Raw genomic sequence first — 206,727 nt, forward strand, 5'->3', positions numbered from 1 at the left:
CTCGTCGGGCAGTACCTCGGCGCCACCGCCCAGAAGACCTCCGCCGTGATCGACTCCGCACTGGACGGCGTTCTGTTCATCGACGAGGCCTACACGCTGGTTCAAGAAGGGCTGACGGGCGGCGACGCCTTCGGACAGGAGGCGATCGACACGCTGCTGGCGCGGATGGAGAACGACCGCGACCGGCTGGTGGTGATCGTGGCGGGCTACGACGCCGAGATCGACCGGTTCCTCGGCTCGAACGAGGGCCTCGCCTCGCGGTTCGCGCGGCGTATTCGGTTCCCCGGGTACAGCCCGGCCGAGCTCGCCGAGATCGGCTCCGCGATGGCCCGCTCGCGCGACGCTCTGCTCACCGGCGAAGCCGCGGAGGTCCTCGAGGTCTGCTGCGCCGGCGTCGCCGAGCGGCTGGATCGCCTGGGCAACGGGCGGTTCGTGCGGAACGTCATCGAGGCGGCGGAGGAGGAGCGGGAACTGCGGCTCGCCGATTCGGACCTCGACCTAGCCGGGGTCGACGAGGCCGTGCTCATGCGGATCGAGGCGGCGGACATGGCGCGGGCGCTCGACGGGGTGCTCGGCGCCGCGGTCTGATCTAGCGGGACCCGGCGACGTTGGCGGCGTAGGCGTCGCTGTTCGACGGCCCGGTGCCGGTCATCATCACCTCGTCCGCGAGGCGGTCGGCGGCCTCGAGGTCGATCCCGGTCTCGCGCTGGCTGTGCACGATGAAGATCTCCGCATCGAGCGAGGGTTCCTCGCCCGCGTACGCCATGCACTCGACCACGATCAGGTCGGTCTCCGCCTTGACCGTGTGCGAGGTCAGCCGGACCCCGAGGCTGAGCACGTCGCCGACGTGCAGCGGGCGCAAGTACCTGAAGGTCTGGCCGGCGTGCATGATCGCCGACAGGTTGCACCCCGGGATCGCCTTGCCGACGACCGCGGACGCGGCCTGCAGCATGGGCGCGCCGAGCATCGTCGGCGGGACTGCCACGTCCGCCGGTAGGCGGCGGCTGACCGCGTAGGGGACGTCCCAGCTGCGGGTCGCACGGGCGAAGGACCGCACCGTCTCGGCACCGATCTCATAGGCATCGGGGAACCACAGTTCCCATTCGTCGGCGACGACCACAGTCACTCCTCGAAGGCTCTGCCCTCGTGTGGAGATCCGGAGGGACGTGCAAGCATAACCACAGGTCGGGTGGGATCCCAAACCCAGCACAGCCCCGTGACAACACGACCTGTCACTCGGCGCCCCCTCGGTGACACCGCGCCGCTTCCGCACTAGCGTCGAGGGTATGTGGAGGACCAACTCGCTGCGCGTCGCCGTCGTCGGCGCCGGGATCGGCGGGCTGGCGGTGGCCTCCGGCCTGCAGCGCGCCGGTGCCGAGGTGATCGTCCTGGAACAGGCGGCCCGCTTCCTGCCCCGTGGCTCCGGACTCTCGTTGTTCGCCAACGGCTTCGCCGCGCTCCGCTCGCTCGGCCTGGAGGAGCGGGTACGGGCGGTCGTGGCAGACGGTCCGCCGTCCGTTCCGTACGGCACCCGGCGCGCGGACGGCACCAGGCTCAGCGTCTTCGCGGCCTCCACCCTCGCCGAGTTGCGCGTGGTGGACCGCACCGACCTGCACCGCGCTCTGCTCCAGGACCTGGCCCCGGACACCGTCCGGCCGGGCATCCGGGTGGAGGGCCTCAGCCGCGGGACCCTGGACCTGGGTCCGAGCGGCCTGCTCGAGGACTGGCACGTCCTGATCGGCGCCGACGGCATCCGCAGCCGCGTGCGCGGCAGCCACGCCGGCGACCCCGGCGCGGCGTACTGCGGCTACGGCGCCTGGCGGGGCATCACCGACGGCCCTGTCACGCTGACCGACAGCGGGGAGACCTTCGGCCGGGGCGAGAGGTTCGGCTACGTCCCGCTGTCCGACGGCCGCGTCTACTGGTTCGCGGTGCGGCCCGCCGCCGACGACGACCAGCCCGAGCCGGGTGAGCTCCTGGAGCGCTACCGGGAATGGCACGACCCGATCCCGTCGCTCCTAGCCGCGACTGCACCGGAGCGCATCGGCTACCAGCCCATCGAGCGACTGGCGCACCCGTTACGCACCTACTCGCGGGGCCCGGCGGCGCTGGTCGGCGACGCCGCGCACGCCATGCCGCCCACCCTGGGGCAGGGCGCGAACCTGGCACTGGAGGACGCGGCCGTGCTGGTCTCGCTGCTCCGGCCGATCGCGCGGGACCACGATCCACGCGATATCCCGACCAAGCTCGCCGCCTACGACAAGGCCCGCCGGCCGCGCACGCAGTCCATCGCACGGCAGGCGCACCTTCTGGGCGCCGCACTGCAGTGGCCCACACCGCTGTTCGCGCGCGGACGCGACCTCGCGATGCGCGCCGCTCCGAACGCCGTGATGGACCGGGCCTTCCGCAGCGCGCAGCGCTGGTCGCCGCCCGACTGACGAAACGCGGTGGCTCGCGCCAGAATCACACGCCGACCGGTCGCCCGGCGGGGAGGAAGCCGACGTCTGCGAGATGACCGAGGTAGAGGTCGAGTTCGGCGTCGCCGATGTGCGGCCACACACCATCGGGCTCGGACTCGGACGCCGCGACCGGCCGCGGTGGTGCCACCGCGGGCCCCCTCCCGACCCGGGCCCGGTCCAGAAGCGCGCGTTGCAGGACCACCGCCCGGCCCAGCTCGCCGCCACCGGCGCGGAACAGGTCGGTCTGTCGTCGCAGGTACTCCTCGGCCGAGGTCTCCTCCACCGTCAGGCCGCGACGCCGCAAGGCCATGGCGATGCGACCCCACGTCGGGCCGTCGTCGGACGCCACTGTGACGGTGCGGCCACCGTCGGCCGGCCCGCCCCGCCGAGCGGCGCCCACGATGCGCCGCGCCGCGCAGTCGACCGGGCTCATCGCGACGCGCCGGTCCACCAACTCCGACGGCACGGCGCCCACCACCGCCATCGACCGGACGGTGTTCCAGAACCCGTCCTCCACGTTGGCGGCGCCGGTCACCAGGTCGCCGGTGAGCAGCCCCGGACGATGGATCGTGGCCGCGACACCGGCGTCCCGCGCCAGCTCGACGATCCGCTCCGCGACCCACTTCGACTGCACGTAGCCGGAATCGGCGAGCGCGGCGAAGTCGACCACCTCGTCGGCGGCGAGCACCGTCCCACGCTCCATGTCTTCGGCGACGCCGAGCGTGGACACGAAGTGCACGTCGACGCCCGCCCGCCGCGAGGCCAGCTCGAGGAGGGTCCGCGTGGCGTCGACGTTCGCGGCGCGCAGCTGCGCGTAGGGCTCGACGTGGTTGACCCTGGCGCCGCAGTGGACCACCGCGTCGACGGTGTCGCCCAGCGCGTCGAGGAGCTCGGAATCCAGCCCGATCGCGGGCGCGGAGAGATCGCCCGGCACCGCCACGATCCGGTCCGCGAGCTCCGGCAGCCACGAACCGTAGCGGCGCATCCCCTCGGCGATCCGGTGCGCACCCGCCGCCGCATCCGCGGCCCGGACGAGGCACCAGACCTCCGCGCCCGGGTCGGCGAGCAGCAGCTCGCGGAGCAGGAACCCGCCGAGCAGGCCGGTCGCACCCGTGAGCAGCACGCGGCGACCACCACCGGGCCGGGGAACGCGCGGCGCGAGCGGTCCTGGCGTGAACCGGATGTCCTCGACCGGCGCCCGCGACGGGGCCCGGTCACCGGGCGGTACCGCCAGCGCAGCCAGCACGGCCGACGGCGTGGGCCCCGCGTAGACGCCCGCCACCGGCAGATGCGTCCCGAATGCCGTGTCCAGCCGGTCGACGAGCCGCATCAACGACAGCGAGTCACCACCGAGGTCGAAGAAGGAATCGTCGAGACCGACCTGATCGACCTGCAGGACCTGCTCGAACAGCGTGACGATCCGTCGCTCCGCGTCCGACTCCGGGGCGCGGTAGTCGGCGCGGGACGCGAAGGCCGGCTCTGGCAACGCCGCGCGATCGACCTTGCCGTTGACCGTGATCGCGAACTCGTCGACCACCACGATCGCGGCGGGCACGAGATGCGCGGGCAACCGATCGGCTACCGCCTCCCGCACCGCGCCGGGCTCCACCGGTCCCGTGACATAGCCGATCAGTCGCGTCCCCGCGGCGCCCGGTCGCGCCACCGCGACTCCCCTGCCAACGCCGGGCACAGCGGCCAGCGCCGCCTCCACCTCGCCGAGCTCTATCCGGAAGCCCCGGATCTTGACCTGGCCGTCGGCGCGGCCCACAAACTCGAGCTGCCCGTCGGCGCGCCAGCGCACCAGGTCGCCGGTCCGGTACATGCGTGTGCCTGGAGCACCGTCGGGATCGGCGACGAACCGCGAGGCGGTCATCGCCGGCCGGCCGAGGTAGCCGCGGGCCAGCCCTGCACCGCAGGTGTAGAGCTCCCCGATCACCCCGGGTGGGACTGGACGAAGGGCGCCGTCGAGCACCCGGACACCGACCCCTGCCAGCGGGGTTCCGATCGGGACCGAACTTGCCGTTCCAGCCCCGTCCAGCGCCGCACTGGTCGCGAAAGTGGTGGTCTCCGTCGGCCCGTAGCCGTCGACGATGCGCAGCCCTGGAGCGGCTGCGGCAAGCTCGGCCACTGCCGTGCCCGGCACGACGTCACCGCCGGTCCAGACTTCGCGCAGGCCGGTGAACGCATGCGGGTCCTGGGCGACGATCTGGGCGAACAGACCCGCCGTGAGCCAGGCGGCCGTGACCTCGTGTGCACGCACCGTCGCGCGGAGCACACTGGCGTCAAGCCGGCCGCCGGGTGCGAGGACCGCGGTGCCGCCGCCCAGCAGCGGCACCCACAACTCGTAGGTGGATGCGTCGAAGACCATCGGCGAGTGCACCAGCACTCGTTCGTGTCCCGCGGCGAAGCGGGGATCGCGGACCAGGTCGGCGATGCCGGCGTGGGTGGTCGCCACGCCCTTCGGGACGCCCGTCGACCCCGAGGTGTAGACGACGTACGCGAGGTCCCCGGGGGCCGGATCCGCCCCCCGGCCCGGCGGGCCGACCGGCAGCACGGCGAGCCTGGCCGCTGCCCCGGCAGGTGTCACGACCGGCACGGCGCCGAACAGCGCCCGATGTTCGGCGACGGTCACCGCAACCACTGCGCCTGCATCGGCCAGCATGAATGCGATCCGCTCGGCGGGGTACGACGGATCGATCGCCAGGTAGGCCCCACCAGCCTTGAGGACGCCGAGGAGCACCGCGACCGTCTCCGCCGACCGCGGCAGAGCGACAGCCACGACGCTCTCGCGAGCGACCTCGCGCTCCGCCAGCAGCCGCGCCCAGCGGTCCGAGGCGGCATCGAGCTGCGCGTACGTGAGGGCGATGTCGCCGTCGCGCACGGCGACCGCGCTCGGAGTGTCCCGGACGCACCGCGCGAAGATCTCAGGCACGCTCGCCCGGGCGAGCATGGGGTCGGGCCGGCCGGACCACACCGCCAGCCGCGCCGCCTCGTCGCCGACGAGGACGCTCAGCCTGGCGAGCGGTACGTCGGGGTCGGCGGCGACCGCCTCGACGACGGTGCGCCAGCGCTCCGCCAGGGCCGCCACGGTGACGCGATCGAAGACGTCGGTGCGGAACTCGACGGAGCCGCGCATCCCTCCATCAGCGGTCTCGATCACGCTGAAGGTCAGGTCGGCGCGCGAGGACATGGTCGCGACGGAGCGCACGACCGCGCCCGAGTCCGCCTCGATCGCCGCGAGCTCGGGAATGTTGTTCCAGCCCAGCATCACCTGGAACACCGGGTGCCGGTGCGCGCCACCACGGGGCCGTAGCGCCACGATCTCGGCGAACGGCAGCTCCTGGTGCGCGAAGGCGTCCAGCGCGGTGTCACGCACGAGCGCGAGCTGCTCGGCAAAGGAGCGCGCCGGGTCGAGGCGAGTGCGGAGCGGCAGAAGGTTCGCGAACATCCCGACCACACCGTCGAGGCGCTCGTCGGGGCGTCCGGAGACCGCAGTGCCGATCACCACCTCGTCACCGGCACCGACCGCGGAAAGGACGACCGCCAGGGCCGTCTCGCAGACCATGAACAGGCTGGCGCCATGGTCGCGGGCGACCGCGCGGGCCGAGCGCACCAGCGCAGGGGGCCAGGCGAGGTCCACCGCGTCGCCGTCGGAACCGGCGACAGTGGGATAGGGGCGGTCGGTGGGAAGAGCCGTCTCGAGCGGCGCCCCGTCGAGCGCGTTCCGCCAGAACGCGCCCCGCCGGGACCGGAGGCTGTCCGGATCGTCGCGCTCACCGAGCATCGCGGCCTGCCACCCGGCGAAGTCCGTGTAGCGCAGCGCCGGCTCCGGCAACGCGGGCTCCTCACCGGCGAGGCGGGCGGCGTACGCGGTGGCAAGATCCCGGACCAGGGTCGCCACCGACGCACCGTCGCCCGCCGCATGATGCAGCACGAGCACCAGGCGGCTGCCCGGCGCTCCGTCGGGGACGAGGAGCGCGACCTTGAGCGGCGCCTCGCTCGATAGGTCGAAGGCGTGCCGGACGACCGCCGTGGTGGCCTCGTCCAGCTCGCCCGCGACGACGGTGCGGGACTCCACGAGGTGCGCACCCGCCCGCAGTAGTGCGGGCACCACGGCGAGATCCTGCAGCACCGTCTCGCCCTCGGCCCGCAGGACTGTGCGGAGGACCGGGTGCCGGTCCAGCACGTCCTCGACGGCGCGCTCGAGCACCTCCTTCTCAAGCACTTCGGGGAAGTCGAGCACCGTCGGGATGTTGTAGGTCGGTGACGCACCGTTGAACCGGTACTCCAGGAACAGCCCCGTCTGCGCAGCCGAGGCCGGGGCTAGCGCGACCTCGCCCAGCGGCGCGATCGGCAGCGCATCGAGGCCGACGCCGCTCAGCCGCGCGGCGAGGCCGGCCGGGGTGGGCGCCTCGAAGACATCGCGAACCGACACCGTCCGCCCCAGGGCCCGGCCCACCATCCCGACCAGCCGGGTGGCCTGTAGCGAATCCCCGCCGAGATCGAAGAAGCCGTCGTCCACCCCGATCCGCTCGGCGCCCAGCAGCTCTTCGAACAGCCCGGCGAGGAGACGCTCTGCGACGGTGGCCGGTGCTCGGTACGCCGCGCGGGACGTGAACCGGGGTTCCGGCAGTGCCCGGCGATCGACCTTGCCGTTGGCGGTGATCGGGAACTCGTCGATGACGACGACCGCCGTCGGCACCATGTGCGGCGGTAGCCGGTCGGAGACGGCCGCCAACACCTGGTCGGACCGGACCGCGTCGGAAACATAGCCGATCAGGTGTCGACCTGCGCCCGTGTCGCGCACCACGGCGACCGCGCGGACGACGCCGGGGACCTCGCCGAGTGCGGACTCCACCTCGCCCGGCTCGATCCGCACGCCGCGCACCTTCACCTGGTCATCGGCACGGCCGACGAACTCGATCCGCCCGTCTGCGAGCCAGCGGACCAGGTCTCCCGTGCGGTACATGCGTGCGCCCGGGGCACCGAACGGGTCGGCGACGAACCGCGACGCCGTCATCCCGGCGCGGCCCACGTAGCCGCGCGCGAGACCGGCACCCGCGACGTACAGCTCACCCACGACGCCGGGCGCGACCGGCCGCAGGCCGGAATCGAGCACCGACATCCGGACCCCGGGCAGGGGCCGCCCGGCGGGGACCGCGCCGTTGACGAGCGGCTCGGTCAGGCCGACGGTCGCCGCCACCGTCACCTCACTCGGCCCGTACGTGTTCACCATCGTCCGGCCCGGCGCCCACTGAAGAACCAGCTCCGGCCAGCACGGCTCCGCGGCGACGGCGAGAGCCCGCAGGCACGCCATCCGGCCGGGCGGCACCGTCGCCAGCACCGACGGGGTCAGCGCCGCGTGGCTGACTCGGTGCGCCTCCACGAAGTCACCCAGATCGTCGCCGACGCGCACCGCGTCGGTCAGCACGAGTGTGCTGGCCGAGCCGAGCGCGCAGAGAAACTCCCAGAAGGCCCCGTCGAAGCTCACGGACGCGTTGCCGAGCAACCGGGCTCCGACGCCGAAATCCATGGCATCCACGAAGGCGTCGAGCAGGTTCCGCGCGCCGCGATGGGTGACGCTCACGCCCTTCGGAGTGCCGGTGGATCCCGACGTGTAGATGAGGTAGGCGAGGTTGTCCGGCGCGGCGGCGGGCCCCGGGAGCGGCCCATCCGGCAGCCTGGCGCTCCGCTCGAGAATCACTGGATCGTCGGCGACGAGCACCGCGGGCGCGCGCATCCGATCCCGCAACGCGGCGACGGTGACCGCCACTGCCGCGCCCGCGTCGGCCAGCATGAACCCGATCCGCTCGTCGGGGTACGACGCGTCGACGGCCAGGTACGCCCCGCCGGCCTTGATCACCCCGAGCAGCACCGCGATCGCGTCGGCGGTGCGGGGGAGCATCACTGCAACCACGGATTCCGGACCGACGCCCTCCTCCACGAGCAGCCGCGCCCACCGGTTCGCCGCGCGGTCGAGCTCGGCGTAGGTCACCGATCGCACCCCGTCGGTGACGGCCTGCGCGAGCGGCGCCGCGATCACGCTCCGCGCGAACAGCTCACCGATCGTCGCCGCGGGAAGCGCCTCCTCCGCCGAGCCCTCCCACGCCCGCAGCACGACGTCCTCGCCGCCCAGCAGGGCGTCGACGTCCGCGAGCGAGCCGTCCGGGCCGACACCGACCAGCGACGAGAACAGCCGCATCCACCGGTCCCCCAGCGCGACGACGGACGCCCCGTCGAAGGTGGCGGGGTTGCCTCGGACGTGCCCCATGAGCCGCCCGCCCGACTTGTACGCGGTGAACACCAGGTGCCGGACCGGACCGGTGTTGACGGGCAGCATTGTGGCGGAGGCGCCCGGAAAGCCTTCGGACAGGAAGTGCAGGTAGTTCACCACCACGCCCCCGCTGGCCTCCGCGAAGAGCCCCATCGGCTGGCTGCGCTGATGCAGGAAGCAGTCCTGGATCTCGGCGTCCGTGGCGACGAGGCAGTCGCGGACGCTCCGGTGCGGCGCGACGTCGACGACCAGCGGGACAGTGGTGGACGCCATGCCGTCGGTGTCGGCGTCCGGGCCACCGAGACGGCCGGGAACCGCGAGCTCGACACACACCCGGGTCTCGCCGGTGAGCCGCGCGACGAGCAACGCCGTGAGCACCACGACCGCGGTCGACTTGCGTACCCCCGACGCCCGGGCCAGAGCGCCGAGCCGCCGTTCGAGATCCGCGGGCACGCACAACTCGGGCGAGCCGATCTGGCCTGGCAGTTCGACGGCGCGCGCGGCCGCGCCCTCATCTCCGGCGCCGATCGCGGGAACCACGGGGAGCCCGGGGAAGCCTGCGAGGCGTCCGTGCCAGAACTCGTCGTCACGCGCGAACTCGTCGGAGGCGAGGTACCGCGCCTCCGCGTCGAGGAGCGCGGTGATCGGATGCAGCAGGTCCGACGGTGCCGGGCGCCCCGCGAGAAGCTCGGTATAGGCGCGAGCAACGGCCGTGCCGACGCGGGCGGCGGTGTACCCGTCGGCAATGGAGTGGTCGCACTCGAGCAGCAGGTGCAGGCGTCGTCGGCCGGTACGGACCGTGGCGATCCGGAACAGCGGCCAATCGAAGGGCTGCCGCAGGCGCTGCGCGGCGACCTCCAGGGCCGCGGCCTCGGGTTCGGTGCGATCGCTCACGTCGAAGACGTCGATCCGCGGTACGCCCGGCGCGCACGGCGCCTGCGTCATGGAGGCCTCGTCGATGCGCACGAACATGGGCTCGGCGGTCAGCGCGACCGCCGTCAGAGCGCGGTGGAGCACCGCCTCATCGATGTCGCCGTCGAGGCGGACCAGCTGGCTGATCGTCCACTGCCCGCCGTGGCCCAGGACGACGCGGGACATCACGACGCCGCGCTGTGCGCGCGTCAACTGGTACACGTCGGTTTCGGCCTCGTTGACAGTCATCCACACGCCTCCTCGCGATGTTGCGATTGCAACTATACCGAGGGGGAGTGACGGCGCACACAGTGACCGGACAACACTGCGCCCCCGCTGGGAACAGCGGGGGCGCAGTGCGTGTCAGGGGGCTAGCCCAGGCGCTGCTTGAGCGCGTCCAGCTCGTCCTTGAGGCCGGTGGGCAGCTTGTCGCCGACGAATTCAAACCACTCGTCGATCGACGGCAGCTCGCCGCGCCACTCGTCGACGTTCACGGCCAGCGCCTCGGCGACGTCCGCGACCGGGGTGTCCAGACCGGTGAGGTCCAGCTCCTCCGGGGTGGCGACGATGCCGACCGGCGTCTCCTGACCGGTGACGTTGCCCTCGATGCGGTCGACGATCCACTTGAGCACGCGGCTGTTCTCGCCGAATCCGGGCCACAGGAAGCGCTTGTCCTCGCCGCGGCGGAACCAGTTCACGTAGAACACGGCCGGCAGCTTGGACTCGTCGGCCTGCTTGCCGATGTTCAGCCAGTGGTCGAAGTAGTCGCCCACGTTGTAGCCCAGGAAGGGCAGCATCGCCATCGGGTCGCGGCGGACGGTGCCCACCTTGCCCTCGGCGGCGGCGGTCTGCTCCGAGCCGACCGTCGCGCCCATGAAGACGCCGTGCTTCCAGTCGCGCGCCTGCGTGACCAGCGGCACCGTCGTCTTGCGGCGGCCGCCGAAGAGGATGGCCGAGATCGGCACACCCTGCGGGTCGTCCCACTCGGGGGCGATCGACGGGCACTGCGACATCGGCGTGGTGTACCGCGAGTTCGGGTGCGCGGCGACCGTGACGACGCCGTCCTCGTTCTCGGCCGAGGAGCTCTCCCAGTCGTCGCCGCGCCAGTCGGTGAGGTGCTGCGGCGCGGCCGACATGCCCTCCCACCAGACGTCGCCGTCGTCGGTCTTGGCGACGTTGGTGAAGATGGTGTTGCCGGCGTCGATGGTCTTCATCGCGTTCGGGTTGGAGTCCATCGACGTGCCGGGGGCGACGCCGAAGAAGCCGAACTCGGGGTTCACCGCGTACAAGCGGCCGTCCTTGCCGAAGCGCATCCAGGCGATGTCGTCGCCGACGGTCTCGGCGCGCCAGCCCGGCAGGGTCGGCTGGATCATCGCGAGATTGGTCTTACCGCAGGCCGACGGGAACGCAGCAGCGATGTAGTAGACCTTCTGCTCCGGCGAGATCAGCTTGAGGATCAGCATGTGCTCGGCGAGCCAGCCCTCGTCGTGCGCCATGGCCGAGGCGATGCGCAGCGCGTAGCACTTCTTGCCGAGCAGGGCGTTGCCGCCGTAGCCCGAGCCGTACGACCAGATCTCGCGGGTCTCCGGGAAGTGAGTGATGTACTTGGTCTCGCTGCACGGCCACGCCACGTCGGCCTCGCCCGGCGCGAGCGGCTTGCCCACGGAGTGGATGGCCTTGACGAAGAAGCCCTCATCGCCCAGCTTCTCCAGTACCGCGGTGCCCATGCGGGTCATGATCTTCATCGAGACCACGACGTAGGGGCTGTCGGTCAGTTCGACGCCCAACTTGGGGTCGTCGGCACCCAGCGGGCCCATGCAGAAGGGCACCACGTACATGGTGCGGCCTTGCATCGAGCCGCGGTAGAGGTCGGTCATCGTCGCGCGCATCTCGGCGGGACGGACCCAGTTGTTCGTCGGACCCGCGCCCTCCTTGGTCTCCGAACAGATGTAGGTGCGCGACTCCACGCGCGCCACGTCCGCCGGGTCCGAGAGGGCCAGGAAGGAGTTGGGCTTCTTCGCGTCGTTGAGCTTGGTGAAGGTGCCCGCGGCGACCATCTCGGAAGTCAGGCGATCCCATTCGGCGTCCGAGCCATCGGCCCACACCACGCGGTCGGGCTGCGTGAGCTCGGCGACCTCGCGCACCCACTCGACGAGCTGGGCGTGCTTCGTGGGGACCGAATCCCCCTCGAGGCCGGGAATGGTGGCTGACGTCATAGGTGTCATCTCCAAAGTCGCATACGAACCTTTGAACCAGTGTCACACATCGGGCAAGGTCGCAGAACCGAGGGTGACGTGCAACATCTCACATCACACATCGGCCCTATTTCCCGCACCCGGGAGGAAGCCGATGCGCACCAAGTAGTCGACGTAGATGTCGAGCCCGGCGTCCCCGACCGGGGCCCGGTCACCGTCGCGTCCGATGCGCCCGTCGGCGGCGCTCGTCGGGGTCCAGCCCCCGCCCTCGCCGACGGTCTCGCGCTCCAGACCCGCGCGGATGAGCAGGATGGCACGCGCGAGCGCCTCCGCCACCTCGGGCCGGTCCCGGAATGCGGCGGTCTGGCGCTCCAGGAAGACGTGACCGGGCACCGCCTCAACGGGATAGCCGCCGCGGCGCAGCGCCTCGACGATCTCAGCCCAGCTCACCCGGGAGCCGCTGCCCACCTCGAGCGTCCGCAGCTGATCGCCACCGCCGCGCAGGACCTCCACCATCGCCTCGGCCGCCCGGTCGACGGGGGTCATCTCGATCGTCTGTTCCAGTAGCTCCGACGGCGCCGCCCCCACCGTCGCGATCGACCGAACGAGATTCCAGAAGGCGTCGTCGGTGTTGGTGGCGCCCGAGTCCAGGGACCCGGTCAGCAGGCCGGGCCGTAGGATCGTCGACCGCACGCCGCTCGCCGCCGCGAGCTCCACGACCCGCTCGGCCACCCACTTGGAGTGCGTGTACCCGGCGTCGGGGATCTCGTCGAAGGCGCCCGCCGCCGAGATGGTGGAGACGAACTGGAAGGCCGTCCCGGGCCGACGGGAGGCCAGCTCCAGCAGGAACCGCGTCGAATCCACGTTGGCCGCCCGCAGCCGCGGGTACGGCTCGACGTGGTTGACCCGCGCGCCGCAGTGGATGATCGCGTCGACCTGCTCGATCACGCGGTCCCAGACCGCGGCGTCGATGCCCAGGGCGGGCAGCGCGAGGTCGCCCGGCAGCGCGCTGATCCGGCCCTCGTAGCCGTCCGACCAGGCGCCGTAGCCCCGCATCGTCGTGCGGATCCGCTCGAGCCCCGACGCCTCATCGCGAGCGCGGACCAGGGCCTGCACGCGGGCCGACGGATCGGCCTCGAGCACGGCGCGGATCAGGTGCCCGCCCAGCAGGCCGGTCGCGCCGGTGACGAGCACCTCGTGGCCGGTCGGCGTCACGTCCGGCGTGGACGGCGCGAACCGCACGTCGTCGACGGGGACCTCCACCGCCCGGGGCCGGCCGACCTCGGACAGCGACGCCAGCACCGACGCCGGGCTGGCGCTCTCGAACAGCCCCACGATCGGCACCCGGACCCCGAAGTCGACATCCACCCGGTCCACCAGCCGCATCAGCGACAGCGAATCGCCGCCGAGTTCGAAGAAGGAGTCGTCGAGGCCCACGTCCTCGGCCCCGAGGACCGACTCGAACAGCGCGACCATGGCCCGCTCCTCGTCGGTCTCCGGCGCCCGGTACCCGGCGGCCGCGGCGAACACCGGCTCCGGGAGCGCCGCCTGGTCGAGCTTGCCGCTCGGGGTGAGCGGCAGCGCGTCGAGCACCGCGACGAACGGGACCATCGCCGCGGGCAGCCGCCGAGCGACGCCCGCGGTCACCTCGTCGGGCGCGAGGCCGGGCGCGACGACGTAGCCGACGAGCCGGCCGCCGCGGGCGCCGTCGCGCACGAGGGCGACCGCGGCGCTCACGCCGGGGACCGCGGCCAGCGCCGCCTCGACCTCGCCCAGCTCGATCCGCACGCCGCGGAGCTTCACCTGGTCGTCGGCGCGGCCCACGTACTCCAGGGCGCCGTCGGGCAGCCACCGCACCAGATCGCCCGTCCGGTACATGCGCGCCCCGGCCCCGCCGTACGGGTCCGCGACGAACCGCGACGCCGTGAGGCCCGGGCGGCCCACGTAGCCGCGGGCCACCGCGGCGCCGGAGACGTACAGCTCGCCCACGACGCCCGGCCCGACGCGCCGGAGGGCACCGTCGAGCACCCGGACCGCCATGCCGCGCACGGGGCGTCCGATGGGCACCGGGCTGCACTCGCCGGGGCGGATCCGCGCGAAGGAGACGGCGATCGTCGCCTCGGTGGGGCCGTACGCGTTGACCAGCCGGCGGCCGGGGCCCCAGCGGTCGACGAGCGCGCGCGGCACCGCCTCGGCGGCCACCACCAGCGACGTCAGGCCGCGCATCCGCCCGGCGGGCACCGACGCGAGCACGGACGGGGTGAGCACCGCGTTGGTGACCCGGTGCTTCTCGACGAAGTCGGCGAGCTCGCGGCCCGCGCGCACCTTCGCCGAGACGACGAGCGTGCCGCCCGTACCGAGGGCGCACAGCAGCTCCCACACCGCGGCGTCGAAGCCGACGGAGGCGTTGTGCAGCATCCGCGTCCCCGGGCCCAGGTTCAACTCGTCGAAGGTCCGCACCAGATCGGCGAGGCCGGCGTGGGTGACCGCGACGCCCTTGGGCGTGCCCGTCGAGCCCGAGGTGAAGATGACGTAGGCGGTGTCCTGGGGCGTGAGGGCCGCGCGGCGGTCGGCGTCGGTGACGGGTTCGTCCCCTGCGTCGCCCGGGCCGGCGTCGAGCAGCGCACCGTCGACCTCGAGGACGGGACGCGCGTCGGCGAACATGGCCTCGATGCGCTCGCGCGGCGTCGCGGAATCGATCGGCAGGAACGCGCCGCCCGCCTTCGCGATGCCGAGCACCACGGCGACGAAGCCGATCGAGCGCGGCGCGGTCACCGCGACCACGTCGCCCGGGCCCACGCCCTCGGCGAGGAAGCGCCGCGCCCACCGGTTCGACAGCGCGTCGAGCTCGGCGTAGCTGAGCGGGGCGCCGTCGCCGGCGACGGCGCGGGAACGGGGGCGGGCCGCGGCGCGGCGGGCGACGAGCTCCGGGAGCGTGCGGGCGGGGACACCGCCGATGGCGCCGCCCCAGCGGCGCACGAGCAGCCGCTCGGTCTCGCCGGTGCCGTCGACGTCGGCGAGGCGGGCATCGGGCCGGGTGACCGCCGCGGTGAGCACGCGGCGCCACCGGTCGACCAGGTCCTCGACCCAGCCGCGGTCCAGCGCGTCGGTGCGGAAACCCGCGCGGAGGTGCATGGTCCGGCCGGGGGCCACGGCGACGGACAGCGGGTAGTGGGTGGCCTCGTCGCCGCGCACGTCGACGACCTCGACGTCGGTGCCGGGGATCGTCGCGCCCGCTGTCGACGGGTAGTTCTCCACCACGAACAGCGAATCGAAGATCTCGTCCCGGCCGGCGGCGCGGGCGATCTCGGTGAGGCCGAGGTGCTGGTGGTCGAGCAGGCGCACGTACTGCTCCTGCACGCCGAGGGCGATCTCGCGGACCGTCGCGCGCGGGTCGAGAGCGACCCGCACCGGGGAGGTGGTGATGAGCAGGCCCACCAGGTCCTCGACGCCGTCGAGCTGCGCGGGGCGGCCCGACTGCACCGACCCGAAGACCACGTCGTCGCGGCCCGTCGCGCCGCCCAGCGCGATCGCCCACGTCGCCTGCAGCACCGCGCCGGGCGTGGTGCCGAGCGTTCCCGCGAGTCGGGTGACGGCCGCATTGAGGTTGTCGGGGATCATCGCGCGCACTTCGTCGTGCCCCTCGCCCGACGGTCCGCCGTCGGCCCCCGCCCGCAGCGGCCGGTCGCGGGCGACCAGCGTCGGCTCGTCGAGACCGTCGAGCTCCGCCGCCCAAGCGGCACGCGCGGCCTCCCGGTCGCGGCCCTGCAGCCAGGTGAAGTAGTCGCGCAGGCCCGCCCGCGGCCCGCCGAGGGCGTCGGGATCGATGCCCGCGTACCCCGCCAGGAGGTCGCGGAAGATCACCGGCGCCGACCAGCCGTCCCACAGGATGTGGTGGTTGGTCACCACCAGCCGGGCATCGCGCTCCCCCACCCGGACCAGCAGAAACCGCACGCCGGGCTCGCGGTCGAGGCGGAAGCCGCGGTGCCTTTCGGCGGCGGCGAGCTCGTCGAACCGGGCCTCGGGGTCGCGCGCCCCGCGCACGTCCTCGTGGCGGTACGGCACGGGCCCGGGCGCCGCGATGACCTGGACGGGGGCGTCCAGCCCGTCGGCGACGAACCGGGCGCGCAGCGCCTCGCGGCGCGCCAACAGCGCACGCACCGACTCGGCGAAGCGGTCCTCGTCGAGGACGCCCTCGAAGTCGATCACCGTCTGCACGACGTACGGATCGGTCGCATCGCCCGCCGCATCGCCGAGCTCCGCGTGGTAGCGGAAACCCTGCTGCAGCACCGTCAGCGGCAGCACCTCCTCCAGACCCGGGTACCGGTTGTCGAGGCGATCGACCTGCTCGCCCGTCAGCACGACCAGGGGGAAGTCCGACGGGGTGTGCCCGCCGCCGCTGCCCGCCGCGGCCACGACGTCGCGCAGCGCGTCGAACCACAGCGCGCCGAGCCGGCGGACCGCGGGCTCGTCGACGAGCGCCGGCGCCCACGTCCACGCCGCGACCAGCTCCGGCCCTTCCGCGCCGTCGCGGGCGACGGCGTTCACCTCGACGGCGTGCATCAGCGCGAGCGCGCCGGGCGCCGGGGAGAGATCGGCGAAGCGGCGGTCCGGCGCCCAGTCCTCATCGCCCGCGCCGATCGTGCGGCCCAGGTAGTTGAAGCCGATCTCCGGCTGCGGCAGCGCAGCGAGCTCCGCCGCCGTCCCCCGGCCGTGCTGATCCGGCCCGCTCGCTCCGCTCCCGGCGCCGCCGTACCGCGCGAGGCCGTAGCCGAGGCCACCGCCGGGCACCGCCCGCAGCTGCTCCTTGACGCGCTTGACTGCCGCCGCGGCGCCGTCCGCGCCCGGCCGCAGCCGCACGGGGTGGACGTTGGTGAACCACCCGACGGTGCGCGAGAGGTCCAGCCCCGGTGCCAGGGACTCGTCACGGCCGTGCGTCTCCACCTCGACGAGGGCGGCGCCGTCGCCGCGGCCGCGCTCGTGCGCCCACGCGATGACCGCGGTCGCGAAGGCCGCGAGCAGCACGTCCTGCACGCCCGCGTGGAAGCACTCCGGAACCGCGCCGAGCAGCGGCCCGGCGACCTCGGCGGGCAGAGTCAGCTCTGCCCGGCCGGCGGCGCCGTGGGTGTCGCGGACCGGGTCGAGGACACCATCGAGCAGCGCGGGCGCACCCTCGAGTACGGAGCGCCAGTACGCGAGCTCCTCGGGGGCCGCCTGTGCGGCGCTGTCCGCGAGCACCGTCGACCAGCGGCGGAAGGAGGTGCCCACCGGAGCCGTCACCACGGGCCGGCCCGTCGCGGCGGTGTGCCAGCCGGTCGCGAGGTCGGTGAGCAGGATGCGCCAGGAGACCCCGTCGACCACGAAGTGGTGGGCCGCGACGAGCAGCGCGCCCTCCCGCTCCGGGCCGAGGTCGAACCACACGACCCGCAGCAGCGACGGTGCGCCGGGCCCCAGCAGGCCCGTCACGCGGCGGTGCTCGGCGGCGATAGCGGCACCGGTCTCGTCGAGCGACAGACCGGTGGCGTCGAACCGGTGCACGACGTCCGCGGCGGCGACGGCGCCGACGGGCCGGACCACGAGCGACGAGCCGCCGTGCGCCGTGCCGATCTCCGCGCGGAGGGCGTCGTGCCGGTCGAGGATCGCCTGGGTCAGGGCGTGCAGCGTCTCCTCGCCCACACCCGACGGGGTGCGGACCAGCACCGACTGATGGAAGCCCTCGGGGGTGCCGCCGTGCGCGACGAACCAGGACAGGACGGGCGTGGGCGCGATCTCGCCGACGCCGTCGTCGGGCACGGAGTCGGCGGGATCGGCCGTGCGGGCCACGGCCGCCAGGCCCGCGACGGTGCGGTGCGCGAAGACGTCGTGCGCGGTGATGATGACGCCCGCGGCGCGGGCGCGGCCGACCACCTGGATCGCCGTGATGGAGTCGCCGCCCAGCTCGAAGAAGGATTCGTCGACGCCGACCCGCTCGCGGCCGAGCACCTCGACGAAGACCCCGGCGAGGATCTCCTCGGCCGAGGTACCGGGCGCCCGGTACGGGGCGGCGTCGCCGGCGTCGGGCACGGGCAGCGCCGCGCGGTCGACCTTGCCGTTCGCGGTGAGCGGCAGCACGTCGAGCACGAGCACCCGGGCGGGCACCATGTGCGCGGGCAGCCGCCGCGCGGCGTGCGCCCGGACGTCCGCCTCGGACGCCGTGCCGGTGACGTACCCGACGAGGCGCCGGGTGGGCTCCTCGCCCTGCACGACGACGGCCGCCGCGCCGACGCCGGGGCACGCCGCGAGCGCCGCCTCGACCTCGCCCGGCTCGATCCGGAAGCCGCGGAGCTTCACCTGGTCGTCGGCGCGGCCCACGTACTCCAGCTCGCCGCCGGGTAGCCACCGCACCAGGTCGCCGGTGCGGTAAATCCGCGCGCCGTCGGCGCCGAGGGGGTCGGCGACGAAGCGCGACGCAGTGAGGGCGGGCAGGCCCGCGTAGCCGCGGGCCACGCCGGGCCCGCCGACGTACAGCTCGCCCACGACGCCCGGCGGCACGCGCCGCAGCCCGGCGTCGAGGACGTAGGCGCGGGAGCCGCCGATGGGCCGGCCGATGGAGACGGCGCCCTCCCCCGGCGTCAGCGGACCGAGGGTCGCGGCGACGGTGAGCTCGGTGGGGCCGTAGGCGTTGATCAGCCGCCGGCCCGGCGCCCAGGTCTCGACGAGCGCGCGGGTGACGGCCTCGGCGCCGACGGTGAGCGAGGTGAGGCCGGGCATCCGGCCCGGCGTGATCGACGCCAGCACCGACGGGGTGATGAGCGCGTGCGTGACGCCGTGCTCCTCGACGAAGTCGGCGAGCTCGTCGCCCACCCGGGTCTCGCCGGAGATCCGCAGCGTGCCGCCGGTGGCGAGAGCACTGAGCAGGTCCCAGAAGGAGATGTCGAAGCCGACGGAGAAGTTCGACAGCACCTGCGCGCCCGCGCCCGCGCCGGTCCCGGCGGCGATCGCGGCGGCCAGGCCGGCGGCGCCGGCGTGCGGCACGACGACGCCCTTGGGGGTGCCGGTCGTGCCGGAGGTGTAGACGACGTACGCGGCGTCGTCCGGCCGCAGCGGCCGGCCGCGCTCGGCGTCGGTGAGCGGCGCATCGTCGAAGTCCTGCAGGTCGGGGACGGTGTCCGCGGCGACGACGAGCCGCGGCGCCGCGTCCTCCAGCAGGAAGGCGATGCGCTCGGCGGGGTACGCGGGATCGATCGGCAGGTAGGCGGCGCCGGCGCGCAACGCGGCCAGCTCCACCACGATCAGGCGCGCGGAGCGCGGCACGGTCAGCGCGACCACGTCGCCCGGCCGGACGCCCTCGCCGCGCAGGTACCGGGCCCAGCGGTTCGCCTCCCGGTCGAGCTCGGCGTAGGTCAGGGACTTCTCGTCGTCGGCGAGGGCGAGCGCGTCAGGCCTCGCCTCGACCCATTTGTCGATCAGGTCCGGAACCACCACGGCGCTCTCCGGGCCCGACGGTGCGCCCCACGTCGCGAGGGTCGCGGGCTCGGGGTCGAGCAGCACGTCGAGGGCGGCCACCCGCGTCCGGGAATCCGCGGCGACCTGTTCGAGCAGCCGCCGCCAGCGGGCGACGAGGGACTCGACGGTGGCGCGGTCGAAGACGTCGGTGCGGTACTCGACGGCGCCGGTGAGCCCGTCAGTGGACTCCGTGACGCTGAACAGCAGGTCGGCGCGGGAGGTGCCGACAGCCATCGGCGCCATCTCGGCGACGAGCACGTCGCGCAGGTCGTCCCAGCCGGGATCCTCGTTCCAGCCGAGGATCACCTGGAAGATCGGGTGCCGGTCGGCGGAGCCGCGCGGCTGCATCGCGACCATCTCGCCGAAGGGCACGTCCTGGTTCGCGTAGGCGTCGAGCACGGTCGCCCGGGTGCGCCGCAGGTACTCGCCGAACTCCGCCGACCAGTCGACGGTGGTGCGCAGCGGCAGCAGGTTGACGAACATGCCGACCACGTCGTCGCACGACGGAGGGCGGCCGGACGCGGCGGTGCCGATCACCACGTCGTCGCCGGCGCCGAGCTTGGACAGCAGCGCCGCGAGGGCGGCGTAGTGGACCATGAACAGGCTCGTGCCGTGCTCGCGCGCGAGCTTCTGCAGGGGCTCGACGAGCTCTGCGGGCCACGCGAAATCGACGGTGCCGCCCTCGAATCCGCTGCCGGCGGGGTACGGGCGATCCACGGGCAGCACGGTCTCGGCCGGCGCACCGTCGAGCGTGCGGCGCCAGAAGTCGCGCTGCGCGACGACGGGCCCGTCGGGGTCGTGCAGCCGCGCGAGCTGCCAGGCCGCGAAGTCCGCGTACTGCACGGCGGGGACGCCGAGCTCCGGTGCGACGCCGGAGCGGCGGGCGGCGTAGGCGGCGACGAGGTCGCGCAGCAGCGGCCTCACGGAGGCGCCGTCGCCGGCGGTGTGGTGCAGCACCAGGACCATGCGCGGCGGCTCGTCGGGGTCGGGGTCCTCGAGCAGCCATCCTCGGAAGGGCGGCTCGGCGGCGAGGTCGAAAGCGTACGCCGCGCACTCCCGGGCGACGGCGTCGCGCTGCTCGGCGGGAACGGTGCGCCGCTCCAGCAGGCGGTCGTCGTCGATCGCAACGGTGAGGTCCTGCACCACGTCGTCGCCGCGCAGTTGCAGCACGGTGCGCAGCGCCCGGTGCTTGACCGCCACGTCCCGCAGCGCACGGGCCATCGCCGCGGCGTCGATCGGTTCGTCGAAGTCGAGGACCAGCGGCATGTTGTAGACCGGCGAAGGGCCGCCGAGCTGGAAGTCGCGGAACAGCCCCGCCTGCGCGTGCGATGCGGGGGCCTCCGTGACGTCGCCCAGCGCGGGGATCGACGGACCTGCCGGACCGGAGTTCGACGGTGCCGCGGCGTCGACGTTGGCCACTGCCAGCCCGCTCAGGGGCCGTACCGCCGGGGCGGCGGCGGGCGGCGCGGTCGCTATCAGCGCGGCGATGCCGCGGGGCGTGGGGTTGTCGAAAACCTCCACCACGGGAACCTGCACGCCGCGCAACTCGGCGATCCGGTCGGTGACCCGGACCGCGACCAGCGAGGTGCCGCCCAAGTCGAACAGAGAATCGTCCGGGCCGACGTCGGGCATGCCGAGGATCCCGCCGAGCCATTCGGCGACGAGCGCGACGTCGTCCCCGCCGGTCGCCGTGCCGGCCGGGGACGCTGTCGCCTCGGATGCGACGTCCTGTGGCACAGCCTCGAGCAGCGGGCCGAGGAGCGCGTCGGGGTCGGCGACGAGCGCCGCGATGGCGCCGTGCCACTCGGCCGCGAGCGCCGCGACCTGTGGAGCGTCGAAGACCCCGGCCCGGCCGCGGACGTCGAGGGTGAGCCCGCCGTCCATGGCGAGCGCGACGAAGCCGAGGTGCCGGACGGGCCCGGCGCTGACCACCTCGGTGCCGCCCGGCACGCCTGCGAAGTCCTCGGGCACGGGCTGCAGGTACGTGACGACCACGCCGGTCGAGCCGTGCTCGCCGTCGAGCGGGCGGCCGCGCTGGTGCAGGAAGGCCTGGCGGATCCCGGCGTCGACGGCCCTCAGGCACGCGCGCACCGTGCCCGCCGGGGCCAGGTCGACGCGCACCGCGATGGTGGTCCCGGCGGCACCGTCGGTGTCGAGGCCGGTCTCGTCGATGCGCCCCGAGACCGGCAGGTCTACCCGCACGCGCTCGGCGCCCGTGCGCCGCGCGGCCACGAGCGCGGCGGCCACGACGACGACGGTGACGTTCCGCACGCCGACGGCGCGGGCCTCGGCGTCCAGGCTGTGGATCAGGTCCGCGGCGAGCGACCGCAGGGGCGCGCGGACCTGGCCGCTCGCTCCGCCCGACGGTGCGCCGCCCGGCAGGACGGCGCGCCCCGGGAGGCCTGCGCCGCGCCAGTAGGCGGCGTCCTCACCGCGGTCCTGAGAGGAGAGGTAGCCGGACTCGGCTGCGAGCAACGCCCGCAGCGGCCGGATGGGATCCGCCTGGAGCGAGCGGCCCTCGACGAGGTCCGTGTACGCGGCGGCGATCGCGGCCCGGACGCGGGCGGCGGTGTAGCCGTCGGCGACGGCGAGATCGCATTCGAGGAGCAGCCGCACCCGGCGCTCGGACGTGCGGACGAGCGCCAGGCGGACCCGGGGCTCCCGCGGGGGCGAGGCCAGCCGGTCCGCGGCGAAGCGCCGCGCCGCCTCCTCGGGATCGCCCTCCCGACGGAGATCGACCCGCTCCACGACAACGGTGGTTCCGGCGCCGACGTGCTGGGTATGCGCCTTCTCATCGATCCGGGCCACAAGCGGTTCGGCGGCAGTCGCCACGTACGCGGCCGCGCGGCGCAATACGTCGTCGTCGATCGCCCCGTCGAGCACGACGTACTCGCTGATGGTCCACAGCGGGCTCGCGCCGTCTGCGCGGCGGGCGGCGAGGACGTACTCCTGCGCCCGGGTCAGTGGTACCCCGGCACGCGCGGCACGCCTCGCCTTGAACCGGTTCGCCATGATCCCCCCTCAATCAGGTTTGCGATCGCAACCTTATCGAACGGAGTCAAGCAATGCCGCCGCTATCCAGCAGCCGCCACCGGCCGGCGGCGAACCGCCACGTCTCGAACGTGCCGTTCTCGCGCACCCGGTGATAGACGTCGGCCACGCCGTCGGCGTCCAGGTCGGTGAAGACAGCGGTGCCGTCGGCGTCGACGAGGGTGCCCGTGTCGACCGTTCCGTCACCGTCGGTGTCGAGGGCATGCACGTCGTACCAGCCGCCGTCGGCGTGCACCCAGAGCCCGCCGGGCGCGGGCTCGGCCGCAGGTACGGCGCCGTCGAACAGCCCGGCGCCGAAGGCGTCCGAGTCGGGTGATCCGAACAGCACGAATTCAGGGTCCATATTCATTGGACGCACCGGCCTCCCGATCGGTTCCCGGTCCGCGAGCCAGCCGCAGCGCGGCGTCGGCCTCCGCGGCGACGAGCGCCGCAGCCAGCTCGACCTCCACCCGCTGCCGGAACCCGGCCGCGGCGGCGTCGGCCCAGCTCCGCCGCTCCGCACGCGCGGTCGACCGGCGGCGCATCCGGAGCAGCCACACCGCGGCGGCGAGCCCCACCGCGAGGCTGATCGGCAGCGCGAGCCAGCGCAACGCGCCCAGCACCTCGAGCGGCGCGGCCACCGCCCGGCCGATGCCGAGCCCGGCGGAGGCGCCCAGGATCAGGACCGCCAGGTCCTCGGGCCGGCGACGGTCCGCCGGCGCCGCTGGCGGGTCGGGACGCGGCAACACCGGCACAGCCGGCTCTGGCGGGTCGGGCCAGCCCGCGAAGGTGCCGCGGTAGGCGGCGCGCAGGTGCGCGCCCAGCGACCGCTCCAGCGTGAGGACGACCCCGGTGAGCCGGGAACCCACGTCATCGCCCGGCTCGTCCTCGTGCCGGCGGAAGCCCTCGGCGGAATCCGCGAGGAGCGCGGCGCGGATCCGCGCGATCGCCGATCGCAGGTACGCGGACCGGTCGGCCCGCTCGAGTGCCGCCCCCGGCGGCCCCGGCACCGTCGGCGCACCGGCCGGCGATGCGGGGCACGCGGGCGCGGGGGCCGCGAGCGCGGCCCGGAGCTCGGCGAAGCCGCCGCCCGAGTCGGGCTGGACACTCACCACGTCGCCGCCGAGGCGGCGCCCGGACTCCGCCAGGGTGGCCGCCGCGTGCGGGTAGACGTCGGCGCCCGTGGCGGCGAGCACCGTCGGCAGGTCGGCGCGGAGCCGGCCGAGCGCGATGGCGTCGACCGCGTCCGCGGGGACGCAGGCGTCGAGGACGTAGACCAGGACGTCGTGGTCGCCGCGGTGCTCGCCGAGCGGCACCGGCACCCCGTCGGCGTCGACGGCCGCGGCGTCCCCGCCCAGGCGGTCGGCGACGGCGGCCGCACCGGCCGGGTCCTGCCCGGCCACGAGTACGGTCACGATGCCCGCCCCAGCCGGTCCAGCAGCAGCTGCTCGGCCTCGTCGCGCCGCGCGCAATCCGTCGCGGCGAGGGCGCGCAGGGCACCGTCGAACTCCGCCTCCCGGCGCTCCTCGTACCCCCGCAGGGCGGCGGCGAGGGGAGGCAGCAGCGCGTCCACGCCGCTCAGCTCGCGCAGGCTGGCCAGTAGCGTCTCGTCGGGCATCGACGGGGTCTCGCGCAGCGCTCCCAGCGCGCACGCCAGCCCGTAGCCGCCGAACCGGCACAGTAGCGGGGCGTCCTCGCCGAGCGCCTCCGTGGCCGCGAGCGCCGACGCGGGCAGCGCGAGAGGCGATTCCGCGAGGCGGCGGATCGCGGGTAGGTCGGCCGCGTCGACCCCGTCGAGCAGCGCCATCACCGCGACGACCGGGCGGCCCAGGATCTCGCCGAGGCGCGCGGCGTACTCGTCGGCGGCGCGCCAGGACCCGGCGGCGTCGGCCTTGGTCCACGCAATCACCGGCGGGCCCGCGGGATCGGCGTCCAGCGCCTCGACCGCCGCGCGGTCGGTGGCACGCAGTCCCCCGGCGAAGCAGTAGAGGAGCGCGTCGGCGCCGTCCTCGTCCTCAGCCGTCTCGACCGCGCGCGAACGCAGAGCCGCGCCCAGCACCGTCGTCCCGACGCCGGCGCGGCCGAGCAGCCGCACCCGTGGCGCGCCGCGGCGCACGGACAGATCCCCCATGAGAGCCCCCGCTCCCGATCGGCGCCCCCGCGCCGATCGCCTACCGGGAGGGTACGAGCGCCGCGTCGTCGGCGGTGGGCGATTGCTCCGATTCGTGCCGGCCGCCGGCCACGAAGACCGCGAACGCGGCGCCCACCAGGCATATCACCGCGGTCACGCCGAAGACTTCGCCGAACATCCGGCTGTAGGCCTCCTGCGTCTGCCGGGCGACCTCCATGGCCGTCCTCATGAAGTCGCCCGTCGGGGCGATCCTCGGCATCGAGTCCATGATCGAGTTCAGGCGATAGAACCCGAACGTGGTCAGCGCGGCCACACCGATCAGCATGCCGCTCATCCGGGCCACCACGAGCAGCGCCGAGGCGATCCCGGCCTGCGATAGCGACACCGCGCGCAGCGCCGCCGACGAGAGCGGGCCGATCACTACGCCGAGCCCGAAACCGGCGATCGCGAGTGACGTGTCGAGCGCGGGCAGGAAGCCGAGGTAGTGGGCGGAGAGCACGTCCGCCGGCCACTGCGCGATGAGCACGTAGCCGCCCGCCGCGACGACGAGGCCGACCACCGACACGATCCGGTCGCCGAAGCGCGTGGCGAGGAAGCCGCCGAGGATCGCGCCGACAGGCAGCGCGAGCAGGAAGCGGACCAGGGTGAGCACCGCGGCCACGCCGTCGCGCTGGAGCACCAGCCGCGCATAGATCTCGACGTCGACCAGCGTCACCATGAGCGCCGCGCCGGCGCACACCGACGCGGCGCAGGCGGCCAGGAAGGGCGGCACGCGCATGCCCGCTGCATCGATGAGCTTGATCCGCGCGAACCGTTCCCAGAGCGCGAACGCCACGAAGGCGACCGCGGCCCCGAGCAGCAGCCACGCCCCGTTCGGCGGCAGGATTTGCTCCCCGTCCGGTTCCGGGTTGTAGAGGCCGATCACCGACAGTCCCAGCGCGACGGCCAACAGCAGCCCGCCGACCACGTCGACCTTCTGCTTCGTCACCTCCCGCTTGGGCACGGTGATCTGCAGTAGCAGCATCGCGACGAGCGCGAGCGGCACGTTGATCCAGAAGACGACGCGCCAGGCGTCATCGCGCGGCACCGAGGAGAAGTGGTTGTGCACCAGCGTCACCACGCCCACGCCCACGACGGGTCCGAGCACGCTGCCCAGTTCCTGGGCGGCGCCGACCCAGCCGAGCACGGCGGCCCGTCGGCGCGCGGACCACAGGTCGGCGGCGAGGGCGAGGGTCACGGGCAGCAGGGCGCCGCTCGCGACGCCCTGGACGACGCGGCCCACGAGCACCTGGTCGAGCGCCGTAACGTCGATGTCGATCCCGGTCAACGGGATGTGGAAGGCGATCTCCAGCGTGCCCGCGAGCGCCGTCAGCACCGATCCCACGATGAACAGCGCCAGGCTGGCCTGCAGCACGAGACGGCGACCGAACCGGTCGGAGAGCCGCCCCAGCAGCGGCATCGCCGCGATGTAACCGAGCAGGTACCAGGTGATGATCGGGGTGGCGAGCTGGATCCGGTTGATGGGGATCTCGACGCTGCGCATGATGTCCTCGAGCACCGAGACCACCACATAGGTGTCGAGCGCGCCGAGCAGGACCGCGAGCCCCGCGGCGCCGATGGCGACGCCGCGGCCGCGGACGGGCCCCGGGGTCTCGGGCGCCGCGGTCATGGTCACTTCGCGGTCTTCGGGTCGAGCAGGGTGACCTTCGTGCCCCAGTCCGAGAGCGTCACGGTCAGCGTCCCGGCGTCGAAGCCCACGTTGGCGCGGACCAGGTTGTTCGGCGCGGCCTCCTGCACCCAGAAGGTGAGCGGGCGGTCGCCGAGGGCGGCCTTGGGGACGATGCCGGCGAGCGCGCTGCCGGGGATGATCCCGGAGACGCGGACGGCCTCGACGCCGCCGATCTGCTCGCGGCCCTCGACCTTGGGGTCGCGGACGGAGGAGATGAGGTTGGCGATGCCCTTGTTCGGGTCGAGGATGGCGGAGGCGTCGTAGATGTCGGCGGCGAGGCCCATGTCCTGGTAGTTCTGGCCGGCACCGAACTGCGCCCACAGGTGCGCGTCCACGACCACGAACTTGGCCTTGACCTGGGTGCCGTTGAAGGTGACATCGGCGTCGCCCTGGCCGGAGACCTTGGGCTGGTTGGTGAGGTAGGCGGAGACGCTCTTGACGGGCAGGTTGGGCACAGTGCCGTCGACGGAGAGGTCCAGCTGCACGTCGTGCAGCTCCCGCGCGGCCTTCGACGAGGCGTCGATCAGGGTCTTGGCGTCGGGCAGCGGGGCGTCGTTCACCTTCGCCCCTTCGCTCTTCGAGCAGGCGGCCAGGAGGCCGACGACGGCGAGCAGGGCCACCACCATGGAGGCGAGGCGGAGCGCCGTGTGGCGAGTGTTACGCACGATCATGCGGCCAATGCTAAGTCACAAGCGTGAAGCTGGGACGATGGAGAGCGTGCCCCAGTCCCAGGATCCCCGTGCCGAGCACCGTCGGCTGTACCCCCGCGTGACCAGTTTCCGCTCCCGCCGCGCCGCCCTCACCCCCGCCCAGCAACTGGCGATGGACACGGGCTGGGAGACCCTCGGCCGGGACATCCCGCCCGCGTCCCCCCTGCCCGACGGTGCGCCCGACGGTGCCTTCCCGGCGCCGGCGCACCCGCTGGACGCGGAGGCCTGGTTCGGGCGGTCGGCCCCGCTCATCGTGGAGATCGGCTCCGGCACCGGCACGTCGACGTGGGCGATGGCGCAGGCCGAGCCGGAGAACGACGTCGTCGCGGTCGAGGTCTACCTGCCCGGCATCGCCCAGCTAGTGGGGGCGGTGCAGCGCGCGGAACTGACGAACGTCCGGGTCGTGCGGGGCGACGGGGTCGCGATGCTCGAGGACATGATCGCGCCGGGCACGCTCACCGGTGTCCGCGTCTACTTCCCGGACCCGTGGCCGAAGGCCCGGCACCACAAGCGCCGGCTGCTCCAGCCGCGCATGTTCTCGCTGATCGCGGACCGTCTGCGAGTCGGAGGGATTCTGCACGTGGCTACTGATCATGCAGACTATGCAGAGGCGATTGCGGAGACCGCACCCTCGGAGCCGCTGTTGCGGCCCGTGGTGCTACCCCCGCGGCTCGCCGACGCCGGGCTGCCGATCTCCGTCGACCGCCCGGTGACCAAGTTCCAAGACAAGGCCGCGCAGGTGGGCCGCGACATCCACGAGTTCGTCTGGGAACGCGTGGAGGAAGGAGAGGTGCGGTGACACCGTTCGACGCACCCACCGACCCGCAGCCCGACGTGGCCGCGCGCGTCCTGCTCGTCTGGGACGCGCCCAACCTCGACATGGGGCTCGGCTCGATCCTCGGCGGTCGCCCGACAGCCGCACACCGCCCGCGCTTCGACGCACTGGGCCGCTGGCTGCTGGAGTACACAGCCGCCCTGGAATCGGACACGGACACCCGGCTCGAGCCCGAGGCCACCGTCTTCACCAACATCGCGCCTGGCACCGCCGACGTGGTCCGCCCCTGGGTCGAGGCCCTGCGCAACGTCGGCTACGCGGTGTTCGCCAAGCCCAAGGTCGACGACGACAGCGACGTCGACGAGGACATGCTCGACCACATCGACGTCCGGCGGTACTCGCCGGGCCTCGGTGGGCTCGTCGTCGCGTCCGCGGACGGCCAGGCCTTCCGCGAGCCGCTGGAAGAGATCTCCGCAAGCGGCGTACCGGTAACCGTCCTCGGGTTCCGCGAGCACGCCGCCTGGGCGCTGGCGTCCCCTACTCTGGAGTTCGTCGATCTCGAGGACATCGCCGGGGTGTTCCGCGAGCCGCTGCCACGGGTGAGCCTCGATTCGCTGCCCGACGAGGGTGCGTGGCTGCAGCCGTTCCGTCCCCTGTCCTCGCTACTTTCGAGCCGGGCCTAGCCCTAGAACCGGTTCACCGGAAAGGAATTTTCGCTTGTTCGCAGCTATAGGACGCTTCACGTACGCGTTCCGGTACACGATCATCGCGGTCCTCTTCGTGTCCATCGCCGCGACCGGCGTCTGGGGCTTCCTCGGGCTCGGCGCCAAGACCAAGATGAACGGCCTCTACGACGAGGCCAGCGACTCCGTCGCGTCCGCCGTCGTCACCGACAAGGCCAACGGCCGGGAGATGCAGCCCGACATCCTGGTGCTGATCAAGCCGGCCGAGGGCAAGAAGATCTCCGACGCGGACGTCGAGAAGGCCGTCGAGAAGACGCGCCAGGACGTCCTGGCGAAGTTCGCGACCGGCGACGACGCCAAGCTGAACCCGGTCAACGAGAAGGACCCTCAGGAGAGCTCGCTCAGCTACACCATGTTCGCCCCGGGCGCGCCCCAGGCGAACGACGGGCTGTACAAGAAGTTCACCCGCACGGACGCCGACGGCGGCACGTGGGGCTTCTTCACACTGCCGATGAAGTCGGCGGACGACACGCAGCGCGGCAAGGACTGGGTGGCGATTCAGCAGCCGCTCATGGAGATCCTGCGGTCGGAGGCGAACAAGCCGGTCTTCGAGGCGCAGGTGGCCGGTCTCGTCCCCGTGACCTCGGAGGTCACCGAGGGGGTGCAGAAGGACCAGAAGAAGGCCGAGATCATCGCACTGCCGCTGGTCGCGATCGTGCTCTTCTTCGTCTACGGCGGCATCGTCGCCGCGGTGCTGCCGATGATCATCGGTGTGCTCACCATCGGCGCTGCCATGGCGGTCGCCTCGGTGATGGCCGACTTCACGGACGTCAACCTCTTCGTCGGGCCGATCATCTCCCTGATCGGCCTGGGCATCGCCCACGACTACGGCCTGTTCATGGTGTCCCGGTTCAGAGAGGAATTGGACGAGGGATACGACACACCCACGGCGGTCAGACGCACGGTCATGACCGCCGGCAGAACGATCATCATGTCGTCGCTGCTCATCGTCGGCGCGCTGGCCTGCCTGTACATCTCCCCGCTGGGCCTGCTGACGTCGATGGCTACGGGCGCACTGCTCGGCGTCTTCATCGCCGCGATCCTCTCGCTGACCCTGCTCCCCGCGATGCTCGCGGTGCTCGGCCCGCGAGTCTTCGCGCTCAGCTTCCACTGGTTCCTCACCATCTTCGACAAGTGGAAATTGCCGCTCATCGGCGGCGTCGTCCACTGGGCCGCTGAGAAGACGGGCCGGGCGAAGACCAAGGCCAACATCGAGGCCGGTATGTGGGGCAAGGTGACCGACGCGGTCATGAAGCGCCCGAAGACCGCGATCGTCGGCGTCGTGACGCTGCTGCTCGCGATCTGCATCCCGATCGTCGGCCTCCAGTTCGGCGGCATCTCGCAGACCTACCTTCCGCCGACCAACGAGACCCGCCAGGCGCAGGACCAGTTCCAGGAACTGTTCCCGGACAACACCGGGCAGCCGGTCAAAATCGTGTTCACCAACGCCAGCGACGCGCAGATCAAGCAGGTGCTCGACGAGGCGAACAAGGTCCCCGGCTTCACGCACTCGAACCCCGCGGACCCGAATTCCGCGCGGTTCAGCGCGGCCACCGACGCCGTCTCCACCGTCAAGGGAACGACGGAGAAGCTCCAGGTCCGTGGCCACGACGTCGCGGTCCGGGTCTCCAACGGCAGCATGCAGGACCCGAACGACACCAAGGCCGTCGGCGAGGCGGTGGCGGCGCTCCGCGGCATCCAGATGGACGGCGCGGACCCGGGCAAGGGCGTCGGCTTCCTGGTCGGCGGCATGCCGGTGCTGCAGTACGACTCGATCGATTCGATGCTGAGCCTGCTGCCGATGCTCCTCCTGCTGCTGGTCGTGGTCACCACGCTGATGATGTTCCTGGCCTTCGGCTCGCTGACGCTGCCGATCAAGGCCGTGCTCATGTCGCTCCTGTCGCTGGGCTCCACCCTCGGCTTCCTCACCTGGATGTTCGTCGACGGCCACGGCGGCGACATCTTCAATTTCACCGGCGGCCCGATGATGGCGCCCGTCCTGGTGCTGGTGATCGCGGTGGTCTTCGGCCTCAGTACGGACTACGAGGTCTTCGTGATCTCCCGCATGATCGAGGAACGCGCTGGCGGTGCCACCACGAACCAGGCGATCCGCGCCGGTACCGCGAACACCGGCCGGATCATCACCGCGGCGGCGATCCTGCTGGCGTGCGTCGCGGCGGCCTTCGCGACGTCCGACCTCGTGATGCTGAAGTACGTCTCCTTCGGCCTGATGTTCGCGCTGCTCATCGACGCGACCGTCGTCCGCATGGTGCTCGTGCCCGCCGTGATGAAGCTGCTCGGCGACGACTCCTGGTGGGCCCCGGTCTGGATGCGCAAGATCCAGGAGGCCGTCGGCCTCGGCGAGACCTCGCTGCCGGCCGAGACCCGCGACGGCCGCCCGCTGTCGTCGGTCAAGCCCGCCACCGCGGCACCGGGCAAGGCCGCACCGGAGCTCGTCGGAGCGGGTGCGCCGGTCTCCGCCACGCGGACCACCGCGGCGCCCGAGGACGGCAGGCTCCACCCGCCGTCGAACCTGCCCGACGTGCGTCCGGCCCGGCCGACCCCGGTGGGCCCCGGCCCGCGCCGTCCCGGCCCGCCTCCCGGCTTCTCGGGCCGGCTGGAGCTGCCGCCGCGCCCGTCGGCGCCCACGCAGCGCCCGCCGCAGGATCCGCGCAGCTACCAGCAGCCGGTTCCGGGCCGCGGCCCGCAGCAGGGGCCGGGCCAGGCCCCCGGGCAGCCCTCGCGGCACCGTCAGGGCCCGCCTCCCGGCCCGCAGGGCCCGGGTGGCCCGCAGGGACAGCGTCCGAGTGGGCCGATCGGCCCGGGCGCGAACGGCCCGATGCCGCGGCAACAGGGCCCGGGTGGGCCGCGCCAGCCGTACCCGCCGCGGCCGCAGGGCCCGGGTGGGCCACAGGGCCCGCGCCCGCAGGGCCCGACGGGTGAGGGGCCGCGCCCCCAGCAGCGTCCCCCGCACCAGGACTGATACCGCACGACGAACGAGCCCCGATTCCTTCCGGACCGGGGCTCGTTCCGTGTTCCGGTCGGGTTGCCCCCGCTCGGCCCCACGGCCCTCAGCGCCGACGGCGTGCAGGCCGACGAGACCTGGCCCCGAGCATCAGGACAGCAGCGGCGCCAGCCGTTCCGCGTGGGCTCGCAGTGGTTCGACCTGCTTGACCATCACCGGGGCGTGTTCCGCCTGCCCGGACAGGGCGAGCGCCGCCACGAGGGCACCGTCACGCGACCGGACCGGCACCGCGACGCAGGCGGTGTCCTCCCGCATCTCCCCCACCTGGGAGGCGTATCCGCTGGTCCGGACGCCGCCGAGCTCCCGCCGCAGCAGGGCGGCGTCGACTGGCGTCCTGCTCGTCAGCGCGCGCAGCACGGGCCGCTCCTCCGGGAGCCCGTCCCACTCGGCGAGCAGCAGCTTCCCGACGGCGCAGGCGTGCAGGTGGTCGTTGAGGAAGCGCTCGGACTCCTGCGGCGGGTATTCGGGATCGAGATCAGCGGCGCGGACGCCGCTACCCGTGACGTAGAACAGATGAACACCGAACCGCACGGACAGGCGCGCCTCGGCGAGCACGTCGCGCGCCGCCTCGCACACCGACGGGGCGACCGCGACGTCCAGGATGTCGCCGATCCTGCGCCCGAGCGCGAACCCCGACAGGTCCGGGACGCGGACGATGTAGCCCTCGCCGGCCAGGATGGTCAGCAGCCGGTAGGTGGTGGCCGACGGCATCGCCAGCCGGGCCGCGATCTCCTTAGCGGTAATGCCGGCACCACCGCGCGCGACCTCCTCGAGCACACGCAGCGCGCTGATGACGGCCTTCGGCTGCCGTCCGGACAGCGCGCTCTCGCGGGCGGTCATCGCCGCACCGCCCAGGGTGGGGCGGGACGGAACAGGTCTGCCTCGGTGGTCTCGTCGTACACCCCGATCCGCTGCGCGACCGCGGGGCGGGGCCGGATCCGGACGACGTAGACGGCGACGCCGAGAGCCATGATCGCGAGATACACGATCGTCGGGGTGCCCTCCGCTCTGCCCCAGGACGTGACGCCGACCCCTACGATCAGCCCGACGAGGCACGCGGCCGTCGCGCACCCGATCGCGGAGGTCCAGAGGGTCGACTCGCCGATCCGCCGCAGGAAGGCCGGCGTCGCGGCGCACACCAACACGTAGGCCACGATGTAGCCGTGCGCGGAGACCGCGAGCAGGCCGACGAGTGTCGCCCGGCTCGACCCACTCACCAGCAGGCACGCCAGGGGCACAGCGACGACGAGCGGCATCGTCACCAGCAACGCCGCGGACGGGGTCCCGAACCGGCGGTGCGTGCGGCCCACCACGGGGAGGACCCCCTCCCGTCCCATCGCGAAGAGGGTGCGTGAGAGCGCAGTGACGGAGCCCAGGACGCAGGCGAACCAGGAGGCGGCGATCCCCGCCTCCATCAGCGCCGCGAGGACCGACGATCCGCCGCCGATCCGATCCGGGAGGGTCAACACGATCCGCAGTGAGTCCGTGCCCAGGCGGGCGGAGTCGGGCAGCTGCAACGCCGCGGCGAACAGGTACAGCACCCCGACCACGATCGGAGTCCATCGGATCGCCCGGGTGACCGTGACGAGTGGGTGCCGGGCCTCGCGTGCAACGGTGCCGGCGCTCTCGAAGCCGACGAAGGCCGTGATCGCGAGGAGCACGGCGAAGCCCGCCGCGCCCGGCGTGCCCGACGGTGCGCTCGGCGCGGCTCCGGCCGCCGCCCCGCCGCCGGCGACGAACGCCACGACGAGCACCGCGGAGGCCGCAAGGATGGCGAAGACCTCGATCGCGAGCATGATGCGGGCCGAGAGTTGCACCCCGCGCAGCATCAGCAGCAGCGCTACGGCGCCGGCCGCGGCGGCCAGCGCGACGGTGGCGGGCATCCCCTGCGGCACCCCGGCCCGGCCGAGGAGGGCGGCGAGGTAGCTCCCTGCCCCGATGAGACTCGCCATCGCCGCGGCCCCGTAGCCGACGAGCAGCGACCATCCGGCGGCGAAGCCGGTCGGCGGCCCCAGTCCCTTGACGGTGTAGCTGTAGAGCCCGCTCACTGCGGCCATGCGCGTGGCGAACTGGCGGACGCAGTAGCCGACCGCGGCGATGAGGAGGGTCGCGACGACGAAGACCACGATGACCCCACGGCCGACCTCCGCCATCACCAGGGCGGGCAGAGTCACCATGACCGCCGACGGGGCGACTGCGGAGACGGACTGCGCGAGCACCTGGAGCTGCGAGAGGCAGCCGCGGGGCAGGCCCACCACGGGCGACCTCGCTCTGATCCCCGACGACTCCGCCACGTCACACCTGCTCTCCAGAATCCTGCGTGCACGCTAACCGACGGGAGACGCTCCCGCGTCGAATCCCGATGAACTTCTTCGGGTCTCGAATGAGAATCCGGCGGCCCTTCGTCCGCGTCCGGCGCGCCGCCGGACCACCCGGACCGGCGTGACGTGGCCCGATGCGCGCGACTCGAATGAGAATCGCCCCGCCGCGTCGTTCCGGTTCGAATGAGAATGCGCCGCAGTCGGATTCCCACCCGCGAAAACGAGTGACACGCGCCACATTCCGTGCCTATGGTGGGTTCCAGTGCGAGGTCGCGAAGGAGCGACAAGTGAGGCCACAGCGCCTGCCCTGCACCATCTTTCGTTCTTCGTATCCCGAGAGGATCCACCATGACCGCTGCCGTGCAACTTCCCACCGGACTGGCCCCCGAGGTCATCGACTTCCTCGCCCGGTCGAAGCAGATGTTCATCGACGGGGCGTGGACCGACGCCGCCTCGGGGCGGGTCTTCGAGACCGTCGACCCGGCCACCGGGCAGGTGCTCACGACGGTGCCGCACGCCGGGCCGGAGGACGTGGAGCGGGCCGTCAGGGCGGCCCGTCGCGCCTTCGAGGACGGCCCGTGGCGCGGGATCACGCCGGCCGAGCGGCAGCAGATCATCTGGCGGATCGGCGAGGGCATCGCGGCCCGGGCGGAGCAGTTCGCCCAGCTCGAGTCGCTCGACAACGGCAAGTCGGTGGCGGTGGCGCAGGCCGTCGACGTCACCTGGGCGGCCGAGATCTTCTACTACTACGCCGGCTGGGCCACGAAGATCGAGGGCCGCACGATCCCGGTGTCTGTGCCGTGGGCACCCGGGGCCCGTTTCCACGCCTTCACGCAGCGCGAGGCCGTGGGGGTCTGCGCGCAGATCATCCCCTGGAACTTTCCGCTGGTGATGGCCGCGTTCAAGGTCGCGCCGGCGCTGGCCTGCGGGAACACCACGATCCTCAAGCCCGCGGAGCAGACCCCGCTGACCGCGATCCTGCTCGCCGAGGTGCTCGCGGAGGCCGGAGTGCCGGCCGGCGTCTTCAACCTGATCACCGGCTTCGGCGATGTCGGCGCCTCCCTCGCCGAGCACGAGGACGTCGACAAGGTGGCCTTCACCGGCTCCACCGAGGTCGGCAAGAAGATCGTGCACGCCGCAGCGGGCAACCTGAAGAAGGTCTCGCTCGAGCTGGGCGGCAAGAGCCCGCAGGTGATCTTCGCCGACGCCGACCTCGAGGCCGCGATCCCCGGCGTCGCCAGCGGCTTCCTGTTCAACCACGGCCAGGCGTGCACCGCCGGCACCCGTATCCTCGTCGAGGACGCCGTCTTCGACGACTTCACCGCCGGTCTTGCGGAGTTCGCGGCGTCGCAGAAGATCGGGCCGGGCCTCGATCCGTCGAACGACATCGGCCCGCTCATCTCGCAGGAGCAGCTGTCCAAGGTCACGGGCTACATCGACGCCGGGATCGCCGACGGCGCCCGCGCCCTCTCGGGCGGGAAGCGGCACGGGGACAGCGGCTTCTACGTCGAGCCCACCCTGCTGGTGGACGTGACGAGAGACTTCAGCGTGTACCAGGAGGAGATCTTCGGACCGGTCGCCGTGGCCGTGCCCTTCGATCCCGCCGCGGGCGTCCGCGCCGCGGCGAACGACACCCCGTACGGTCTGGCAGCGAGCGTCTGGACCCGCGACGTCTCGAAGGCGCACACGATCGCCTCGCAGATCAAGGCCGGCACCGTCTGGATTAACTGCCACAACGCCTTCGACACCGCGCTGCCCTTCGGCGGTTACAAGCAGTCCGGATGGGGCCGCGAGCTCGGCGAGGGCGCGATCGCGGAATACACGCAGGGCAAGTCCGTCAACATCGCTCTGTAGGGATCCGCCATGTCCACCTCCTCCGCCGCCCCGCACCGCCTCTCCGGCGGGCTGGGGCCCGGTGCCATCGTCTTCATGGTCGTCGCGGCCGCCGCGCCGCTGACCGTGATCGCCGGGACGGTGCCCCTGGGCATCTCCGCCGGCAACGGCGCCGCCTATCCCGCGTCCTACGTCGTGTGCACGGTGATCCTGCTGTTCTTCGCCGTAGGCTTCACCGCGATGTCGCGGCGGGTGCCCGGCGCGGGCGCCTTCTACACGTACATCACACACGGGCTGGGACGGCACGTCGGCCTCGGCGCCGCCTTCCTCGCGCTGCTCACGTACAGCGCGGTGCAGGGCGCCGTGTACGGCTACATCGGGGCGGCGATCGACACCTTCGTCGCGGGCCACGGCGGACCGTCGGTGCCCTGGTACGTGTGGTCGCTCGCGATGATGGCCGTGGTCGGCCTCCTCGGCTACCGGCACATCGACCTGTCCGGCAAGGTGCTCGGCGTCCTGCTGATCTGCGAGGTCGGGATCGTGCTCGCGATCGACGCGGCGGTGCTGGTCACCGGCGGCGCGTCCGGGCCGTCGACGGCGGCCCTCCGTCCGGCCGAGTTCCTCTCCGGCGCCCCCGGTGTCGCGCTGATCTTCGCCGTCGCCGGGTACATCGGCTTCGAGGCGACGGCGGTCTTCCGCGACGAGGCGCGCGACCCCGAGCGCACCATCCCCCGCGCGACCTACCTGGCGCTGCTGGTGATCGGCGGCTTCTACGCCCTCTCCAGTTGGTCGGTCGTGACCGCCTGGGGCGACGACGGTGCCGTCGCGCTCGCCGGGGCGAACCCCGAGGGCATGGTGGTGGACACGGCCGTGCGGTACCTCGGCGCGACGGCCGGCGACCTCGTCGAGGTGCTCCTCATCACCAGCCTGTTCGCCGCGCTGCTGTCCTTCCACAACGTGCTGGCCCGGTACATCTTCTCGCTCGGCAACAGCGCCGCGCTACCGGCGCGGTGCGGCCGCTCGCACGTGCGGCACTCCTCGCCCTACGTCGCGTCGGTGGTGCAGACGGTGTCGGCGCTGGTCCTGGTCATGGTCTCCGCGGCGGCGGGCCTCGATCCGGTGACCGAGGTCTTCGCCTGGTTCGCCGGGATCGCCTCGGTCGGCGTCGTGGCGCTGATGACGCTCACGTCGGTGGCCGTGCTCGTCTACTTCCGGCGGGACGGATCCGATTCCCGCCGCTGGAACACCCGGATCGCGCCCGTCCTCGGCCTCGCGGGACTGACGGTGCTGCTGGCCATGACCGTGGCCAACATGCCGCTCCTGGTGGGCGGCTCGCGTCCCCTCGCCGTCGTCGTGGGCGCGCTTCTGGCGGCCGTCTTCCTCGGCGGCGTCGCCCTGGCGCTGCTGCGTCCCGCAGCGGCCCGTCCCCGCCCCTCCCCGCCATCCGGCGGAACAGCAACCACCCCTGAAGAACCCGAGAAGGAGATCGCACGATGAGCACCACACTCGACCCCGCGGACACCGGCGTATCGACGGCCGCGATCCCGGTCACGCACCCCCTGGTCCCGTTGCAGGCGCACGAGATCCGCACCGCCAAGCAGGTCCTCGGCGCGGCCGGGCTCCTCGGCGACGCCGTCCGGTTCGTCTACGTCGGTCTGGAGGAGCCGCACAAGCAGGTGGTCCTGTCCTTCACCCCCGGCGATCCGATCGAGCGCCGCGCCCGGGTGATGCTGCTCGACCGGGCCACCGGCGCCGGCTCGGACCACGTCGTCTCCATCACCGGACGCACCGTCGTCGGCTCGACGCAGCTGGATTCCCGCACGCAGGGACAGGTCCCGATCATCGACGAGGAGTTCGAGGACATCGAGAAGTACCTCCTCGACAGCGCGGACTGGCTCGCCGCGATGAGCAAGCGCGGCATCGAGCCCGCCAAGGTCCGCGCGGTCCCCCTCTCGGCCGGCGTCTTCGGCCACGAGGACGAGGTGGGCCACCGGCTGTGCCGGGTGCTCGCCTTCCACCAGGACGACGGTGCCGACCTGCCCTGGGCGCACCCCATCGACGGCGTGGTCGCCTACGTCGACCTCACCGAGGGCCGGGTGACGAAGGTGATCGACGAGATCGAGCTGCCCGTGCCCGCCGACCGCGGCGAGTGGAACGCGGCCCCGCACGGCACGCCGACGCCCCGCACCGATCTCAAGCCGATCGAGATCACCCAACCCGAGGGCCCGAGCTACCGCATCGACGGCAACGAGATCACCTGGGCCGATTGGAAGTTCCGGTTCGGATTCGACGTCCGCGAGGGCCTGACCCTGCACACGATCTCGGTCGCCGACGGCGGCGTGGAACGGCCCGTCGTGTACCGCGCATCGATCGCCGAGATGGTGGTCCCCTATGCCGACCCGTCGCCGGTGCGCTACTGGCAGAACTACTTCGACCAGGGCGAGTACCTGTTCGGCCGGTACACCAACGCGCTGGAGCTGGGTTGCGACTGCCTGGGGGAGATCCAGTACTTCGACGCCGTCATCGCCGACGAACAGGGCGAGCCGCGCGTGATGAAGAACGCGATCTGCATGCACGAGGAGGACTTTGGCGTGCTGTGGAAGCACACTGACATGTTCAACGGCATGGCCGAGACCCGGCGTTCGCGGCGCCTCGTGATCTCCTTCTTCCTCACCATCGGCAACTACGACTACGGCTTCTACTGGTACCTGTACCTGGACGGCACCATCGAGCTGGAGGCCAAGGCCACGGGCATCGTCTTCAGCTCCGCGTATCGCGGCCCCGAGGGCTTCTCCACCGAGATGGCGCCGGGCCTAGGTGCCCCCTTCCACCAGCACATGTTCTCCGCCCGCCTCGACATGGCTGTGGACGGCACCACCAACACGGTGACCGAGGTGGATGCCGTACGCGTGCCGATGGGGCCGGAGAACCCGTGGGGCAACGCCTTCCGGCAGCAGAAGACGGTGCTCGCCACCGAGGCCGCGGGCGCCCGCCTCGCGGACAATCTCAAAGCCCGCGTGTGGCACGTGACGAACCCGAACAAGAAGAACTACCTGGGCCAGGAGGTGGGCTACGCGCTCCACCCCGAGGGGCAGCCGGCGCTGCTGGCGGACCCGTCGAGCTCGATCGCGGCGCGCGCGGCCTTCGCGACCAAGCACCTGTGGGTGACCCGCTACGACGAGGCGCAGCGCTACCCGTCCGGCGATTACGTGAACCAGAACCCCGGCGATGCGGGCCTGCCGTCGTACATCGCGGGGAACCGGCCGCTCGAGGGCGAGGACGTGGTCCTCTGGCACACCTTCGGGCTGACCCACTTCCCGCGGCCCGAAGACTGGCCCGTGATGCCGGTGGACTACGCCGGTTTCAAGCTCAAGCCGGTCGGCTTCTTCGACCGCAACCCCGCACTCGACGTGCCGTCGGGGCCGAAGAAGTCGCACTGCTGCAGCGGCGATTGATCGCGAGAACAGGCGAATCCGGCCCTACGAGCCGCGGAGCGGACTCATGGGGCCGGATTCGGCGCTTTCTCGATGGTGCGCGTCAGTTCCCGTCGGGCGATGCCGGGTCGTCGCCCGAGGGCTGCCCCGCCACCGGCTCGGTGAGGGTGGGCGGCTCCGCGGTCGCGACCGGAGCCGTCGGTCCTGCGCTCGCGGACCGCGCTGCGTGTGCGGCGGACCCGTCGGGCGGAGCCGCCGAGGCCTGTCGGGCCTCGTCGGCGACGGCGGCCTTGGCCGCTTGCCGCATCTCGAGGGCGTCGCTCACGGCGTCGCCGATCTCTCGTGCGACGTCGGCGACGGCGGTGGTGATGATCGTCGCGATCCGGCCGACGCGGATGGCCGTCGACTCGACAGCCTCCTGCGCCGCGTCCTTGCGCCGCTCCAGCTTGCCCACGTCCGCGCCCTCCTGCAGTCCGGCCTAGACCGACACCATCTCACGCTCTGCCGCGCGCTGCCAGCCCGCCTTGGCGAGGGCCTTCGACGCGGCGTCCGCGTGCCGGGCGCGCTCGATGGTCACGGCCAGGTCCGGCTCCTGCTTCGTCCAGCGGTTCGGCAGCGAGAGCTTCGCGATCTTCTTCCACGTCGAGCCGAGCTGGCCGCGGAGCGAGCCGGTGTTGTAGGGCAGGCCGAACTCCTCGCACGTCGCGCGGACCTCGGCGGCGATCTCCGGGTAGCGGTTGGCGGGGATGTCGGGGAACAGGTGGTGCTCGATCTGGAAGCTCAGGTTGCCGCTCATGATGTGGAACAGGCGGCCGCCGTCGATGTTCGCGGAGCCCAGCATCTGCCGGACGTACCACTCACCGCGCGTCTCGTCGGCCGTCTCCTCCTTGGTGAAGGTCTGCACTCCCGACGGGAAGTGACCGCAGAAGATGATGGAGAAGGTCCACAGATTGCGGATCAGGTTCGCGGACATGTTGCCCAGGAAGGTCAGCGGGAACAGCGGGCCGGTGAGCGCCGGGAAGATGACGTAGTCCTTGAGGACCTGCTTGCCGGCCTTCTTCCGCATCCCGGCGACGAGCTCCTTGATGTCGCCCCACTTGCGCTCGCCCTTGACGATCCGTTCGGCCTCGAGGTCGTGCAGCATGACACCCCACTGGAAGAACACCATGAGCGCGCTCGCGTAAGCGAGGTTGCCCAGGTAGTAGGGGTTCCACTTCTGTTCGGGGGCCATGCGCAGGATGCCGTAGCCGATGTCGCGGTCCATGTCGAGGACGTTGGTGAACGTGTGGTGCAGGTAGTTGTGGCTGTGCTTCCACTGATCGGCGGGGCACACGGTGTCCCACTCGAACTCGCGGGAGTTCAGGCCCGGCTCGCGCATCCAGTCGTACTGGCCATGCATCACGTTGTGGCCGATCTCCATGTTGTCGAGGATCTTCGACACGCCCAGGGAGCCCACGGCCAGCGGCCACAGCGGAGGCAGGTACATCATGGCGCGGCCCGCGATCTCGAAGCCGCGCTGCGCGCGCACGATCTTGTAGATGTACTCGCGGTCCTTGGCACCCAGGTCGTTCACGACGCGGGTGCGGATGGCGTCGAAGCGTTCGCCGATGGCCTCGACCTGCTCGGCGGTGAGGGTGATGTGCTCGGTCATGATGGACTCCCCTTCGAAGATGGTGGGCTACAGCGCGATCTCGACGTCGCCGACAGGCGCGCTGATGCAGAGCTGAATGTGCTGGTCGGGCTCGTCGTTCGTCTCGCCCGTGAGGATGTTCGTGGTGCAACCCGTCTTGCGGACCGCGGTGCAGGAGAAGCAGATGCCCATTCGGCAGCCGCTTTCGGGGAACAGGCCGGAGGCCTCGGCCTGATCGAGGATGCTGCGGCCGTCGTTGTCGACCTCGGTTCCGGCGTCGACGAAGCGCAGGGTGCCGGTCGCCTCGCCCGATGGCGCCGCCACCACGGGCGGGGTGAACTCCTCGACGCGGAGTTCGACGCCAGCGTCGGTGTACAGCTGTTTCGCGGTCTCGAGGAGCGCCGCCGGCCCGCAGGCGAAGCCGATGTCGCCGAGGTCCTCGAGGTGCTCGGGGCCGAGGTGGCGGCCGCCGGCGCGGGTGTACACGTAGGTCACCGAGACGTTCTGCCGGCGGGCGAGGCGGTCGAGCTCCTCGCGGTACGGGTTATCGGCGGAGTCGCGGCAGAAGTGCAGGACGTCGATCGCCCCGTCGTGCTCCTCGTCCACGAGCGTGCGCACGATCGAGAGTACGGGTGTGATGCCGCTGCCGCCACTGATGAGGCGGATCCGCCCGGGGCGGTCGCCGGGGGTTCCGGGCAGGGTGAAGGTGCCGGCGGCCGGGGTGAGCCCCAGCACGTCCCCGACCGCGAGGTTCTCGCGGAGGTGCTTGCTGACATGGCCGTCGGCGTCCGCGGTCACGGTGAACTCGAGATCGCCGCCCTGGTGCTGCGAGCCGGCGGGGGAGAAGCAGCGAGTCTGCCGGACGCCGTCGATCACGACGCTGACCTGGATGAACTGGCCTGCCTGGAAGCCCTCGAACTGGCGGGTGGGCGTCACACTGAAGGTCACGGTGCGGTCGCTGCGCCGGCTGACGGCGGTGACGCGGCCACGGATGTCGGTCCAGGTGACCATCGGGTCGACGAGCTCGAGGTAGCGGTCCACCGCGTGGGGGGTCAACACCGCCTCGATGACGGATCCGGCGAATCGAGTGAAGCGGCTCATGGCTGTGTTTCTCCGTTCAGTGCACGCTTGTACACTCACAGTATGCACGCAGTCGCCGCCTCCCCGTCAAGGAGTTGTTCCGTGACCTCGGCCACAGCCTCCCCCGCACCGCCCCGACGCAGGGGCGATAGACTGACACCCATGCCCAGACCGACCCCGCGCGCCGTCGAACGGCACACCCCGGGGCCGTCGCGGGCGGAGGCCAAGGAGCGCACGCGACAGACCCTGCTCGACGAGGCACTGGCCCTGGCCGGTGAACGCTCGTTCGCGAGCCTGTCGCTACGCGAGGTCGCCAAGGCGGCCGGCGTGGTGCCCACCGCGTTCTACCGCCACTTCGCCTCGATGGACGATCTCGGCGTCACTCTCGTCGAGGACGCGATGCGCGTGCTGCGCCGCATGCTTCGCGAGGGCCGGCGGGAGGGCGTGGCGCCCAGCGGCGCGGAGGCGATCCGCGTCGTCGCCAAGCAGGCCCGCACCAACGACGCGGAGTTCCAGTTCCTGGTGCGCGAGCGCTACGGCGGCTCCCCCGAGCTGCAGCGGGCGATCGACGTGGAGTTGCGGCTGTTCGCCAAGGAGCTCACGCATGACCTGTCGCGGATCCCCGCGCTCAACGAGTGGAACGTCGAAGACTTGGACATGATCGCCGACCTCTACGTCACGATCATGCTGGGTTTCGTCGCCGAGCTGGTGCGCATCGACGCCCGCAACACCCGCGACGAGGACGAGCTCATCGACCGCACCACCCGACAGCTCACCGTTGTGGCCCTGGGGTTGGCGACCTACGCCCCGCGCGAGCACTAGTCGCACGCCCGAGGATGTTCACGCGACCGCAACCGCGCGATCATCTACTTCGGCTAACTTTCTTCGCATGCGTACCGCAACCCGCCTCGCCGGATCGGTCGTCGTGGCGCTCGGCGTCACCGTCGCGACCGTCTCCCCCGCCTCCGCCGCCCTGCCCACCTGCGCGTTGTCGTCTCTGCCCGCGCAGGCGACCGACACCGCGAACCTGATCCACCAGGGCGGGCCCTTCCCGTATCCCAAGAACGACGGGGTGGTCTTCCAGAACCGCGAGGGCATCCTGCCCGCGCAGGCCTCGGGGTACTACCACGAGTACACAGTGCCGACGCCCGGCTCGTCGACACGGGGAGCGCGGCGGATCGTCACCGGCGGAACTCCGCTCACGTCCCCGCCCAATTGGTACTACACGGGCGACCACTACGCCTCGTTCTGCATCGTGACGGGAGCCTGATCGTGAAGACCTACACCGTGGACGGCAGCCGAGTGACCAGGACGGCCGACTTCTACACCGAGCTCGGCCGGGCAGTGAACGGCCCCGACGGCTACTTCGGGAGCAACCTCGACGCCCTCGTCGACTGCCTGCGCGGCGGCTTCGGCACCCCCGAGGACGAGCCCTTCAGGTTCCGCCTCACGCACGCCGACGAGGTCCGCGCCGCGCTCGGCGCGAAGTTCTACGCCGAGGTGCTGGACGTCTTCGCCACGTCAGGTGTCCCGTTCGCCGCGGAAGCGGACTCCGGACGGGCCGGGCGCACAAGCTGATCCGCCGAATCGCCCAGCCAACGGCGGCAGTGCGCAACGATTGCGGGATGACCACCCCTCAGACGCGCAGCGAGCACGACCTGCTCGGCGACATCGACGTCCCCGCCGACGCCTACTACGGCGCCCACACCGCCCGGGCGCTCCTGAACTTCCCGATCACGGGCGTACCCATCGCGATCCACACGCACCTCGTGAACGCCTTGGCCTCCGTGAAACAGGCCGCGGCGTCGGCGAATCGGCAGCTGGGGCTGCTCGACGAGGAGCGGTCAGCGGCGATCGTCGCGGCCTGCGAGCGGATCCGCGGCGGCGGGCTGCACGAGTGGTTCGTGGTCGACACCATCGCGGGCGGCGCCGGCACGTCGACGAACATGAACGCCAACGAGGTGATCGCCAACGCCGCGCTGGAACACCTGGACCGACCCAAGGGCGACTACGCCGCGCTGCACCCGCTCGACCACGTGAATCTGGGCCAGAGCACCAACGACGTCTACCCGACCGCGATCAAGATCGCCCTCATCACCCAGCTCGCCGAGCTGGCCGAGGCGCTGACGGAGCTACGGGGCACCTTCGCCGCGAAGTCCGACGAGTTCGCGGGCATCCTCAAGATGGGCCGCACCCAGCTGCAGGACGCCGTGCCGATGACGCTCGGGCAGGAGTTCGGCGCCTTCGCCACGACGCTCGGCGAGGACATCGTGCGGCTGCAGGAGGCGACGCGCCTGCTGCACGAGCTCAACATCGGCGGCACCGCGATCGGCACCGCCCTCAACGCCCACCCCGGATACCGCCGCAAGGTCATCGAGCAACTGCGCGAGGTCACGGGCATCCACGAGCTGGTCGGCGCGACCGACCTCATCGAGGCGACCGCCGACGTCGGCGTCTTCGTCCAGCTCTCCGGGGTGCTCAAGCGGATCGCGGTGAAGCTGTCGAAGACCTGCAACGACCTGCGGCTGCTGTCCTCGGGCCCGCGCGCCGGCCTCGCGGAGATCCATCTGCCCGCGGTCCAGGCCGGGTCGTCGATCATGCCGGGCAAGGTCAACCCCGTCATCCCCGAGGTGGTGAACCAGATCGCCTACGAGGTGATCGGCCACGACGTCACCATCACCATGGCCGCCGAGGGCGGGCAGCTGCAGCTCAACGCCTTCGAACCGATCATCGCGCGCTCGTTGGTCGAGTCCATCGCACACCTCACCCGCGGGGCCCGCGTACTCGGCGAGCGCTGCGTCTCCGGAATCACCGCGAACCGGGAACGGCTGGAGCAGATGGTCGCCGAATCCATCGGCGTCGTCACTGCGCTGAGCCCCACCATCGGCTACGCCGCAGCGACGTCCGTCGCCGCCGAGGCGCTCGAGTCCGGGCGGGGCGTCGTCGAGATCGTGCGCGAACGCGCCCTGCTCGACGAGGATGTGCTCGCCTCACTCCTGAGCCCCGAGTACCTCACCGGGCATCCGCCCCACGCCCTGCAGCCGGGCGACGACGCGCCGGCGGCAGGACGTGGCGAGTAGTCCGCCGGCCGGAGAAGCACCCGAATACGGCTCCGCACCAGAGCATCCAGGCGGGCCTCGGGCCGAAGGTCACGATCGCGCGCCGGCGGGGTCGAGCGGCTCCGAGGTCACGGAGAGGTACTCGAGCCGGCATCGTCGGCTGCGCGGCGAGCCCGGACGATCGTGCTACTTTTCTCGCGGTACACCGAACATCGCCGGTACCGGAGGACGAGCATGACTGACGAGGGTTTCGACAACCTGCTGGCGACGATGGCGGAGATGTCCCGCAACATCGCGCAGACGAATTCTCTCGACAGCACACTCGAGAGCGTCACGGGCGCCTGTGTCGAGTTGATTCCGCACGTGGCGGGCGCCTCGATCCTGATCGTCGAAGGGCCGGAGAAGTACGGTTCCCTCGCGCCGACCTCAGCACTGACTGAAAAGCTCGACGCACTCCAGCACCGGTTCCAGCAGGGCCCCTGCTGGGACGCGGCGACCACCAACCCCGCCACCCGCGCACCCGACCTCCGCAGCGACGACCGCTGGCCTGAATTCGCGCCCGCCGCGGTGGAAGCGGGAATCCTCAGCATGCTCTCGTTCCGGCTGTTCACCTTCGATTCCCGGGTCGGCGCGTTGAACCTGTTCTCCGAGAAGGTCGATGGCTTCGGCGACGAATCCGAGACCGTCGGCGGGATGTTGGCGACACAAGCCGCGACGGCCCTCATCGCCAACGATCGCGCTTTGCAATTCCGCTCCGCTCTGGCCAGCCGAGACATCATCGGGCAGGCCAAGGGAATGCTCATGGAGCGATTCGACGTAGACGCCGTGCGCGCCTTCGAACTTCTGGCCCGCGTATCCAGCGACAGCAACGTTCCCCTGGCGACGATCGCAGAACGCGTGGTCGAGAAGGGGTCCGCGAGCCGCGATCCCAGGTGATCCCACCGAGTCCTGCACCGCCTGCGGGAACGCCTCTCCCGGTACGGCATCCGTGCTAGTCTTCCGCCGTACCGAAGCGATGATCGCTTCGCGTGCATTCGCATTGAGACCACGGTGCGGCCGCTCAACCGATCGGCGTCGTTGACGCCCTCGGTGTGGACGCGCGCCGTCGGCTTGTCCCGCAGAGCATCACGGACCGCCGGTCTCTGCGCGTCCTCCCAGCGAGTGGCCCCACGAGGTTTCCGCACAGAAGGAGGAGACAATGCAGCTCTCGACAACGGTGATCGAGGCGAACCTGGGATTCGACGGCATAGGCTGGATCGCCTGGATCATCATCGGTGGCATCGCGGGGTGGCTCGCGAGCAAGATCATGGGAACTGATGCGCAGCAAGGACTGTTCCTCAACATCGTGGTGGGCATCGTCGGCGGCGTCGTCGGCGGGATCATCCTCAGGTTCCTCGGCGTTTCCACAGCCGGTGCCGGATGGATCCTCACTCTGCTCACCGCGCTCGCGGGGTCGTGCGTTCTGCTGTTCGTCGTGGGCCTGGTCACCGGACGACGGGGATAAGGGGTAGCGACGATGAGACGACTGGAATCGACCCGTTCCGTGGCAGTGATCGCCGCTCTCGCAGCGGCACTGGCGCTGGGCGGATGCACGAAAGCCGGCGCCGACACCACGTGTAAGGACTTCGTCGCGATGTCCGAGGCCGACCAGACCGAGCAGGTCCAGAAGATGTACAAGGACAAGCACGGCGAGGAGCCGGCAGCGGGTGCGGCGACCGCACTGCGAGCGGAGGCGATCGCCTACTGCAAGACCGCGGGCAAGGAGGACACCAAGATCAAGGAGGTCCCGATCTCCTGATCGACCGCGCCCGGCGAGCACGGGGCCGGGCCGCTGGCGGGCGAGGGTGACCCCGTTCGCCGGCGCGACCGCGCGGACTCCCGATCTGCTCCGCCGGGACCGGAACCGGGTGCCACTAATCCAGCCCGTTCTCCAATGCGTACCGCGCCAACTCGACGCGGTTGCCGAGCTGCAGCTTCCGCAGCGTGGCCTGCACGTGGTTCTCGACGGTGCGATGGCTCAGGTGCAGGCGGGTGGCGATCTGCTTGGCGGACAGGCCCTTCGCCACCAGCCGCAGCACCTCCGTCTCGCGGGCGGTCAACCCGGGACCTGCGGGCTCGGGCGCCGACGCCATGCGCCGGAACTCGCCCAGCACCAGCCCGGCGAGGCCCGGCGTGAACACCGGCTGCCCCGCGGCAGTGGCGTGCACGGCGGCCACCAGGTCCTCCGCGGAGGCGCTCTTGACCAGGTAACCGCACGCGCCGGCCTTCACGGCCTCGACCACATCGTCCCGCTCGTCGGAGGCGGAGAGGATCAGCACCTGCGCCTTCGGCGCGGCCTCGAGCACCAACGCGGTGCCCGCGGCGCCGTTCCCGTCGGGCAGCGACATGTCCATGAGCACCACGGACGGCTGCACCGCGCCGGCGATCCGCCCCGCTGCGGCCACCGAATCGGCGGTGCCGGCCACGACGAGGCCGCGCGCCTCGAGGTCGCGGGCCACCGCCTCGCGCCACATCGGGTGATCGTCCACCACCAGCACGGAAATACCCGCCGGGTCTACGTTCGCGGTCGTCACAGCACTCGTCTCCTCATCACCGGCGGTCATTGCTCGGGCATCGACCGTGGCACCGACAACTCCCATTCCGCCCCTTCGTCGACGCCCGTCGTCAGTTCGGCGCGGCCGCCCAGCGCCCGCATCCGTCCGACGATGGACTCCGACACCCCCAGTCTGCCCTCCGCCCGCGCGGCATCGAGCCGTCCCGGCGCGATTCCGGCGCCGTCGTCGCGCACGGTGACCAGCACGGCGTCGTCGAGATCCTCGAGCAGTAGGTACGAGCGCGCTCCCGGACCGGCGTGCAGCGCGGTGTTGTCGAGCGCGTTCCGCACAGCCGCGGCCACCTCGGCGGCAGGCCCGGCCGGCAGCAGCACCGCCCCGCCGGGCTCCGCGAGGGTCACCGTCGACGACGCGAGCGGCCGCAGCAGGTCCCGCAGGTCGACGGTGCCGCCCGCTTCGGGGGCCGGGGCCGGGCCCACCGGCGTCTCCGCGATCAGGTGCCGCAGCGCCCGCTCCTGCTGCGCGGCCAGCTCTCCGAGCGCACCCAGCTCCGTTCCGGGATCGCCGAGCTCGGCGCACCGTCGGGCGAGGAAGGCAAGGGCCTGCAGCACCCCGTCGTGCACCTCCCGGGCGAGGCGCTCCCGGGCCCTGGCCTCCGCCGCGACACGCTCGGCCTCGCGGAGCTGCTCCTGCGAGCGGATCGCGACGCGAGCGGCGACGCCGAGCCCCAGGCCGACCGCCATGAACACGGGATAGTTGGCATCCCGGACGATGGTCTCGGGGAACGTACCGCGGTAGATCGCGTTGACGACGGCGATGGCGACGCCGCCGGCCATACCCGCGACGGGTCCGCCGAGGATCGCGGCCGAGACCACCGGATTGGTGAGCCACAACGTGGTGGGAAGCGCCTGGTTGTTCGCGGTGAACTCGGGCGAGGCCACCCAGACGGTGCCCAGGGCGAGCACCGCGGCGGCCACGAACTCGCCGGTCACGAAGGCGCGGTTGCGACCGAAGCCGCGCACATAGCCGAGGCCGGCGATCAGGCTGACCGCTACGACCGCGCCGATCATCACCCAGCTCCAGCCGATCCGCTGGTACCGGTCGGCCTCGTCGATCTGCCTGCCCACCGCATACACGACCGACAGCGCACGGAACCACTGCGCGCCGCGCCACAGCGGCGCGCGGGGGTCGCCGTCGGACGCGTGCCTGCCGGCTGCGTCGCCGGCCGACTCGACGCGCCGCAGCCGCGATGCGAGGCCTTCCATGTGCCCACGTTAACCGCTGAGTAGGCTGGCGCCGATGCAGCCAGACGACGACGCGCCCTCCCCCGGCGCCGTGTCCTCCAGCGGCCCGCCGCCCGAGGACACGCCATCGAAGGACCCCGCCGTGACCCGGCGGCGGCTGAGGTGGGTCCGTCGAGCGCTGCTGCTGGTGGTCGCGATCGTCCTCGGGGTCGAGGTCTACCTGTTCGGCCCGACGGTCTCCAAATCCATCCGCGAGCTGGAACACATCCGCTGGGAATGGGTCGTGGCCTGCGTGATCGCGGTCTTCTTCTCGATGGACTCGTTCGCCCAGGTGACGCGGGTCCTGCTGCGCTCGGCGGGCGTGAAAGTGACGCAGCGGCAAGCGCTAGGCCTGCAGATGGCCTCGAACTCCGTCTCGCAGACGATGCCGGGCGGGCAGGTACTCGCGCCCACCCTGGTCTACCGGCGCACCCGCATGTGGGGCGCCTCGCGGGTCATCGCGGCCTGGCAGATCGTCATGAGCGGCCTGCTCATGTCTGCCGGCCTCGCCGTGCTCGGCCTCGTGGGCGCGCTCATGGCCGGCGCGAAGTCGAGCCCCTACTCGGTGATCTTCTCGGTCGGCATGCTCGTCGTCTTCATCGTGCTCGTGCAGTACGTCGCCTCGCACCCCGACGGGCTCTACGTCGTCGGCGCCCGCCTGATCCGCTGGATCAACGACCTGCGGAATAAGCCCGAGGACACCGGCCTCGCCCGCCTGCGCGAGGTGATCGAGCAGCTCCAGGCCGTGAAGATGAGCCGCCGCTACGGCGCCGAGGCCTTCGGCTGGTCGATGTTCAATTGGATCGCCGACGTGGCCTGCCTCGCCTTCGCCTGCTACGCCGTCGGCGACGCCCCCGGGCTGGCCGCACTCGCCGGCGCGTACGCGGCGTCGAAGGTGGTCAACTCCATCAGCCCGATCCCCGGCGGACTGGGCCTCGTCGAGGCGGCCCTAGTCCCCGCCCTCGTCCTCGCCGGCATGCCCGCGAGCCAGGCCTTCACCGCGACCATCCTCTATCGCCTGGTCAGCTACGTCCTCGTGGTCATCATCGGCTGGGTCGTGTTCTTCGTCTCGTACCGCAGCACGATGGATGTCGATCCCGACGCCCCGGACAAGAACGGCGAGAAGCCGTCCCAGAAGGCAGGCGCGACGTCGCGAGAGGTCGCGGACTCCGCGCCGCCCGAGCACGACGGCCCGCCGGACGACGGCGCACCGTCGACCGGAACCGGTCCCGACCAGCGAATTTAGCGCGCCCCAACCGGCGGTCAAGGGCTGGCGGGCATCGTCGTCCCTGTGAGCGCGAGACCCGCAGCGCTCACGGCGCCCCGGAGTGGAGGGGGGCGAGGGGGTCAGGCCCGGTCGGGGCTGCGGTTGGGAGGACCGCGCCCCGGCCGCGTGCCGTCACGACCCCGCGATCCGATTCCCGGCAGGAGCCGCAGATCAATTACCGTTGCCGTATGCGCATCCCGGTCATCGCCGCCCTCGACGTGGTCTTCGTTCTGCTGTTCGTGGTGATCGGCCGGTTCAATCACAACGAGGCCTTCTCGCCGGCCGGGTTCGCCGAGACCGCGTGGCCCTTTCTCCTCGCGCTCGCCGTGGGCTGGGCGTTCACCTACGTGCTCGCAGCCCTGCGCGGCCACGAGCCGGGCCGCGCCGCCACCTTCGCCCCGGGGCGCGTCTTCCCCGCCGGCGTCATCATCTGGGTCTCGACGGTGGCCTTCGGCATGACGGCCCGCGGGCTGCTCACGTCGAAGGGCGTCGAGGTCAGCTTCGTCATCGTCGCGACGATCGCGCTCGGCGTGTTCCTGCTGGGCTGGCGCGCCGTCGCCCGCGCGGTCCTGTCCCGTCGTGCGAAGGCGAGGCAGGAGACCGCCGCCTGACCCGGACGGTACCCGCCTACTTCAGGTACGCGCCTGCGACCTGCAGTGATCCGGCGCCGGAGCGCTCGCCGCTGACCAGGATCGCGAAGGCCTGGTCGCCGCGGTAGCCGATGAACCAGCCCGGCCCCTCGGGGCCGTTGGTGCCCACGAGCCCCTTGGCCTTGGTCGACACGAGATCGCTGCCGTCGCCCGACGCGGAGACGGTCGCGTCCACCTTCGCGCGCACGGCCTTGAGGATCTTCTCGTCGACGTCACCGAGCGGCGCGCTGGGCTTCGCGGTCTGCCCCTGCACCACGTACGGCGCCGTGGTCTTGCCCTTGGCGATCGCGGCGGCGAAGACCGCCATGCCGAACGGGGTGGCCTTGACGGTGTCGGCGCCGAGCTCGGCGGCGCCCCGGCCGCCCGTGCCGGGCAGCTCTGCGGTCTTCGTCGTCACGCCCGTCATGGCGAAATCGGTGCCCATGCCGAGCGGGGCGAGCAGCTTCGCCTGCTTGCCGGCATCGTTCCCGGCGGCGGCGTTGACCTCGCTGTAGAGCGGCTGTAGTACGGGGCCCGTGGTGGCGAGACCGGTGAGCGCCCCGTCGACGGAGATGCTGCTCGCCTGCGTGTTCTGTGCGGCGGCGAGCACGGCGCCGGTGGAGATGGAGAGCACGACCATCGCGGCGGGCTGTCCTAGCTGGACTACGGCGTTCTCAACGTCGAGCTGCACCTTGGGGTCCATCGCGGTCCGCAGGTCGGGACCGGGCGGGCCCTGGAAGCCGACGATCTTGGTGGGCGGCTTCCCGTTGGTGAGCAGCTGCACCTCCCAGCCGGCCGTCGCGTCGCGGTTGGCCTGCCAGGCGCCCTTGATGCCGTCGAAGAGAGGTGAGAACAGCTGCCGGTTGGCGATGAGCAGGTCGCCCGCCGTGGTGTCCTGCAGGCCCGGGACGGCCGTGAGCGCGTCGCCGAGGACCCCGTAGTCGTCGTCCCGCAGGTCGACGACGGGCACCGGCTTGCCGGGGTTCGCCTTCGCCTTCGCGGCGAGGGATTCGGGTGTGACGAGCGGCGCGACCGGGGAGACGATCTTCGCGACCCGGTTCAGGCTGTCGGTCAGGTTCTTGGTCTTGTTCGGATCGACGGTGAGCCGGTGCACGGTGCCCGCGAACATCAGCTCCGACTTGTCGGCGGCGAAGACCTTCGGCGCCTTCGCGTCGGTGCGGATCTGCCGGATCGAGGTATCGGGCGTCAGACCTGGCGCGAGCACCGCGGGGTCCCAGGAGATGCGCCAGCCGATGGACAGCTGCGAGGCACTGCCCTTCGTGGTGTAGTCCCAGTCCCGGCCGTCGCCGAAGTTCCAGTGCGTCTTCACGTCGAAGGTGGCGTTGCCGCCCGAGTAGCGCTGCACGTTGGAGGCGGTGACCTCGACGGACTTCGCATTCATGTCGCGCAGCGTGCGGCCGATGACGCCGCCCGCTGCGTCGGGCGAGGAGGTGAAGGCGGCGGCCGCGACGGCCTTGCCCTCACCCAACGCCGTGCCGTAGCCGTCGAGCATCTTCTGCACCTCGGCGACGGCGCTGTCGCTGCACGCGGCCAGCCCGGAGCCCAGTGTGAGGAGGAGTGCGGAAGCCACCGCGGCGGCGCTGTACCGTGCCCGGCCGCTGCGTCTCACGTGGTCTCCTCGCTGCTCATGGTGTGTTCGGCATCCCTGGCCGCGAAGTTTACCGGTCCTCACATGGCATCCTTGGGATATGGAACGGTTGCTGCGCTCGGGGGACCGCGCCGCGTCGTTGATGCCGGGCGTCCAATCACGCCACTGCTTCTCGTTCGGGGATCACTACGATCCGGACAATACGCACCACGGCGTCCTGCTCGCGTGCAACGCGGAGCAGGTCGCGGCGGGTACGGGCTTCGACACGCACCCGCACCGCGCCGTCGAGATCGTCACCTGGGTCCTGTCCGGTTCGCTCGTTCACCAAGACAGCGAGGGACACGCCGGGCTCGTCCATCCCGGCCTCGCCCAGCGGATGAGCGCGGGCACGGGCGTGCTGCACTCCGAGCGCAACGATCGCCCCGATCCCGCCGGCGCCGACGTCCGATTCGTCCAGATGTGGGTGCTGCCCGACGAGCCCGGCGGCGCACCGTCGTACGAGCAGCGGGACGTCGACGCCGAGCTCGCGGCGGGCGGCCTGGTCCCCGTCGCCTCGGGCGACCCCGCGCAGGACGCGGCGATCCGGATCGGCAACCGCGGCGCCACCCTGTTCGCGGCGCGCCTGGCGCCCGGCCGCGCCCTCGACCTGCCGGACGCGCCCTTCGGGCACCTCTACCTGGCCGACGGCGCCGTGGTCACCGAGTCCCCGGAGGGCCCGGTCGGTCTGGCCGACGGCGACTCGCTGCGCACCGTGGGGGACGGTCGGCGCGTGACCGCCGGTCCCGACGGTGCCGAGCTCCTGTTCTGGCGCATGCGCAACCGCCTGGGCGGATGACCGGCCCGCCGGAGACCGACTACGGCAGGGGCCGGTCCGAGGGCACGACGAGGTAGCTGGGCTTCTTCGGGTCGATGAGCACGTGCTGCGGCCGGAACCGCGTCTCCGACGTCACCGGACCCACGGTCATCGACTTGATCAGGTTCAACGCGAAGACGTCCACCCGCAGCCGGTGCCCCGGCTTGAGTACGGCGCTGACCGCATGGGTCGCGATGTCGAGCTCGACCACCTGCCCGGGCTTGACCAGCTGCCGCTGGGCCAGGTCCAGCTCGTAGTGCGGCGCGGTGTAATCGCCACCCGCCGTACGGATGCTGCGCGATTCGTCGATCTGCCGCAGCGAGGTGGTCAGCTGTCCGGAGCTGATCACCTCGGATCGGCCGTCGGGCGAGACGTCGGTGACCATGACGCTCCAGTACGCGTCGCGCGCGTCTTGCGTGGTGGTCAGATGCAGGTTGATCGGACCGGAGACCACCGTCGACTTGCTGACCGGTTTCGAGCTGAAGGTGAGCCCGTTCATCTCGGCCACGCGGTTATCGGCGGCGCAGCCCTGGAAGACGAGCAGGCCGAACATCGCCTGCCCGGTGTCGTTGGAGCACAAGGTCGTCAGGCCGGGGCCGACAGTGCGCCGCGCCGCGATCTTCGGCGGCGCGGTCTGCAGGCTGTTGTCCGACAGGGAACCCGGCGCCGAGCCCGAAGGGAGGCTCGACAGGTACATCCGCTGGTACTTCTGGTCGGGCTCGGGGAAAGTGTCGCCCTGCCACCAGCCGCCGCCCTTGCGGTGCACCGTGACCGGAGCGTAGTTGTCGATGCCGTTGTCCTCGTCCTTGAGCCACTTGTCGAACCACGCCTTCTGCAGCACGTCCGCGCGGGCGGGCTGGTTCACGCCGCCCATGTCGTGCGTGACCGTCACGTGGTACGAGTCGCCCATGATGAGCTTCTTCTTGCTCTTCGGGAGGCTGCTCAGCTCGGTCGGCAGGCGCCACTCGGTGTTCGTGAACAGGTCGTGCCAGCCGCCGAGGGCGAAGGTCGGCGTGGTGATCTTGTCCAACGGGGTGCGGTAGGCAGCGCGGAGCGGCGAATTCTTGTCGACCAGATCCTTGGTCTTCGGGTCGAGCTGTTCGACGGTGGGCGAGAAGACGCCGGAGAGCAGCTGCGGCACGAAGACCGCGGGGTTCTGGATCCGGTCGCGCAACCACGTCCAGTCGAAGGTGCCGTTGAGCATCGACCGCACGTCGGGGACGAACTTGAGGATGTTGACCAGCGCCAGCCACGGGCCGAGGAAGCCGACGCCGAGGCCGCCGCCGGGCGCGATGATGTCGGCCGCCAGGTCGGCGCCCGGCACGACGGGGAACAGCGCCTGCAGGCCCTTCGGGTTCTTCGCTGCCACCTGCAGCTGGTTGATGCCCGAGTACGAGACGCCCGTCATGCCCATCCGGCCGTTGGTCCAGGGCTGGTTCCGCACCCAATCCAGCACCTCGACGGTGTCCTCCTGCTCGCGTTGGGCGAAGACCTGCCACACGCCCTGCGAGTTGCCGGTGCCGCGCACGTCGACCACGACCTGGGTGTAACCGTTCTGCACGAGCTTGCGGTCGACGCCGGTGAACGAGTTCGCCATGCCTCCGTTGAGCACGTCGCGCAGGTCGTTCACGCCGGCGATCGGGGTGCCGGCGAAATTGAACAGGTTGAGTACCCCGATGAGCGCATCCGAGAGCACCGGGGTGTTCACCGCGATCTGCGATAGCGCGCTCACGAACTTCGTGTACGGCGTCATGTTGACGATCGTCGGGGTCTTCGTCGTGATCGCCCGACCCGCGGCGTCAGCGGGCCGGAAGACGTTCGCCTTGAGGACGGTGCCATCCGACATCCGGATCGGCACGTCCCAGTCCACGGTCATTCCCGGGTACTGGGTCGGGCCGTCGTGCGACGCAGTCCACTCGGGGTTGATCATGCCCGCGACGCCCGGCCCCGGGTTCCACGGCTCAGCACCGGATCGCGCGACGAGTCCGGGCACGGTGATCGACGTTCCGATCAGCACGAGCGCCGTGAGCAGGGCGGCCAGAGTCAGCCGCAGTCGCGGACGTATCAGCCCCATGGAGGAATCCCCTTTAACTTCTCCGCTCGCTCCAGGCCAACCCTGATAGCGGTTTGCGTCACACCGCACGCTAACGGTGCGCTGGGCCATAGGGAATACTGACGAGTCACTTCTCCCAATATGTGAGATTCCCGGCGTCGGCTGGCAGGATGGACGGGTGACGACTTCTCCCGCTCTGGACCTCAGCCACGTCGACGCCGGCATCCGCGTGCAGGACGACCTGTTCGGCCACGTCAACGGCGCTTGGTTGGACTCGCACGAGATCCCCGCCGATCGCTCCACCGACGGTGCCTTCTACGCCCTCCGCGACGCCGCCGAGGAGACCGTCCGCACCCTCATCGAAACCTGCGCCGCCGACGCCGGCGCGACAGGCGACGCCGCGCGGATCGGCGACCTGTACGGGAGCTTCATGGACACCGACACCATCGCCGCCACGGGCCTCGCGCCGCTGGCCGACGAGCTGACGGAGGTCCGGTGGGCGCAGTCACCGTCGGACCTGGTGACGGTCCTCGGGCGGCTGCAGCGAACGGGTGTGAGCGGACTGCTCGGCTACTACGTGGACACCGACGCCAAGCGGTCGGACCGCTACCTGGTGAACGTGGTGCAGAGCGGCATCTCCCTGCCCGACGAGGCCTACTACCGCGAGGAGCAGTACGCGCCGATCCGGGAGAAGTTCGCGGCGCATGTCGCCGCAACCTTCCGCCTGGCGGCGGAGGCGCTCGAGGGCGTCGTGGCGCCGGGAGAGGAGGACGCGGCCGCCGCCCAGGTCCTCGAGCTGGAGACCGCGATCGCCACCGGGCATTGGGACGTGGTCGCCCGGCGCGACGCCGACAAGGGGTACAACCTGCGCACCTTCGCCGAGTTCTCCGCCGAGGCGCCGGGGCTCGCCCCCGCCGCCTGGGTCGCAGCCGTCACCGGCGCGGAGGCGAGCCCCGCGTTCGCCGAGGTGAACGTTCGGCAGCCGTCCTTCGCGGCGCACGCCGCGAGCCTGCTCACCGACCGCCCGCTCGCGCAGTGGCGCACGTGGCTCGCGTGGCGGGTGCTGCACGCGCGCAGCCCCTTCCTCACCGACGCCCTCGTCGACGAGCACTTCGCCTTCTACGGCACCGTGCTGACGGGCACCCCGGAGATCCGGGATCGGTGGAAGCGCGGCGTGACGCTCGTCGAGCAGTACCTGGGCTTCGCGGTGGGCGAGCTGTACACCGCGCAACACTTCCCTGCCGATTCCAAGGAACGGATGCAGGCGCTCGTCGCCGATCTGGTGGAGGCCTACCGCCGCCGGATCACCGAGCTGCCGTGGATGACCCCGGCAACACGCGAACGCGCGCTGGAGAAGCTGAGCAAGTTCACCCCGAAGATCGGCTACCCGGACACCTCGCGCGACTACTCGGCGCTGGAGATCCGCCGCGACGACCTGATCGGGAACCTGCGCCGCGGCGAGGCCTTCGAGCACGACCGCGAGTTCGCGAAGATCGGCGCGCCCGTCGACCGCGACGAGTGGTTCATGACCCCGCAGACCGTGAACGCCTACTACAACCCCGGCATGAACGAGATCGTCTTCCCCGCGGCGATCCTGCAGCCGCCGTTCTTCTCCCCCACCGCCGACGACGCCGTGAATTACGGCGGTATCGGCGCCGTGATCGGGCATGAGATCGGCCACGGCTTCGACGACCAGGGGGCCAAGTACGACGGCGACGGCAACCTCGAGGACTGGTGGACCGACGCGGACCGCGAGGAGTTCGGCAAGCGCACCACCGCTCTCATCGCGCAGTACGACGCCCTCGTCCCGCGCGAGCTCGCCGGCGAGCCGGGCGGCTCTGAGCACCACGTCAACGGCGGTTTCACCGTGGGCGAGAACATCGGCGATCTCGGCGGCCTCGGCATCGCCCTGGTCGCCTACGCGATCGCGCGGGAGCGCGAGGGCGGCACCGTCGACGACGAATCCACGCGGATCGACGACCTGACCGGCCTGCAGCGGCTGTTCTTCAGCTGGGGCGTCGTCTGGCGCGGCAAGTCGCGGCCTGAGGAGGCGATCCGGCGGCTCGCGATCGACCCGCACTCGCCCGCCGAATTCCGTTGCAATGCCATCGTCTCCAACCTCGACGAGTTCTACGCCGCGTTCGGCGTCGATGCCGGGGATCGCCTGTTTTTGGACCGCGACCGCCGCGTCTCGATATGGTGACAACTGATCAGTAACTACATTTCGAACGACCCGTCCAGCAACCGGCGGATACCCATGATGTGACCCCGTGTCGAACCGGCGCGGAGAACGGGTGGCCGTGCATTCACACAAACAGTCCGGTGAACAACTCCCCTCGGTCCTCGGCGTCGTCCACGAATCACCAGAGGTCCCCCTCGAGGAACTGACTCTCGGGGAGCGGATGGGCGAGATCGCGAGGCTGCTGCGCGAGCAGTCCGGGGATTCGGAGTCACTCCTGACGGCCGCCACCCAGTTCGCCGTCGATCAGGTCCCCGGCGCCGACTTCGCGTGCGTCACCCTGGTCGACCCCAAGGGGGGCATCTCGCATCCCGTGGTGATCGGCGCCGAGGCGCAGCGCGTCGCCGACGTGCAGCGCGATCTCGAGGAGGGCCCCAGCGTGGGCGCGACCTTCGAGTCGACCACGATCCTGCTGCTGGAGGACACCGGCGCGGACGACCGCTGGCCGCGATTCGCCGCCGCCGCGCACGAGGCCGGCGTCGGCTCGATCCTCTCGTTCTGCCTGTACGTGCAGAACGAGGCCTACGGCACCCTCGACCTCATGGCGCGCGAGCCGCGCGCCTTCGACGCCGAGTCCATTTCGATCGGCTCGCTGTTCGCCGTGCACGCGGCGGTCGCCTTCTCCGCCGTGCGCGAGAAGGAGCAGATCCGCGCGGCGTTGACCACGCGCGACGTGATCGGGCAGGCCAAGGGCATGATCATGGAGCGCTACAAGCTGGACTCCGACGCCGCCTTCCGGCTCCTGGCACGTCTGTCCCAGGACAGCAACATCCGCCTCGCCGAGGTCGCCGAGCAGGTCATCGACGCCGGACCCGAGTAGCCCGACGATCCGCTACGGAGCTGCCGGACTCACCCCGGACGACGACGAAAGGGGCCGGCACCGTCTTCTCGACGGTGTCGGCCCCTTTCGTTGTTCAGCCCGCGTGACGGTGAGTCCTACTCGTAGGTCTCGCCGGCCTCGGCCTTGGCGACCAGCGAGGCGGGCGGGGTGAACTGCTCGCCGTACTTGCCGGCCAGGAAGTTCGCCTGCGCGATGAACGCCTTCGGACCCGCGAGGCCCTCGGCGGGCGTGCCCGGGCGGCCCTCGTAGGTGTTGATGTACTGCAGCACGCCGCCGGTCCAGGCGGGGAAACCGATGCCGAAGATCGAGCCGATGTTGGCGTCGGCCACCGAGGTGAGCACGCCCTCGTCGAAGCAGCGGACGGTCTCGATCGACTCGATGAAGAGCATGCGCTCCTGGAGCTCGTGGAAGTCCGGCGTGACGCTGCCCGACTTGAAGTGCTCCTGGAAGCCCTGCCACAGGCCGGTGCGCTTGCCGTCGGCGTAGTCGTAGAACCCGGCGCCGTCCTTCTTGGACGTGCGGCCGTTCTCGACCATCCAGTCGACCACGGCGAAGGCGCCGTGCTGCGGCACGTCCTTGCCCTCCGCCTTGAGGGCGGTCTCGGTCGCGAGGCGGATCTTCTGCATCAGGGTGAGCGTGAGCTCGTCCGTCAGCTGCAGTGGCGCGGCCGGGTAGCCGGCCTGCTGGCCCGCCTGCTCCAGGTACACCGGGTCGACGCCCTCGCCGATGGCCGCGAGGGCCTCATTGATGAACGTGCCGATGACGCGGGAGGTGAAGAAGCCGCGGCTGTCGTGGACGACGATCGGGGTCTTCTTGATCTGCAGGGTGTAGTCGATCACCTTCGCCAGGACGGCGTCGGAGGTCTTCTCGCCCTTGATGATCTCCACCAGCGGCATCTTGTCGACGGGGCTGAAGAAGTGGATGCCGATGAAGTCCTCGGACCGCTTGACGCCCTCGGCGAGGATGGTGATCGGCAGGGTCGAGGTGTTGGAGCCGAGGATCGCGTCGGGCTCGACGATGTCCTCGATCTCCTGGAAGACCTTGTTCTTCACCTCGACCGACTCGAACGCGGCCTCGATCACGAGGTCGACGCCCGCGAAGTCCTGCGGGTCGATGGTCGGCGTGATGCGGCCGAGCAGCTCGTCGGACTTCTCCTGCGTGGTGCGGCCCTTGGCCAGCGCCTTCGCCTCGAGCTGCTCCGAGTACGCCTTGCCCCGCTTGGCGGCGTCGAGGTCGATGTCCTTGAGGACGACCTCGATGCCGGCCTTCGCCGAGACGTACGCGATGGCCGCGCCCATCATGCCGGCGCCGATGACGCCGACCTTCTTGGCCTGGTACTTCTCGAAGCCGTCGGGACGCGAGCCGCCGCCGTTGATGTGCTGCAGGTCGAAGAAGAACGCCTTGATCATGTTCTTCGAGACGCTGCCCGTGGCCAGCTTGGTGAAGTAGCGCGACTCGATCTCGAGGGCGGTGTCGAAGTCGACGTAGGTGCCCTCGAACGCGGCGGCCATGATGGCCTCCGGCGCCGGCATGGGCGCGCCCTTGAGCTGCTTGCGCAGGTTGGCCGGGAACGCCGGGGCGTTCGGAGCCAGCGTCTTGTCGATCGGCGAGCCGCCGGGGATGCGGTGCCCCTTGACGTCCCAGGGCTGCACGCCGCCCTCGGGGTTGGCCTTGATCCACGCCTTCGCGGCAGGGAGCAGCTCGTCGACGGTGCCGACGACCTCGTTCACGAGGCCGGTCTTCTGCGCCTTGGTCGGGTTCATCTGGGTGCCCTGGAGCAGCACGCCCATGAGCGCGCCCTGCAGGCCGAGCATCCGGACGGTGCGGGTCACGCCGCCGCCGCCGGGGAGCAGGCCGAGCGAGACCTCGGGGAGGCCGATCTTGCTACCACGCGCGTCCGCCGCGATGCGGTGGTTGGCGGCGAGGGCGATCTCGAGTCCGCCGCCGAGCGCGGCGCCGTTGATGGCGGCCACGACGGGCTTGGGCAGCTTCTCGATGCGACGGAGATCCTTCTTGATCTCCTGGACGTTGTCGAAGACCTGCTGCGCCTCGGCCGGGGTGGCCTTGCGGATCTCGGTCAGGTTGCCGCCGGCGAAGAAGGTCTTCTTCGCCGAGGTGATGACGACACCGGTGATGGACTCGGCCTCGGCCTCGAGGCGGTCGACGGTGGCGCGCATGGACGTGCCGTACAGCTCGTTCATGGTGTTCGCAGAGCTGGTCGGGTCGTCCATCGTCAGGACGACGATGCCGTCGGCGTCCTGCTCCCAGCGGATCATGTTGTCAGACATCTGTTTCTAAGTCTCCTGTTGTTCCGGCGGGCGATCAGACGCGCTCGATGATGGTGGCCGAGCCCATGCCGCCGGCGATGCAGAGCGTGATGAGGCCGTAGCGGCCCCCGGTGCGCTCCAGCTCGTCGAGCACGGTGCCCACCAGCATGGCGCCGGTGGCGCCGAGGGGATGGCCCAGCGCGATGGCGCCGCCGTTGACGTTGACCTGCTCGCGATCGAGCTTGAAGTCCTTCATCCACTTGAGGACGACGGAGGCGAAGGCCTCGTTGAGCTCCCAGACGTCGATGTCGTCCTTGGTCAGGCCGGCCTTCGCGAGCACCTTCTCGGTGGCCGGCGTGGGGCCGGTCAGCATGATCGTCGGGTCGGCACCGGTCGACGCGGTGGCGACGATGCGGCCGCGCGGGGTCAGGCCGGCCTTCTTGCCGCCGGCCTCGTTGCCCACCAGGACCAGCGCGGCACCGTCGACGATGCCCGAGCTGTTGCCGCCCGTGTGGACGTGGTTGATCTTCTCGACGGTCGTGTACTTCTGCAGCGCGACGGCGTCGAAGCCGCCCATCTCGCCGATCACGGTGAACGCGGGGCGCAGCTTGCCGAGGTCGGCGGCGGTGGTGCCGGGGCGACGGTGCTCGTCGTTGTCCAGCACGACGAGGCCGTTCTGGTCCTTGACGGGCACGACCGACTTCGCGAAGCGGCCCTCGTCCCACGCCTTCGCGGCGAGGTCCTGCGACTGCGCGGAGTACTCGTCGACGTCATCGCGGGAGAAGCCCTCGATAGTGGCGATCAGGTCGGCACCGATGCCCTGGGGCGCGATGTAGTTGTCGTAGCTGTACTGCGGGTCGTAGAAGAGCGCGCCGAAGTCCGAGCCCATCGGCACACGGGACATCGACTCCACGCCGCCGGCGAGGACCAGGTCGTCACCGAGAGCCGAGCCGACCTTCTGGGCGGCCATGTTGGTGGCCTCGAGGCCCGAGGCGCAGAAGCGGTTGATCTGCACGCCCGCGACGGTGTCCGGCAGACCGGCCACGATGGAGGCGGTGCGCGCGATGTCGGCACCCTGCTCACCCACGGGCGAGACGACGCCGAGCACGATGTCGTCGATGGACGCGGGGTCGAGCTCCGGGTTGCGGTCCTTGATCTCGTCGATCAGGCCGACCACGAGGTCGGTGGGCTTGACGGCGGTCAGCGAGCCGCCCTTGAGCTTGCCACGGGGCGTGCGGATCGCCTCGTAGATGAATGCGTCAGACACTTGGTCTTCCCGTCCTTTCGAAGAAGGTGTTCCCGGTCCCCGCGGATAGCACGGAGCCCGTCACTCCTACAGGCTAACCGTGTGTAGCTTATTTGGGAAGAGTGGCAGGTAGATCCTGGTTCGAATCGCCCGCAATGGGCTATTGTGACGTTAATCATGGCAGCAGCATCACGTTCCGCGGGCACGCGCCTGCGTCCCGCCGAGCGGCGTCGACAGCTGGTCGACGTCGCGACCGCGCTGTTCCTCGAGCAGGGCTACGGCAAGGTCTCGGTCGCCGACATCGCGCGCGCCGCCGGCATCAGCGGCCCCAGCGTCTATCGGCACTTCCCGGACAAGGAGGCCATCCTCGCGGCGGCCATGCGGTCCGCCGTCGACGAGATGGCGGAGACCACCGACCGGGTACTGGCCCGTCCCGGCGCCACCTTCGAGGACCTCTCCTCCGCGGTCTTCGCCATGGCCGTCTCCCGCCCGGGCCCGCTGGCCCTGTGGCGCTGGAACCGGCGGCACCTCACGGCGGAGCAGGCGCGGGAGATGATCGCCGCCAGCGAGGGCGTGCTCGGCTCGTGGACCGAGGTGCTCTGTCGCGACCACCCGGAGCTCACCGACGACGACGCCCGGGTCCTCACCTGGGCGGTGCTCGCGGTCGGCGGGTCCGTGCCGCCCAGCCGCGGCCGCATCGGGATCCGGCGGTACCGCGCCGACCTCGAAATGATCGGCCGTCGGGTGCTGCGCGCGGCACCGTCGACCGCGCCCGGGCTGCCGGCACCTCCACCGCACCGCGCCCCCGTGGTCCGCAGCGACGAGATCCTCGACGCCGCCTCGGAGCTCTTCTTCTCCCGCGGCTACAGCACCGTCGGCATGGACGACATCGGTGCAGCCGTAGGCATTTCGGGCCCCAGCGTATACGGGCACTTCCCCTCGAAAGGGTCGATCCTGGTGGGCATCGTCGCCCGGGCGCGCGCGGCGCTGGAGATCGGCGTCATCGGCGCGGCCGGGTTGTCCGACGGTGACCCCGTCGCTGAGCTGCGCGCACTGGTGCGCTCCTACGCGGCCAACCTCGTCAGCTCGACCGACCTGGCCGTCGCCTTCACCGTCGGCCGCGAGGTGGTGATCGAGTCGGGCGGCGAGGCGCTGCTCGCCGCGCAGAAGGCCTACGTCGCGCGCTGGGTGGCGCTGCTCGCCGCCGGGTCCGGCGGCGACCTGGATGCGGCGGGGGCCCGCATCGCCGTCGGCGCCGCCATGACCATCGCCAACGACTTCGCCCGCACCCGCCGCCTCCGCGGCCGTCCCCGCTTCCACGACGAGCTGGTCCACCTCGTCGACGCCGCCCTGGGCATCTGAATCCCGGCGTTCGGCCCGAGCGCCGCCGGCGGGGCGGCGAGGCCGAAGGCGGACCGTCGGGCTACCAGCGGTTGACGTGCAGGACCGTGTCGAGCGGGGCGCGCTTGGCGGGCTTGAAGTCGGTGCCCTTGGTGTACGCGACGGGCAGCAGCACGCCCTGGCGGACCGAGGAGGGGATGCCGAGCGCCTCGGCGACCTCACGCTCGTACCCCAGGTGCAGCGTCGTCCACGCGGAGCCGAGGCCGCGCTCGCGGAGCGCGAGCGCCAGACTCCATGCCGCGGGCAGCAGCGAGCCCCACAGCCCGGCCTGATTGCCCTCCGGAAGCTCACCGCCGGGCACGTGGATCGCGCCGATCACCAGCGCGGGCACCCGCTCCATGACCTCGGCGAGGTACGTCGCGCTGGAGGCCACCTTCTCGGCGGTCTCGAGATCCTTGGGGGGCTTAGCCGCCCGCGCCGCCGCGCCCGCCTCGGCGTAGGCGAAGTAGGACTTGCGGTAGTACTCGGCGACGATCCTCTTGGGCTCGGGGTCGGTGAGAACGATCCAGTGCCAGCCCTGGGCGTTGCTGCCCGACGGGGCCTGCAGCGCCACCTCGAGCGCGTCCGTGATCAGGTCGAGCGACACGGGCGTGTCGAGGTCGAGGCGCTTGCGCACCGATCGCGTGGTGGTCAGCACCTCGTCGGCGGACAGGTCCAGGTGCGGGAAGTCGAGTGCCATGTCTCGACCCTAGCGAGCCGGGCTACCGCCCGCGGGCCGAACCGCTCCCCCGCTTCGCCCGGTCGAGCGTCGCGAGGGACTTCTTCGCCGCGGCGAGCTCGGCCTGCAGCGCCGCGACGCGATCCGCGGCGGCGTCGCGGGCGGCGGAGAGCACCTCGTCGACCGTGGCCAGCGCCTCCTTGTCGGCGAGGCCGGCCAGCGCCTTGTGCACCGCCGGCAACGAGATCTCCTGCGCGCCCGCGGGCTTCTGCGCGTTTCGCGTCACCTTGAGCGCAGCCGTGTTGTCGGCACCGACGTACACCGTGATCGCGACCGACCGAGCAGCCCGCGCGGATGCCGGGACGCCTGCCGGCTTCGCCGGGGCGGCCTTCGCCGGGGCAGCCTTGGCGGCTGCGGGCTTAGGGGCGCGCTTGACCGGCTTCGGCTGCTTGGTGGCACGCAGTTCCCGTGCCTCGTAGGGCAACTGGTCGTCGACGCCGGTCGGCTTGACGGTGACGACGACGCCGTCGACCGCGACCACCCGGGCGGACGCGCCGGCGGCCAGCCCGAGGCTGGGTACGCCCTCGATGAGGTAGACCAGCGGATTCTTGCCCTCGGCGAGCGCCGTGGCGTAGCGCCCGAGGTCCTCGGAGGTCAGGGTCTGCTCGGCCATCACTTGACTCCCTTCACCAGAGCCGGGAGCACCGACTGCTCGATCGTGTCGATCGCGAGCGGCCCGCCGTAGAGGAGCGCGTCCACGCCGTTCGTCTTGTCCAGGATGATGATCGGCACGCCGTAGGTCAACGACGACGGGACGCCGTCGAAGCCGCCGTTGCCGCCCGCGGCGTCGGTGCGCGCGACCACCGTCCGGTCCACCTGGCTCGAATTCACGGCCTTGTAGATGTCCCCGGACGCCAGGGGCAGCCACGATCGAGTCCCGTCGACCGGCGTCTGCGTGGCGAAGCCGAGCTGCCCCAGGAGCTGGAGCGCGTTCGCCGAGCTGCCGGCGAGCTTCGTCGCCGTGCCGTCGAAGTGAACGATGTCGATCTTCTTGCCCGCGAACTCCGGGTGCGCGGAGCGCAGCGCGGTGATGCGGCCCTCGTAGGTCTTTTTCACTGCCTCCGCGCGGTCCTTCGCGCCGAGCGCCTCCGCGATGAACGCCAGCTGCTGCTGCCAGGTCCACCCGGCCTTGCCCTCCGTGGAGACCGCGATCGCGCGGCCACCCGCGAGCGACTTGAGGTCCTTGACCTTCTCGGACGCATCCGGGTCGGTGTCCAGGATCAGGTCCGGTTTCGCCTTGTCGATCACGGACGTGTCCGGGTTGGTCGAGGTGCCGGCGCTCGGAACGCCCGACAGCGCGGAGACCCAGGCGGGCAGCTCCGACTTCGGGCCGTTCGCCCCCGCGACCACCTCGAAGCCCAAGGCGGAAACCAGTTCCGCATCGCCCGCTCCCAGCGCGACGATCCGCTGCGGCCGGTCGCTGAGCTCCGTCGTGCCATTGACGTCCGTCACCGTGCGGGCGCTCCACGCGTCCAAGGCCGGTCGGCCGCCGTCGTTGCCACCGCCGCTGATCAGAACGATGCCCAGGACCACCGCCAGCACCACGACGAGCGCGGCCGCGCCACCGATCAGCAGCTTCCTCCGACTCGACGACGTCCTCTCCGCCCCGCCGAGCACGGGCATCGACGGAGAGCTCGGCCCCGTCGGAACGCCCGGTCCCCGCGGCCCGACGGGGCCGAGCAGCCCCGTCGGCGCGCCGGGCGGCACGCCCGGCCCACCGGGAACCGTCGACATCGAGCCCGGCTGGTTGTACCCGGTCGCGAGCGCCGGGTTCGATGGCGTCCCCTGCCAGTTCACGCCCTGCGGCGCGGTGGGCGGCGCCATACCCGCGGCGCCCGACATCCGGCGCGAGGCGGCGGCCAGGGCATCGGAGAACTCACCGGCGGTGGTGAACCGGTCCGCGGGGTTCTTCGCCATGGCGCGGCCGAGCACGTGGTCGACCTCCGGCGAGAGGTCTGGCCGCTTGAGTCGGACACTGGGTGGATTCTGGCTGATGTGCGCCAGCATCAGCTGGCCCGAGATGGTGGTGGTGAAGGGCGGCGCGCCGGTGAGCAGGACGACCGCGGCACACGCCAGCGAGTAGACATCGGCACGATGGTCGACGGGGTGCCCGAGCATCGCCTCGGGGGCGGTGTACGCCAACGTGCCGACGACGGTGCCCGCCTGCGTGTTCTGCCCGACCTCAGTCTGGGCGGCACCGATTCCGAAGTCCGCGAGCTTCACCTGCTCGCCGCGGCGGCCGCGGTCGACGAGGAAATTGGCGGGCTTGACGTCGCGGTGCAGAATGCCGTGCTGGTGGGCGTAGTCGAGGGCGTCCGCGACTTGTTCGAGCACAGCGACGGTGCGGTCCAGGCTGAACGCGCCCTCCCGGTGCACGGTCTCGGCGAGGTTTCCTCCCTCGACGAGCTCCATCGCGATCCACAGGTGCCCATCGGACTCGCCACGGTCGTAGACGTCCACGATGTGCGGATGCTTGAGGCCGGCGATGAGGTCCGCCTCGCGGTCGAACCGCGCCCGCACCGAAGGATCGGCTGAGAGCTGAGTCTGCAGCACCTTCAGCGCGACGGACCGGGGCAGCGTCCGGTGCCGCACGCGGTACACCGTGCCCATGCCTCCGGTACCGAGCACCGACTCGATCACGTAGCCCGCGATCGACTCACCGGGTTCCGACGCCACGAACTCACCTCCGCTCCTGCACGTGTACAGCGGTAAGAATCTACCGCGCCGCAGGTTGCGCGCCGCTTAACGTGAGGTTGGCGGCTCGTCGGAAGGCTCGCGTTCGCCCGTCTTTCCCCATCGAGGCGCGCTCGGCGGCTGTACCGGACGGCGCCGCGGGGTCCGGTCGTCCTGGCCCTGCGAGGGCCGCACCCAGCGGTCTCCGCCCTGCTTGCGCTGAGCGCCGGTGCCCCTCTCGTAGGGCGGCGGGGGCAGCGGCCGCACCGGGCGGGTCGGCCGCTGCGGCGGTACCGGAGGCGGCGCCTGGTGCGAGGGGACGGGCTGTTGCGGTGCGCCGTGAGCTCCCGGAGCCGGGGCACCCGGGGCGTGCGCGGCGGGCACGGGGTACGGCGAGCCCGTGCCCCGCGGCGGGACCGGCGGCTGCGCGTGCCGTCCGGCCGGCGGTGCGGGCACCCGCGGCGGAGGAAGTGCCTGCGCAGCCGCCGACGGCGGCAGCGTGGCCGCCCCCGGGGCCAGACGCGGCGGCGCGGGCACCTGACGCGGCAGGCGCTGCGCCGGCTGCTGCGGTGCGACGGCCGCGATCGGCTGCGCCTGCACGTCGCAGTAGCGCAGCTCCTCGTCGGTCGGGTTGAGGACGACGTCGAACGGGGCGCGGCGGCCGATCCGCACCCGCACCGCAGACGGCGAGACCTGCTCGACGACGAGGTCTGCGTTCGCCCGCTCCGGGGCGCTGCCGGGCGCCCGCAGGGTGAGCATGGTGCGCTCGGGTACGGCGTCGGCGGGGGCACCGTCGAAAACGGTGATGTCGGCCGGGCGGCCCCCGGGGCCGTCGGCGATCCGGAATCGCGCCTGGTCCGCCAGGGTCGCGGCGAGCGTGGCCCACTGGGCAGGGCGGTCGGTGTGCACAGCGACGGACGCGCCGGCGCCGACGGAGCGGAGCAGCACGAGTTGCAGCGGGATCAGCTCAGTCGCGAACTCGACGACGAGGGTCTCGGGGACCGGCGAACCGTCGAACAGGGGCAGTGCCACCGCGTCGGTCCCGGAGACGCCCCAGACGGGACCCGCGGGGCCGACGGGGATCTCCACTGCTCCGAGGCCGTCCAGGGGCGCGGAGGGCAGGTCGACGACGCTCGATCCTCCGCCCGGCAGCGTGCCGCGGGCGAGCTCCATCTGACGGCCCGGCATCGGCACGAGCGCATCGTCGAGGTTGTCGACGATCGGTACGGCGGTGTCGTAGCGGACGAGCCCGCTGATCTCCACGGGCGCCTGCGCATCGGCCCTGCGCATCCGCAGTACGACGGAGGTGCTGTCGCTGTCGAGACCCCACCACCGGTCGAGCTTCTGGGTGGAGGTGCGGACCGGGTCGATCAGGTAGGTGGTCGCGAACTCGGCGCCGTGCTCGATGTTCTGCCAGGTCTCGGTGCCACCGACGAGATCCGCGCCGAAGGTCATGCGTGAGTCCAGGCGGGCGAGCTCCGCGGCCGGCAGCACGCGGGCCCGGATCAGGCGCTCCTGCAGCCGCTGCTCGAGCCGCCGGGTCGCGGCCATGAGGGCCTTGGGGCCGGCCGTGCGCGACGGTCCGCGCCGCACGATCCCCGCCAGGTTGCGGCGGGTGTTCACGCGCAGGACCAGCCACGTGGACCGCTCGGCCATCGCCGCGTAGAAGCGGACGCCCTGCGAATAGGAGGCTCGGTAGGCGGGACCGGGCGGCACGCGGCGGCCGACGGAGGCCACGTCGATGTCCACGTCCAGGCCGTACTGCGTCATCATCGTCGCGAGCAGGTCCAGCGGCACCGTCTCCGCGGCGAAAGCGCGGCCCTCGCGCAGGCGGGTCTCCGCCGCATCGGCGGTGAGCTCGATCGCCGAGACCAGCTCGAAGCCGTCGCCCTGCCGCACGCCGACGCCGTCGACGTCGATCACCCGGCCGGGGATGCCCCCGGTCGCGCGGCGCCGACGACGCAGGTACCGCGCGCGGGCGCCGATCTTCTCGCTGAGCACGGTGCCGTGCACCGAGACGAAGGCGACGAGGGCGCCCAGCACGATGAGCACGATCACGGACCACAGTGGCCAAGCGCCGCCGACGAGCGCGAACAGGCTCGCCGAGAGGACGGCCCAGACCAGCGCGCGGCGCAGCGAGATCCGGATGCCGACGGGCCGCCGCAGCCGCGCGACTGCGGGGTGCGTCGGGAGCTCGGCGACCGCCGGCCCCGGCGTCACGGTCTCCGTCATCACGACCTCCGCTTCCGGCCGGGTCGCGTCAGCGCGACCACGCCGCCGATCACCAGCAGCACTACCGCGCCGGCGCCTCCCACGATCGCCGCCGTCCGCCGCGGCCGCGTATCGGGATCGGGCGGGGGCGGCGGGACCAACAGCTTCTCCACCGACTGCGGGTCGATGTCCGCGTCGATGTCGGGCACCTTCGCGGTCAGGGCGGCCACCGGATCGATCAGCCCGCGGCCCACCTTGTTGTCAGTGCCACGGCCGGGCGCGTGCGCCGTGGCCACGAGCCGCGCGGCCGCCTGCATCGCCGACAGCTGCGGGTACCGCGCGCGCACCAACGCCGCCGCGCCCGCGGCGTAGGCCGCAGCGAACTCCGGCCCAGCGAAGGGCACCAGGTTCCGCTCGACAGGAGCACCGTTCACCACGCCATCGCCGCCACGCGAGCTCAGCGAGACGATGCCCGCGCCCGGCGCGGCCACGTCGAGCCACGGGCCGTTCAGCGATCCGGTCAGCGGCGTACCCTCCGCGGTAGTGGCGCCCACCGAGAGCACCTGCCCGTCGAACCAGTTCGGCGTCGCGACGGTCGTCACCTGCCGCCAGCCGCGCGGGTCGTCGGGCTGGCCGGGATCCGGGTCGGGATTGGCCTTGCAGTCGTTCGACCCGACGGTGCCGCCCTGGCGGTCCGTCGCGCCCGCGCCGACCACGACGAGCGCGTCCTTGGCGCGCAGCGCGTAGGCGACGGCGCCGCCGATCTCGCGCTGGCGGAACTGGTTGTCAGCTGCCATACACACGGGCTCGGGCACAACGATCACCTTGGCGCCGCGGTTGGCGGCGCGCACGATGGCGCGGGCGATGCTGCGGGCGTTGACCGCGGCGCGGCCGAGGTTGGGGTCCGCGTCGTCCGCCGGGTTGTTCTGCAGCGAGAAGCCCGCTGAGTCGACGCGGATCGACAGGATCCGCGCGTCCGGGGCGACGCCCACGACGCCATCACCCGCCGCGGGCTGCGCGCCGATGATGCCCGCGACCAGCGTGCCCGTGGAGTCGCAGTCCACCAGTCCACGGTCGCCGGCCACCATGTTGTCGCCGGCGCCGTCGAGCCCGCGGAGGCGGGCCTGGGGACGCACGCCGGTGCTCAGCACCGCGACGGTCACCCCCGCGCCGGTGGAGAACCTGTGCGCCTCGTCGACCTGCAGCGTGGTGGCCGGCGCGGGTGCAGCAGCGAGGTTGGAGTTCGGCAGGACGCCGGGCTCCACGCACCGCGGATTGTTGTTGCGCAGCGGGCGCTCCGGGCCGTCGGTGTCGGGCGGCGCGCCGCCGATGTCGGCGACGGGCGGCACCACCGCACCGGAAGGGGCCGGAGCCCAGCCGCCGGCGGCGACCACGGTGAGGGTCGCGGCCGCTGCGGCGACCGCCTTCGGGATTCGGCGCACGGCCCCTCTACTTCAGGAACGACAGGTCGAGTTCGCGCATCGCGGCGAACAGTCGGGTGCACCACAGCGCGAGCAGGACGACCGCGAAGATCGCCAGCTTCTCGCCGGCCTCGATGCGGCCGAGGAGCCGTGCCGAGAGCGGGCGGCCGTGTCCGCCGCGGTCGGTGGAGACGCGATCCGCGAGCAGCAGGCCGCCGGCGCCGAAGCTCGCCAACACGGCGGCGCTGAGCACGATCACGACGAGCCGGCCGAGGTCCGAGTCGAGCGCTCCGACGAGGACGATCGCGAGACCCGACGCGATGACGAAGCCCGCCACGAAGAACACCGTGGCGTGCACGCGGTCATCGAGGGTGCGACCGCGCAGCACGCAGATCACGGAGGTCAGCGCGGCGATCGCCACCTCACCCCAGAAGTAGTGACTGCGCGGCACGATCACGGTGAGCGCGGAGACCACGAGGATCGCGGCGATCGCGACGTAGAAGCCGGTGAGCAGCTTGGCGGCGGTGCGGGCCTTGCGCTCGAGGCCGGTGTTCTCCTCAGCGCGGGCCAGCTCGGTGGTCATCTCATCGTCGAAGGTGTCCACGTGGTAGGCGGCGTCGAGCTCGGAGCGGTCGATGTCCTCGCCGGGCGGCGGCAGCGGGTCCGGCCGGACACCGGCGAGCATGAGGGCCCATCCCTGCGCCCAGTTCGCCAGCAACAGACCACCGATCACGCCGATCGCGGGGATCGCGGGCCGGCCGAGTGGGGTGTAGGCGAAGAGCGCACTCGCGACCACGACCGCGGCGGCGGTGAGCCCGAGCGCGGCGAGCACCGTCGCGCCCAGACCACTCGCGCGGCCGAGCACGACCACGCCGATGAGGGCGAGGGTCGCCCCCGTGAGGACGTTCGCGGCGGTGAAGGCACCGTCGACCCCGCCGTCCGGAGGGATGAGCGTGAATCCGGCCGAGAAGAGCACGGGGAACGCCGCGAGCTGCAGCGCGTAGGCCACTTGCGGGGCGCCGTACTGCCGGTCCGCGGAGAGCGCGGCGAGCACCACGGCGATCGACGCAAGAGCCGCCACCGGAAACCACCACAGCACGCTGGAGTGCGCGAACCAGGCGATGAGCACGAGCGCGGCGAAGACCGTCGCGCCGAGCACCAGCGCGAGCAGCCCCAACGCCCGCGCGGTCGCCGATTCGAACCGGCGGAAGCGCTGGCGGCAGAACTCCTGAATCGCGTCGGCGGTGCTCTCGATGAGCGGCCGGAAGGTCTGGGTCGAGAAGGTCTCCGCCAGGATCAGGCGGTCACCGTCGAGCACCCCCGCATCGGCGAGCGACTTGTCGCGGGCGAGCGGCGTGCCGCCCTCCCGGGCGAACGTCCAGGCCCCGGTGGTCGAGAAGTCGTGGTCCGGAAAGATCTGCTCCAGCCCCGGCACCACGGAGTCCATCACGACGGATAGCCGCCGACGGGCCAGCAGGCTCCGCTCGACGGAGTTCTCGCCGACTTCGACCAGGACACGTACCTGTTCGGGGACGGCGGACCGCCCGGGGCCCGCGGTGTCGGTTCCAGCGGGCTCCGGGGTGATCGGGAAGACCATCGTGCGTCAGCGTCCCTCTGTCGTGCGCACCTGCTGCAGCTCGGCGAGCTTCTGGGCGGCCGGCGGCTCGTAGCCCGAGTTGAAGCCGTCCGCAAGGTCCGCCGCCAGCTCCTCGAACGCACGAACGGTGCGCCGGCGGAGCAGCTCGATGTCGATCGGCTGGTCCGAGTCGAGGTGCGGGTCGTACGGGATCTCGTGCACGCGCAGCTTCTGCCCGGCGCGGAAGAGCTCGTCGAACTGCTCCACGGAGACGCTGCCCCGGCGCTTCGTGTGGTTGATGACCACAATGGTGTTCGCGAGCAGGCCGTGCCAGCCGTGATGGCGCAGCCAATCGATGGTCGCGGCCACCTTGCGCACGCCGCGGGTGGTCGCCGAGGCGGGCAGGATCAGCGCGGAAGAGATCTCCAGGACGCCGGTGCCCGTCTGGGTCTGCAGGCCGCGCCCGGCGTCGACCAGCGCGAGGCTGTAGTGCGGCCGGAAGATCGAGTACAGGTCGAGCACGTCGTCGTAGTCGGTGACGTCGCGGCCGTTGAAGCGCCACGGCGTGGGCAGCACGTGCAGGTTCGTCGCGGTCACCGCAAGGTGCTTGTCCACCTGGTTGCGGTCCGACAGGTCGCTCTGCTGAATCAGCGTGCGGGCGGTCGAGCCGCCCTGGTGCCACGCGGTCACCTGATCCAGATCGCCGCCGTCGGGGTCGAGGTCGAGGGCGACCACGTTGTCGGCGCGGGTGCGCTCGAGGATCTGGCCGAGCACGCCCACGAGCAGGGTGCCACCGGCGTTGTCGGCGAAGACGCTGGTCACGTGGAACTTGTTCTTGGGAACGCGAATCCGGTGCACCAGCTCCGCGTGCTCCTGATCGTTCGCACTGGGGCCCACGTCGAGGCCCATCTTGCGCAGCCAGGCACGCCAGCCCGAGACCCGCACCGCGGCGTCCGAGAACCGGATCTGCTGGTTGAAGGAGGACGAGGCTGTCGACATCGGCGCCGACAGCGACTCACCCATCGGACGCATCGGGGCCTGCTGATGCTGCGGCACCATCGGCGCCGGCGCACCCGGTACAGGCGCCTGTCCGAAGGGCTGCGGCGCCGCGGGGCGGTGGATCTGGCCGGAGGCCTGCGCCGACTGGAACTGGCCGGTCGGCTGGACGCCCTGGAACGCGGCCTGGCCACCCTGGACCTGGGCGTTCTGCGCGGCAGCGGAGACGAAACTGTTCTGGCCGCCCTGCCACTGCTGCTGGGGCTGCGGCACGGGGGCCGGGGCGGGGACGGGGTTGGCCGCCTGCGGGGTCGACGGTGCCGCCGGCTCGGTCTTCGGTGCCTCCGCCCTCGGCGCGTCGGCCTTGGCGCCATCCGCCTGAGGAACGTCGACCCTGGGGGCGTCCGCCGTGGGCGTCCCGTCGGTCGGAGAGTCCGCCTGGGGCGCGGCACCCTTCGGTGCGTCCGTCTTCGGCACGTCGATCTTCGACGGGCCCGTCTTGGCGGCGTCCGCCTTCGCGCTATCGGCCTCGTTGTCGACGATCGCAGGCTGCTCGGCGGTGGGGCGCTCGTCCGCAGCGACGATCACGGGCGGGACGACGGGAGCCGTCGGTACCGCGGCGGATCCTCCGATGTCATCGACCCCGGGGAGCTCGGGCTCCTCCCATTCGCCGCTCACGGGCTCGGACAGCGGGCCGCCCGTGGGAACGGCCGGTCGGACCACCGGGACGGCAGAGTCGGTCGAGGGCAGGATCGCCGCCGCGGGATCACTGTCATGACTGCTTTGCGGTACGAAAGGCACCCGAACGTTAGTAGCTGCGTCGCTCATCGACTGCACCTCTCTTGCTGGAAGAATCGTTTGCAGACTAATACACACCCAGGTCAGACGACCAGCGGGTGTGATCTATCAGTTTGTTGTATCGAACCACCCGCGGTCACCGCCTCGCTCAACGAGAGCGGTGATTCCCTCGGAGAATCGTCGCCGGGTACCGGGACTGAGGGTGACGTCCACGACGCCCCGCGAGCCGCGGTCGGTGGTCGACAGCACGCGGCCGGCGGCCGTGTCCATGACGCCCACCGCCCACGCCGCCTGCCTCCGCACACCACTGGAATCCGAACGGTGGTAAACGATTTCGGCTCGTCGACCCGTGTATCGCGCGGCGTCAACCAGGATGTCGACGGTCTTCTGGGACAGTTCGTGCTCGCGCAACCGGCTGCGGACCTCGCGCTCGCCCCGGGGTCCGGTGACCTGCGGATCGAAGCTCGCGACGATCTCCGCCAGCTCGTTCGCCCCCACAGTGAGCGACTCGAAGTCCGCGGGATCACGCGCGCCCAGGACTCGCCACAGGGGTTCGACCACCGTCGATTCGAAGTCCTCGCGATCGGTGCGGAAGCCCTGAACGGTGAACTGATCGTCGTTGCGGAAGGCGATGGCCACCACGTCATCGCGGCGCACGACCGCCCCGCGCAGCACGGCGTCACCATCGAAGACGCGGATCGCGACCTCTGCGGCCGGCGATTGGAGGGCGCGCAGCCACAGCTTGGCCTGGGGATCGACGGATCCGTTCGTACCCACCAGCCCAGCGTCGACCAGCCCGGGGAGGACCGCCAGGTCAACCATCAACTGGTCGTCGGGCCGGTACACATTGGGATGCACGGCCAGCACCACGGGCGCCAGCTCGCTGACGTCCGAGAGCCGCATCAGCAACAGCAGCTCGTCGACGTCCGCGGCGAAGGCGGACAGCTTCGCCACCGGTTCCTCGCGCAGCACCGCCATGCGTCCCTCCTCTTCTGACGCGGCCCGGCCCCGCGCGTGCGGTGGCCGGGCCTCGTCTCGTCGTTCTCAGACCCCGTAGAGACCCGCGGCCTGCGCCTGGCCGGCCTGGTGGATCGTGGCGGCCGTCTGCAGGTTCACGCCGGTCTTGCGGATCGTCATGGCCAGGTTCTCGTTGGCCTTGAGGCAGATCTCGTGGACGTGCTGGTAGCTCTCCTGATCGACGCCCACCCAGTTGCCGGCGTTCAGATTCGCGGTGTTGTTGGCCGTCAGCTCCGCGATGTTCGCGTCCGCGACGGCGGAGGCCTTGCCCAAGCTCGCCGACGTGATGTCGTAGCTCGCGTAGTCGACCTTGATCAGCGGGGAAGTCATGTTCGTGACCCTTCGTAGATGTCGGCGGTCTAGACGACGTAGCCGGTGAACAGGCCACCGGCGTCGCCGTCGGTGCTGGTGATGAGGCCGCCGTTACGGCCGAGCGCCTCGGCGACTGCCTCGAGCTTCTGCTGCTCGGCGTTGCAGACGGCGATGAGCTCCTCCATGTGGGCGCTCGCCTTGGTGGTCGTGTCGCCGGCGTTCGCAGCGCGATAGGCCTCAGCGGTGGTGCGGACGAACTTGATGTTGGCGAGGGTCGTCGCGGCCACGTCGTGGGTCTTCGCGGTACCGGCGGCGTGCGCTCCGGTGTTGAGTTCGTAGATCTGCGGGGGCATGAGTGTTCCTCCAGTTCAGTGGTGGTCGTGATGGGCCGAGCGGATGGCGGGGATCAGCGCCCCTCCCCACTCGACGGGACGTCGACGGGAACGGACTCGTACTCGGGCACCGAGTCCTGGTAGATGGGTATCGCGGCCGTATCCGGCACGACGATGCGCTCCCGTTGCTTGCCCTTCGACCGCGCGACGGGCGCACTGGTCCCGGTCGGGAGGATCGGGCGCAGCGGCTCTGCCGCCACGCGCGGAACCGGCGGGGGCGGTGGCGCCACCGCGAGACCGTCCGTCGACCAGTTCGCCGGCGCGACCACCTGCGGCAGCGTGCCCGTACCGGGCTCGACGCGCAACGCGGACGCCGACCGCTGCGCCTGCTCACCGCGGGACATCCGCTCCAGGGTGGGCGAGCCCGGGCGCGCGCCGAAGTAGCCGACGGACCCGGTCCGGTTCTCGGGATTGACGCCGGAGAGCAGGGCACTCATCGGTTGGTAGACCACGCCACCGCCGGTGCTCGCGGTCCCCACGCTGACGCCGGTCTGCAGGGCCTGCCCGCCACCGGACATGGCCACGCCGACCACGCCGCCGGCCACTCCGGCCGCGGTGCCGCCGGCCCCGCCGAGCTGCTGCACCAGACTCTGGCCGAGCTGCTGGCCTGTGGTGGGGCGGATGGCGCTGTTCTCGCGCGACTGGGATCCCGCCGTCGCCGCGTTGGAGACCGCCTGCTCGAACCGCTGAGCGTTCACGAGCAGGGTCTGACCGAGCTTCGTGGTGGAGAGCACGCCGCCGGCGGCGCGCATCCAGAGCATGCTGGCGACGGCCTGGGCACCCTGTGCGGCGAGCGTCATCTTGGTGACCACGGCGTCGCCGACCGACGCGGCCCCCGCGGCGGCCGCGGGGATCGGGACGCCGATGGACGTGGCCATGGGCTTCGGCGGGACGAAGGGCTCGAAGGTCATGTTCGCCGTGGAGTTCGCGAGGTAGGTCAGCATCATCGCGGCGTTCTGCGCCCACATCGCGGCGTACTGCGCCTCGTTCGCGGCGATCGCTCCCGTGTTCACCCCGAGGAAGTTCGTCGCATTGAGCACCGCGTTGGTGATGTGGTTCTGCGCGATCTCGGGCAACTGCGCCATGCCCGCGAGGGCCGCCGAATAGTCGGCGGCCTGCTTCGTGTGGCGGGTCGAAGCCAGGAGCGCCTGCGTGCGCAGCGCCTCGTTGTGTGCGAGGTAGATCGCGACGTTGCGCGTCATCAGTGCTGTCTCCGGCGCCTGCCAGGACGCGGCGAGCCGCGGCAGCAGCGACTGGAGGAACACCGACCGCGCACTGACGGAGGCAGCGACCGAGGCCCAGGCCGCCGCCGCAGCGGTCGCCGGTGCAGGGCCCGCTCCCGACATCAGGCGCCCCACGTTGACCTCGGGGGGAAGCGCTGGGAAAGTCACGATGTCACGCTCGTCAGAACTGCACGGCGTTGTCGGCCATGATGTACGTGGAGGCGACCGCCGAGAGGCTCACGGCGTACTGCGCGACCTCGGCGTGATCAACGATCGAGGTCGCCAGGAAGTTCGCCGCATGGGCCGCGGAACTGGCCGAGACCAGCAGCGATACGTCGTCGATGCCCGCAGGCACGATCGCGCCGATGGCGCCGGCCGCGCCACCGATCAAGCCCGAGGTGGTGGCGACATTCGCCATGACCTCGTTGGTTCCCGCCAAGAGTTGTATAGGTGCCACGTTCAGGCCCACCTGCTATCCCCTTTACTAGGTTTTCAAGTTGCAACTAAAACAGAATTGCCAAACTTCGTCAATCCCTGGTTGTCTGAAATTCTCATCCCCAAACCTCGTCGTCTGCCTCCGCTTCGTCCCTGCGTACGCCGTTCCAGGCCACCTGGACGATGTCCGACGGGGCCCCACGTCCGGGGTGGAATCGGCCCCGGCCAGGGATGCCGAAGCGTTGCCCACGCTCACCTGCGATGTTCACGTTGAACTTGTCCGCGGACAGGGCCAGCGCCATCGGGCTGTGGGTATCGAGGTACTGGATCAAGGGATCCGAACTGGCCTTGTACAGGTACTCCGCGTCGTTGAGCACCACGATCACGTGGAAGCCGCGAATGACACCGTCGTTCATCAGCTTCGCGGTCTGGGTGATCGGGTTGGTCCGATCCCCGCGCGCGACGACCGCGTCGTAGTCGTCGATGATGAGGAAGACCTCGGGACCGGTCCACCAGTCGCGGCGTGCGAGCGCCGAGCTGTCAGCGGCGTCCGGCACCTTGCGATAGGTCACCTTCTCGGGGTCCGTCTCACCCTCGCCCATCCAGTCCACGAGCTTGTCCTGCCAGCGACGCAGGAAATCGTAGAGGTCGGAGCCGTGCAGCCCGAGGTTCTTCGGGTTGGGCGCGAAGGCGCCGCGGTGCACCCGCTTGGGATCGAGGAGGGCGATCGCACCGTCGTCGATCGTCGGGTACCGGCGGCTGATCGCCTCGATGAGGGTGTGCACGAAGGCAGACCGTCCGGAGCCGCTCTCGCCGACCACGTACATGTGCGCCTCGCGGCCGAAGTCCGCGACGGCGGGGCCGGCGTCGGTCTCCCGGACACCGAAGGGCAGCCGGACGCGCTCGCGCGCGCTCGCCTCGGCGGGGAGCACCGAGAACAGGTCCCTCTGCAGGACCACCTCAGGCAGCGCCAGCAGTTTCGGCGCCTCGGCGCCGGAGGTGTTGGCGCGGCGGATCCGGTCCACGATCTCCTCGATGCCGTCGCTGAGCGTCTCCGGCGAGGCATCCCCGTCGGCGCGGGGCAGCGCAACGAGGGCGAGCAGCTCCCGGTCGGTGGTGATCACGTGGCCGGCCTTGTCGGGCACCGCCTTGTTCCGCTGCGAGTTCACGACGGACATGTCGTAGCTGGCGGTGGAGACGCGGCCCTCGATGATCGTGTGCATGTGGCTCGCGAGGCCCCGGAGCACGGTGTTGCGGGCCGTGGTGATGACGAAATGGATGCCGTAGTTGAGGGCGCCCGAGGCGAGCGCCTCGAGCACTGCCACCTTGTCTTCGAAGACCCCGCCCTCGGTGACGGCGGCATCGAAGCCGTCGATCACGATGAAGACGTCCCCGAAGGCGTCCTCGGCGATCACCTCAGCCCCGGGGTCGCTACGCAGCCGCCGGTACTCCGCCATCGAGTTGACGCGGTACTTGCGGAAGAGTTTGACGCGCTGGTCGATCAGATCGGACATCTGGGAGACGATCCGGTTGATCGCGTCCTCCTCGGACCGCGTCGCGATCCGGGAGACGTGCGGCAGGTCCTCAAGACGCATCCAGCCGCCGCCCGTGTAGTCGACGACGAAGAACTGCACCTGCTCGGGCGAGTGGGTCAGCGCGAGGGAGGTCACCAGCGTCATCGCGGCGGTGGTCTTGCCCTTCTGCGGCGCGCCGTAGATGAGCACGTTTCCCTGGCCGCCCGACAGATCCAGCTCCCACACCGGCTGCTGGTGCTTGGCCGGGTCGTCGAAGACACCGAAGGGCGTCTTCAAGGTCGCGGGGGTGCTGACCTTGGGCGCCACCCACTCCTCGGCCCCGAGCGACGGTGCCAGGATGTCCAGGGTGGTGGAGGTGAGCTCGGGGAGCCACGGCTTGTACGCGGGCCGCGCAGGAGCCGTGGTGAGCAACTCCTTGACGACCGTGAAGACCGTCGGCGCGGCGAGCAACTCCTCCTCGGTGCGCACGATCTCGTCGTCCACGGCGATCTCGACCTCGAGGTCCGGGATGTCCACCCGGCGCGCGGTGAAGCCGCGGGAGGAGAGGTCGTCGGCGGTGGGCTGCACGATCTCCCGCACGACGGGCTCGGGCGCCGCCTCGGGCGCGAAGTAGGGCTTGCCCGTGAATCCCGCGTAGAACCGGATCAGGTCGTCCTCGTGGAGCGTCTTGATGAGGCCGTTGCCGGGCTTGCCGGGCAGGTTCTTGGCGTCGGGGACGCCGATCACCGCGCGCGAGTCTCCGGCGGTGCCGGTGCGAAGGGCGATGTGGTAGTGGATGTTCGACTCGAGGCCGCGCGAGCGGGCCATCTCCGCGTTCTGCGAGGCGAGCAGCAGGTGTACGCCCACGGACCGGCCGACGCGGCCGATCTGGCTGAAGATGTTCACGAATTCGGGCTTGGCCTCGAGGAGCTCGGTGTACTCGTCGATGAGCACGAGCAGGGCCGGCATGGGCTCGAGGTCCGGGCAGTGACCGGACTCGCGGGCCTTCTCGTACTCGGTCAGACCGATGATGTTGAAGGACGGGTAGCGCGCGGCGGCGCTGTCGAAGAGCTGCTGGCGCCGCTTGAGTTCACCGGTGATGACCTCCATCATGCGGTCGACCATGCTCTCGGACTTCTCGAGGTTGGTGACCACCGCGGCGACGTGCGGGATGTCCTCCATGCCCTGATAGGTCGCGCCGCCCTTGAAGTCGACGAGCAGCAGGTTGAGCATCGACGGCGGGTGGAACAGGCAGGCGTCGAGGACCAGACAGCGGAGGAACTCCGACTTGCCGGAGCCCGAGGTGCCGATCATCTCTCCGTGCGGGCCGGTGCCGCCCTGGCTGGCCTCGCGCATGTTGAGGAAGATGCGCGTGCCGTCCGGACCGAAGCCGATCGGGAAGTTGAGACGGCGCGGATCGTCGAACCGCTTGATCCGCTGCCAGAAGTCGACCACCTCGATCGCGCCGGGATCGTCGACCTGCACCAGGTTGGCCCAGTCGCGGCCGGTGTCCTGACGCTCCTTCGACAGCAGCGAGGCGGTGGTCTCGAGCTCCCACCGAGCGAGCTTGCGCGCGTTGGTGTGCGCGTCGACGAGGTCGAGGTAATCGGCACGCGCGATCTCCTTGGGCGCCTCCAGCGGGAGGTCCGAGTCCCACCGGGTCACGATGCCCGCGGAATCCACCTCGAGCAGCACGGCGTGCGGGAACGAGTCGATCACGCCGTCCGGCGGCGACATGAGGACGAACGTGACGTCGGCCAGCGAGGCGATCGCCTGATCGGTCATCCGTGCGCGCTCGGCGGATTCCACGATCACCACGGTGTGCCGGGTGCGCCCGGTCATCTCGGACTCGGTGGTGAAGGGTCGGGAGTAGTCGACGATGCGGTCCGCCTCGGCGGCCGGCGGTTCGTCGCCGCCGGCGAGTTCTTCGAGGAGGTCGGTCCAGTTGCCGTAGATCATCCGGCGCGATCCGAGTGCGTCGATCAGCGACGGATGCTGTGCCTGCGGAAGCCATTTCAGGTACTCCCAGCGGCCGCCGTCGGGAGTGTCTACCACCACGGCGAAGCGCAGCCGGTCGGGGCCGTGCGTGATCGCGAGGTGGTTCAGCATCGCGCGCACCATGCCGGCCGACCGCTCCGGATCGCCACCCACGCCCAGCACGGGAACGGTGCGCAAGGTGAAGGCCAGCGGCATGTCCGCGATGGTCGAGTGGGTGTGCAAGAACTTCACGGTCTCGATCCACTGCACGGGGTCGAGGAACTCCCCCTCGGGCGCCTCGGGCGTGAGCAGCTTGGCCTTCGGCACGATGCGGCCGCGGCCGTAGCGGGCCGCGGTGAACCTGGTCTTACGCTCGGCGTCGCCGCCGTTCACCTCCCACATCCGCTCGGTGCCGATGAGCGACGCCGCCACGGCCGGATCGGGGTAGGCGTGGGCCAGGGCGTCGAAGTAGTTGCGGCCCCGGGAGAGCGCCTTCTCACGCGAGGTGCCTATCGAGCGGCTGGCCTGCTTGCGGTCGTGCAGCAGCTGCGCCTTCGATTTGTTGCCGCTGCCGCCGGGGCCCCCGCCCATGTAGGCGAACATGCCGAACAGCAGCATCATCGGCATGAGCAGCATGACCGGGTTGAAGCCGCGATTCATGCGGATCATCATGAACAGCATGCCGAGCACGGCGACCACCATGATGACCGGCATCATCACCGTGCGCCACTTGCCGGGTGGGTCGACCTCGTCGATGGTGTCCGGGGTGCGGACCTCCACCTCCTTCTTGACGACCCGGGGCTCCTTCTTCGGGTGGAGCGGGGGCTCGAAGACCTGCCTACTCACTACTTCCCCTTCGGGTCGAACTTCGCGACGACGGGGTCCTGTGCGCCACCGTCGTGCTTGATGGACGCGCTCGCCTGCGAGAGCGTGGGGCCCTGCGCGAACAGGCTGATGATCGTCCACGGCGCGGGCACCGGGTTGCTCAGGCCCAGTGCCTTCGCGGACGAGCCCGGGTCGTTCGAGCCCTGATCATCGATGCCGTACCGGATGCCGGTGTCCGCGATCCAGAACTCGCCGCTGTGCTCGCGCGAGTCCTTGGCGGAGCCGGTGGCGTAGACGTACCGTCCGCTGTTCGCCGGCAGGTACACGTCGTCGGCGATGGTGCCCGCCGAGCCGGGTGCGCCGATCAACGCGATCCGGGCGGCGCTCTGCTGGGAGGTCAGCGGCAGCGTCCCGGCGACCAGGACCTTCTGCTCCGCGGTCGGCGCATCCCCGTCGTGCGACCAGGTCATACAGGTCACGGGATCGCTCGTCGCGTCCTCGATCCGTACCTTGCCCGTCGGGAAGTGGTCGACGGCAATCCGCCCGCCCACCTTGGGCCACTGGTTCGCCTTCGACGCCTCGGTCTCGACGACGCCGCTCTTGACGGGCGAGACGGTCTGCAGGACCGCCGCCGCGGTCTGGCTGACCTGCTGGATGCCGTCGGCGGCCACGACGTAGTAGGTCCACCCGCCGTCGACGGTGGCGACACGCAGCGTAGTGCCGACGAGTAGCTTCTCGGTGTTTGGGAAACGCACTGGCTTACCGAGATCCGTGATCTGCGGGACGTCGATCGGTTCCCGCGCCGCGAGCGCGTTGAACAGGCCGGGCGACATCGGGATGACGCGCTGGCCGATGCCGATGCCCAGCGCCTCGCGGATCGCGGAATTGCCGAGGTCGAGCCGCGAGCGGGCCACGATCCCGTCGTCGGAGTAGACGAGCCAGGTCTGGTTGTCGAAGGCGACGACGCGGGCGCGGTCGCCGGTCAGCTCGTCGGTGCCGTCGGCGGGCGCGAGGGCGCCGCCGATGATCGTGACCTTGACCGCGGAGGTGGCAGTGGTCGGCAGCCCCGTCGACGGGTCGAGCGGCACGGCCGAGCCGGTGGCCGTGCTGTCGCAGACTGCCCACTGCGATATCCGACTGGTCGAATTGCGGATCACGGTGGGGGCGTACGGGATGCCCACCATCGGGCCGCGAGGCAGCTTCTCGATCTCCGCTGACTTCGCCAGCACAGGCTTGGCGGGCGAGCCGATGATGAGCTGGCCTGAGACCACGTTGGGGATCGGGCTGAGCGCGTCGCCGACCTTGACGTACAGCGCGCCGGTCTGGCTGTCCTGGATGATCTCGCCGTCACCGACCTTGCCCGCGGGGAAGATCACGGCGCCGATCACGCAGCCGAGGACGACGACCAGACCGACGGCGAGCGCCATGTACAGGGGCGAGCCCTGGAACTTCTTGACGTCGTCGATCCAGCGCGTGTCACGGCGCACCAGCGCCTCCTCGTTGCGCCGCTGCAGGTAGGCCTCGCCCGATTTCTGGTACTTCGAGGTCAGTCGGAACCCTCGGACCCGCTCCTGCAGGCCCGATTTCGGGTTCGACGGATCCGGAGTGATCTCAGCCATTCGATTCCTCGTGCCAGCTCGTCTCCAAGAGATGCCATTGCGACCACGGGAAGTTCGGCGACACCCGCAGAGTCTCCTCGTAGGCCAGGCGCACGTCCTCGAACTCGAGCGTGCGCAGCAGCGTCCGCTTCTCCTCCGACGGGAGCGCCGACCGGTCGATCGCGCTGACCCGGAAGTCGCGGAAGCCCCGCGCGGAAGAGATCACGGTGCGCACGAAGCGGGCGTTCGACATCAGGTCGATGCCGGAACACAGGCGGCCCTTGAGATCGAGGGCGCTGACCTCGGCGAGCCGCTTGTTGTGCTCCTCCAGGTATCCGCGCACGCCGGCGCCGAGGTTCTCCCCGCTCTTGGCCGCGACAGACTCGGCGATCTCCACCAGCTCCTCCGCCGTGAACGAGCTGAACGAGATCCGCGTCGGGAAGCGCAGCGGGAGGCCGGCGTTCACCTGGAGCAGGCGGTTCATGTCATCGTCGTAACCCGCGAGCACCACGACCACCTTGTCACGCAGAGGCTTATCGCCCTCGTTCTCGATCCGGGCCAGCAGCGCCTCGAGCGCCTCGCGGCCGAAACGGGAGGCCTGATCCTCGCCGTCTCCGGCGACGAGGCCGTACGCCTCATCGAGGAAGAACAGGCCACCGCGAGACTCGTCGACGAGCTTGTTGGTGCGGATGCCTGCCTGGCCCACGTAGCCCGTCATCATGTCGCTGGGTTGATGCTCGTAGACCTCGGGCTTGGCGATCACGCCCAGGCCGTAGTACAGCTTTGCGAGGATCCGCACGCCCGTCGTCTTACCGGTGCCCGGCGGACCGGTGATGATCGCGGAGAGACGCATCTCCTCCTCGCTGTACTCCTCACCGAGCTCCTCGCTGAGTTCCTTGCGCTCGCGGTCCATCTCGACCTTCGAGGCGAGGCGGCGGATCTGCGACTTCACATCCGGACTGCCGACGAGGGCGTCGAGCTCGCGCCACGCGTCGGCGAGGACCACGTCGCGCTGCCGGTCGAGGCTCTCCTGCTCGATCTCCTGCGCCGTCGTTCCCGTGGTCGGGTCCCACGGATCGGTGCGGGTGTTCATCGACTGCGCGGTGACCACCTCGAGGGAGCCGCCCGCGGCAGCGTGGTCGAGGTCCGGGCGCGAGGAGATCCAGGCGCGGGCGTCACGCAGCAGCTTGGCGGCGCCGTCCTCGTCTCCCGTCGCCCGGAGCGCATAGGCCTGGGTCACCAAGAGGCTCGCCTGCACCAGTTTGAAGTCTTCCGAGGCGAGCGCGGTCTTGGTCGCGGAGAGCGCTTGGTGGGCGTCGCCCGTGCCGACGAGGGCGCGCGCGGTCAGCGCGGTGACACCGAGCTGCCAGAAGCGGACGGCACCGTCGGACTCGGCGGACACCCAGAGGGGCTCGCGGCTGTCGGCCACCGTCGAGAGCACCTCGGGCCAGCGACACGCGAGACCGAGCAGGCAGATCCACAGGTAACGCAGGTAGTTCCGCTGAGCAGGCGAGTCCGCACTCACCTCGCGCTGTAGCCTCGTCAGTTCCTCGGCGGCCTCGGTAAGCAGGCCGGCCTGCGCCAGGATCACCGCGGCGCCCGCGCGCGCGTAGATCACGTCGGTGACGGGCATGCCCAGCTCGACGACCCCCATCTGCACGGGGATCTTCAGTCCGAGAGCGCCTTCGGCGGGGTCGACGACCATTCCGTTTCGGCGCAGTTCTACGCCGAAGTTGCGGGCCGAGTTCAGCAGTCCGCGGGCCGCAGCGGGGTCGCTGAGCTGCGATCGGTCGACGGCCATCAAGCCGATCCACGCATCGCACATCGTGGGGTCGGCCTCGACGGCAAGGCGGAAGGCCTGGGCCGGTTCGCGGGTGTCGGTTCGGGCCGCGAGCGATCGCAGCCCGAGCGAGAAGTACCGCTGGGCAGTGGGATTGGAGGTCGTCATCGTGCTTGTTCGGAGTCCTGATCCTGGCTCGAGAGGAACCGTGCGTAGGTCCAGGCGTACACCGCCGACTCGATGTCGTGGTACGCCGCGGCGAGGGTCGCGACGAGGATCGCCCGCTCCAGCATCCGGTCGCGCAGGCGCGCCGCGTCCGGCGCGGGCGCCGTGAGGTCCTCGGCCGAGGCCGGCGTCCGGTCCAGGACCAGCGCATCGCCGAGAGCACGCTCGTCGGCGTGCAGCTGCTCGAGGACCGCGGGCGGGACGTCGTCGCGCTCATCGAGGAAGCAGCGGGCGTCGATGCGGGCGGCCTCGATCCCGATCGCGTGCTCGGGCGCGATCGGCTGCGTCTCCAGGTCCCGGATCAACGCCCGTGCCTGCCGCTCGGCCTGCTCGCGATCGAGCGACCGGATGTGCTGCAGGCGAGCAGGTGAGACGGTGGCCTCGAACCGGCTGCGACCACCGGGGAGCACCGCGCCGGGCCGGAGCACGCCGACGACGTTCTCCTCGCCCACGACCTCGGCGTACGCGCGGCTCGGGTGCGTGGTCGCGACCGCGGTGAGCGTGTAGCCGTCCTGCTCGGCGTACTCGATGAGCTGGCGCACCGGGTCGTCGATCGACGCCCAGCGGTAGCCCGCCGGCATGTTCCAGAGCACACGGACACCAGCGGGGATCACGACTCCGGGCGGCAGCCAACCCGCGTCCGACGTGGTGACGGCCATGATCGTCTCCGCGTCCTTGACCAGAAGACCTGCGGCCCAGTGCAGTCCCGACTCGGGAGTGTGCGGGCCGCCGCGCAGCGACCCCAGGATGGACGCGACCGCGTCGTGCACCTGTTGCACGACCGGCGATACCTTCTCCCGCAGCACCAGCGGCTCTATACGGCCGAGGATGGCAGGTCCGGTAGCGAGCACCGGAGCGGGCTTGGCGGGTGCCGTGAGCTCCTCCGCCTGCTCCTCCCCGAGCGCGGAACGGGTGGGCTCCGCGGGTGTCGCGGACTCGCCCTCCGGGGGCACGACGGGGTCCTTCGCCGCCACGAACGCGGCGGGCGCCCTGCGGGCGGGTTCGACCTTGGTGGCGTTCGCAGCCTTGAGCAGGTCCGAGAACTTGACGGGACCGGACTTCCGCACCGGCCTCGCCGCCGCAGCAGCGAGTGACCCGACCGGATCGGCGGGCGCCGCAGCCTCCTCGGCGGGCGCGGCTTCCTCCGGTGCGGCCGCGACCGGCACGGCCCTGGAGCTTCCGCCGTCGTCCTGCTGCTGCTCACTGACGGTGTCGCCCGTCGCGACGGAGCCCTCCTCCGGGCCCTCGCCGACGGCCTCGTCGGTGTCCGCCTCGTCGGCGCCGGTCTCGTCGGTGTCTGCTTCGTCGACGTCAGCCTCGCCGGCGTCGGCCTCGTCGGCCTCGCCGGCCTCGTCGGCGTCGTCGGCGTCGTCGGTGCCGGCCTCGTCGATGCCGGCCTCGTCGGTGTCCGCCTCGTCGGCGCCGGTCTCGTCGGTGTCTGCTTCGTCGACGTCAGCCTCGCCGGCGTCGGCCTCGTCGGCCTCGCCGGCCTCGTCGGCGTCGTCGGCGTCGTCGGTGCCGGCCTCGTCGATGCCGGCCTCGTCGGCGTCCGCCTCGTCGATGCCGGCCTCGTCGGTGTCCGCCTCGTCGGTGTCGGCCTCGTCGGCGTCAGCCTCGTCACCGGCCGGGCCCTCGTCGGTGCGGTCATCGATGTCCGGCTCGACGTCGGCGATCACGTCTTCGTCCTGCTCTTCCGACGCCAAGAGGTCGTCCGCCTCGGCGTCCAGCTCGTCGGCGAAGTCGACTTCGGCATCAGCCGCCGCATCGCCCTCCTCCAGGGCACTGTCGTCGAGGTCGTCGAGGTCGTCCGCACCGGGATCGTCGGCATTGTTGAGCTCGCCTGCGAGGGGATCGTCGGCATCGGTTGTCTCGGGGGGAGCGTCGCCACCACCACCGGGAACGCGTCCGAACGAGAGGAAGTCGCCGTCCATCGCATCGGCACGGGTGTCCTCGTGTTCGGGCAGCGGGCCGTCGATCGCCCCGGACAGTGTCATCGGGGTGCCGACACCGGCACCCAGGGCCTCGCTCGCTTCGCTGGCCACGATCTCGGCGGGCGTTGCAGGGAGGGGCAGGAACTGGGTCGGCGCGACGACGGGGATCGGACCGCTACTGGGCCCCTGCACGGCGCTCTCGCCCGCACCGGGCGTGCGACCGAGCGCTAGGAAACCGTTGACCAGGGGCTGCGGCACGACGGGGACCGCAGCATCGCCAGCGGACACGCTCGCCGACGGTGCAGGCCCCAGGCCGAGGAAGCCGTTCGCGATCACCGGCGCATCGATGTCGGCGGACTCCTCGATCCCCTCCTCAAGAGGCGCAGCCAGCAGGGCGGCGTCCTCGACCGGGTTCTCCACGACGGGCTCTCCGGCGATGGCCTCGTCCGGAACGGACGCCGTGGCCCCGGCGTGGGGAACTGCCCCCGTGGGAGTGCGGCCGAAGGACATGAATCCGGGGTCCATCGTGGCCTCGTCGCCGGAGTCGGCGAAGGCATCCAGCGCTGCGGCCGCGGCGTTGTTCGGGGCTGCAACCTCACGCTCGGCGGACACCTGGCCGTGTGCGGATTCATGACCGTTCGTCCCAGCGTGACCGTTGACGGCCCCCAGTCCGTTGACCGCCTCGTGACCGTTCGCGACCTCGTGGCCCGTGGCAGCGTCGTGACCGTTCGCGACCTCATGACCGTTCGCGACGGCAAGGCTGTCCTGGCCGGCTCGGGTGTTGCGGATCGCGTACCCGCTGCGGGCGTGTCCGTTCCGGGCGACACGGCCGTTGCGCTCTGTGGCCTCCGCGCTGGCGCCGGGTACCCGGCCGAAGGCCATGAACCCGCTGACCAGGGCGGCCGCGGGCTTCTTCGTCGAACTCGTGGTCTCCGGCGTGACCATCTTTTCGGCCACCTCAGCGGCCCGTGCCCGGGCATTCGCGATCAGCTCGGCGATCCGGTCGGCGGGGTCGATGCCAGCCTGCGCGGACTGGAGCTGCGCCGCCTCGATCTCGGCCTCGACCTGGTACACGATCTCCGACTGCTCGAGATTCACCTGCTGCAGACTGCGGGCGAGTTCACCGAGCGCGTGCGAGACGTGGACCAGCGACTCGCCCACGCGGACGATGCCGATGAAGCTCTGCGCCCACTTGCCCGTCTCGGACTCCAGGAACTCGGAGACGTCGACCTCTGCCAGCTGCGCGGTGGCGGTAGTGCCCTCGCTGGCGACGCGGAACGCGTACGACGAGGCCTGGGCGGCGGACAGGGCCCGCGACGCGAGGTCATCGGGCGTCACCTCGTCTTCCCAGATTCCTTCCAGGAGGACGTCGGCGTGGGGGGTATCAGGGCGATCGATCACTTCGACACCTCACTTCATGCCGGGCGCGGCGCAGCGGCCGCGACGAACGACGTGCTCACGATGAAACACTCACAGTCGACGGGGTCTCGACCCACAGCGACGAGCGCGGAGCGGAGCTGCTCCCGGCCCCGCGACGCGACATACCGGCCGCGGTGAGGGCCTCGGCGGCCTCGAGCTCGGGCATGACGTCGTCGACGAGGTCCTCGATCGTCCCGACGATCCGTTCGCCGTGAGAGCTCGTGCAGCCCACCGAGGAACTGATCGACGTCACGGTCGATCGCAACTGCGCCGTCGCGATAGCTGCGCGTGCCTCGATGGCCCGCGAACCGGCGCTCTGGCCGAGGTTCGCACCGGCGTCCGTATCGGAACTCAATGCCACCCTCCCGTCCTGCCCAGCCAGACGGCACACACGTACCGACTGAATTCGTTGTCGCAAAAGAATGTACCACTCGTATTGCAACTGCACTTCACTGAAGCCGTCCTTGTTTGACCGCAAGACGACAGGTCAGGGCCCACAGGATCGTGATCGACAATTTCGGTTGTCGGTCACGTTGTGCAAGGTCCCGGGTCGTGACCCTGCGCCGTGATCCCAGGTCTCCGTGCGGCGCCGAAGCGCCGTTTCGCAGATTCCCTAGAACACGTTGCACCGGAATCGAGTTAGCACCGGGCGACCTGGCCGGACAGGGAATCACCACCCCGCAGCCGTTGAACCGGGCATCACCCAGCTCCTCGTGCGAGTCTTTCGTGAGCATTCGCACCGGCCGCGAGAATTCAGCTTCACCAATTCTCATTCGGCCGCAGCCTACGGGTGGCTCCCCCCGACGGCGACGACTCGCGTTGTCGCTTCCACGACGTTCGAGCGCGCGGCGGCAGACCTCATGGACAGTGCGGTATCCATCGCCTCATCACGGCCGGGACGCCGCGGGCGCGCGCCACGCGACGTGAACGATCAGGCGACCGCGCGGGAGACGGCACCGAGCGGATCGGTGTAGACACCGTCGAGCGCGGCGGCGCCGGCAGCCTGCTGCTGCACACGCCCACCCGCACCGCTCACGCGGACGGCCCGGCCGGGCTCGGCCGAAGTGGCCTTCAGCGCGGCGGAGACGTGCGGGAGTATCGCGGTGTGGTCGGTGAAGGCCTGGCCGCCCAGAATCAGCCGGTCCGGGTTGAAGATGTCGGCCACCAGCGCGGCGGCCTCACCCAGTACCCGGCCGCGCTCGGCGACGATGGCCCGCGCGGTCTCGTTGCCACCATCGGCCAGCTTGTGAAGATCCGCAATAGTACGAACCGAAAGCTTTTGCGCGCGAGCAGCATCCACGACAGCAGTATCGGTGACGGCATCCTCGAGGCGGCCAGTGCGCTTCGGATCGAGCAGCTCGACGTTGCGCGTCGGCAGGTGGCCGATGGTGTGCGGCCCCGACTTCGGCGAGTGCACGGCACCATGCAGCGCCAACGCGACGCCCACCGTCTCGCGACCGTAGAAGTACAGTGTGGAGCCCTGCGACTCGTACTCCTCGGAGAGGTGCAGCTCGGCGGCGGCCATCGCCTCGACGTGCGGGGCCACCGTCACGGGCAAGCCGATTGCGCCCGAAAGGCGTTCGCCCAGAGCGACGTCCTTCCAGCCGAGGCGCGGGTGGTCGGCGACCACACCGCGGTCGTCCACGCGGCCGCCAATGGCGACGCCAGCGCCCAGAACGGTACGACCGTCCCACCGGGCGAGAAAGCGCCGCGCGCTGGTGGCGATCACCGACAGCACCTCGCCGGGCTCGCCGCTCTCGGGCGTAGGGATCTGGATGGCGCCGATCACCTTGCCGGCGACGTCGTGCATGGTCACCGTGCTCACCCGGAAGCCGATGTGGATGCCCAAGGCGACGGGGCCGTTCGGGTCGACCTCGAGCGGCAGACGCGGCCGACCGACGACGCCGCTCGCCGCGCGGTCGGCGCGCTCGCGCACCAGACCGGCCTCGATCAGCGCCGTGACCTGGCGATTCACAGTGGCGGCCGACAGCTGTGTCTCGCGGACAATCTCGTCGCGAAGCACGAGGCCGCCGCGGCGGATGACACGCAGCACGGCCGCCGCGGGCTTCTCCGAGACCCGCAGCTGAGGGGCGAAGACGCGGGCGGGGGCGGCGGTGCGGGCCGGGCGCTCGCCGACGGTGGGCCGGGCCAGAGGGTTGCGCGGTCGGGCGACGCGGGCCTGCGCGGGGCGGGCCTGCGGGGCGCGGTTGGCAGAAGCGGCGGGAAGATCAACGACGGTCATGGTTCCTCGAAGTGTGTGCGTACGCCGCGACCTCCGGGGCTACCCCGGGCGCTGGCGTGAAATGGAGTTGTCGAAGGAGATCAGCCCAGGTGAGAGGGCCGGCAGAATTGCGAGCGGGAACGCTCAGCAGCAACACATTCGACAGTGCACGCGAACCATGGGGAGACGGCAGCCCAGCGCGACGGTCTCATAACCGACGCGCAGATGGGCCTCAAGACTCCCGGACATGTGTTGAAAGTAGCACCCCGCACCGCCGGGCGCACAAGCGCAACGAGCTGAATTGCGATGCACGTCACATCTTGGTTGCCCCGCCTCTCTTCCCAAACCGGCCCGTTCCGGGGTCGCGGCGAAGCATTCGCATCGTCACCCACCACGACCCCGGTTTCAGAACGCATGCCGCGGAAAAGCGGTAGCGCGCCGCCCGCGCCGGCTCCTATACTCGGCGCCATGCTGTCCTGAGACGTCCTCGGCCCTGCCGCTCGCACCCGGTGTGTCCACTCCACCCGTCGCGGCCCTGACGACCTCAAGGAGCATTGATGGCTACCTCTCTCGCTGTTTCCGCACTCTCCCTGCGCTGGCCCGACGGCACCGTCGTCTTCGACGACCTGAGCTTCACCATCCCGGCTGGGCGCGCGGCCCTGGTCGGCGCCAACGGCGCCGGCAAGAGCACCCTGCTGCGCATCCTCGCAGGTCGGATCAGCCCGACGGCGGGATCGGTGAGCGGCACGGGCGTCGTCGGCTACGTGCCCCAGCACCCGCAGGCCCGGCCCGAGGACACCCTCGCAGACGCGCTCGGCATCGGCGGCACCGTCGCCGCGCTGCGCCGCATCGAGGGAGGCTCCGCCGAACCTGAGGACTTCGAGGCCGTCGGCGACGACTGGGACGTCGAGGAGCGCGCGACCGCGGTCCTCGACGGCCTGGGCCTGCGGCTCGGGGCCCTGGACCGCGCCGTCGGCACGCTGTCCGGCGGCGAGGCGACCCTGCTCGCGATCGCCGGTCAGCTGCTCCTGCGGCCCGACACCCTGCTCCTCGACGAGCCGACCAACAACCTCGACGAGCGGGCCCGCGGCCTGCTCACCGAGGCGTTGGAGCGGTTCGCCGGCACGGCCGTGGTGGTCAGCCACGACCTCACGCTGCTCGAGCGCATGCACTCAACGGTGGAGCTCTATCGTGGGTCCGCCCGTGTCTTCGGCGGGCCGTACTCGCACTACCGCGAGGTGCTCGACGCCGAACAGGCGGCGGCGGAACAGGCCGTCACCACCGCCAAGGGCGACCTCAAGTCGCAGCAGCGCGACCTGATCGAGGCCCGGACCAAGCTCGACAGGCGCAAGCGGTACGCCGACAGAGCCGAGGCGGAGAAGCGCGTGCCGCCGATCCTGGCGGGTCTGCTCAAGCAGAAGGCGGAGGTGTCGGCGGGGAAGCACCGCGTCCTCCACGAGGGCAGAGTCGACTCCGCCCGCGATGCCCTCGACCAGGCGCGCGAGGGCGTGCGCGACGACCGTTCGGTCCGCATCACCATGCCCGAACCTGGGCCTGGCGTGCACCGGCTCCAGCTGGACGACGGTCCGCTGCGGGTCATGGGCCTGGAGCGGATCGCACTCGTGGGCCCCAACGGCGCCGGCAAGACGACGGTGCTGCGCCGCGCCATCGCCGCCGCGCGGGCCGCGGAGCCGCCGACGGTGATCGGCTACGTCCCGCAGGACGTCCGCTTCGGGCCCGCCGAGGAGGGCTCACTGCTCGACGCCGTGCGAGACGCCCACCCCGACCTCGACGCGCAGCACGCTCACGCCGCGCTGGCTCGGATGCTGTTCCGGGGGCGGCAGTCGGAGCGGATAGTGAATACCCTCAGCGGCGGCGAACGCCTGCGGCTCGCCCTGGCGATCGCGCTGCTCGGGGATCCGGCACCGTCGCTGCTAGCGCTGGACGAGCCGACCAACAACCTCGACGTCCCGTCAGTAGAGCTGCTGGTGGAGGCTCTGAAGTCGTGGGAGGGGGCGCTCGTCGTCGTCTCGCACGACCGCGCTTTCCTCGACCTGCTGGATCTGACCCGCGAGGTCCAGATCACCCGCTGATCGCTTGGAAAATCGGTCGATTTCGGCGTCGCACCGCTCTATGCGCGCGCCATGCCGAAATCGGCGGAATCCTCGACGACCGAGGCTCGATAAGCTGCGGGGATGGAGCGGGCGACGATGGCGGGGGCGATCGCCAACAGCGTGCTCGAGGGATGGGCGCCCACACCGCTCGACACCAAGCGGCTGCTCGCGCTGGCGGATGGCGCCGTCACCCTCGATGACTACGTCGCCGGCGCGATCGACCGCTCACTCGCCAGCGCCGAGATCGGCCCGCCCGACTGCATCGACGTGCCGCTCGACTTCTCGGACACCTGCTACCCGGGCACGCGAATCCTGCGCAATCGCTTCGGGATCCGCGATCCGTACGTGCTGCGGCAACTCGAGTTCGAGATCGGGGCCGCCCAGCAGTACGGCATCGAGACCGGGCTGCTCGCGGTGCCCGCCACCTTCGACGCGGCGCATCTGGTCGCGATCCACCGAGCCTTGTTCGGCGCGATCTACCCGTGGGCGGGCGAGTTCCGCCGCTACGACATGGGGCTGCGGGACCAGACCTTTGGGGCCGCGTTGATCGAGCGCTACCTCGACGATGCGACGGTGATCCTGCAGTTGCCCCACCAGCCCTTCGCGCAGGCGGCGTCGCCGAGCGACCGCGCGCGACGGGCCTACGCGCATCGCGCCGCGACGGCGTACGCCTACCTCAACTGCGCGCACCCGTTCCGCGAGGGCAACGGACGCGCCGCGAAGACACTGCTGCAGCTGGTCGCAGCTCGTGCCGGGTACCGCTTCGATTTCTCCGCCGTCACGAAGGCGCAGTGGGACGGCTCCTCCCGCCGGTCCGCCCCCGACTCCGGCCACTACCGCCCCGACACGCACGCCCTGTACCGCGTGTTCGAAGCGATCACCGTGCCCGCGGCCTCCGATCAGAGCCGGTAGCCCTCGAGCCCCAACCAGCCGGCCATCTCAGCGACGGTCTGTTCCAGCGCGGCCTCCGACGCGGCGTCGCGGCCGCCGGGTTCCCACGTGGTCGAGTGGATCAGCAGCTCACCTGCAGCGCGGTCGGCCTTGACGTCGCAGCGCGCGACGATCCGGTCGCCGAACAGGAAGGGCAGCACGTAGTAGCCGTGCACCCGCTTCTCCTTGGGCGTGTAGATCTCGATCCGGTAGAAGAAGTCGAACAGCGCCTCTGCCCGCTCGCGCTGCCACACGACGGGGTCGAAGGGCGAGAGCAGCGCCCGCGCCGCCAGCGCCCGGGGCCGCTTGGCGTCCGCATGCAGGTAGACGGTGCCGGGCCACCAGTCCGCCTCCACCGGCAGGAGCTCGCCCGTCTCCACGAGCTTCTCGACGGCGGGCGCGGCCTGCGCCGTGGACAGCCGGAAGTAGTCGCGCAGGCAGCGCAGCGTCCCGATACCGTGCGCCTTCGCCGACTGACGCAGCAGCTCGACGAACGCCTCCTCGTCGGAGACCTCCCGCTCCGCGAGCGGGCCGAGCACCGTCGAGGTGGGGGCGTACAGCCGCTCGAACTGGCTGGTGCGGCCGGCGCTGGTGACCTCGCCGGCGTGGAAGAGCACCTCCAGCCCCTCCTTCACCGACGACCAGTTCCAGCCCCAGTGCGTCTTCTCCACCACCTGCTCGTGCTCCAGGTGTGCCTCCAGCCCGCGGGCGGTGAGCGGCGGCAGCTCGGCCAGCGCGCCGCGCAGCCGGTCCAGCTGGCCGGGGTGCCGGGCGTCGTAGCTCGCGAACCGCTGCGACACCCGGTCCGCGGTCCGACGGTGCCGCAGCAGCGGCCAGGTCTCGGGCGGCACCAGCGAGGCCTCGTGCGCCCATGCCTCCACGAGCCGGCGCGGGTTCTTGTCGCGGGCGCGGTCGAGCAGCGCGGTGTCGTAGCCGCCGAGGCGCGCGAAGACCGGGAGGTACTGGCTGCGGGCGACCACGTTGACGCTGTCGATCTGGATCAGTTTGAGGCGGTCGATCGTCTTCTGGACATGCCGCATCGTCGGCGCCGAGGTGCCTGCGAAGCCCGGCTCGAAGCCCTGGGCGGCGAGGGCGATCCGCCGCGCCTGGGGTTGGGTGACCCTCATGCGCTCGGCGCGCCCGCCAACCGCGGGAAGAGGTACTGCGCCAGCATCGGCGCGATGGTCACGTCGCCGTGGTCGGCCGGGTCCAGCCAGCGGGCCTCGACGATCTCGGCCGCGGCCCGCGGCTCGACCCGCAGCGCGGTGGCGAAGACCGTGGACTCGATGTCGGTGTTCGCCTCATTCGCGGCGGGGCCGCGCCACGACACCAGGTGGGTGAGATCCGTCGTCGTCAGCGCGACGCCGAGCTCCTCGTCGACCTCGCGGACCGCGCAGTCGATCGCGGCCTCCCCCGGCTCCAGCTTGCCGCCGGGCAGCATGAAGGCGTCGGTACCGCGTTTGCGCACCGTGAGCACCCGCCCGGCGTCGTCCCGGAAACACACCGCAGCGACCGTCAGCACGTCCATGCCGCAACCCTAGCGACGGCCACCGACAGGTTCTTCGCTCAGCACTCCGGCACGTTGACGGCGAGGCCGCCGAGGGAGGTCTCCTTGTACTTCGACAGCATGTCGGCGCCGGTCTGGCGCATGGTCTCGATGGCCTGATCCAGCGAGACGCGGTGCGTCCCGTCACCGTGCAGGGCGATGCGGGCGGCGTTGACGGCCTTCACGGAGGCGATGGCGTTGCGCTCGATGCACGGGATCTGCACGAGGCCGCCGATCGGGTCGCAGGTCAGGCCCAGGTTGTGCTCGATGCCGATCTCGGCGGCGTTCTCCACCTGCGGGGGCGTCGCGCCCATGACCTGCGCCAGCGCACCTGCCGCCATGGAGCAGGCGGAGCCGACCTCGCCCTGGCAGCCCACCTCGGCACCGGAGATGGAGGCGCGCCGCTTGTACAGCACCGCGATCGCCGCAGCGGTCAACAGGTAGTCGCACACGACCTGCTCCCGGCGCGCGGCCAACGACGAGCGGAACTTCAGCGCGTAGTACAGCACCGACGGAACGATCCCGGCCGCGCCGTTGGTGGGCGCGGTGACGATCCGGCCGCCGCAGGCGTTCTCCTCGTTGACGGCCATGGCCGCGACGTTGAGCCAGTCCATGGCGTCGGCCCCGTCGGAGTCGACGAGCCTGCGGTACAGCCCCGGCGCGCGCCGCTTGACCCCGAGCCCACCGGGCAGCATGCCCTCTGCGTGGAAGCCCCGCTCGATGCAGGCCTCCATCACCTCCCAGATGTGCAGCAGTCCGGCGCGCACCTCGCGTTCCGCCACGTCCGACGGTCCGCCGTGCAGCGCGATCTCGTTCTCCAGCATCAGCTGCGGGACGGTGCGGCCGGTGCGCGGGCAGGTCTCGAGCAGAGCGGCGGCGGTGTCGAAGTCGTGCGGCACCCCGGGCGATCCGGCGAGTGGATTCACGGTGTCTGCGCCGGACTCGCGCTCGACGAAGCCGCCGCCGACGGAGTAGTAGACCGCCTCGTGCTCAGCCCCGTCGGCGAGCACCGCCCGGAACCGGATGCCATTGGTGTGCCTCGGCAGCACGGTGAGCGGGTGCAGCACGATCTCCTCGGCGCACAGCGGCACCTCCTCGCGCCCGCCGAAGCTGATCCGGCGGGCGGCCTCGATCTCTGCGCCACGCTTCTCGACGTAGTCCGGGTCCACGGTCTCGGGGCGGTTGCCCTCGAGTCCCAGCAGCACGGCGGCGAAGGTCCCGTGCCCGCGCCCGGTGGCCGCGAGCGAGCCGTACAGATCGACGTGGACGGCGCGCACCGTCGACGGGGCGGATCGCAGCTCGTCGGCGAAGTCCGCGCCCGCCCGCATGGGGCCCACGGTGTGGGAACTCGACGGGCCGATGCCCACCGAGAACAGGTCGAACACACTGATCGTCACCCTTCCACCCTATGCCCCATACAGTGGACACATGGGCGACGCCGAAGATCTGGACATCGACGGTCTGCTCCTCCCGGGCGAACGCAAGTACACCTTCCGTGAGCTCGCCGAGCAGGGCGGCATCGACGTGGAGGACCTTCGTGTCTGGTGGACCTCCGCCGGCTTCGCGGACCTGCGCGACGACGACCAGAAGGCCTTCACCCGGGACGACGTCGCGATCGTCAAGGACCTCGGCGACCTGTTCTCCTCCGACGTCGTCGAGGGTGAGGCGGTGGTGCCCGGCGCGCAGTCGCTCGGCCAGGCGATGTACCGGCTCGCCGAATGGCAGGCCGGCATCGTCAAGAACTACCTCGACAACGCGCACGACGCGGGCGTGAAGGATCCGTCGGCCGGCGTGGCGCAGGTCATCGACAAGATGGAGAACCTGCAGTCGCACGTGTGGCGGCGGCACCTGTCCACGGCGACGCAGCGGCTCGTGACCTTGGAGGAGGCGGACGCGCTGACCGCGCGAATGGCGGTGGGCTTCGCCGACATGGTCGGCTACACCCGGCTGAGCCGCGGGCTCGCCGTCGAGGAGCTCAACACGTTGGTCTCGACGTTCGAATCGCGGATGCAGGTGGTGATCTACGGCGGTGGTGGGCACATCATCAAGGGGGTCGGCGACGAAGTCATGTTCGCAGCCGACGACCCGTCAGCCGCCGCGCGCATCGCGCTGGAGCTCCAGACCCCGCACGAGTACCCCGAGCTCGACGCGATCGAGATCGAGTTCCCCCAGCTGCGCGTGGGCCTCGCGTACGGCGAGGTATTGCAACGCTACGGCGACCTATTCGGCAGCGTGGTCAACCTGGCCGCCCGTCTCACCAGCGCAGCCCGACCCGGCACCGTGCTCATCGACGACAATTTCACCCAGGTCATCGCCGACGATCCGGACCTCGCCACCCGCAGCCTGCGCGCCTACCGCGCCCGCGGCTTCCGGGCCGTGCACCCGCACCTGCTGCGCTACAGCAAGGACGCCGTCGCGACGATGGAGGCCTAGACGGCCGAGGCCGCGACCCAGGCCGAAGCGGACGAGCAGGCGCCCGGAAAGACGAAGTGGCTCAGGCGGCGGCGAGCGCCACCGGGCGCGGGCGCGCGCCGAGCAGCTCGCGGTGCACGCCGCCGACGAACTCGATCAGCGAGCCGCCGAGCGCATCGCAGACGCTGCCGAGGACCTCCGACGAGGCCTCCTTGCGCCCGCGCTCGACCTCGGAGAGGTACTGCGTGGAGACGCCGGCGTCGCGCGCGACCTCGGCCAGCGTGCGCCCCTGGCGGGTGCGCTCCTGCCGCAGCACGCGACCGAACACCTCGCGCAGCAGCGGGGGGCGCTCGGCCTCGGCCGAGTCGTGCGTCTCGATGCTCGTCACCCCACTCGTCATACGTCCGAGCCTATCCGACGGTGCGCTCGCCGGGCGGAGCGTTCACGGTCGGCGAAACCGGCGCGTCGTCGTGCGCCCCCGCGTCGGCGGCGAGCGCCGGCCCCTCCCCGTCGGAATCCTCGTCGAGGTCGTCGGCGTCGTCGTCGCGCAGCGGGTGCTCCAGCTCGTCCTGCGGCATCCGCGCGGCGAGGATGGCGACCACGGCGAGCGGGATCGGGATCAGCGCGGCCAGGGCGAAGGTGGCGGTGAGGCCGATCGCCTGGCTCACCGGGCCCGCCAGCGCGAAGGACAGCGGCATGAAGACCAGCGAGACGAAGAAGTCCAGGCTGGAGACGCGCCCCAGCAGCCGCCGCGGCACCCGGCGCTGCAGCAGGGTCCCCCAGATCACCACCGGCGCCTCGAACAGCACGCCCAGCATGAAGCCGGCGATCACCATGGGCCAGACGCTCTCGGCCATGCCGAAGACCAGCATCGGCAGCGAGGCGACGCCCCAGATGCCCATCATCACCGTGAGGTAGCGGCGGGGCATCCGCCGGGCCGCCATGAACAGCGCGCCGGCCACGCCGCCGAAGCCGTACGCGGCCAGGATCATCGAGTGCTCGCTCGCGGCGCCGTGCGCCTGGTCCTTGATCGCGAAGGGCAGCAGCACGTCGATCGGGCCGACGGTGACCAGCACCATCAGGCTCGCGAAGAGCAGGGTCGCGAGCAGCCAGGGAGTCCGCCGCACGTACTGGATTCCCTCCCAGAGCTCGTGCAGCGGCGAGCCGGGCTCCTCGTCGGCCGAGGCCTCGTCGGCCTGCGGCACCCGGATGCGGACCACCCAGAGCGCGGCGAGCAGGCAGATCGCTCCGGCGACCAGCAGCGCGGAACCGGGATCGGCGACGGCGATGATCCACGCCGCGACCGCCGGGCCGACGGCCATCGCAGCGGCGGGGCGGATCGCGGACTCGTAGCCGTTGACGGCCAACAGCTCGTTCGCGGGCACGAGTCGGGGCACCAGCGCGGAGTAGGCGGGGAAATAGAAACCCGAGACCAGGCCGAGCGCGAGAGATCCGGCCATGAGGATCGGCACGGTGATGGCGCCGACGACGATCATCGCGCCGACGCCTCCGATGACCGCGACCTTGAGCAGTTCCAGGACGAACAGGATGCGCTGCTGCGACACCCGGTCCGCGAGGACGCCGCCGGCCAGGGTGGAGACGAGCAGGCCGATGGAGGCGGCACCCGAGACCAGCGAGACGCTGGTGGCGGAGCCGCCCATGTCGATCACCTGCCACACCACGGAGACCAGCCACATGCCGTCGGTGGTCAGCGCGCAGAGCAGGGTGACGAAGAGGAGGCGGTAGTCCCGGCGCAGCAGCGGCCGCAGCATGCGGGGCACGCGGCTGCGGGGGCTGGGGTCGGTATGCACCTTTCCACGATGCCGCTCCGGGCCTTTGCGATCAACCGGTTTTCTCGATTGACCTCAACCATGGTCGACGTATTAGCGTCCGAGCAATGACCATTGATGGGCGCGTGCGGACCGTCTCCGATCGGAGTCGGCTCCGCTGGTTCCTGATCGGGTCGGTCGCGCTGATCTCCTTCTCCGCCTTCGAGTCTCTGGCGGTGGGCACCGTGCTGCCGCGCGCCGCGGAGGAGTTCGGCGCCACCGCCGAGTACTCCGTGGCCTTCGGCGCCGCCTTCGCCGCGATGATCGTCGCGATCGCCTGGGTGGGGCCGTGGGTGGACCGCAGCGGCGTGAAGCCTCCGCTGATCGCGGGCGCCCTCCTGTTCGCGGCGGGGCTGGTGATCGTCGGCGCCGCGCCGGGCATGAGCGTGCTCGCGCTGGGCCGCGGCGTGCAGGGCCTGGGCTCCGGCTTGATCAGCGTGGTGCTCTACGCGATGGTCGGGCGCCTGGTGCCGCCGGAGGGCCGGCCGCGGGTCTTCGCCGCCTATTCGACGGCGTGGGTGGTCCCGTCACTCATCGGCCCGGCCATCGCGGGCCTCGCGGCCGACACAGTGGGCTGGCGCTGGGTGTTCCTCGGGCTCGCGGGGCCGTCCCTGCTCGCCCTGGTGGCAACGCTGAGGGCCACCGTCGGCCTCGACGAATCGCCCTACCGAAACGACGATCCGCCGGACCGCACGCTGCTGCTGGCCGCGCTGGCGGCCGGCGCGGGCACGGCGGTGGCGCAGTTCGCGGCCCCGAAGGGCGGCGCGGTCTTCCTCGCGGTCGCGGCGGCCGGGCTCGCGGTCGGGCTGGTCGCCACCCGGCGGATGCTCCCCGCAGGCACGCTGACGGCGCGGCCCGGCATCCCGCGCCTCATGCTCGCGAACCTGCTCATGGCCGGCGCCTTCTTCGCGGCGGAGATCTACGTGCCGCTGTACCTGGTGCACATCGACCGGCTCTCCCCCTTCGCGGCGGGATCGGTGATGACGGGCGCCGCCCTGCTGTGGGCGCTGGCCTCGCAGGTCCAGGCACGCATTCCGGCGACGGGGCCGGTGCGCGACCGGCTGCCGCTGATCGGGTCGAGCCTGCTCGTGCTCGCACTCGTCGCGGTCGCGGCGTCCTTCGCGTTCGACGCCCCGTGGCCGGTGATCTTCGCGACCTGGGCCGTCGGCGGTTTCGGCATGGGCCTGACCTATCCGACGCTGTCGATCCTCATGCTCGCGCGCAGCGCCGACGACGAGCAGGGCACGAACTCCAGCGCGCTCAAGCTCTCCGATGCCGTGGGCACCGCGCTCGCGATCGCCTGCGCCGGTGCGGTCTTCGCCCAGGTGCTCGCCTGGGGCCACACCGGCTTCGCCGTCACCCTGCTGGTGCCGCTGGCTTCCGGCCTCGCGATGGTCGCGGTCGCCTCGCGGCTCACGGCCGACTAGCAGTGGCGGCGGCCTCGCGGAGCAGGTACATGGCCCTGCGCACCACGGGGTTCCGGCACTCGGAGTCCTTGACGTAGGCGACGATGGTACGCCGCGGCGCGGGGTTGCAGACGTCGACGGCGACGGTGCCGGGCGGCAGTTCGGTGGCGCCGAGGCGGGGCAGGACGGTGACGCCGACGCCCCGCGCGACGAACCTCAGCGCCGACGGGTAGTCGGTGGTCTCGACAACGAACCTCGGAGCGAATCCCGCTGCGGCGCACGCATCGAGCACGGCCTGACGGCACGCGCCGCGCCGCACGTCGTTGTCGATCCAGCGCTCGTGCTCGAGCTCGGCCATGTCCACCAACTCGCGGTCCGCGAATTCGTGGCCCGCGGGCACGACGGCGACGTAGGACTCCACCACGAGGTCCTCGTGCGAGAAACCCTGCACCGCGGTGGTCTGCCCGTGCTCCTGCCGCACCGCGACGGCGAGATCCGGCCGGCGGGCGGCGATCTCGGTGACCTCGTCCTCGATGCGCAGGCGCAGCCGGGTGTCGGGGAACTCGGCGCTGAGGGTCTGCACGACCGACGGCATCCAGTGCGTGCCCGCGGTGGCGAACACGTTCATGGTGATCCGGTTCGCCTTGCCGGCCCGCAGGTCGTCGACGGTGGCGCCGAGGTCGTTGAGGCTGCTGAGCACCCCGTCGGCCTCGGTGGCCAGGACCCGCCCCGCGGGGGTCAGCTCCACGCCCCGTCCGACCCGTTCCAGCAGCTTGAGCCCCGTCTCCCGCTGCAGGGCGGCGACGTGCTGCGAGACGGCCGACGGCGTGTAGCCGAGGCTGGCCGCGGCTGCGGCCACGGAGCCCGTGGCCGCCACGGAGCGGAAGATCATGAGCCGGTGTGCGTCGAGCATGGCGCCCTCCATTCAGTCCTACTGAATGATAATGCAGAAATATGCGCTTGTGCTTACTCCGGGGCGGTCGCAGAGTGAACGCATGACGAAACGACTCCCCGCCCTGACCCTCGTGGCCGTGATGTTCGCGTGGGCCTCGGCCTTCGTGGTGATCCGCGGGATCGGCCCGCACGTCTCCCCCGTCGCCATGGCGGAGGGCCGCCTGCTGGTGGGCGCCGCGGTCCTCGGCGTGATCTGGGGGATGAACGCCCTGTACAACGGCGGCGCCCGACTGCCCCGTGGGCGGACGCTCGCGCTCACCATCGGGTACGGCGCACTGTGGTTCGCGCTCTACACCGTGCTGGTCAACGCGGCGGAGCAGCACCTCGACGCCGGCACCACGGCGCTGCTGGTGAACATCGCGCCGATCATCGTCGCGGTGCTCGCCGGCTCCTTCCTGCAGGAGGGCTTCCCGCCGCTGCTGGTGGTGGGCATTGCGATCAGCTTCGCCGGGGCCGCGGTCATCGCCTTCACCGGCGACGGCCGGCGCGACGGTGCCGGCGTCGCCCTGGCGGTCGCGGCCGCCCTGCTCTACGGCATCAGCGTGGTGGCCCAGAAACTGGTGCTGCGCACCGTCGACCCGCTCACCGCGACCGCGCTGGGCGCGGGCGTCGGCGCCATCGTACTGCTGCCCTGGGCGCCCCGGCTCTTCGACGAGCTCGCGGCCGCGCCGATGTCGAGCACCCTCGGCGTGATCTACCTGGGCCTGGTTCCCACGGCGCTCGCCTTCCTGCTCTGGGCCTACGCGCTGGCCCACACCCCTGCCGGGGTGACGGCCTCGTCGTCCTACGCGGTACCGGGCCTGTCGATACTGCTGAGCTGGGCCTTCCTGTCGGAGACGCCCACCGCGTGGGGCCTGCTGGGCGGCGTCCTGTGCCTCGTCGGCGTCGCGGTCTCCAGGGTCAGCCCGCGACGTCCCGGAGCAGGACCGACGGCCACTCCTGCACGTCCTGCGGAGTCCGAGCGATCGACAGCGTCGCCCGCGGGAGCGTCCTGCTGAGCTCCTCGGCCGTCGACAGTGGGTGCGACGGATCGTCGATCCAGGCCAGGACGGTGACCGGCACGTCGATGCGGGCGATCTCCCCGAGCGCGGGGAGATCGCTCGCCGCGGCGCCCCGGAAGAGCGAGGGCAGGAGCGCCTCGGGGACGTCGGGTCGCGTCGGCGGGTGTTCGACGGTGGCGGGCGGCGCGACCGCCCCCTCGCCCGCGGCGAGGAACTCCTCCAGCCCGCGCTCCTCGATCAGCGTTGCGGCGGCGCGGTACTCGGCGGCCTTGGCGACGCGCGTCGCCCACGCGGTGGGCGGCACCATGAGCGTGAGCCCGCTGAACCTCTCCGGTTCGCGCACCGCGGCGTGCAGCAGCGTGCCGGTCCCCATCGACGGGCCGACTCCGTGCACCTGCTCCCCGGGGAACCAGTGGTCCAGGAGCCGCAGCAGATCGTCGGCGAGGTTCGGCCAGCGATAGTCGTCCGGAACCGCGCGGCCCGTGGAGAAGCCGTGCCCGCGCGCGTCGTAGCGCAGCAGGCGCGTGCCGTTGAGGCCGCGGCCGAGGTCCAGATCCAGCACCCGGTCCCGAGCGCGACTGGACGTGAGGCCGTGCAGCTGCACGACGGGGCGGCCGTGCTCGTCGCTGTACTCGGCGGCGAGCCGCGCCCCGGGGACGTCGAAGCTGGTCATCCGGCCTTCTCTCGCCGCGCAAAGGGGTCGTAGGAGGGCTAGGGTACCGCCCATGCGCCTGACCAACGTCGCCCACCTGCGCCTGCCCTTCGGCCGGCTGTACGGCTACGACGTCACGGTGTCGGAGCCGGGCGCGGCGCTGCCGGTGTCCTTCGATCAGGCGCGGCACGTGGCCGGCGGGGACCGCCCCGGGTCGTGGATGGCGCTCTCTTTCCACCTCCCCGATCCGGTGCCGCGCGAGCAGCTCGCCACCGCATGGCTCGCGGTGATCGCCCGGCACGGCACGCTGCGGACCGCCTTCCTTTCCGGACCCGACGGGCCCACCCTGCACGAGATCTCGGTACGGCCGGGGAACTGGGTGGAGCACGCGATCGGCCCGGGGCAGGCCGTCAACGACGCCCTCCGCGACGTGCTCGACGACGCCTGCTCCCCCTTTTCCCGTCCCGCGCACCGGCTCTGCGTCCTGGAGACGGCCGCAGGCCCGACGGTGATCGTCGCCGCCGACCACTCGCACACCGACATGTGGTCGATGCTCGTGATCGCGCGCGATCTCCTCGCCGCGCTCGAGGACGTCCGGGCGGGACGGGCACCGTCGACGGAGGCCGTGCCGCCGTTCGTCGATCACACCCGGGCCCTGGCGGGCCGCCCCGCCGCGCCCGACGACGTGCGGCGCCGCTGGTCCGAGATCATCACCGCCAGTGGCGGAGTCATGCCCGTGTTCCCCCTCCCACTGGGCACCCCCGAGGCGCACCGCGAGCGCGTGGAGGTCCGCGACGTCTTCGGCACCGACGAGGTCGCGGCATTCGCCGCGGCGGCCCGGGCGACGGGCGTCTCCACCCTGTCGGCCACCGTGGCCGCGCTGACCCGCGTCACGCTGGACCTCGCCGGAGCTCCCCTGCGCGCCGTGTTTCCCGTGCACAGCCGCTACGACGAGACCTGGCACGACTCGGTCGGCTGGTTCATCACGAACTCGGTGCTCGACTCCCCCTCCGCCGAGCCGGCCGCGGCGGCCGAAGCGGTGAAGGAGGCGGTGCGACTCGGGTCGTGGCCGCTCGCCGACGTGCTCGAGCAGTGGGGCGGAATGCCCGAGGCGCCGGGCATGTTCGCGATCTCGTGGCTGGACCTGCGGCGGCTGCCCGTCCGCGTGGACGCGACCCGGCTCGACGCGCAGTACGTGGGCGCCACCATCCGCACCGACGGAGTGATGCTGTGGTTCATCCTCGACGAGGCGGGGCTGCACCTGCGCTGCCGCTACCCCGACACCCTCGAGGCGCGAGCGAACGTCGGGGCCTGGCTCGACGGGGTGGTCCGCGAGTTGCAGGCCCGTGCCTCGGTGGGCGGGGTGCTGCGCGGCGTCGGCGGCACGTACCGCGTGGAGCGCGCGCGCCGCGACGACGTGCCCGCGATCGTCGCGCTGCTCGCCGACGACGAGCTCGGCGCGACCCGCGAGGTAGGCGACGCCGCCGAGTACGACAGCGCCTTCGAGCTGGTCACGCGCGATCGCTCGCAGTACCTCGCCGTGGTCCGCGACGACGCCGGCAGCGTCGTGGGGACGATGCACCTCACGGTGATCCCGGGCCTGTCCCGGAGCGGCTCGACGCGCCTCCAGATCGAGGGCGTCCGGGTCGGGCGGGGCCACCGCTCGCAGGGCCTCGGCACCGCGATGATCGAGTGGGCGCACCACCACGGCCGGACCCACGGCGCCGTGCTCTCGCAGCTCACCACCGACGTCTCCCGCGAGCGGGCCCGCGCCTTCTACACCCGGCTGGGGTACCGCTCCGAGCACGTGGGTCTCAAGCGCACGCTCTGAGGCTCTTCCGGGTCAGCTGGCGTTGCGCTTGCGTGCCGTCCGCTCCGGCTGGGCCTCGCGGTTCTTCACCGACGCCTTGAGCGCAGCAAGCAGGTCGGCGACCTCGTCGTCCTCGGCTTCCTCCTCGGGCGCCTCGGGGAAGGCGGTGCCGCCGGTCGCCTTCGCCTCGATCAGCTGCCGCAGCTGCACCTGGTAGTCGTCCTCGTACTGCTCCGGATCGAAGTCCGTCGCCATGGAGTCGATGAGCGAGGCCGCCATCGCCAGCTCCTGCGGGCGGATCTTCACGTCCTCGGTGAGCGCAGGGAACTCGGGTGTCCGCACCTCGTCGGGCCAGAGCAGCGTCTGCAGCACCATCACGTTGCCGACCACGCGGAGCGCGCACAGCCGTGTGCGGTTGCGCAGCGTGAAGGTGCAGATGGCGAGCCGATCGGTCTCCTGCAAGGCCTGCCGCAGCAATACGTAGGCCTTGGGCGACTTCGACGAGGGCTCCAGGAAGTAGGGCTTGTCGAACATGATCGGGTCGACGTCCTCGCGCGGCACGAACTCCGTCACCGCGATCTCCCGGTGCTTTTCCACCGGCATCGACTTGATGTCCTCCTTGGACAGCACCACCGTGTCGCCGCCGTCGGACTCGTAGGCGTTCGCGATGTTCGCGAACTCGATCTCCTCGTCGGTGCCCTCGCGGACGCGCTTGTACCGGATGCGGACCCCGTCCTTCGAGTCCACCTGGTGCGACTTCGCGTCGTGGCTCGCGATCGCGGAGTACACCTTCACGGGCACGTTCACGAGCCCGAACGACAGTTCACCCGTCCATATCGCGCGCATGTGACCATTGTGACGGGTGAGGAGTCATTTAGCGAGGGCGTGAGCGGGACGTTCCTCCCCGTTGCGGGCGCGGGGCCCGATAATGGGTCCGTGGCGCAGATCCGGGAGAACCGCGAGGTCGACGGCGTCGGCGTGCAGCTGACCAACCTCGACAAGGTGCTCTATCCCGCCACGGGCACCACGAAGGCCGAGGTCATCGACTACTTCCAGGCCATCGCGCCGTTCGCGCTGCCCCACCTGCGCGATCGCCCGCTCACCCGCAAGCGCTGGCCCAACGGGGTGGACAAGACCGCCTTCTTCGAGAAGCGACTGCCGAGCCACGCGCCCGCCTGGATCCGCCGCGGCACGCAACACCACTCCGACGGAGAGTCGCTCTACCCGATCATCGAGAACGCCGCCGGCATGGTGTGGCTCGGCCAGCAGGCGGCGCTCGAGCTGCACGTCCCGCAGTGGACCTTCGTACCCGACGGCGCCGACCCCGACCGCCCGGAGGCGCCCGGTCCGCCGAACCGCCTCGTGCTGGATCTGGATCCGGGCCCCGACGTCACGCTCGACGAGTGCGCCGCCCTCGCGCTGCGCATCCGCGAGCTGCTCGCCGCGATGGGCATGGACGGCTATCCGGTGACGAGCGGCTCCAAGGGGCTGCACGTCTACGCGCCCCTGCCCGGCGGCATCTCCGCGCAGGGCGCCCGCACGGTCGCGCACGCGATCGCGTCGCAGCTGGAGGCCGAGTCGCCCGAGCTGGTCACCGCGTCGATGGCGAAGGATCAGCGCGGCGGCCGCGTCTTCGTCGACTGGTCGCAGAACAGCGCCTCCAAGACCACCGTCGCGCCGTACTCCCTGCGGGGGCGGGACCGACCGTGGGTCGCCGCGCCGCGCACCTGGGACGAGCTCACCCGGCCCGGCCTGCGCCAGCTCGAGTTCGGAGAGGTGCTCGCGCGGGCCCTGGCCGACGGTGATCTCCTCGCCGGCCTCGACGGTGCCGGGTCTGCGCCCGCGGCACCGTCGGCGACGCCGCCCGAGCCCGTCGACCTGGGCGAGTACCGCGCCAAGCGCGACGCGCGGAGGACGCCGGAACCTTTCGGCGGCGCACCGTCGACCGGCGATCCGATCTTCGTCATCCAGGAGCACCACGCACGGCGCCTGCACTACGACTTCCGGCTGGAACACGACGGCGTGCTCGCCTCCTGGGCGGTGCCGAAGAACCTCCCCGACGACCCCGAGGTCAACCATCTCGCTGTCCGCACCGAGGACCACCCGATGGACTACGCGGCTTTCGAGGGCAGCATCCCGAAGGGCGAGTACGGCGGCGGCGACGTGACCGTCTGGGACCACGGCACCTACGAGCTGGAGAAGTGGCGCTCGAGCGAGGTGATCGTGACCTTGCACGGGAACCGCCTGCAGGGCAAGCGGTACGCGCTGATCCGCACCGGCGAGAAGAACTGGCTGGCGCACCTCACCAAGGACAAGTCCGCGCCCGCCACGCCGACGGCCGGCCTCGCGCCGGATCCCATGCTGCCCACGGAATCCGCGATCGACGGTCTCTCCGCCGCGGACTGGGCCTTCGAGGGCAAGTGGGACGGCTACCGCATGATCGCGACGGTGCGCGACGGCACCGTCTCCCTGCGCACCCGGTCGGGCCGGACGGTGACCGGCGAGTTCCCCGAGTTCGAGTCGCTGGCGGCCGATCTCGACGGGATGGACGTGGTGCTCGACGGCGAGGCTGTCGTGCTCGACCCGGACGGCGTCCCGTCCTTCCACCTGATGGCGGGCGGTGACACCCGGGCCGGCGCGGTGCAGCTGTACCTCTTCGACGTCCTGTCCCTGAACGGCGTGGACCTCACGAAGCGCCCGTGGACGGTGCGCCGCCAGGTGCTGGAAGGCCTTGCGCCGCTGCTCGAGCACGACACGGCGGTGAGCGTGCCGCCCCTCGTCGACGCGGAGACCGGCGCGGAGGCCGCGGCGCTCAGTGCGGAGCTCGGCTGGGAGGGGATCATCGCGAAGCGGCGGGATTCGCCGTATCTGCCCGGGCAGCGCGTGCGCGCCTGGCTCAAGCACAAGAACTGGCGCGACCTGCAGGTCGCGATCGGCGGTTGGAAGCCGGGGAAGGGCTCGCGGGCGAACGGGATCGGCTCGGTGCTGGTGGGCCTGCCCGCGGAGACGGGTCTCGTCTACCTGGGGTCGGTGGGGTCGGGGTTCAGCGACCGCGACCTCGCGACGCTCGCCGAGGAGCTGGAGCCGTTGCGCATGCGCCGCTCCCCGTTCACGGCCCCGATCGACGATCCGGAAGCGCGCGATGCGGTCTGGGTGCTGCCGAAGGTGATCGGCGACGTGCGGTACTCGTCGCTGCGCCGGGGCGGCCACCTGCGGCAACCCAGCTGGCGGGGCTTCCGGCGCGACCTGCTCCCCGGCGACCTGCCCGCCGCCCACGAGGCGCCGTGGGAGGGCCCCGAGCAATAGTTCGTGCACTATTGATTAGTGCACTACTTATCTGTTACCGTCGGGACATGACAGATCCCGACCCCCTCGCCCTGGAACGCCAGGTGTGCTTCGCGCTGTCCGTCGCCAACCGCGCGGTGCTCTCGGTGTACCGGCCGATCCTGGCGCCGATGGGGCTCACGCACCCGCAGTACCTCGTGATGCTCGCACTGTGGGAGGCGTCGCCGCGGTCGGTGAAGGAGATCGCCGAGGCGCTGCAGTTGGACTCGCCCACGCTGAGCCCGCTGCTCAAGCGGCTCGAGGCGCAGGGCCTGATCACCCGCGGCCGCTCCGCGGACGACGAGCGCCGGATCGACGTCGAGCTCACCGACGCCGGCCAGGAGCTACGCGAGCAGGCCCTCGCCGTGCCGCCCGCCGTGATCGAGGCCCTGGGCGCCAGCCTCTCCGAGCTCGAGGACCTGCACCGCGTGCTCACCACCGTCAACGCCAAAGCGCTCGCCGCGGGCGCACTGAAGGAGTCCCGATGAACGCCGTCCGCCGCCGCCCCGATCCCCTGCACTACCTCGCCTGGGTCTACACCGGCTCGCTGCCGGAGCGGAATCGGGAGTGGGTGCGGCACAACCTCACCCGTCGCAGCTGGGCGCTCCGCCACCTGATCCGCGGCCAGCTCGCCGTGCTGCCGGTGTACGCGCTGCTCATGCTGCTGCCCGGCCCGCTGGCGCTGCGCGGGGCCACGGTGCTGCTCGGCGCGCTGCTCGCCGTCTTCTACAACGCCGCCTACATGCGCCCCAACCGCGCCCGCCGGCTGGAGAAGAACGGCCTCGACCCCGAGCTTGAGAACCCCGCCGTGGCCGAGCGGCGCGACGCGACCCGCGCCGCCTACGAGGCCGCGTACGCCCCCGCTCGCGCCTGACACCCCGCGCCCGACCCGCCGCCACCCGCGCGCGACGGCACCGTCGTAGCCTGGGAGCATGCCCGTCGTCCCGAGCGTCACCGTCCCCGGCGTCCGCGTCGGCCACTTCACCGACGCGGCGGCCCGCACCGGCTGCACCGTCGTGACCTTCCCCGACGGCACCGTCGGCTCCGGAGAGGTCCGCGGGGGCGCCCCCGCCTCCCGCGAGTTCGACCTGCTCTCCCCCGAGCGCTCCGTCGAGGAGATCCACGCCGCCGTCCTCACCGGCGGCTCCGCCTTCGGCCTGGCCTGCGCCGACGGGGTGATGCGCCGCCTCGAGGAGGAGGGCCGGGGCGTCGAGACCGTCGCCGGCCGCGTGCCCATCGTGCCCACCCTGGGCCTGTTCGATCTCCTGGTCGGCGACCCGACGGTCCGACCGACCGCCGAGAACGGCTACGCGGCAGCCGCTTCCGCGAGCACCGACACCGAGCTGCACGGCCTGATCGGCGCCGGCGCCGGCGCCACCACCGGCAAGGCCCGCGGCCTGGAGAACCTCCACGATGCCGGCCTCGCCTACGCCGAGATCCGCGCGGGCGACGTGGTCGTCGGCGCGCTGTGCGCCGTGAACGCCTTCGGCGAGATCCTCACCGGCGAGGCCGGGACCCCCGACTTCGGCGGCTACGAGCCCTTCGGCGGCAACCGGCAGAACACCACCATCGGCGTGGTGATCACCAACGCGAAGCTCACCAAGGTCGAGTGCCTGATCCTCGCGCAGGGCGCGCACGACGGCCTCGCGCGCGCGATCGATCCGCCGCACACCCGTTTCGACGGCGACGCCTTCATCTCCGCCGCGACCGGTGCGGTCGAGGCGAAGGTCGACGTGGTGCGGGCGCTGGCGATCTCCGCCGTCGCCGAGGCCATCCGCTCGCGCGCCTGACGCCCTACGCTGAGTCGATGACCATCGCCCGCCGCCCGCTGCGGGCGGCGGCGTGCGCGGTGTCGCTCCTCCTGCTCGGCGGCTGTGCGGTGGTCCAGCGCGACGAGGTCGCCGCACCGGAGGCACCGTCGAGCCCGGCGGTCGTGATCACGACGCCTATCGTGAAGCCCTACGACGTGGTGGCACCCGGCCTGAAGCCCGCGACGGCGCCGAAGCCCACCTCCGGGTCCGGGATCACCACGTACGCCGACCCGTTCGGCGTCTACGCGAGCGTCTGCACCCTGGGCTTCCTCGCCCGCTACCCCGGCGGCCAGGTCGTGGCCTTCACCGCCGGGCACTGCGCCGAGCTGGCCGGAAAGGCCAGGCCGGGCCGTAATCCCGTCGCCCGCTATCTGACGCCGGACGGCGGCAGCACCCCGTTCGGCGAGTACATCAAGGCCACGCGCAGCACCCGCGGGCAGGACATCGCGATCATCCAGCTGGCGGGCCGCGACGTCGCCCCGGTCGCGCGGGCGATCGGCCCGGTCCGGGGCGTCAGCAGCACCGAGGACCTGCGGGCGGGACGGCCCGAGATCTGCGTCGTCGGCGCGCGCACCGGCAAGCACTGCGGCGTGCTCGACGACGTGACCGGCACCCGCATCACCTGGGCCGGAATCCCCGCCGTCGAAGGGGATTCGGGCGGGCCCGTCTACGCCCGCTGGCCCGACGGGACGTTCACCGCCGTCGGCGTGGTCAACACCGTGCACACCCGCGCCGACGGCACCGGAACCGGCGGGGGCACGGGCACCCTCATCGCCGCGGACATCAACGCCAACGAGATGACGCTACTGGGCGTCACCTGAGCAGCGCGGTTCAGCGGGTGAGGCTGGTGCCGAAGACGCGCAGGGCACGGTAGTCGACCCGGAATCGGGCCCGCGTGTGCAGCTCGCCGGCCTCGCCGTCGTGGGCCACACGGAAGGGCTCGTCGGCCTCGATCGTGACGACGGGGGCCTGCAGCTCCCGGTACACCTTGGAATTGCGGATCCGGCCGCTGATCCAGGACCCGAACAGGCGCGCCGTCGCATTGCCGTGGCCGTCCTCGAGGTACCGCACGTCGAGCACGCCGTCGTCGATCCGGGTGCGCCGCCCCGGCACGAAACCCGGTGCGCCGTACATGGAATTGCCCAGGAAGAAGAAGGAGACGGTGACTGGACGGCCCTCGATCCGCACTGACACCGGGGCGGTGTGCCGCAGCACCCGGCGCAGCGCCCGCACCGTCGCGGTGACCCGGCCGATGCGCCGCCGCTGGTACCGCGTGCGGGCGCGCACGAACTCCGGGTACGCGCCGATGCTCGCGGTATTGAGCAGGAGCTTCTGGTCGTTGAGCCACACCACGTCGACGTGGGCGAGGCGCCCGGCGCGGATCGAATCCACGACGGCGGCGACGGTCTCGGCCCCGACGTCCTTCGCGAAGTGGTTGAAGGTGCCCGCGGGGAAAACGGCCAGAGGCTTGTCCGCCGCGACGGCGTGGGCGGCGAGCGTCGCGACGGTGCCGTCGCCGCCCGCGACGCCGAGGAACTCCGCGCGCTCCGCCGCCTCGGCGGCGACGGCCTCGATGTCGGAATCCTCGTCGAGCTCGATGATCTCGGCCTTCGGCAGGGTGCTGCGGATCTCCTCCGCGACCCGGGTACCGGTGCCGTCGCCGGACGCGGGGTTGAGCACCACCACGAGGCCGGCGCCGTCCGGGTCCGTCGCGATCCGCTCGACGGTGGGTTCCGGCGTCATGGTGCGGCTGTCATCGACGGGCGGCACCAGGCGGGCGCCTGCGACCGCGACGCCCGCGCCGACAGCGAAGCCGGCCAACACGTCGCCGGGATAGTGGGCCCCGGTGGCGACCCGGGAGAAGCCCACGGCCCCGGCCAGGCAGGCGAGCGCGTACCCGGCGGTGCGGTTCTCCAGGCCCACCCCGATCGCGAAGGCGGCCGCGGCGGCGGAGTGCCCCGACGGGAAGGAGGTCGACGTGGGCTGGCGGCGTGCCCGCTTGGCCGGCACCCCGTCGTGGACGGGGCGGCGGCGCGGATAGATCCGCTTGAGCCCCTGGTTCACGATGAGGCTGGTGACAGCCAGTGTGGCGATGCCCCGGACGGAGCCGCGACGCGACGACAGCCCACCGAGGCCACCGAGCCCCGCGGCGATCACCATCCACAACTTCGAGTGGTCGGCCGCAGCCGACAGCGGGCGCATCGTGAGATCCAGAAGTGGGCTCGGCGAGATGGCGACCGCGTCGAACAGCCGGCGGTCGAGGTCGCTGAGCCCCTCGTGGAGCGTGCGGAGCGGGTGCGGCGCTGGATGATCCGGCATGAGCGCCAAGGTACTCCCGCACCAGGTGATCTGCGAGGGATCAGCGCAGGTGGACGGCGGCCGCGGCATGGATCGCGTCGGCGAGGCGCTCCGTCGCGCGGGTGTGCAGCCGCCAGGACTGCCAGTACAGCTTCACGTCGACGACGTCGTCCGTGAGCCGGATCAGCGCGCCGCGATCGAGGGCGTCGCCGAGATCCGCCTCGGGCAGGCTGCCCCAGCCGAGACCGGCGCGGACGGCGTAGGTGAAGGCCTCCGACGACGGGATACGGTGCATCGGCGGCGACTCCTTCACGCCACGGCGGTGGAGCACCTTGGTCTGCAGTTCGTCCTTGCGGAGGTCGAACTGCACGACGGGCATCTCGCGCCAGCGCCAGCGGCCGCCGGAACGCCACCGCTCCGCGTACGCGGGGGTGCACACCGGCACGTACCGCATGGTGCCGAGGTACTCGGCTGCGCAGCCCTGCACGGGTTCCGGGTCGGTGGTGATGGCACCGAGCACCGAGCCCGCGCGCAGGAGGTCGGCGGTGTGGTGCTCGTCGTCGACGACGAGACGCAGCAGCGGACCGTCGGGCAGGGCGGCGACCGCGTTGATCACGTCGCGGAACCACGTGGCGAGGGAGTCCGCGTTCACTCCCACGTCGAGCACGGCCGACGGTGCGCCACCCGCGAGCCGGCCCAGCGCGTCGGCCTCGAGCGAAGCGACCCCGCGGGCCAGGCCGAGAAGCACCTCGCCCTGCACGGTGGGACTGCACGGGCCCTCGCGTGTGACCACCACGTGCCCCACCTGCTGCTCCAGAGCGCGGATCCGCTGGCTGACCGCCGACTGCGTGATGCGCAGACGCGCTGCGGCCGCGCCGAAGCTCTCCTCCTCGACGACCGCGACAAGGGTCTCCAGATGGTGCCCGCTCAGCATGAAGTGATTCTAATGGGGGATCGCCTTTTCGTATTGGCGCTAATGCACCTCGCATCCCTAGCGTCGATGCCATGACCTCCGCACTCCTCGCCGGCCTCGGCCTCGGGCTCTCCCTCATCGTGGCGATCGGCGCCCAGAACGCCTACGTGCTGCAGGTGGGCGTGCGCGGCCGCGGCCTGGGCGCGGTGGTGGCGGTGTGCATCGCCTCGGACGTGGCCCTGATCCTCGCCGGGGTGGCGGGCCTCGGTGCCGCGGTCTCCGGCCGGCCGCTGCTCATGGAGGTGGTGAAGTGGGCGGGCGTCGTGGTGCTCGTCGGCTACGGCCTGCGGTCGCTGTGGTCGGCGCGGCGGTCGGAGGGGCTCGTCGCGGGCGGCGACGGTGCCGCCTCGGTCGCGGCCGTCGTGACCGGCGTGCTGGTACTGACCTGGCTGAACCCGCACGTCTACCTGGACACCGTGCTGCTGCTGGGCTCCGCGTCCACGCGCTACGGCGGCGACCGCTGGTGGTTCGCGCTCGGCGCGGCCGTCGCCAGCGTCGCGTGGTTCTGCCTGCTCGGCTTCGGCGCCCGCCGCCTCTCCGGCGTGCTCGGCCGGCCCGGCGTGTGGCGGGCGATCAACCTCGGCATCGGTGCGCTGCTGCTGCTCCTGGCCCTGCGGCTCGCGACCATGCCCCTCGGCGGGTGAGCTGTGCGGTGGATTCTTACCGCTCAGCGGGCAATATCCACCGCATACGCGAGCACGGGGAACCGCCGCGGTAGCCGGTGCGTCCAATGGATATGGGGACGTCGACGGTGGCGAGGCTGATCGCAGAGCATTTCGCGGACCACGACGGTGTCATCACGCGTGGCGCGGCACTGAAGCTCGGAATGAGCTCATCGGCTGTAGCGAGGCGGGTCCACGACAAGCTGTGGATCCAGCTCAGCAGCGGCGTGTACCTATCGGCGACGCACACCTTCACCGCGGAGGCGAGGATGCGGGCCGCCGTGGGAGCCACGGGCGGCGCGGTGGACGGGCCGGCAGCGGCGTGGTGGCACGGCATCGTGGAGTCACCGCCGGACTCGGTGTCCGTCACGGTCCCGCGCCAGAACAAGCGGTCGCCCATCGTGCCGTACTCCCTGGAACTGCACCGGCGCGACCTCCTCCCTGCAGACCTGGAAGTAGTCCGCGGTCTCGCCGTCACGAAGGCCCCGCTGACCGCCCTCGAGGCGGCCTCGTCGAACAGCGCCCACCTCGACCGCGCGCTGCAGGAGGGGATCGTCACTATCGACGGGCTCACCGCCGCGCTGACCCGCAACGCCGGCCGACATGGGATGGCTGAGGCGCGGCACCTGCTCGACGTCGTCGCCGGCGATACGGAGTCGGAAGCCGAGCGTCGATTCCAGTCGCTCCTCGAGTCGCATCACATCACCGGGTGGTGCGCGCAGTTTCCGTTCGGCGTCTACGCGATCGACTTCGCGTTCCCCGAGCAGCGGGTCGCCGTGGAGATCGACGGATGGGCCTTTCACCGCACGGCCGACCGCGCCGCAAACGACGCCAGGAAGCAGAACCGGTTGACTCTCGCCGGGTGGCGGGTGTTGCGCTTCGGGTGGCACCGGCTCGACGGCGACGGCGAGGCCGTGATCACGGATGTCCTGACCGCGGTGAATGCCGCCGCCGCGTGAGCGCGCTCTCACGCGGCAGCAGTGCGGTGGATAGTGCCCGCTGAGCGGCAAGAATCCACCGCAGGAGCAAGCGCGTACGTTGGAATGCATGGCAGCTGTCACGATCATCGGCGGACACGGCAAGATCGCGCTCATCCTGGCGCGCGTCCTCAGCTCCCGGGGCGACGCGGTCACCTCGTGGATACGGAACCCGGAGCACGCGGCGGACGTCGCCGCGACTGGAGCGAAAGCCCTGGTCCTGGACGTCGAGCACGCATCGCGCGAGGAGATCGCGGCGGCGCTGGCAGGCGCGGATGCGGTGGTCTTCTCCGCGGGCGCGGGCGGCGGGAACCCCGACCGCACGTACGCCGTGGACCGCGACGCGGCGATCCGCTCCGTCCAGGCCGCCGAGGCGGCAGGGGTGAAGCGCTACGTGATGGTCTCGTACCTCGGCGCCGCCCCCGATCACGGCGTCCCGGAGACCGACTCCTTCTTCGCCTACGCGGAGGCGAAGGCCGCCGCCGACGTCGCCGTGCGCGCCTCCGACCTGGACTGGACCGTGCTCATGCCGGGCCGACTCACCCTCGACGAGCCGACCGGACGGGTGGATCCCGCGGCGGTGCGGGCCGCGGACAACCCCGGCACGTCGCGCGCGAACGTGGCGCTGGTGGCCGCATCCGTACTCGACCGGCCCGACACCGTCGGGAAGGACCTGCCCTTCACCGACGGCGACGTGCGCATAGAACAGGCCTGGACGTAAGCCCCCCCCGCAGACGACTCGGGCCCGGCACCGTCGAAGGACGGTGCCGGGCCCGAGGACTCTCCGCGTCAACGCAATGCGGAGAGGATGTCCTGCACGCGGTCCTTGGCGTCGCCGAAGAGCATCGCCGAGTTGTCGCGGAAGAACAGCGGGTTCTGCACACCCGCGTAACCGGCGGCCATCGACCGCTTGAAGACGATCACGTTCTCGGCCTCCCACACGGTGAGCACCGGCATGCCCGCGATGGGGCTACTCGGATCCTCGGACGCGGCCGGGTTGACCGTGTCGTTGGCACCGATCACCAGGACCACGTCGGTCTCGGAGAGGTCGTCGTTGATCTCGTCCATCTCGAGCACGATGTCGTACGGCACCTTCGCCTCGGCGAGGAGCACGTTCATGTGCCCGGGGAGGCGGCCGGCGACGGGGTGGATGCCGAACCGGACGTTCACGCCCTTCTTGCGGAGCTCGCTGGTCAGCTCGGCGACGCCGTACTGGGCCTGCGCCACGGCCATGCCGTAGCCCGGGGTGATGACGACGGACTTGGCGCCGGTGAGGAGCTCGGCGACCTGCTCGGCATTGACCTCGCGGTGCTCGCCGTAGTCCTTGTCGTCGGCCGGGCCGGCCTCGATGCCGAAGCCGCCAGCGATGACGGAGATGAACGAGCGGTTCATCGCCTTGCACATGATGTAGCTCAGGTACGCACCCGAGGAGCCGACGAGCGCACCGGTGACGATCAGCAGGTCGTTGCTCAGTAGGAAGCCGGACGCGGCCGCGGCCCAACCGGAGTAGCTGTTGAGCATCGAGATGACGACGGGCATGTCGCCGCCGCCGATCGAGGCGACCAGGTGCCAGCCCAAGAACAGGGCGAGCGCGGTGATCACGCCGAGCAGGATCATCGAGGTGTTGTCGCCGTGGGTGTCCCGCGAGACGTAGACGGCGGTGAGCACGATGAAGACGACGATCGAGCCGACGTTGATGTAGTTCTTGCCGGGCAGCATGAGCGGCGCCGACTTCATCTTGCCGGAGAGCTTGCGGTTGGCGACGATCGAGCCGGTCAGGGTGACTGCACCGATGAAGATGCCGATCGCGATCTCGGCCTCATGGATGTTGGTGAGCGCGCGGACGTCGGCCGGGTTCACGCCGTCGGCGTGGAAGCCCTCGAGTGCACCGTTCCAGCCGATCAGCACCGCCGCCAGGCCCACGAAGGAGTGGAGCAGGGCGATCAGCTCGGGCATGCCCGTCATCTCGACGATGCGCGCGCGCCAGAAGCCGATGACGGCGCCGACGATCAGGGCTCCGGCCAGGAGCGCCACCGGCAGCCAGGTGAGGTCGAGCTCGGGCTTCAGCACCTTGTCGATGACCAGCGCGATGGTCGCCACCAGGGCGATGCCCATGCCGGCGATGCCGTAGGTCAGGCCGCTCTTGGAGGTCTCGTGCTTGGACAGCCCGGCCAGCGAGAGGATGAACAGCAGCGAGGCGACGATGTACGCCGCAACGGAGATTGCAGTGATACTCATGAGTTACTCATGCCCCCTTGCTGAACATGGCGAGCATGCGGCGGGTGACCGCGAAGCCACCGAAGATGTTGATCGACGCGACCAGGATCGCGATCGTCGACAACACCAGAACCGTCGTGGTGTTGGTGGCGACCTGCAGCAGGGCACCGACCACGACCACGCCGGAGATGGCGTTCGTGACCGACATCAGCGGCGTATGCAACGCATGCGCCACGTTGCCGATGACGTAGTAGCCGATGACGATGGCCAGCATCAGCACGGTGAAGTGCTGCGGCAGCGGATTCGGCGAGAAGCTGATGAGCAGGCCGAAGAGGACCACGCCCACGAGGGTGAGCAAGACCTTCTTGGATGCCGACATCGGCTCCTTGACGGGCTTCGCGTCCACGGGCGCGACGGCCGCGGCCTTCGGCGCGGCGGAGACCTGCACGGGCGGCGGCGGGAAGAGCAGCTCACCCGCGCGGGTCACGGTGATCGACCGCTGGACGGGATCCTCGAAGTCGAGCACGAGCTGCCCGTCCTTCTCGGGCGTCACCAGCTTGAGCAGGTTGACGAGGTTCGTGCCGTACAGCTGCGAGGCCTGCGCGGGCAGACGCCCCGCGAGGTCGGTGTAGCCGATGATGGTGACGCCGTTCGGCGTGACGATCGCCTGGTCCTTGACGGTGCCGCCGACGTTGCCACCGTTCTGCGCCGCCATGTCGACGATGACGCTGCCGGGCTTCATCGACGCGACCATCTCCTCGGTGATGATCCGCGGCGCGGGGCGCCCGGGGATCAGTGCCGTGGTGATGATGATGTCGACGTCCTTGCACTGCTCGGCGTACAGCTGCGCCTCGCGTGCCTTGTAATCGTCGCCCATCTCTTTGGCGTAGCCGGTGGCCGAGACCTCGGCCTCCTCGTTCTGCACGGAGAGGTACTCGCCGCCGAGCGAGGCGACCTGGTCGGCGACCTCGGGGCGCGGGTCGGTGGCGCGCACGATCGCGCCGAGCGAGCCCGCGGCACCGATCGCGGCGAGGCCGGCGACGCCGGCACCCACCACGAGGACCTTGGCGGGCGGGACCTTGCCGGCGGCCGTGACCTGACCGGTGAAGAACCGACCGAAGACGTGCGCGGCCTCGACGACGGCGCGGTAGCCCGCGATGTTCGCCATCGAGGACAGCACGTCCATCGACTGCGCGCGCGAGATGCGGGGGACCGACTCCATGGCGAGCGCGGTCAGCTCGCGGCGGCGCAGGTCCTCGAGCAGCTCGGGGTTCTGCGCGGGGGCGAGGAGACCGGCGACGGTCGTGCCCGGGCGGATGCCGTCGAGCTGGGAGGCCGACGGGGCGTTGACGCCGAGCACGACGTCCGCGGCGCGAGCGTCACCGATCGACGCGCCGGCCTCGACGTAGGCCTCGTCCGCGAACGAGGACGCGACACCGGCGCCCGAGTCCACGACCACCTCGTAGCCGAGCTTGATCAGCTGGGCCACCGTGGCGGGGGTTGCGGCGACGCGGGTCTCGCCCGGCTGTGCCTCTTTCAAAGCTCCGATGATCATGCGCAGCACTCCCGCTGCCGACCCACGGACGGAGTCATGGTCGGTCCACCGACGTTCATTGATTCGTTCCTGTCGTCCCTACCGGGCCGCGGATGCGCGCCCGGAGCTCCGGCAACGGGTCGACTCCATGCGTGTACGACCCCGCCGCGGTGTGAACGGAGGCGAATTGACGCGAAAGGCCCGGGGTCGCCGGGCATCGCGAGGGCACGCTGGTCGCCTGATGCGCAGAACAGTGGGCTGACCATAGCACGCCATAACTTACTGCTCGGTAGCCTCGTGAGCCGCATCACTCCACGGGATTCCGCCCGTGATCAGAGGCCTGACGGCGGCTCCTCGCCGGGCAGATCGACGCTCATGTAGCGGTCGATCAGTGTCGCGAATGTGCGCAATTCCTCCGGGGACCAATCGGCCGTCCGGGCCTCGATCCGGCGGCGCCATTCGCGGTCGGTCTCGGCCAGCACGCGCTCGGCCCGCTCGGTCAGGCGCAGCTGTCGCGAGCGGGGGTTGCCGGGGTCGACGTCCCGGGTGATGAGGCCCCGTCGTTCCAGCCCCGCGAGCTGGCGACTGGCGGTCGACTTGTCGATCGACACGGCCTCGGCCAGGTCGACGGCGCGGATCCCCGGCGACTCGTGCAGCACGAACAGCAGCGTGAAGTCGACGTAGGAGACCTCCGCGCCCACGAACCGCGCGTCGCTGCGGATCCGCTTGGCCAGCCCGACGATGCCCCGGACGATGAGGTCCACCTCATCGGGGGCTGCCACCGGGCCGTCGGACATCAGTAGCCCCGGTCGGCATCGATGACGGCGAGCGGCTCCATGCCGTTGGCGACGCGGCGCACGTTGACCTCGACGCGGGCGAGCAGCGCGGGGCGCAGGTGGTGCGGCGGGTTCGCGACGTGCGGGGTGATGATCGCGTTGGGGATCGACCACAGCGGATGGCCGTCAGGGAGCGGCTCCGGGTCGGTGACGTCCAGTCCGACGCCCCCGATCGTGCCCTTTTTCAGCGCCGCGACCAGCGCGTCCGTGTCGATCAGCGAGCCGCGCGCGACGTTGATGATCCACGAGTGCGGCTTCAGCTGCGCCAGGACCTTCGCGTTCACCAGGGCGCGGGTCTCGGCGGTCGACGGTGCCGCCAGGATCACGTGATCGACGGCGGGCCAGACCTCGTCCAGCCGGTCAGCGGTCACCACGACCGCGTCGGAGACGTCGGCGCCCGAGCGGTTCACGGCGACGATCTTGACGCCGAGACCACGGAGCGCGGGGATGATGTCGCGGCCGATGCCGCCCGCGCCGACGATCGCCACCGTCGTGCCGCCGAGCCGGCCGGTGCGGGTGCCGGCACCGGCCGCGTCCCAGGAGGTCTCGCGGCGCCAGAGCCCGCGCACGCCGGCGAGCAGCAGCGCGATCGCCTGCTCGGCGACGGTGCCGGAGTAGGCGCCCGCAGCCGACGTGAAGACGACCTTCGGATTGCCCGCGATGACGCCGCCGTCGAGGAAGCCCTCGACGCCGGCGAAGGGCAGCTGGACCCAGCGCACGCTCGGCGGGAGCGTCGGCAAGGGCGCGCGGGAATCTGTCCAGACGAGGCCGGAGGCACGGGCCAGCGGCCCGGGCTCGCCGCCGCCCGCGGTGATCGCTGCGTCGAAATCGGGATCGGGCTTCGGGCCCACGGCGATAACGGGCGCGTCGTCGAATGACATGTCGCAAAGCCTAATGAGCCCACATCGGCGCCGTGGCCCAGCCGCGCCGATTCGATCTGTGAAAACTGAGACTTGTGTTACCTAGTGAGTCTCAAGTTAAGATTGAGACTATGTCGATGTCCTTCTTCCACCCCGCGCAGCCGCGCCTCGCCGCGCTCCGGCGTCGCATCGAGGCGACGACGGTGGTCCGACGGATCGACGACGTGCGGCCTACCACCGCCTGGAAGGTGGTCAGCTCGGTGATCTACTCCGGCCTCATCGCCGCGCTCGTGATGGGGGCGGCCGTCCTGCTTCTCGGCGTCAGGCCGTCGAGCCCCGAGGTCGCTCCGGTGAGCTCCGTCGAGGTCGGCGACTGCGTCACCGTCTCCGGCGGCAATGCCACGCGCACCGGCTGCGACGGCACCGGCCTCAGCTTCGCCGTCGCCGAGAAGGCCGCCGCGAAGACCGCGTGCAGCCAGCCGAGCTACGCGCGCGTCGAGTCCGCGGGCGCCGTCCTGTGCGTCGTCCCCAAGCTCACGCTCGGGAACTGCTACCAGGTCAAGCCCGACCAGGCCGCGACCACGGACATCCGCCCCGTCGACTGCCCGTCCGCGACGGGCAGCGCACCGTCGAACGTGATCCGGGTGATCGAGCGGGCGGCAGGCGCACCGCTGACCTGCCGCGGCTCGGCGGCGCTGAACTACGTCGCGCCGCAGCGCGTGAGCTACTGCATCGCGCCGGTCACCTAGACCGGAACACGCAGGAGGGGCGGCCGGATGGTCCGGCCGCCCCTCGCTCGTGCACGGATTGATTCAGGCGTCAAGGTCCTGTGCCACGAGGGCGGCGATCGCGTCGACGGTGCCCTGATCGGCGGATTCGACGGTGACCTCCACGCCCTGCTCGGCGCCGAGGGTCATGATCATCAGCGCCGAACCGGCGTCCACCGGCTCGCCGCCGGCGACGGACAGGGTGACCTCGTGGCCCGACTCGTTCACGGCGTTAGCGATCACGGCGGCGGGGCGGGCGTGCAGTCCGACGGCCGATCCGACGGCAACGGTGGTGCTGGGCATGTCTCTCTCCTCGTGGGGTGTTGGTCTCCGCGCCGCCGGTCGGCCGCGGGAGTGGTCAGGACCAGTATTACGCGGCGACGGCCGCGGGCTGGGCGGATTCGGTCGCTGCGGCGTCCGCGCGTCCGACCGACTTGGCCGCGACGACCGCGACGGCGCTCACCACGACGCCGGCGGCGAGGGCGATGAGGAACTTCCACCACGTGCCGTTCATGGCGAACAGGACGAAGACGCCGCCGTGCGGGGCGCGCAACTGGGCACCGAGCGCCATGGACAGGCCGCCGGTCACGGCGCCGCCGAGCATCATCGACGGGATCACCCGGAGCGGGTCGGCCGCAGCGAAGGGAATGGCGCCCTCGGAGATGAACGACGCCCCGAGGAACCAGGCGGCCTTGCCGTTCTCCCGCTCGGGCTCGGTGAACAGGCTCGGGCGCAGCACCGTGGAGGCGAGGGCCAGCGCCAGCGGCGGGACCATGCCCGCGGCCATGACGGCGGCCATCATCTCCCACTGCGGCACGCCCGCGGTGGCAAGCCCGATACCGGCGACGCCGAAGGCGTACGCGGCCTTGTTCACCGGGCCGCCGAGGTCGAAGCACATCATGAGGCCGAGGACCACGCCGAGCGCGATCTTGCTGCTGCCGCTCATCCCGTTGAGGGCGTCCGTCATGGCCTCGTTGACCCAGCGGAGCGGGCCGGCGAGCACCATGTACATCAGTCCGCCCGTGATCAGCGTCGCGAACAGCGGGATGATCACCACCGGCATCAGGCCGCGGGCCCACTGCGGCAGCCGCAGCTTGCCGATCCACAGCGCGACCACGCCGGCCAGCAAGCCGCCGACGACGCCGCCGATGAAGCCGGCGTTCACCGTCACTGCGAGCACGCCGGCGACGAATCCGGGTGCGAGACCAGGACGATCGGCGATCGCGTAGGCGATGTAGCCCGCCAGTACCGCGACCATGAGGCTCATGGCTGCCCCGCCGGCCGCGAACGCGACCCCGCCGAGGTAGGTCAGGAGACCACCGTCCGGCAGGTTCCACAGGGAGTTGTGAAGCGCGAAGTACGCTCCGTCCGACATCCCCTCCGCCTGTGTGCTGTTGCCGATCTCGTATCCCGCGAGGAGGAAGCCGAGTGCGATGAGCAGGCCGCCCGCCGCGACGAACGGGATCATGTAGCTCACGCCGGTGAGCAGGGCGCGCTTGAGCTGCCCGCCGAGTCCCGTGGGGGCCGTTGCGGATTCGGCGCTCGCGGCGGCGGCGCCGTCGACCCGGGCGGCGTGCGGGTCCGAGGCGGCGGCGACGGCCTCGGCGATCATCGCGTCCGGCTCGTTGATGCCGCGCTTGACGCCCGAGGTGATGACGGGCTTGCCCGCGAAGCGCTCGCGGCCCTTGACGCCCACGTCGGTGGCGAAGACGACGGCGCCCGCGTCGGCGATGGTCTGCGCCGAGAGCGGCGTGGAGCCGGAAGAGCCCTGGGTCTCGACGGTCAGTTCGACGCCGGCGCGCTCGGCGGCCAGCTTGAGAGCGTCGGCCGCCATGTACGTGTGCGCGATCCCCGTGGGGCAGGCCGTGATCGCCACCAGCGAGGGCTTGTCCGACGGTGCCTTCTCCTCGGCGCGCGCCGCCGGAGCCACCGCGGAGAGAGAGGCGGGCTTCGACTCGGCGGGCTTGGGGGTGATGACGCCCTCGACGAGGGCGACCACCTCCTCCGGCGTCGCGGCGGCGCGGAGCGAAGCGGTGAACTCGGGCCGCACGAGGGCGCGGGCGAGCGCGCTGAGCAGCTTCATGTGCTGCGAGCCCCCGGATTCCGTTGCGGCGATGAGGAAGACGAGGTCGGCGCCGCCGTCTGGAGCGCCGAAGTCGACCTTCGGGTCGAGCCGGGCGAAGCCGAGGCTCGCGGCGGTGACGGCCGCTGCGCGGCAATGCGGGATGGCGATGCCACCGGGGAGGCCGGTGGCGGACTGGGCCTCGCGGGCGAGGGCCGCCCCGACGAGACCGTCGACGGAGGTGGACCTGCCGGCGTCCGTGATCCGGGCGGCGAGGTAGGCGATCACCTCGTTCTTGTCGGTGCCTGCCGAGACGTCGAGCGCGACCAGCTCGGGCGCGATGATCGATTCGGTCATGGGTGTTCTCCGGTTCTGCTGGTGGATCGGGGCGGAACGAGGGGTACTACAGGGCGGTGACCCGCACGTCGGTGACGGCGAGGTCCTCCGGTCGGGGCGCCTGGGTGCCCGGCAGTGCGGCGGCTGCGGCGCCGTAGGCGACCGCGAGGGAAAGACGCTGCGGCGCATCAGCACCGCGCGCATGAGCGATGAGATAGCCGGCGAGGGAGCTGTCGCCGGCGCCGACGGTGCTGCGCACCGTGATCGGGGGCGGCGCGGCGACCCAAGCGCCTTCGTCAGTGACCAGCAGCGCGCCCGCGGCGCCGAGCGTGGCCAGGACGGAGGCACCCGTGGCGCGGTGCAACTCGTCGGCAGCCTGACGGACGGGCCCGAGATCGCCCGCCGCCGCTCGGCTCTCGAGCTCGGCGCCGGCCTCGGCACCACGGCCCACCAGCTCGGCGAGCTCCTCGGCATTGGGCTTGAGCAGCGCGATGCCGCGCACCGCCGAGGCCGCGAGCGCCGGTCCGGAGGTGTCGACCGCAATGCGCGGGCCACCAGGCCCGGCCCCGAGGCGCTCGGAGAGACGGGCGTACCAGTCGTCCGGAAGGCCGGGCGGCAGTGAACCGCACAGGGCGAGCCAGGCGGCACCGTCGGCGGCGGCGACGATCGCGTCCTCGAGCGCCAGCGCCGCCTCCGGCGCCAGCCGTGCCCCGGGCGCATTGAGCTTGGTGGTCGTGCCGTCGGGCTCGGTGACGGTGATGTTGCTGCGGACCTCGTGCCCGACGGGGACCGGGATCGCGGGCACGCCGAGGCGAGAGAGTCCGACGAGCAGCGGGTCGCCCTGATCGGCCGGGAGCACCGCGACGGTGCCCTCCCCCGCCGCGTGCACGACGCGAGAGACGTTGACACCCTTGCCGCCCGGATCCACGGCGGCACCCTCGGCGCGGTGCACGGCGCCGCGGCGCAGCGGTCCGCCGAGCACGACGAGCCGGTCCAGGCTGGGGTTGGCGGTCACAGTGACGATCATCGGGCGGCGACCTCGACGTCCACGCCGTGGTCGGCGAGCGCCGCCGCGAGCGCACCGGTGGGCACCGCGTCGGTGACCAGCACGTCGACCGCACCCAGGTCCGCGAAGGCGACCAGGCTCTCGCGCCCGAACTTCGAGGCGTCTGCGACCAGGACCACGAAGTCGGTTGCGCGGACCATCGCCGTCTTCACCGCGGCCTCGTCGGCGTCGGGCGTGGACAGCCCGCGCTCGGCACCGAGACCGTTGGCGCCGAGGATCGCGACGTCGGCACGCAGCCCGGCGATCTCGGCGACCGTGCCGGCACCGACCGCCGCCTGGGTGAGGCCCCGGACTCGGCCGCCGAGCAGCCGCAGCTCGACGGCCTCGCGGGTCGACAGCGCGGCCGCGACGGGCACGGAGTTGGTGATCGCGGTGATGTGCAGGGTGGCTGGGACCTCGCGAGCCGCGGCGATGGTCGTGGTGCCGGCGTCGAACAGCACCGAGCCGCCCGCCGGGGGCAGGAAGCGCCGGGCCGCGACGCCGATCAGGCGCTTCGCCTCGGCGTTGGTGCCCTCGCGCTCCCCCAGCCCCGATTCAGCGCCGGCCAGGACGCCGGCGGCCACGACGCCACCGTGCACTCGGCGGACGCCGCCGAGGCGTTCGAGGGAGTCCAGGTCGCGGCGCACCGTCTCCGGAGTCACGTCGAACCGTTCGGCCAGTTCCATGACCGACGCGCGACCGCGGCCACCGACCAGTTCACTGATCGCGCGCTGTCGTTCCTCCGCGTACATCGCCCCTCCGAGTTCGTGGTTTTCTGTGGTTATAGATTTGATTTTTCTGTTTTTACGCCTGTTTGTGTTGACAAGTCAAGCAGATTTCGTAATCTGTGTCACATGACTTCGCAGCAGTCGGCCGCGTCCGGCCTCGCCACCCTCACCGGCACCCCCGTCGTGCCCGGAGTCGCCTATGCGCCCGTCATGTGGCCCGGCGCGCGCCCCGAGGTCCCGCCGCCGGTCGACCTCCCGGAGAACGACCGGGACGCCGAGGCCGCCCGGTTCTCCACCGCGGCGCAGGCCGTCGCCGATCGGCTGCGAACCCGCGCCGCACAGGCCCAGGGCGCCGCGGCGGAGGTCCTCGGCGCGAACGCGGGGCTTGCCTCCGACAAGGCGTGGATCGGCACCACGGAGAAGCTGATCCGGGCCGGCACTCCCGCCGCGAACGCCGTCGCTGCCGCGACCGAGCAGTTCGCGGACATGTTCACCAAGCTCGGTGGCCTCATGGCCGAGCGCGTGACCGACCTGCGCGATGTGCGGGACCGCGTCGTCGCCGAGCTGCTCGGCGGCCCCGAGCCCGGCGTCCCGGTGCCGGATGCACCGTCCATCCTGCTGGCCGATGACCTCGCCCCGGCCGACACCGCGGGCCTCGACCCCGCGCTCATCGTGGGCATCGGCACCCGGCTCGGCGGAGCCACCAGCCACACCGCGATCATCGCCCGGCAGCTCGGCATCCCCTGCATCGTCGGGCTCGCGGGGGCAGGCACCGTGGACGCGGGCACACCGGTGCTGCTCGACGGCGGAGCGGGCACCGTCACCGTCGCCCCCGACGAGGGCGAGGCGCGGACGCGGGTCGCGGAGGCGGCGCGGGAGGCGGCCGAGATCGCCCGGTGGCGCGGGCCGGGGCACACGTCCGACGGTGCCGCGGTCGCGATCCTCGCCAACGTGCAGGATGGGGTCACGGCGCGGGGCGCCGCCGAGCGACAGGTGGAGGGTGTGGGCCTGTTCCGGACCGAGCTGGCCTTCCTCGACCGGGCCGACGAGCCCTCGGTCGACGAACAGGCCGCGCTGTACCGCGAGGTGATCGACGCCTTCCCCGGGCAGAAGGTCGTGATCCGCACGCTGGACGCGGGCTCCGACAAGCCGCTGAAGTTCGTCGACCACGGCGAGGAGGAGAACCCCGCGCTGGGCGTGCGCGGCATCCGCATCGCCGTGGGCGACCCCGGGTTGCTGGACCGCCAGCTGGACGCGATCGCCGCCGCGGCCGAGGGTGCCGCCGCGCAGCCGTGGGTGATGGCGCCGATGATCGCGACCGCCGCGGAGGCGCGGGACTTCGCCGCCAAGTGCCGGGAGCGCGGGCTGACGGCGGGCGTCATGGTGGAGGTCCCGGCCGTCGCGCTGTGCGCCGACGCCGTGCTGGCGGAGGTGGATTTCGTCTCGCTCGGCACCAACGACCTCACCCAGTACGCCATGGCGGCCGACCGGATGAGCACCGATCTGGCGGCGCTCACCGATCCATGGCAGCCGGCGGTGCTGAAGCTGATCCAGCTCACCGCCCGGGCCGGCGCGGACGCGGGCAAGCCCGTGGGCGTCTGTGGCGAGGCCGCGGCCGACCCGCTGCTGGCCTGCGTGCTGGTCGGCCTCGGCGTGACCTCGCTGTCGTGCGCGGCCGGCGCCGCCGCGGCCGTGGGCGCCCGGGTCGGCTCGGTGACGCTGCAGCAATGCCGTGGGGCGGCCGAGGCGGCGGTCGCCGCGACGGACCCCCAGGCCGCCCGAGAGGCGGCGCGCGCCGCAATGGCCTGAAACCTGTCGGCCCTCAGTGCTAGACCTGAGGGCGTCACGGGCGCAGCGGGCGCCCGGCATCGGGCGAGGAGCCGCCATGATCGACCACTTCGGGATCAACTGTGCCGACCTGGACGCCGCGAAGCGGTTCTACGACGGGGTGCTGACCGTGCTCGGCTCGCGCCGCCTCATGGACTTCGAGGTGGCCGTCGGCTATGGCGTCGAGCAGCCCGTCTTCTGGATCTCCGGCGCCGCCGAGGGCGCGTCGAACCGGGAGGCGCACATCGCCTTCACCGCACCCGACACCGCCACCGTGGACGAGTTCCACCGGGTCGCCCTCGAGCTGGGCGCGGAGTCGCTGCACGCGCCGCGCCTGTGGCCCGAGTATCACCCGGGCTACTACGGCGCCTTCATCCGCGACGCCGACGGCAACAACGTGGAGGCCGTCTTCCACGGGGCGGCGTAGGACCGGAGTTCCGGGGATGTTCAGGGCGGGTTCACCGGACCCGGAATACATCGGACCGCAGTCCGGTTATGCTCGATGAGTCTTGAGAGTTCAATCATCGAAGGAGCATCCCCATGAGCAACGTCCTCCCCGCCGGCACCTACGTCGTCGACGCCGTCCACTCGTCCGTCGAGTTCTCGGTCCGCCACCTGATGGTGAGCAAGGTCAAGGGCCGGTTCGACGAGTTCAGTGGCACGATCACGGTCGCCGAAGACGGCACCGCGTCGCTCTCCGCCGAGGTCGACGTGACCTCCGTGAACACCCGCAACGCGCAGCGTGATGCGCACATCCGCACCGCCGATTTCTTCGACGCCGAGAACCACCCGAAGGCCACCTTCCTCTCGACCGGCGTCGCCGAGAAGGGCTCGAACTATGCGCTCACAGGCGAGCTGACCCTGCGGGGCGTCACCAAGCCCGTCGAGTTCGAGCTCGAGTTCCTCGGTACCAACCCCGGTATGGGCCAGGGCGAGGTCGCAGCGTTCGAGGCCAAGACCGTGATCACCCGCCAGGACTTCGGCATCACCATCGACATGCCGCTCGAGACCGGCGGCAAGGTCATCGGCGACAAGATCACCCTGACCCTCGACATCGAGGCCCTGCGCCAGGCCTGATCCGCAGCGCGACGAAGCCCCCGACCGCCGGAGTGCGGTGCGGGGGCTTCGTCGTCGGGCTCAGTAGTGGAAGGTGTCCGACGGTGCCGGCGCGTGCTCGCCGTCCAGACCGTCGGCCACGACGATGCCGTAGGCGCGAGCCAGGTCGAGGATCTTCGTTGCCCGCGCGATGCGGGGCAGGTCCGAGCCGTTGCGGATCTCGCCGCCGTCGCGATCGAAGTCCGCGAAGAACTCCCGCGACCAGCGGATGTCCTCGGGCGAGGGGCTCAGGCCCTCGTTCACCGGGTGACACTGGTCGGGCGTGAGGCAGATCTTGCCGGTCATGCCGAATTCGGCGGAGACCGCGGTGGCCTCCGTCAGCAAGAGTCCCTTGGAGCCGACAGTCGGCCCGTCGATCGCGCCCGGCAGGTGCGCGGCCTTGGCGGCGATGGTGAATCGCGAGCGGGCGTAGGCCAGCGTCGTCGGATCCCCGCCGAATCCGGTATCACGACGGAAGTCGCCGATACCGAAGGCCAGGCGGAAGGTGCCCTTCGCGGACGCGATCTCGCTGATCCGCTCCAGGCCGCGCGCGGTCTCCACCAGCGCGACGATGAGCGTGTCCGGCAGCCGCTTGGCGGTCTCGGTGACGTGGTCCATCGACTCGACCATCGCGAGCATGACGCCGCCGAGGTGCTTCGCCTCCCGCAGCGCCTCCAGGTCGTCCGCCCACCACTGCGTGCCGAAGCCGTTGACGCGGACCCACCCGTTGTTCGGCGTCCCGTCGACCTCGCGGCTGAGCCAGTCGACCACGTTGTTCCGCGCGACCGTCTTGTCCTTGGGTGCGACGGCGTCCTCGATGTCCAGCACCACGATGTCCGCGCGGGAGCGGGCCGCCGCGTCGAAGCGCTCCGGCTGCGCGGCGTTGACGAGCAGCCAGCTGCGCGCGAGCACGGGATCGATGCGGAAGCCGACGGGCTCGTCGGTGTCGTTCGTGGGGGTGAGCGGGGCCGGCGGGGTCATGAGGGCTACAACCTCGACTCTCTCGTGTGGGTTCGCTGAAAGGGTACCGATACGCGGAAAGGCCCCGGGCAGGTGCCCGGGGCCTTCCTCAGGATCTTTCGATCAGCGCGTGATCAGTTGAACCAACCGGTGCGCTGCATCTGCCACACCTGGTCGCTCCAGTAGCCCCACGTGTGGGTGCCCACCGACGAGAAGTCGTAGTGAGCGCTCACGCCGGCCTTGTCGGCGGCGGCCTTGAAGGCCTCCGACTGCGACTTGGCGAGGATCTCGAGCGGCACGCCCTGAACGATATCGGCGGGCGACGGGTTCGGGGTGTACTTGCCGGGCTCGCCGGTCGAGGCGGTGATCCACAGCTTGGTGCCCTTCAGGCGCGCAGCCTGCACGGTCGGGTCGTTCTTCGCCCAGTTGGCGTCGAACGGGCCGCCCCACATGTCGAGGACGTTGTAGCCGCCCGCATCCAGCATCGCGACACCCACGGCGACCGGCATGCCGGGAGCCGAGGTGTTCAGGAAGCCCGACAGCGCAGCGGCGCGCTTGTACACGCCCGGGTTGTTCGCAGCGTTGATGAGGGCCGCGCCGCCACCCATCGAGATGCCGACGATCGACAGGTTGCTCGAGAAGCCGCGCGACTTGATGTACGCGGGCAGGCTCGTGGCGAGGAAGTTGCCCCACGTCGGCTTGTAGGTGCCGTTGCCCTGCTTGGACGAGTTCGCCCAGTTCGTGTAGAACGCCGCAGTGCCACCGACGGGCATGACGACGTTGACGCCCTTCTCGGACAGGAAGGCGACGTTGGAGTCACGCTCCCAGCCGGAGACGTCCTGCGTGGCGCGCAGACCGTCGAGCAGAACGACGGTCGGGGCCTTCGCCGGATCGGTCGTGGTCGAGGCCCACGAACGGACCGTGACGGCCGGCATGCCGGCTCCGTCGACCTTCTCGGACTTGAAGCCCTTGGGCGGGTTCTTCGCCGACCCCGGACCCCAGGCGCCGGCGACGCCGGCACCCAGACCGGCGAGGGCGGGCACCATGGCCGCGGTGAGAACCGCTGCACCCGCTCGCTTACCCCAGGCTGCTCGCATTGCTGACCTCTCCTTTTTCACGCGGAGTCTCCGCGCAGTAGCTGGTGGACCGGACGGATGGTCAACGAGACCAGCCTTGTCACAGCCGTCACTCTAACATCGTTCGTCACACATGTCACACTATTCACACGCGTCACATGAATGACACTCTCCCTGGATCTCATCGGAATCACAGGGTAAGTCGTTACAGACACTCCCGGTTTCCTCAGGAAAGTCGTCCAGCTCACAATACGACAAACGACCCCGTTCGTCCGAACGAGGCCGCCTGTCGTGTGATCTGTTCGTGGAATCGCGAAGAATTACTTCGAGAACCAGCCGGTGCGCTGCATCTGCCACACCTGGTCCTGCCAGTAGCCCCACGTGTGCGTGCCGGCCGCCGGGAAGTCGTAGTGCACCTTGTTCAGGCCGGCGCGCTGCGCCGCACCCTGGAAGGAGCGCGACTGCGAGAGCGCGAGCCACTCGAGCGGCACGCCCTGGATGACGTCGGCCGGGCCCGGGTTCGGGGTGTACTTGCCGAAGACGCCGTTACCGGCCGAGATCCACAGCGGGATGTTCTTCAGGCGGTTCACCTGCACGGTCGGGTCGTTCTTGGCCCAGCGCGAGTCGAACGGGCCGCCCCACATGTCGAGACCGGCGTTGTAGCCGCCCGAATCCAGCGACGCGATGCCGACGGCGATCGGGACGCCCGGCGCCGAGATGTTGTTCAGGCCGGAGAGCGAAGCGGCGCGCTTGTAGTAGCCGTTCGACTCGAGGGTGTTGATGATCGCGGCGCTACCGGACATCGACAGGCCGACGAGCGAGACATTGTCGCTGAAGCCGAGGCTGCGGATGTACTGGGGCAGGCTGTTCTTGAGGAACGACGCCCAGGTGTAGCGGTAGGCCTGGCGGTTCGTCGACGACGGGCCCTGCCAGTCGGTGTACCAGCTCGAGGTGCCGCCGACGGGCGTCACGACGTTGATGCCCTTCTGCGACAGGAAGGCCACGTTGGAATCGCGCTCCCAGCCGGAGACGTCCCAGGTGGCGCGCAGGCCGTCGAGCAGCACGACGGTCGGGGCCTTCTTGGGGTCGGTGGTGGTCGAGGCCCAGCTGCGGACCTTGACGTTCGGCATGCCGGCGCCGTTGACGAAGGCCTGCTTGAAGCCCTTCGGCGGGTTCTTGGCGCTGCCGGGGCCCCAGGCGTTCGCGGCGCCCGTGCCGGCGATCGTCAGGGCCGGAATGGCAGCCACGGTGACCGCGGCGGCGGTGGCCTTCTTGGCCCAGCCGTTACGCATACGCATACGAGACTCTCTTCCTCAGTGTTTCCGCCCGGTGGGCGCGTGCTAACCGCCTGCGCGGTGCCGGCGTGCCGGCCCCGTCAGTACCACAGGGAGGCCCCGCGGCAGACCAACGCGAGCGGTTCAGTGCTCGTCAGGCACTGTATGCGAGATCTCAGTTCCTGACAAACTCTTAGTCGGAGCGTCGTGTCACCGTGTTACACCCACCGGTGAAGATCGATGCACTCGGGCAGGTCAGCGCAGTACATGAGGTGTTTTTTCGATCTCGATCACGTCGATGTCGGAGGCCTCGCACTCTCAGCTTCCGCCCAGACTCACGCCGGATACGGGGGTGTCGGCGCACCGTCGGACCCCGTACCGTCAGGGCGTGTCGTTCTCCCTTCCCGACCTCTCCGAATCCCCCACCGAGCGCTACGCCGAGCTCGCGGACTACGCCCGCGCGCTCGTCGCCGGCGAGCCCGACCGGATCGCCAACGCCGCGAACCTCTCGGCCCTCGTCAAGGCGACGGTGCCCGACCTCAATTGGGTGGGCTTCTACTTCTACGACGGTGCCGAGCTCGTCGTCGGGCCCTTCCAGGGCCTGCCTGCGTGCATCCGCATCCCACTCGACCGGGGCGTCTGCGGCGCGGCCGCGCGCACGCGCGAGACGCAGCGGGTCGACGACGTGCACGCCGTTCCGGACCACATCGCCTGCGACGGCGCGACGAACTCCGAGCTCGTGGTGCCGCTGGTGCGCGACGGCGAGCTGATCGGCGTCTTCGACCTCGACAGCGAGCGGACTGCCCGGTTCACCGACGACGACCAGCGCGGCCTCGAGGCCGTCGCCGTGGTCTTCGTGGCGTCGCTCGCCTGATCCACCCCGGCCCGCAGCGGGCATGTCGGGTGCGGGCGGCGGACCGTCGGGCTCTCCCTAGCGGGACGTGTCATGCCTCCGCGCGCCGTGCACTCCCCACGTCCATGGACATAGGGAGGCGACCGTCCCGCTAGGGAGCGCCACGAGCGCAGCGAGCGGCTAGAAGCCGCGGCCGGGGTTGAGGAGGTTCTTCGGGTCCCAGACGGCCTTGATGCCGCGGTGCAGGTCGAGGACGTCCTCGGAAAGCTCCTCCCCCACCCAGCGGGCCTTGAGGACGCCGACGCCGTGCTCGCCCGTGAGCGTGCCGCCGAGCGCGAGAGCGGCCTGGAAGACCTCGTCGGCGGCGTCCCAGATGGCCTGGGGCACCTCCCGCTGGTCCTTCGGGTAGATCAGCGTGGGGTGCAGATTGCCGTCGCCCGCATGCGCGCACGTCGGGATGTCGACGTCGTACTTCGCCGAGATGGCCTCGATGCGGGCGAACATCGCCGGCAGCTGCGAGCGGGGCACGCCCACGTCCTCGGAGAAGATGTTGCCGGCGTGCTCGTAGGCGTGGAAGGCGGCGCGGCGCACGGCCAACAGCTCGGCCGCCTCGACCGGATCGTCGGAGACCACGGTGTAGTGCGCCCCGGCGGCCTCGAACTCGCGGGCCAGGACCTCGGCATCGGCGGGCGTCGAGCCCTGGCCGATGAGCATCGCCCGGGTCTCCTCCTCGAGTCCGAAGGGGCGCAGCGCCTCCACGCATTCGAGGGTGCGGCGGTCCATGAGCTCCATGAGCGCGGGCACGACGCCGGTGCCGACCACCGCGGCGACCGCGGCCGCGGCACTCACCACGTCCGGGAAGGACGCGGCGACGGTCGTCGGCGGGATCGCCGGCGCGGGACGAAGTTTGACGGTGACCTCGGTGACGATGCCGAGCGTGCCCTCGCTACCGACCAGCAACTGCGTGAGGTCGTAGCCGGTGACCCCCTTGACGGTGCGCCTGCCGGTCGTGATGATCCGGCCGTCGGGGAGCACGACGGTCAGCCCGAGCACGTACTCGCGCGTGACGCCGTACATGACGCAGCGCAGGCCGCCCGCGTTGGTGGCGACGTTGCCGCCGATCGAGCAGATCTCGAACGACGAGGGGTCCGGCGGGTACATCAACCCGTGTGCGCGGACCGCGCGGTCGAGGTCGGCGTTGATGACGCCCGCCTCCGCGATCGCGTACTGGTCCGCGACGTTGATCTCCTTGACCGCGTTCATCTTCGCGAGCGAGATGATCACGCAGCCCTCGATAGCGCTGGCGCCGCCGGCAAGGCCGCTGCCCGCGCCGCGGGGCACGATCACGACATCGTTGGCGTAGCACCACGCCGCTGCTGCGGCCACGTCGTCGGTGGTCTCGGCGAGCACCACAGCGAGCGGGACGGCGCCGTGCACCGGCGAGCAGTGGTCGACGGCGTAGGCCGCCATCACGTCCGGGTCGGTGAGCACCGACCCGGCGAGCTGTGGAAAGCCCTCCAGCGACACCATTTACATCGGCATGAGGTAGGTGCGACGCGGCGAGCGCTGCAGCTCCTTGTCACGCAGCTGCGCGATGGACTTGCGGATGAGCAGGCGGGTGTCCTTCGGCTCGATCACACCGTCGATGTACCCGCGCTCGGCCGCCAGCCACGGCGTCGCCATGAACTGGTTGTAGAAGTCGATGAAGGCCTGCCGGATCGCGGGACCGTTCTCGCCGGCCTCCTCGATCTCGCGTCGCTTGATGATCGCGGCGGCGCCCTCGGCGCCCATCACGGCCAAACGCGCCGTCGGCCACGCGAAGACGAAGTCGGCACCCAGCTGCTTGGAACCCATCACGGCCCACGCTCCGCCGTACGACTTGCGCAGGATGATGGTGACCTTCGGTACGGCCGCCTCGACGTAGCTGAAGATGAACTTGCCCGACCGGCGGATGGTGCCGATCTTCTCCTCCTCGACGCCGGGCAGGATGCCGGGGACGTCCACGAGGAAGACGAGTGGGATGTTGAAGGAGTTGCACAGGCGCACGAATCGCGCCGCCTTCTCCGAGGCCTGCGTGTCCAGCGTGCCCGCCATGTGCATCGGCTGGTTCGCGACCACGCCGACGGACTGGCCGTCGACGCGGGCGAAGCCGGTCACGATGTTCGGCGCCCACAGCTCGGCGTACTCGAGGAAGTCGCCGTCGTCGAAGACGCGCAGGATCACGTCGTGGATGTCGTAGCCCGCGGTGTCGGCGTCCGGCATGATCGACTCGAGCTCGAGGTCCGAGTCGGTGAGCTCGGGCTCCAGGCCGGGGTTGATCAGCGGCGGGCGCTGGTGCACCGAGTCCGGCATGAAGGACAGGTAGCGCTTGACCCAGTCGAAGGCCGCCTGCTCGTCGACCGCGATGTGGTGCAGGTTGCCCCACTGGGCCTGCTTGATCGCGCCGCCGAGGTCCTCCGCGGACGTGGTCTCGCCCGTGGTCGGGCGGATCACCTCGGGGCCCGTGACGAACATGTAGGTGTTGTCCTGCACGCCGACGAGCACGTCGGTGTTGGCGGGCGCGTAGACCGCGCCGCCCACGCAGGTCCCGAGGATCATCGAGATCTGCGGGACCTGGCCGCACAGGCCATCCTGGTGCCGGCCGAGCTCGGCGTACCAGGCGATCGATGTGGCCGCGTCCTGGATCCGGGCGCCGCCCGAGTCGTTGATGCCGACGACGGGCAGGCCCGCGGAGGCCGCGAAATCGTAGAGCTTGACCATCTTCCGGCCGAACATCTCGCCGACGGTGCCCGCGCCCACGGTCTGGTCATGGCTGAAGGCCGCGACCTTGCGGCCGTTGACCAGGCCGTAGCCGATGACGACGCCGTCCTTGATGCGGTCGTCGCCGGGCGACTTCGCGAGCTGGTCCAGCTCGACGAACGTGCCCTCGTCGAACAGCATCTGCATGCGTGCACGCGCGCTAGGCAGGCCCTTCGCGTCGCGCCGCTCCCGCGCCCGCGGGCTGCCCGGGTCCTTCGCCTCTTCGAGGCGGCGGTACAGATCCTCGAGCTTGCCCGCGGTCGTGTTGAGGTCGACCTGGTCCGATACGTCCGTCACGTCTGTCACCCTATCCCCTGCCCGGAGCTCAGCTGGCGCCGTCGGCCCGGTTGAGCTCGTCCGTCATGTGCGTCGCGATCTTGCCGATGTACGGCTCGTCGATGAGCTGCAGGTGGTCGCCGCCGATCTTGACGATCCGCAGGTCCTCGACCACCGGGGCCCAGCCGCCGTCCGGCGCGATGTCCGCGAAGTTCGGCTCCAGCTCGACGGCGCCGTCGTGCATACGGTCCGCGCGGTACAGCGTGACCGTACCGCCGAACTTCCCGTAGTCGGCCGGGTTCACCTTGATCAGCATGCGGTTGTCCACGAAGGACGTGCGCTGGTGCTCGATCATCGACGTCGGGATCTTCTTGTCGGACAGCTGCACCAGCTCCATGATGATCCGGAACTGACCCTCGTCGTCGGCCGCGTTGAGGCGGTCCATGGGCAGCTCGATCTCGTCACCGATGTCGTAGTTCTTGCGCGCGAATGTCTCCCAGCGCTCCAGGCGGGCCTTCTTCTCGGCGGGCTCATCGGTGAGCGGCACCTTCGGCGCGACCACGTCGAGCAGGCCGATGTACTCGACCTCCTGGCCCTCGTCCTCGAGCGCGCGCGCCAGCCCGTAGGCGAAGGCGCCGCCGAGGCTCCAGCCCGCGAGCCGGTACGGCCCCTCCGGCTGGATCTCCTTGAGCTTGGGCAGGTACTCGGCGACCCGCTCCTCGATCTCACCCTCGACGCGCTCGAAACCGTAGATGGGCAAGTCCTCCGGCAGCTTGCGCAGCAGGGCCTCGTAGGCGGTGGTGTTGCCGCCCGCGGGGTGGAAGAGGAACAGCGGCTTGCGATCAGTGCTCTCCGGCTTGCGTAGCGTGCGGACGAAGCCGTCCACCGGGGTCGCCTCGTTCATGACGGCGCCCACGTAGGTGGCCATCTCCTCGATGTTCTTCGAGTCGATGACGTCCTCGATGTCGATCTCGCCACCGGCGCGCTCCGACAGGCGAGCGGTCAGCTTCTCCGCCACGTCCTCGGAGAGCACGTCGAGCTCGGTGAAGACGCCGCCGGGGGACTTACCCACGACGATCGCGTAGGTCGCGAAGGTGAGGCGCTCCGCCGCGTCACGCGGGGGCACGCCGTCACCCACGGCCGCCGCGACGGCCGCGCCGTCGAGCAGGTCGGGGGTGGCGGTCTCGGTCTTCTCGTCCGACGGTGCCGCCGGCGCGGCCACGGTGGGCTCGGCCTCGACGGCATCCACGGCGGGCGCGGTCTCGGCGGCAGGTGCCTCGGCCTTCGCCGCGGCCTCCGCCTTCGCGGCCTTCATCATCTCGGCCAGTCGCCCGGCGTCGGCGAGTTCGCCGGTGCCGGACTGGTGCTCGGCGAGCGCGTCCACCTGGTCGCGATGCTCGACCGCGTACTCGACGAACTGCACCACGTCGTTGAAGGAGGCGTCGCGGACCGCCTGGATCTGGATCGGCGGGATGTCGAACTCGTACTCGGTGCGGTTCTTGATACGCATCGCGATGAGCGAGTCCATGCCGAGATCGATGAGCGGGATCTCCTTGGGCAGATCCTCGATCTCGAAGCCCATGATCTCCGAGATGATCATGCCCAGGCGGTGTTCCACCGACTCGCCCGTGCTCGCCGACCAGCGCTCGCCGCTGCCCTCGGGCGCGGGGGCCTCGGTCTCGTCGGAGACGGTGATCTCGGGCTCGGACTCGTCGAGTTCGTCCATCTCCTCGACCGCGGGCGCGGCCCGGGTGATGAGCGGGGCCGCGGCGGTGCCGGAGGCCGCGCCGCCCACGACGACGGCGTCGAGCAGGAGACGGAAGCCCTTGCCCGTGTTCTCGTGCACCTGGATCGACGCGCCACCGGGATGCGGGGTCAGCGTCGTGGTGAGGGTCAAGCCCTCGCGCACCTCGCCGTGCTCCACGGCCGCGGTGACCGCGGCGCCGTCGAGCACCTGGACGGCGGCGTGCTTCGCCAGGTCGACCAGCGGGATCTTCGTCCCGTCACCCAGGGTGAGCGCGCCGGCGTCGAGCTGCCAGACGTGCCGGCCATCGGGCAGGGCGACGTGGCCGCCGGGGACCATGCCCGAGCCGCCGTCGGGCAGCTTGGTCTGGATCCAGATGTGCTTGCGCTGGAACTTGGTTCGCGGCACCGGCGCGTAGCGACCGGGGCCGAACAGGGAGGCGACGTCCACGTGGTGGCCGCGTGCGAAGACGGTGGCGAGGGCGGTCATGACGGTGCCCTGCTCGTCCTCCTTGCGCTTGAGAGTCTGCACCAGCGCGGCGTCCTGGATGCCGGAGCCGAAGGTCACCGCGGCGACCGAGATCAGTGTGATCGGGTTCGGCGAGAACTCGATGAAGGTGCGGTAGCCGGCCTCGACGGCCTTCTCCACCGCCTGGGTGAACCAGACGCTGTGGCGCAGGCCCTTGATCCAGTAGTCCACGTCGTGCACGGGCGCGTGGCCGGCCTTGTAGAACTCGTCCTTGTTCACGGTCGAGTACATCGGGTACCGCAGCGCATGGGGCTCGATGCCCATGAGCTCGGCCTGGAGCTCGCCGAGCAGTGGATCCATCTGCGAGGTGTGGGAAGCACCGCGGGTCACGAGCTTGCGTGCCATGAGGCCCTTGGCCTCGGTCTCGGCGACGATCTTGTCGATGACCTTGCCGGGGCCGCCGAGCACGGTGTGGGTGGGCGCCGCGTACACGCAGATCTCCAGGCCCTCGTACTCGCCGAGCACGGTCTCGATGTCGGCGGCGCTGTACTCGACGAGCGCCATGAAGCGCTCCATCTCCTCCGGCAGCATCTCCTCGCCCTCGCCCATGAGGCGAGAGCGGTTGCAGATGACACGCACGGCGTCCTCCAGCGAGAGACCGCCGGTGACCCAGGCCGCGGTGGCCTCACCCATCGAATGCGGCAGCACCACACCGGGTTCGATGCCGTGATGACGGAACAGGCCCACGAGCGCGACCTGGATGGCGAAGATGCCCACCTGGCCGGTCTCGATGTGGAAGGTCTGCTCGTCGTCGGTGATCATGTCGGCGTAGTCGTTGCCCGACTCGTCGATGATGAGCTCGTTGACCTCGTCGAAGTAGTGCTTGAAGATCGGGTTCTCGAGGTAGAGCTGCTTGGCCATCTTGCGGTGATGGCTGCCGAAGCCGGAGAAGATGAACGCCGCGCCGGCCGCATCGGGCTGGTTGGCTGAGATGACGTTCGGGGCGTTCTTGCCCTCGGCGATCGCGCGGAATCCCTTGATCGCCTCGTCGAGGTCCTTCGCCATGACGACGGCGCGGACGCGGCCGTGATTGCGGCTCGCGAGCGTGCGACCGATCTCGGCGAGGGTGTACCCCTTGGCCTCGTCGGACTCGAGCCACTCGAGCAGTTCGGCGGCGGCGGCCCGTCGGCGCGACGGGACGTAGGCGGTGAGCACGAGCGGGACCGCGGCCCCCTCGGCAGTGGCGGCGTAGAAGGCTGGCACGGCGTTCGCTGAGGTCCCCTCGGCCTCGACCGTGCCGTCGACGACCTCGGGCGCGACGTACTCCCTGATCACGACGTGGGCGTTGGTGCCGCCGAAGCCGTTGCCGGTGACGCCGGCGAGCCGGTTGCCGGAGTACTTGGGCCACTCCGTGTTCCGCGCCGCCATGAGGAGACGGTTGGCCTCGAACTGGATGTACGGGTTGGGGCCGGCGAAGTTCAGCGAGGCGGGGATCTGCCCGTTGCGCATGCTGAGCAGCACCTTGGCGACGCCGGCGATGCCCGCGGCCGCCTCCAGGTGGCCGAAATTGGTCTTCGCCGAGCCGAGGAGCAGCGGCTTCTCGGCCTCGCGGCCGCGGCCGAGGACGCGGCCGATGGCGTCGGCCTCGAGCGGGTCGCCCAGGATGGTGCCGGTGCCGTGCGCCTCGAGGTAGTCGACGGTGCGCGGGTCGATGCCGGCGTCGATGTAGGCGTCGCGCAGGTTGATGACCTGCGCCTCCGGGTTCGGCGCGAAGATGCCGTTCGACTTGCCGTCGGAGGTGACCGCGGAACCCGCGATGACGCCCAGGATGTCGTCGCCGTCGCGTTCGGCGTCGGCGAGGCGCTTGAGCAGCACGACGCCGCCGCCCTCGGCGCGGATCATGCCGTTGGCGTCGGAGCTGAAGGCCTTGATCTTGCCGTCGGGCGCCTGCGCGCCGAGGCTGTCGAAGCCGAGCGTCGCGGCGGGGACGATCAACATGTTCACGCCGCCGGCGACCGCCATGTCGGTCTCGCCGTCGCGCAGGCTCCGGACGGCTTGGTGGATCGCGACCAACGAGGAGGAGCACGCGGTGTCGACGGTGACCGACGGGCCGTGGAAGTCGTAGAAGTAGGAGACGCGGTTCGCGACGATCGACGTCGACGTGCCGGTCAGCGCGTACGGGTTTGCCTTCGTCGGGTCGGCGACGGCCAGCATCTGGTAGTCGTTGGCGGAGCTGCCCATCCACACGCCCGTGCGGGTGCCCTTCACCGAGCTGGGCGGGATGTTGGCCTGCTCCAGCGCCTCCCAGGTGAGTTCGAGCGCGAGCCGCTGCTGCGGGTCGACCATCTCGACCTCGCGCGGGGTCATCTGGAAGAACTCGGCGTCGAAAGAGGCCACGTCGTCGAGATAGCCGCCGAAGGTGTTGGCCTCGTCGAGGACGGCCTTCAGGCGCGGATCCTGCTTGAACTCGAGCCAGCGATCCTCGGGCAGATCCGTGGTGCCGTCACCGTTCCCGATGAGGAACTCCCACGTCGACTCCGGGGTCTCGCCGGCCTTCGGGAAGCGGGTCGCGAGGCCGACGACCGCCACGTCGTGCGCGCCGCGGTTCGCCTCGAAGTCCTCGCCCCGATCGTACTGCGCCGCCTCGGCCGCGAGATCGTCGTCGGAGACCACCGGGTCACCGTCGATGATGCGCTGGCTGAGCAGGGCGATCGTCGGGTGCTGGAAGGCGACGGTGGCCGTCAGCTGCACGCCGGTGAAGTCTTCGATATCGGACGCCATCGAGACCGCGTCGCGCGAGCCCAGTCCGAACTCGTCGAGCGACTTGTCGTCGGTGATGTTCTCCAGCGGCTGCTTGGTCGCGTCGGCGATCCACTGCCGCATCCACGCGCGCAGCTCCTCGAGGCTCAGATCCTCGCGGGCCTTGCCGGTCGGGCCTTCATGGGGGGTGTACTCGTTCTCAGCCATGTGTGTCTACCCTTCGCGTCGAGACCGTGGGTTACGCAGTCGCGTGTGATGAAGTTGTGGTTCTGCCGTGCGCCGGTGGGCGCTACTGAACGTCGTTCGCCTCGGCGTCGGGGAACGCCGTCTGGGTGTAACCGCCGCGCAGCGTGCCGTCGATGTAGGCGGCGCGGCCTGCGCGCCGGGCGATCTTGCCGGAACTGGTGCGCGGCAGCGAGCCGCCGGGGACCAGCAGGATGTCGCGGGCCAGCACGCCGTGCGCGGCACCGACGGCCGAACGGATCCCGTCCGCCAGGGCCTGCTGGTTCTGCTTGGCGCCACCCGCACCGAGCTCGGCGACGATGACGAGTTGCTCGCTCTGATCGTTCGCATCGAAGGTCAGGCCCGAGGTGTTGCTCTCGAAGACCGCGGCCGGCAGCTCGTTGGCCGGCACCGAGAACGCCGCGACGTAGCCCGTGCGGATGTACTTGGTGTCGGACTCCTGGGCCGTGAACTCGAGGTCCTGCGGGTAGTGATTGCGGCCGTCGACGATCACGAGGTCCTTGACGCGGCCGGTGATGTACAGCTCGCCGCCGTGGTAGACGCCGAAGTCGCCGGTGCGCATCCACTTGGCCTTCTCGAGGTTCTTCACGCCCTCGGAGTGGCTGCCCTCGGAGAGCGGGGTCAGGTAGTTCTGGAAGGTCTCGCGGGACTCCTCGTCGCGCTCCCAGTAACCCGAGCCGATGTTCATGCCGTGGAGCCAGATCTCGCCCACGGAATCGTCGGGCACCTCCTTGCCGGTTTCCGGGTCCACGATGCAGGCCCACTGGCTCAGCGCGATGTCGCCGCAGGAGACCTGCGGGACGGCGCCCTCAGCACCCTCCTCGGAGACGACGAAGGTGCCGGCGGCCAGCTGGTCGCGGTCGACGTAGACCACGCGGGCCTCGTTCTCGACGGGGGTCGAGCTGACGAACAGCGTCGCCTCGGCCATGCCGAAGCAGGGCTTGATCGCCTTCGGCGAGAGGCCGTAGGGGGCGAAGGCCTCGTTGAACTTCTTCATCGACGAGACGGTGACCGGCTCGGAGCCGTTGATCAGGCCCTTGACGTTCGACAGGTCGAGGGTCTCGCCCTCCTTGGGCAGGCCGCGGGCGGCGGCGTGCTCGTAGGCGAAGTTCGGGGCGGCGGCGAAGGTCTCCGCCCCGTCCTCGACGGCGGCCAGCTCGTTGATCCAGCGGCCGGGGCGGCGCACGAACGCCGACGGACTCATGATGGTGATGAACTTGCCGCCGAGGGCGGGCAGGATCACCGTGAGCAGGCCCATGTCGTGGAACATCGGCAGCCAGGTGACGCCACGGGAGTTCTCGTTGAGGTCCAGCGCGTGGATCATCTGGATCACGTTCGTGCCGACGGCCTCGTAGGTGATCTGCACGCCGGCCGGGTTCCGGGTGGAGCCCGAGGTGTACTGCAGGTACGCGATGGTGTCGCGGTAGATCGGGAAGGGCTTGAGCGTCGAGCCCACCGAGTCCGGGATGGCGTCGACGGCGATGATCCGCGGCCGCTCCTTCGCCGGGAGATGGCGGAAGAAGTTACGGCACGCCTCGGCGGAGCCGGAGCTCGTGAGGATGGCGGTGGGCTTGCAGTCCTCGAGGACGATGCGCAGGCGGTCCGTGTGGCCCGGCTCGTCCGGGCTGAACAGCGGCACCGCGATGTTGCCTGCGTACAGGGCGCCGAAGAAGGCGGTCACGTAGTCGAGGCCCTGCGGGGCCAGGATCGCGACGCGGTCCTCACGCTTGGTGATGTGCTGCAGGCGGGCACCGATGGCGCGCAGCCGGGCGCCGAACTGCGACCAGGTCAGCTCGTGGACGACGCCGTCACGCTCGCGGCTGTAGTCGATGAAACGGTAAGCGAGGGTGTCGGCACGTTCCCGTGCGTTGCGCTCGACGAAGTCGACCAGCGTGGTTCCGGGGCGGAAGAAGATGTTGCCGTCTTCGTCCAGAAACTGGTCAAACTCGTTGTTCATGCATTGCTCCTCGTCACCGACGCCGGGCGGCTGACGGTCATACAGTGGTACATCGCGTGGCGGCGACGGCCCGTTGCGGGCCTGTGCGCCACCTCATAGTGCTTGATATCCGCAACATGTTTCACCCGTTCGGGGCGTTACCACGCTGTGAAAATCCGCAAACCCGACTATCGTACCGCGCGGTAACGGCGGGGACGAAAACCGAGAGGTTGGGCAGTGGACACGATCACTCGCCTTTGAGCTGCTCCAGGACGGGCGCGAAGGCCTCCATCTGGGTGGGGATCACGCCGACGTAGGACATACCCGTCGCGGCCCGGGTGGCGCGGACCTGATCGGCGATCTCGTCGAAGGTGCCGATCGCGAGGTAGGGCGAGCTCAGCACGTCGTCGATCGTCACCTCCTTGTCGACCTCGATGCTGGCCGAGAGCCCGCGCTCGATGGCCTTGAGCGCGAAGTCGGCGACCTGCTCGCGATCGTCGGTGACCACGATGGTGGCGATCGACCAGGAGAGCTCGATCTCGGCGAAGCGGTCGCCCGCGGCGGCCTTCACGATCTCGACCTTGTTCTTCACGGCGTCCATCGACATGTCCGAGATCCGGAGCTTGCCCTCGGCCGAGCTGCGCGGGTTGATCGAGACGACGTCGGCGCGCCGGGCCGCGAGCTCCAGCGTGCGGCGGGCGCCGGCGCCGATGGCGATCGGCGGGCGCGGGCCCTGCCGCGGCCGCGGGTAGCCCTTGAGCTCCTTGACCCGGAAGACCTCTCCCTCGAACTCCGCCTCCTGGCCGCGGAGCAGCGCGTCGAGCACCGTCAGGCCCTCGTCGAGGCGCTGGAACCGGCGGTCGGGCGACTCGAACTCGATGCCCGACTGGTCGAAGCCCTCCTTGAAGGCGCCGAGGCCCAGGCCCACCTCGAGGCGCCCCTTGGACAGCACGTCGATGGTGGTGAGCTCCTTGGCCAGCACCGCTGGATGCCGGAAGGGCATCGCCAGCATCGAGGTCGCGAGGCGGATCTTGTCGGTGCTCACGGCCAGCGCGCCCAGCGCGGCCAGCGGTCCCACCTGCGCGTCCAGCCGATCCGGGATGGCGAAGGTGTCGAACCCCAGCTCCTCGGCCTCCTGCGCGAGCTTGACGAACTTGCGCGCGCCGCCCTCGTCGGCGTTGCCGGCGCCGCCGGCCGCGAACCGGAACTTGCGGGGCTCAGTGGTCACGTTGTGGGTACTCCTGGTCGACTGGGATGCGGTCGTGAAACGTTGCGGACAGCCTAACGGTTGCCCGACGGTGCCTCGGCCGCCCTGTGATTCCCGGTAGATCCGTACCCACTGTGAATCCTCGGCTCAGAGCACACACGAAGCCATATCCGGGCTCGGGTGCTCGGAAAGCCGTGGATTCACGGACGGAGCGGACCCGTCACCGCGAGACGGAGTAGTAGAGGTCGATGGATTCGGCGGTGGTTCGCAGATACACCTTGAGCGACTCGCCGTAGTTCAGGCCTCCACGGGTTCCCTTGATCAGGCGGTACGCCGGTCCGGCGAGCACGAGCCGGCCACGGGCACCGTCGGCGCGCCAGGGCTCGACCGTGAGCGAGTCCGCCGGAAATCCGGTCATGGTCAGGTCGGAGTCCCGAAGGGAGACGGTGAGCTCAGCGGGTCGGATCACCGCATGGATGTACGAGATGCTCGACACCAGCCCGGTCGATTCCACCGCTCCGGACACCGTCCGTGCCTCTGCCGGGAGTGCCAGACCCACGTGGGATGCCGCCCGCCACATCGCGTCGGATCGCGCCGCCTCCCCGTCGATCACATTCACCTGTTCCCCGGGTCCGGGCGGCGCCAAGGGATCGCAGGCACTCGTCGACAGCGCCACCAACGCCACGACGGCAAGCGCGATCCGTTTTCGCATACCTCGAATGGTAGTTGCCCAAGCGGGAGACAGGCTGGCGCCGGCCGTCCCCCACGCGGCGCCGATTCCCCTGCTGGGCGTTCGGTCCCCCATGAGTCGCCGTTCCTCGGGTGGGGGACCGGCCGTCCCCCACGCGGCGCCTAATCCCCCGCGGGAGGCCACGACCGGTGACAATGGGCGGGCGGGGCTGGAGAGGCCGGCACCGTCGGAAGAGGTGAGCGCGATGCGACGACGGAACTTCCTGCTCGCGGCGGCGGCAGCAGTGCTGGCGGCGTGCGGCGCACCGTCGAACACGCCGGCGGAGAGGTCGCCCGTGGACCGAGGCGGGCGACGGTGGCGCATGCCCGACGAGGGCGAGCGGCACGAGCGCACCTGGATGGCGCTGGCCGCCCGCGAGGACGTGCGGGGGAAGAAGCTGCTTCCCGACGTGCAGCGGACGCTCATGCTCATCGCGACGACGATCGGCCGGTTCGAGCCCGTCTCGATCCTGGTCCGCCCCGACCAGCTGGAGACCGCCCGCGGGCTGCTCGGCACGGCGCCGGGCGTCACGCTGGTGCCCGCCGAGCTCGACGACCTGTGGATCCGCGACACCGGCCCGACGTTCGTCACCGGCGACAGGGGGCTCGCAGGCGTCGACTTCAACTTCAACGGCTGGGGCAACAAGCAGACCCACGACGCCGACGCGAAGGTCGCCGGCTTCGTCACCACGCAGGCGAAGGCCGAGACGGTGCGGACCGACCTGGTGATCGAGGGCGGGGCGCTGGAGGTCGACGGCGAGGGCACCGCGATCATCACCGAGAGCTGCGTCCTCAACGACAACCGGAACCCCGGCTGGACGAAGCAGCAGGTCGAGGGCGAGCTGAGCGAGCTACTGGGGATCGAGAAGGTGATCTGGCTGCCCGGCATCAAGGGCAAGGACATCACCGACGGGCACACGGACTTCTACGCGCGGTTCGCCTCGCCGGGCGTGGTGGTGGCCGCGCAGGACGACGACCCCGACTCCTTCGACCACGAGGTGACGAAGCGGCACCTGGAAATCCTCCGCGGCGCCACCGACTCCAAGGGGCGGAAGCTGCAGGTGGAGGCGCTCCGCGCGCCGTCAACGGTGCGTGAGCGGTACGCGCAGGACGACGACTTCGCCGCCGGGTACATCAACTTCTACCTGTGCAACGGCGCGGTGATCTGTCCGCAGTTCGGCGACGCGGAGACCGACGGCGAGGCGCGGACGACGCTGCAGCGACTGTTCCCCGGCCGCGAGGTGGTGCAGCTCGACATCGACCCGGTCGCCGCGGGCGGCGGCGGAATCCACTGTGCCACTCAGCAGCAGCCGGCTCGCCCCTGACGTATGCACCGATGACCCCCCCCCCGCACCGGTGGACATCAGTACCCGGCTACTTCGTCTTGGGCGCCTTGTCGATGATCCCCGTCGCCCAGCCGGTGAGCCACTGCGTGGCGGTCTTGCCGTCGAGCGACCAGTTCGCGGTGGTGCCATAGGCGGCGTGTGAGTTCTGCGTGATGGTCGAGATCACCTGCGGCAGGCCGGTGGCCAGGCCCAGGAGCCCGCCCTTCGGCTGGTTGCAGATGGGGTCGTTGGAGCCGCAGATCGTGACGACCTTGTCGTTGACCGAGCCGAAACCGCCGTCGCGCTTGCCCTGCAGGTCGACGCCCGAGAAGCTGAAGCCGGAGAAGGTCACCTCGACGCCCTCGCCCGCGGGGTCGGGGCCGATGGCGGTGCCCTGGCCCTGGACCCGGCGGCTGTCGGAGATCAGTCCCACGCCCAGGAGCCGCTCGGCCACGATCGGGCCCCGGCCGGCGCCGATCTGCGCGGCGATGTTGCCCGCGATGGTCGCGCCCTGGGAGAAGCCGATGAGCACGAAGCCGGTGCGGGGGCACGCGTCCTTGACTGCGGTGATCTTGGCGATCGCCCGGTCGGTGCCCTGCTGCCGCGAGGCCTGGTAGGTCATCTGGCCGTCCGGCGGCACCGCGATCGGGTTGTGGAACTGGGCGGCGTAGTTGACGGTCCAGATGTCGGCGCGGGCACCGGCGAACCGCTTGTCCAGCGGGTTCGTCACCTGCAGCATGAGCGAGCGCGGGTTGAACTTCGGCGCCTTCGGGTCGTCCGCGGCGGACGATTCCCAGGTGCCGGGGAAGGAGATCACCTGAACGTCGGGGCAGCCCGCCGCCTGGGGGCCCGTGGGCTCGCCCGGAGGGGTGGGCTCCGGCTTGCGGATCATCGTGATGATGAGCGTGATCACGACGATGATCGCGATGATCGCCGCGATAATGACGGCGATGCCGAAGACCCGCCCGGCCTTCCGCGCTCCCTGATTCTTCGTGCCTGCCATTCCTATGTGAATACCAGGGCTAGCTGTGCGGAGGCTTAGGCGCCTTGTCGATCACGCCACGTGCCCAGGACTGCATCCACTGCGTGGCGGTCTGCCCGTTGGCAGACCAATCGGTCGTCGTCGCGTACAGCGCGTGCGAATTCCCGGTGAGCACCTTCTCCAGCTCCGGCAGCGTGGTCGCGATGTTGCCGGCCTGGAAGATGTCCTTGGGCTGGTTGCAGATCGGGTCCTTGTTGCCGCACAGGGAGACGGTGCGGTCCTTGACCGCGCCGAAGCCGCCCTCGCGCTTGCCCCGCAGCGATAGGCTGCCGAAGCTGAAGCCGCCGTACGCGACCTCGACACCCACGCCGGGCGGGTTCGGGCCCGCCGTCCGAGCGTCTCCCGGCTCGCGGCGGGGATCGGAGATCAGGCCCACGCCGAGAAGGTTCTCCGCGGGGATGACTCCGTTGCCCGCACCGATCTCGCCGGCGATGTCCCCGGCGATCACGGCGCCCTGGGAGAAGCCCATCAGCACGAAGCCGGTGAGCTTGCACTTGTCGTAGACCTTCTTGATCTGCGCAACCGACTTGTCGTAGCCCTCGGTGCGCGACTTCTCGTAGGACGCCTGCCCGTCCGGCGGGATGGCGACGGGGTTCGACAGCTGCGCAACGTACGGGGTGGTCCACACGTCGGCGCGGCTGTCGGGCAGCGCCGCGGCCAGCGGCGCGGTGATCTTGAGCATCAGCGAGTTCGGGTTGAACGCCGGCCGGTACGGGTCGTCCTTCGACGACGACTCCAGCGTGCCGGGCACCGAGATCACCTGCACGTCGGGGCAGTCCGCGGGCTGCGAGGTGGGCCGCGCCGCGGTCGCCGACGGGCTCGACGAGGAGCCGTCCGGCGACACCGGCGGCAGCTCCGGGCCGGGCCGCAGCCAGGTGCCCACGAGGATCGCCAGCAGAACCAGCGCGATGATCACGACCACGCCGACGACGATCGTCACCGGCGAGAACCTGCGCCAGCCGCTCGGCTTTCCGGGCTCCTGATGCGTCACGGGATCACTTCTTGCAGTAGGAGGCCCGCGCCTCGGTGATGAACTTCTTCGCGTTCCCGGAGGCGGCGTCACCGTCGTACGGGCCGAGGATGCCGACGACGAAGGGCTCGAGGTTCTTGGCGTCACGACCCGACTTGTCGTACTCGCACGCGAACTGCGCGGCGTTGATCACCACGTCGTCGGGGGCCTTCACGCCGTCCGCGCGAACCTTGGCTATGAAGTCCTTGTCCTTCTGCGTCAGGGCCGGGTTCGCGGCCGAGCTCGCACCCGGGTAGCCCGACGGTGCCGTGGCCGATCCGGGGGCGGTCGCGGGCAGCGACGTGGGCTCGCCCTCCACGGGGGTGGTGGGCGCTTCGACCGTCGAACTGCCGCCGCAGGCGACGGCACCGAGCAGCAGGCCGCCCGTCATCACTGCGGCCGCGAGGGCTCCCCGAAGTCCAGCCATGTCTTCTCTCCTTGAAGTACGTCCGGAACGCAACGTTGCCAGGCTACCGGCAGCGAGGAAGCGCAACCCTCGGCTGGGCGTCAGCGTGCCGTCGCTACCCCGTTGACCAGGGCGATCACGCCGCGCTCGAAGCGCTGCTCGAAGCCGCCGGGGACAGGCGTGGAATCGGCGACCGGGAAGCCGAGGCGGCCGCCCTCGTAGCCCTGACGGCCCCATTCGGCGAAGATCGGGCCGTTGGTCACCACGGTCGCGGGCGTCTTCGGCGACCAGTAGACCTGCCCGCCCTGGAAGCGCTGGAAGGCGCCGCCCGGGAGCTTCGTCTCGTCGCCCAGCGGCAGCCCGAGCGCCGAGCGCTCGTAATCCAGTGCGGCGTACTTGTCGCGGATCGCGCCGCGCACCGCGCGCGCACCGGTCTGCGGGCTCCAGTACACGGTGCCGTGCTGGAACTGCTGGTAACGACCCTTCTTGTCAGCGAGGGCCCGCTCGCCGCCGGTCGGGTAGCCGAGCGGGCCGCCGGGACCGCCCGTCCCGAGGTAGGCGCCGCCGATCGCGCCGCCGACCACCTGCGCGCCGGTGTCCGCCGACCAGAACACCTGGCCGCCACGGAAGTCCTGCGCGCGGCCGCCGGGCACGGCGTACTCGACGGTGACGCACGAGCCCAGCGCCGGAGTCTTGGGTGCGGCCTCGCCGATCGCGCCGCCGATGCCGCAGGGCCGCGGGTTGGCGACGCCGAGGGCCGCCTGCACCTGCGGCCAGGCCTGACCGTTCTCGAACTGCCAGTAGGGCCAGCTGTGGTTCCCCGACGGGCGGTAGAGCGCGTTCGCGGGGATCCCGAGCCGGTTGAGCTCGATCGCGAAGGCCTGGTTCGACGAGCGGGCGAGCACCTCGAGCGCCATGGCCTGCAGGTCGGTGGGCGCACCGGTGCCGCCGGAACCGTTACCGGAGCTGAAGTACAGGCTGACGCCTCGCAACTTCTCCGCCAGCTTGAGCGGATCGTGCTGCGCCCAGGCGGGATCCGTGGGCGGGCCGTACATGGCGTCGGCGTTGAAACCACCCGCGTCGCGCATGGCGATCGCGATGGACTCGGGGGTGCCGGGGGTGCTCGTGGAGAGGATGCCGGAGTAGGAGCCGGCGAACCGGTACAGGCCCTTGTTGCGGGCGGCGAGGGTGAAGGCCGCGGTGCCGCCCATCGAGACGCCGGCCGCGGCGCGCGCGTCAGTGGCGCGCCATCCCTGCTGCAGGAGCGGCGGCAGCTCCTTGGCGAGGAAGGTCTCCCACTGGTAGTTCTTGCCGTTGTCCGGCCGCCTCCAGTCGGTGTACCAGCTGGACTGGCCACCGACGGGCAGAACGACGGTGACGTTCTTGTCGCGGTAGAAGTCCGCGACGTTCGTCTCCAGCAGCCAGCCGTTGCGGTCCTCGCGCGCCCGCATCCCGTCGAGCAGGTACAGCGTGGGGAACTTCGCTGTGGGGTCGGCATGCCAGTCGCGGGCCAGCAGCAGCTGGATCTTGATCGAGTCGTTCATCGCCGCGGAGTAGACGGTGAGGTCCACCTGGTGATCGCCCTGCCACTGGGCCTCGGTGATCCGGGACTTGGCGGGGGCCGGGTCGGCGTGCGCGGGCGCGGGGTTCAGGGCCGACGGTGCCACCACGACGGCGCCCGCCGCCACGGCCCCGGCGACGAGCAGCGTTCCGATTCGGCCCAGCGATGACATGGGACCAGTGTTACACGGGTGTGATTTCGGGTCCGGGTGCCGCGCGGAGGGTGGCCGGGGTCACGGCGCCCCCGACGCGTGATAGGACTGTTCGATGACCGAAATGTACCCGTCCGCGGAGCCCTTCAGCGTCGATGCCGGTGGCCTGGCCATCGCCGGCGACCGCTGGGCGGCGCCCTCGGGCCCCGGCGACGGGACGACGCTCGTGTTGCTGCACGGCGGCGGCCAGACCCGGCACTCCTGGGACCGCACCGCCGCCGCGCTCGCCCAACGCGGGTACACGGTCATCACGCTCGACGCGCGCGGCCACGGCGACACCGCTTGGGCCGCCGACGGCGCCTACGCGCTGGGCGACTTCGTCGGGGACCTGCTGGCCGTCCTCGCCACCCGCAGCGGCCCGCCGCCCGTTCTCATCGGGGCGTCGCTCGGCGGCATCACCAGCCTGTGCGCCGTCGGCGAGAACCCGGGCATCGCGGCCGCGCTGGTCCTGGTGGACGTCGTGGTCGACGCCGAGAAGAAGGGCATCGATCGGGTCACCGACTTCCTCGGCGCGCACGCCGACGGCTTCGCCACGCTCGACGAGGTCGCCGACGCCGTCGCCGCCTACAACCCCACCCGCAAGCGTTCCCGCAACCCCGAGGGGCTCAAGAAGAACGTGCGGCTGCGCGCCGACGGCCGCTGGTACTGGCACTGGGATCCCGCGTTCCTCCGCGGCGACGACCGCAACGAGGCCCGCATCCAGGACAAGGGACGGCTCGGCGCCGCGGCCGGGCGCGTCACCATCCCGACGCTCATCGTGCGCGGCGGGAAGTCCGACGTGGTGAGCGACGAAGGCGTGGCGAAGATGCTGGAGCGGGTCCCGCACGCCGAAGTCGCCGACGTCAGCGGTGCCGGACACATGGTCGCGGGCGACGACAATCAGGTCTTCGCCGCCGCGATCGAGGACTTCCTGGACCGTCACCGCCTCTGACTCAGGCGACGGGGCCGACGTCGGTGAGCGCGGAGCAGTCCGCGCTCGCCCCGTTGATCGCCATCAGGGCTTCGGCATCGACTTCTGGTCGTCGGTGAGCGGCGGCGGGACGTCCATGCGGCACATGCGCAGCGTGTACTCGGGCACCCGGTCGATGCGCAGCTTCATGTTCGCGAGCGAGAGCTTGATGTTCCGCTTGAACAGATCGAAGGTGAGTGGCGCGGAGTACGAGTCCTGCAGCTGCTGGATCTGCGGGCAGGTCAGCGCGACGCGCGACTGATTCACCCAGTCCGGGTCGATGAACGGCGGCAGCGCCGGCCTCTTCGGATAGGCCTTCGCCTCGGCGACGGCCCAGTCCGGGAACATCTCCTTGTCGTGCCCGATGCGACCGTCCTCCAGTCGCGCCGTGTGCGAGGCCATCGGCCAGGCGAGGCCGATCTGATCCCAGACGCGCACGTCGAGCGGCAGGTTCATGCCGGTCATACCGAGGTTGGTGAAGAAGACGGTCTGCCGCAGCGGCACGTCGTCCGGCCGCGGGTAGGGCAGCGGATCGATGAACCACCAGTCGTAGTCGAACGACGGCAGGTACACGCCGCCGCGCGGGGTCGCGCGCAGGATCTCCTGCAGCGACGTCATCCGCGGGTAGTCGAGGTAGTCGTCCGCGGTGAGCGGGTGCGCGTGGCCCGTCTGCAGCGAGTAGAAGGCCCGCTCGTCGACGATGCCGCTGGTCCCGATCGCGGTGCCGTCGGGCTGGCCGCGGAAGGTCGTCGCGTGCAGCGCCCAGCCGAGGACCAGCACCCACAGCGCCGCCGCGACCGCGGCGCCAGCGGTACCGGTGGCGAGCCGGGCGATGCCGCGGACCGTCGAATCCTCGGGGCGGCGCGACGGGATCCGCAGCGGGATCACCATGACCGGCAGGAGCAGCAGGAACAGCGGTGCGAGCAGCACGCGGCCCGACATGAAGTCGCCGCCCTGGCGCAGCCAGTACAGCGTCTCGATGAGGCCGCCGAGGAACATCACGGCGACGATCACCGCGGGCCGCTGCAGGTGGTCGCGCAGGCCGCGGACGCCGCCGCGCGGCAGCCGGAAGCGGCCGGTCAGCGGGGTGCGGGCGCCGCGCGCGGGCAGCAGGATGATCGGCATCGCGATCGCCAGCGCCAGCACCGGCAGCCACAGGGAGTAGGGCTCGACGAGGTTCATCAGGTAGGTGAAGCCCTGACCCCACTTCGAGCCGCTGGCGTCCTTGGCGACGGCCGTGTTGGGCACGGGCAGGCCGTAGTAGCCCATCCGGAAGATCTGGTACCCGACGGGCAGCAGGCCCGCGGCGGCCGTGAGCGCGAGCCGCAGCTTCAGCCCGACCGGGGCGAGGAACATGACGATGAGGACGAGGCCGCCGACGACCGCCATCTCGGGCCGCACCAGCCAGGACAGGCCTGCGACGAAGGCCGTCGCACAGGTGAGGATCCAGTAGCGGACCTGCTCGCGCCGCTCGACCGGCGAGCGGTCGGCCTGCGACCAGCAGATCGCGAGGTACCACAGCAGCGCCACCCAAAAGATGGTCAGCGAGACCTCGAGGCCCGACGTCGCGAAGTCGCGGGCCGGGGGCAGCGCCATGTAGACGAGGCCGCCGGCGGGCAGGAGCAGCAGGCCGGAGCCGCGCAACCGCGCCCAGCCCGGGCCGCCGCGGTACAGGCGCGCCGTGCCGAGCATCGCCAGCGGGATCGCGGCGACGGACAACACCAGCGCGACGGTGAGCACCACGTACTCGGTCTGCACGCCGCTGATCCAGGAGAAGAACCAGATGAGGTAGGTCCAGGCGGCGGAGGTGTTGACCTCGACGCGCTCGCCCGCGTTGAAGACGGGGCCGTTCCCGGCCAGCAGGTTCCGGACGGTGCGCAGCACGATGAGGCCGTCGTCGGCGATCCACCGGCGCTGCCAGGCGCCGTAGCCGAACAGGACCGCGCACGCCGCCACCCCGAGCCAGAAGCTGACTCGGGGTGCGGAGAAGGTGGACGGGGCCGTGCCGGCGGACTCGCCGGCCTGGGCGTCAGGCGAAGTAGACCGCGGCAACGACGGTTCCAATCCACGCGATCGCGAGCACCTGCAGCACGCGATCACCCAGGGCGATCTCCTCGGGCTCGCCCGCCTCGCCGCCGTCGACGTCGACGGCGTAGCGCAGGATTGCGACGGTGAACGGCACCATCGACAGGGCGTACCAGATGTTGTCGGGGTGCTTCGTCGTATCGAAGGCCCACATGCCGTAGCAGAGGACGACGGCCGTGGCCGCCAGTGTCCAGACGAACCGCAGGTACGAGGTGGTGTAGTACTCGAGCGACTTGCGGATCTTCGCGCCGGTGCGCTCGGCGAGCTGCAGCTCCGCGTACCGCTTGCCCGCGGCCATGAACAGCGAGCCGAAGGCCATCACCAGCAGGAACCACTGCGACAGTCCCTTGGGCAGCTCCGCGGCCACGCCACCGGCGACGGCGCGCAACAGGAAGCCCGAGCTCACGATGCAGATGTCGATCACGGCCTGGTGCTTGAGGCCGAAGCAGTAGCCCAGCTGGATCACGATGTACGCCGCGATCACGATCGCCAGTTCCTTGTTGGCGAGCAGCGAGACCGCGATGGCCCCCGCCCCGAACAGGACGGACAGCACGTAGGCCAGGTTCACAGGCACGACGCCGGCGGCGATCGGGCGGTAGCGCTTGGTGGGGTGCTGGCGGTCGGCCTCGACGTCGAGGGCGTCGTTGATCAGGTAGATCGACGACGCGGCCAGGCAGAAGGCGATGAACGCGATGCCGACGTTCCCGAACTGCACGAACTCCAGCTGATCGCGCCCGGCGGCCAGCGGGGCCACCACGACGAGGACGTTCTTGACCCACTGCCGGGGCCGGATCGCCTTGATCAGTCCGGTGGCGAGGTTCGACGGTGCCTTCGGCTCGCCGTGCTCGATCGGCTCCTCGCTCATCAACCCTGCTTCCCGTTGTTCCGGCACGCCGCGCGGCGCGTCCACAGTCTCTCACCCTCGATCGCGGCCACCGCGGTCGCCGCACCGATCGCGGCTCCGGCGGCGACGTCCGTCGGGTAGTGCACGCCCAGCACCATGCGGGAGGTGAGCATCGGAGGCACCACCGCGGCGGGCGCCAGCACGGCGCCGCCCGGGACGCCTGAGGCGCGGCCCAGCAGGATCGCGCCGGCCGTCGAGCTGGTGGCGTGCGACGACGGGAAGCTGAGCTTGCTCGGGGTGCCGACGCCGACCGTGATGTACGGATGGTCGGGGCGCTTGCGCCGCACGATCCGCTTGATCACGACGGACGCCGCGTGCGCGACGAACGCGCCCACGCCGGCCGTGACGTACTCCGTGCGGCGCTTCGGCTGTAGCACCGCGCCGAGCGCGGCGAGGCCGAGCCAGCCGAGCGAGTGCTCGCCGAAGTGGCTGAGGCCGCGGGCCGCGGGCAGCACGCCGGGGCGGCCAGCCAACTGCGCCTGCACGCCGACGAGGATCATCTCCTCGGGGCTCAGGGCCTGCTCCGGGGCGTTGCTCACTTGCTCTCCTCGATCTCGTTCCGCTCCGCTTCCCGCGCCGCGGGCTCGAAGATCTCGGACCACGCCTCGCGGCTGGTCAGGTCGGTGTACGCGGCGCGGTAGCGCTGCTGCATCTCGGCGAACCGGCGGTCCACCTCGCGGTGCACGGCCAGGCTCTCGCGCATGAGCGCGAACATCTTGTCCCGGTCGCGCTGGCGGTAGACCACGCCACGGCCGTCGGCCGTGGTGACGGTGACCCCGTCGACGCGGCCCAGGCTGAACCAGCGCGCCTCGAGCGGCGGGTAATTGGCCTGCGGCACCTCGTGGCTCCGGGGATCAGCGGGACGCAGGTTGTTGCGCACGGCCTTGACCAGCGTCGACACCTTGGTGACGGGGTTCAGCGGGATCCGCGTGCCGAACGCCGTGGCCTGGCCGCTGGTGCGCGGCAGCTCGGTGGCGCTAGGCAGCACGACGGCGTCCGGGTACTCCTTGCGCATCGCGGCGATCTTCGGCAACGCGGTGGGCAGCAGCTCGTAGAGCGCCTCGGGGCCGCGGAGGAAGTCGCGCATGGCCTCGATCTGGATCGCGACCGTCGAGTACTCGAGGCACAGCAGGTGCTTCATGAGCGCCTTGATCGAGCTCTTGATGATGCCGCGGTGGTCGCCCTCGTGGTGGATCGACGCGACGACGAGCCGGTTGCGCAGGTGGAAGTAGGCCTGCCAATCGATGGCGTCGTCCTTGTCGGACCAGGCCATGTGCCAGATGGCGATGCCGGGCACCGTCGCCGTCGGGTAGCCGGCGCGGGCGGCGCGCAGGCCGTAGTCCCAGTCGTCCCACTTGATGAACAGCGGCAGCGGCAGGCCGATCTCCTCGGCGGCGACGCGCGGGATGAGGCACATCCACCAGCCGTTGCCGTCGACGTCGATGCGCCGGTGCAGGTTCTTGCTGTTCTCCTTGTCCTTCAGCGGGTACTCGGAGAAGTCGTGGTCGTACTCGACGAACGGCGCCGCGGTCCACATGAAGGAGCCCCGGTCGATGACCTCGCCCATGCAGTGCAGGTGGCTGCGGTCCTGCAGGTTGAGCATCTGCCCGCCGACCAGCATCGGGGTCTTGGCGAAGCGGGCGAACTGCAGCGCGCGCAGGATCGAGTCGGGCTCGATGGCGATGTCGTCGTCCATGTACAGCACGTACGGGCTGTCGGTGAGGCGCAGCGCCTCGTACATGATCCGGCCGTAGCCGCCGGAGCCGCCGAGGTTGCCTTGCTGGAAGCGGTGGTAGCGCTCGCCCAGCGGGGCGATCGCGGCCGCGTAGTCGGGGTGGTCGATGACCCGCTTGGTGCCCTGGTCGGGCATGAGCACGGCGTCGATCACGCCGTCGACCAGCGGATCGCTGGTGAGGGCGGCGATCGCGGCGACGGCGTCGTCGGGCCGGTTGAAGGTGGGGATGCCGACGGTGACGCGCTTGTCGGGCAGGCCCTCCTCCCCGACGGTGGCGTACCAGCCGGCGGAGATGATCTCGGTGTCGCTGTCCGCGGTCACGTCGAACCAGATCCAGCCGCCGTCCTCGAACGGGCCGAGGTCGGTCGCGAACTCGGCGACGCCGTAGCCGGTGGCGTCGGTCTGGACCAGGTCGCCGCCCAGGGCGATGCGCGCACCGTCGACCTTGGAGCGGTACAGGTCGACGCGGGCCGTGCCCTTGAGCTCGATCCGCAGCACGACGTCCTTCAGGACGGTCCAGCGGCGCCAGTACGACGCCGGGAAGGCGTTGAAGTAGGTGGCGAAGCTGACCTCGGACTCGCCCGCGACGTTGAGTGACGTGCGGGTGGGGGCGTGCGAGCGGCGCGAATTGGTCTCGGCCTCCTCGAGGTACAGCGAGCGCACGTCGAGGGGCTCGCCCGGGCGCGGCAGGATGACGCGCTGCAGCAGGGTCTTGGCGCTGGTCACTCAGGCCTCCTCGGTGAGCGCGGCACCGGTTTCGAGATGCGGACGCAGGGTGTTGTCGAACATCGACAGCGCACTGGCGATGGCCATGTGCATGTCGAGGTACTGGTAGGTGCCGAGCCGGCCGCCGAAGAGGACCTTGCGCTCCGCGGCTTCCGTCTTGGCGAGCGCCCGGTAGGCCGCGAGCATCTCGCGGTCCGACGGGGTGTTGATCGGGTAGTAGGGCTCGTCGTCGTCGTTCGCGAAGCGGCCGAACTCGCGCATGATGACCGTCTTGTCGGCCGGGTACGTCGTGCGCTCGGGATGGAAGTGGCGGAACTCGTGGATGCGCGTGTACTGCACGTCGGCGTCGTTGTAGTTCATCACCGGGGTGCCCTGGAAGTCGCCGACCGGGAGCACCTCGGTCTCGAAGTCCAGGGTGCGCCAGCCGAGGCGGCCCGCGGAGTAGTCGAAGTACCGGTCCAGCGGGCCGGTGTAGACGATCGGCGCGTCCGGGGAGGTCGCGACGATCTCGTCGCGCACGTCGAACCAGTCGGTGTCCAGGCGCACGTCGATGAGGTCCGACGCGGCCATGTTCTCGAGCCAGGCGGTGTAACCGTCAACGGGCAGACCCTCGTGGGTGTCATTGAAGTAGCGGTTGTCGAAGTTGTAGCGCACCGGCAGGCGGGTGATGTTGCCGGCGGGCAGGTTCTTCGGGTCCGTCTCCCACTGTTTGGCCGTGTAGTGCTTGATGAACGCCTCGTAGAGGGGACGGCCGATCAGGGAGATCGCCTTCTCCTCGAAGTTCTGAGCGTCCTTGGAGTCGAACTCGGCGGCCTGCTCCTGGATCAGCGCCTTCGCCTCGTCGGGCGTGAAGTAGCGGCCGAAGAACTGGCTGACGAGGCCGAGGCCCAGCGGGAACTGGTAGGCCTGGCCCTTGTGCATCGCGAAGACGCGGTGCTGGTAGCCGGTGAAGGCGGTGAACTTGTTGACGTACTCCCACACCCGCTCGTTGGAGGTGTGGAACAGGTGCGCACCGTACTTGTGGATCTCGATGCCGGTCTCCGGCTCGGCCTCCGAGTACGCGTTGCCGCCCAGGTGCGGGCGTCGCTCGACGATCAGCACCCGCTTTCCCAGCTCAGCGGCCGTGCGCTCGGCGACGGTCAGGCCGAAGAAGCCGGAGCCGACCACGATCAGGTCATAGGACTGGGGAGAAGAGGTTGCCACGGACGTTCAGGGTACCGGCCGGGCGGCGTGGATGACGCCACCCGGCCCGGGCCTGTGACTAAGCCGCGGCGCCCGGCACCGTCGGGACGGGAAGTGGGGTCGATCCCGCCGGCGCCGCGGGCGCCGCCGGAGCGGCGGGTGCGGTGGTCACCGCGGCCGCAGGAGCGGACGGGGCGGCCGGTGCCGCCGGGGCAGCGGGCGCCGCCGGCGTGCTCGCTCCCGGGGCGGCGGGGGCGGCGGTGTCGCCCGGGACGACGGGGACCGCGGGCACGCCCGTCGGGGTGTCGCCCGGGGTCGGGTTGATGCCGATCAGGTCGCCCCAGCCCGGGATCAAGTTGAGCAGCGGCAATGGCGGCAGGCTCGGCGCGCCGCCCGCGGCGAACGCCGTCGCCCAGTTGAGCAGGGTCGCGGGGGCGGAGACGCCCGACGGGACCACCTGGGCGCCGTTCGCCTTCGAGTAGTAGATGGTGCCGTTCTGGTACGACTGCAGCATCGAACCGTCGGGGAAGGCGATCGGGTTCGCGACGACGCGGCCGAGCGTGCCCTTCTCGCCGCCGGCGGCCGCGTACGCGGCCTCGACTGCGGCCTTGCCGGTCACGGCCTGCGCCGCGGGCGCCACAGCGGAGGCGGCCGGCGGCGCGGGGATGCCCGGGATCGCGGGCGCGGCCGGCGCAGTGGGCGCGGCGGCGACCGTCGGGATCGCGGGGGCCGCTGCAGCTGCCGGGGCGGCGCCGGGCACCGTCGGGACCGCGGGGGCCGCCGGGGCGGCCGGAGCCGCAGGGACCGCACCCGTGGACGCGGTGGGAGTGGTCGCGCCCACCGGCGCGGACTGGGCCGCGTTGGGGGCGGTCGGCACCGGGTTGAACGGGTCGACGGGGGCCGCCACGATCGGCTGGTCCACCACGCGCCCGGGGACCGGGACCTGGGTCGACGGTGCGGCGGCCGCTCCGGGCGCGCTCGGGGTGCCGGGTGCGGGGGCCGCTGCGGGTGCCTGGCCGTCGATGGTGAACCAGTCCGAACGCAGGCCCAGCTTCTTGCGGACCTCGTCGCCCTTCGCGGTGACGGTGCGGTTCGCCCCGACGATCTCGACAGCCTCGACGCGGCCGACCTGCGCCGATTGCGTCTTGACCACGCGGATGGACGTGAACGCGCCGACGCCGAACTCCTGCGCGATCTTCGCGGTGGGCACCTTCTGGGTCCAGTTCTTGAACGGGGAGACCACGTCGCCGTCGTCCTTGACCGGCGTGAAGTCTCCGCCCGCGGTGAAGCCGCCGGTGGAGCTGGAGAACTCGGTGGAGACGGCGTAGCCGTTCTTCGCCATGACGAGGCCGGCGGTGCTCGCGACGGCCTTGTCGGTGCGCGGGTCCTCCTTGCCGGCGCCGCCGTAGACCTGAGAGTCCTGGGTGTCGTTGTAGCGGTCGCCGCGCTTGGCGCCCTCCGCCAGCGCGTACGAGCGAGCCGCGATGGCCTGCGCGCGCAGAGCCTCGTAGCCGCCCTGGTCCGCCCACTCGGCCTTGCTCTCGACGGGGACGACACCGCGGACGTAGTCCTCGATGCTGACCACGTTGAAGACCTTGCCGTCCTTGGCCGCGATCGCGCCGCGGTAGGCGGCGTTCGTGCCGCAGAACGTCAGTAGCTCGCCGACGGGACGGTTCGCCTCGGCGTTGAGCGGGGCGATGGTGGCGTCGGCGCCTGCCGGGACGGTCTTGACGACGGGGCCGCCGCAGCCGGTGGTGATGACGGCGTTCCCGCCCTCGAGCCGCACGGCCTGGCCGGGCGCGACCGGCTGGTCGCCGATCTTGGCGCCCGCCGGGGCCAGCACGTTCGCCGCCTTCTGGGCGGTGAGCTGCACGCGGACGGGCAGGGTGGTGTCGGCGCGGGAGAGCTGCGAGCCGCCGTAGTAGTGGGCGACGATCTGCTCGGCCTTCCAGCCGGACTTCGCGTAGCCGAACGCGCCCCACTGGCCGAGGCCGCGGCCGTGGCCGTTGCCCTGTCCGGTGAAGGTCACGTCGCTACCGGCGGCGAGCGCGGGGTCGCCGACGATGTTCGTGGTGCTGAGCAGCGCGGCGGCGCCGCCCACGGCCAGGGCCGGGAGCAGTGCGAGCGCGACGGTACGCCGTCCGCGGCGGCGACGAGGTCCGCCGTCGATCCACACGGGCATGGCTTCTCCTTAGCTCGACGCAGGTGAGCCTTGCCGAGAACGGCAAAGCTCAACGTGAGGTCGAGACTAACACCATCTGCAACATTCGTCACGTAGGTAACAATTGTCACATCAGTCACATCGAGCGTCGGGCCGGCGCGGGTTCAGCCACGTGCAGCCACATCTTTCGAAGCGTTCTGCGACGAATCGCGCCTGCTCCATCGCAGAACGCTTCGAAAGATGTTCACGCCGCCGCGGCTGCACGCCCGTCCAGAGCGGACCGCACCTGGCGCAGCAGCTCGTCGCTTCCCTCGGCCAGGATCTTCGCGGTGACGACGATGACCTCCCAGCCGTACTCGTGCCGCAGGGTATTGCGACGAGTCGCGTCCAGACTCTGCTGTGCGGGGTCGGCGTGGTCGCGGCCGTCGTATTCGACGGCGACCTTGCACGCTTGCGCCCCGAGGTCGAGGCGGTAGCGGCCACCGTCGATGACGATCTGCGTGGCGAACGTGGTGAGACCGGCCCGATGGAGGAGCAGTCGTACGTGCGTCTCGGGCGGCGATTCGGCTCCGCCGTCGGCCTCGGCGAGCACGGCGCGCACTCGACGCGACCGGTGCAGGTGTGCGTGGAGGTCGAGGTAGTCGGCGACGTCCTACGCCGTCGTGACGGACCGTCCGTCGTCGCGCACCCGCAGGCACTGGTCCGCGCCGACGACGGCGTCGTCACCGCCGGTGAATCGGGCGATGTCGACGAACGTGCGGGTGCCCGTGGTGAGCCGGAGACCGTCGACGACGACGACATCGTCATCGGGCATGGCGCCGCCGCGGATGATGACGCCCTGCCGTCGCCGGGGCAGTGGATGCCAGATCTCGATCGGCCGGTCCGCGCAGTACGCCGCGCCCTGCAGGGCTGCGGCAGTCCAGCCGCAGAAGACGGCGTCGGGGTAAAGAAGTCGCACCGCGTCGATCAGGTCGCGGAACGTCACCGGCCGACCCGTCGGCATCCGGACACCACGAACCACCTGCTGATACCGGGTGCGGATCTCGTACGGTGTCGCAACCTCGGCCAGCCGCCGCGTGCTCGTCCCCATACCCATTGGACGCATCAGGACCGAAAACGGATCCGCCACCGACAACTTTCGAAGCGTTCTGCGACGGATCGTGCTCAATCCATCGCAGAACGCTTGGAAAGATGTGCGCCGCGCCGACGGTCGAACGGGCTAGAACCAGCGCTCCAGCACCCGGGCGACACCGTCGTCGAGGTTGGTCGCGGTCACTGCGTTCGCGGCGCCGCGGGCCAGCGGGTGGGCGTTGCCCATGGCGACGCCCATGCTCGCCCAGCGCAGCATCGCGGCGTCGTTGGGCATGTCGCCGAACGCCGCGGTGCGGAGCTGGCCGGTGAGGCCGAGGTGCTCGATCGCCAGCTCTATGCCGGTGGCCTTGGTGACCCCCGGAACATGGAACTCGATGAGCCCGTTGTTGGTGGCGTAGGTGACGTCGGCGAGGCCCTGCAGATGCGGGGCGACGCGGGCGTGCATCTCGTCGGACGTCATCCCAGGCTGGCGGACCAGCAGTTTCACGGCGGGATGGGCGAGCACCTCGGCGTCGGCGGCGGTCACGGTGTCGGGCTCGAGCCAGGCGTGCTGATACCCGGTCGAAGCGGCGAACCGCGGCGTCGCCGAGTCGTGCTCACCGGACGCGACGCGCTCCGCGGCGAAGCCGGCGCCCGGCAGGTATCGGTAGACCAGCTCGGCGACGGTCTGCAGCAGCTCCGGCGACATCAGCGCCGCCGAGACCACGCGGCCCGAGCCGGTGTCGTAGAGCACCGCGCCGTTCGCGCACACGGCGAGCGGCGCGAAATCGAGCTGGTCGGCGATCGGGTCGACGGCCCGCGGCGGGCGCCCGGTGGCCAGCACGAAGTGGCCGCCGGCGTCGCGGACCGCGTTGACGGCGACATGGGTGCGCAGCGTCAGGCGCTCGTGGTCGTCGACGAGGGTGCCGTCGACGTCGCTCGCTACCAGGAGCGGAGCGGCGCCGAGCGTCTCGAGCCCCGGCGCCTCCACCGGAGCGCCAACAGCGGCAACCGCGCCGGGGCCGAACTCCGAACCGGCACCGTCTGGCAGCTCCGCAGCCGACGGCGCCTCAGGCACCGTCGACCTGACGTTCCTCCCGGGCACGACGACGCTCGTCGAGGTCGGCGGCGTCCATCGCGTCGGCCTCCTCCAACGTGGGCGCGGTGCCGCCCAGGCGCGCGGGCACCCAGGGCTCCCCCTGCGGGTGCGGGCCGTAGAGGTCCTGCAGCTGCAGCAGCATGGCCTGCATCGACTCCTTGAGCCGCGCGGTCAGCTCGTCGGGCGGCCCGACGGGGTCGAGCGGGTCGCAGACGCCGATGACGATGCGGAACTTGTTCCGGCCGAGCTTCTTGGGCAGGCCTTTCGTCCAGATCTGCTGGGCGCCCCACACCACGACGGGGACGATCGGCACGTTCGCCTCGATCGCCATGCGCGCGGCGCCGGACTTGAAGCCCTTGAGCTCGAAGCTGCGGCTGTGCGTGGCCTCCGGATAGACGCCGACGAGCTCGCCGGCCTTGAGCGCGTCGACGGCGGCGGAGTACGCCTCCGCGCCCGCCTCGCGGTCGACGGGGATGTGGCGCAGCGCGCGCATGATCGGCCCCGACTTGGAGTTGTCGAAGACCTCCTTCTTCGCCATGAAGCGCACCTTGCGGCGACCGGCCGCGTACGCGGGCTTCCCACCGAAGGGGAAGTCCAGGTAGCCGGTGTGATTGATGGCGACCACAGCCCCGCCCGAACGGGGGAACTTATGGAAGTCCACCTCGGTGAACTTGATGCCTTGGAAGGCCCACATGCCGCGGGCAACTTCGAGAATCGTTCCGTAGACGGGTTCCACACCGTCAGCGTAGCCGCGGAGCCGACTGCGCGGTGTGTCAGCCGGTCGTCCGGTCGCCCATTACGCTGTAGCGGTAACGAACACAGGCGAAAGGCTCCACAGTGCAGGTCACCAGCGTCGGGCACGCGGGTTTCCACGTCTCCACCGCCGCAGGCACCATCCTGTGCGATCCGTGGGTCAATCCCGCGTACTTCGGGTCATGGTTCCCCTTCCCGGACAACACGCAGCTGGACTGGAAGGCCCTGGGTGACGTCGACTACCTCTACGTCTCCCACCTGCACCGCGACCACTTCGACGCGAAGAACCTCGCCGAGAACGTGAGCAAGGACGCCACCGTCCTGCTGCCCGACTACCCCGTGCCGGATCTGCGGCGCGAGCTGGAGAAGCTGGGCTTCACGAAGTTCTTCGAGACGCAGGACTCGGTGAAGCACACTCTCAGCGGCCCCAAGGGTGCGCTCGACGTGATGATCATCGCCCTGCGCGCGCCCGCGGACGGCCCCATCGGCGACTCTGGTCTCGTCGTCTCCGACGGCGAGACGGTGCTGTTCAACATGAACGACGCCCGCCCCGTCGACATGGAGGTGCTCGACGAGTTCGGCGGCATCGACGTGCACCTGCTGCAGTACTCGGGCGCCATCTGGTACCCGATGGTCTACGACATGCCGAAGGGCTCGAAGCGCCGCTTCGCCGAGCAGAAGCGCCAGCGTGGCATGGACCGCGCCCGCAGCTACGTCGACCAGGTCGCCGGCACCTGGGTCGTGCCGTCCGCGGGCCCGCCCGCGTTCCTCGACCCCGAGCTGCGCTACCTCAACGACGAGGGCCGCGTGGACCGCGAGACGATCGGCGGCGACCCATCGAACATCTTCCCGGACCAGATCACCTTCCTCGAGGAGATGAAGAAGAACGGCAACGACGGGGGCCTGCTGTTCATCCCCGGCACCGTCGGCGAATTCCGGGGCAAGGAACTCGTTTCGCTCACGCACCCGGTCTCCGAGGCCGAGGTGATGGACATCTTCGAGAACAAGACCGCGTACCTCGACGCCTTCGCGGCGCGCCAGGCGCCAGTGCTCGAGGCCGAGAAGGCGACCTGGGCGGCCGACGACGGCGTGCCGCTGCTCGGCGCCCTCAAGGCCAAGTTCGAACCGATCATGCAGGCGTCCGCGCTGATCAGCGACGGGATCGGCTACGCGGTCGGGCTAGAGATGGCCTCGCCCGACGGTGCCGTCGAGACCGTGGTGCTCGACTTCCCGAACCGCACGGTCCGCAGCCCGGAGGAGGGCGACGGCAAGTATCGGTACGGCTTCCGGATCGCCGCCGAGCTGGTGCGCACGGTGCTCCGCGACGACGAGCCCGACTGGGTGAACACGATCTTCCTGTCGACGCGGTTCACCACCTGGCGCATCGGCGGCTACAACGAATTCCTCTACACCTTCTTCAAGTGCCTCACCGATGAGCGCATCGCCTACGCCGACGGCTGGTTCTCCGAGGCGCACGACGACACCGCGTCGACCGAGCTGGACGGCTGGGAGGTGCAGCGCCGCTGCCCGCACCTCAAGGCGGACCTGTCGAAGTTCGGCGTGGTCGACGGCGGCAAGCTGACCTGCAACCTGCACGGCTGGCAATGGGACCTCGAATCCGGACGTTGCCTCACCTCCAGTGGGCACGAGCTGCGCGCGAAGAAGCTGACATGAGCGGGCCGCGGCGTCCGCGCAACAACCGGCAGCGCGTCGAGGACTACTACGGCGTGCACGACACGGGCATGGGCTCGCGCCCGGCGCCCGCCGCACCGCCCGCTCCCCCGGCGGTGCCGCCCGCCGGTCCCCCGCAGGGCCCGCCGCAGGGGCAGGCTCCGCAGGGACAGCCGCCGCAGGCGCCCCGCCGGCCGCGGGTGATCCCGCCGCCCGAGGTGCAGGTCGCCGCGAAGGAGGCGGCCCGCGTCGCCGCCGGCGCGCCGCCGTCCGCACCGGGCACGCCGGGCGCCGGTCCGGCACCGTCGGATCCGCTCGCCGGCGTGGCCGCGCCGTCGTTCTCGCAGGCCGACAGCCCGGCGCCCGAGGCGCCGCGCACCAAGCCCGACCCCCTGACCGACCCGCTGACCTCCGAGACCTTCCAGGGCGTGCAGCCCGCGTCGGACACCTATGAGACGGGCGTGGTCGGCGGCTTCGGCTACAGCGCGTCGACGGGGCCGCAGACCGCGTCGAACACGTCCGCGACCGCCTTCGACGGCGGCTTCGACCAGTTCGCGCCGCCGCGGTTCGAGCCCCGCACGGAGGACCGCTGGGTCGATCCCGCTCCGCGGCCCGGGCACGAGGACGGCGAGACTCTCGAGGCGACGTTCGAGGCGCACCCGGAGTCCGAGACCCTCGACGAGCCCGACGAGTCGTACATCGACGTCGAGGTGGTGGACGTCGAGGTGGACGCGGCGCACGCCGCGGAGCCCGAGGAGCCCGCCGAGACCGAGGCGCCCGCGGTGGCCGACGAGGCGGAGTCGCACGAGGACGAGGTGCACCACGCCGAGTTCGTCGACCACGAGGCCGAGCCGGCCGACGCCGCGGCGGAGCCTGTCGAATCCGAGGCAACAGAGCCCAGCGAGCCCGAGGCGGCGGAGTCCGGCGACGGCGCGGACGAGCGCGATGCCGCTGCGGAGGAACCCCACGACGGCGCGAGCACCAGCGCCGAGTCGGCGTCGTTCGGCGACGATCCGGCCGCGGAGTCCGAGACGTCCGCGGGCACCGGCGAGACCGAGGAGTCCGCGGAGACCGACGAACCCGCACCCGCGGAGGAGCAGGCGCGCCCGACGTTCTCGGAGCCGCTCGCGATCGATCCGTTCCCGTACACGCAGATCGATGAGACCTACGTCGACTCCGAGACGCTGCAGACTCTGCAGAACCGCCAGGCACCGTACGAACCGAAGGACCCCGGTGACATGACCGAATTCAACGAGTCCCTGAACGAAGCCATGACCATCGACGGCGCGCTGGGCGTCGCGTTGGTCGACGCGAGCAGCGGCATGGCGCTCGCGACCGCCGGCAACCCCGCGGAGTTCAACCTCGAGGTCGCGGCGGCGGGTAACTCGGCACTGGTGCAGGCGATGAGCCGCACGCTGGGCGATCTGGACCTGGACGACCACATCGAGGACATCCTCATCACCCTCGGCACGCAGTACCAGATCGTGCGCCCGATCAACCAGGGCACCGACGACCTGTTCCTCTACCTGGTGCTGGACCGCTCGCGCGCCAACCTCGCCATGGCCCGCTTCCGCCTCACCAAGCTCGCGGAGCAGATCGAGGTCTGACCCGCCCGACCGCGGCCGCTCCCGGGTGATCGCGGGCGACCTCCGAAGCGCAACTCCGTCGGAGAATCGGCGGATCACCGTTCGGCGATGCGTGACGGCGTCGCGAGCCGGAATGCGGCCGAATCCTCGCAGCACCGCTACCCTGCATGCGCGGTAACGAAGCGCCAATGCACGATGGTTCAAGTGAGGTCGCGGCGAGCAGGAAGGTCGTCACCACCACGGCTTGGGGCCGCGTCCGTCCGCCTTGGAGGCGATGAGTCCGCCGATCACCGCGCCGCCGTTGAGCACGAGGAGGAAGGCCGGCGATCCCTTCGCGTCGTAGCCGGCGTCGGCCATGATCTTCGGCAGCCAGGTGGTGAGACCGTAGGTGTGCAGCGGCCCGGCGAAGCTCATGAGGCCCAGTAGCGCGCGACTCTCGGATTCTGTCCATCACGGACAGCGCGTCCGTAGCGGAGAGGATCCGAGAGTCGGGCCCGCAGCGTCTACGCCCAGCGGCCGGCGAGGTCGTGGTCGTGGCACGGAACGACCGTGACGTCGCCGGGCAACGCCATGAGGCGCATCATCGTCTCGAAGGTCGCGTCGCGGTCGACGTCGACGAGCAGCCCTGGAAAGGCCGCCTTCTGCGCGCCGTGCGCCAGTTGCTCGGAGTGCCAGACCGCGTCGCCGGCCATGAGCACCCGCCCGCGTTCGGTGTTCAGTAGCACGCCGATGCTTCCCGGCGTGTGTCCCGCGAGGTCGACGAGTACGACCGATCCATCGCCGAAGAGGTCGTGGCTCGCCGGGAACGCCAGCACGGGAGGACCGTCGAGGTCCCGCAGGTCCATCGCGCGACCGGCGAGCGCGGGCCGGACCCCGGCGGCCGGTGCCAGTTCTCCGGCGACCGCCCACTCGTGCTCCCGACGGTGCGCCGTCAACTGCAGGCCCGGCAGGTCGAGTAGCCCGCTGACGTGATCCCAGTGCAGATGCGTCGACAGCGCGAGGTCGACGCTCGCCGGATCCACTCCGCCGCGGTGCAGCGCCTCGACGGTGCTGAGGACGTCAGGAGACGGCATCACGGCGGCGCGGAGCATCGGCTGCATGGCGCCGAGGACCCGCTCGCGCACCTGGGAGGCGACGGACGGGTCGAGCAGGATCCGCGCGGACGGGTGGTCGATCACGTAGGTGCGCATGCCCATCCGGATCGTCGCCGGACTCCGCACACCTTCGAGCACGGTGATCGTGCGGACGTCGCGCGGGACCTGTGGCAGGGCCCGCAGGCGCACCGTCACCGACGACGCCGGCGGCGAGGCGAGCGCCTCGCGCAGACGCGCGATGCGTGCGGGATCGGGCCGGCGCGGGCGCACCGCACCGGCTATCGACTGCCCGACCGCCCGGCAGCACGTGCTCAGCGCTGTCGGTTCGACGCGGTCGACGATGTGGTCGGGGCTGATCTGCTCGGTGGTGTCCGTCATGGCGCTACGGTAGAACTTCAGGTCGACCTGAAGTAAAGGCGGAACGCATGCACATCGGGGATGCGGCGGCGGAGGTGGGCGTCGCGACGCACGTCCTCCGGCATTGGGAGGACGTCGGCGTGCTCGTGCCCCCGCGCGAGCCCGGCGGACAGCGCAGCTACTCCGGCGAGCACGTCGCCCGGGCCCGCCTGATCCTGCTGTGCCAGCGGGCGGGCCTGTCGCTCGACCAGATCAAGCAGCTGATCGTCGCCGATACGGCTGGCCGGGCCGAACGACTACGCGGGCACCGGGAGGTGATCGCCGGGCGCATCGACGAATTGCAGCGCGCCGATGCCTTCCTCGAGCACACGCTCACCTGCGCGCACACTGTGGTCACCCAGTGCCCGGAGTGCTCCGGTTTCGCTGCGGGCCGGGACCTTACGGGCGCAGCACGTCCGTTCCGATGAACGGCTGCAGCGCGACGGGCACGCGCACGGAACCGTCGGGCTGCTGGTGGTTCTCCCAGATCGCGACGAGCCAGCGCGTGGTGGCCAGCGTGCCGTTCAACGTGGCCGCGACCTGCGGCCGACCGTCGGAATCGCGGTACCGGATGCCGAGCCGCCGCGCCTGGAAGGTGGTGCAGTTCGAGGTCGACGTGAGCTCGCGGTAGCGGCCCTGGGACGGCACCCACGCCTCACTGTCGTACTTGCGCGCCGCCGACGAGCCCAGATCGCCCGCCGCCACGTCGATCACCCGGTAGGGCACCTCGACGGCCGCGAGCATCTCCTTCTCCCAGTTCAGCAGGCGCTGGTGTTCGGCCTCCGCGTCCTCCGGCTTGCAGTAGACGAACATCTCGATCTTGTCGAACTGGTGCACGCGGATGATGCCGCGCGTGTCCTTGCCGTACGAGCCGGCCTCGCGGCGGAAGCAGCTCGACTGCGCGGCGTAACGGACGGGACCGTCGGAGAGATCGAGGATCTCGTCCATGTGGTAGCCGGCCAGCGGGACCTCCGAGGTGCCCACCAGGTACAGGTCGTCGGCCTCGAGGCGGTAGATCTCGTCGGCGTGCGCACCCAGGAAGCCGGTACCCGCCATGACCTCGGGCTTGACCAGCACGGGCGGGATCATCAGCGTGAAGCCGTTCGCCACGGCCTTCTGCACCGCGAGCTGCAGCAGCGCCATCTGGAACAGCGCGCCGTAGCCCTTCATGAAGTAGAACCGCGAGCCCGAGACCTTGGCACCGCGCTCCATGTCGAGCAGGCCCAGGCCCTCCGCGAGCTCCAGGTGGTCCTTGGGGTCCGCGATCGCGGGGATCTCGCCCACGTGCTCGAGCACCACGAAGTCGTCCTCGCCGCCGGCGGGCACGCCGTCGATGATGACGTTGCCGATCTTCCGCGCGAGAACGTCGAAGGCCTCGTCGGCGCTGCTCTGCGCGGCCTCGGCCTCCTTCACCCGCGCGGCGAGCTCGCCCGCAGCGGCGACGAGTGCCTTGCGGTCCTCGGGCGCCGCCTTGCCGATCGACTTCGACGAGGCCTTGTGCTCGGCCCGCAGGGTGTCGGCCGCCAGCACCGCCGCCCGACGGTCCGCGTCCGCGGACAGCAGGGCGTCGACCAGCGACGGGTCCTCTCCACGGGCGCGCTGCGAGGCGCGCACACGGTCCGGGTTCTCGCGTACCAGCTTGACGTCGATCACCCGACCAGCCTATTACGGCACCGTCGACCCGCCCCAACCGCTACACCGCCCACCCGTCCCGGCCCGGACCGGGCATGATGGAGGGCGATGGCCGACGACACCGAAACCCAGCCCGCACCCGCCGCGAAAACCGGGCGCGCCGGAGCCCTCACCGTGCGTGCCGTCCTGGCCGCGGTGGTCGTGGGCGCACTCGCCATCGGCGGAGTCCTGTTCGCCACCGGTGCCTTCGAGCCGAAGAACGAGGAGAAGGCGCCGCGGCTCGCCGCCGCCGGGACCACTCTCGCCCGATCGAAGCCCGGTACGTGCCTGACCTGGGACAAGGATCCGTCGACGATGGCCCCCGTGGACTGCGTGCAGCCGCACAAGTTCGAGGTCGCGGGCGAGCCCGCCCGCACCCTGCCGGAGAACGCGCCCTACCCCTCGGAGACGGCCCTGGCCGCGCAGCGCGACCAGCTGTGCCCGCCCGTGGTAACCGAGTACCTCGGCACCCGCCTGGATCCAATGGGCAGGTTCCAGATGGGGCTGCTCACGGCGGGTGAGAAGGCGTGGGGGTCTGGCGACCGGACGATGCGCTGCGGCGTGCAGGTGGTCGACGGTGCCGGCAACGCCCTGGAGAGCCAAGGCAAGATCGTGAACCAGGACAAGTCGTTGACCTGGCCACCGGGCACCTGCATCGGCATCGACGGCCGCGGGCAGCGCACCGCGCCCGTGGCCTGCACGCAGCCGCACGCCTTCGAGGTGACCGCCGTGATCGACATGCGGCAGGCCTTCCCCGACGCCTCGTGGCCCACCGAGCGGCAACAGGAGGACTACCTGAGCCGCATCTGCCCGTCGCGCACGACGGGCTGGTTCGGCTCGCAGGACGGGCTGCGCAAGTCCGGCCTGCAGCTCGCGTGGAACAAGCTCTCACAGCCCTCGTGGACCGCCGGCTCGCGCTCGGTGATCTGCTTCCTCGCCTCGTCGAAGGACGCGCGCACGTTCACCCCGATCACGGGCTCCGCGAAGTCGCCCGACCTGCTGATCGACGGCAAGAAGCCCGTGATGCCGACCTTCCCCGGCGCCGCGCCCGCCCCGACGCCCGCCCCCGGCCGGTAGCCGTGCACGTCTCCCGGCGCGCCTTCCAGGAGTGGGTGTCGGACGCGCTCGACGACGTCCCGCCCGAGCTGGCGAAGGCGATGGACAACGTGGTGGTGCTGGTCCGCGACCGCAACGAGGACGAGCCGACGCTACTCGGGCTCTACGAGGGCATCGCGCTGACGGAGCGGGACTGGAATTACGTGGGCACGCTGCCCGACACCATCACCATCTACCGCGAAGCACTCATGGACATCTGCGACACCGAGGAGCAGCTGCGCCACGAGATCCGGGTGACCGTGCTGCACGAAATCGGCCATCACTTCGGTATCGACGACCACCGACTCCACGACCTGGGCTGGGCCTGACCGGACGGGCACATCCCTCCGGAATCGCCGCCACCGACTGCACGACCTGGGTTGGGCCTGACCACCTTCCGAGAGGACCGACGAGAATGCCGACCCCGCACAACTCCGCCGCCCCCGGCGATTACGCGCCCGCCGTCCTCATGCCGGGCGATCCGCGACGGGCCCGCCGCATCGCAGAGACGCTGTTCGATGACGCCCGTCTCGTCAACGAGGTGCGCGGGATGGAGGCGTACACGGGCACCGTCGGGGGCCGGCCGATCTCGGTGATGGGCTCCGGCATGGGCATGCCGACGATGACGATCTACGCCACCGAGCTCTACCGCGAGTACGGCGTGCAGCGGATCATCCGGGTCGGGACGTCGGGCGGCTTCCAGGACGACCTGGCTCTCGGCGACGTGATCGTCGCGACCGCCGCGCACACCGACTCGGCGATCAACGACCCGCGGATTCCCGGCGTGAGGTTCGCGCCCGCGGCCTCGTATCCGCTGCTCCGCGCCGCTGTGGACGCCGCCCAGCGGGCCGGGACGCCCGTTCGGGTGGGCCCGGTGTACTCGTCGGACCACTTCTACCTGGCGCGCCCGGGCCTGCACGAGGGGTTGCGCGACCACGGCGTCCTCAGCGTCGACATGGAGACCGCCGCGCTGTACGCCGTCGCCGCGGCGGAGGGCCACGAGGCCCTGACGGTGCTCACGGTGAGCGATCATCTCTTCCGCGAGGAGGCGATGCCGTCCGAGGACCGGGAGAAGAGCTTCGCCGCCGCCGCGGCCATCGCGATCGAGGCCGCCTTCAGCTGACCGGCCCTAGCCCATCGGGTCCAGGTGCGACGGGGCGTCGGCCCAGCTCACGAGCTCCCACGCGCCGCCGTCGACGGGGCGGAGCACGATCTCGCCGGTGTTGGGCAGGTGGTGCTTGTGCGCGTAGGCACCGTCGACGCCGGACAACTGGAAGCCGACGAGCCGGATGGCGGCCCCGTGGCTGACGAGGTAGGCGTCGCCATGCGGGAGGTGCTCGGCGCGGATCACGTCGACGGCGGGCAGGAAGCGCGCGAGCAAGTCCTCGGCGCTCTCGCCGCCGGGCATCGCGGCGGTCGGGTCGCCCTCGTACCAGCCCCGCACCACGTCCTGGAAGACCTTGATCGACGCCTCGTCGTTGAAGCCCTCCAGGTCGCCGGCCTGCACCTCGTGCACGCCGTCGATCACGGAGGTCTCCACGCCCCACGCGGCGGCGATGTGCCCCGCGGTCTGCTGCGCCCGGCGCGCGACGGAGCTGAGAAGGACGGCGGGCGCGGCGTCCGACCGCTCGGTGCCGTACCGGCGGGCCTGCTCAGCGCCCTCGGGCGTGAGCGGGGCGCCGGGCGGACGGGTGTCGAGGACCCGGGCGACATTCGCGGTGGTCTGGCCGTGCCGGACCAGGTGCAGCAGCCCCGTCATCGCTCGCCCCTGCGCAGGCCGTCGAACCAGGCCTCGGAGTCGCCGGGGTCGACGGGGGCCGTGCCGGGCCCGCCGGGACGGGGCCAGGAGCCGAGGAAGCGCAGCTCGTCGCACACCCGGTGCAGGGCGCGCAGCGCCTCGCCGACCGCGGGGTCGTCGATGTGGCCGACGCAGTCGAAGTGGAAGACGTAGCTGCCGAAGACCGTTCGCTTGGGGCGCGACTCGATGCGGGTGAGATCGACACCGCGCAGCGCGAATTCGGCCATGCAGAGTGCGAGTGAGCCGGGCCGGCTGGGCACGTCGAGCACCACCGACGTGCAGTCGCTTCCGGTACGCGCCGGCGCGGGACCGGGCTTGCCGCACAGCACGAACCGGGTGCGCGCGTCTGCCACATCGGCCACGCCGGTCGCCGCCTCGGTCACGCCGTACATCCGTGCGGCGAGCGCCGTGGTCACGCCGGCGTCGACGCGGCCCTCGGCGACGTCGAGCGCGGCGGCGGAGTTCGAGGCCGCCGGAACCACCTGCGCCTGAGGCATGTTCGCGGCGAGCCAGGCGCGAACCTGTGCGGCGGCCACCGGATACGCGCCGACCGTGCGAGCCTCGTCGAGCGGCTTCTCCGAGGCGATGGAGAAGGCGACGGCCAGGTCCGTCTCGGCGAAGATCTGCAGCGGCGCACCGAAACCGAGCGTGTCGAGCGTGGGCGTGACCGGCCCCTCGACAGAGGATTCGATCGGCACACAGGCGAAGTCGGCGGCACCGTCGGCGACCATCTCGAGTGCGGCCACCTGGCTGGGGGCGCTGATCCGTTCCGCGCCGGCGAGCTCGACGCCCGGCACCGCCATCGCGCCGCGGGCGGCGAGCTCCTGGCACTGCAGTAGCGCCATCTCGGTGAACGTCCCCTCAGGGCCGAAGTAGGCGATGCGTGTCACGCCCCGAGCCTAGCCGGGCCGCCGCGGTGGGGCGGCCGTCCGGTGATTCAGTACAGTCATTTCGTTCTTGCAGAAAAAGGGAGCGATATGGCGCAGGACGAGAATCCACTGGACCGGATCAGCGCGGGGCCGGCGCCGACGGGCCCGACCCCGTGGCGCTCGAATCGGCTGCCCACGGGAAGCCCCTACGCGAACGGCCTGTACGGCACCGGCGACGTGCGCAACCCGCGCCGCCTGGGCCGCGGCGGCTGGATCACCCTGATCGTGGCGGTCGTCCTCATCGCCGGCGCCGTGGCCTGGGCCGCTGTGTCCAAGCCAGGCCGGCCGGACGCCGGCTCGCCGATCGGAACGGCGACCTCACCGCCGCCGGTACCGAGCGTCGGCCAGATCACCGGCAGCGCCGTCTTCACCACCGCCCTCGTCTCGCCGCCCGGGTGCGCGCTCCCGCCGCTCGCGACGACCCCCGAGTCCGTGGAGGCCTTCGCCCGGGCGGGCACCGTCTGCCTCGAGGCGGTGTGGGGCCTCCGCGCCGGGACCGTCCGGCCATTCCGCTCCCCCGACGACGTGCCACCCGGCTCCGGCTGCTTCGCCGGCGAGGCCGTGACCAGCTACGGGACCTGCAACGACATCACCTATCTCAACGTGGACGCGGCGATCGAGGCCGCGGGCAACCAGGCGCCTCGACTGCTGCAATGGCTCGCGATGGCCGTCGCCGACCGGGCCGAGAGCCGCGCCGGCACCGCCGCCGATACGAGCTCGCTGATCCGCTCCGTCGGCGGCGACGGCCCACTCGGCATCGAGTACCGCAAGCGGGCCAAGGCGCAGCACCTGTGCCTCGCAGGAGCCACGGTCCAGCGCCTGGTCGACCACGGGATCACTCGCGACGACGTCGCACAGGCATCGGCGCAGTCGCGGATCTGGACGCTGCTCGGGGAGGGGACCGACGGTCCCCGTGTCCAGGCGGCCACGGCGCAGCAGTGGTTCGATCGCGGCAGCCTGTCCCCTACCCAGGAGGTCTGCCGGACCGCGTGGACCGTCCCCGTCGACCAGGTGTCCTGAGCGCGGGCAGTGCGCCCGTCGACCAGCTCCCCTGACCTACTTCAGATCCAGGGCGTGCAGGCGGTCCGTGACCGCCTGCGGGTCGGTCGTCACGATGTGCCGCAGCCGCTCCCGTACGGCGTCCTGCGCCATCGGGTTGAGCGCGGCCAGGCGCGCCTCGTCCGGCGCCGCGAGCGCGGCGGGGATGTCGTCGCCGGTGAGCGCCGCGACGACGGCGCACAGCACGGCGACGGCCTCGTCGGCATCCGCCACCGCGATCTCGAAGCCGGGGCCCTCGTCGTGCACGCCGTGCACCAGGAACTCGACCAGCGCGGTGGGGTCGCCGGGTGCGTAGACGCAGCTCGCACGGCCCGACGGGGCGGCCACGGCCAGCCCGTCGACCAGGGACATCGGCTCGCGCGGGGGTGCGAGCAACTCCAGTTCGATCGCCATCACGATGACCCTAACTCTTGCCCGGGGTTGCTCACCGCATTAGGTTAGGGTTACCTTCATGACTGACAACCACCGAGCGAGAGGAGTCGTCATGAGCGCCCCGACCATCGCCGAGCCGACACCGGCCGAGCGCGTCCGTTCCATTGCGGCCGTCCCCCACGCCGCGGTCCTCGCGGCCGACGGCTACGAACCGATCACCGTCGCGCTGCACCACATGCTGGGCGATCGCCTGGTGGTCGCCGTCGCCGACGACTCGCCCTGGCTCGAGGGCGTGCGCGCCATGGTCGAGATCAACGACATCTCGCCGCTCCCGCTCCGCGAGCGCACCCGCTCCCTGGTCTGGCTCTCCGGCCGGCTGTCCGAGGTCGCCGACGGTGCCGCCCTCGCCGCCCGCATCGCGGTGGACAGCCCGCTCGAGGCGCTGCTCGACGTCGGCAACGGCGCACGGCTGCTGACGATGCCGATCGAGACCGCCGTCCTCGCGGACGCCGCCGGCGCCTCGTCGGTGACGGGCGACGAGCTGGCCGCCGCCGAGCCGGACCCGTTCGCCGGCTACGAGATCGCGTGGCTCGCGCACGTCGAGACCGGCCATCCGGAGATGGTCGGGCAGCTCGCCCGCCGCCTGCCCGGGAAGCTGCGCAACCACCGCATCCGCCTGCTGGGCATCGACCGCCTGGGCATCCGCCTACGCGCAGAGCACCACGAGCTCTCCGACGTCGACGTGCGCCTGAACTTCGCACAGCCCGCCGACGACATGGCCGCCCTGCAGCGCAGCATCCGCATCCTGCTGGGCTGCCCCTTCCTCAACGGTCTCCGCGCGAGCTGATCTCCTCACGATGTCGAGTTCTGACGACACGGAGGTGTTCTGACGCACATCCGCCTCACGGAAACCCGAATCGTGAGCCGCCGCGGACTCAGTGCGCCTGCTGCGTGATGTCGGTGCCCTTGGGGGTGAGCGCGTAGACACCCAGAGCGACCACGAACAGAATCAGCCCGCCGACCAGGCCGGTCGTCTGCAGTGACGCGGTGAACCCGGTGGTCGCGTGCTCGGCGAGGGCGGGCAGGCCCGCCTGCTGCGCGATCGCCATCGCAGCACCGAGGGACTCCCCCGCCGCGCCCGCGGTGGCGGCGTCGACGCCGGGGATCGACCCGAAGTCGGCGTCGGCGGTGTAGAGCATGGCCGCGACGCTGCCGAGGATCGCGACACCGAGCACGTTGCCCAGGTCGTAGCTCGTCTCCTCGAGTGCGGCGGCGTTCCCCGCCTTCTCCTCCGGCGTTCCGGACATGATCATCGCGGAGGCCACGGTCATCGCCCCCATGCCGACGCCGACCAGGACGAGCGGCGCGAGCAGTCCCGCGTAGTCGAGCTGCGCGGGCGCCGCGATGAGCACCATGCCCAACGCCGCGGCGACGAGCCCGCCGGCGAGCACGACGCGGGCGCCCAGCACAGTCGCCAACCACGGCGCGGCCAGCGACGCGACGACCGCGGCCACGGCGACGGGCAGCAGCCGGACGCCGGTCTCGATGGGCCCGTAGCCCGCTACCAGCTGCATCCACTGCGCGAGCAGCAGCAGCGCCGCGGCCATCGCGAACATCACGCCGAGCGCGGCGAGGATCCCTGCGGAGAACTGCCGGCGCTCGAAGAGCCGCACGTCGAGCAGCGGGTTCTCCCGGCGCAGCGATCGCCGCACGAACAGCGCGAGCACCACGACCGCGAGCAGCAGGGCGAGCAGCCCCGGACCCGACAGCAACGTGTGGTCCTTCGCGAACCGCTTGATGGCCCACACCAGCGCCACCATCCCGGTGATCGACATGAGTGCACCGAGCCAGTCCCAGGCGCCCCTCGTTGCGACCTTCGACTCGGGAAGCAGGAAGACGCCGATGACCAGCACGATCACCATGATCGGCACGTTGACCATGAAAGCGGCACGCCAGGAGAAGTTCTCGAGCAGCACGCCGCCCACGATCGGGCCCACCGCGGCGCCCACGCCCGAGACTGCGGCCCACAGGCCCAGTGCCTTCGCGCGTTCGGCGGGGTCGGTGAAGATCACGCGCAGCATCGTCAGCGTCGTGGGCATGATCATCGCGCCACCCACGCCGAGCGCCGCCCGCAGGGCGATCACCTGGGCGGGCGTCTCGGCCCACAGCACGAGCGCCGACGCGACGCCGAAGACGACGTAACCGAGGAGCAGCATCCGCTTGCGTCCGAACCGATCTCCGAGTGAGCTGGTGGACACGAGCAGGCCGGCGAGCACCAGCGAATAGACGTCGATGATCCAGAGCTGCTGCGCCGCAGTCGGCCTCAGATCGGCCGCCAGGTCCGGCACGGCGATGTTGAGAATCGTCATATCGACGGTGATCACGAGCAGGCTCGCCGAGAGCAGCAGGGCGGCGGCCCAGCGCCGCGTAGCGGACAGCGCCGGCCGGGTGTCGATGTCGGTCATTCCGTCGTCTCCTGTCGGGGGCTCCAGAGCGCGGCGATCGCGCCGTCGAGCAGGGCCTCGTCAGCCGGCTGCTCGGCGAGGATGGTGTGCATGATCGCGCCGTCGGTGAACATCGCCACGGCCGCGGCGCTCTCGGGGGTGATGTACCGCTCGAGCGTCGCGGCGAAGTCCGCGGCCCACCGGTCACTCAGCTCCTTGAGCCCGGGGTACAGGGGCGTGGCGCAGGTCAGGGCGAAATCCGCGCCGACGAGCTGGGGGTCGCACAGGTAGCGGTACAGCGCCGCCACATACGCCGACGGGGACGCCCCCTCTCGGACGAACGTCGCTTCCAGTTCGTCGAGCCACTCCTCGGCCTCCACGATCAGCGAGGTCAGGGCCGCGGCCCGCAGATCGTCGAGGGTGGCGAAGTACTGCGTGGTGGAACCGAGTGGGACCCCTGCGCGCGCGGCGACCTTGCGGTGGGTCAGCGCGTCGGGTCCCTCCTCGACGACGAGCGCCGCAGCGGCCACGACGATCTCGCGGCGGCGGCGCTCGGGATCTCGGCGACGGGCGGGTGACGTCATCTCAACTCCTAATGTACGTTTGTACATGTACAAGGGTACATCAAGTGCAGGGGGAGCTGCATCGGATAGATTGGCGAGATGAGCGCCACACCCGAGGGCCCGCAGTCCAACACTCCGTCCGACCAGCCCGGCTCGCCGGATCACTCCGGCATGGCGGCCCGTGCGGGCGATGCCGCCAAACTCTGGGCACGGCGCGTGGTCGGCGCGATCGCCGTGCTGGCGGTGCTCGTGATCATCTACTTCTCGCTCGCCGCGATCGTGCCGCGCTGGTGGGCGGAACGGCTCGGCCGAGTCATCGACGGCAGCATGGCCACGGGCACCGGGCTGGGCCTGGCGATCGGCATCGTCTGCACGGCGATCCCGATTCTCCTTCTCGTCTTCGCCGCGCGCCACGTGCGCAGCCGTGCAAGCCTCGCGATCGGGGCCGCAGTCCTCGCGATCATCGCGGCCCTGCCGAACCTCCTCACGCTCACGATCGTGCTGGGCTCAGGCAACGCCGCCCACGCCGGCGAGCGGATACTCGACGTCGACGGCCCGATGTTCCGCGGCGCGTCAGCCGTCGGAGCGGCGGTGGGTGCGCTGCTCGCGATCGCGCTCGTGATCTGGAACCTTGGCCGCGGCAAGCGCAAGGCCCGGAAGCAGGCCGAGAAGGCCGCCGCGAAGCAGGCCAAGATCCAGGCCAAGGACGCCGCCAAGGCGGAGAAGGCCGCAGCCAGAGCGGAGCGCCGGGCACCGTCGGGCGACGGCGACAGGAGGTAACGCTCCCGTCAGATCCCGAACAGCACCTCGATCGGCTCCTTGGCGAAGTACAGCAGGAACAGCCCGGAGACGATCCACAGCAGCGGGTGGACCTCCTTGGCCTTCCCGCGCGCGACGGCCATCACCACCCAGGTGATGAAGCCGATGCCGATGCCGTTGGCGATCGAGTAGGTGAAGGGCATCGAGACCACGGTGAGGAAGACGGGCAGCACGACGGAGAAGTTGGCCCAGTTGATGTCCTTGAGCTGGCCCAGCATCATGGCGCCCACGATGACCAGCGCGGGCGCGGCGGCCTCGGACGGCACCACCTCGTAGAGCGGGGTGAAGAACATCGCGGCGAGGAAGAGCACGCCGGTCACGATGTTCGCCAGGCCGGTCCGGGCGCCCTCCGCGATGCCCGACGCGGACTCCACGAAGACGGTGTTCGACGAGGCCGAGGCGCCGCCGCCCACGATCGCGCCCGCGCCCTCGACGGCGAGCGCCTTGCCGATGTTCGGAACGGTGCCGTCCTCGCGCATCAGGTCGGCCTCCTTGGTGAGGCCGGTGATGGTGCCCATGGCGTCGAAGAAGTTCGACAGCACCAGCGCGAAGACCAGCACCGACGCGGCCAGCACACCGATCCGGGTGAAGGCGCCGAAGACGTCGACCTCGCCGACCAGCGAGAGGTCCGGTAGGCCGCCCAGCGAGGACGGGAGCTCGGGGATGTTCAGGCTCCAGCCGTGCGGGTCCTTGAACGACGGGCCGAGGCCCGCCACCTTCTGCACGATCAAGGCGACGACCGTGGTGATGACGATGCCGAGCAGGATCGCGCCCGGCACCTTGCGCACCACGAGCACGCCGATGAGCAGCACGCCGAAGACGAAGACCGCCGTCGGCCAGGCCGCGACGGAGTTGCCGATACCGAGGCCGACGGGCACCGTCGTGCCCGCGGCGTCGGGGATGCGCCGGACGAAGCCCGCGTCGACGAAGCCGATGAACGCGATGAAGCAGCCGATGCCGGCGGCGATCGCGGCCTTGAGTTCCGCAGGGATCGCGCGGAAGACCGCGGTGCGGAAGCCCGTGACGCCGAGCAGCACGATGATGATGCCGTCGATCACCACCAGGCCCATCGCCTCGGGCCAGGTGACCTGCGGCGCGATGCTCACCGCGAGCAGGCTGTTGACGCCCAGGCCAGCCGCGATGCCGAAGGGGTAGTTGACGATCGCGCCGAAGACGATGCACATCAGGCCCGCGGCGAGCGCGGTGACCGCAGCGACCTGTGCCGTGGGCAGCACGTTGCCGAGCACGTCGACGTTCTTGGAGTTGCCGACGACGCCGCCGATGATGATCGGATTGAGCACCACGATGTAGGCCATCGTGAAGAAGGTGACGAGGCCGCCGCGGAGCTCGCGCGGCACCGTCGAACCGCGCTCGGAGATGCGGAAGTACCGGTCGATGGGCCCCAGCTGGGGCTCGGTGGGTGCAGACACGCGTATTCCCCTTCAGCGGCAGTATGACCGCGCGATCGTACAACGCGCCCGATAGGGTGGCCCGGTGAACGCCCCCGAGCCCGTCCCGACCGCCGAGCGCCACCCGCTGCGCGCCGAGGTCGCGATCGTGCTACTGGTGACTTTCGCCTGGTCGGGACTGTATTCGACGGTCCGCCTCATCGGTTATCAGCTCGGGCCCGGGGTCCGCGGGACGACGGTGACACTCACCCCCGTCCGCAGCCCGCACGCGGTGATCGACTTCCTGCTGCAGGCGCTGGGCGCGCTGCAGCTCTTCGGCTGGGCCGCTCTGGCGCTGTACCTGCTGTACCGGTCCGGGATCCGCTTCGCGGACATCGGCTTCGCGCTGCGCCGCCCGCGCCGGGAGGTGCTGCGCGACGTGGGGCTGGGCACCGGCCTCGCGGCCCTCATCGGCATCCCCGGGCTGGCGCTGTACGCGGCGGGCCGCGCGCTGGGCGTGACCGCGAGCGTGGTGCCCGCGTCGGGCGACGTGCAGTGGTGGCGGATCCTCACCTACGTCCTGCTGGCGGCGGGGAACGCCGTCGCGGAGGAGGTCGTGGTCGTCGGCTACCTCATGACCCGGTTGCGGCAACTGGGCGTCGGGCGGGCAGGTTCGATCGCGGCGTCCTCGGTGCTGCGCGGCTCGTACCACCTGTACCAGGGCTTCGGCGCGGGCCTGGGGAACCTGGTGATGGGCGTGGTCTTCGGCGCCGCCTACGACCGCTGGCGGAAGCTGTGGCCGCTGGTCATCGCCCATTTCCTCCTCGACGTCGTGGCCTTCGTCGGCTACGCGCTGCTCCGACCGCACCTGGGATTCCTCGGCTGACCCCCCGGTGCGACCCGGATCACGCGCTGAGCCGATTTCTCAGTCGCGGCCCGTACAGTCGATGTGCGTGAACGACGAACGACCGCGCGACGAGCGGAACCTCGCCTGGTCGCAGGTCCCCGAGGGCGACCCGCGCTCCCGCGCGCCCCGGCACCCGCAGGGCATTCCCCGCCCGCGCCAGGGCGGCCGGTCCGTCCCGCCGCCGCAGCAGCCACCGCGCCGCCCCGCGCCGCAGAACCCCGCGCCGCAGGGGCGCGTTCCGCAGCAACCCGCCCAGCCCCGCGCCACCCGCGTCGAGCGACCGCAGCCGCAGCCCCGGCAGGAGTGGGCGCCGCGCCAGGAGCCCGAACCCGTCCCCGCGGGCGAGGCCAAACGCCCCGTCGGCGCCCGAGGCAGCAGCGACGGTCGCGTCCCTCCGCCACCGCGCCCGCCGCGCACCAGGAACCGCAGTGATCGGGAGCCCGGCCGACGGTCCGCCGCCCCCACACCCGAGGCGCCCGCGCCGAAGAAGGTCCGCCGCAAGCGCAAGCTGCACCCCTTCCGCTGGCTCGGCGTCTTCCTGGTGCTGCTGCTGGTCGGCACGGTGGCGGGCACGATCTATTTCGACGGCAAGCTCACGCGGATCGACGCGCTCGCCTCGTACGCGGGCCGCGTCGCCGACACGCCGGGCACGAACTGGCTGCTCGTGGGCACCGACGCCCGCGAGGGCCTGACACCCGCGCAGCAGAAGGCGCTCGCCACCGGCGGCGACCTCGGCGGCGCCCGCACCGACACGATCATGCTGGTGCACGTCCCGAAGTCGGGCGATGCGACGGTGGTCTCGATCCCCCGCGACCTCTACGTGCAGATCCCGGGGCAGGGCGGGCACAAGATCAACGCGGCCTACTTCCTCGGCAGCACGTCGGGCAACGGCGACGCGGCCGGCGCGCAGCTGCTGGTGCAGACCTTCGAGAAGGCCTCCGGCGTGCGCATCGACCACTACGCGGAGATCGGCTTCGGCGGCTTCGCGAACATGGTCGACGCGATCGGCGGTGTCGAGATGTGCCCGAAATACCCGATCAACGACCCCAAGGCGGGGCTACGGATCAAGGCCGGATGCCAAACGCTCGACGGCGCACAGGCCCTCGGCTACGTGCGCACCCGCGCCACCCCGAACGCCGACCTCGACCGGGTCGTGCACCAGCGCGAGTTCATGTCGGCGCTGTTCAAGGAGGCGACCTCGCCCACGACGCTGCTCAACCCGTTCGAGCTGTGGGGCCTGTCGAACGCGGTTGTCGAGGCGCTGTCCGTGGACAAGGACACGCACCTGTGGGATCTCGCGCGCCTCGCGTGGGCCATGAGCGGTAGCACCGTCACCACCACGACGCCCACCGCGGGCAGCGAATACACCAGCGACGGCGACTCCCTCGCGTGGGGGAAGAACACCACCGAATTCTTCGGCCTCATCGCCGCCGACCAGTCCATTCCCCCTCGCCTCCTCAGTGGGACCCCGGGAACCGGTTAAGGTGACGCCATGAGTGAACGCGGCCGGATCGGCCGTCCGCCGAAGGTGAACCGGGAGCAAGTGGTCGCCGCCGCGGCCGACATCCTCACCACCGACGGCCCGCTGAAGTTCTCGATGCGCACCCTCGCGGCGCGCCTCGACATCAGCGCGATGGGCATCTACCACTACTTCGACTCGAAGAACGACCTGTTGGGCGCCGTGCTCGAGCATCAGTCGTGGAACACACCAGTCCCGGAGCTGGCCGGAAACCCGCACGAGCGGCTGGTGCAGCTACCGCTCATCGTGATCGACCACCTCACGCAGCATCCGTGGGTGATCGACGTGCTCTCGGCGGACGAGATCATCGACGCCTACTCTGCGTGGTCCTTCGACGAGTTCCTCCGGACCACGGACGAGATCGGCATCCCCGAGGACGAGTCGCTGCACCTGCTACTGGGGTTGTGGCGGTTCACGATCGGCGAGGTCACGGTGCGCACCAACCAGGCGATGCGCGACGCCCGCCCTTCGTCGAGCGCCTGGTACCAGCGGGAGATCCCGAAGCACGTGATCGACCGCCCCCGGCTGGCCCGCGCCCTCGGCGCGCTGGATCCGAGCGCCGAGACCTACGACGTGCGGCAGACGATCCTCGCGTACCTGCGCGGCGCCCTCGGCGACCGCTTCCACGGCTGACCCGGCCGGAGCCGGATCAGCCGGCCGGGCCTACAGCGACACCTGGCGACCGCGCAAGCCGTCACGGGAGCGCCGCTGCGCGGCGGTGAGCTCGGAGTCGTCCGCTAGGGCCTCCGCCAGGCGCTTCGCCAGTTCGACGGTGCCCGGCACCCACTCGTCGGGGTGCGACTCGCGGTCCAGATCGAAGACCGGCACGAGCAGGCCGTCGGACCGGAACGAGCCGGCGAACCGCGAGCCCTCGCCCACGGTGAGGCCGCCGGCGGCGTGCACGCGGGCCAGAGCGGCCATCAGCTCGTCCTCGGGCGCGGGATGCACCCAACGCAGATGCGCTTTGGAGCCAGTGTCGGCCCACCAGGGCGCACCGATGCCGTCGGTCCCCAGGTCCAGGCGCGCGGCGGGGGTGATGAGCGAGTTGGCGTGCTCGACGAGCTGGCGGGTCTGCGCGTCGGCGTCGCCGGCGAGCCACCAGTCGAAGTCCTTGTGCACGGTGACCTCGAGCGGCGCGTCGGCCTCGAGGACTTCGAGCAGGGCACCGTCGGACTCCTCCGACAGCGCCTCCCCCACCGCGGCGTCGGCCGCGAACCGGGCGGCGCCGGCGAGCGCGGCGCCGGGCTGCAGCGGGCGGATGGCGGTCTGCAGGGCGGCGTAGCCGATGACCCCGTCCGCCTCCTCGCGCACCAGGGCCTGCGCGGCACCCGGGAGCACCGTCGCAAGGCGGATCTCGCGGTGCGCGCCCGCGACCTTCAGCGGCGCGGTAGCGCTCGGCACGAAATTGCGCAACGCGACGATGTCGCACTCGGCGGCCAGGCCCTCGAAGGGACGGCCCGTGTCAGCGACGCTCGCCTCGGCGCGGGCGCGCTGAGCGGCCAGCTTTTCGGCACGGTTCGATCCCTCGCGGGGAGTGGCATTGCGTTCGCGTCTACCCATGCCCGGCAGCCTATCCCCGCAGCCAGGAGCGCGTGCGGGCCGGGTGGTTGGTGGCGACCCACTCCACGCCGAGGCCGTTGCACAGCGCCACGTCGGCCTCGGAGTCGACCGTCCAGCAGTAGGTGAACCGTCCCGCGGCGCGGGCCTTGGCGACGGTGTCGGGCCGCTCGCGCAGTGAGTCCACCGACGGCCCGATGCCCTGGGCACGGACCGCAGTAGCCGCACCACCGCCGAGGAGCCGCGAGGCCTCGCCGAGGAGCACCGCGGGCACGCCGGGGGCGTTGCGGCGCACGCGCCAGATCGCGGAACCGGAGAAGGAGATGACGATGACAGGCGCGTCGGCCAGGTCCGCGGACTTGGCGAGACCGTGGCGCTGCAGAGCCGCGAGCAGCTTCTGCTCGACCATGCCGCCGAACCGCACGGGGTGCTTGGTCTCGACGAAGAGCTTGCGGCCGGACGTGCGGGCGAGCTCGATCAGCTCGTCGAGGGTGACCACGGACTCCGGGTGCCCGGGCCGCTTCCACGAGCCGAAGTCCATCGTCCGCAGGTCGGCGAGGTCGAGCTCGGAGACGGCGCCGGTCCCGTCGGACGTGCGCTCGACGGTGCGATCGTGCAGGCAGACGAGGTGATGGTCCTTGGTGAGCCGGACGTCGCACTCGATGGCGTCGGCGCCCTCGGCGACCGCGGCCTCGAAGGCGCTCATGGTGTGCTCGGGGTACTCGCCGCTGGCGCCCCGATGGGCAACGATCCCCGCTACGCCGCCAACCATCGCGTCCCGTCCTCCTGCTCCCGGGCCATGGGCCCCCCGTCGATCATCCGGACCAACCGTGCCGTGATCAGCAGAAACGCCCCGCTCAGCAGGTAGGTCAGCGCGGTGTAGACCATCGCGTCGGCTCCGTGCTGCAGGCCGCCGTCCGCACGCGCGTACGCCACGCACCCCAGCGTGACGATAGTCAGCGCGACCCACCCGGCCCACCATCGCCGGATGAACATCGCACGACGATTCGTCGGCTCGCCTGCCGCGCGCCGCTGCGCGTCTGCCAGCTCCAACACCAGCACGGGGGCGGCGACGAGGTTGACGACCGGGACCAGGCAGTACACCCACAGCTGCCAGGCCGGGCGCGGCTCCCGGGTGCCGAGGGCCGCGTACGCGCGCTCGCGCGCGACCCGCAGCCACAGCGTGAGCACCACGAAGAGCGCGATCACCGCGAACACGGAGAGCCAGCCCACTGCGAAGACGGCGACGGTGGCGATCCCGGCGAGCCAGCTCGACACGGGGCCGGACCGGTTGATCACGAGCAGGAGGTACGCCAGGCCCTCCACGATCGCCGCCGCGAACACGATGCCGGTGGTCAGCCGCACGACGAAGGGGGTGGCCTCCGCCGCGGCTTCCGCGGTGGTCGGCGCGGCAGGCGCAGCCGGGGTGAAGTCCTGGCGCAGGCCCCAGCGCGGGGTCGCCGGGTAGCGCGGCGTCGGCTTCGGGGCCGACGGTGCGCGGCGTGGCACCGGCAGCGTCTCCGGCGGGCGCCGGGCGAGCCAGCGCAAGCGGCCGCGGGGTTGCGCAGTGCGCGCGGGACTCGGGTGCATCAGACGATCCCCTCGCTGCCGTCCGGCCGCACGACGGGCCGCCCCACGGACGCCCAGGCGATCATCCCGCCGTCCACGACGACGGCCTCTATCCCCACGGTTTCGAGATAGCGCACGGCCTGTTCGGAGCGGCCACCGCCGCGGCAGATCACGTACACCTGGTCGTCGAGGTCGATCTCCTCGAACCGGACGGGCAGGTCGGGCAGCGGCAGGTGCACGGCCCCGGGCGCGTGACCGAGGTCCCATTCGCCCTGGTCGCGAACGTCGAGCACGGTGAGACCCCGCGCCGCGGCGAGGTCGGCGGGCAACGCGTCGACGGGGATCGGACCGTCTGCGGGGTAGTCCGTCATGGCTCCAGTCTTCCACGCGCGCCGGGGACCGCCGACGATTCATCCACAGTTTCCACAGGCTCATCCACAACTTGAGGGTTGTGCGGCGAGCCCTTCACCAGCGCGGATCCCTCGTCCTGTGGATCGAGCATGTCAAGCCCCGAAATTCGCCCACAGGCCACGGCGCTGCAGGCCGGCGATCGCACCGTCGAGCACGCCGGCCGTGACGGAGGAGGCGAGACCGGCACCGTCGATCGCGGTGCCGCCGAGCAGGCGGGCGAACAGCGGCTTCGGGGTGTGCATGGCCTCGATCTCGGCGTCGGGGAAGCGCTCCTCCAGGACGCCGCGCAGGGTACCGACGCCGTCGGCGAGGCCCAGGTCGACGGCCTTGCGGCCGATCCACACCTCGCCGGTGAACAGGGCGGGGTCGTCGCCGAGGCGCTCGCCGCGGCGGCTGGTGACCCACTCGCGGAAGGCGCCGTGGATGTCGCCCTGGAGGCCGTGCAGCCACTCGACGTCGCCCTCGCGCACGTCCTCGAACATGTCGAGCCGGTGCTTGGCGTCGCCCTCGGTGAAGACACGGCGCTCGAGGCCGATCTTCCCGATCAGCTCCTTCGCGCCGAAGCTCGCGGAGATCACGCCGATGGACCCGACGATGGAGGTGGTGGTCACGAAGATCTCGTCGGCGGCGCAGGCCAGCCAGTACCCACCCGACGCGGCGACGTCCTCGCAGAAGGCGAGCACGGGCAGCTCGTGCTTCGCGGCGAGCTGCCGGATCCGGGCGGCGATGAGCTCGGACTGCGCCGGGGAACCGCCGGGGCTGTTGAGGACGAGCGCGACGGCGACGGCGTCATCGGTCTCGAAGGCGCGACGCAGCACCGACTCGGCGCCCGCCAGGTTGAGGGTTCCGCGGCCGAGCCCACCCGACATGGCGGGCGCCGCGATGGGGCCTTCGAGGCGCACGACGGGGACGACCCCGCCGGCTTGCCCGAGCGCGGCGCGCACGCGGTGACTGGCAGCCTTGGCCGCGTCCTGCAGATCGGTCACGAGTGGACTCATGGACCCGACGGTAGCGGGCGAATCCGACACTCCGCCGTCGCCGCAGGTCAGGGCGCCAGTGGAGATCCAGGGAAGTTCCGCACGACGGTCCACACCACGACCAGCAGACCGACGGTGATCCACAGGTACTTGTTCTGTGGCACCGCCGGCACGGAGAAGCCGAGCCGCCGCCCGAGCCAGGCGAGCCACAGCCACGCCAACACCGCACCCGCCGGATAGATCAGGGCGTTCGAGCCGAGGGCGCCGAGGAAGTCGCCGTTGGTGACGTCGTTGACCGCGCGCAGCCCTCCACAGCCGGGGCAGTACACGCCGGTCACCGCATAGAGGGGGCACACGCCCCAGCTGTTCTGGACGTGCGGATCGCGCAGGTGCAGCGCCAGGACGACGGCGCCGGTGCCGGCCGCCGCGGCGATCGGCCATGCGGCCGCCCGCAGGCGCGCTGCCGGCGACGGCGCGGTCGTGGTCATGGCTCCCAGGTTAGCGCCGGGCGCGAACGTCGCGCCCGGCCGCGTCGGGCCGGCCCGGACGCGCGAGGTCTCGCGGGTCAGAAGGTGGAGGCGAAGGCGAGGCCGCCGAACAGGCAGCCGAAGGAGACGAGAGCGTCGAGCAGGGCGTATCCCCAGGCGATCCGCCGGTTGAGCAGGTTGAGCACCGCGTGGGCGCCGAAGGTGGTGCCGAGTAGCAGCGAGGTGAGGAAAGCGATGGCGAGCACGTCGAAGGTGCCCGTGTAGGTGCAGGCCATGGCCGCACACTCGCGGATCGAGGGCATGGCGCGCACAGCGAGCGCCAGGTTGAGGATCGTCGCCGTGAAGGAGGCGACGAGCAGTGCCATCGACACGACGATGTCGGCGCGGGTCTGGCGGCCGCTGACGAGGGTGCGCATGCGGCCGACCCGAGCACCGCCGAGGCGCTGGGTGCGCGCCCCGAAGCTGGTTCCGGTCATGTCCTCCATGTTCTCGCGTCGGACCCGGGATTCCAAGCGTTTGCGATAGAAACCGGCCGAGTTTCTATCGGATGCCGTCGCGCCGTCCCAGGTGGACGCCGTAAATCAATCCATCGGTCTAGTAGGTCACATTTGCTCGAATGAACAACAAACATCGGACATTGTCGGCCCGGTCGTCCACAGGAAACGAATCCCCGCGCCCTCCGGTCTCGATTTCCTACAGCCCTGAAGGTCCGCTACAGTGTTCCGGACCACATCTGTGACGAGCTTCACAGATGCAACACCGGAAGGCGGCGCGATGACGGTCAAGCACTCCCACTCCCTCTCCGCCGGTCCCGATGCCGCATCGCGCAGCTCCTGCACCGTGTACTTCTCGCGCTCGCTGACCCGAACACTGCTGACAGTGGCCGTGCTCGCGCTCGCGCTGGTGCTCATCGTCGCTCTGGGTTGATACCCGACGCGAACGCCCCGTTCGCCCCCGCCGAGCCGCCGCTCGAACCTCAACTGCACTTCATGCGCTTTCGGCCGTCCTTATTGCGGAACCATTCCAGATAAGAAAGGCTGGAAGAGTACGCAGGACGAAACAGGAAGCGATCGCTTCCGCAATCGAAGGGAAAGACGTGGCCGTCTACACTCTGCCGGAACTCGACTACGACTACAGCGCTCTCGAGCCCTACATCTCGGCCGAGATCATGGAGCTGCACCACAGCAAGCACCACGCCGCTTACGTCGCGGGCGCCAACCAGGCCCTCGAGCAGCTCGCGGAGGCCCGCGAGGACGGCTCGATCGCGACCAAGGCGCCGCTGCTGAGCAAGAACCTCGCCTTCCACCTGGGTGGCCACACCAACCACTCGATCTTCTGGAAGAACATGTCACCCAACGGTGGCGATAAGCCGGTCGGCGACCTCGCGGCCGCGATCGACGAGCAGTTCGGGAGCTTCGACAAGTTCCAGGCCCACTTCAACGCCGTCGCGATGACGCTGCAGGGCTCCGGCTGGTCGATCCTGGCCTTCGACCACGTCGGCCAGCGCCTCGTGATCCAGCAGCTCACGGACCAGCAGGGCAACATCTCCATCGGCCTCACGCCCCTGCTGCAGCTCGACATGTGGGAGCACGCCTTCTACCTCCAGTACAAGAACGTCAAGGCCGACTACGTCAAGGCCTGGTGGAACGTCGTGAACTGGGACGACGTCGCCGCGCGCTACGCCGCCGCCACCGCCTGAGTCCTTCTTCCTCAGCCTCGAGACCCCGTCCAGCGCATCGCGCAGGCGGGGTTTCGTCGTTGCGGGTGCTGCGCAGTGCGAACCATTCGTTAGCGTGAGTCCGCAACCCACGTACCCGAAAGGTATCTCATGCTCTCGCGTGTCACCGCTGCCCTCACCTCCGCGGCCGCCGTCGCCGTCCTCGCGCCGGCCGTCGTCCACGCCGCGCCCGTCCCCGGCGACGAGGCGACCGCCCGCCGCATCGCGTGCGAGCAGTACGCCGTCGGCACAGCGACCTTCGACTACCGCGATCTCGGGCCGTGGCGCGCGCGTCTCGTCCGGGGCACGACCCCCGAGCTGGCGGCGAAGCTCGCGGGCACGTACGACGCCATGCGCGAACTGCTGCAACCGCTCGAGTGGGTGTCCACCGCGAGCCTGAGCGGCGCCGAGATCCGGCACGTCGGTGACGACGTATGGAAGGCCAAGTGCTTCGTCGCCGTGCACGCCACCAACGTGCAGGCACCGCAGGGCCGGGACGTGGTGACCGTCTACAACGTCACGCTCGACAAGAAGCGGAACTGGCAGATCACCGACGTCGGCGGCACCCCCACCGGGCCCTGATCCCCGTAGTGTCGGTGCCTCCTGACACTGTGGGCGCATGACACAGCCGGGATACGACGCCCTCGCCGACACGTACGCCGAGATGTTCCCGGACCCGTATCAATACCCGATCGAGCGGCACGCCGCGGCGGCGTTCGCGGAGGCCGCCGCGGGTCGCCCGGGCCGGACGGTGGACGTCGGCTGCGGACTGGGCCACGTCGCCGCCGATCTGGCCGGACGCGGCCTCGACGTGATCGGCCTCGACCCCAGCCCCAGCATGCTCGCGCACGCGCGCCGCTTGCACCCGGAGCTGCCGCTCGTCGACGGTGACGCCTCCCTCGCCGCCCTGCCCGACGGCCCGATCGCCGCGATCCTCGCCCGATTCAGCCTGATCCACGTGGAACCGGCCGCGGTCCGCGGGGCGGTGTGCGCCTGGTCGCGACGCGTCCCCGCGGGCACTCCCGTCCTCGTCGCCTTCCAGGCTGCCGACGAGCCGGGCCCACCGCTGGCCTTCGACCACGCCGTCGCGCCCGCCTGGCGCTGGCACCCGGATGAGTTCGCCCGCGTTCTCGCAGACGCGAGCTTCTCGGAGAAATGGCGGATCATCTACCGCGACAAGGACTACCGCTTTCCCATGGCGCAGCTCCTCGCCGTCCGCGACTGACCACGCCGCGCTGCGCCGGGTACCCAGCACCGTGGGATCCGGGTAGCCGAATCCCTCCCGACGGGCTCGTGAAATATCGCTTCAGGTCTCTAAAACTCCTGCGCTACTTGCCATTTCGATCCACCGCGACTAATCTGGGATCCGCACGAAGGGGAGTAGCCCCCAATCGCGCGGTCGACACACTGGCGAGAGCCCGGCCGCGCGAACCGGAAAGCCTCCGGTGGGCGAGACCTTTGTGCCACTTGCGCGGTCCGACGGTCGGATCCGTGTGGCACAGGTCTTCGCAGGAGGTATGCACCGTGCTCAACGCGTTGCTCATCAGTTTCGCCGTGGTCTTCGTGGCCGAGCTCGGCGACAAGTCCCAGCTCATGGCGATGACCTTCGCCGCCCGCTTCAAGTGGTGGGTCGTGTTGCTGGGCATCACCGCCGCTACGGCGCTGACACACATCGCCTCGGTCGGCATCGGCTTCGCGCTCGGCTCCGCGATCCCCACCCAGCTCATCACCGCCGTCGCAGGCATCTCGATGCTGGTCTTCGCGTTCTGGACCTGGCGGGGAGACACCCTCTCCGACGACGAGAGCGGCACCGCGGACCGGGTCACTCGCTCCGTCTTCCTCGCTGTGGCGTCCGCGTTCTTCCTCGCCGAGCTCGGCGACAAGACGATGCTCGCCACCATCACCCTGACGACGCAGCACAACTGGTTCGGCGTGTGGGTCGGCTCGACGCTCGGCATGGTCGCGGCCGACGCCCTCGCCATCGCGGTCGGCGCCCTGCTCGGCTCGAGGCTGCCGGAACGGGCCATCGCGATCGGCGCGACGATCCTGTTCTTCGGCTTCGGCGCCTGGCTCCTGGCCGACGCCTGGCCGGAGCTCGACGGAACCAGCCGGATCGTGACCGGGCTGATCGTCGCCGTCACGATGATCGGCGGCGGGCTCGTCGTACGGCGGGCGCACCGCGCCGCCACGGCCGCACCGTCGAACCCGGAGGTCACGGCGGAGGCGAGCACCCCCGGCCCCGGATCAACCGCCCTTCACTAATGTGAGGTGGGTCGCGCCGCCCACCGGCGAGTGCGCTCCACTACAGAAGGGAACCAGCCATGGATGTCTCCGGCTCCTCCGTCATCGTCACCGGTGGCGCATCCGGCCTCGGCGCCGCCACCGCGAAGCGCTTCGCCGATGCCGGCGCCACCGTCTTCGGCCTCGACCTGCAGCCGTCGATCGACAAGGCGGCCCCGGTCGAGAACGTGCACCTCGTCGCGACCGACGTGACCAAGGAGGACGAGGTCCTCGCCGCGATCGCCGAGGCCGTCAAGGCGGGCCCGCTGCGCGTGGCCGTCAACTGCGCGGGCGTCGGCTGGGCGGGCCGCATCCTGTCGAAGAACGGCCCGCACGCGCTGGAGCTGTTCCAGACGGTCATCAACATCAACCTGGTCGGCACGTTCAACGTGATGCGCCTGGCCGCCGACCAGATGAGCAAGCAGGAGGCAGTCGACGAGCAGGGCTCCCGCGGCCTCATCGTCAACACCGCCTCCGTCGCGGCCTTCGAGGGCCAGATCGGCCAGATCGCCTACACCGCGTCCAAGGGCGGCGTGCACGCCATGACTATCACGGCCGCGCGCGACCTGGCGCAGTTCGGCATCCGTGTGAACACCATTGCGCCGGGCATCATCAACACCCCGATGCTCGCGGGCGTGACCCCGGAGTTCAAGCAGACCCTCGAGGCGGGCGTCCCGTTCCCGCAGCGTCTGGGCGAGCCGTCCGAGTACGCCGATCTCGCGTACTTCCTCTCGCAGCACGACTACCTGAACGGCGAGACAGTGCGCATGGATGGGGCCATTCGGATGGCCCCGCGCTAGACCTGCTCGGCCACCCGCATGGCCGCGGGATCGCAGCCATCCGGATGGCCCCGCGCTAGATCTGCAGTTCCTCCGCCGGCGTCGCCCCGACCGCGTCCGACAGGACGAGGAGCGGGGCGGCGTCGTCGTCGATGGAGGGACCGTCGGGCGGCAGCACCATCGACGACGGTGCCGGGGCGGCCCCGGCTTCGTTGCGCAGGTCGATCGCCACGAGCAGGTTGTGCACGTTCTCCTCGGGCACCCCGTCGCCGAAGTCGTCCGGTAAGTAGGGGCTGAGCTGCACCAGCACGTCACGGATCTCGACGACGCGGCGCTGGAACCGCAGATGCGGTTCGCGATGGGCCTTGCCTGCATCGAGCACGACCTCGGGGACGGCGGTGGTGAGCAGGGTCCATAGCGGCTCGAGCCGCTTGTGGTCGCGCCGGTGTTTCCTGCGGTACTGCATCTGCACGACGAAACCGCGCACGCCCGGATAGCTCAGGCCCACGACGAACAGCAGGATGCCGCCCGCGGTACAGGCCTGCGACAGGCTCAGCAGCGCCGGCCAGGAGGCCACGTGACCCGCGCTGGTCAGCACGAACGCGACCTGCGCGAGCGAGCCCACCGCGGTGATCGCGAGGCCCGCGGACATGAGCCGCAGCGACGTCGTGAGGTAGCCGTCGGCGAAGGGCATCAGCCGGGTCAGCGAGAGCACGCAGTCCGCGAGCCCGTACATCAAATAGCCGCCGGCGATGACGAAGAAGACGGCGAAGCCCAGTTCCTGGACGGTGAGCGTGTCGAGGCTGGCGTCGCGCAACGAGGGCGGCATCACGTTCATGGCGACGGACAGGCCTACGACTGCGGCGATGAGCGGGACGGCCTCCATCCCCGCACGACGTTGCCGTGCGGATTCGGTAGGTCCGTAGAAGAAGGCGACGGCGAGCGCCGCGACGCCCAGTGCCAGCGACGCGTAGCCGCCGAGACGTGAGGCACCCCGCCAGAGCGCACCGTCGATGGCCGGCGCGAGCGGCGATCCGAGGAGGAGAACGGCCAGCGTGAGCGCGGCGATGGCGACAGTCACCGCGACAGCCTGGATCCCAGCCTTCGCGCGGTAGAGCCGGTCGATGCGCCAGCACAACACCAGGGTGAAGAACGCGACGCCGAGTACGTTCACGAGCTTCACAACCACCGGGAATGACCTCCCAGGGCGCGCTGGATCCCGCGCAGGCTGTCGTGTTTGGCGGTACGGCCCGCGAGCGCGCCGGCCTCGGATGCCCAGCCGAGGATGATGGAGGCGATCATCTCGGCCTCCCACTCGTGCTCGTCGTCGTAACAGGTGCGGTGCAGGGCGGCGTCGGCCTCCGGGGAGGACATCGCCGCGGTCTGCGGTGCGGCCGCTGTTGGACCGGCGTTCTGGTGGCCTGCGATGAGGTGGCCGAACTCGTGGATGATGATTTGGTCGCGGTGCGTACGCGAGGTGTTCGCCTGATAGAAGAAGTAGTCGGCGTCATCGCCCACGAGCCACAGCCCGTTCGGCATGCCGACCGGCAGCGGCTGCGAGATCACGAGGATGTCGCGGCCGCGCCGCTTGCCGTACTTCTCGCACAGCTGGACCGCGTCGAAGGGCAGATCCAGGTCGAGGCTGCGCACCTCGTTCTCACACAGGCGGCGCAGCGCTTTGACGGAACGCACAGCCCACCTCCACACGGTCGTAGAGGGACGTCGCACGCCGGAGGCACACTCACGGCGCCCGGACGGGCTGCGGCGTGTCAGCCGGTGAGGCTAGAGCCCCTCATTTTCGCGCGAGTCTACGGGAAGCTCGGGCGGGTCGGCGGGCAAGCCCTGCTGCACTCGCAACACCTTGATGAGCTCGTTGACCATGTTCACCGAGTCGGGCGAGAGCCCTGCCAGGCGGAACGCGGCCATCTGCACCTTGGTGTCGGCCTGCAGGCGCATGAGGTGGATCTGGTCACGCGTGCGCTGGGCGGCCTCGTCCTCGAGGAAGTAATGCACATCCACGCCGAACGCGGCCGAAATGCCCTCGACGGTGCGGAAGGACGGCGACTTCGCCTTACCGGAACGCAGCTGGCTCAGGTACGACTCGCCCAGGCGGAAGCCCAGGGCGGTCGAGCGCTGGGCGATCGCCTTCGCGGTGAATGCGCGGCCGTTCGGGCCGGGCACCGTGCGGAACAGCTCCTCGAGCCGACTCGCGAACAGGCCCTGGCCCACCAGAGCATCGCTGTCGTACTTATTACCTGTATCCACTTGTGCCATCCCTCTCTATCACCGGCACGACCTGTGACCCACGGAACACATTATGTTGCGAGTCCACAAGCCTCGATCACACTATAGCGCACTTCATCATAAGACACGACCGCTTCGTGATCGACTATCGTCCGCATGGGCGGATACTGTATTCTTACCTACGCCTGTACACGAAGAGCGGAAGGGGTGTGTTGTGTCGCGTCCGACTCATCTCCCGCGTCGACTTCGCGCCATCGGCATCACCGCTTTGGCCATCGGAGCCATCGCCTCCGCGCCCGCCTGGGCGGACCCCGACACGTCCGATTCCAGCGCCGGTTCGGACACGTCCACGTCGCAGAGCACCGACTCCGATTCGTCGAGCAGCAGCAGTTCGGGCAGCTCCGATGACGACAAGGGCAGTGAGAGCAACAAGCCTGGCGCGGGCATCAGCAGCGGTTCCAGCACCGGCGGGACAAGCACCGGATCCGGCACCGGCACCGGCGGGACGAGCACCGGATCCGGCAACGAGTCCGGGACGACCACCGGGACCGGCACAACGAACGGCAGTGGCAACGGTCATGGCCATGGCCATGGCGGCGGGCTGATCGGCATCATCGGCGGGATCTTCGGCGGTGGCGGTTCGGGCAACGGCTCGACGGGCACCGCGACGCCGCCGGCCATCTCCAGCTCGGGCGGCTCCGATACCGCATCGTCATCGAGTTCGACGACCGGCTCCACCAATTCGACGGGCTCGGGCGGCGCCCCGATCTCCAGCGGCAGCGGCGTCCGCACCGGCAATCCGCTCCCCGAATCGACGTCGTCGGTCAACGATGGCAGCGATGGCGGCGCCGTGTCGTCGAACCCCAGCGTTCCGGCGGCACGTCCCGCGGCGGTAGCACCCGTCGCCCCCGCAGTCCCCGTCGTCGTGGCGCCCGTGATCGTCCCGCCGGTCGCCGCGGCCGGCCCTGCGCTCCCGGCCCCCGCGCCCGCTCCGAAGCCCGCCGCCTCGAAGCCCGCGGCCACGGCACCGTCGAACTCCGACCGCACGCCGGCGGAGCAGAGCTCCGGCAGCAGCGGCAACAGCACCGTGTTCGCGGCGGCGTACACGTCGGCGCAACGCGTGGCGCCGGTCGCGGCAGAAACGGCGCGGCAGCTCTCCCCCGCGATGATCGCCATCCTCGGCGGCATCGCGCTTCTGGGCAGCGGCAGCTTCGCCGACGCCCTGCGCCGCGCGCACCTGCGCCAGGCCCAGGCGTAACCGCCCGCGCCGAGCGGAACCCGAAGATCCCTCGCTGCTCCGAGGGCGCCCGCAGCGCGCCAACTATCCTTAGCCTAACCTAAAGCAATGACCTCCTCGAGTCCTCGCTCCCCGATGTGCCGACCCCTCAGCCGACGATCGCTGCTCCTCGGCGCCGGCGGCTTGGGCGCCGCGGCCGCGCTGTCCGCGTGCGGCACCGACAGCGCGTCCGCGAACAAGAGCGACGACGGCCCGAAGCGCGTCGTGGCGCTCTCCACCGGGCACCTGGATCACTGCCTCGCGCTGGGGACGGTGCCGGTCGGCCTCGCGGTGGTCGCCCCGGAGGCGAGCAACAGCAGCGGGATCCCCCAGTTCATCCGCGACGCCTTCGGCGACAAGTACGACCTCGACGCGATCCGGATCGTCGGCGAGCGGATGACCCCGGACCCGGAGAAGATCGCCGCACTCAAGCCCGACCTGATCCTGTCGAACAAGCGGGCCGACAAGTCCCTCAACGAGCAGCTGGCGAAGATGGCCCCCACCGTGCTCACCGCCGGCGGCTCGGAGGCGTTCAAGACCGATCTGACGACCGTCGCCGAGGCGCTGAAGCGACAGCAAGCCGGCGAGAAGCTGCTCGCCGACTACGAGGGCCGCGCCCGCGCGTGGGCGCAGTCGCGCGGCGACGCCGCGACCGTCTCGCTGGTCCGGGCGCGGGGCGATCAGTACCTCTACTTCGGGACACTAGCCCTGGCGAGCATCGTCGGCACGGACGCCGGCCTGACCCGCCCTGCAGCCCAACGCTTCTCCGACGTCGCGAGCCGCGCGCTGTCGCCGGAGGAGGTGGGGATGCTCGACGCCGACTGGCTGTTCTACTCGTTCCCGAAGGCCTCGCGCGACATGACGGAGGCGGCGCTGTGGAAGAAGCTGCCGGTCGTCGAGCGCGGGCGCGCCTTCGAGGTCGATGTCGACCCCTGGTTCCTCAACGCCTCCACCGTCGCCGCGGAGCGCGTCCTCGCCGACATGCAGAAGTTCATGGCCGGCAGGCCCTAGCCGCCCACCACCGGCAGCGCGAGCACCTTCTCGCTCGACATGAACGCGCGCAGCGCCGCGGTGGCCTTCACGTCGTCCTCGTTGTAGTCGAGGATCCGCTGCCGCTGGACGGCCCGGGCCTCGTCGGCGAAACCGGCGTCGATCCCGACGCCCACGCGGTACCAGAGCATCGACGCCTCGCCGCCGGCCTCCGCGTCGCGCCAGTGGAATCCGGCGACGGGCGCCACCTTCTTCAGGCCGCGACCCTCGAGGGAGAGGAAGGCGTCGCCGACGACGTCGAACATGTCGACCCACTCGGGCGAGGCGATGAACTCCTCGACGGCCCGCCGCACGGGCACGCCCGGCTCGCCCGCGAACCGGTCCGCGGAGGCCAGCAGCCACTTGTTCTCGGCGTTCTGCGAGTAGCAGTACGCGGCGAAGGTCTTGCCCGCGGCGTGCGCCTCCGCGCGACGGTCCATGAGGAAGGCCCAGAACTCGGCGAACGAGCGGGCCTCGTCGCGCGTGGGCACGGGGTCCCAGGTGACGAACGGCCGGTAGCCGAGGTCGACGCCGTCGCGCCGCAGCCACGTGCCCCACAGGTAGGCGCCGTACTCCTGGTAGCTCTCCATATCGACGTCGACCTCGACGTCGGCCCGGCGCACCTTCACCTCGGGCTGCCGCCGCACGAGCACCTGCCCGTCCCGCCACGCGCGGGCCATGGCCCGCAGGTCGGCGATGGGCACGGGCACGTCCTCGGGCTGGGGCCCCGCGTACTCGGCCAGCTGGTCGACGGTGCCGATGCCCGCCTCGCGCAGCCCGGGCGCCGACCGCCCGTCGGCCACCAGGCTCACGTCCCGCGCGAGCGTCAGGGTCTGCGCGCACTGCGGCCACCAGGGGCACCGTCGGCACTCGGCCACCCGCACGGGCTCGGTCTCCACGGTGCCGGCCAGCACGGCCCGACGGTCCGCGAACCGCTCGTCGTAGGCGGAGAGGAGCGGCCCGACCTCCTGGACGACGATGCGCGCACCGTCGACCCCGATGCTCCCGCCGAGCAGCGTCCCGGACGCGAAGCCCGCGTCCTGCAGCATCCGGGTGAGGTGCGCGAGGCGCATCTGATCGCCGCGGTGCTGGCGGGAGCGGACCGTCCCGTCCTCGCGGGGCTCCCAGCGGTCCAGCGGCGACGTCACCGCGCCGGCACCGGGGTCGCAGGTCTTGTGGTTGACGACGATGACGGGGATGTAGCCGTCGGCGAGGCGGACGAGGAGCTCGCTGTGGCCGCGGCGGTCGTGCGCGGTGGGCAGCACGGCGTTCCAGATCCGATCGGCGCCGGCCTCCATCGCGGCGAGGGTGCGGCGCACCGCCCCCTCCCCCGGCTCGATGACGGTGAGCCCGGGCAGCCGGTCGCGGACGGACGCGCGGAAGACAGCGGCCGCCTCGACTCGCAACGCCATGCCCGGGTCGGGCTCGCCCTGCGGGGCGCGGGCCTCGAGCGCCAGACGGTGCCGACAACCGGTGAGCGAGCGCGCGCTCACCGGAGTCGTCTTGGTGCCCTGGTCGATGTCCACTGCTTAGCAGTATGGCGGGCGGCACCGACAACCCGCGGAGCCGCGCTGTGCAATGCTGTACCGGACGGCAGTACTGACCTACAAGGACGTGCACTGATGGGTTTGTTCGGCAAGAAGACGAAGTCCTCCCGCGCGGAGCGCCGCGCGCAGGCCAAGGCGCTCAAGTCCAAGGCGCGCCTCGAGGCGAAGCTCGCCGCCAAGAACGCGGACCGCGACGCCAAGCGCGTCGTGAAGAACGCGTCGAAGAGCGAGCGCAAGGCGCTGAAGGCCGACCTGCAGCGCTCGAAGATCGTGGCGAAGGCGCAGGGCAAGGCCGATACGGCCAACCTGAAGATCGCCGAGACCCAGGCCCGCGCGGCCGTCGACGGCAAGCTCCTCTCGGAGGCGCGGCTCAAGCGCTACGTCTCGACCGCGCGCCTGCTCGCGCCCGTCGTGGTGCCGATCGCCTACCGCGCGGCGCAGGTCGGCCGGAACCAGCTCGATGCGGCCAAGGCCTCGCGCCTCGGCGTGCCCGTCGACGAGGTCGCGGCGTTCGCCGGCTACGGCGGCGGCCTCTCGGCCCGCGTCGCCGCGGCCCGTCGCTCGCTGGATCAGCTGGCGGCCACGCACCCCGATGCGGAGACCAAGTCCTTCACCGCCGCCGTGGCGCAGCGCCTCGACGACCTGGGCACCGCCATCACCGCGTCCGAGTCGATGCCGCCCGCGCGCCGCCGCCCGGCACACCAGGCCATCGCCCGCGAGCTGGACGGCATCGACGCCGACCTCCTCAACCGCCTCGGCGTCAGCTCCTGAGTCCGTCCCCGCGCGGCGGATCAACGCTGCCGCGCGGAGACGTGTACGAGCCATACCACCGGTCGGCGATGCCCGGTGCCAGAGACGACCGATAGGGCTCAGCGGGCAGGCCGGCGATGATCCAAGAGACCGCCTCAACGATCCGGAACCGGTGCCCCGCAGTCAGATCTGACCTATCGGTTTCAGTGCGGCACCTCGTCGAGCTCGTTCGAATTCAGCGTCTCCATCATCGCCGCGACCACATCCTCCGCTGGCCATTCGTCCGGCGCCGAGATCATTGTGCCGCCCGCCACATCCGAAGTGGTGAGCCCAGCCGAGATCGTGCTGACCGCACCAACTTCTGAGCTGATCCACGTGCGGTATCCGACTCCGATTCTCCAGTTGCCGCGGTGCGCGAGGCTGCGAACGGCGCTATCCGTCAGAGCGAGCGTCGCCGGAGCCCACGCTCGGGCAACGGCACTACACATGGCGTCACCATCCGCTGCGCTGACCGCACCGATCTGTGCTTCCCGGAGCTCGATGTTGAGACGCCGCCTCGGCAGTCGGCTACCGACAGCAGGGTGACCGGCAGCTATCCACAACCTCAGGGCTACACGCGAGCCTGCGCCGGACACCACGAACGAGTAACCTTCGCCCGGCACGACATCACCAGCCTCCTCAGACCCACCGACGAGCTCACGAACTGGATGCTTGCGCACAATGTTCGCGAGGGCACTGGGCGATCCCGCCCACCGCTGACCGCCCGTCAGCTCCCACTCGGAAACACCGAACGAAGACTTCAACTGACGCAACAGACCGTCGGTATGGTCCACAATCCATTCCGGGTACTCGCCGGCCCCCACCCATACAGCGCTGCGTCATTCGCCAGACCCTCGTCACACGTCGCTCGGTTCGGCGAACGAATTCAGGCGACCCATTAATCGTAGATTCGGAGAGCCAGCCCTCCGGCAGTGCTACGGATCGAACCGGCCGCCTCGTTGTCGGCGCTACTGGACCCCGAGCTCGCGCCGCCGCTTCATGCCCTCCGCAATCTTCTCCTGAAGCCACGGTGGCTGATTCTCGACACTACGCGGGAACACCTCTTGGTCCGTTAGGTACGCGATCGGATCAATCGGGGCGTCCCACTCGGGTTCGTCGTCGTAGTTGAACGTCGCATCGACCTGGCCGTCGCGATCCACACGAAACACCGCTGAGAACCAGGTCCCAAGCCCCTCCTGATACATCGCGGTGCGCAGGTTGCTCAAGAGCCGCACGTCGAACTCACGGGGTCGCCGGACCGAATCCAGTTCGCCGCCATCCTTTTCAAGGTAGTACTCATTCATCGACGTCGGCGCGGTTCGAGAGGTTCTGATGACTACCGCAACCGCATCAGCAGTAATCGTGCCGACCGCTGCAGCTGCTAGCGCGCCCTGCGCCTCCTGCTGCGCGACAAGACGGCGTCCTTTGCCACCCAATTGCCGAATTCCTTGTCAAACCACTCGTCGTAGTCTATTTGGCAAATTCACGACGAAAATTGTCATTAATACGACAGAACCTTCGAAGATCCGCAGAAGTTGTCGAGCCGAAATCGAGCAACTATTGCAGGGACCCGTCGCAGTCACCTATGATTCGCGTCGCCGATCTCGATGTCGCGCGGACACTCGCTCCGTGAGCCGCCATTAAGATGTCGTCATCTGATCAGCGGAGCGTACGAGTCAGCCTTCTGACGGATCACTATCTCCTGAAACCCAACCCCGGATCGGTATAGCAGCTATTTGTCCCGCTCCGAGGACTTCCAAAGGTCGACCAAGTCGTGCTCCGATTCGTCGTCAGACAATTCGCGGGGAGTGTAACTGAAAGCAGATTCCAGCCTCTTGTTCGGCACGATAAAGTGGAGGCGCACTTCCGTTGGTGCGGGTTGCCCAAATTCAGTAGCGGCGGCAACCAAGCGTTCGAGTTGTGATCGGACATACTTCATCAGTGGGCGCTGGCGATCAACGGATGTATCGGCACCACGCAGCTCTGCGCGCGACACGATCTTTCCATCTTGTCGATAAAATATATCTGTATGCCAGAGCCGTTCGGTCGAGAGGTATACATAGACGTCATCGACGTCAAATCCGGAGTATTCCAGCGCGACGGAGATAATCTCTGACTGCACATCCGCAAGAACTTCGTCGTATGTTTCGGTCATTGCGTTAGTGGCCTCGGGGTAAACAGCTCGCCGTCAATTGTGTACTCGATTTCGAATCGCGTCGGCCGTCCGGTTGCGTCATTAGTAATATCGACCTTCACGGACACATCCTTCCCTGCTTGAATCGCCCTGGACCACTCATTTTCAAGAATCTTATAAGACGATAGGTTGATCTTTGAAAATTGCGAGACTATGTTGTCGAGTTTCTCTGATCCGCCGAACCTGTCTGCGCCGAGGTGTCCTGCGTGGTCTCCGGGGAGTTTACCAGGTGTGTTCGGGTCGTGATTGAGTCTCCCTGTGTGGGTCTTGAGTTGTAGGTTCTCGGCGTCGAACTGGACAATATGACCGTTTTCGTCGGTGCGGTACCTGTAGCCGTGTTCACCAGCTTGGTAGACGGTGTTTGGTTTCAACGATCCGTCTGGATTGATGTGGCTGCCGTCGCTCACTACTTCGCTTGCGGGGACGGCCCGAAGGTCGATGTTCCCGCTCGGGCTGTCGGCGCTGGTCGGTGGGTCAAGACGAGATGTGCCTGGCGCGGTGTCGCCGTGTCGTAGCGGTGACCCATCGCCGACGGAGATTGGCGTATCAACGTTCGGTGTCGGATCGGCATCGGGTGCCGCCGGTGTGCCGCGGGGGGCTTGTTTGTCTGGTCCTGGGGTGGGGGTGTCAGCTCGTTCGGCAGCGCCGGCGGCGTGCTCTGCGGCTGCGGTGGCTTTGTCGATGGCTGGGGTTGTGCTGAAGGGTTTGTAGTTCGATCCGACTGCGGGGGTGTCGGGCTTCGGGGTGGTGGGTGCGTCGGGGGTGTCGATGCGGGGTGTGTCGACGGACGGGTTCTGTGTGTCCGCAATGCGGGGCGGTGTTCCTGGGGTGTTGTTGGGTGTCTCGGCTCGTGGGGCGGTTGTTGCGGGTGCCTCGACGCGAGGTGCGGGCGTTGGACTGGCGGGGGCTTCCGCTCGTGGGACGGCCGCGGAGGGTGCGGGAGCTTCGGCGCGTTGCGTGGGTTTTCCTGCGGCGGGTGCCGCCTCGGGGGCGTCGACGCCGATGTCGGCGGCGCGGGCGGCGTTGAATCCTTGGAAGCGTTCTGTGAGGTTTGGTAGGGCGCGGCTGACCGCTCCCATGGCGGCGGCGCGGGTTGCGGTGCTCGCGGTGGAGCGGGCGTTGTCGACGTGCTCGAGGGCGTGCGCTGCTGTGGAGCCGAGGTGCCCTGCGCGGGTGACCTTGGCGACCCAGCCGGGGCCCGGGATGAACCATGAGCCGACACCGACAACCGCGTGTCCGAGGGAGGTGGCAACCCCGTCCTCGGTCCACTCGTTGGCGTTGGTCCCCGTCAGGAAGGTGGTCCAGTTGTGGATGACGGTGCGGTCAGCCTTTTCCTGTCCGACCAGTCCCTTCGCTGTCTCCCAGAGCCCGGAAGCTGCCTCGCCCGGGTGGGCAACGGTCTGCGGGACGCTCTTGAGGGAATCCCACACGCTTCCCCCGACGGCGGACCCGAACTTTCCTGCCTGGTCGTTCGCTTTCTGCCCGAAGGAGCGGGTATCGGGCAGTTCCCCGTCTTCACGGAACTTGACGAACTCCCCGTTCGCGCTCCGACCGTACACCCCGTCGGGGCGGACCTGAATCTCCACCTGCCCGTCGGGGGTGTTCATCACGCCTTCAAGCTGACCACCAACGCCTTGGACTCGGGAGATGAGGTTGTTATCGCGATCTAGAACGGCGATAACCTTCACGCCCGTGTCGAGCACGGTGGTGGTCTCGGTCCGCTCACCTGTGAACGGGTTTACCTCGTGACTGGTCTCAGTCTTACCGTCGTTAAACGCGGTGATGTCATCGTGGGGACGGCCATCGGGACCTGTTCCAGTGACGATGGACGAGACTGTGTTGTCGGGGTTTCGCACCGACAGCCCGACGCGTCCGTCGTCGCGGACCCCGAAGTTGCCCACCGACGTGGTCCCGTTCGGATTTTGCCCGACGATCTGCCCTTTGGAGTTGTCGGGAGCCGCGTTGGACGTGACGATAGGTGCGCTGCCGTACACCGGGGACTCGCCGTACCGGGCGGTGTAAACGTCGCCGAGGACGCCCTGGCGTTCTGCATACGATGCGGTGCCGTCACTGTTGTCGGACCAGATCTTCCATCCGCCTTGCCCATCTTTGACCGAACGGACCTTCGTCGACGAACCATCAGGGCGGGTGACCACAGAGTCAACAGTCTGACCGCCCGTGCCGGGGACGATGGTGTGCTGCGCGGACTCGCCACCCGGCAAGCCTTGGGTCCATGAATCACCGTCGTCGCGGCCCGCCGTGTCTACCGCACCGACCGACGACTCGGCAGGAGCAACGGCAGGTGCGGAAGGAGCCGCAGGCTGCTGCACTGGGGCTTGCTGAGCAGGAGCCTGCTGCGCGGGCTCCTGACGATACTGCGGATTCGAATACGTCGGATCAGGAGCATAACTCTGAGCGGGTGTACTCGCCCCCGCCGCAGGCTCCTCCACCCGCGACCCGTCAGGGTAATGCACCGAATGACTACCGTCAGGATTCGCCGTGAATGTAGTCACCCCACCGTTGCCGTCGGGCACGCTCCGCATCGACGAGGTAGTCCCGTCAGCGTTCTTCACCGTCGTATCGACAGAGCCACCCTCAATCTCAGTTGACGTTGCGACCGAGCCGTCAGGATTCGTCGTCGTCTTCTGATCACCGGGAGCATCCGCCACCAACGGATACAGCGCCCCCTTGTTGGGGGCGATGTGCTGGGTGATCGTCGACGCGGAGTCATCGAGACGCTCAACGCTGTACCAGGTCGGCTGGTCCCGTCCCAACGCGTCCTTCGCCCAAGGCGTTTTGATAGTCCGGACGATCTGTCCGGTGCCGCTGTTGACCAACACGACGGAGCCGTCGGCACGTTCGATGAGTTCTTCGCCGGGGGCGGTGGGGACATCTGTGGTGAAGTTTCCGGGGCTGTCGGGGGTGGCGAGGATGTACCAGGCTTTGGGTTCTCCGCCTTCGAGGTCGGGGAGGGTGAAGGTGACGTATCCGCCGTTGTCGGCGTGCACATCCACATCGGAGGTGGTGACGTGCACTTCGCCGGTGTTGGCAACCTGCTGGCCTGCTTCGAGGTTCTTCAAGGTCAGCGTGTCGAGGGCGGAAGTGAGGGTTTCCTTCGCGCCTTCGCGGGCGAGTTCGCCAGGTTTGGAGAGGGCTTCGACGATTCCGTAGGCCCAGCCGACGAAGGGCACCGCTGCGGGCGCGTGGGTCGCTGCTGAGCCGGCTGCGGCGATGGGGTCGGCCAGGATCTGTTCGGGTGTCGCCGACGCTACGGCGCGCCCGGCGCCTGCGACGGGACTGGTGACGTTCGAGAGCAGCCCCGACCACGCACGCACCGGGTCGCCACCGACACCGATGAGTGCGGCGTTGCCGGCGATGGTGTTGCCGAAGCGGTCGACGGCGCCGCCGACGAACCTGCCCGGCACCGAGACCACCTGACCGACAGCGCTCTGCGCGATCGACTGCGCCTTCGAATCCTCGCTCGACCATCTGCGCCCGGCGGCCTTCTTGCGCGGCTGCTCGCGGATCAGTGTGTTCGGTGAGGCGAGCATCATCATCGCCGTCGGGATACCGGTGGGGTCGAGTCCGAGGATGTTCGTCGCCTGACCGTCCCGCACCAGTTTCTGTGCCTGCTCGCTCGTTGGATCGGTGAGGAGCTGGTCGCCGACTTTGATTCCGTCCGGGGTCACCTGTGGCGCGAGTTGCTGGCCGCGGGTGGTGATTTGCTGCGGAACCGAGACGGCCGCGCCGGCTACAGCGCCCAGCCCGTCAGCGGTCGCCTTCGCGGCGCGCCCCGGAGCACCGGTCACGCCACCGGCAGCGGAGGCCGCACGCGTCGCGGTCGACCGCACACCCTGCGCCAGGGCGCCGCCCGCCACCGCACCACCAGGCAGCGTGGAGAAGTAGTCGTTGACGGGGACCATCGCCTCGGTGCCCGCGTTGATCTGCGCGGCCGCCTGCTGCCCGGCCGCCGCCACTCGCTCGTGCACCACACCGGCGGCGCGGACGAGCTCATCCCACTCCGAGCGGAGCCCCGAGTATTCGGTGAAGGGGACGTTGACCTTGATCCACACCTTCTGCATGTGCTCGAACACCGCCCGCGCCCGCGCTTCAAGGGGTTTCAACGCTGTTTGGGAGGCGTCGAGTTCGCGGGCGAGTTCCTTGATTCCCGAACCGACCCGGGAGTACGACTCCACCGCCGCGCCGAGTTGCATCGCCAGCTCGCCGGGGACTCTGCCGCGGAAGAACTCGCCCTCCACACCCACAAACTCGGGCAGCTCCAACGCCCGCACCTTCGCCTGCGCAGTCTGCGCAGCTTCCGCGAACCCCAGATACAGCCGGGCGTGATCGAGCACCTCATCAACACTGACCCCCGGCAACGTGAACACCGCCTCCGGGAACCCGCCAACGATCAGATCACCAAGCAGCTCCAACTCCCCAACGATGCCGTCACCAGGAGTGATGTCAAGACTCATCGCAAAGAGGCCTCTCTAGGCAGTGAACGCGTGGTGTGGAAGGCGAGAGGGATTAGGCGGGGAGGCGGATGCCGTAGCCGTCGAGCAAAGTGCGTTCGACATCGGCGAGGCGCTGCTGGTCGTAGGAGGCACCTTGCACGATCACCCCGACGGTGGTGCTCCCGTGCTGGAGGAGGGTGTAGCGGGTCACAGCGTAGGCGACGCGCTTACTGGTTGAGTCAACGAACGTGTGCCTCACCGACACGGTCGGCAGACCGCAAGGGCCAGCAATGGTCCTGCGCCCCAGGGCCTTCGAAGCGCCTTCGTCGGGCGATGCGAAAGTGTTGGCCAAGTCCGCCGAGGTTCGAATTTTGTCGGGGTCCTTGGGGTAGCCGATCCGGACGTTGAATCCGTCCTGGTTGTCAGCGCTTGCGATCTGGCCGACGGCGAAAGGGGTCTTGTTTGGGGTGGGGTCGTTGCGCCAGCCGGCCGCGGCGGGTACTTCGACGCGAACACCATTGGCTTTGCCGAGAGTGATGGTCGGTTGGGACTTCGCGGCGCACCCAGCGGTGGTCGGTGCGGCATTTGCGGGCGCGACGACAGCACCAGCGATCGCGATACTGCTCAGCGCCGCTACCGACAGCCGCTTGGTGAGGGTGAGAACGGAGGACATCAGCTACGTGATCCTTCGATAGACAACAACAGGGACGCGCCCGCGCACACACACGGCGCGACCTTCAGGACTATGCCGAGCTCGTGAGGACAGTCAGTTGCGCGACAGCGCGGAGCGCACCTGCGACCGCATGTCACGAACCTGCTCAGTGTTCGTGCCGAGCGCGGTCTTCATCTGCCCCAAGATCTCGCTCACCGACGCCGCCGCGTTGTTCCACTTCGTCTGCACACCGCGGTAGAGCACCTGCTCATCGGCGTTCCACTGCGACTCCACCGACGCCACATACCCCTGCAACTGCTCCAGGTTCGCCTCCAACGCCGCCACGATCGACGCCAGATCATCACCAGCCGTCTCAGCGCCACCCTCGTCGTACGCATACATCTCAGACATCGAACAATCCCCTCATGGCGAATAATGCTGGGCTGCAATCATGTTTGCGCCCAGTCGGAAGATGTGAAAGGTAGACCTTCAACCTCGGGCGATCAGCGGAACTTCGCTGAATCCCAGGACATCGCGCGAGCCGCCTGCTCAAGGTTCGCCGCCTGCTGCTGCTCA

At 70.8% G+C, this 206,727-nt stretch carries 167 protein-coding genes and 1 pseudogene (1 of these 168 running past the window's edge); 63 read left to right on the forward strand and 105 right to left on the reverse strand.

Translation table 11 applies throughout. The annotated features are described in order from the left end of the window. Positions 1-588: the 3' portion of a type VII secretion AAA-ATPase EccA gene (eccA, locus tag HNP44_RS15565; protein ID WP_259141924.1), read on the forward strand. It extends 1,083 nt beyond the left edge of the window; the window shows 588 of its 1,671 coding nt (coding positions 1,084-1,671); its start codon lies beyond the left edge, outside the window; it ends in the stop codon at positions 586-588. Between the two features lies 1 nt (position 589). Here the strand turns inward: eccA and HNP44_RS15570 are convergent, their stop codons facing one another. Further along, positions 590-1,126, reverse strand: coding sequence for a MaoC family dehydratase N-terminal domain-containing protein (locus HNP44_RS15570; protein ID WP_259141925.1), 537 nt, complete (start codon positions 1,124-1,126; stop codon positions 590-592). A gap of 160 nt (positions 1,127-1,286) precedes the next feature. On the opposite strand from HNP44_RS15570, the gene HNP44_RS15575 reads away from it, so the two are divergent. Then, positions 1,287-2,438 (forward strand): FAD-dependent monooxygenase, encoded by a 1,152-nt coding sequence (locus tag HNP44_RS15575; RefSeq protein ID WP_259141926.1) that lies wholly within the window; start codon positions 1,287-1,289, stop codon positions 2,436-2,438. A gap of 25 nt (positions 2,439-2,463) precedes the next feature. On the opposite strand, the gene HNP44_RS15580 is transcribed toward HNP44_RS15575, so the two are convergent. The 8 genes from HNP44_RS15580 to HNP44_RS15615 form a co-directional block, all read right to left on the reverse strand. Then, complete coding sequence (locus HNP44_RS15580; RefSeq protein WP_259141927.1) at positions 2,464-9,894, reverse strand: non-ribosomal peptide synthetase; 7,431 nt, start codon at positions 9,892-9,894, stop codon at positions 2,464-2,466. Between the two features lie 122 nt (positions 9,895-10,016). Next, the gene (locus HNP44_RS15585) at positions 10,017-11,861 is read right to left on the reverse strand and encodes a phosphoenolpyruvate carboxykinase (GTP) (protein WP_259141928.1); all 1,845 of its coding nucleotides are present in this window, start codon (positions 11,859-11,861) and stop codon (positions 10,017-10,019) included. A gap of 93 nt (positions 11,862-11,954) precedes the next feature. Further along, positions 11,955-22,337, reverse strand: coding sequence for a non-ribosomal peptide synthetase (locus HNP44_RS15590; protein ID WP_259141929.1), 10,383 nt, complete (start codon positions 22,335-22,337; stop codon positions 11,955-11,957). A 46-nt stretch (positions 22,338-22,383) separates the two neighbouring features. Further along, on the reverse strand, positions 22,384-22,704 hold the full coding sequence (locus HNP44_RS15595; protein WP_259141930.1) for a DUF6802 family protein: 321 nt from the start codon (positions 22,702-22,704) through the stop codon (positions 22,384-22,386). Positions 22,705-22,708: 4 nt separating this feature from the next. Then, complete coding sequence (locus HNP44_RS15600; protein WP_259141931.1) at positions 22,709-23,770, reverse strand: hypothetical protein; 1,062 nt, start codon at positions 23,768-23,770, stop codon at positions 22,709-22,711. Further along, entirely contained in the window at positions 23,767-24,486 is a 720-nt protein-coding gene (locus HNP44_RS15605) for a hypothetical protein (RefSeq protein ID WP_259141932.1), read from the reverse strand. The genes HNP44_RS15600 and HNP44_RS15605 overlap by 4 nt, the downstream gene beginning before the upstream one ends. Before the next feature lie 40 nt (positions 24,487-24,526). After that, complete coding sequence (locus HNP44_RS15610) at positions 24,527-26,155, reverse strand: MFS transporter (protein WP_259142247.1); 1,629 nt, start codon at positions 26,153-26,155, stop codon at positions 24,527-24,529. A gap of 2 nt (positions 26,156-26,157) precedes the next feature. Continuing rightward, complete coding sequence (locus HNP44_RS15615) at positions 26,158-26,886, reverse strand: LppX_LprAFG lipoprotein (RefSeq protein ID WP_259141934.1); 729 nt, start codon at positions 26,884-26,886, stop codon at positions 26,158-26,160. A gap of 37 nt (positions 26,887-26,923) precedes the next feature. On the opposite strand from HNP44_RS15615, the gene trmB reads away from it, so the two are divergent. The 3 genes from trmB to HNP44_RS15630 are packed head-to-tail and all read left to right on the forward strand — an operon-like array spanning position 26,924 to position 31,426. Then, positions 26,924-27,724 carry a tRNA (guanosine(46)-N7)-methyltransferase TrmB gene (gene trmB / locus HNP44_RS15620; protein WP_259141935.1) on the forward strand — a complete coding sequence of 267 codons (801 nt, stop codon included), beginning with the start codon at positions 26,924-26,926 and terminating at the stop codon, positions 27,722-27,724. Beyond that, positions 27,721-28,383 carry an NYN domain-containing protein gene (locus tag HNP44_RS15625; protein WP_259141936.1) on the forward strand — a complete coding sequence of 221 codons (663 nt, stop codon included), beginning with the start codon at positions 27,721-27,723 and terminating at the stop codon, positions 28,381-28,383. Before trmB ends, HNP44_RS15625 begins: the two co-directional genes overlap by 4 nt. A gap of 34 nt (positions 28,384-28,417) precedes the next feature. Then, positions 28,418-31,426, forward strand: a complete 3,009-nt coding sequence (locus HNP44_RS15630) for an MMPL family transporter (RefSeq protein ID WP_259141937.1) — start codon at positions 28,418-28,420, stop codon at positions 31,424-31,426. A 132-nt stretch (positions 31,427-31,558) separates the two neighbouring features. Here the strand turns inward: HNP44_RS15630 and HNP44_RS15635 are convergent, their stop codons facing one another. Together HNP44_RS15635 and HNP44_RS15640 are read right to left on the reverse strand one after the other, a co-directional pair. Further along, positions 31,559-32,308 carry an IclR family transcriptional regulator gene (locus tag HNP44_RS15635; protein ID WP_259141938.1) on the reverse strand — a complete coding sequence of 250 codons (750 nt, stop codon included), beginning with the start codon at positions 32,306-32,308 and terminating at the stop codon, positions 31,559-31,561. Next, positions 32,305-33,762: an APC family permease gene (locus HNP44_RS15640; RefSeq protein WP_259141939.1), complete on the reverse strand. Its 1,458-nt coding sequence runs from the start codon at positions 33,760-33,762 to the stop codon at positions 32,305-32,307. Before HNP44_RS15640 ends, HNP44_RS15635 begins: the two co-directional genes overlap by 4 nt. A 375-nt stretch (positions 33,763-34,137) precedes the next feature. On the opposite strand from HNP44_RS15640, the gene HNP44_RS15645 reads away from it, so the two are divergent. The 3 genes from HNP44_RS15645 to HNP44_RS15655 are packed head-to-tail and all read left to right on the forward strand — an operon-like array spanning position 34,138 to position 39,077. Continuing rightward, positions 34,138-35,643 carry an aldehyde dehydrogenase family protein gene (locus tag HNP44_RS15645; protein WP_259141940.1) on the forward strand — a complete coding sequence of 502 codons (1,506 nt, stop codon included), beginning with the start codon at positions 34,138-34,140 and terminating at the stop codon, positions 35,641-35,643. A gap of 9 nt (positions 35,644-35,652) precedes the next feature. Then, positions 35,653-37,119 carry an APC family permease gene (locus tag HNP44_RS15650; RefSeq protein ID WP_259141941.1) on the forward strand — a complete coding sequence of 489 codons (1,467 nt, stop codon included), beginning with the start codon at positions 35,653-35,655 and terminating at the stop codon, positions 37,117-37,119. Then, on the forward strand, positions 37,116-39,077 hold the full coding sequence (locus tag HNP44_RS15655; protein WP_259141942.1) for a primary-amine oxidase: 1,962 nt from the start codon (positions 37,116-37,118) through the stop codon (positions 39,075-39,077). The genes HNP44_RS15650 and HNP44_RS15655 overlap by 4 nt, the downstream gene beginning before the upstream one ends. An 82-nt stretch (positions 39,078-39,159) precedes the next feature. Here HNP44_RS15655 and HNP44_RS15660 read toward each other — a convergent pair whose 3' ends face one another. From HNP44_RS15660 to HNP44_RS15670, 3 genes are read right to left on the reverse strand one after another with little or no spacing between them, the layout of a single operon-like run. Further along, positions 39,160-39,510 (reverse strand): hypothetical protein, encoded by a 351-nt coding sequence (locus HNP44_RS15660; RefSeq protein WP_259141944.1) that lies wholly within the window; start codon positions 39,508-39,510, stop codon positions 39,160-39,162. A gap of 24 nt (positions 39,511-39,534) precedes the next feature. Next, positions 39,535-40,707, reverse strand: coding sequence for a fatty acid desaturase family protein (locus HNP44_RS15665; protein ID WP_374758784.1), 1,173 nt, complete (start codon positions 40,705-40,707; stop codon positions 39,535-39,537). 27 nt (positions 40,708-40,734) lie between these two features. Next, the gene (locus HNP44_RS15670) at positions 40,735-41,787 is read right to left on the reverse strand and encodes a flavin reductase family protein (RefSeq protein WP_259141946.1); all 1,053 of its coding nucleotides are present in this window, start codon (positions 41,785-41,787) and stop codon (positions 40,735-40,737) included. 141 nt (positions 41,788-41,928) lie between these two features. Here HNP44_RS15670 and HNP44_RS15675 point away from each other — a divergent pair, with 141 nt between their 5' ends. The 7 genes from HNP44_RS15675 (at position 41,929) to HNP44_RS15705 (ending at position 46,623) form a co-directional block, all read left to right on the forward strand. Beyond that, positions 41,929-42,588, forward strand: coding sequence for a TetR family transcriptional regulator (locus HNP44_RS15675; RefSeq protein ID WP_259141948.1), 660 nt, complete (start codon positions 41,929-41,931; stop codon positions 42,586-42,588). 67 nt (positions 42,589-42,655) lie between these two features. Beyond that, positions 42,656-43,036, forward strand: a complete 381-nt coding sequence (locus tag HNP44_RS15680) for a ribonuclease domain-containing protein (protein WP_224651943.1) — start codon at positions 42,656-42,658, stop codon at positions 43,034-43,036. A gap of 2 nt (positions 43,037-43,038) precedes the next feature. After that, positions 43,039-43,344, forward strand: a complete 306-nt coding sequence (locus tag HNP44_RS15685) for a barstar family protein (protein WP_259141949.1) — start codon at positions 43,039-43,041, stop codon at positions 43,342-43,344. A gap of 47 nt (positions 43,345-43,391) precedes the next feature. Next, positions 43,392-44,846 carry an aspartate ammonia-lyase gene (locus HNP44_RS15690; protein WP_259141950.1) on the forward strand — a complete coding sequence of 485 codons (1,455 nt, stop codon included), beginning with the start codon at positions 43,392-43,394 and terminating at the stop codon, positions 44,844-44,846. A 213-nt stretch (positions 44,847-45,059) separates the two neighbouring features. Next, a complete protein-coding gene (locus HNP44_RS15695; protein ID WP_259141953.1) occupies positions 45,060-45,761 on the forward strand; it encodes a GAF and ANTAR domain-containing protein in 702 nt (233 codons plus the stop codon). Between the two features lie 262 nt (positions 45,762-46,023). Beyond that, complete coding sequence (locus HNP44_RS15700) at positions 46,024-46,329, forward strand: GlsB/YeaQ/YmgE family stress response membrane protein (protein WP_259141956.1); 306 nt, start codon at positions 46,024-46,026, stop codon at positions 46,327-46,329. Positions 46,330-46,341: 12 nt separating this feature from the next. Next, the gene (locus HNP44_RS15705; protein ID WP_259141957.1) at positions 46,342-46,623 is read left to right on the forward strand and encodes a hypothetical protein; all 282 of its coding nucleotides are present in this window, start codon (positions 46,342-46,344) and stop codon (positions 46,621-46,623) included. A 115-nt stretch (positions 46,624-46,738) separates the two neighbouring features. Here HNP44_RS15705 and HNP44_RS15710 read toward each other — a convergent pair whose 3' ends face one another. Further along, a complete protein-coding gene (locus HNP44_RS15710) occupies positions 46,739-47,398 on the reverse strand; it encodes a response regulator (protein WP_259141958.1) in 660 nt (219 codons plus the stop codon). A gap of 26 nt (positions 47,399-47,424) precedes the next feature. Next, positions 47,425-48,642 carry a MacS family sensor histidine kinase gene (gene macS / locus HNP44_RS15715; protein WP_259141959.1) on the reverse strand — a complete coding sequence of 406 codons (1,218 nt, stop codon included), beginning with the start codon at positions 48,640-48,642 and terminating at the stop codon, positions 47,425-47,427. A gap of 34 nt (positions 48,643-48,676) precedes the next feature. On the opposite strand from macS, the gene HNP44_RS15720 reads away from it, so the two are divergent. Continuing rightward, on the forward strand, positions 48,677-49,906 hold the full coding sequence (locus tag HNP44_RS15720) for a lysylphosphatidylglycerol synthase transmembrane domain-containing protein (RefSeq protein ID WP_259141960.1): 1,230 nt from the start codon (positions 48,677-48,679) through the stop codon (positions 49,904-49,906). 209 nt (positions 49,907-50,115) lie between these two features. Beyond that, positions 50,116-50,538 carry a DUF3054 domain-containing protein gene (locus tag HNP44_RS15725; protein ID WP_259141961.1) on the forward strand — a complete coding sequence of 141 codons (423 nt, stop codon included), beginning with the start codon at positions 50,116-50,118 and terminating at the stop codon, positions 50,536-50,538. A gap of 16 nt (positions 50,539-50,554) precedes the next feature. Here the strand turns inward: HNP44_RS15725 and HNP44_RS15730 are convergent, their stop codons facing one another. After that, positions 50,555-52,186, reverse strand: coding sequence for an NTF2-like N-terminal transpeptidase domain-containing protein (locus HNP44_RS15730; RefSeq protein WP_259141962.1), 1,632 nt, complete (start codon positions 52,184-52,186; stop codon positions 50,555-50,557). 79 nt (positions 52,187-52,265) lie between these two features. Here HNP44_RS15730 and HNP44_RS15735 point away from each other — a divergent pair, with 79 nt between their 5' ends. Next, positions 52,266-53,000: a pirin family protein gene (locus HNP44_RS15735; protein WP_259141964.1), complete on the forward strand. Its 735-nt coding sequence runs from the start codon at positions 52,266-52,268 to the stop codon at positions 52,998-53,000. 19 nt (positions 53,001-53,019) lie between these two features. Here the strand turns inward: HNP44_RS15735 and HNP44_RS15740 are convergent, their stop codons facing one another. Continuing rightward, on the reverse strand, positions 53,020-55,092 hold the full coding sequence (locus tag HNP44_RS15740; RefSeq protein WP_259141966.1) for a CocE/NonD family hydrolase: 2,073 nt from the start codon (positions 55,090-55,092) through the stop codon (positions 53,020-53,022). A 157-nt stretch (positions 55,093-55,249) separates the two neighbouring features. On the opposite strand from HNP44_RS15740, the gene HNP44_RS15745 reads away from it, so the two are divergent. Both HNP44_RS15745 and HNP44_RS15750 read left to right on the forward strand, forming a co-directional pair. Further along, positions 55,250-57,274, forward strand: coding sequence for a M13 family metallopeptidase (locus tag HNP44_RS15745; RefSeq protein WP_259141967.1), 2,025 nt, complete (start codon positions 55,250-55,252; stop codon positions 57,272-57,274). A 97-nt stretch (positions 57,275-57,371) separates the two neighbouring features. Then, a complete protein-coding gene (locus HNP44_RS15750; protein ID WP_310437688.1) occupies positions 57,372-58,130 on the forward strand; it encodes a GAF and ANTAR domain-containing protein in 759 nt (252 codons plus the stop codon). A gap of 116 nt (positions 58,131-58,246) precedes the next feature. Here HNP44_RS15750 and HNP44_RS15755 read toward each other — a convergent pair whose 3' ends face one another. Both HNP44_RS15755 and HNP44_RS15760 read right to left on the reverse strand, forming a co-directional pair. Next, positions 58,247-60,439 carry a 3-hydroxyacyl-CoA dehydrogenase NAD-binding domain-containing protein gene (locus HNP44_RS15755; protein ID WP_259172145.1) on the reverse strand — a complete coding sequence of 731 codons (2,193 nt, stop codon included), beginning with the start codon at positions 60,437-60,439 and terminating at the stop codon, positions 58,247-58,249. 34 nt (positions 60,440-60,473) lie between these two features. Continuing rightward, a complete protein-coding gene (locus HNP44_RS15760; protein ID WP_259141970.1) occupies positions 60,474-61,685 on the reverse strand; it encodes an acetyl-CoA C-acetyltransferase in 1,212 nt (403 codons plus the stop codon). A gap of 156 nt (positions 61,686-61,841) precedes the next feature. On the opposite strand from HNP44_RS15760, the gene HNP44_RS15765 reads away from it, so the two are divergent. Further along, positions 61,842-63,026, forward strand: coding sequence for a TetR/AcrR family transcriptional regulator (locus HNP44_RS15765; protein WP_259141971.1), 1,185 nt, complete (start codon positions 61,842-61,844; stop codon positions 63,024-63,026). 61 nt (positions 63,027-63,087) lie between these two features. On the opposite strand, the gene HNP44_RS15770 is transcribed toward HNP44_RS15765, so the two are convergent. The 18 genes from HNP44_RS15770 to HNP44_RS15860 all read right to left on the reverse strand — a co-directional run bounded on the left by HNP44_RS15770 (position 63,088) and on the right by HNP44_RS15860 (position 90,348). Beyond that, positions 63,088-63,744: a nitroreductase family protein gene (locus tag HNP44_RS15770; protein ID WP_259141972.1), complete on the reverse strand. Its 657-nt coding sequence runs from the start codon at positions 63,742-63,744 to the stop codon at positions 63,088-63,090. 22 nt (positions 63,745-63,766) lie between these two features. Continuing rightward, positions 63,767-64,396 carry a hypothetical protein gene (locus tag HNP44_RS15775; RefSeq protein WP_259141973.1) on the reverse strand — a complete coding sequence of 210 codons (630 nt, stop codon included), beginning with the start codon at positions 64,394-64,396 and terminating at the stop codon, positions 63,767-63,769. Then, entirely contained in the window at positions 64,396-66,459 is a 2,064-nt protein-coding gene (locus HNP44_RS20840; protein ID WP_310437689.1) for a serine/threonine-protein kinase, read from the reverse strand. The genes HNP44_RS15775 and HNP44_RS20840 overlap by 1 nt, the downstream gene beginning before the upstream one ends. Before the next feature lie 66 nt (positions 66,460-66,525). Continuing rightward, positions 66,526-68,688 (reverse strand): type VII secretion protein EccE, encoded by a 2,163-nt coding sequence (gene eccE, locus HNP44_RS15790; RefSeq protein WP_259141974.1) that lies wholly within the window; start codon positions 68,686-68,688, stop codon positions 66,526-66,528. After that, positions 68,688-70,109, reverse strand: coding sequence for a type VII secretion-associated serine protease mycosin (mycP, locus tag HNP44_RS15795; protein WP_259141975.1), 1,422 nt, complete (start codon positions 70,107-70,109; stop codon positions 68,688-68,690). Before mycP ends, eccE begins: the two co-directional genes overlap by 1 nt. A gap of 7 nt (positions 70,110-70,116) precedes the next feature. Further along, positions 70,117-71,685, reverse strand: a complete 1,569-nt coding sequence (eccD, locus tag HNP44_RS15800) for a type VII secretion integral membrane protein EccD (RefSeq protein ID WP_259141976.1) — start codon at positions 71,683-71,685, stop codon at positions 70,117-70,119. Positions 71,686-71,691: 6 nt separating this feature from the next. Then, positions 71,692-73,461, reverse strand: coding sequence for a hypothetical protein (locus HNP44_RS15805; RefSeq protein WP_259141977.1), 1,770 nt, complete (start codon positions 73,459-73,461; stop codon positions 71,692-71,694). Positions 73,462-73,566: 105 nt separating this feature from the next. Further along, on the reverse strand, positions 73,567-74,436 hold the full coding sequence (locus HNP44_RS15810) for an ESX secretion-associated protein EspG (RefSeq protein WP_259141979.1): 870 nt from the start codon (positions 74,434-74,436) through the stop codon (positions 73,567-73,569). Positions 74,437-74,502: 66 nt separating this feature from the next. Beyond that, positions 74,503-74,805 (reverse strand): hypothetical protein, encoded by a 303-nt coding sequence (locus HNP44_RS15815; RefSeq protein ID WP_259141981.1) that lies wholly within the window; start codon positions 74,803-74,805, stop codon positions 74,503-74,505. 29 nt (positions 74,806-74,834) lie between these two features. Beyond that, entirely contained in the window at positions 74,835-75,140 is a 306-nt protein-coding gene (locus HNP44_RS15820; protein ID WP_259172146.1) for a hypothetical protein, read from the reverse strand. Positions 75,141-75,193: 53 nt separating this feature from the next. Beyond that, positions 75,194-76,570 carry a PPE family protein gene (locus tag HNP44_RS15825; RefSeq protein WP_259141983.1) on the reverse strand — a complete coding sequence of 459 codons (1,377 nt, stop codon included), beginning with the start codon at positions 76,568-76,570 and terminating at the stop codon, positions 75,194-75,196. Between the two features lie 13 nt (positions 76,571-76,583). Further along, the gene (locus tag HNP44_RS15830) at positions 76,584-76,871 is read right to left on the reverse strand and encodes a PE domain-containing protein (RefSeq protein WP_259172147.1); all 288 of its coding nucleotides are present in this window, start codon (positions 76,869-76,871) and stop codon (positions 76,584-76,586) included. A gap of 82 nt (positions 76,872-76,953) precedes the next feature. Next, the gene (gene eccCa / locus HNP44_RS15835; RefSeq protein WP_259141984.1) at positions 76,954-81,174 is read right to left on the reverse strand and encodes a type VII secretion protein EccCa; all 4,221 of its coding nucleotides are present in this window, start codon (positions 81,172-81,174) and stop codon (positions 76,954-76,956) included. Then, a complete protein-coding gene (gene eccB / locus HNP44_RS15840; RefSeq protein WP_259141985.1) occupies positions 81,174-82,772 on the reverse strand; it encodes a type VII secretion protein EccB in 1,599 nt (532 codons plus the stop codon). Before eccB ends, eccCa begins: the two co-directional genes overlap by 1 nt. Continuing rightward, complete coding sequence (locus HNP44_RS15845; RefSeq protein WP_259141986.1) at positions 82,765-84,699, reverse strand: AAA family ATPase; 1,935 nt, start codon at positions 84,697-84,699, stop codon at positions 82,765-82,767. Before HNP44_RS15845 ends, eccB begins: the two co-directional genes overlap by 8 nt. Continuing rightward, the gene (locus HNP44_RS15850; protein ID WP_259141987.1) at positions 84,696-88,025 is read right to left on the reverse strand and encodes a DUF5632 domain-containing protein; all 3,330 of its coding nucleotides are present in this window, start codon (positions 88,023-88,025) and stop codon (positions 84,696-84,698) included. The genes HNP44_RS15845 and HNP44_RS15850 overlap by 4 nt, the downstream gene beginning before the upstream one ends. A 118-nt stretch (positions 88,026-88,143) precedes the next feature. Further along, positions 88,144-88,467 (reverse strand): hypothetical protein, encoded by a 324-nt coding sequence (locus HNP44_RS15855; protein WP_259141988.1) that lies wholly within the window; start codon positions 88,465-88,467, stop codon positions 88,144-88,146. 570 nt (positions 88,468-89,037) lie between these two features. Next, entirely contained in the window at positions 89,038-90,348 is a 1,311-nt protein-coding gene (locus tag HNP44_RS15860; protein WP_259141989.1) for an ROK family transcriptional regulator, read from the reverse strand. Between the two features lie 536 nt (positions 90,349-90,884). Here HNP44_RS15860 and HNP44_RS15865 point away from each other — a divergent pair. Both HNP44_RS15865 and HNP44_RS15870 read left to right on the forward strand, forming a co-directional pair. Continuing rightward, entirely contained in the window at positions 90,885-92,420 is a 1,536-nt protein-coding gene (locus HNP44_RS15865; RefSeq protein ID WP_259141990.1) for an ATP-binding cassette domain-containing protein, read from the forward strand. Between the two features lie 102 nt (positions 92,421-92,522). Then, positions 92,523-93,353 carry a Fic family protein gene (locus tag HNP44_RS15870; RefSeq protein ID WP_259141991.1) on the forward strand — a complete coding sequence of 277 codons (831 nt, stop codon included), beginning with the start codon at positions 92,523-92,525 and terminating at the stop codon, positions 93,351-93,353. Here the strand turns inward: HNP44_RS15870 and HNP44_RS15875 are convergent. The 3 genes from HNP44_RS15875 to HNP44_RS15885 are packed head-to-tail and all read right to left on the reverse strand — an operon-like array spanning position 93,341 to position 96,314. Further along, positions 93,341-94,498: a winged helix-turn-helix domain-containing protein gene (locus HNP44_RS15875; RefSeq protein WP_259141993.1), complete on the reverse strand. Its 1,158-nt coding sequence runs from the start codon at positions 94,496-94,498 to the stop codon at positions 93,341-93,343. The two genes, HNP44_RS15870 and HNP44_RS15875, sit on opposite strands and share 13 nt — an antisense overlap. Next, positions 94,495-94,899 carry an NUDIX hydrolase gene (locus tag HNP44_RS15880; RefSeq protein WP_259141994.1) on the reverse strand — a complete coding sequence of 135 codons (405 nt, stop codon included), beginning with the start codon at positions 94,897-94,899 and terminating at the stop codon, positions 94,495-94,497. Before HNP44_RS15880 ends, HNP44_RS15875 begins: the two co-directional genes overlap by 4 nt. Positions 94,900-94,937: 38 nt before the next feature. Further along, positions 94,938-96,314, reverse strand: a complete 1,377-nt coding sequence (locus HNP44_RS15885) for an L-serine ammonia-lyase (RefSeq protein ID WP_259141995.1) — start codon at positions 96,312-96,314, stop codon at positions 94,938-94,940. Between the two features lie 31 nt (positions 96,315-96,345). Here HNP44_RS15885 and HNP44_RS15890 point away from each other — a divergent pair, with 31 nt between their 5' ends. Continuing rightward, positions 96,346-97,350: an adenylate/guanylate cyclase domain-containing protein gene (locus HNP44_RS15890; RefSeq protein WP_259141996.1), complete on the forward strand. Its 1,005-nt coding sequence runs from the start codon at positions 96,346-96,348 to the stop codon at positions 97,348-97,350. Between the two features lie 61 nt (positions 97,351-97,411). Here HNP44_RS15890 and HNP44_RS15895 read toward each other — a convergent pair whose 3' ends face one another. Both HNP44_RS15895 and HNP44_RS15900 read right to left on the reverse strand, forming a co-directional pair. Continuing rightward, positions 97,412-97,729, reverse strand: coding sequence for a helix-turn-helix domain-containing protein (locus HNP44_RS15895; protein ID WP_259141997.1), 318 nt, complete (start codon positions 97,727-97,729; stop codon positions 97,412-97,414). Between the two features lie 10 nt (positions 97,730-97,739). Beyond that, entirely contained in the window at positions 97,740-99,140 is a 1,401-nt protein-coding gene (locus tag HNP44_RS15900; RefSeq protein WP_259141998.1) for an MFS transporter, read from the reverse strand. A gap of 86 nt (positions 99,141-99,226) precedes the next feature. Between HNP44_RS15900 and HNP44_RS15905 the strand changes: the two genes are divergently transcribed. Further along, positions 99,227-100,585 (forward strand): MFS transporter, encoded by a 1,359-nt coding sequence (locus HNP44_RS15905; RefSeq protein WP_259141999.1) that lies wholly within the window; start codon positions 99,227-99,229, stop codon positions 100,583-100,585. On the opposite strand, the gene HNP44_RS15910 is transcribed toward HNP44_RS15905, so the two are convergent. Beyond that, the gene (locus HNP44_RS15910) at positions 100,572-101,477 is read right to left on the reverse strand and encodes a LysR substrate-binding domain-containing protein (RefSeq protein ID WP_259142000.1); all 906 of its coding nucleotides are present in this window, start codon (positions 101,475-101,477) and stop codon (positions 100,572-100,574) included. The two genes, HNP44_RS15905 and HNP44_RS15910, sit on opposite strands and share 14 nt — an antisense overlap. An 82-nt stretch (positions 101,478-101,559) precedes the next feature. Between HNP44_RS15910 and HNP44_RS15915 the strand changes: the two genes are divergently transcribed. Continuing rightward, positions 101,560-102,516, forward strand: coding sequence for a DMT family transporter (locus tag HNP44_RS15915; protein WP_259142001.1), 957 nt, complete (start codon positions 101,560-101,562; stop codon positions 102,514-102,516). Here HNP44_RS15915 and HNP44_RS15920 read toward each other — a convergent pair. Further along, complete coding sequence (locus tag HNP44_RS15920; protein WP_259142003.1) at positions 102,419-103,192, reverse strand: alpha/beta fold hydrolase; 774 nt, start codon at positions 103,190-103,192, stop codon at positions 102,419-102,421. The genes HNP44_RS15915 and HNP44_RS15920 overlap by 98 nt on opposite strands. A 52-nt stretch (positions 103,193-103,244) precedes the next feature. Between HNP44_RS15920 and HNP44_RS15925 the strand changes: the two genes are divergently transcribed. Beyond that, positions 103,245-105,002, forward strand: a complete 1,758-nt coding sequence (locus HNP44_RS15925; protein ID WP_259142004.1) for a GNAT family N-acetyltransferase — start codon at positions 103,245-103,247, stop codon at positions 105,000-105,002. Positions 105,003-105,014: 12 nt separating this feature from the next. On the opposite strand, the gene ku is transcribed toward HNP44_RS15925, so the two are convergent. Next, complete coding sequence (gene ku / locus HNP44_RS15930) at positions 105,015-105,827, reverse strand: non-homologous end joining protein Ku (RefSeq protein WP_259142005.1); 813 nt, start codon at positions 105,825-105,827, stop codon at positions 105,015-105,017. 90 nt (positions 105,828-105,917) lie between these two features. Between ku and HNP44_RS15935 the strand changes: the two genes are divergently transcribed. Genes HNP44_RS15935 through HNP44_RS15955 form a run of 5 tightly spaced genes read left to right on the forward strand, consistent with a single transcriptional unit; the run spans position 105,918 to position 110,937 of the window. Then, on the forward strand, positions 105,918-108,287 hold the full coding sequence (locus HNP44_RS15935) for an ATP-dependent DNA ligase (RefSeq protein ID WP_259142006.1): 2,370 nt from the start codon (positions 105,918-105,920) through the stop codon (positions 108,285-108,287). 47 nt (positions 108,288-108,334) lie between these two features. Then, positions 108,335-108,793 (forward strand): MarR family winged helix-turn-helix transcriptional regulator, encoded by a 459-nt coding sequence (locus tag HNP44_RS15940; RefSeq protein ID WP_259142007.1) that lies wholly within the window; start codon positions 108,335-108,337, stop codon positions 108,791-108,793. After that, positions 108,790-109,179 carry a DUF5313 domain-containing protein gene (locus HNP44_RS15945; protein WP_259142008.1) on the forward strand — a complete coding sequence of 130 codons (390 nt, stop codon included), beginning with the start codon at positions 108,790-108,792 and terminating at the stop codon, positions 109,177-109,179. Before HNP44_RS15940 ends, HNP44_RS15945 begins: the two co-directional genes overlap by 4 nt. A gap of 58 nt (positions 109,180-109,237) precedes the next feature. Then, the gene (locus tag HNP44_RS15950) at positions 109,238-110,095 is read left to right on the forward strand and encodes a P1 family peptidase (RefSeq protein WP_259142009.1); all 858 of its coding nucleotides are present in this window, start codon (positions 109,238-109,240) and stop codon (positions 110,093-110,095) included. A gap of 17 nt (positions 110,096-110,112) precedes the next feature. Further along, positions 110,113-110,937: a S1 family peptidase gene (locus tag HNP44_RS15955; RefSeq protein ID WP_259142010.1), complete on the forward strand. Its 825-nt coding sequence runs from the start codon at positions 110,113-110,115 to the stop codon at positions 110,935-110,937. 10 nt (positions 110,938-110,947) lie between these two features. Here HNP44_RS15955 and HNP44_RS15960 read toward each other — a convergent pair whose 3' ends face one another. Next, positions 110,948-112,435, reverse strand: a complete 1,488-nt coding sequence (locus HNP44_RS15960) for a bifunctional phosphatase PAP2/diacylglycerol kinase family protein (RefSeq protein ID WP_259142012.1) — start codon at positions 112,433-112,435, stop codon at positions 110,948-110,950. A 40-nt stretch (positions 112,436-112,475) separates the two neighbouring features. Beyond that, a complete protein-coding gene (locus tag HNP44_RS15965) occupies positions 112,476-113,348 on the reverse strand; it encodes a LysR family transcriptional regulator ArgP (protein ID WP_259142013.1) in 873 nt (290 codons plus the stop codon). A gap of 71 nt (positions 113,349-113,419) precedes the next feature. Here HNP44_RS15965 and HNP44_RS15970 point away from each other — a divergent pair, with 71 nt between their 5' ends. The 3 genes from HNP44_RS15970 (at position 113,420) to HNP44_RS15980 (ending at position 115,747) form a co-directional block, all read left to right on the forward strand. Further along, entirely contained in the window at positions 113,420-114,031 is a 612-nt protein-coding gene (locus tag HNP44_RS15970) for a LysE/ArgO family amino acid transporter (RefSeq protein WP_259142014.1), read from the forward strand. 107 nt (positions 114,032-114,138) lie between these two features. Continuing rightward, complete coding sequence (locus tag HNP44_RS15975; protein ID WP_259172150.1) at positions 114,139-115,008, forward strand: DUF559 domain-containing protein; 870 nt, start codon at positions 114,139-114,141, stop codon at positions 115,006-115,008. Positions 115,009-115,096: 88 nt separating this feature from the next. After that, complete coding sequence (locus HNP44_RS15980) at positions 115,097-115,747, forward strand: NAD(P)H-binding protein (RefSeq protein ID WP_259142016.1); 651 nt, start codon at positions 115,097-115,099, stop codon at positions 115,745-115,747. A gap of 68 nt (positions 115,748-115,815) precedes the next feature. On the opposite strand, the gene pntB is transcribed toward HNP44_RS15980, so the two are convergent. The 4 genes from pntB to HNP44_RS16000 form a co-directional block, all read right to left on the reverse strand. Then, positions 115,816-117,264 carry a Re/Si-specific NAD(P)(+) transhydrogenase subunit beta gene (gene pntB, locus HNP44_RS15985; RefSeq protein ID WP_259142017.1) on the reverse strand — a complete coding sequence of 483 codons (1,449 nt, stop codon included), beginning with the start codon at positions 117,262-117,264 and terminating at the stop codon, positions 115,816-115,818. A gap of 7 nt (positions 117,265-117,271) precedes the next feature. After that, entirely contained in the window at positions 117,272-118,798 is a 1,527-nt protein-coding gene (locus HNP44_RS15990; RefSeq protein ID WP_259142018.1) for a Re/Si-specific NAD(P)(+) transhydrogenase subunit alpha, read from the reverse strand. Positions 118,799-119,109: 311 nt separating this feature from the next. Continuing rightward, positions 119,110-119,574 carry a MarR family winged helix-turn-helix transcriptional regulator gene (locus tag HNP44_RS15995; protein ID WP_259142019.1) on the reverse strand — a complete coding sequence of 155 codons (465 nt, stop codon included), beginning with the start codon at positions 119,572-119,574 and terminating at the stop codon, positions 119,110-119,112. Further along, complete coding sequence (locus HNP44_RS16000; protein WP_259142021.1) at positions 119,574-120,494, reverse strand: D-isomer specific 2-hydroxyacid dehydrogenase family protein; 921 nt, start codon at positions 120,492-120,494, stop codon at positions 119,574-119,576. The genes HNP44_RS15995 and HNP44_RS16000 overlap by 1 nt, the downstream gene beginning before the upstream one ends. Before the next feature lie 110 nt (positions 120,495-120,604). Here HNP44_RS16000 and HNP44_RS16005 point away from each other — a divergent pair, with 110 nt between their 5' ends. Beyond that, the gene (locus HNP44_RS16005; protein ID WP_259142023.1) at positions 120,605-121,222 is read left to right on the forward strand and encodes a hypothetical protein; all 618 of its coding nucleotides are present in this window, start codon (positions 120,605-120,607) and stop codon (positions 121,220-121,222) included. Positions 121,223-121,285: 63 nt separating this feature from the next. Here HNP44_RS16005 and HNP44_RS16010 read toward each other — a convergent pair whose 3' ends face one another. The 4 genes from HNP44_RS16010 to HNP44_RS16025 all read right to left on the reverse strand — a co-directional run bounded on the left by HNP44_RS16010 (position 121,286) and on the right by HNP44_RS16025 (position 125,435). Then, entirely contained in the window at positions 121,286-121,543 is a 258-nt protein-coding gene (locus HNP44_RS16010) for an HPr family phosphocarrier protein (RefSeq protein WP_068523395.1), read from the reverse strand. 67 nt (positions 121,544-121,610) lie between these two features. Beyond that, complete coding sequence (locus HNP44_RS16015; protein WP_259142026.1) at positions 121,611-123,659, reverse strand: PTS fructose transporter subunit IIABC; 2,049 nt, start codon at positions 123,657-123,659, stop codon at positions 121,611-121,613. A gap of 46 nt (positions 123,660-123,705) precedes the next feature. Further along, positions 123,706-124,665 (reverse strand): 1-phosphofructokinase family hexose kinase, encoded by a 960-nt coding sequence (locus HNP44_RS16020; RefSeq protein WP_259142027.1) that lies wholly within the window; start codon positions 124,663-124,665, stop codon positions 123,706-123,708. After that, positions 124,662-125,435 carry a DeoR/GlpR family DNA-binding transcription regulator gene (locus HNP44_RS16025; protein WP_259142028.1) on the reverse strand — a complete coding sequence of 258 codons (774 nt, stop codon included), beginning with the start codon at positions 125,433-125,435 and terminating at the stop codon, positions 124,662-124,664. The genes HNP44_RS16020 and HNP44_RS16025 overlap by 4 nt, the downstream gene beginning before the upstream one ends. Positions 125,436-125,537: 102 nt before the next feature. Between HNP44_RS16025 and HNP44_RS16030 the strand changes: the two genes are divergently transcribed. From HNP44_RS16030 to HNP44_RS16040, 3 genes are all read left to right on the forward strand, one after another. Continuing rightward, entirely contained in the window at positions 125,538-127,220 is a 1,683-nt protein-coding gene (locus HNP44_RS16030; RefSeq protein WP_259142029.1) for a phosphoenolpyruvate--protein phosphotransferase, read from the forward strand. 76 nt (positions 127,221-127,296) lie between these two features. Continuing rightward, the gene (locus HNP44_RS16035; RefSeq protein WP_259142030.1) at positions 127,297-127,665 is read left to right on the forward strand and encodes a VOC family protein; all 369 of its coding nucleotides are present in this window, start codon (positions 127,297-127,299) and stop codon (positions 127,663-127,665) included. A gap of 113 nt (positions 127,666-127,778) precedes the next feature. Beyond that, entirely contained in the window at positions 127,779-128,315 is a 537-nt protein-coding gene (locus tag HNP44_RS16040; protein ID WP_259142031.1) for a YceI family protein, read from the forward strand. Between the two features lie 60 nt (positions 128,316-128,375). Here HNP44_RS16040 and HNP44_RS16045 read toward each other — a convergent pair whose 3' ends face one another. The 3 genes from HNP44_RS16045 to HNP44_RS16055 all read right to left on the reverse strand — a co-directional run bounded on the left by HNP44_RS16045 (position 128,376) and on the right by HNP44_RS16055 (position 131,667). Then, on the reverse strand, positions 128,376-129,314 hold the full coding sequence (locus HNP44_RS16045; protein ID WP_259142033.1) for an HpcH/HpaI aldolase/citrate lyase family protein: 939 nt from the start codon (positions 129,312-129,314) through the stop codon (positions 128,376-128,378). 113 nt (positions 129,315-129,427) lie between these two features. Continuing rightward, the gene (locus HNP44_RS16050) at positions 129,428-130,390 is read right to left on the reverse strand and encodes an alpha/beta hydrolase (RefSeq protein ID WP_259142035.1); all 963 of its coding nucleotides are present in this window, start codon (positions 130,388-130,390) and stop codon (positions 129,428-129,430) included. Positions 130,391-130,689: 299 nt separating this feature from the next. After that, positions 130,690-131,667 carry an alpha/beta hydrolase gene (locus HNP44_RS16055; protein ID WP_259142037.1) on the reverse strand — a complete coding sequence of 326 codons (978 nt, stop codon included), beginning with the start codon at positions 131,665-131,667 and terminating at the stop codon, positions 130,690-130,692. Between the two features lie 364 nt (positions 131,668-132,031). Between HNP44_RS16055 and HNP44_RS16060 the strand changes: the two genes are divergently transcribed. Next, positions 132,032-132,517, forward strand: coding sequence for a GAF domain-containing protein (locus HNP44_RS16060; RefSeq protein ID WP_259142038.1), 486 nt, complete (start codon positions 132,032-132,034; stop codon positions 132,515-132,517). 159 nt (positions 132,518-132,676) lie between these two features. Here HNP44_RS16060 and HNP44_RS16065 read toward each other — a convergent pair whose 3' ends face one another. The 6 genes from HNP44_RS16065 to HNP44_RS16090 form a co-directional block, all read right to left on the reverse strand. Then, positions 132,677-134,026 (reverse strand): FAD-binding oxidoreductase, encoded by a 1,350-nt coding sequence (locus HNP44_RS16065; protein ID WP_259142039.1) that lies wholly within the window; start codon positions 134,024-134,026, stop codon positions 132,677-132,679. Continuing rightward, positions 134,027-135,601, reverse strand: coding sequence for an acyl-CoA carboxylase subunit beta (locus HNP44_RS16070; RefSeq protein ID WP_259142040.1), 1,575 nt, complete (start codon positions 135,599-135,601; stop codon positions 134,027-134,029). A gap of 19 nt (positions 135,602-135,620) precedes the next feature. Beyond that, on the reverse strand, positions 135,621-140,750 hold the full coding sequence (pks13, locus tag HNP44_RS16075; protein WP_259142042.1) for a polyketide synthase Pks13: 5,130 nt from the start codon (positions 140,748-140,750) through the stop codon (positions 135,621-135,623). 82 nt (positions 140,751-140,832) lie between these two features. Beyond that, on the reverse strand, positions 140,833-142,743 hold the full coding sequence (gene fadD32, locus HNP44_RS16080; RefSeq protein ID WP_259142043.1) for a long-chain-fatty-acid--AMP ligase FadD32: 1,911 nt from the start codon (positions 142,741-142,743) through the stop codon (positions 140,833-140,835). Positions 142,744-142,969: 226 nt separating this feature from the next. Next, positions 142,970-143,950, reverse strand: coding sequence for a TIGR03621 family F420-dependent LLM class oxidoreductase (locus HNP44_RS16085; RefSeq protein WP_259142044.1), 981 nt, complete (start codon positions 143,948-143,950; stop codon positions 142,970-142,972). A 199-nt stretch (positions 143,951-144,149) separates the two neighbouring features. Further along, the gene (locus HNP44_RS16090) at positions 144,150-144,641 is read right to left on the reverse strand and encodes a hypothetical protein (protein ID WP_259142045.1); all 492 of its coding nucleotides are present in this window, start codon (positions 144,639-144,641) and stop codon (positions 144,150-144,152) included. Between the two features lie 223 nt (positions 144,642-144,864). Between HNP44_RS16090 and HNP44_RS16095 the strand changes: the two genes are divergently transcribed. After that, complete coding sequence (locus HNP44_RS16095; RefSeq protein WP_259172151.1) at positions 144,865-145,983, forward strand: agmatine deiminase family protein; 1,119 nt, start codon at positions 144,865-144,867, stop codon at positions 145,981-145,983. Positions 145,984-146,032: 49 nt separating this feature from the next. Here the strand turns inward: HNP44_RS16095 and HNP44_RS16100 are convergent, their stop codons facing one another. The 4 genes from HNP44_RS16100 to HNP44_RS16115 form a co-directional block, all read right to left on the reverse strand. Then, a complete protein-coding gene (locus HNP44_RS16100; protein ID WP_259142047.1) occupies positions 146,033-146,986 on the reverse strand; it encodes a cutinase family protein in 954 nt (317 codons plus the stop codon). A gap of 19 nt (positions 146,987-147,005) precedes the next feature. Beyond that, positions 147,006-148,016, reverse strand: coding sequence for a cutinase family protein (locus tag HNP44_RS16105; RefSeq protein ID WP_259142050.1), 1,011 nt, complete (start codon positions 148,014-148,016; stop codon positions 147,006-147,008). Between the two features lie 4 nt (positions 148,017-148,020). Next, the gene (locus tag HNP44_RS16110) at positions 148,021-148,461 is read right to left on the reverse strand and encodes a DUF732 domain-containing protein (protein WP_259142052.1); all 441 of its coding nucleotides are present in this window, start codon (positions 148,459-148,461) and stop codon (positions 148,021-148,023) included. A gap of 80 nt (positions 148,462-148,541) precedes the next feature. After that, positions 148,542-150,173, reverse strand: coding sequence for an alpha/beta hydrolase-fold protein (locus HNP44_RS16115; protein WP_259142053.1), 1,632 nt, complete (start codon positions 150,171-150,173; stop codon positions 148,542-148,544). 94 nt (positions 150,174-150,267) lie between these two features. Between HNP44_RS16115 and HNP44_RS16120 the strand changes: the two genes are divergently transcribed. Next, positions 150,268-151,143, forward strand: coding sequence for an alpha/beta fold hydrolase (locus HNP44_RS16120; RefSeq protein ID WP_259142054.1), 876 nt, complete (start codon positions 150,268-150,270; stop codon positions 151,141-151,143). Positions 151,144-151,206: 63 nt separating this feature from the next. Here HNP44_RS16120 and zomB read toward each other — a convergent pair whose 3' ends face one another. The 10 genes from zomB to HNP44_RS16170 all read right to left on the reverse strand — a co-directional run bounded on the left by zomB (position 151,207) and on the right by HNP44_RS16170 (position 162,860). Beyond that, entirely contained in the window at positions 151,207-153,213 is a 2,007-nt protein-coding gene (gene zomB / locus HNP44_RS16125; protein ID WP_259142055.1) for a flagellar motor control protein ZomB, read from the reverse strand. Further along, on the reverse strand, positions 153,191-154,111 hold the full coding sequence (locus HNP44_RS16130; RefSeq protein WP_259142056.1) for a decaprenyl-phosphate phosphoribosyltransferase: 921 nt from the start codon (positions 154,109-154,111) through the stop codon (positions 153,191-153,193). Before HNP44_RS16130 ends, zomB begins: the two co-directional genes overlap by 23 nt. Beyond that, positions 154,111-154,650 (reverse strand): phosphatase PAP2 family protein, encoded by a 540-nt coding sequence (locus tag HNP44_RS16135; RefSeq protein WP_259142253.1) that lies wholly within the window; start codon positions 154,648-154,650, stop codon positions 154,111-154,113. Before HNP44_RS16135 ends, HNP44_RS16130 begins: the two co-directional genes overlap by 1 nt. A gap of 35 nt (positions 154,651-154,685) precedes the next feature. After that, entirely contained in the window at positions 154,686-156,611 is a 1,926-nt protein-coding gene (locus HNP44_RS16140) for a glycosyltransferase (protein WP_259142057.1), read from the reverse strand. Beyond that, positions 156,612-157,814 (reverse strand): UDP-galactopyranose mutase, encoded by a 1,203-nt coding sequence (gene glf, locus HNP44_RS16145; RefSeq protein WP_259142058.1) that lies wholly within the window; start codon positions 157,812-157,814, stop codon positions 156,612-156,614. It lies immediately after the preceding gene. A 58-nt stretch (positions 157,815-157,872) separates the two neighbouring features. After that, positions 157,873-159,975, reverse strand: a complete 2,103-nt coding sequence (locus tag HNP44_RS20845; RefSeq protein WP_310437690.1) for a SpoIID/LytB domain-containing protein — start codon at positions 159,973-159,975, stop codon at positions 157,873-157,875. A gap of 223 nt (positions 159,976-160,198) precedes the next feature. Then, positions 160,199-160,555: an endonuclease domain-containing protein gene (locus HNP44_RS16155; protein ID WP_259172152.1), complete on the reverse strand. Its 357-nt coding sequence runs from the start codon at positions 160,553-160,555 to the stop codon at positions 160,199-160,201. Between the two features lie 51 nt (positions 160,556-160,606). Next, positions 160,607-160,939, reverse strand: a complete 333-nt coding sequence (locus HNP44_RS16160) for a hypothetical protein (RefSeq protein WP_259142060.1) — start codon at positions 160,937-160,939, stop codon at positions 160,607-160,609. Positions 160,940-161,173: 234 nt separating this feature from the next. Beyond that, positions 161,174-162,016 carry an HAD family hydrolase gene (locus HNP44_RS16165; protein ID WP_259142254.1) on the reverse strand — a complete coding sequence of 281 codons (843 nt, stop codon included), beginning with the start codon at positions 162,014-162,016 and terminating at the stop codon, positions 161,174-161,176. 79 nt (positions 162,017-162,095) lie between these two features. Next, the gene (locus HNP44_RS16170) at positions 162,096-162,860 is read right to left on the reverse strand and encodes a lysophospholipid acyltransferase family protein (protein WP_259142061.1); all 765 of its coding nucleotides are present in this window, start codon (positions 162,858-162,860) and stop codon (positions 162,096-162,098) included. Positions 162,861-162,961: 101 nt separating this feature from the next. Between HNP44_RS16170 and HNP44_RS16175 the strand changes: the two genes are divergently transcribed. Both HNP44_RS16175 and HNP44_RS16180 read left to right on the forward strand, forming a co-directional pair. Next, the gene (locus HNP44_RS16175) at positions 162,962-164,551 is read left to right on the forward strand and encodes a Rieske 2Fe-2S domain-containing protein (protein WP_259142062.1); all 1,590 of its coding nucleotides are present in this window, start codon (positions 162,962-162,964) and stop codon (positions 164,549-164,551) included. Continuing rightward, positions 164,548-166,155, forward strand: coding sequence for a roadblock/LC7 domain-containing protein (locus HNP44_RS16180; RefSeq protein WP_259142063.1), 1,608 nt, complete (start codon positions 164,548-164,550; stop codon positions 166,153-166,155). The genes HNP44_RS16175 and HNP44_RS16180 overlap by 4 nt, the downstream gene beginning before the upstream one ends. A 130-nt stretch (positions 166,156-166,285) precedes the next feature. On the opposite strand, the pseudogene HNP44_RS16185 reads toward HNP44_RS16180, so the two are convergent. Both HNP44_RS16185 and HNP44_RS16190 read right to left on the reverse strand, forming a co-directional pair. Then, positions 166,286-166,563, reverse strand: a pseudogene (locus HNP44_RS16185) (MFS transporter); the annotation flags it as partial. Positions 166,564-166,637: 74 nt separating this feature from the next. Next, positions 166,638-167,606: an MBL fold metallo-hydrolase gene (locus tag HNP44_RS16190; RefSeq protein WP_259142064.1), complete on the reverse strand. Its 969-nt coding sequence runs from the start codon at positions 167,604-167,606 to the stop codon at positions 166,638-166,640. 47 nt (positions 167,607-167,653) lie between these two features. Here HNP44_RS16190 and HNP44_RS16195 point away from each other — a divergent pair, with 47 nt between their 5' ends. Continuing rightward, positions 167,654-168,052: a MerR family transcriptional regulator gene (locus HNP44_RS16195; protein WP_259142065.1), complete on the forward strand. Its 399-nt coding sequence runs from the start codon at positions 167,654-167,656 to the stop codon at positions 168,050-168,052. Here the strand turns inward: HNP44_RS16195 and serS are convergent. Then, positions 168,024-169,277, reverse strand: a complete 1,254-nt coding sequence (gene serS, locus HNP44_RS16200) for a serine--tRNA ligase (protein WP_259142066.1) — start codon at positions 169,275-169,277, stop codon at positions 168,024-168,026. The genes HNP44_RS16195 and serS overlap by 29 nt on opposite strands. 87 nt (positions 169,278-169,364) lie before the next feature. Here serS and HNP44_RS16205 point away from each other — a divergent pair, with 87 nt between their 5' ends. The 3 genes from HNP44_RS16205 (at position 169,365) to deoD (ending at position 171,513) form a co-directional block, all read left to right on the forward strand. Next, positions 169,365-170,372, forward strand: a complete 1,008-nt coding sequence (locus tag HNP44_RS16205; RefSeq protein ID WP_259142068.1) for a septum formation family protein — start codon at positions 169,365-169,367, stop codon at positions 170,370-170,372. A 2-nt stretch (positions 170,373-170,374) separates the two neighbouring features. Continuing rightward, positions 170,375-170,719: a metallopeptidase family protein gene (locus HNP44_RS16210; RefSeq protein WP_224651999.1), complete on the forward strand. Its 345-nt coding sequence runs from the start codon at positions 170,375-170,377 to the stop codon at positions 170,717-170,719. An 86-nt stretch (positions 170,720-170,805) separates the two neighbouring features. Continuing rightward, on the forward strand, positions 170,806-171,513 hold the full coding sequence (gene deoD / locus HNP44_RS16215) for a purine-nucleoside phosphorylase (protein ID WP_259142070.1): 708 nt from the start codon (positions 170,806-170,808) through the stop codon (positions 171,511-171,513). A 6-nt stretch (positions 171,514-171,519) separates the two neighbouring features. Here deoD and HNP44_RS16220 read toward each other — a convergent pair whose 3' ends face one another. Next, complete coding sequence (locus HNP44_RS16220) at positions 171,520-172,149, reverse strand: histidine phosphatase family protein (protein ID WP_259142072.1); 630 nt, start codon at positions 172,147-172,149, stop codon at positions 171,520-171,522. After that, complete coding sequence (pheA, locus tag HNP44_RS16225; RefSeq protein ID WP_259142073.1) at positions 172,146-173,078, reverse strand: prephenate dehydratase; 933 nt, start codon at positions 173,076-173,078, stop codon at positions 172,146-172,148. The genes HNP44_RS16220 and pheA overlap by 4 nt, the downstream gene beginning before the upstream one ends. A gap of 87 nt (positions 173,079-173,165) precedes the next feature. Between pheA and HNP44_RS16230 the strand changes: the two genes are divergently transcribed. Continuing rightward, a complete protein-coding gene (locus HNP44_RS16230; protein ID WP_259142074.1) occupies positions 173,166-174,137 on the forward strand; it encodes a hypothetical protein in 972 nt (323 codons plus the stop codon). Between the two features lie 36 nt (positions 174,138-174,173). On the opposite strand, the gene HNP44_RS16235 is transcribed toward HNP44_RS16230, so the two are convergent. Beyond that, the gene (locus HNP44_RS16235) at positions 174,174-174,569 is read right to left on the reverse strand and encodes a hypothetical protein (RefSeq protein WP_259142075.1); all 396 of its coding nucleotides are present in this window, start codon (positions 174,567-174,569) and stop codon (positions 174,174-174,176) included. Positions 174,570-174,660: 91 nt separating this feature from the next. Between HNP44_RS16235 and HNP44_RS16240 the strand changes: the two genes are divergently transcribed. After that, positions 174,661-175,395 (forward strand): DUF2470 domain-containing protein, encoded by a 735-nt coding sequence (locus HNP44_RS16240; protein ID WP_259142076.1) that lies wholly within the window; start codon positions 174,661-174,663, stop codon positions 175,393-175,395. A gap of 88 nt (positions 175,396-175,483) precedes the next feature. On the opposite strand, the gene HNP44_RS16245 is transcribed toward HNP44_RS16240, so the two are convergent. Both HNP44_RS16245 and HNP44_RS16250 read right to left on the reverse strand, forming a co-directional pair. Continuing rightward, entirely contained in the window at positions 175,484-177,013 is a 1,530-nt protein-coding gene (locus tag HNP44_RS16245; protein WP_259142077.1) for an MFS transporter, read from the reverse strand. Further along, positions 177,010-177,576 carry a TetR/AcrR family transcriptional regulator gene (locus tag HNP44_RS16250; protein ID WP_259142078.1) on the reverse strand — a complete coding sequence of 189 codons (567 nt, stop codon included), beginning with the start codon at positions 177,574-177,576 and terminating at the stop codon, positions 177,010-177,012. The genes HNP44_RS16245 and HNP44_RS16250 overlap by 4 nt, the downstream gene beginning before the upstream one ends. A 78-nt stretch (positions 177,577-177,654) precedes the next feature. On the opposite strand from HNP44_RS16250, the gene HNP44_RS16255 reads away from it, so the two are divergent. Then, positions 177,655-178,335 carry a hypothetical protein gene (locus HNP44_RS16255; RefSeq protein WP_259142079.1) on the forward strand — a complete coding sequence of 227 codons (681 nt, stop codon included), beginning with the start codon at positions 177,655-177,657 and terminating at the stop codon, positions 178,333-178,335. An 8-nt stretch (positions 178,336-178,343) separates the two neighbouring features. Here HNP44_RS16255 and HNP44_RS16260 read toward each other — a convergent pair whose 3' ends face one another. Continuing rightward, positions 178,344-179,804 carry an NCS2 family permease gene (locus HNP44_RS16260; protein WP_259142080.1) on the reverse strand — a complete coding sequence of 487 codons (1,461 nt, stop codon included), beginning with the start codon at positions 179,802-179,804 and terminating at the stop codon, positions 178,344-178,346. A gap of 64 nt (positions 179,805-179,868) precedes the next feature. Between HNP44_RS16260 and HNP44_RS16265 the strand changes: the two genes are divergently transcribed. The 3 genes from HNP44_RS16265 (at position 179,869) to HNP44_RS16275 (ending at position 182,821) form a co-directional block, all read left to right on the forward strand. Beyond that, a complete protein-coding gene (locus HNP44_RS16265) occupies positions 179,869-180,648 on the forward strand; it encodes a CPBP family intramembrane glutamic endopeptidase (RefSeq protein WP_259142081.1) in 780 nt (259 codons plus the stop codon). A gap of 67 nt (positions 180,649-180,715) precedes the next feature. Next, positions 180,716-182,152 carry an LCP family protein gene (locus HNP44_RS16270; RefSeq protein ID WP_259142082.1) on the forward strand — a complete coding sequence of 479 codons (1,437 nt, stop codon included), beginning with the start codon at positions 180,716-180,718 and terminating at the stop codon, positions 182,150-182,152. A 9-nt stretch (positions 182,153-182,161) separates the two neighbouring features. Beyond that, complete coding sequence (locus tag HNP44_RS16275; RefSeq protein WP_259142083.1) at positions 182,162-182,821, forward strand: TetR/AcrR family transcriptional regulator; 660 nt, start codon at positions 182,162-182,164, stop codon at positions 182,819-182,821. 30 nt (positions 182,822-182,851) lie between these two features. Here HNP44_RS16275 and HNP44_RS16280 read toward each other — a convergent pair whose 3' ends face one another. The 7 genes from HNP44_RS16280 to HNP44_RS16310 all read right to left on the reverse strand — a co-directional run bounded on the left by HNP44_RS16280 (position 182,852) and on the right by HNP44_RS16310 (position 187,666). After that, positions 182,852-183,748: a DUF5926 family protein gene (locus HNP44_RS16280; protein ID WP_259142084.1), complete on the reverse strand. Its 897-nt coding sequence runs from the start codon at positions 183,746-183,748 to the stop codon at positions 182,852-182,854. Positions 183,749-183,758: 10 nt separating this feature from the next. Next, entirely contained in the window at positions 183,759-184,517 is a 759-nt protein-coding gene (locus HNP44_RS16285; protein ID WP_259142085.1) for a glycerophosphodiester phosphodiesterase, read from the reverse strand. Beyond that, complete coding sequence (locus HNP44_RS16290) at positions 184,502-185,335, reverse strand: DUF4328 domain-containing protein (RefSeq protein ID WP_259142086.1); 834 nt, start codon at positions 185,333-185,335, stop codon at positions 184,502-184,504. The genes HNP44_RS16285 and HNP44_RS16290 overlap by 16 nt, the downstream gene beginning before the upstream one ends. Then, positions 185,335-185,685: a rhodanese-like domain-containing protein gene (locus tag HNP44_RS16295; protein ID WP_259142087.1), complete on the reverse strand. Its 351-nt coding sequence runs from the start codon at positions 185,683-185,685 to the stop codon at positions 185,335-185,337. The genes HNP44_RS16290 and HNP44_RS16295 overlap by 1 nt, the downstream gene beginning before the upstream one ends. 132 nt (positions 185,686-185,817) lie before the next feature. Then, complete coding sequence (locus tag HNP44_RS16300) at positions 185,818-186,723, reverse strand: S49 family peptidase (RefSeq protein WP_259142088.1); 906 nt, start codon at positions 186,721-186,723, stop codon at positions 185,818-185,820. A 47-nt stretch (positions 186,724-186,770) separates the two neighbouring features. Then, the gene (locus HNP44_RS16305; RefSeq protein WP_259142089.1) at positions 186,771-187,190 is read right to left on the reverse strand and encodes a DUF2752 domain-containing protein; all 420 of its coding nucleotides are present in this window, start codon (positions 187,188-187,190) and stop codon (positions 186,771-186,773) included. Between the two features lie 77 nt (positions 187,191-187,267). Beyond that, a complete protein-coding gene (locus HNP44_RS16310; RefSeq protein ID WP_259142090.1) occupies positions 187,268-187,666 on the reverse strand; it encodes a hypothetical protein in 399 nt (132 codons plus the stop codon). Between the two features lie 298 nt (positions 187,667-187,964). Between HNP44_RS16310 and HNP44_RS16315 the strand changes: the two genes are divergently transcribed. The 6 genes from HNP44_RS16315 (at position 187,965) to HNP44_RS16340 (ending at position 191,987) form a co-directional block, all read left to right on the forward strand. Then, entirely contained in the window at positions 187,965-188,117 is a 153-nt protein-coding gene (locus HNP44_RS16315) for a hypothetical protein (protein ID WP_259142091.1), read from the forward strand. A gap of 169 nt (positions 188,118-188,286) precedes the next feature. Next, complete coding sequence (locus HNP44_RS16320; protein WP_259142092.1) at positions 188,287-188,889, forward strand: superoxide dismutase; 603 nt, start codon at positions 188,287-188,289, stop codon at positions 188,887-188,889. A gap of 129 nt (positions 188,890-189,018) precedes the next feature. After that, positions 189,019-189,489, forward strand: coding sequence for a hypothetical protein (locus HNP44_RS16325; RefSeq protein WP_259142093.1), 471 nt, complete (start codon positions 189,019-189,021; stop codon positions 189,487-189,489). A 37-nt stretch (positions 189,490-189,526) separates the two neighbouring features. Further along, a complete protein-coding gene (locus HNP44_RS16330; protein WP_259142094.1) occupies positions 189,527-190,132 on the forward strand; it encodes a class I SAM-dependent methyltransferase in 606 nt (201 codons plus the stop codon). A 299-nt stretch (positions 190,133-190,431) separates the two neighbouring features. Further along, a complete protein-coding gene (locus tag HNP44_RS16335; RefSeq protein ID WP_259142095.1) occupies positions 190,432-191,169 on the forward strand; it encodes a TMEM165/GDT1 family protein in 738 nt (245 codons plus the stop codon). Positions 191,170-191,228: 59 nt separating this feature from the next. Further along, positions 191,229-191,987 (forward strand): SDR family NAD(P)-dependent oxidoreductase, encoded by a 759-nt coding sequence (locus HNP44_RS16340; protein WP_259142097.1) that lies wholly within the window; start codon positions 191,229-191,231, stop codon positions 191,985-191,987. 55 nt (positions 191,988-192,042) lie between these two features. Here HNP44_RS16340 and HNP44_RS16345 read toward each other — a convergent pair whose 3' ends face one another. The 3 genes from HNP44_RS16345 to HNP44_RS16355 all read right to left on the reverse strand — a co-directional run bounded on the left by HNP44_RS16345 (position 192,043) and on the right by HNP44_RS16355 (position 194,240). Further along, positions 192,043-193,155, reverse strand: a complete 1,113-nt coding sequence (locus tag HNP44_RS16345) for an MAB_1171c family putative transporter (protein WP_259142099.1) — start codon at positions 193,153-193,155, stop codon at positions 192,043-192,045. Further along, a complete protein-coding gene (locus HNP44_RS16350; protein ID WP_259142100.1) occupies positions 193,146-193,658 on the reverse strand; it encodes a hypothetical protein in 513 nt (170 codons plus the stop codon). The genes HNP44_RS16345 and HNP44_RS16350 overlap by 10 nt, the downstream gene beginning before the upstream one ends. A gap of 90 nt (positions 193,659-193,748) precedes the next feature. After that, positions 193,749-194,240, reverse strand: a complete 492-nt coding sequence (locus HNP44_RS16355; protein ID WP_068523327.1) for a helix-turn-helix transcriptional regulator — start codon at positions 194,238-194,240, stop codon at positions 193,749-193,751. Between the two features lie 184 nt (positions 194,241-194,424). Here HNP44_RS16355 and HNP44_RS16360 point away from each other — a divergent pair, with 184 nt between their 5' ends. Both HNP44_RS16360 and HNP44_RS16365 read left to right on the forward strand, forming a co-directional pair. Further along, positions 194,425-195,468: a hypothetical protein gene (locus tag HNP44_RS16360; RefSeq protein ID WP_259142101.1), complete on the forward strand. Its 1,044-nt coding sequence runs from the start codon at positions 194,425-194,427 to the stop codon at positions 195,466-195,468. An 87-nt stretch (positions 195,469-195,555) separates the two neighbouring features. After that, positions 195,556-196,497: an ABC transporter substrate-binding protein gene (locus tag HNP44_RS16365; RefSeq protein WP_259142102.1), complete on the forward strand. Its 942-nt coding sequence runs from the start codon at positions 195,556-195,558 to the stop codon at positions 196,495-196,497. On the opposite strand, the gene HNP44_RS16370 is transcribed toward HNP44_RS16365, so the two are convergent. After that, entirely contained in the window at positions 196,494-198,041 is a 1,548-nt protein-coding gene (locus HNP44_RS16370; RefSeq protein WP_259142103.1) for a TM0106 family RecB-like putative nuclease, read from the reverse strand. The two genes, HNP44_RS16365 and HNP44_RS16370, sit on opposite strands and share 4 nt — an antisense overlap. Before the next feature lie 96 nt (positions 198,042-198,137). On the opposite strand from HNP44_RS16370, the gene HNP44_RS16375 reads away from it, so the two are divergent. Further along, positions 198,138-198,833 (forward strand): DUF6474 family protein, encoded by a 696-nt coding sequence (locus HNP44_RS16375; protein ID WP_259142104.1) that lies wholly within the window; start codon positions 198,138-198,140, stop codon positions 198,831-198,833. Positions 198,834-199,015: 182 nt separating this feature from the next. On the opposite strand, the gene HNP44_RS16380 is transcribed toward HNP44_RS16375, so the two are convergent. The 6 genes from HNP44_RS16380 to HNP44_RS16405 form a co-directional block, all read right to left on the reverse strand. Further along, on the reverse strand, positions 199,016-199,645 hold the full coding sequence (locus HNP44_RS16380) for a hypothetical protein (protein WP_259142105.1): 630 nt from the start codon (positions 199,643-199,645) through the stop codon (positions 199,016-199,018). Positions 199,646-199,819: 174 nt separating this feature from the next. After that, positions 199,820-200,287, reverse strand: coding sequence for a hypothetical protein (locus HNP44_RS16385; protein WP_259142106.1), 468 nt, complete (start codon positions 200,285-200,287; stop codon positions 199,820-199,822). 296 nt (positions 200,288-200,583) lie between these two features. Next, entirely contained in the window at positions 200,584-201,006 is a 423-nt protein-coding gene (locus HNP44_RS16390) for a hypothetical protein (RefSeq protein WP_259142107.1), read from the reverse strand. Continuing rightward, positions 201,003-205,520 (reverse strand): DNA/RNA non-specific endonuclease, encoded by a 4,518-nt coding sequence (locus HNP44_RS16395; RefSeq protein ID WP_259142108.1) that lies wholly within the window; start codon positions 205,518-205,520, stop codon positions 201,003-201,005. Before HNP44_RS16395 ends, HNP44_RS16390 begins: the two co-directional genes overlap by 4 nt. A 52-nt stretch (positions 205,521-205,572) precedes the next feature. Next, entirely contained in the window at positions 205,573-206,172 is a 600-nt protein-coding gene (locus tag HNP44_RS16400) for a hypothetical protein (RefSeq protein WP_259142109.1), read from the reverse strand. A 93-nt stretch (positions 206,173-206,265) separates the two neighbouring features. After that, positions 206,266-206,562 carry a WXG100 family type VII secretion target gene (locus tag HNP44_RS16405; protein WP_107504231.1) on the reverse strand — a complete coding sequence of 99 codons (297 nt, stop codon included), beginning with the start codon at positions 206,560-206,562 and terminating at the stop codon, positions 206,266-206,268. Positions 206,563-206,727 lie beyond the last annotated feature (165 nt).

This window comes from Tsukamurella ocularis, assembly GCF_024807615.1.
Taxonomy (GTDB): domain Bacteria; phylum Actinomycetota; class Actinomycetes; order Mycobacteriales; family Mycobacteriaceae; genus Tsukamurella; species Tsukamurella ocularis.

Coding starts and splice junctions, on each gene's coding strand:
- HNP44_RS16035 (WP_259142030.1), top strand. CDS start 127,297: ATGATCGACCACTTCGGGATCAACTGTGCCGACCTGGACGCCGCGAAG.
- HNP44_RS15895 (WP_259141997.1), bottom strand. CDS start 97,729: ATGACGAGTGGGGTGACGAGCATCGAGACGCACGACTCGGCCGAGGCC.
- HNP44_RS20845 (WP_310437690.1), bottom strand. CDS start 159,975: ATGCCCGTGTGGATCGACGGCGGACCTCGTCGCCGCCGCGGACGGCGT.
- HNP44_RS16285 (WP_259142085.1), bottom strand. CDS start 184,517: ATGGTTGGCGGCGTAGCGGGGATCGTTGCCCATCGGGGCGCCAGCGGC.
- ku (WP_259142005.1), bottom strand. CDS start 105,827: ATGCGCGCGATATGGACGGGTGAACTGTCGTTCGGGCTCGTGAACGTG.
- HNP44_RS16090 (WP_259142045.1), bottom strand. CDS start 144,641: ATGCGAAAACGGATCGCGCTTGCCGTCGTGGCGTTGGTGGCGCTGTCG.
- HNP44_RS16240 (WP_259142076.1), top strand. CDS start 174,661: ATGAGCGCCCCGACCATCGCCGAGCCGACACCGGCCGAGCGCGTCCGT.
- HNP44_RS15915 (WP_259142001.1), top strand. CDS start 101,560: ATGACGAAACGACTCCCCGCCCTGACCCTCGTGGCCGTGATGTTCGCG.
- HNP44_RS15990 (WP_259142018.1), bottom strand. CDS start 118,798: ATGATCATCGGAGCTTTGAAAGAGGCACAGCCGGGCGAGACCCGCGTC.
- HNP44_RS16095 (WP_259172151.1), top strand. CDS start 144,865: ATGCGACGACGGAACTTCCTGCTCGCGGCGGCGGCAGCAGTGCTGGCG.
- HNP44_RS16250 (WP_259142078.1), bottom strand. CDS start 177,576: ATGACGTCACCCGCCCGTCGCCGAGATCCCGAGCGCCGCCGCCGCGAG.
- HNP44_RS15945 (WP_259142008.1), top strand. CDS start 108,790: ATGAACGCCGTCCGCCGCCGCCCCGATCCCCTGCACTACCTCGCCTGG.
- HNP44_RS15755 (WP_259172145.1), bottom strand. CDS start 60,439: ATGTCTGACAACATGATCCGCTGGGAGCAGGACGCCGACGGCATCGTC.
- HNP44_RS15980 (WP_259142016.1), top strand. CDS start 115,097: ATGGCAGCTGTCACGATCATCGGCGGACACGGCAAGATCGCGCTCATC.
- HNP44_RS16010 (WP_068523395.1), bottom strand. CDS start 121,543: ATGCCCAGCACCACCGTTGCCGTCGGATCGGCCGTCGGACTGCACGCC.
- HNP44_RS15910 (WP_259142000.1), bottom strand. CDS start 101,477: ATGCTCGACGCACACCGGCTCATGATCTTCCGCTCCGTGGCGGCCACG.
- HNP44_RS16000 (WP_259142021.1), bottom strand. CDS start 120,494: ATGTCATTCGACGACGCGCCCGTTATCGCCGTGGGCCCGAAGCCCGAT.
- HNP44_RS16280 (WP_259142084.1), bottom strand. CDS start 183,748: ATGGGTAGACGCGAACGCAATGCCACTCCCCGCGAGGGATCGAACCGT.
- HNP44_RS16040 (WP_259142031.1), top strand. CDS start 127,779: ATGAGCAACGTCCTCCCCGCCGGCACCTACGTCGTCGACGCCGTCCAC.
- HNP44_RS16220 (WP_259142072.1), bottom strand. CDS start 172,149: ATGACGGGGCTGCTGCACCTGGTCCGGCACGGCCAGACCACCGCGAAT.
- HNP44_RS15865 (WP_259141990.1), top strand. CDS start 90,885: ATGGCTACCTCTCTCGCTGTTTCCGCACTCTCCCTGCGCTGGCCCGAC.
- HNP44_RS16235 (WP_259142075.1), bottom strand. CDS start 174,569: ATGGCGATCGAACTGGAGTTGCTCGCACCCCCGCGCGAGCCGATGTCC.
- HNP44_RS15995 (WP_259142019.1), bottom strand. CDS start 119,574: ATGTCCGACGGCCCGGTGGCAGCCCCCGATGAGGTGGACCTCATCGTC.
- HNP44_RS16275 (WP_259142083.1), top strand. CDS start 182,162: ATGAGTGAACGCGGCCGGATCGGCCGTCCGCCGAAGGTGAACCGGGAG.
- HNP44_RS16305 (WP_259142089.1), bottom strand. CDS start 187,190: ATGACCACGACCGCGCCGTCGCCGGCAGCGCGCCTGCGGGCGGCCGCA.
- HNP44_RS16395 (WP_259142108.1), bottom strand. CDS start 205,520: ATGAGTCTTGACATCACTCCTGGTGACGGCATCGTTGGGGAGTTGGAG.
- HNP44_RS16015 (WP_259142026.1), bottom strand. CDS start 123,659: ATGACCGAATCGATCATCGCGCCCGAGCTGGTCGCGCTCGACGTCTCG.
- macS (WP_259141959.1), bottom strand. CDS start 48,642: ATGGAAGGCCTCGCATCGCGGCTGCGGCGCGTCGAGTCGGCCGGCGAC.
- HNP44_RS16295 (WP_259142087.1), bottom strand. CDS start 185,685: ATGACGGACTACCCCGCAGACGGTCCGATCCCCGTCGACGCGTTGCCC.
- HNP44_RS15675 (WP_259141948.1), top strand. CDS start 41,929: ATGCCCAGACCGACCCCGCGCGCCGTCGAACGGCACACCCCGGGGCCG.
- HNP44_RS15735 (WP_259141964.1), top strand. CDS start 52,266: ATGGAACGGTTGCTGCGCTCGGGGGACCGCGCCGCGTCGTTGATGCCG.
- HNP44_RS16025 (WP_259142028.1), bottom strand. CDS start 125,435: ATGTACGCGGAGGAACGACAGCGCGCGATCAGTGAACTGGTCGGTGGC.
- HNP44_RS15960 (WP_259142012.1), bottom strand. CDS start 112,435: ATGCCGGATCATCCAGCGCCGCACCCGCTCCGCACGCTCCACGAGGGG.
- HNP44_RS15870 (WP_259141991.1), top strand. CDS start 92,523: ATGGAGCGGGCGACGATGGCGGGGGCGATCGCCAACAGCGTGCTCGAG.
- HNP44_RS16390 (WP_259142107.1), bottom strand. CDS start 201,006: ATGACCGAAACATACGACGAAGTTCTTGCGGATGTGCAGTCAGAGATT.
- HNP44_RS15690 (WP_259141950.1), top strand. CDS start 43,392: ATGACCACCCCTCAGACGCGCAGCGAGCACGACCTGCTCGGCGACATC.
- HNP44_RS16130 (WP_259142056.1), bottom strand. CDS start 154,111: ATGAGCGAGGAGCCGATCGAGCACGGCGAGCCGAAGGCACCGTCGAAC.
- HNP44_RS16205 (WP_259142068.1), top strand. CDS start 169,365: ATGGCCGACGACACCGAAACCCAGCCCGCACCCGCCGCGAAAACCGGG.
- HNP44_RS16365 (WP_259142102.1), top strand. CDS start 195,556: ATGACCTCCTCGAGTCCTCGCTCCCCGATGTGCCGACCCCTCAGCCGA.
- HNP44_RS15875 (WP_259141993.1), bottom strand. CDS start 94,498: ATGAGGGTCACCCAACCCCAGGCGCGGCGGATCGCCCTCGCCGCCCAG.
- HNP44_RS15890 (WP_259141996.1), top strand. CDS start 96,346: ATGGGCGACGCCGAAGATCTGGACATCGACGGTCTGCTCCTCCCGGGC.
- HNP44_RS15820 (WP_259172146.1), bottom strand. CDS start 75,140: ATGCCCCCGCAGATCTACGAACTCAACACCGGAGCGCACGCCGCCGGT.
- HNP44_RS15920 (WP_259142003.1), bottom strand. CDS start 103,192: ATGACCAGCTTCGACGTCCCCGGGGCGCGGCTCGCCGCCGAGTACAGC.
- HNP44_RS15645 (WP_259141940.1), top strand. CDS start 34,138: ATGACCGCTGCCGTGCAACTTCCCACCGGACTGGCCCCCGAGGTCATC.
- HNP44_RS16330 (WP_259142094.1), top strand. CDS start 189,527: ATGACACAGCCGGGATACGACGCCCTCGCCGACACGTACGCCGAGATG.
- deoD (WP_259142070.1), top strand. CDS start 170,806: ATGCCGACCCCGCACAACTCCGCCGCCCCCGGCGATTACGCGCCCGCC.
- HNP44_RS16325 (WP_259142093.1), top strand. CDS start 189,019: ATGCTCTCGCGTGTCACCGCTGCCCTCACCTCCGCGGCCGCCGTCGCC.
- HNP44_RS16405 (WP_107504231.1), bottom strand. CDS start 206,562: ATGTCTGAGATGTATGCGTACGACGAGGGTGGCGCTGAGACGGCTGGT.
- HNP44_RS15590 (WP_259141929.1), bottom strand. CDS start 22,337: ATGGCGAACCGGTTCAAGGCGAGGCGTGCCGCGCGTGCCGGGGTACCA.
- HNP44_RS15970 (WP_259142014.1), top strand. CDS start 113,420: ATGACCTCCGCACTCCTCGCCGGCCTCGGCCTCGGGCTCTCCCTCATC.
- HNP44_RS15635 (WP_259141938.1), bottom strand. CDS start 32,308: ATGACCGCCCGCGAGAGCGCGCTGTCCGGACGGCAGCCGAAGGCCGTC.
- HNP44_RS15605 (WP_259141932.1), bottom strand. CDS start 24,486: ATGGGGGATCTGTCCGTGCGCCGCGGCGCGCCACGGGTGCGGCTGCTC.
- HNP44_RS16340 (WP_259142097.1), top strand. CDS start 191,229: ATGGATGTCTCCGGCTCCTCCGTCATCGTCACCGGTGGCGCATCCGGC.
- eccD (WP_259141976.1), bottom strand. CDS start 71,685: ATGGTCTTCCCGATCACCCCGGAGCCCGCTGGAACCGACACCGCGGGC.
- HNP44_RS15610 (WP_259142247.1), bottom strand. CDS start 26,155: ATGACCGCGGCGCCCGAGACCCCGGGGCCCGTCCGCGGCCGCGGCGTC.
- HNP44_RS15965 (WP_259142013.1), bottom strand. CDS start 113,348: ATGCTGAGCGGGCACCATCTGGAGACCCTTGTCGCGGTCGTCGAGGAG.
- eccE (WP_259141974.1), bottom strand. CDS start 68,688: ATGACGGAGACCGTGACGCCGGGGCCGGCGGTCGCCGAGCTCCCGACG.
- HNP44_RS15665 (WP_374758784.1), bottom strand. CDS start 40,707: ATGACCGAGCACATCACCCTCACCGCCGAGCAGGTCGAGGCCATCGGC.
- HNP44_RS15580 (WP_259141927.1), bottom strand. CDS start 9,894: ATGACTGTCAACGAGGCCGAAACCGACGTGTACCAGTTGACGCGCGCA.
- HNP44_RS15650 (WP_259141941.1), top strand. CDS start 35,653: ATGTCCACCTCCTCCGCCGCCCCGCACCGCCTCTCCGGCGGGCTGGGG.
- HNP44_RS15775 (WP_259141973.1), bottom strand. CDS start 64,396: ATGGCCGAGCAGACCCTGACCTCCGAGGACCTCGGGCGCTACGCCACG.
- HNP44_RS15700 (WP_259141956.1), top strand. CDS start 46,024: ATGCAGCTCTCGACAACGGTGATCGAGGCGAACCTGGGATTCGACGGC.
- trmB (WP_259141935.1), top strand. CDS start 26,924: ATGGAGAGCGTGCCCCAGTCCCAGGATCCCCGTGCCGAGCACCGTCGG.
- pks13 (WP_259142042.1), bottom strand. CDS start 140,750: ATGGCTGAGAACGAGTACACCCCCCATGAAGGCCCGACCGGCAAGGCC.
- HNP44_RS15940 (WP_259142007.1), top strand. CDS start 108,335: ATGACAGATCCCGACCCCCTCGCCCTGGAACGCCAGGTGTGCTTCGCG.
- HNP44_RS16245 (WP_259142077.1), bottom strand. CDS start 177,013: ATGACCGACATCGACACCCGGCCGGCGCTGTCCGCTACGCGGCGCTGG.
- HNP44_RS15770 (WP_259141972.1), bottom strand. CDS start 63,744: ATGGCACTCGACTTCCCGCACCTGGACCTGTCCGCCGACGAGGTGCTG.
- HNP44_RS15810 (WP_259141979.1), bottom strand. CDS start 74,436: ATGGCGGTGCTGCGCGAGGAACCGGTGGCGAAGCTGTCCGCCTTCGCC.
- HNP44_RS16255 (WP_259142079.1), top strand. CDS start 177,655: ATGAGCGCCACACCCGAGGGCCCGCAGTCCAACACTCCGTCCGACCAG.
- HNP44_RS15955 (WP_259142010.1), top strand. CDS start 110,113: ATGACCATCGCCCGCCGCCCGCTGCGGGCGGCGGCGTGCGCGGTGTCG.
- HNP44_RS16005 (WP_259142023.1), top strand. CDS start 120,605: ATGTCGATGTCCTTCTTCCACCCCGCGCAGCCGCGCCTCGCCGCGCTC.
- HNP44_RS16120 (WP_259142054.1), top strand. CDS start 150,268: ATGACCGAAATGTACCCGTCCGCGGAGCCCTTCAGCGTCGATGCCGGT.
- HNP44_RS16230 (WP_259142074.1), top strand. CDS start 173,166: ATGGCGCAGGACGAGAATCCACTGGACCGGATCAGCGCGGGGCCGGCG.
- HNP44_RS16135 (WP_259142253.1), bottom strand. CDS start 154,650: ATGATCCTCGTCGGCGTGCAGGCGCAGTTGGCTGGCCGCCCCGGCGTG.
- HNP44_RS15670 (WP_259141946.1), bottom strand. CDS start 41,787: ATGAGCCGCTTCACTCGATTCGCCGGATCCGTCATCGAGGCGGTGTTG.
- fadD32 (WP_259142043.1), bottom strand. CDS start 142,743: ATGAACAACGAGTTTGACCAGTTTCTGGACGAAGACGGCAACATCTTC.
- HNP44_RS16100 (WP_259142047.1), bottom strand. CDS start 146,986: ATGGCAGGCACGAAGAATCAGGGAGCGCGGAAGGCCGGGCGGGTCTTC.
- HNP44_RS15925 (WP_259142004.1), top strand. CDS start 103,245: ATGCGCCTGACCAACGTCGCCCACCTGCGCCTGCCCTTCGGCCGGCTG.
- HNP44_RS15655 (WP_259141942.1), top strand. CDS start 37,116: ATGAGCACCACACTCGACCCCGCGGACACCGGCGTATCGACGGCCGCG.
- HNP44_RS16180 (WP_259142063.1), top strand. CDS start 164,548: ATGAGCGGGCCGCGGCGTCCGCGCAACAACCGGCAGCGCGTCGAGGAC.
- HNP44_RS16400 (WP_259142109.1), bottom strand. CDS start 206,172: ATGTCCTCCGTTCTCACCCTCACCAAGCGGCTGTCGGTAGCGGCGCTG.
- HNP44_RS15680 (WP_224651943.1), top strand. CDS start 42,656: ATGCGTACCGCAACCCGCCTCGCCGGATCGGTCGTCGTGGCGCTCGGC.
- eccB (WP_259141985.1), bottom strand. CDS start 82,772: ATGGCTGAGATCACTCCGGATCCGTCGAACCCGAAATCGGGCCTGCAG.
- HNP44_RS16190 (WP_259142064.1), bottom strand. CDS start 167,606: ATGACGGACACCACCGAGCAGATCAGCCCCGACCACATCGTCGACCGC.
- HNP44_RS15725 (WP_259141961.1), top strand. CDS start 50,116: ATGCGCATCCCGGTCATCGCCGCCCTCGACGTGGTCTTCGTTCTGCTG.
- HNP44_RS16375 (WP_259142104.1), top strand. CDS start 198,138: ATGGGTTTGTTCGGCAAGAAGACGAAGTCCTCCCGCGCGGAGCGCCGC.
- HNP44_RS15765 (WP_259141971.1), top strand. CDS start 61,842: ATGGCAGCAGCATCACGTTCCGCGGGCACGCGCCTGCGTCCCGCCGAG.
- HNP44_RS15705 (WP_259141957.1), top strand. CDS start 46,342: ATGAGACGACTGGAATCGACCCGTTCCGTGGCAGTGATCGCCGCTCTC.
- HNP44_RS15585 (WP_259141928.1), bottom strand. CDS start 11,861: ATGACGTCAGCCACCATTCCCGGCCTCGAGGGGGATTCGGTCCCCACG.
- HNP44_RS15695 (WP_259141953.1), top strand. CDS start 45,060: ATGACTGACGAGGGTTTCGACAACCTGCTGGCGACGATGGCGGAGATG.
- HNP44_RS16310 (WP_259142090.1), bottom strand. CDS start 187,666: ATGACCGGAACCAGCTTCGGGGCGCGCACCCAGCGCCTCGGCGGTGCT.
- HNP44_RS16290 (WP_259142086.1), bottom strand. CDS start 185,335: ATGCACCCGAGTCCCGCGCGCACTGCGCAACCCCGCGGCCGCTTGCGC.
- HNP44_RS15880 (WP_259141994.1), bottom strand. CDS start 94,899: ATGGACGTGCTGACGGTCGCTGCGGTGTGTTTCCGGGACGACGCCGGG.
- HNP44_RS16065 (WP_259142039.1), bottom strand. CDS start 134,026: ATGGTGTCGCTGGAGGGCTTTCCACAGCTCGCCGGGTCGGTGCTCACC.
- HNP44_RS16115 (WP_259142053.1), bottom strand. CDS start 150,173: ATGTCATCGCTGGGCCGAATCGGAACGCTGCTCGTCGCCGGGGCCGTG.
- HNP44_RS16195 (WP_259142065.1), top strand. CDS start 167,654: ATGCACATCGGGGATGCGGCGGCGGAGGTGGGCGTCGCGACGCACGTC.
- HNP44_RS15815 (WP_259141981.1), bottom strand. CDS start 74,805: ATGACTTCCCCGCTGATCAAGGTCGACTACGCGAGCTACGACATCACG.
- HNP44_RS15575 (WP_259141926.1), top strand. CDS start 1,287: ATGTGGAGGACCAACTCGCTGCGCGTCGCCGTCGTCGGCGCCGGGATC.
- HNP44_RS15860 (WP_259141989.1), bottom strand. CDS start 90,348: ATGACCGTCGTTGATCTTCCCGCCGCTTCTGCCAACCGCGCCCCGCAG.
- HNP44_RS15905 (WP_259141999.1), top strand. CDS start 99,227: ATGACCATTGATGGGCGCGTGCGGACCGTCTCCGATCGGAGTCGGCTC.
- HNP44_RS15740 (WP_259141966.1), bottom strand. CDS start 55,092: ATGGGGCTGATACGTCCGCGACTGCGGCTGACTCTGGCCGCCCTGCTC.
- HNP44_RS16055 (WP_259142037.1), bottom strand. CDS start 131,667: ATGCGTATGCGTAACGGCTGGGCCAAGAAGGCCACCGCCGCCGCGGTC.
- HNP44_RS16355 (WP_068523327.1), bottom strand. CDS start 194,240: ATGGCACAAGTGGATACAGGTAATAAGTACGACAGCGATGCTCTGGTG.
- pntB (WP_259142017.1), bottom strand. CDS start 117,264: ATGAGTATCACTGCAATCTCCGTTGCGGCGTACATCGTCGCCTCGCTG.
- HNP44_RS16315 (WP_259142091.1), top strand. CDS start 187,965: ATGACGGTCAAGCACTCCCACTCCCTCTCCGCCGGTCCCGATGCCGCA.
- HNP44_RS16030 (WP_259142029.1), top strand. CDS start 125,538: ATGACTTCGCAGCAGTCGGCCGCGTCCGGCCTCGCCACCCTCACCGGC.
- HNP44_RS16110 (WP_259142052.1), bottom strand. CDS start 148,461: ATGGCTGGACTTCGGGGAGCCCTCGCGGCCGCAGTGATGACGGGCGGC.
- HNP44_RS16300 (WP_259142088.1), bottom strand. CDS start 186,723: ATGAGTCCACTCGTGACCGATCTGCAGGACGCGGCCAAGGCTGCCAGT.
- HNP44_RS16050 (WP_259142035.1), bottom strand. CDS start 130,390: ATGCGAGCAGCCTGGGGTAAGCGAGCGGGTGCAGCGGTTCTCACCGCG.
- HNP44_RS15950 (WP_259142009.1), top strand. CDS start 109,238: ATGCCCGTCGTCCCGAGCGTCACCGTCCCCGGCGTCCGCGTCGGCCAC.
- HNP44_RS15720 (WP_259141960.1), top strand. CDS start 48,677: ATGCAGCCAGACGACGACGCGCCCTCCCCCGGCGCCGTGTCCTCCAGC.
- HNP44_RS15845 (WP_259141986.1), bottom strand. CDS start 84,699: ATGACGACCTCCAATCCCACTGCCCAGCGGTACTTCTCGCTCGGGCTG.
- HNP44_RS16045 (WP_259142033.1), bottom strand. CDS start 129,314: ATGACCCCGCCGGCCCCGCTCACCCCCACGAACGACACCGACGAGCCC.
- HNP44_RS15615 (WP_259141934.1), bottom strand. CDS start 26,886: ATGATCGTGCGTAACACTCGCCACACGGCGCTCCGCCTCGCCTCCATG.
- HNP44_RS16020 (WP_259142027.1), bottom strand. CDS start 124,665: ATGATCGTCACTGTGACCGCCAACCCCAGCCTGGACCGGCTCGTCGTG.